The sequence below is a fragment of the Roseburia yibonii genome, assembly GCF_014297335.1.
GTDB classification, from domain to species: Bacteria; Bacillota; Clostridia; order Lachnospirales; family Lachnospiraceae; genus Roseburia_D; species Roseburia_D yibonii.
In genome coordinates this window covers 1-230,686 of sequence record NZ_JACOQH010000003.1, presented here as the reverse complement: position 1 = coordinate 230,686, position 230,686 = coordinate 1, and the positions used below count along the sequence as shown (strand labels likewise).

General features: G+C 47.3%; 224 protein-coding genes, 5 tRNA genes, 3 pseudogenes, 1 CRISPR repeat array and 4 riboswitches (1 of these 237 cut by a window edge). Of the genes and pseudogenes, 200 read left to right on the top strand and 32 right to left on the bottom strand.

Features of this window, described 5'->3' with window-relative positions:
* Together H8Z76_RS06005 and H8Z76_RS06000 are read left to right on the top strand one after the other, a co-directional pair.
* A protein-coding gene (locus tag H8Z76_RS06005; protein WP_186981944.1) for a 2-hydroxyacid dehydrogenase crosses the window boundary here: on the top strand, window positions 1-604 show its 3' portion. It extends 338 nt beyond the left edge of the window; only the last 604 of its 942 coding nucleotides appear in the window; its start codon lies off the left edge, out of view; its stop codon occupies window positions 602-604.
* A 112-nt stretch (window positions 605-716) separates the two neighbouring features.
* Window positions 717-1,211 carry an HD domain-containing protein gene (locus tag H8Z76_RS06000; RefSeq protein WP_147618435.1) on the top strand — a complete coding sequence of 165 codons (495 nt, stop codon included), beginning with the start codon at window positions 717-719 and terminating at the stop codon, window positions 1,209-1,211.
* Window positions 1,212-1,298: 87 nt separating this feature from the next.
* On the opposite strand, the gene H8Z76_RS05995 is transcribed toward H8Z76_RS06000, so the two are convergent.
* Window positions 1,299-1,655: a DUF4190 domain-containing protein gene (locus H8Z76_RS05995; RefSeq protein ID WP_186981943.1), complete on the bottom strand. Its 357-nt coding sequence runs from the start codon at window positions 1,653-1,655 to the stop codon at window positions 1,299-1,301.
* 15 nt (window positions 1,656-1,670) lie between these two features.
* Window positions 1,671-2,141 carry a hypothetical protein gene (locus H8Z76_RS05990; RefSeq protein WP_147618433.1) on the bottom strand — a complete coding sequence of 157 codons (471 nt, stop codon included), beginning with the start codon at window positions 2,139-2,141 and terminating at the stop codon, window positions 1,671-1,673.
* Between the two features lie 325 nt (window positions 2,142-2,466).
* Between H8Z76_RS05990 and nrdD the strand changes: the two genes are divergently transcribed.
* Window positions 2,467-4,626 carry an anaerobic ribonucleoside-triphosphate reductase gene (gene nrdD, locus H8Z76_RS05985; protein ID WP_022514928.1) on the top strand — a complete coding sequence of 720 codons (2,160 nt, stop codon included), beginning with the start codon at window positions 2,467-2,469 and terminating at the stop codon, window positions 4,624-4,626.
* Between the two features lie 80 nt (window positions 4,627-4,706).
* Here nrdD and H8Z76_RS05980 read toward each other — a convergent pair whose 3' ends face one another.
* Together H8Z76_RS05980 and H8Z76_RS05975 are read right to left on the bottom strand one after the other, a co-directional pair.
* Window positions 4,707-4,901: a helix-turn-helix transcriptional regulator gene (locus tag H8Z76_RS05980; RefSeq protein ID WP_330594979.1), complete on the bottom strand. Its 195-nt coding sequence runs from the start codon at window positions 4,899-4,901 to the stop codon at window positions 4,707-4,709.
* 187 nt (window positions 4,902-5,088) lie between these two features.
* Window positions 5,089-5,508 (bottom strand): hypothetical protein, encoded by a 420-nt coding sequence (locus H8Z76_RS05975; protein ID WP_186982015.1) that lies wholly within the window; start codon window positions 5,506-5,508, stop codon window positions 5,089-5,091.
* On the opposite strand from H8Z76_RS05975, the gene H8Z76_RS13760 reads away from it, so the two are divergent.
* Genes H8Z76_RS13760 through H8Z76_RS13575 form a run of 3 tightly spaced genes read left to right on the top strand, consistent with a single transcriptional unit; the run spans window position 5,392 to window position 7,224 of the window.
* Window positions 5,392-5,748: a FeoA family protein gene (locus H8Z76_RS13760; protein ID WP_186981942.1), complete on the top strand. Its 357-nt coding sequence runs from the start codon at window positions 5,392-5,394 to the stop codon at window positions 5,746-5,748. The two genes, H8Z76_RS05975 and H8Z76_RS13760, sit on opposite strands and share 117 nt — an antisense overlap.
* Window positions 5,741-5,965: a FeoB small GTPase domain-containing protein gene (locus H8Z76_RS13580; protein WP_330594961.1), complete on the top strand. Its 225-nt coding sequence runs from the start codon at window positions 5,741-5,743 to the stop codon at window positions 5,963-5,965. The genes H8Z76_RS13760 and H8Z76_RS13580 overlap by 8 nt, the downstream gene beginning before the upstream one ends.
* Window positions 5,944-7,224: a nucleoside recognition domain-containing protein gene (locus H8Z76_RS13575; protein WP_330594960.1), complete on the top strand. Its 1,281-nt coding sequence runs from the start codon at window positions 5,944-5,946 to the stop codon at window positions 7,222-7,224. Before H8Z76_RS13580 ends, H8Z76_RS13575 begins: the two co-directional genes overlap by 22 nt.
* A 212-nt stretch (window positions 7,225-7,436) precedes the next feature.
* Here the strand turns inward: H8Z76_RS13575 and H8Z76_RS05960 are convergent, their stop codons facing one another.
* A complete protein-coding gene (locus H8Z76_RS05960; RefSeq protein WP_207723105.1) occupies window positions 7,437-7,715 on the bottom strand; it encodes a nucleotidyltransferase family protein in 279 nt (92 codons plus the stop codon).
* Window positions 7,716-7,846: 131 nt separating this feature from the next.
* Between H8Z76_RS05960 and H8Z76_RS05955 the strand changes: the two genes are divergently transcribed.
* The 6 genes from H8Z76_RS05955 to H8Z76_RS05930 all read left to right on the top strand — a co-directional run bounded on the left by H8Z76_RS05955 (window position 7,847) and on the right by H8Z76_RS05930 (window position 14,455).
* Window positions 7,847-8,449, top strand: a complete 603-nt coding sequence (locus H8Z76_RS05955; protein ID WP_186981941.1) for a TetR/AcrR family transcriptional regulator — start codon at window positions 7,847-7,849, stop codon at window positions 8,447-8,449.
* Window positions 8,446-9,366, top strand: coding sequence for an acyl-CoA thioester hydrolase/BAAT C-terminal domain-containing protein (locus tag H8Z76_RS05950; protein WP_186981940.1), 921 nt, complete (start codon window positions 8,446-8,448; stop codon window positions 9,364-9,366). Before H8Z76_RS05955 ends, H8Z76_RS05950 begins: the two co-directional genes overlap by 4 nt.
* 42 nt (window positions 9,367-9,408) lie before the next feature.
* On the top strand, window positions 9,409-10,104 hold the full coding sequence (locus H8Z76_RS05945) for an ABC transporter ATP-binding protein (RefSeq protein ID WP_186981939.1): 696 nt from the start codon (window positions 9,409-9,411) through the stop codon (window positions 10,102-10,104).
* A complete protein-coding gene (locus H8Z76_RS05940; RefSeq protein WP_186981938.1) occupies window positions 10,104-12,323 on the top strand; it encodes an FtsX-like permease family protein in 2,220 nt (739 codons plus the stop codon). The genes H8Z76_RS05945 and H8Z76_RS05940 overlap by 1 nt, the downstream gene beginning before the upstream one ends.
* 135 nt (window positions 12,324-12,458) lie before the next feature.
* Window positions 12,459-13,442 (top strand): phosphate acetyltransferase, encoded by a 984-nt coding sequence (gene pta / locus H8Z76_RS05935; RefSeq protein ID WP_022514916.1) that lies wholly within the window; start codon window positions 12,459-12,461, stop codon window positions 13,440-13,442.
* A gap of 200 nt (window positions 13,443-13,642) precedes the next feature.
* On the top strand, window positions 13,643-14,455 hold the full coding sequence (locus H8Z76_RS05930; protein ID WP_186981937.1) for an adaptor protein MecA: 813 nt from the start codon (window positions 13,643-13,645) through the stop codon (window positions 14,453-14,455).
* Window positions 14,456-14,676: 221 nt separating this feature from the next.
* On the opposite strand, the gene H8Z76_RS05925 is transcribed toward H8Z76_RS05930, so the two are convergent.
* The gene (locus tag H8Z76_RS05925; protein WP_022514914.1) at window positions 14,677-14,859 is read right to left on the bottom strand and encodes a DUF4250 domain-containing protein; all 183 of its coding nucleotides are present in this window, start codon (window positions 14,857-14,859) and stop codon (window positions 14,677-14,679) included.
* Between the two features lie 130 nt (window positions 14,860-14,989).
* On the bottom strand, window positions 14,990-16,768 hold the full coding sequence (locus tag H8Z76_RS05920; protein WP_186981936.1) for a diguanylate cyclase domain-containing protein: 1,779 nt from the start codon (window positions 16,766-16,768) through the stop codon (window positions 14,990-14,992).
* Window positions 16,769-16,850: 82 nt separating this feature from the next.
* Here H8Z76_RS05920 and H8Z76_RS05915 point away from each other — a divergent pair.
* A pseudogene (locus tag H8Z76_RS05915) lies at window positions 16,851-17,702 on the top strand (methyl-accepting chemotaxis protein); the annotation flags it as partial.
* A gap of 123 nt (window positions 17,703-17,825) precedes the next feature.
* On the opposite strand, the gene H8Z76_RS05910 reads toward H8Z76_RS05915, so the two are convergent.
* Both H8Z76_RS05910 and H8Z76_RS05905 read right to left on the bottom strand, forming a co-directional pair.
* Window positions 17,826-19,043 carry an IS256 family transposase gene (locus H8Z76_RS05910; RefSeq protein ID WP_172594840.1) on the bottom strand — a complete coding sequence of 406 codons (1,218 nt, stop codon included), beginning with the start codon at window positions 19,041-19,043 and terminating at the stop codon, window positions 17,826-17,828.
* 351 nt (window positions 19,044-19,394) lie between these two features.
* On the bottom strand, window positions 19,395-20,147 hold the full coding sequence (locus H8Z76_RS05905) for a transposase family protein (RefSeq protein ID WP_186981935.1): 753 nt from the start codon (window positions 20,145-20,147) through the stop codon (window positions 19,395-19,397).
* Between the two features lie 176 nt (window positions 20,148-20,323).
* Here H8Z76_RS05905 and H8Z76_RS05900 point away from each other — a divergent pair, with 176 nt between their 5' ends.
* The 8 genes from H8Z76_RS05900 (at window position 20,324) to H8Z76_RS05865 (ending at window position 28,759) form a co-directional block, all read left to right on the top strand.
* Window positions 20,324-20,953, top strand: coding sequence for a GDSL-type esterase/lipase family protein (locus H8Z76_RS05900; protein ID WP_186981934.1), 630 nt, complete (start codon window positions 20,324-20,326; stop codon window positions 20,951-20,953).
* A 21-nt stretch (window positions 20,954-20,974) separates the two neighbouring features.
* On the top strand, window positions 20,975-21,370 hold the full coding sequence (locus tag H8Z76_RS05895) for a hypothetical protein (protein WP_186981933.1): 396 nt from the start codon (window positions 20,975-20,977) through the stop codon (window positions 21,368-21,370).
* A 201-nt stretch (window positions 21,371-21,571) separates the two neighbouring features.
* Entirely contained in the window at window positions 21,572-22,177 is a 606-nt protein-coding gene (locus tag H8Z76_RS05890) for an MptD family putative ECF transporter S component (protein ID WP_186981932.1), read from the top strand.
* A gap of 3 nt (window positions 22,178-22,180) precedes the next feature.
* Entirely contained in the window at window positions 22,181-22,858 is a 678-nt protein-coding gene (locus H8Z76_RS05885; protein WP_186981931.1) for an energy-coupling factor transporter transmembrane component T, read from the top strand.
* Window positions 22,859-22,871: 13 nt separating this feature from the next.
* Window positions 22,872-24,272: an ABC transporter ATP-binding protein gene (locus H8Z76_RS05880; protein ID WP_186981930.1), complete on the top strand. Its 1,401-nt coding sequence runs from the start codon at window positions 22,872-22,874 to the stop codon at window positions 24,270-24,272.
* Window positions 24,269-25,219, top strand: coding sequence for a helix-turn-helix domain-containing protein (locus H8Z76_RS05875; RefSeq protein ID WP_186981929.1), 951 nt, complete (start codon window positions 24,269-24,271; stop codon window positions 25,217-25,219). Before H8Z76_RS05880 ends, H8Z76_RS05875 begins: the two co-directional genes overlap by 4 nt.
* 14 nt (window positions 25,220-25,233) lie before the next feature.
* On the top strand, window positions 25,234-27,018 hold the full coding sequence (locus tag H8Z76_RS05870) for an ABC transporter ATP-binding protein (protein ID WP_186981928.1): 1,785 nt from the start codon (window positions 25,234-25,236) through the stop codon (window positions 27,016-27,018).
* Window positions 27,011-28,759, top strand: coding sequence for an ABC transporter ATP-binding protein (locus H8Z76_RS05865; protein WP_186981927.1), 1,749 nt, complete (start codon window positions 27,011-27,013; stop codon window positions 28,757-28,759). The genes H8Z76_RS05870 and H8Z76_RS05865 overlap by 8 nt, the downstream gene beginning before the upstream one ends.
* Before the next feature lie 95 nt (window positions 28,760-28,854).
* On the opposite strand, the gene H8Z76_RS05860 is transcribed toward H8Z76_RS05865, so the two are convergent.
* A complete protein-coding gene (locus H8Z76_RS05860; RefSeq protein ID WP_022516127.1) occupies window positions 28,855-30,087 on the bottom strand; it encodes a galactokinase in 1,233 nt (410 codons plus the stop codon).
* A 179-nt stretch (window positions 30,088-30,266) separates the two neighbouring features.
* On the opposite strand from H8Z76_RS05860, the gene H8Z76_RS05855 reads away from it, so the two are divergent.
* Both H8Z76_RS05855 and H8Z76_RS05850 read left to right on the top strand, forming a co-directional pair.
* Window positions 30,267-31,145: an AraC family transcriptional regulator gene (locus H8Z76_RS05855; RefSeq protein WP_147618421.1), complete on the top strand. Its 879-nt coding sequence runs from the start codon at window positions 30,267-30,269 to the stop codon at window positions 31,143-31,145.
* A 153-nt stretch (window positions 31,146-31,298) separates the two neighbouring features.
* Window positions 31,299-33,110: a beta-L-arabinofuranosidase domain-containing protein gene (locus H8Z76_RS05850; protein ID WP_243240445.1), complete on the top strand. Its 1,812-nt coding sequence runs from the start codon at window positions 31,299-31,301 to the stop codon at window positions 33,108-33,110.
* A 4-nt stretch (window positions 33,111-33,114) separates the two neighbouring features.
* Here the strand turns inward: H8Z76_RS05850 and H8Z76_RS05845 are convergent, their stop codons facing one another.
* Complete coding sequence (locus tag H8Z76_RS05845; protein ID WP_022516130.1) at window positions 33,115-33,963, bottom strand: helix-turn-helix transcriptional regulator; 849 nt, start codon at window positions 33,961-33,963, stop codon at window positions 33,115-33,117.
* Between the two features lie 219 nt (window positions 33,964-34,182).
* Between H8Z76_RS05845 and H8Z76_RS05840 the strand changes: the two genes are divergently transcribed.
* The 8 genes and pseudogenes from H8Z76_RS05840 to H8Z76_RS05805 all read left to right on the top strand — a co-directional run bounded on the left by H8Z76_RS05840 (window position 34,183) and on the right by H8Z76_RS05805 (window position 41,099).
* Window positions 34,183-34,503 (top strand): rhodanese-like domain-containing protein, encoded by a 321-nt coding sequence (locus H8Z76_RS05840; protein WP_022516131.1) that lies wholly within the window; start codon window positions 34,183-34,185, stop codon window positions 34,501-34,503.
* Between the two features lie 40 nt (window positions 34,504-34,543).
* Window positions 34,544-34,750, top strand: a pseudogene (locus H8Z76_RS05835) (flavodoxin); the annotation flags it as partial.
* A gap of 328 nt (window positions 34,751-35,078) precedes the next feature.
* Complete coding sequence (gene ucpA / locus H8Z76_RS05830; RefSeq protein WP_186981926.1) at window positions 35,079-35,873, top strand: SDR family oxidoreductase UcpA; 795 nt, start codon at window positions 35,079-35,081, stop codon at window positions 35,871-35,873.
* 33 nt (window positions 35,874-35,906) lie between these two features.
* Window positions 35,907-36,968 carry a response regulator transcription factor gene (locus H8Z76_RS05825; RefSeq protein ID WP_022516134.1) on the top strand — a complete coding sequence of 354 codons (1,062 nt, stop codon included), beginning with the start codon at window positions 35,907-35,909 and terminating at the stop codon, window positions 36,966-36,968.
* Between the two features lie 25 nt (window positions 36,969-36,993).
* Complete coding sequence (locus H8Z76_RS05820) at window positions 36,994-38,277, top strand: class-III pyridoxal-phosphate-dependent aminotransferase (protein ID WP_022516135.1); 1,284 nt, start codon at window positions 36,994-36,996, stop codon at window positions 38,275-38,277.
* Window positions 38,278-38,288: 11 nt separating this feature from the next.
* Window positions 38,289-39,284, top strand: a complete 996-nt coding sequence (locus H8Z76_RS05815; RefSeq protein ID WP_147618413.1) for a phosphotransferase enzyme family protein — start codon at window positions 38,289-38,291, stop codon at window positions 39,282-39,284.
* A gap of 32 nt (window positions 39,285-39,316) precedes the next feature.
* Window positions 39,317-40,738 carry an APC family permease gene (locus H8Z76_RS05810; RefSeq protein WP_022516137.1) on the top strand — a complete coding sequence of 474 codons (1,422 nt, stop codon included), beginning with the start codon at window positions 39,317-39,319 and terminating at the stop codon, window positions 40,736-40,738.
* Window positions 40,739-40,757: 19 nt separating this feature from the next.
* Complete coding sequence (locus H8Z76_RS05805; RefSeq protein WP_186982010.1) at window positions 40,758-41,099, top strand: P-II family nitrogen regulator; 342 nt, start codon at window positions 40,758-40,760, stop codon at window positions 41,097-41,099.
* Window positions 41,100-41,189: 90 nt separating this feature from the next.
* On the opposite strand, the gene H8Z76_RS05800 is transcribed toward H8Z76_RS05805, so the two are convergent.
* Window positions 41,190-41,870 carry an energy-coupled thiamine transporter ThiT gene (locus tag H8Z76_RS05800; protein ID WP_022516139.1) on the bottom strand — a complete coding sequence of 227 codons (681 nt, stop codon included), beginning with the start codon at window positions 41,868-41,870 and terminating at the stop codon, window positions 41,190-41,192.
* A gap of 40 nt (window positions 41,871-41,910) precedes the next feature.
* Window positions 41,911-42,009: riboswitch (TPP riboswitch) on the bottom strand.
* 244 nt (window positions 42,010-42,253) lie between these two features.
* Between H8Z76_RS05800 and acpP the strand changes: the two genes are divergently transcribed.
* The 16 genes from acpP to H8Z76_RS05720 all read left to right on the top strand — a co-directional run bounded on the left by acpP (window position 42,254) and on the right by H8Z76_RS05720 (window position 55,814).
* Window positions 42,254-42,487: an acyl carrier protein gene (gene acpP, locus H8Z76_RS05795; RefSeq protein WP_022516140.1), complete on the top strand. Its 234-nt coding sequence runs from the start codon at window positions 42,254-42,256 to the stop codon at window positions 42,485-42,487.
* Between the two features lie 3 nt (window positions 42,488-42,490).
* Window positions 42,491-43,420 carry an enoyl-[acyl-carrier-protein] reductase FabK gene (gene fabK, locus H8Z76_RS05790; RefSeq protein ID WP_022516141.1) on the top strand — a complete coding sequence of 310 codons (930 nt, stop codon included), beginning with the start codon at window positions 42,491-42,493 and terminating at the stop codon, window positions 43,418-43,420.
* A gap of 18 nt (window positions 43,421-43,438) precedes the next feature.
* Window positions 43,439-44,353, top strand: coding sequence for an ACP S-malonyltransferase (gene fabD, locus H8Z76_RS05785; RefSeq protein WP_186981925.1), 915 nt, complete (start codon window positions 43,439-43,441; stop codon window positions 44,351-44,353).
* The gene (gene fabG / locus H8Z76_RS05780) at window positions 44,340-45,080 is read left to right on the top strand and encodes a 3-oxoacyl-[acyl-carrier-protein] reductase (RefSeq protein WP_147618410.1); all 741 of its coding nucleotides are present in this window, start codon (window positions 44,340-44,342) and stop codon (window positions 45,078-45,080) included. The genes fabD and fabG overlap by 14 nt, the downstream gene beginning before the upstream one ends.
* Window positions 45,081-45,114: 34 nt before the next feature.
* Window positions 45,115-46,347, top strand: coding sequence for a beta-ketoacyl-ACP synthase II (gene fabF / locus H8Z76_RS05775; protein ID WP_186981924.1), 1,233 nt, complete (start codon window positions 45,115-45,117; stop codon window positions 46,345-46,347).
* A gap of 43 nt (window positions 46,348-46,390) precedes the next feature.
* Entirely contained in the window at window positions 46,391-46,825 is a 435-nt protein-coding gene (fabZ, locus tag H8Z76_RS05770; protein ID WP_186981923.1) for a 3-hydroxyacyl-ACP dehydratase FabZ, read from the top strand.
* Window position 46,826: 1 nt separating this feature from the next.
* The gene (locus tag H8Z76_RS05765; RefSeq protein ID WP_147618409.1) at window positions 46,827-48,530 is read left to right on the top strand and encodes an acetyl-CoA carboxylase carboxyltransferase subunit alpha; all 1,704 of its coding nucleotides are present in this window, start codon (window positions 46,827-46,829) and stop codon (window positions 48,528-48,530) included.
* Between the two features lie 21 nt (window positions 48,531-48,551).
* Window positions 48,552-49,523, top strand: coding sequence for a beta-ketoacyl-ACP synthase III (locus H8Z76_RS05760; RefSeq protein WP_147618408.1), 972 nt, complete (start codon window positions 48,552-48,554; stop codon window positions 49,521-49,523).
* Between the two features lie 13 nt (window positions 49,524-49,536).
* Window positions 49,537-50,010, top strand: coding sequence for a MarR family winged helix-turn-helix transcriptional regulator (locus H8Z76_RS05755; protein WP_022516148.1), 474 nt, complete (start codon window positions 49,537-49,539; stop codon window positions 50,008-50,010).
* Between the two features lie 176 nt (window positions 50,011-50,186).
* Window positions 50,187-50,579: a hypothetical protein gene (locus tag H8Z76_RS05750; protein WP_186981922.1), complete on the top strand. Its 393-nt coding sequence runs from the start codon at window positions 50,187-50,189 to the stop codon at window positions 50,577-50,579.
* Window positions 50,580-50,603: 24 nt separating this feature from the next.
* Window positions 50,604-51,200 carry an HD domain-containing protein gene (locus H8Z76_RS05745; RefSeq protein ID WP_186981921.1) on the top strand — a complete coding sequence of 199 codons (597 nt, stop codon included), beginning with the start codon at window positions 50,604-50,606 and terminating at the stop codon, window positions 51,198-51,200.
* A gap of 197 nt (window positions 51,201-51,397) precedes the next feature.
* Window positions 51,398-52,732 carry an NADP-specific glutamate dehydrogenase gene (gene gdhA / locus H8Z76_RS05740; RefSeq protein WP_022516151.1) on the top strand — a complete coding sequence of 445 codons (1,335 nt, stop codon included), beginning with the start codon at window positions 51,398-51,400 and terminating at the stop codon, window positions 52,730-52,732.
* 253 nt (window positions 52,733-52,985) lie between these two features.
* On the top strand, window positions 52,986-53,234 hold the full coding sequence (locus H8Z76_RS05735) for a type II toxin-antitoxin system prevent-host-death family antitoxin (RefSeq protein ID WP_186981920.1): 249 nt from the start codon (window positions 52,986-52,988) through the stop codon (window positions 53,232-53,234).
* A gap of 3 nt (window positions 53,235-53,237) precedes the next feature.
* On the top strand, window positions 53,238-53,534 hold the full coding sequence (locus H8Z76_RS05730; RefSeq protein ID WP_186981919.1) for a type II toxin-antitoxin system RelE/ParE family toxin: 297 nt from the start codon (window positions 53,238-53,240) through the stop codon (window positions 53,532-53,534).
* A 303-nt stretch (window positions 53,535-53,837) separates the two neighbouring features.
* On the top strand, window positions 53,838-54,836 hold the full coding sequence (locus H8Z76_RS05725) for a hypothetical protein (protein WP_186981918.1): 999 nt from the start codon (window positions 53,838-53,840) through the stop codon (window positions 54,834-54,836).
* A gap of 15 nt (window positions 54,837-54,851) precedes the next feature.
* Window positions 54,852-55,814, top strand: a complete 963-nt coding sequence (locus tag H8Z76_RS05720; RefSeq protein ID WP_022516152.1) for a DUF1848 domain-containing protein — start codon at window positions 54,852-54,854, stop codon at window positions 55,812-55,814.
* A 50-nt stretch (window positions 55,815-55,864) separates the two neighbouring features.
* Here H8Z76_RS05720 and H8Z76_RS05715 read toward each other — a convergent pair whose 3' ends face one another.
* Window positions 55,865-56,797, bottom strand: a complete 933-nt coding sequence (locus H8Z76_RS05715; RefSeq protein WP_186982008.1) for a helix-turn-helix transcriptional regulator — start codon at window positions 56,795-56,797, stop codon at window positions 55,865-55,867.
* Window positions 56,798-57,017: 220 nt separating this feature from the next.
* Between H8Z76_RS05715 and H8Z76_RS05710 the strand changes: the two genes are divergently transcribed.
* The 5 genes from H8Z76_RS05710 to H8Z76_RS05690 are packed head-to-tail and all read left to right on the top strand — an operon-like array spanning window position 57,018 to window position 63,288.
* The gene (locus H8Z76_RS05710; RefSeq protein WP_022516154.1) at window positions 57,018-57,623 is read left to right on the top strand and encodes an MptD family putative ECF transporter S component; all 606 of its coding nucleotides are present in this window, start codon (window positions 57,018-57,020) and stop codon (window positions 57,621-57,623) included.
* Window positions 57,620-58,339, top strand: a complete 720-nt coding sequence (locus H8Z76_RS05705; RefSeq protein ID WP_147618201.1) for an energy-coupling factor transporter transmembrane component T — start codon at window positions 57,620-57,622, stop codon at window positions 58,337-58,339. Before H8Z76_RS05710 ends, H8Z76_RS05705 begins: the two co-directional genes overlap by 4 nt.
* Window positions 58,339-59,811, top strand: coding sequence for an ABC transporter ATP-binding protein (locus H8Z76_RS05700; RefSeq protein WP_186982007.1), 1,473 nt, complete (start codon window positions 58,339-58,341; stop codon window positions 59,809-59,811). Before H8Z76_RS05705 ends, H8Z76_RS05700 begins: the two co-directional genes overlap by 1 nt.
* A 2-nt stretch (window positions 59,812-59,813) precedes the next feature.
* Window positions 59,814-61,589 (top strand): ABC transporter ATP-binding protein, encoded by a 1,776-nt coding sequence (locus H8Z76_RS05695; RefSeq protein ID WP_186981917.1) that lies wholly within the window; start codon window positions 59,814-59,816, stop codon window positions 61,587-61,589.
* On the top strand, window positions 61,579-63,288 hold the full coding sequence (locus tag H8Z76_RS05690; RefSeq protein ID WP_186981916.1) for an ABC transporter ATP-binding protein: 1,710 nt from the start codon (window positions 61,579-61,581) through the stop codon (window positions 63,286-63,288). The genes H8Z76_RS05695 and H8Z76_RS05690 overlap by 11 nt, the downstream gene beginning before the upstream one ends.
* Before the next feature lie 123 nt (window positions 63,289-63,411).
* On the opposite strand, the gene H8Z76_RS05685 is transcribed toward H8Z76_RS05690, so the two are convergent.
* Complete coding sequence (locus H8Z76_RS05685; protein WP_186981915.1) at window positions 63,412-65,706, bottom strand: LTA synthase family protein; 2,295 nt, start codon at window positions 65,704-65,706, stop codon at window positions 63,412-63,414.
* 409 nt (window positions 65,707-66,115) lie between these two features.
* Here H8Z76_RS05685 and H8Z76_RS05680 point away from each other — a divergent pair, with 409 nt between their 5' ends.
* A complete protein-coding gene (locus H8Z76_RS05680) occupies window positions 66,116-66,844 on the top strand; it encodes an ABC transporter ATP-binding protein (protein WP_022515468.1) in 729 nt (242 codons plus the stop codon).
* 33 nt (window positions 66,845-66,877) lie between these two features.
* Window positions 66,878-67,795 carry a SufB/SufD family protein gene (locus H8Z76_RS05675; protein ID WP_022515467.1) on the top strand — a complete coding sequence of 306 codons (918 nt, stop codon included), beginning with the start codon at window positions 66,878-66,880 and terminating at the stop codon, window positions 67,793-67,795.
* 63 nt (window positions 67,796-67,858) lie between these two features.
* On the opposite strand, the gene H8Z76_RS05670 is transcribed toward H8Z76_RS05675, so the two are convergent.
* Together H8Z76_RS05670 and H8Z76_RS05665 are read right to left on the bottom strand one after the other, a co-directional pair.
* On the bottom strand, window positions 67,859-69,196 hold the full coding sequence (locus H8Z76_RS05670; protein ID WP_186981914.1) for an MATE family efflux transporter: 1,338 nt from the start codon (window positions 69,194-69,196) through the stop codon (window positions 67,859-67,861).
* Between the two features lie 15 nt (window positions 69,197-69,211).
* The gene (locus H8Z76_RS05665) at window positions 69,212-69,529 is read right to left on the bottom strand and encodes a metal-sensing transcriptional repressor (RefSeq protein ID WP_186981913.1); all 318 of its coding nucleotides are present in this window, start codon (window positions 69,527-69,529) and stop codon (window positions 69,212-69,214) included.
* 153 nt (window positions 69,530-69,682) lie between these two features.
* On the opposite strand from H8Z76_RS05665, the gene H8Z76_RS05660 reads away from it, so the two are divergent.
* The 7 genes from H8Z76_RS05660 (at window position 69,683) to H8Z76_RS05630 (ending at window position 78,381) form a co-directional block, all read left to right on the top strand.
* The gene (locus tag H8Z76_RS05660; RefSeq protein WP_186981912.1) at window positions 69,683-70,540 is read left to right on the top strand and encodes an EamA family transporter; all 858 of its coding nucleotides are present in this window, start codon (window positions 69,683-69,685) and stop codon (window positions 70,538-70,540) included.
* Between the two features lie 33 nt (window positions 70,541-70,573).
* Window positions 70,574-72,871: a glycoside hydrolase family 31 protein gene (locus H8Z76_RS05655; protein ID WP_186981911.1), complete on the top strand. Its 2,298-nt coding sequence runs from the start codon at window positions 70,574-70,576 to the stop codon at window positions 72,869-72,871.
* Window positions 72,872-72,895: 24 nt separating this feature from the next.
* Window positions 72,896-74,197, top strand: coding sequence for a patatin-like phospholipase family protein (locus tag H8Z76_RS05650; protein ID WP_186981910.1), 1,302 nt, complete (start codon window positions 72,896-72,898; stop codon window positions 74,195-74,197).
* 63 nt (window positions 74,198-74,260) lie between these two features.
* Window positions 74,261-74,731 (top strand): hypothetical protein, encoded by a 471-nt coding sequence (locus H8Z76_RS05645; RefSeq protein WP_022515461.1) that lies wholly within the window; start codon window positions 74,261-74,263, stop codon window positions 74,729-74,731.
* A gap of 98 nt (window positions 74,732-74,829) precedes the next feature.
* On the top strand, window positions 74,830-77,355 hold the full coding sequence (locus H8Z76_RS05640) for a cysteine peptidase family C39 domain-containing protein (RefSeq protein ID WP_186981909.1): 2,526 nt from the start codon (window positions 74,830-74,832) through the stop codon (window positions 77,353-77,355).
* Between the two features lie 227 nt (window positions 77,356-77,582).
* Complete coding sequence (locus tag H8Z76_RS05635; RefSeq protein ID WP_022515459.1) at window positions 77,583-77,840, top strand: HPr family phosphocarrier protein; 258 nt, start codon at window positions 77,583-77,585, stop codon at window positions 77,838-77,840.
* A 19-nt stretch (window positions 77,841-77,859) separates the two neighbouring features.
* Window positions 77,860-78,381 carry a DUF6465 family protein gene (locus H8Z76_RS05630; RefSeq protein ID WP_022515458.1) on the top strand — a complete coding sequence of 174 codons (522 nt, stop codon included), beginning with the start codon at window positions 77,860-77,862 and terminating at the stop codon, window positions 78,379-78,381.
* 89 nt (window positions 78,382-78,470) lie between these two features.
* On the opposite strand, the gene H8Z76_RS05625 is transcribed toward H8Z76_RS05630, so the two are convergent.
* From H8Z76_RS05625 to H8Z76_RS05615, 3 genes are all read right to left on the bottom strand, one after another.
* Window positions 78,471-79,655: a ribose-phosphate pyrophosphokinase gene (locus H8Z76_RS05625; protein ID WP_186981908.1), complete on the bottom strand. Its 1,185-nt coding sequence runs from the start codon at window positions 79,653-79,655 to the stop codon at window positions 78,471-78,473.
* 72 nt (window positions 79,656-79,727) lie between these two features.
* Window positions 79,728-80,717 (bottom strand): ATP-binding protein, encoded by a 990-nt coding sequence (locus H8Z76_RS05620; protein WP_147618211.1) that lies wholly within the window; start codon window positions 80,715-80,717, stop codon window positions 79,728-79,730.
* A 17-nt stretch (window positions 80,718-80,734) separates the two neighbouring features.
* Window positions 80,735-81,823 (bottom strand): DnaD domain protein, encoded by a 1,089-nt coding sequence (locus H8Z76_RS05615; RefSeq protein WP_186981907.1) that lies wholly within the window; start codon window positions 81,821-81,823, stop codon window positions 80,735-80,737.
* Between the two features lie 62 nt (window positions 81,824-81,885).
* Between H8Z76_RS05615 and H8Z76_RS05610 the strand changes: the two genes are divergently transcribed.
* The gene (locus H8Z76_RS05610) at window positions 81,886-82,029 is read left to right on the top strand and encodes a hypothetical protein (RefSeq protein WP_186981906.1); all 144 of its coding nucleotides are present in this window, start codon (window positions 81,886-81,888) and stop codon (window positions 82,027-82,029) included.
* A gap of 63 nt (window positions 82,030-82,092) precedes the next feature.
* Here H8Z76_RS05610 and murC read toward each other — a convergent pair whose 3' ends face one another.
* Window positions 82,093-83,472, bottom strand: a complete 1,380-nt coding sequence (murC, locus tag H8Z76_RS05605) for a UDP-N-acetylmuramate--L-alanine ligase (RefSeq protein WP_147618213.1) — start codon at window positions 83,470-83,472, stop codon at window positions 82,093-82,095.
* Window positions 83,473-83,719: 247 nt separating this feature from the next.
* Here murC and H8Z76_RS05600 point away from each other — a divergent pair, with 247 nt between their 5' ends.
* The 10 genes from H8Z76_RS05600 (at window position 83,720) to H8Z76_RS05555 (ending at window position 96,257) form a co-directional block, all read left to right on the top strand.
* A complete protein-coding gene (locus H8Z76_RS05600; protein WP_186981905.1) occupies window positions 83,720-84,994 on the top strand; it encodes a glucose-1-phosphate adenylyltransferase in 1,275 nt (424 codons plus the stop codon).
* Window positions 84,991-86,106 (top strand): glucose-1-phosphate adenylyltransferase subunit GlgD, encoded by a 1,116-nt coding sequence (gene glgD / locus H8Z76_RS05595; RefSeq protein ID WP_022515451.1) that lies wholly within the window; start codon window positions 84,991-84,993, stop codon window positions 86,104-86,106. Before H8Z76_RS05600 ends, glgD begins: the two co-directional genes overlap by 4 nt.
* A gap of 43 nt (window positions 86,107-86,149) precedes the next feature.
* On the top strand, window positions 86,150-86,425 hold the full coding sequence (spoVG, locus tag H8Z76_RS05590; RefSeq protein ID WP_022515450.1) for a septation regulator SpoVG: 276 nt from the start codon (window positions 86,150-86,152) through the stop codon (window positions 86,423-86,425).
* A gap of 188 nt (window positions 86,426-86,613) precedes the next feature.
* Window positions 86,614-87,360, top strand: coding sequence for a sugar phosphate nucleotidyltransferase (locus H8Z76_RS05585; protein ID WP_022515449.1), 747 nt, complete (start codon window positions 86,614-86,616; stop codon window positions 87,358-87,360).
* Window positions 87,351-87,926: an aminoacyl-tRNA hydrolase gene (gene pth / locus H8Z76_RS05580; RefSeq protein ID WP_022515448.1), complete on the top strand. Its 576-nt coding sequence runs from the start codon at window positions 87,351-87,353 to the stop codon at window positions 87,924-87,926. Before H8Z76_RS05585 ends, pth begins: the two co-directional genes overlap by 10 nt.
* Before the next feature lie 7 nt (window positions 87,927-87,933).
* Complete coding sequence (gene mfd / locus H8Z76_RS05575; protein ID WP_186982005.1) at window positions 87,934-91,509, top strand: transcription-repair coupling factor; 3,576 nt, start codon at window positions 87,934-87,936, stop codon at window positions 91,507-91,509.
* 44 nt (window positions 91,510-91,553) lie between these two features.
* Complete coding sequence (locus tag H8Z76_RS05570) at window positions 91,554-92,615, top strand: SurA N-terminal domain-containing protein (protein ID WP_186981904.1); 1,062 nt, start codon at window positions 91,554-91,556, stop codon at window positions 92,613-92,615.
* Between the two features lie 125 nt (window positions 92,616-92,740).
* On the top strand, window positions 92,741-93,247 hold the full coding sequence (locus H8Z76_RS05565; protein WP_022515445.1) for a shikimate kinase: 507 nt from the start codon (window positions 92,741-92,743) through the stop codon (window positions 93,245-93,247).
* Between the two features lies 1 nt (window position 93,248).
* The gene (locus tag H8Z76_RS05560) at window positions 93,249-94,796 is read left to right on the top strand and encodes a M23 family metallopeptidase (protein WP_186981903.1); all 1,548 of its coding nucleotides are present in this window, start codon (window positions 93,249-93,251) and stop codon (window positions 94,794-94,796) included.
* A 168-nt stretch (window positions 94,797-94,964) separates the two neighbouring features.
* Window positions 94,965-96,257, top strand: coding sequence for a UDP-N-acetylglucosamine 1-carboxyvinyltransferase (locus tag H8Z76_RS05555; protein WP_147618217.1), 1,293 nt, complete (start codon window positions 94,965-94,967; stop codon window positions 96,255-96,257).
* A 178-nt stretch (window positions 96,258-96,435) separates the two neighbouring features.
* On the opposite strand, the gene H8Z76_RS05550 is transcribed toward H8Z76_RS05555, so the two are convergent.
* Entirely contained in the window at window positions 96,436-97,623 is a 1,188-nt protein-coding gene (locus H8Z76_RS05550) for an HD-GYP domain-containing protein (RefSeq protein WP_186981902.1), read from the bottom strand.
* Window positions 97,624-97,807: 184 nt separating this feature from the next.
* A riboswitch (SAM riboswitch) is annotated at window positions 97,808-97,914 on the top strand.
* Between the two features lie 93 nt (window positions 97,915-98,007).
* On the opposite strand from H8Z76_RS05550, the gene metK reads away from it, so the two are divergent.
* The 3 genes from metK (at window position 98,008) to H8Z76_RS05535 (ending at window position 101,503) form a co-directional block, all read left to right on the top strand.
* Entirely contained in the window at window positions 98,008-99,195 is a 1,188-nt protein-coding gene (metK, locus tag H8Z76_RS05545) for a methionine adenosyltransferase (protein ID WP_022515441.1), read from the top strand.
* A gap of 132 nt (window positions 99,196-99,327) precedes the next feature.
* Window positions 99,328-100,821, top strand: coding sequence for a sensor histidine kinase (locus tag H8Z76_RS05540; protein ID WP_022515440.1), 1,494 nt, complete (start codon window positions 99,328-99,330; stop codon window positions 100,819-100,821).
* Window positions 100,814-101,503 carry a response regulator transcription factor gene (locus tag H8Z76_RS05535; RefSeq protein WP_022515439.1) on the top strand — a complete coding sequence of 230 codons (690 nt, stop codon included), beginning with the start codon at window positions 100,814-100,816 and terminating at the stop codon, window positions 101,501-101,503. The genes H8Z76_RS05540 and H8Z76_RS05535 overlap by 8 nt, the downstream gene beginning before the upstream one ends.
* An 89-nt stretch (window positions 101,504-101,592) precedes the next feature.
* On the opposite strand, the gene hydG is transcribed toward H8Z76_RS05535, so the two are convergent.
* Entirely contained in the window at window positions 101,593-103,011 is a 1,419-nt protein-coding gene (gene hydG / locus H8Z76_RS05530; protein ID WP_186981901.1) for a [FeFe] hydrogenase H-cluster radical SAM maturase HydG, read from the bottom strand.
* Window positions 103,012-103,241: 230 nt separating this feature from the next.
* Here hydG and H8Z76_RS05525 point away from each other — a divergent pair, with 230 nt between their 5' ends.
* Window positions 103,242-103,703 carry a formate/nitrite transporter family protein gene (locus tag H8Z76_RS05525; RefSeq protein ID WP_186981900.1) on the top strand — a complete coding sequence of 154 codons (462 nt, stop codon included), beginning with the start codon at window positions 103,242-103,244 and terminating at the stop codon, window positions 103,701-103,703.
* On the opposite strand, the gene ymfI is transcribed toward H8Z76_RS05525, so the two are convergent.
* Window positions 103,700-104,434, bottom strand: a complete 735-nt coding sequence (gene ymfI, locus H8Z76_RS05520) for an elongation factor P 5-aminopentanone reductase (RefSeq protein WP_022515434.1) — start codon at window positions 104,432-104,434, stop codon at window positions 103,700-103,702. The genes H8Z76_RS05525 and ymfI overlap by 4 nt on opposite strands.
* Window positions 104,435-104,720: 286 nt before the next feature.
* On the opposite strand from ymfI, the gene hpf reads away from it, so the two are divergent.
* From hpf to H8Z76_RS05500, 4 genes are all read left to right on the top strand, one after another.
* Window positions 104,721-105,248, top strand: a complete 528-nt coding sequence (gene hpf / locus H8Z76_RS05515) for a ribosome hibernation-promoting factor, HPF/YfiA family (RefSeq protein WP_022515433.1) — start codon at window positions 104,721-104,723, stop codon at window positions 105,246-105,248.
* Between the two features lie 150 nt (window positions 105,249-105,398).
* A complete protein-coding gene (locus H8Z76_RS05510) occupies window positions 105,399-106,310 on the top strand; it encodes a helix-turn-helix domain-containing protein (protein WP_022515432.1) in 912 nt (303 codons plus the stop codon).
* A gap of 124 nt (window positions 106,311-106,434) precedes the next feature.
* Window positions 106,435-107,487 carry a D-alanine--D-alanine ligase family protein gene (locus tag H8Z76_RS05505; RefSeq protein WP_186981899.1) on the top strand — a complete coding sequence of 351 codons (1,053 nt, stop codon included), beginning with the start codon at window positions 106,435-106,437 and terminating at the stop codon, window positions 107,485-107,487.
* A gap of 15 nt (window positions 107,488-107,502) precedes the next feature.
* The gene (locus tag H8Z76_RS05500) at window positions 107,503-108,906 is read left to right on the top strand and encodes a UDP-N-acetylmuramoyl-tripeptide--D-alanyl-D-alanine ligase (RefSeq protein WP_186981898.1); all 1,404 of its coding nucleotides are present in this window, start codon (window positions 107,503-107,505) and stop codon (window positions 108,904-108,906) included.
* Here H8Z76_RS05500 and H8Z76_RS05495 read toward each other — a convergent pair.
* Window positions 108,866-109,609: a lysophospholipid acyltransferase family protein gene (locus H8Z76_RS05495; RefSeq protein ID WP_186981897.1), complete on the bottom strand. Its 744-nt coding sequence runs from the start codon at window positions 109,607-109,609 to the stop codon at window positions 108,866-108,868. The genes H8Z76_RS05500 and H8Z76_RS05495 overlap by 41 nt on opposite strands.
* Before the next feature lie 143 nt (window positions 109,610-109,752).
* On the opposite strand from H8Z76_RS05495, the gene H8Z76_RS05490 reads away from it, so the two are divergent.
* The 5 genes from H8Z76_RS05490 (at window position 109,753) to H8Z76_RS05470 (ending at window position 114,884) form a co-directional block, all read left to right on the top strand.
* The gene (locus tag H8Z76_RS05490) at window positions 109,753-110,175 is read left to right on the top strand and encodes a protease complex subunit PrcB family protein (protein WP_022515428.1); all 423 of its coding nucleotides are present in this window, start codon (window positions 109,753-109,755) and stop codon (window positions 110,173-110,175) included.
* 91 nt (window positions 110,176-110,266) lie between these two features.
* Window positions 110,267-110,509: a Veg family protein gene (locus tag H8Z76_RS05485; RefSeq protein WP_022515427.1), complete on the top strand. Its 243-nt coding sequence runs from the start codon at window positions 110,267-110,269 to the stop codon at window positions 110,507-110,509.
* Between the two features lie 64 nt (window positions 110,510-110,573).
* Window positions 110,574-112,133 (top strand): DUF3794 and LysM peptidoglycan-binding domain-containing protein, encoded by a 1,560-nt coding sequence (locus H8Z76_RS05480; RefSeq protein ID WP_186981896.1) that lies wholly within the window; start codon window positions 110,574-110,576, stop codon window positions 112,131-112,133.
* A gap of 95 nt (window positions 112,134-112,228) precedes the next feature.
* A complete protein-coding gene (locus tag H8Z76_RS05475; RefSeq protein WP_186981895.1) occupies window positions 112,229-113,494 on the top strand; it encodes a hypothetical protein in 1,266 nt (421 codons plus the stop codon).
* Window positions 113,495-113,534: 40 nt separating this feature from the next.
* The gene (locus tag H8Z76_RS05470) at window positions 113,535-114,884 is read left to right on the top strand and encodes a C40 family peptidase (protein WP_243240444.1); all 1,350 of its coding nucleotides are present in this window, start codon (window positions 113,535-113,537) and stop codon (window positions 114,882-114,884) included.
* Between the two features lie 21 nt (window positions 114,885-114,905).
* On the opposite strand, the gene H8Z76_RS05465 is transcribed toward H8Z76_RS05470, so the two are convergent.
* Complete coding sequence (locus tag H8Z76_RS05465; protein WP_186981894.1) at window positions 114,906-115,403, bottom strand: DNA-deoxyinosine glycosylase; 498 nt, start codon at window positions 115,401-115,403, stop codon at window positions 114,906-114,908.
* A 129-nt stretch (window positions 115,404-115,532) separates the two neighbouring features.
* On the opposite strand from H8Z76_RS05465, the gene H8Z76_RS05460 reads away from it, so the two are divergent.
* The 40 genes from H8Z76_RS05460 (at window position 115,533) to H8Z76_RS05270 (ending at window position 149,721) form a co-directional block, all read left to right on the top strand.
* Complete coding sequence (locus H8Z76_RS05460; RefSeq protein ID WP_186981893.1) at window positions 115,533-115,973, top strand: GatB/YqeY domain-containing protein; 441 nt, start codon at window positions 115,533-115,535, stop codon at window positions 115,971-115,973.
* A 12-nt stretch (window positions 115,974-115,985) separates the two neighbouring features.
* Window positions 115,986-116,651, top strand: a complete 666-nt coding sequence (locus tag H8Z76_RS05455) for a SurA N-terminal domain-containing protein (RefSeq protein ID WP_022515421.1) — start codon at window positions 115,986-115,988, stop codon at window positions 116,649-116,651.
* Window positions 116,652-116,687: 36 nt separating this feature from the next.
* Window positions 116,688-117,563, top strand: a complete 876-nt coding sequence (locus tag H8Z76_RS05450) for a methionyl aminopeptidase (RefSeq protein ID WP_022515420.1) — start codon at window positions 116,688-116,690, stop codon at window positions 117,561-117,563.
* Between the two features lie 80 nt (window positions 117,564-117,643).
* Window positions 117,644-118,510 (top strand): delta-lactam-biosynthetic de-N-acetylase, encoded by an 867-nt coding sequence (locus H8Z76_RS05445; RefSeq protein ID WP_186981892.1) that lies wholly within the window; start codon window positions 117,644-117,646, stop codon window positions 118,508-118,510.
* A gap of 92 nt (window positions 118,511-118,602) precedes the next feature.
* Complete coding sequence (sdaAB, locus tag H8Z76_RS05440; RefSeq protein WP_147618231.1) at window positions 118,603-119,268, top strand: L-serine ammonia-lyase, iron-sulfur-dependent subunit beta; 666 nt, start codon at window positions 118,603-118,605, stop codon at window positions 119,266-119,268.
* On the top strand, window positions 119,268-120,134 hold the full coding sequence (gene sdaAA / locus H8Z76_RS05435; protein WP_147618232.1) for an L-serine ammonia-lyase, iron-sulfur-dependent, subunit alpha: 867 nt from the start codon (window positions 119,268-119,270) through the stop codon (window positions 120,132-120,134). Before sdaAB ends, sdaAA begins: the two co-directional genes overlap by 1 nt.
* A 17-nt stretch (window positions 120,135-120,151) precedes the next feature.
* Entirely contained in the window at window positions 120,152-120,628 is a 477-nt protein-coding gene (ybaK, locus tag H8Z76_RS05430; protein WP_186981891.1) for a Cys-tRNA(Pro) deacylase, read from the top strand.
* A gap of 62 nt (window positions 120,629-120,690) precedes the next feature.
* Complete coding sequence (locus H8Z76_RS05425; RefSeq protein ID WP_186981890.1) at window positions 120,691-121,269, top strand: HdeD family acid-resistance protein; 579 nt, start codon at window positions 120,691-120,693, stop codon at window positions 121,267-121,269.
* A 21-nt stretch (window positions 121,270-121,290) separates the two neighbouring features.
* The gene (locus H8Z76_RS05420) at window positions 121,291-121,521 is read left to right on the top strand and encodes a hypothetical protein (protein ID WP_022515415.1); all 231 of its coding nucleotides are present in this window, start codon (window positions 121,291-121,293) and stop codon (window positions 121,519-121,521) included.
* A 22-nt stretch (window positions 121,522-121,543) separates the two neighbouring features.
* Window positions 121,544-122,509: an SseB family protein gene (locus tag H8Z76_RS05415; protein ID WP_147618235.1), complete on the top strand. Its 966-nt coding sequence runs from the start codon at window positions 121,544-121,546 to the stop codon at window positions 122,507-122,509.
* A gap of 1 nt (window position 122,510) precedes the next feature.
* Entirely contained in the window at window positions 122,511-123,719 is a 1,209-nt protein-coding gene (locus tag H8Z76_RS05410; RefSeq protein WP_186981889.1) for a CgeB family protein, read from the top strand.
* Window positions 123,716-124,048, top strand: coding sequence for a hypothetical protein (locus H8Z76_RS05405; protein WP_022515412.1), 333 nt, complete (start codon window positions 123,716-123,718; stop codon window positions 124,046-124,048). The genes H8Z76_RS05410 and H8Z76_RS05405 overlap by 4 nt, the downstream gene beginning before the upstream one ends.
* Window positions 124,049-124,078: 30 nt before the next feature.
* Window positions 124,079-124,312 carry a hypothetical protein gene (locus H8Z76_RS05400; RefSeq protein ID WP_186981888.1) on the top strand — a complete coding sequence of 78 codons (234 nt, stop codon included), beginning with the start codon at window positions 124,079-124,081 and terminating at the stop codon, window positions 124,310-124,312.
* Between the two features lie 367 nt (window positions 124,313-124,679).
* Window positions 124,680-126,818, top strand: coding sequence for a CRISPR-associated helicase Cas3' (cas3, locus tag H8Z76_RS05395; protein ID WP_186981887.1), 2,139 nt, complete (start codon window positions 124,680-124,682; stop codon window positions 126,816-126,818).
* Window positions 126,819-126,953: 135 nt separating this feature from the next.
* Window positions 126,954-127,616, top strand: coding sequence for a type I-C CRISPR-associated protein Cas5c (gene cas5c, locus H8Z76_RS05390; RefSeq protein ID WP_186981886.1), 663 nt, complete (start codon window positions 126,954-126,956; stop codon window positions 127,614-127,616).
* Window positions 127,613-129,364: a type I-C CRISPR-associated protein Cas8c/Csd1 gene (gene cas8c / locus H8Z76_RS05385; RefSeq protein ID WP_186981885.1), complete on the top strand. Its 1,752-nt coding sequence runs from the start codon at window positions 127,613-127,615 to the stop codon at window positions 129,362-129,364. Before cas5c ends, cas8c begins: the two co-directional genes overlap by 4 nt.
* Complete coding sequence (gene cas7c / locus H8Z76_RS05380) at window positions 129,365-130,276, top strand: type I-C CRISPR-associated protein Cas7/Csd2 (RefSeq protein ID WP_186981884.1); 912 nt, start codon at window positions 129,365-129,367, stop codon at window positions 130,274-130,276.
* Complete coding sequence (gene cas4 / locus H8Z76_RS05375) at window positions 130,276-130,941, top strand: CRISPR-associated protein Cas4 (protein WP_186981883.1); 666 nt, start codon at window positions 130,276-130,278, stop codon at window positions 130,939-130,941. The genes cas7c and cas4 overlap by 1 nt, the downstream gene beginning before the upstream one ends.
* The gene (cas1c, locus tag H8Z76_RS05370; RefSeq protein WP_186981882.1) at window positions 130,938-131,969 is read left to right on the top strand and encodes a type I-C CRISPR-associated endonuclease Cas1c; all 1,032 of its coding nucleotides are present in this window, start codon (window positions 130,938-130,940) and stop codon (window positions 131,967-131,969) included. The genes cas4 and cas1c overlap by 4 nt, the downstream gene beginning before the upstream one ends.
* Window positions 131,970-131,979: 10 nt before the next feature.
* The gene (gene cas2, locus H8Z76_RS05365) at window positions 131,980-132,270 is read left to right on the top strand and encodes a CRISPR-associated endonuclease Cas2 (protein ID WP_186982002.1); all 291 of its coding nucleotides are present in this window, start codon (window positions 131,980-131,982) and stop codon (window positions 132,268-132,270) included.
* Window positions 132,271-132,449: 179 nt separating this feature from the next.
* Window positions 132,450-133,676: direct repeats of the CRISPR family, unit length 32 nt; unit sequence GTCGCTCCCCTTGTGGGAGCGTGGATTGAAAT.
* Window positions 133,677-134,053: 377 nt separating this feature from the next.
* Window positions 134,054-135,028, top strand: coding sequence for a substrate-binding domain-containing protein (locus H8Z76_RS05360; protein WP_186981881.1), 975 nt, complete (start codon window positions 134,054-134,056; stop codon window positions 135,026-135,028).
* A 14-nt stretch (window positions 135,029-135,042) separates the two neighbouring features.
* Window positions 135,043-136,365 carry a sensor histidine kinase gene (locus tag H8Z76_RS05355; RefSeq protein WP_186981880.1) on the top strand — a complete coding sequence of 441 codons (1,323 nt, stop codon included), beginning with the start codon at window positions 135,043-135,045 and terminating at the stop codon, window positions 136,363-136,365.
* On the top strand, window positions 136,358-137,035 hold the full coding sequence (locus H8Z76_RS05350) for a response regulator transcription factor (RefSeq protein ID WP_186981879.1): 678 nt from the start codon (window positions 136,358-136,360) through the stop codon (window positions 137,033-137,035). Before H8Z76_RS05355 ends, H8Z76_RS05350 begins: the two co-directional genes overlap by 8 nt.
* Window positions 137,032-138,375: an ABC transporter substrate-binding protein gene (locus tag H8Z76_RS05345; protein ID WP_186981878.1), complete on the top strand. Its 1,344-nt coding sequence runs from the start codon at window positions 137,032-137,034 to the stop codon at window positions 138,373-138,375. Before H8Z76_RS05350 ends, H8Z76_RS05345 begins: the two co-directional genes overlap by 4 nt.
* Window positions 138,376-138,511: 136 nt before the next feature.
* Window positions 138,512-138,940, top strand: a complete 429-nt coding sequence (locus tag H8Z76_RS05340) for a PTS sugar transporter subunit IIA (protein WP_147618245.1) — start codon at window positions 138,512-138,514, stop codon at window positions 138,938-138,940.
* A gap of 17 nt (window positions 138,941-138,957) precedes the next feature.
* Window positions 138,958-139,452: a PTS system mannose/fructose/N-acetylgalactosamine-transporter subunit IIB gene (locus H8Z76_RS05335; protein ID WP_022516119.1), complete on the top strand. Its 495-nt coding sequence runs from the start codon at window positions 138,958-138,960 to the stop codon at window positions 139,450-139,452.
* Between the two features lie 12 nt (window positions 139,453-139,464).
* Window positions 139,465-140,301 carry a PTS mannose/fructose/sorbose/N-acetylgalactosamine transporter subunit IIC gene (locus H8Z76_RS05330; protein WP_022516120.1) on the top strand — a complete coding sequence of 279 codons (837 nt, stop codon included), beginning with the start codon at window positions 139,465-139,467 and terminating at the stop codon, window positions 140,299-140,301.
* A gap of 1 nt (window position 140,302) precedes the next feature.
* A complete protein-coding gene (locus H8Z76_RS05325) occupies window positions 140,303-141,136 on the top strand; it encodes a PTS system mannose/fructose/sorbose family transporter subunit IID (RefSeq protein ID WP_022516121.1) in 834 nt (277 codons plus the stop codon).
* Between the two features lie 33 nt (window positions 141,137-141,169).
* Window positions 141,170-141,460: a hypothetical protein gene (locus tag H8Z76_RS05320; protein WP_186981877.1), complete on the top strand. Its 291-nt coding sequence runs from the start codon at window positions 141,170-141,172 to the stop codon at window positions 141,458-141,460.
* Complete coding sequence (locus H8Z76_RS05315; RefSeq protein ID WP_186981876.1) at window positions 141,457-142,263, top strand: Cof-type HAD-IIB family hydrolase; 807 nt, start codon at window positions 141,457-141,459, stop codon at window positions 142,261-142,263. The genes H8Z76_RS05320 and H8Z76_RS05315 overlap by 4 nt, the downstream gene beginning before the upstream one ends.
* Window positions 142,264-142,279: 16 nt before the next feature.
* Window positions 142,280-142,537 (top strand): HPr family phosphocarrier protein, encoded by a 258-nt coding sequence (locus H8Z76_RS05310; protein ID WP_186981875.1) that lies wholly within the window; start codon window positions 142,280-142,282, stop codon window positions 142,535-142,537.
* Window positions 142,538-142,671: 134 nt separating this feature from the next.
* Complete coding sequence (locus H8Z76_RS05305) at window positions 142,672-143,229, top strand: TetR/AcrR family transcriptional regulator (RefSeq protein ID WP_186981874.1); 558 nt, start codon at window positions 142,672-142,674, stop codon at window positions 143,227-143,229.
* Between the two features lie 15 nt (window positions 143,230-143,244).
* The gene (locus H8Z76_RS05300; RefSeq protein WP_186981873.1) at window positions 143,245-143,751 is read left to right on the top strand and encodes a hypothetical protein; all 507 of its coding nucleotides are present in this window, start codon (window positions 143,245-143,247) and stop codon (window positions 143,749-143,751) included.
* A gap of 18 nt (window positions 143,752-143,769) precedes the next feature.
* The gene (locus H8Z76_RS05295) at window positions 143,770-144,414 is read left to right on the top strand and encodes a GNAT family N-acetyltransferase (protein WP_186981872.1); all 645 of its coding nucleotides are present in this window, start codon (window positions 143,770-143,772) and stop codon (window positions 144,412-144,414) included.
* A 44-nt stretch (window positions 144,415-144,458) separates the two neighbouring features.
* Window positions 144,459-146,576, top strand: coding sequence for a SulP family inorganic anion transporter (locus H8Z76_RS05290; protein ID WP_186981871.1), 2,118 nt, complete (start codon window positions 144,459-144,461; stop codon window positions 146,574-146,576).
* 114 nt (window positions 146,577-146,690) lie between these two features.
* On the top strand, window positions 146,691-146,813 hold the full coding sequence (locus H8Z76_RS13755; RefSeq protein ID WP_279287683.1) for a hypothetical protein: 123 nt from the start codon (window positions 146,691-146,693) through the stop codon (window positions 146,811-146,813).
* 87 nt (window positions 146,814-146,900) lie between these two features.
* Window positions 146,901-147,950 carry a methionine ABC transporter ATP-binding protein gene (locus H8Z76_RS05285; RefSeq protein WP_022516514.1) on the top strand — a complete coding sequence of 350 codons (1,050 nt, stop codon included), beginning with the start codon at window positions 146,901-146,903 and terminating at the stop codon, window positions 147,948-147,950.
* The gene (locus H8Z76_RS05280; RefSeq protein ID WP_186981870.1) at window positions 147,940-148,599 is read left to right on the top strand and encodes a methionine ABC transporter permease; all 660 of its coding nucleotides are present in this window, start codon (window positions 147,940-147,942) and stop codon (window positions 148,597-148,599) included. Before H8Z76_RS05285 ends, H8Z76_RS05280 begins: the two co-directional genes overlap by 11 nt.
* Before the next feature lie 71 nt (window positions 148,600-148,670).
* Window positions 148,671-149,585 (top strand): MetQ/NlpA family ABC transporter substrate-binding protein, encoded by a 915-nt coding sequence (locus H8Z76_RS05275; RefSeq protein WP_186981869.1) that lies wholly within the window; start codon window positions 148,671-148,673, stop codon window positions 149,583-149,585.
* A 66-nt stretch (window positions 149,586-149,651) separates the two neighbouring features.
* Window positions 149,652-149,721: transfer RNA gene (locus H8Z76_RS05270), tRNA-Cys, on the top strand.
* A gap of 5 nt (window positions 149,722-149,726) precedes the next feature.
* Here H8Z76_RS05270 and H8Z76_RS05265 read toward each other — a convergent pair.
* Window positions 149,727-150,620, bottom strand: coding sequence for a LysR family transcriptional regulator (locus H8Z76_RS05265; protein ID WP_186981868.1), 894 nt, complete (start codon window positions 150,618-150,620; stop codon window positions 149,727-149,729).
* 125 nt (window positions 150,621-150,745) lie between these two features.
* On the opposite strand from H8Z76_RS05265, the gene H8Z76_RS05260 reads away from it, so the two are divergent.
* From H8Z76_RS05260 to H8Z76_RS05245, 4 genes are all read left to right on the top strand, one after another.
* Window positions 150,746-151,246, top strand: coding sequence for a flavodoxin (locus H8Z76_RS05260; protein WP_186981867.1), 501 nt, complete (start codon window positions 150,746-150,748; stop codon window positions 151,244-151,246).
* Window positions 151,247-151,258: 12 nt separating this feature from the next.
* Entirely contained in the window at window positions 151,259-152,023 is a 765-nt protein-coding gene (locus tag H8Z76_RS05255) for a carboxymuconolactone decarboxylase family protein (protein ID WP_186981866.1), read from the top strand.
* A gap of 1 nt (window position 152,024) precedes the next feature.
* Entirely contained in the window at window positions 152,025-152,186 is a 162-nt protein-coding gene (locus H8Z76_RS05250; protein ID WP_147618257.1) for a flavodoxin, read from the top strand.
* Between the two features lie 158 nt (window positions 152,187-152,344).
* Window positions 152,345-153,208: an InlB B-repeat-containing protein gene (locus H8Z76_RS05245; protein WP_243240443.1), complete on the top strand. Its 864-nt coding sequence runs from the start codon at window positions 152,345-152,347 to the stop codon at window positions 153,206-153,208.
* Here the strand turns inward: H8Z76_RS05245 and H8Z76_RS05240 are convergent.
* A complete protein-coding gene (locus H8Z76_RS05240; RefSeq protein WP_186981865.1) occupies window positions 153,205-154,005 on the bottom strand; it encodes a LacI family DNA-binding transcriptional regulator in 801 nt (266 codons plus the stop codon). The two genes, H8Z76_RS05245 and H8Z76_RS05240, sit on opposite strands and share 4 nt — an antisense overlap.
* 111 nt (window positions 154,006-154,116) lie before the next feature.
* Between H8Z76_RS05240 and H8Z76_RS05235 the strand changes: the two genes are divergently transcribed.
* The 24 genes from H8Z76_RS05235 to H8Z76_RS05120 all read left to right on the top strand — a co-directional run bounded on the left by H8Z76_RS05235 (window position 154,117) and on the right by H8Z76_RS05120 (window position 181,062).
* The gene (locus tag H8Z76_RS05235) at window positions 154,117-155,781 is read left to right on the top strand and encodes a glycoside hydrolase family 13 protein (protein ID WP_186981864.1); all 1,665 of its coding nucleotides are present in this window, start codon (window positions 154,117-154,119) and stop codon (window positions 155,779-155,781) included.
* On the top strand, window positions 155,778-157,250 hold the full coding sequence (locus tag H8Z76_RS05230) for a sugar ABC transporter substrate-binding protein (RefSeq protein WP_186981863.1): 1,473 nt from the start codon (window positions 155,778-155,780) through the stop codon (window positions 157,248-157,250). Before H8Z76_RS05235 ends, H8Z76_RS05230 begins: the two co-directional genes overlap by 4 nt.
* Before the next feature lie 13 nt (window positions 157,251-157,263).
* Window positions 157,264-158,583, top strand: a complete 1,320-nt coding sequence (locus H8Z76_RS05225; RefSeq protein ID WP_022516525.1) for a carbohydrate ABC transporter permease — start codon at window positions 157,264-157,266, stop codon at window positions 158,581-158,583.
* Window positions 158,580-159,431 carry a sugar ABC transporter permease gene (locus tag H8Z76_RS05220; protein WP_186981862.1) on the top strand — a complete coding sequence of 284 codons (852 nt, stop codon included), beginning with the start codon at window positions 158,580-158,582 and terminating at the stop codon, window positions 159,429-159,431. The genes H8Z76_RS05225 and H8Z76_RS05220 overlap by 4 nt, the downstream gene beginning before the upstream one ends.
* A gap of 117 nt (window positions 159,432-159,548) precedes the next feature.
* Window positions 159,549-160,988 (top strand): proline--tRNA ligase, encoded by a 1,440-nt coding sequence (proS, locus tag H8Z76_RS05215; protein WP_147618261.1) that lies wholly within the window; start codon window positions 159,549-159,551, stop codon window positions 160,986-160,988.
* A 56-nt stretch (window positions 160,989-161,044) separates the two neighbouring features.
* The gene (locus tag H8Z76_RS05210) at window positions 161,045-164,344 is read left to right on the top strand and encodes a tetratricopeptide repeat-containing diguanylate cyclase (protein WP_186981861.1); all 3,300 of its coding nucleotides are present in this window, start codon (window positions 161,045-161,047) and stop codon (window positions 164,342-164,344) included.
* Window positions 164,345-164,353: 9 nt separating this feature from the next.
* Window positions 164,354-165,688: a CCA tRNA nucleotidyltransferase gene (locus tag H8Z76_RS05205; protein ID WP_186981860.1), complete on the top strand. Its 1,335-nt coding sequence runs from the start codon at window positions 164,354-164,356 to the stop codon at window positions 165,686-165,688.
* Between the two features lie 76 nt (window positions 165,689-165,764).
* Window positions 165,765-166,760, top strand: coding sequence for a CotS family spore coat protein (locus H8Z76_RS05200; protein ID WP_243240441.1), 996 nt, complete (start codon window positions 165,765-165,767; stop codon window positions 166,758-166,760).
* Window positions 166,761-166,819: 59 nt separating this feature from the next.
* Window positions 166,820-168,142, top strand: coding sequence for a hypothetical protein (locus H8Z76_RS05195; protein ID WP_147618265.1), 1,323 nt, complete (start codon window positions 166,820-166,822; stop codon window positions 168,140-168,142).
* A gap of 119 nt (window positions 168,143-168,261) precedes the next feature.
* Window positions 168,262-168,537: an HU family DNA-binding protein gene (locus H8Z76_RS05190; RefSeq protein ID WP_022516532.1), complete on the top strand. Its 276-nt coding sequence runs from the start codon at window positions 168,262-168,264 to the stop codon at window positions 168,535-168,537.
* A 188-nt stretch (window positions 168,538-168,725) separates the two neighbouring features.
* On the top strand, window positions 168,726-168,965 hold the full coding sequence (locus tag H8Z76_RS05185; protein ID WP_022516533.1) for an RNA-binding S4 domain-containing protein: 240 nt from the start codon (window positions 168,726-168,728) through the stop codon (window positions 168,963-168,965).
* 87 nt (window positions 168,966-169,052) lie between these two features.
* Window positions 169,053-169,337 carry a sporulation protein YabP gene (gene yabP, locus H8Z76_RS05180; RefSeq protein ID WP_022516534.1) on the top strand — a complete coding sequence of 95 codons (285 nt, stop codon included), beginning with the start codon at window positions 169,053-169,055 and terminating at the stop codon, window positions 169,335-169,337.
* Window positions 169,334-169,762, top strand: coding sequence for a spore cortex biosynthesis protein YabQ (gene yabQ / locus H8Z76_RS05175; RefSeq protein ID WP_186981858.1), 429 nt, complete (start codon window positions 169,334-169,336; stop codon window positions 169,760-169,762). The genes yabP and yabQ overlap by 4 nt, the downstream gene beginning before the upstream one ends.
* 13 nt (window positions 169,763-169,775) lie before the next feature.
* Window positions 169,776-170,093, top strand: a complete 318-nt coding sequence (locus H8Z76_RS05170) for a septum formation initiator family protein (RefSeq protein ID WP_022516536.1) — start codon at window positions 169,776-169,778, stop codon at window positions 170,091-170,093.
* Between the two features lie 113 nt (window positions 170,094-170,206).
* Complete coding sequence (locus H8Z76_RS05165) at window positions 170,207-170,353, top strand: hypothetical protein (protein WP_186981857.1); 147 nt, start codon at window positions 170,207-170,209, stop codon at window positions 170,351-170,353.
* 49 nt (window positions 170,354-170,402) lie between these two features.
* Window positions 170,403-172,244 carry a SpoIIE family protein phosphatase gene (locus H8Z76_RS05160; RefSeq protein ID WP_186981856.1) on the top strand — a complete coding sequence of 614 codons (1,842 nt, stop codon included), beginning with the start codon at window positions 170,403-170,405 and terminating at the stop codon, window positions 172,242-172,244.
* A 3-nt stretch (window positions 172,245-172,247) separates the two neighbouring features.
* On the top strand, window positions 172,248-173,600 hold the full coding sequence (gene tilS, locus H8Z76_RS05155; RefSeq protein WP_147618268.1) for a tRNA lysidine(34) synthetase TilS: 1,353 nt from the start codon (window positions 172,248-172,250) through the stop codon (window positions 173,598-173,600).
* Window positions 173,597-174,121 carry a hypoxanthine phosphoribosyltransferase gene (hpt, locus tag H8Z76_RS05150; RefSeq protein WP_022516540.1) on the top strand — a complete coding sequence of 175 codons (525 nt, stop codon included), beginning with the start codon at window positions 173,597-173,599 and terminating at the stop codon, window positions 174,119-174,121. Before tilS ends, hpt begins: the two co-directional genes overlap by 4 nt.
* 19 nt (window positions 174,122-174,140) lie before the next feature.
* Window positions 174,141-175,973, top strand: a complete 1,833-nt coding sequence (gene ftsH / locus H8Z76_RS05145; protein ID WP_330594954.1) for an ATP-dependent zinc metalloprotease FtsH — start codon at window positions 174,141-174,143, stop codon at window positions 175,971-175,973.
* Between the two features lie 407 nt (window positions 175,974-176,380).
* Window positions 176,381-178,477 (top strand): glycoside hydrolase family 13 protein, encoded by a 2,097-nt coding sequence (locus tag H8Z76_RS05140; protein ID WP_186981855.1) that lies wholly within the window; start codon window positions 176,381-176,383, stop codon window positions 178,475-178,477.
* A 69-nt stretch (window positions 178,478-178,546) separates the two neighbouring features.
* Window positions 178,547-178,628: transfer RNA gene (locus H8Z76_RS05135), tRNA-Tyr, on the top strand.
* Window positions 178,629-178,955: 327 nt separating this feature from the next.
* The gene (locus H8Z76_RS05130) at window positions 178,956-179,309 is read left to right on the top strand and encodes a PadR family transcriptional regulator (protein WP_022516544.1); all 354 of its coding nucleotides are present in this window, start codon (window positions 178,956-178,958) and stop codon (window positions 179,307-179,309) included.
* Window positions 179,296-180,285 (top strand): permease prefix domain 1-containing protein, encoded by a 990-nt coding sequence (locus tag H8Z76_RS05125; protein ID WP_186981854.1) that lies wholly within the window; start codon window positions 179,296-179,298, stop codon window positions 180,283-180,285. The genes H8Z76_RS05130 and H8Z76_RS05125 overlap by 14 nt, the downstream gene beginning before the upstream one ends.
* 12 nt (window positions 180,286-180,297) lie before the next feature.
* Window positions 180,298-181,062: a DUF4097 family beta strand repeat-containing protein gene (locus tag H8Z76_RS05120; RefSeq protein WP_186981853.1), complete on the top strand. Its 765-nt coding sequence runs from the start codon at window positions 180,298-180,300 to the stop codon at window positions 181,060-181,062.
* Between the two features lie 89 nt (window positions 181,063-181,151).
* Here the strand turns inward: H8Z76_RS05120 and H8Z76_RS05115 are convergent, their stop codons facing one another.
* Window positions 181,152-182,153 carry a LacI family DNA-binding transcriptional regulator gene (locus H8Z76_RS05115; RefSeq protein ID WP_147618272.1) on the bottom strand — a complete coding sequence of 334 codons (1,002 nt, stop codon included), beginning with the start codon at window positions 182,151-182,153 and terminating at the stop codon, window positions 181,152-181,154.
* Between the two features lie 352 nt (window positions 182,154-182,505).
* Between H8Z76_RS05115 and H8Z76_RS05110 the strand changes: the two genes are divergently transcribed.
* The 7 genes from H8Z76_RS05110 to H8Z76_RS05080 all read left to right on the top strand — a co-directional run bounded on the left by H8Z76_RS05110 (window position 182,506) and on the right by H8Z76_RS05080 (window position 188,377).
* Window positions 182,506-183,804, top strand: coding sequence for an extracellular solute-binding protein (locus H8Z76_RS05110; protein WP_186981852.1), 1,299 nt, complete (start codon window positions 182,506-182,508; stop codon window positions 183,802-183,804).
* Window positions 183,805-183,930: 126 nt separating this feature from the next.
* A complete protein-coding gene (locus H8Z76_RS05105) occupies window positions 183,931-185,310 on the top strand; it encodes a carbohydrate ABC transporter permease (protein WP_022515843.1) in 1,380 nt (459 codons plus the stop codon).
* Window positions 185,310-186,185: a sugar ABC transporter permease gene (locus tag H8Z76_RS05100; RefSeq protein WP_147618275.1), complete on the top strand. Its 876-nt coding sequence runs from the start codon at window positions 185,310-185,312 to the stop codon at window positions 186,183-186,185. The genes H8Z76_RS05105 and H8Z76_RS05100 overlap by 1 nt, the downstream gene beginning before the upstream one ends.
* 185 nt (window positions 186,186-186,370) lie before the next feature.
* Window positions 186,371-188,011: an alpha-amylase family glycosyl hydrolase gene (locus H8Z76_RS05095; protein ID WP_186981851.1), complete on the top strand. Its 1,641-nt coding sequence runs from the start codon at window positions 186,371-186,373 to the stop codon at window positions 188,009-188,011.
* 130 nt (window positions 188,012-188,141) lie between these two features.
* Window positions 188,142-188,214: transfer RNA gene (locus H8Z76_RS05090), tRNA-Phe, on the top strand.
* A 4-nt stretch (window positions 188,215-188,218) separates the two neighbouring features.
* A tRNA-Gly gene (locus tag H8Z76_RS05085) sits at window positions 188,219-188,289 on the top strand.
* A gap of 15 nt (window positions 188,290-188,304) precedes the next feature.
* Window positions 188,305-188,377 (top strand) — tRNA-Gly (locus H8Z76_RS05080).
* A 142-nt stretch (window positions 188,378-188,519) separates the two neighbouring features.
* On the opposite strand, the gene H8Z76_RS05075 is transcribed toward H8Z76_RS05080, so the two are convergent.
* Both H8Z76_RS05075 and H8Z76_RS05070 read right to left on the bottom strand, forming a co-directional pair.
* A complete protein-coding gene (locus H8Z76_RS05075; protein ID WP_022514695.1) occupies window positions 188,520-188,813 on the bottom strand; it encodes a hypothetical protein in 294 nt (97 codons plus the stop codon).
* Between the two features lie 64 nt (window positions 188,814-188,877).
* Entirely contained in the window at window positions 188,878-189,954 is a 1,077-nt protein-coding gene (locus tag H8Z76_RS05070; RefSeq protein WP_186981850.1) for a glycosyltransferase family 2 protein, read from the bottom strand.
* A 156-nt stretch (window positions 189,955-190,110) separates the two neighbouring features.
* Between H8Z76_RS05070 and H8Z76_RS05065 the strand changes: the two genes are divergently transcribed.
* From H8Z76_RS05065 to H8Z76_RS04940, 27 genes are all read left to right on the top strand, one after another.
* Window positions 190,111-191,067: a DMT family transporter gene (locus H8Z76_RS05065; protein ID WP_186981849.1), complete on the top strand. Its 957-nt coding sequence runs from the start codon at window positions 190,111-190,113 to the stop codon at window positions 191,065-191,067.
* Entirely contained in the window at window positions 191,064-192,263 is a 1,200-nt protein-coding gene (locus H8Z76_RS05060; protein ID WP_022514698.1) for a class I SAM-dependent rRNA methyltransferase, read from the top strand. The genes H8Z76_RS05065 and H8Z76_RS05060 overlap by 4 nt, the downstream gene beginning before the upstream one ends.
* 178 nt (window positions 192,264-192,441) lie before the next feature.
* Window positions 192,442-193,041, top strand: a complete 600-nt coding sequence (locus H8Z76_RS13570; protein WP_243240439.1) for a Fic family protein — start codon at window positions 192,442-192,444, stop codon at window positions 193,039-193,041.
* The gene (locus H8Z76_RS13565; RefSeq protein WP_243240437.1) at window positions 193,034-193,240 is read left to right on the top strand and encodes a hypothetical protein; all 207 of its coding nucleotides are present in this window, start codon (window positions 193,034-193,036) and stop codon (window positions 193,238-193,240) included. Before H8Z76_RS13570 ends, H8Z76_RS13565 begins: the two co-directional genes overlap by 8 nt.
* Before the next feature lie 30 nt (window positions 193,241-193,270).
* Window positions 193,271-194,644: a sodium-dependent transporter gene (locus tag H8Z76_RS05050; protein ID WP_186981848.1), complete on the top strand. Its 1,374-nt coding sequence runs from the start codon at window positions 193,271-193,273 to the stop codon at window positions 194,642-194,644.
* Between the two features lie 55 nt (window positions 194,645-194,699).
* Window positions 194,700-195,146 carry a GNAT family N-acetyltransferase gene (locus H8Z76_RS05045; protein ID WP_147618281.1) on the top strand — a complete coding sequence of 149 codons (447 nt, stop codon included), beginning with the start codon at window positions 194,700-194,702 and terminating at the stop codon, window positions 195,144-195,146.
* Between the two features lie 126 nt (window positions 195,147-195,272).
* Complete coding sequence (locus H8Z76_RS05040) at window positions 195,273-196,214, top strand: magnesium transporter CorA family protein (RefSeq protein WP_022514701.1); 942 nt, start codon at window positions 195,273-195,275, stop codon at window positions 196,212-196,214.
* Complete coding sequence (rlmD, locus tag H8Z76_RS05035; RefSeq protein WP_186981847.1) at window positions 196,215-197,510, top strand: 23S rRNA (uracil(1939)-C(5))-methyltransferase RlmD; 1,296 nt, start codon at window positions 196,215-196,217, stop codon at window positions 197,508-197,510.
* Between the two features lie 201 nt (window positions 197,511-197,711).
* A complete protein-coding gene (locus H8Z76_RS05030; protein ID WP_330594953.1) occupies window positions 197,712-198,686 on the top strand; it encodes a LysR family transcriptional regulator in 975 nt (324 codons plus the stop codon).
* A 158-nt stretch (window positions 198,687-198,844) separates the two neighbouring features.
* The gene (locus H8Z76_RS05025; RefSeq protein ID WP_186981846.1) at window positions 198,845-199,537 is read left to right on the top strand and encodes a DUF4405 domain-containing protein; all 693 of its coding nucleotides are present in this window, start codon (window positions 198,845-198,847) and stop codon (window positions 199,535-199,537) included.
* Window positions 199,538-199,554: 17 nt separating this feature from the next.
* Complete coding sequence (locus H8Z76_RS05020) at window positions 199,555-200,481, top strand: prolyl oligopeptidase family serine peptidase (RefSeq protein WP_186981845.1); 927 nt, start codon at window positions 199,555-199,557, stop codon at window positions 200,479-200,481.
* A 117-nt stretch (window positions 200,482-200,598) separates the two neighbouring features.
* A complete protein-coding gene (locus H8Z76_RS05015) occupies window positions 200,599-201,486 on the top strand; it encodes an aldo/keto reductase (RefSeq protein WP_015528535.1) in 888 nt (295 codons plus the stop codon).
* Window positions 201,487-201,504: 18 nt separating this feature from the next.
* Window positions 201,505-202,137, top strand: a complete 633-nt coding sequence (locus H8Z76_RS05010) for a flavodoxin family protein (RefSeq protein WP_006427000.1) — start codon at window positions 201,505-201,507, stop codon at window positions 202,135-202,137.
* A gap of 45 nt (window positions 202,138-202,182) precedes the next feature.
* Window positions 202,183-202,884, top strand: a complete 702-nt coding sequence (locus H8Z76_RS05005) for a flavodoxin (protein ID WP_186981844.1) — start codon at window positions 202,183-202,185, stop codon at window positions 202,882-202,884.
* 82 nt (window positions 202,885-202,966) lie between these two features.
* Window positions 202,967-203,749: an aldo/keto reductase gene (locus H8Z76_RS05000; protein ID WP_207723103.1), complete on the top strand. Its 783-nt coding sequence runs from the start codon at window positions 202,967-202,969 to the stop codon at window positions 203,747-203,749.
* Window positions 203,750-203,877: 128 nt separating this feature from the next.
* Window positions 203,878-204,381 (top strand): flavodoxin, encoded by a 504-nt coding sequence (locus H8Z76_RS04995; protein WP_186981843.1) that lies wholly within the window; start codon window positions 203,878-203,880, stop codon window positions 204,379-204,381.
* Window positions 204,382-204,438: 57 nt separating this feature from the next.
* Complete coding sequence (locus H8Z76_RS04990; protein ID WP_408639483.1) at window positions 204,439-204,954, top strand: response regulator transcription factor; 516 nt, start codon at window positions 204,439-204,441, stop codon at window positions 204,952-204,954.
* A gap of 23 nt (window positions 204,955-204,977) precedes the next feature.
* A complete protein-coding gene (locus H8Z76_RS04985; RefSeq protein ID WP_186981842.1) occupies window positions 204,978-205,856 on the top strand; it encodes a sensor histidine kinase in 879 nt (292 codons plus the stop codon).
* A 39-nt stretch (window positions 205,857-205,895) separates the two neighbouring features.
* Window positions 205,896-207,542 carry a SulP family inorganic anion transporter gene (locus tag H8Z76_RS04980; RefSeq protein WP_186981841.1) on the top strand — a complete coding sequence of 549 codons (1,647 nt, stop codon included), beginning with the start codon at window positions 205,896-205,898 and terminating at the stop codon, window positions 207,540-207,542.
* Between the two features lie 232 nt (window positions 207,543-207,774).
* Window positions 207,775-209,022: an MFS transporter gene (locus H8Z76_RS04975; RefSeq protein ID WP_186981840.1), complete on the top strand. Its 1,248-nt coding sequence runs from the start codon at window positions 207,775-207,777 to the stop codon at window positions 209,020-209,022.
* 74 nt (window positions 209,023-209,096) lie between these two features.
* On the top strand, window positions 209,097-209,414 hold the full coding sequence (locus H8Z76_RS04970; protein ID WP_186981839.1) for a hypothetical protein: 318 nt from the start codon (window positions 209,097-209,099) through the stop codon (window positions 209,412-209,414).
* A gap of 16 nt (window positions 209,415-209,430) precedes the next feature.
* Window positions 209,431-210,282: a hypothetical protein gene (locus tag H8Z76_RS04965; protein ID WP_186981838.1), complete on the top strand. Its 852-nt coding sequence runs from the start codon at window positions 209,431-209,433 to the stop codon at window positions 210,280-210,282.
* Window positions 210,283-210,445: 163 nt separating this feature from the next.
* The gene (locus H8Z76_RS04960; protein WP_147618363.1) at window positions 210,446-212,158 is read left to right on the top strand and encodes a carbon starvation CstA family protein; all 1,713 of its coding nucleotides are present in this window, start codon (window positions 210,446-210,448) and stop codon (window positions 212,156-212,158) included.
* Window positions 212,159-212,339: 181 nt separating this feature from the next.
* Window positions 212,340-213,878 carry an ABC transporter substrate-binding protein gene (locus H8Z76_RS04955; RefSeq protein WP_186981837.1) on the top strand — a complete coding sequence of 513 codons (1,539 nt, stop codon included), beginning with the start codon at window positions 212,340-212,342 and terminating at the stop codon, window positions 213,876-213,878.
* A gap of 37 nt (window positions 213,879-213,915) precedes the next feature.
* Window positions 213,916-214,857: an ABC transporter permease gene (locus H8Z76_RS04950; protein ID WP_186981836.1), complete on the top strand. Its 942-nt coding sequence runs from the start codon at window positions 213,916-213,918 to the stop codon at window positions 214,855-214,857.
* A gap of 3 nt (window positions 214,858-214,860) precedes the next feature.
* Window positions 214,861-215,706 carry an ABC transporter permease gene (locus H8Z76_RS04945; protein WP_186981835.1) on the top strand — a complete coding sequence of 282 codons (846 nt, stop codon included), beginning with the start codon at window positions 214,861-214,863 and terminating at the stop codon, window positions 215,704-215,706.
* Window positions 215,682-217,250: a dipeptide ABC transporter ATP-binding protein gene (locus tag H8Z76_RS04940; protein ID WP_186981834.1), complete on the top strand. Its 1,569-nt coding sequence runs from the start codon at window positions 215,682-215,684 to the stop codon at window positions 217,248-217,250. Before H8Z76_RS04945 ends, H8Z76_RS04940 begins: the two co-directional genes overlap by 25 nt.
* Before the next feature lie 80 nt (window positions 217,251-217,330).
* Here H8Z76_RS04940 and H8Z76_RS04935 read toward each other — a convergent pair whose 3' ends face one another.
* Window positions 217,331-217,918: a folate family ECF transporter S component gene (locus H8Z76_RS04935; protein WP_022514804.1), complete on the bottom strand. Its 588-nt coding sequence runs from the start codon at window positions 217,916-217,918 to the stop codon at window positions 217,331-217,333.
* 63 nt (window positions 217,919-217,981) lie between these two features.
* Window positions 217,982-218,080: riboswitch (THF riboswitch) on the bottom strand.
* 190 nt (window positions 218,081-218,270) lie between these two features.
* Here H8Z76_RS04935 and H8Z76_RS04930 point away from each other — a divergent pair.
* The 3 genes from H8Z76_RS04930 to H8Z76_RS04920 all read left to right on the top strand — a co-directional run bounded on the left by H8Z76_RS04930 (window position 218,271) and on the right by H8Z76_RS04920 (window position 221,155).
* A complete protein-coding gene (locus tag H8Z76_RS04930) occupies window positions 218,271-218,576 on the top strand; it encodes a hypothetical protein (RefSeq protein WP_022514803.1) in 306 nt (101 codons plus the stop codon).
* 90 nt (window positions 218,577-218,666) lie between these two features.
* Window positions 218,667-219,563: a magnesium transporter CorA family protein gene (locus H8Z76_RS04925; protein WP_186981833.1), complete on the top strand. Its 897-nt coding sequence runs from the start codon at window positions 218,667-218,669 to the stop codon at window positions 219,561-219,563.
* A 92-nt stretch (window positions 219,564-219,655) separates the two neighbouring features.
* Window positions 219,656-221,155 (top strand): methyl-accepting chemotaxis protein, encoded by a 1,500-nt coding sequence (locus tag H8Z76_RS04920; protein WP_186981832.1) that lies wholly within the window; start codon window positions 219,656-219,658, stop codon window positions 221,153-221,155.
* Between the two features lie 99 nt (window positions 221,156-221,254).
* Here H8Z76_RS04920 and thiC read toward each other — a convergent pair whose 3' ends face one another.
* Window positions 221,255-222,559, bottom strand: coding sequence for a phosphomethylpyrimidine synthase ThiC (gene thiC, locus H8Z76_RS04915; protein ID WP_186981831.1), 1,305 nt, complete (start codon window positions 222,557-222,559; stop codon window positions 221,255-221,257).
* A gap of 147 nt (window positions 222,560-222,706) precedes the next feature.
* Window positions 222,707-222,815: riboswitch (TPP riboswitch) on the bottom strand.
* Between the two features lie 120 nt (window positions 222,816-222,935).
* Here thiC and H8Z76_RS04910 point away from each other — a divergent pair.
* The 10 genes and pseudogenes from H8Z76_RS04910 to H8Z76_RS04865 all read left to right on the top strand — a co-directional run bounded on the left by H8Z76_RS04910 (window position 222,936) and on the right by H8Z76_RS04865 (window position 230,527).
* Window positions 222,936-224,543, top strand: a complete 1,608-nt coding sequence (locus H8Z76_RS04910; protein ID WP_186981830.1) for a GGDEF domain-containing protein — start codon at window positions 222,936-222,938, stop codon at window positions 224,541-224,543.
* Window positions 224,540-225,334: an HAD-IIB family hydrolase gene (locus H8Z76_RS04905; RefSeq protein WP_186981829.1), complete on the top strand. Its 795-nt coding sequence runs from the start codon at window positions 224,540-224,542 to the stop codon at window positions 225,332-225,334. Before H8Z76_RS04910 ends, H8Z76_RS04905 begins: the two co-directional genes overlap by 4 nt.
* On the top strand, window positions 225,331-225,735 hold the full coding sequence (locus H8Z76_RS04900) for a hypothetical protein (RefSeq protein WP_186981828.1): 405 nt from the start codon (window positions 225,331-225,333) through the stop codon (window positions 225,733-225,735). Before H8Z76_RS04905 ends, H8Z76_RS04900 begins: the two co-directional genes overlap by 4 nt.
* Window positions 225,736-225,753: 18 nt before the next feature.
* On the top strand, window positions 225,754-226,095 hold the full coding sequence (locus tag H8Z76_RS04895) for a phenylpyruvate tautomerase MIF-related protein (RefSeq protein WP_186981827.1): 342 nt from the start codon (window positions 225,754-225,756) through the stop codon (window positions 226,093-226,095).
* 119 nt (window positions 226,096-226,214) lie between these two features.
* On the top strand, window positions 226,215-226,463 hold the full coding sequence (locus H8Z76_RS04890) for a hypothetical protein (protein ID WP_186981826.1): 249 nt from the start codon (window positions 226,215-226,217) through the stop codon (window positions 226,461-226,463).
* Window positions 226,464-226,627: 164 nt separating this feature from the next.
* Complete coding sequence (gene spoIIID, locus H8Z76_RS04885) at window positions 226,628-226,882, top strand: sporulation transcriptional regulator SpoIIID (protein ID WP_022515324.1); 255 nt, start codon at window positions 226,628-226,630, stop codon at window positions 226,880-226,882.
* An 81-nt stretch (window positions 226,883-226,963) separates the two neighbouring features.
* Complete coding sequence (guaA, locus tag H8Z76_RS04880; RefSeq protein WP_186981825.1) at window positions 226,964-228,538, top strand: glutamine-hydrolyzing GMP synthase; 1,575 nt, start codon at window positions 226,964-226,966, stop codon at window positions 228,536-228,538.
* A 128-nt stretch (window positions 228,539-228,666) separates the two neighbouring features.
* A pseudogene (gene aac(6') / locus H8Z76_RS13950) lies at window positions 228,667-229,062 on the top strand (aminoglycoside 6'-N-acetyltransferase); the annotation flags it as partial.
* A 75-nt stretch (window positions 229,063-229,137) separates the two neighbouring features.
* Window positions 229,138-229,647, top strand: a complete 510-nt coding sequence (locus H8Z76_RS13945) for a GNAT family N-acetyltransferase (protein ID WP_186981999.1) — start codon at window positions 229,138-229,140, stop codon at window positions 229,645-229,647.
* 70 nt (window positions 229,648-229,717) lie between these two features.
* Window positions 229,718-230,527 (top strand): carbon-nitrogen hydrolase family protein, encoded by an 810-nt coding sequence (locus H8Z76_RS04865; RefSeq protein WP_186981824.1) that lies wholly within the window; start codon window positions 229,718-229,720, stop codon window positions 230,525-230,527.
* The last annotated feature ends 159 nt before the right edge of the window (window positions 230,528-230,686 follow it).

Sequence of the window (230,686 nt, the reverse complement as noted above, 5' to 3'; positions counted from 1 at the left end):
GCTTCTCATCAATCTTTACCGCAATATCATTCCATGCAATGAGGTGGTGCGCAAATCCGGGACAAAGGACGGACTGGTCGGCTTTGAACTGGAAGGAAAAAAATTCGGTGTCATCGGAACCGGAGCGATCGGAAGCCGTGTCGCTGCGATCGCGCAGGCATTTGGCTGCGAGGTGTATGCGTACTCGAGAACCAGAAAAGATCTGCCGGGCGTTACCTGGATGGAGTTAGGAGAACTGTTGGAGACCTGCGATATCATTTCGCTGCATGTGCCGTTAAATGAGAAGACCAGGGGAATGATCGGGGAAGCGGAGCTCGCAAAGATGAAACCGGGCGCAGTGCTGATCAATACGGCGCGTGGACCGGTCGTGGACAGCGCGGCACTTGCGAAAGCCTTAAATGACGGTCAGATCGCGGGAGCGGCAGTGGATGTGTTTGAAACAGAGCCGCCGGTACCGGAGGATCATCCGCTTCTTCACGCAAAAAATCTGATCGCGACACCGCATGTTGCGTTCGCCACCAAAGAGGCACTCATAAAGCGTGCGATCATTGATTTTGATAATGTAAGGAAATATCTGGACGGTACACCGCAGAACGTGATGTAAAGGCGATGGAAAGTAAGAAAGAATTAAGAAAAAATTCACAGGAAATCCCTTGTATTTGAAGGCGGTTCTGCCGATAATGAAGATAGAACATAAAGAAAGTGAGTGATTGCCGATGGAGATTGAAGTGTCGAAAGAGGTTGCCCCTGCATATGTGGCGCACGTTCTTCCGATCTTGCAGAATGCGAAGTTTCAGCAGCTTGGCCGCTATACACATCATTTCTGGACGAACCGGCTGATGCATAGCCTGAATGTGTCCTATCTGTCCTGGCGGATGGCGGATCTGTTTGGCGCAGACGCCAGTGTTGCCGCGCGTGCCGGGCTTTTGCATGATTTCTGCCTGTATGACTTTCATGAGAAGACGCCGACCGGAGAACATCAGGCGTTTTATCATCCGAAGGTTGCGGCGAAAAACAGCAAGGAAGTTTTTCAGATCAGCGAACGTGAGTGGGACGCGATCCTGTCGCATATGTTTCCGCTTGGACCTCTTCCGAGAAACAAAGAGGCATGGATCATCACAGTGGCGGATAAGATCTGCGCGCTGATGGAAGTCTGCCATATCGCGATCGCGCTGGCAAGGCGCAATCGGGTGATGTTTGTGTCGGCTTAAAATAACAGGGAAAAGAAAAAGAGTTTTCGGGTTCAGATCGATCCGAAAACTCTTTTTTGTAGTAATGTCTGTCATATTCCGTCCTGCTTAGATGTTTGCAATAACGAGAATCCACACCAGAAACGATATGACGGATAACACTGTTCCGATCGTACTGGTGATAACACCTGCGATTGCATGGCTTCTGCCATCTCTGTGCTGCCCAAGGCTGATCAATGCCTGGATCAGCCCTGCGATCCCAAGGATGATACTGACATAGAAAAAGATGCAGAACACGATCGAGAGAATGCCGCATACCAGAGAGATGATGGCGAGATTTTTGGTACGCCGTTTATCTTCCGCCGGATTTCCGGCAATAATAACCGGCTGGTGGTAAGGCTGTTGTGTGGAGCAGCCATCCGGTGTCTGTGTATACTGATTTTCATTCTGATTCATGGATTCCATGGCAAATACTCCTTTTTAGTACTGCAGAAGTAAAACAGCGATCATGATGGCAATCTGGATCGCGCAGCAGCCGATAAAAGATCCGATCACGACACCGGTTTTCCCGGACAGTCCCTGTTTGATGTAAAGTGTTCCAAACAAAATGCCGATCGCAAGACCGACCCATCCGCAGAGCAGAAAGCCGGCAATACAGCTGATGCCGAGAAGTACATGACAGTAGGTCGGGATACGGTTTAATGGCTGGTAAGACTGGCCATTGTCCTGATAAATGCCATTTACCGCGAGACGTACCTTGCTTCCGAGCGCCACAACGCGGACCTCGGTTCCGTCAATCTGGATCGGGTAGTCAAGCATCATAATAAACCAGTTCTGGGATTTTACCTTGTTTGCGGTTCCGTTTATACTGATCTTGATACCGCCGAATCCCGTTTTATATTCAATGACGTGATTCGTTCCGTTTACGTTTACATTCCATGTTTTTTTCATTTTCTTATTAAAACTCCTTTTTCTCCCGTAGAATTGTCGCGTGGCAACTCTAATATTGTAACACAGGAAAGTATGAAAGAAAAGTCTGAAAATACAAGATCCGCTTTTGGGCGGATCACCCGCATATTATGGGGGAAAAACCGGGAATCCGGAACAGGTCAGTTGTCAGACACTAAGATTCTTTTGCAGAAAAATAGAGGCGCCTGCCACATGTTGCTTGAGAACATAATCTTATATATTGTATAAAACAACAAATAAAAATACAATATCTAGTTGCTAAACGGAGCAGATACCGTTATAATCTATCATTAGGAGGAGATTCAAAATGCGAATTACAAAACGAAATGGATCAGAAGAAGATTTTGATCTGGCTAAGATCATAATTGCGATAACAAAAGCGAACGACGCAACGGAAGGGAACCGCCTGAGTAAAGAACAGATTCAGGACGTTGCGGATTTTATCCAGTATAAATGCCAGAAGCTAGGACGCGCGGTGTCCGTTGAGGAAGTCCAGGATATGGTAGAGAAGCAGATTTTGTCCACCGGAGCTTTTAATGTGGCGAAAAACTACATCATTTACCGCTATGAGCGTTCGCTCGTGCGTAAGGCAAACACGACCGATAACCGGATCCTTACCTTGATCGAGTGCAACAGCGAGGAGATCAAACAGGAAAATTCCAACAAAAATCCGACGGTAAACAGTGTACAGCGTGATTATATGGCGGGCGAAGTCAGCAAGGATATCACAAAAAGACTGTTGCTGCCGCCGGATATTGTGGAGGCAGACCGCCAGGGTATCATCCATTTCCATGATTCGGACTACTACGCGCAGCATATGCATAACTGCGATCTGGTCAATCTCGAGGATATGCTCCAGAACGGTACGGTCATCAGTGAGACACTGATCGAGAAGCCGCACAGCTTTTCCACGGCATGCAACATTGCGACCCAGATCATTGCGCAGGTCGCAAGTAACCAGTACGGCGGACAGAGTATTTCTCTGGCACATTTGGCGCCGTTTGTCAATGTTTCCAGAGAAAAGATCCGCAGGGAAGTGGCAGAGGAATCCAAACTGCTTCCGCAGGTTCCGTCAGAGGAAGTCATGAACGAGATCGTGGAGCGGCGTCTCAGAAAAGAGGTAAACCGTGGCGTTCAGACGATCCAGTATCAGGTCATTACGCTGATGACCACCAATGGACAGGCTCCGTTCCTTTCTATTTTCATGTATCTGAACGAGGCGAAAAATGAACAGGAAAAGAAGGATCTCGCGCTGATCATTGAGGAAATGTTAAAACAGCGTTATGAGGGCGTGAAGAATGAAAAAGGTGTCTGGATCACACCGGCATTTCCGAAGCTCTTATATGTGCTTGAGGATGACAATGTGACCGAAGGCACACCGTATTTTTATCTGACCGAGCTTGCCGCGAAGTGTACGGCAAAGCGTATGGTGCCGGATTACATCTCCGAGAAAAAGATGAAAGAGTTAAAGGAAGGCAACTGCTTCCCGGTTATGGGCTGCCGCAGTGCGTTAAGTGTCTGGAAAGACGAGAATGGAAAATACAAATTCTACGGACGTTTCAACCAGGGGGTTGTCACGATCAACCTTGTGGACGTGGCGTTATCCTCCGGCGGAGACGAGAAAAAGTTCTGGGAGATCTTTGACGAGCGTCTCGAACTCTGTTACCGCGCACTGATGTGCCGCCACAACCGCCTCAAGGGAACACTTTCCGATGCGGCTCCGATCCTCTGGCAGTACGGCGCGCTGGCGCGTCTGAAAAAGGGCGAGACGATCGATAAGTTGCTCTATGGCGGATACTCTACGATCTCCCTCGGATATGCGGGACTTTATGAATGCGTGCGCTATATGACTGGAAAATCACACACAGATCCGGAGGCGACTCCGTTTGCGCTTGCGGTCATGAAACACATGAACGACGCGTGTGACAAGTGGTGTGAGAAAACTAACATCGGATTTAGCATTTACGGTTCTCCGATCGAGAGTACGACCTATAAATTCGCGAAATGCTTACAGAAGCGTTTTGGCATCATCAAGGACGTGACGGACAAAAACTACATCACCAACAGCTACCATGTAAACGTAAAGGAAGAGATCGACGCGTTTTCCAAGCTGAAATTCGAGTCGCAGTTCCAGGCGCTTTCCACGGGTGGCGCGGTAAGCTATGTGGAAGTTCCGAATATGCAGGATAATATTCCGGCGGTACTCGATGTCATGAAGTTCATCTATGACAACATCATGTACGCGGAGCTGAATACCAAGAGCGATTACTGCCAGAAATGCGGTTATGACGGACAGATCCAGATCGTGACCGACGAGGATGGCAAGCTCGTATGGGAATGCCCGAACTGCGGAAACCGCGATGAGGATACGATGAATGTCGCGAGAAGAACCTGCGGCTATATCGGAACCCAGTTCTGGAATCAGGGCAGAACGCAGGAGATCAAAGAGCGCGTGATGCACTTATAAAATAGAAGTTATTCGCAAAAAAAAAGTGATAAATATAAAGAAAGTGCATGTATATGGCCGGATGCGATACATGCACTTTTTTATTTGGAAAGCCTTCTAAATTCCAGGGGAGGAACGCCGTACAGATTGGAAAATACTTTGGCGAACTTTCCCTGATTCTCATAGCCGACGCGGATGGCGATGTCGATCACTTTCATATTCGTGGATTCCAGTAATTCCGCGGCTTTTTCCATTCGTTTTTTTCGGAAATAGGAGAGGTAGCTGTTTCCGAGGATCCCCTTTTAAAACTGCTCTCGCTGATGCCGAACCGGTCCGCCATCTCTTTTGCGGTGAACCGTTTGGACAGGTCTTCTAAAATGAGATGTTCGGCTTCTTTTACAATAGCGATCTGCGATCTGGTAAAATAAGTTTCACACTCGCTTTTCATCGGAAATGCCATGACCTCATGGAGAAGCCGGACGGTCAGATAGCGCAGCGGGGAATGTCCATATCTTCCTTAGATGCCCAGGCTTTTAAGATGATACCGGAGATATTGTTGTCCATCTGCCGGAAGTAAATGCCCTTTTTCGAGCAGAATACACTGGCGATATCGTTTGGATCGATCCCTAAAAAAGGCAGGAAGTGATTGCCCTTTAATTCTTCTACCATCTGCAGATCGATAAACAGCTGGATGCCCTCGTAAAGTTTTCCGGGATAGTAGAAATCCTTATCCGGGGAAATGGTACTGATGCAGACCTGATTTTTTTTGACGATTGCGTAGCGGTTGTGCTCCAGGCTGACTTCGCATCTGCCGTTTACGCAAAAGTTCAGGTTCAGGATCCGGTCCGAGACAAGGATGTCTCCTTTTTCCCAGCTGCTCAGATAGATCTGGTTGAACAGCATACTGACGCCGGGCGCAAGCTTATAGCAATCCCGGGAAACAGCTATTTTATCCGGGAGATCAGGGATGAGATACGGCTTACCAACAGACTGTCATCAATGGGAATACTGACCGGAACACGGATTGAAGTGTGTCAGAATCATAAAAAGCAGCCGGTACTTTTGTTTGCCAGCGATACGCTCGTTGCGATCGGGCGTACGGAGTGCAGAAAAATTGTGATAGGCGGTGAGTGCAATGAGTAAATGTGATGCGTGCGGTTCCGGTAAAACCTGTAAATATCATGGAGAAAGTAAATTTTATCATCATAAGGATGACGGCACACCGGTCATTGCGCTGCTCGGACAGTCAAACTCCGGAAAATCTACCATTTTTAATCTCATAACGGATTCCCATCAGCATGTGGGAAACTGGCCGGAAAAGCGGATCTCATTCCTGTTATGGCGGATGCGTCGCAGTTAAAGAAAAGTCTTTACATGTTAGCGGATTTTGCGGGAACCAAAGTGCCTGCGATCCTTGTTTTAAACATGATGGATGTCATGATCGCATCCAAAACCGGAAAGCGGGCATACACAAAATTTGACCGGATCGCCTTATCACCGGTCAGAGGAAAGATCATCGCGATCGGGATCATACTTGGCGTGTTCTTTGCGGCGATGCTGTTTGCCGGGATCTTTGGCGGATTAGCCAGCGTCATAATAAAACTGTCAGCCGGGGGCGTACAAAGTCTGCTCGAGGGATGGCACGCGCCGGAGCTTCTCGTTTCACTGATCTGTGACGTTTTATTTAGCGTTGTTTATTTTGCGGTCATGATGGCTTCGTTTGTACTGGGCATCTCGCTTGGGTTTAATTTAATGGAAGAAACGGGCTATCTCGCGAGGATCTCCTTCCTGTTTGATCCTACCATGTCCAAAGTAGGTTTACAGGGAAAAACGATCATGCCTTTCTTTATGGGGCTTGGATGTACGATCGCCGGAACGACCGGAACCAGAGTCGTTGACAACTGGGGACAGCGTGTGCTTGCAATAACCGTGAGCTGGGCAGTTCCCTGCGGTGCCACGTTATCGGTCGTTTCGATGCTTGCGATGGCATTGTTTGGAAATACCGGAGGCTTTCTCGTTATCGTTTCCATTTTTGTTGTAATGATCATGGAACTGCCGCCGTATCATAAACCGAATGTCAGAAATACGCTTTATGTTACATTTGAGCGAACCGTTGACATTTTCATGCGGGCACTCAGAGTCATTACGATCGTGTCGGTGGTGTTCTTTGTTCTGACCTACGGATTTGGCGGCAGCGCGGAAACGAGTATTTTGTATCAACTCGGTGTCATCATAGAGCCGGTGACTCTTTTCTTCGGGATGAAGTGGGAGGCGTTTTTGGCATTCCTGGCATCTGCGATTTCTAAGAAATCGCTGCTCGGTGTGCTGAATACGTTATATGGCACCGGGGGAAGCATTGTAAGTTCGACGTTTGGCGCCAAGGCGGGCGGAGGCAGCAGCAGTGCCGTCGCGTCCCTTCTGAGCGATCATTTTACCAAAGTGCAGGGGCTGGCATTTATCTATGCAATCAGCTTTAACATGCCTTGTGTGAGCGCGCTTGCGGCGACTTCAAGAGAAACCCACTCGGTGAAGTGGACAGCAAAGATCGGCGTGTTCTATACCGTGCCGGCGTTACTCATTTCCTGTGTGGTATACCATATTGGATTGTTGATCTTTTAGGGAAAATTACACTCATGCCGGATCATGGGAGAGATCTCTTGTCCGGCATGAGTTGAAAAAAAGAAAAGTCAGATTTTGGAAGCATATAAAGGATTGGCTTCTCTGACCGAATACACTTCACACAATGCATCAAATGCATTTTTAATCGTTTTTGCATACTCCCAGCTGTTTTACAGCATTTTCAAACGCAAAAAACAGATCAATGTATTCTGTTAAATTTTTCGTCCATATTCTCTAATATCCTCCAATAGCAGTTCATTTTTACAGGTATCCATATTTACGATATCCACGCTGTAAAGTGTCGGCAGTTCTTCAATACTTTCAACCAGCCGGTCGAAATCGTCCACACCTGTTACAGCAATATCAATGTCACTGCGTTCTCTTGCGGTTCCCTTGGCTCTCGATCCGTATAAAATGATTTCTTTTGCATGAAAAGATTTACAGAGTTTTGCCACCTCTTCTATGACTTCTTCTGCCTTCACGAATATCATCTGCCTTTGTTTCATATTACCATTGCCGGGATGGAATAGCAATTTGTTATTTTTAATATTGACAAATGGGTTAGCCTATACTAACATAATGATATGAATAAAATATAAAAACATTCACAAGAGGAAACAACATGCCAACAAGGGTCTTTTCGGAAGAAGAAAAAGAAAATTTAAAAACACAGATGTTAGAAGCGGGTTTCCCACTGCTCGTGCAGTATGGGATGACACACACATCGATCTCCAGGATCACAAAAGCGGCGGGGATCGCGGTCGGAACGTTTTATAATTTCTGGAAGAGCAAAGAGGAGTATATGGCGGAGCTGATCCAGTATCATTCGAGGAAGTTCATGCCTGTACTGATCGGGGACGAGGCGCTAAGCGGGCAGCGTAAGCTCGGGCGGGAAGACGCGAGAAAATATCTGCACGCGGTCGTGGATGAAAAGGTCAGTATCTATCCGCATATGACACTGGAAGATGAGGCGAAGGTCTTCTACGGGACAAAGGCGTTTGCCCCGGATCTTGAGAAAGAAGGTGCCATAACCGCCGGACTTTTGAGTTATCTGGACAATGTGCGGAAGGATGTCAATCTCGGACTTATTGCCAATCTGTGCAAGGTATTGGTTATTACCGCGGAGTCGCGGGATGAGCTGCATGCGTCGGTGTATCAGGAGACGCTGGATGTGCAGATCGAAACGATCTTAAACCTGATTTTTGAAACGGAGGAAAAGAAATGAAGAAAATAAAAGAGACAGAAAAGGGATTTTACGGCTGTTACTGGCCGGTTGAGGGGAGCAGATGCGCGATCCTTGCAATGCTCGGGGATGACTGTGAGGATTATATGGCAAAATCAGCGGTGAAATGGCTGCAGAAGAAATTTCAGGTCAGTGTGCTGACATTAAGCCCGGCGCACAAAGATTACAGTCACCACAATCTGCCGGTGGAGAGGATCGGCGCGGCGATCACTTATTTAAAAGCACAGGGCATTGAGAAATTCGGTATCGCGGGAGCATCCACGACTGGGATGTATGCGCTGCTTGCGGCATCCTATTACCCGGAGATCACGCTGACGATCGCGATGACACCGGCGGACTTTGTGATGGAAGGCTTTTATCAGGGAAAACGCGACGGACAGACCGAGTGGCCGGGAGACGGCGAGTCAAGCGCTTCCTGGGAGGGAAAGCCGCTTCCGTATCTTCCTTATGCATACCGTCATCCGGAATATGGAAAGAAGATGAAAGAAGAAGCAAAAAAAGGCGGGGATCTCATAGCCTCCCGTGAAATTTTTGTGGCGTCTGAAAAAGCGCATCCGATCCGTGAGGAGGAATTTATAAAGATCGAGCGGATCAAAGGAAAGCTTCTTTTGATCGGTGCGGAGGATGATGTGTTATGGGAGACAGAAAAATACATAAAGAGAATGGAGAAACGTCTCGCCGAGCGGGAACACACCTGTGAAGTGGAAAGCTATATTTATGAGCATGCCACACATTTTGTTTTCCCGGAGGGAATGGTAAAGACGATACTTCCGGTCGGAGGAGATCTGCTCACGAGAGTATTTGCCGCAGGACGGAAATTCCCAAAGGAATGCAAAGCGGCGCGGATTGATATCGACTGCAGCGTCACACAGGCTGTGAATGCGTGGAAAACCGTATAATACAGGATAAGAAAAAGAGATAAGCAGGGGGAAGATATCATTATGTCAATCGTGATAGAGGATGCCGTAAAAAAATACGGCAGAGGAGAGAGTGAAATTTATGCCTTAAACCATGTCAGCCTTCAGATCGAAAGCGGTGAGGTATGTGTGATCTTAGGACCGTCCGGCTCCGGGAAAAGCACACTGCTTCATATGATCGGCGGGCTGGATCAGCTGGATTCCGGATCGGTCACTGTGGATGGTACAAAGATCACGGAGTTAGGCAAAAAGGCGCTGACCGAGTACCGCAGGGAAAAAGCGGGCGTGGTCTTTCAGTCCTACAACCTGATCGCGGAGTTAAATGTAAAGGAAAATATCCGTGTGGTCGCGGATATTTCAAAAGATCCGCTGGATCTGGACACGCTGATCGCAGAACTCGGACTCTCCCGCCACGCCACGCATTTCCCGGCAGAGTTGTCCGGCGGACAGCAGCAGAGATGCGCCATAGGCAGGGCGCTCGTCAAAAACCCGGATATTTTACTGTGTGATGAGCCGACCGGCGCGCTGGACTCCGTGTCAGCAGGAGAAGTCCTTGAGATTTTGGAAAAGATCAATGAAAAATATCATACAACGATCCTTATCATTACGCACAACGAAAATATGGCGGGGATGGCAGACCGCATCATACGGGTGCATGACGGAAAGATCGTAAGCAATGAAAAGAATAAAAAAGTTCGTGTAAAGGAGTTAAAGATCTGATGACTTTACAAAAGAAGATACAGAGAAGCGTGAAAAAAAATCTGTCTTTTTACCTGACAGGAAGCATACTGACGGCGATCACTGTGATGCTCTTAGTAGGCGCGGTCACGGTGAGCGGCTCGCTCTATCACTGTTTTGATGCCTATTTCGCAGAGACAAAGATCGAGGATGCGGAATTTGCCACACTGTCTGAAATCCCGGAAGACGAGATGGAACAGTTAAAAGAGCAGTATGATGTCACCATAGAAAAGCAGCAGTATCAGGATCTTTCCTATCAGGGCACCAGGCTGAGGCTCTTTGCCGAGACCGGAGAAATGGATCTGCCTACGGTGACCGAAGGGAGAAAGATAGAGGCGGAGGATGAGATCCTGCTCACTTACCGCTACGCAAAGGCAAACGGGATCGCAGTGGGCGACACGATGGAACTGGCGGGAAAGACATTTCGCGTGTGCGGACTCGGCATGAAACCGGACTACGCCATCATGCTGCGTGAATTTTCGGACAGTATACCGGACAAGGACGGCTTTGGGATCGGTATTTTAAGTAAGGAAGCGATAAAGAGCCTGGGCGCGGGCATGGAATACTATTCCGTCCGCTATGGAGACAAAGAAAAAGAAACTGCGTTTCGGACCGAAATCTATGAAAAATACGGTACCGTGGAGTATGTGGAGCGAAAAGCGAATACGAGGATCAGCCTGATCTATCAGGAGGCGGATGATCTGGTCGCCGAGTTTTCCCTGTACTGCCCGATCATTCTGGTCGTGGTGATCGCTGTGATCGCGATGGTTTTGGCAAGAATGGTGAAACGGGAGGGCAAAACGATCGGAACCCTGCTGGCGCTCGGTTATCGAAAAAAGGAACTGGTCCGGCATTATATGGTTTACGGCATGATACCGGCGTTTGCCGGGGACATCGTTGGAATCCTTCTTTGCATTCCGTTTTCCAGAGCGTTTTGCAGCTTTTATTTCGGAGACGCGGAGTACATTGATTATGTCGTGAAAATGCCGTGGAAATTTATCGGTATCGTGCTTTTGATCCCGATCGTGGTATACGGGCTGGTGTCCGATCTCGTGCTGCGCAGCGTGTTAAAACAGGAGATCGTTCCGCTGCTCAAAGGAATGCAGAAAGAAAAGACACCGAAGCTTTTAAACGGCAGCAGTGCGAAGCTCTCTTTGATCTATAACATCCGTTCGGTGGTCTTAAACGGTTTTCGCAGTATCACGCTTGTGGTCGGGATCGCGATCGCGACGCTCTGCATCGTACTTGGCGGCTCCTTTCAGGACGCGTATGACAACCTGCTCGAAGAAAAAGTGCCGTACGCCATGCTGGGCGGACAGTATGAGTATGGATTTACCTCCTACCAGACCGAAAATCCATATGGCGGCAACGCAGTGTTTGACGTGAGCTTCGGCGCGGCACAGGATGATTCCCGTTTTAACCTTATCGGATATGAAGAGGAAAATGACCTTGCGGATTTAAAGACCGAGGATGGCAAAGCATTAAATTATGGCGGCTACTATATGACGAGTTCCGCTGCAAAGCAGTACGGGATACGGGCGGGGGACACCTTTTCGTTCTATAATACCGTGACGATGAAAGAAAGCACGGTCGTGATAAGCGGTATCGTAAAAAATGATATTCTGTCGCTCATTTTAACAAGCAAGGAGAATGCCGCAGAGATCCTGGAACGACCGGTGGACGAATATAATGTCATTATAAGCAAAGAAAAGCTTACGATTCCGGCGGAACTGCTAAAGAAAGCATCCTCTCTGGATGACTACCGGGATATGGTAGAGAATTTATCGACGACCGCCGGCATTGTCTTAAAATTACTAAAGGTACTCGGCATGCTGATCGGCGTACTGATCGTGACCATGATATCCGGCATGATCGCGGAGGAAAGCAAAAGAAACATTTCGATGCTTATGGTGCTTGGTTACCGGGACAGGGAAGTGCAGAAATTTGTGCTTTCTTCCAATCATCTGCTGGTGCCGGTCGGCTTTGTGCTCGGTGTGCCGCTCGGTTATCTGACGGCGTACTCCATGATCCTCGCCTCGGCGAAATCTTCGGGTATGGTCATGAGCCTTCCGGTAAAGGGAACGACGCTTCTTGCAAGCCTTTTGTTCATTTTCGTCGCGTATGCGTTCGCGATGGCGGTCTCTGGGCAAAAATGCCGGAAAGTGGAGATGACGGAGAGCTTAAAGAGCATGTCGGAATAGTCGTTTTAAATGAGAAAAAAAGCCGTTTCTTGTTCCGCAAAAAGTACATGGAATATATTGTTTTGTCGGTTAAATGGGTATAGAATAAAAACATCGAATAAACAGTATATTTGATAGAATAGGAGAGAAAACAATATGTTTGGTTTTGGTCAGTTAATCGAGATCTTAAAGAAAGATCCGAAAAAAATCGTATTTACAGAGGGAACTGATCCCCGTATTTTAGAGGCAGCCTCCAGACTTCTTGCAAGCAACTTCCTGCAGCCGATCCTTGTCGGAGATCCGGATGAGGTATATACAACAGCGGCAGACAGCGGATTTAACATCCGTGGGGCAGAGATCATAAATCCGAAAAACTTCGACCGTTTTGATGAAATGGTAGAATTATTCTGTGAGCTCCGTAAATCCAAAGGAGTAACACCGGAGCAGGCGAGAGGAATCCTCTCACAGGCAAATTACTTCGGTACCATGTTGGTAAAGATGGGCATTGCGGACGCACTGCTCGGTGGAGCTACCTATTCCACAGCGGATACCGTAAGACCGGCGCTTCAGCTGATCAAGACAAAGCCGGGCAACACGATCGTGTCTTCCTGCTTTATCCTGGTTCGTCCGTCTGCGACAGGTGAGAACGAAGTCCTTGCAATGAGCGACTGCGCGATCAACATCCATCCGACCGAGGATGAACTCGTAGAGATCGCCGGAGAATCCGCAGCATGCGCGAAGATCTTCGGTATCGATCCTAAGGTTGCATTCTTAAGCTACTCTACCTTTGGTTCCGGAAAAGGTGAAGATGTAGACAAGATGCGCAATGCAGCAGCAAAGGCAAGAGCAAAATATCCGGATCTCCCGATCGAAGGCGAGATGCAGTTTGATGCAGCGGTTTCTCCGAGAGTTGCCCGCACCAAGTGCCCGGATTCTGTTGTTGCGGGACATGCAAATACATTTATCTTCCCGGATATCAACGCAGGAAATATTGGATACAAAATAGCGCAGCGTCTTGGTAACTTCGATGCATACGGCCCGATCCTTCTCGGACTTAACGCACCGATTAATGATCTGTCCCGCGGATGCAATGCTTCTGAAGTATATTCGATGGCGATCATTACCGCAGCTTTGGCATAATTTTTAAAAACAAAAGGCCACTTCGCATCGCTTGTGTGAAGCGGTCTTTTTTTCTATAATTTTTCATGTTTTGTAAATAATTTCGTAGATGAATTTATTTGGTTTGTGATATAATATGATATAAGTATTCCTTTAGGTTTTTAACGGAGACTGGTTATTATCCCCTGAACAATCAGGATTTATCATGAAAGTGGGTAATTATGAGATTTAAACGAGTAGATAAGAGTACGGTGAGATGTATTGTTTCACAGGATGAGATAGAAGAACGCGGTTTAAAGATCGAAGATCTGATAAAAAATGGCGATAAAGCGCAGGAATTTTTGAATGAAGTTGTGGATATGGCGGAGGAAGAGATCGGCTTTAAGATGACTTCAGGCATCCAGGCGGTGCAGGCGGCGTTTCTGCCGAATCATGATGTGGTGTTCACATTTTCAGACAAGGCGGAGAACATCGGCATGGATCGCGCACTGGATCATTTGAAAGACATGATGACAGAGGAAGGCTGGACGGATGCGGAGCGTGTGGACGAGATACGCGGCATGACCGGACAGAACCAGGCGGATGCTTTCGCAAAGCTGCTGCGCGAGATACAGGACAGACAGGAAGAGGAGCTGCAGGAGAGTGAGGCAGCAGACCGGAAAGATCCGTCTGCCGAAGCACAGAGCACCGCAGAGACAGCGGGGGCGCCGGAAGAAAAGAAACCGACGGATTACTGGATGGGCAATCACATGTTTATCGTGTTCTTTGGTTCGATGGATCATGCGGTTCGCTTTTGCAGACATTTTCCGGGATTTGCGTTCCGGCAGGAGAGCTTGTACAAAACAGATGACAGGGAATATGCGCTGATCCTTGATATCGAGGAGATTGGCAAAGAGGAGATGGCAGCGCTTTCCATCCAGGCATGTGAGTATGGCACGTCATTTTTGATCGGAGACGCCAGAGCGCGTGAGATCGAGGAGCATGCTGTTTGTATCCTTCCGAAACAGGCACTTTACCGGCTTTCGAATTTATAAAACAGACTTTATAGATTTGTTACAGATTTTATTTAGAAAGTTCACATTTTTTTCAAGGGAGAGACATAAGAAGTTCACAAATTGCAGATATTATATAAGCATCACTTGAGAAGAAATCAGTGATGAAGAAAACTTTTTCATAAACTCTCCCCCTTTATAAAAACCACCGACGCACACGGTGGTTTTTTTGTATTAGTGAAGATGGCGGAACCGCCATCTGACTAAATAAACTGATTGGTTGCGGCGTCATAGCAGTAGTCGATGTCGCCGAGTTTTTGTTCCAGTGCCGCGCGGTCAGCGCCGTGCGCATGGCAGAATTTGTCTAATGATGTATAGTGATCCCGGAGTTCTGTGTTCACAAAGCTCAGTAAGATGACCGGGTCTTTTGGTAATGTCTGTGGCATAGCAATCCTCCTTTTTTATAACTGAATGCCCCATGATTATAGAAAACAAGCTGTGAAATGTCAAGGCGTGGCGGAATCTGAACAGCATTGAAAGGTAAATTTATTTTACAGCCTGCCAATTTGCTTATTTCTACTTCTCCACCAGCTTCAGGCAGTCTCCAAAATGTCTCTGCAGTGACTTTAAGTCCATGATCATCACATAAAATACTCTGCCATTGTGCACTGAATCCACTATCCTGCCATGGTCGAGCACTGAAATATATGTGCCGTCTGCTTTTCGCATATGAAAGAAAATATAATCATTTGAGTGTCCTCCGTTAATCTGCGACCATATGCTTTTTTGACAGCTTTCCTGTTCATCCGGGCGTATCAGATTGCAGAAGCTCTTACCTGTATATGCAAGCAGCTCGTCCATATTTTTACAGCCTGTAAGCCGAAGCAACTCACTGTTTGCAAGCAGAATCTCATCATTTTCTTTATCTGCCTTGTAAACAATGAAAGCTCCCGGCATATTGTCAATAATATCCTTAACGGCAAATCCAAGCTTCGCACGGCTCTTTATACGCTCACCCTCACGGTATGCCATGCAGCCGTTCTTCCCATGCATTTTCACCCCATAAAGTGCCATATCCGCACACCGCATGAGCTGTGAACGGTCATCAGCCAAAACAGGATACTCCGCAAAGCCCAGTGAAATGGTAAATGTATGCGCTTCACCTTTACAATAAAATTTCCTAGTTTCTTCTGTAAACTTCTTAAGAAAAGGCTTAACCTCCACAACCGTGCAATCCGGCATGAAAATGCTAAACTCATCGCCCCCGTTTCTGCCGAGTATGGCATCCTTTGAAAAATATTGCTTCATGCTCTCTGCAAGCTTCTGCAGTGCACCATCACCTGCCGCATGTCCATACATATCGTTGACCAGCTTGAAATCGTCAATATCAAGCATTGCCATAACACAATGCTTTTGCGGATTCTGTCTCATATATTGCTCAACCTGCTCATCAAAGCCGTGCCTGTTGTAGATACCGGTCAGTGCATCAGTCACAGCAAGTCTCTTGAAATTCTTCCTGTTCTCATTGATTGAAATCAACGCTGCTGTAAGCCCTGCCAAAAGCAGGACTATAATTACACCTCCAATAAACATGTATATCAGGTAGTTATTATTGTAAAACCCACTCTTGGGTAAAAGCTCAAGCCTCCACTTGTCTTCATACACGTCAAAGTCATATATCACCGGATCGTTTAACTCTTCCTTTGAACCGTAAACCCACTCATACGTATCATCCCACGGCGAAGCACACTTCTGCAGACTGTACTTATATCCAAAATTGGAAAGAGCCTCTACAGAATCAGAAAAAATTTCCGGAACCTTCAGTATAACAATTGTGAAGCCCCAAAAGCTCTTTTTACCATTTTCATCCTCCAAATAAACCGGATTGCGCACTGCTATACCATATCCGCCCTGCTTCAGCTTCAATGGTCCCTGCATAATTACAGTGTCATTATCCCTCGCATAGCGCGAAATCTCTCCCCTGTCACTATCATTTATCAGATCAATCTTGCCGGATTCATTCACATCCTCTGGATATATTTCAGTCACAATTCCATTCGGTGCTATCTGTATACTCTGAATCGAATCGTCCATCATATTTGCTGCAATATCATAAAACCTATTTATATTTCCATCACCACTTATGACAACCTGCTTTAAGGTATCGGTAACTCCTATTCCCTCCATAAGCTCGCCATATATACGCTCCGTATATGTCATCGCATTGAGCTTTGCATTTGTCCTGTTCTGCTGTTCCTGACTCTCGCCGACTACATATATAGCGCCGATTAACGCACACATACCCAATATAAATACCACTGCCGGAACAATGAATCTCTTTTTTAGCTTTTTCATTTGTATCACTTCCTAAAATCAATGTCTATCTGTTCTATATGATTTTAATATTATAGCTCTACGATAAGAAAATGTCTATAAATTTGCGGACGGACATTTTGATGCACAGCCGGAAGTAGAGTGGAAAGGCGATTTTGTAGGTATTTTACATTCATTTATGGAATTTGAAAAAAGTATGGCAGTCACCATAAAGGGAATCCAGAATGTATCAAGGGAGGTTTCAAGTGCGGCAGAGCAGGTAGCTGCAAGCTCAAATGACCTTGCAGACGGTGCAACCAATCAGGCTGCGGTTGTAGAGGAACTGACAGCGACAGTTGCGGGAGTTTCAGAACAGGTGGAGCAGAATTCAGAGAGTGCCAAGAAAATCAGCGGAAGAGTGGATGAGCTTGGAGGTGCAATTTGGGAAAGCAATGGAAGGATGCAGGAGATGGTTGCATCTATGCATGAAATAAACGAAGCCTCTAAACAGATAGATCAGATTATATCAACTATTAATGAGATTGCATCACAGACCAACCTGCTTGTATTAAATGCTTCTATTGAGGCGGCAAGGGCAGGAGAGGCAGGAAAAGGCTTTGCGATTGTGGCAAATCAGGTAAATATGCTTGCCGATCAAAGTGCACAGGCTGCAAAGGAATCAGCTGCGCTTATAGAGACATCTGTGCAAGCTGTTGAAAAAGGCATGAATATTGCAGAGCAGACAGCCTCACAGCTTGAAGAAGTAGCAGAGAACTCTAAGGGGATTACAAAAGAGGTGGTTAATATAGCTGATACACTGGAGACCCAGACCAGTGAGATCAAGCAGATTAACGAAGGAATGGAGCAGATTAATGATGTTGTACAGACCAATTCAGCAACATCACAGGAGTGTGCGGCTGCGAGCCAGCAGATGAGCAGTGAATCAAAAAATTTCAAGTTTTGTGTAAACGTTTAAAACTGATATAAGATTTGTGAATAGTTACAAATGGGCAGAGCCGATTTTCCGGATTCTGCCCATATCTGCATTATACAGGAGTTTTTGGGCATGTCAATAAAACCTGCCTAAAACAAGCTGTTTTTACAGGTTGCGTCCGATTAGACGTTCTTCAAAATAGATTTCCAGCTGGGAATGGATCTGCCCCCAGTCCTGCCTGTGTCCGGTCCATTTTTTCGTGATATCCATAGTTGCCAGATACAGCATTTTTAAAAGGCTGTCATCTGACGGAAAAACGGTCTTGCTTTTGGTCACTTTCCGAAGCTGACGGTTGAATCCTTCAATGGCATTTGTGGTATAAATCAAACGTCTTACAGCTTCTGGATACTTGAAATAAGTGGACAGTGTTGCCCAGTTATCATGCCAGGATTTATAGATTTTTGGGTACTTGGAATCCCATTTATCCTTGAACAGTTCCAGTTCATTTAAAGCGGTTTCTTCCGTTGGAGCCGCATATACAAGCTTCAGATCAGCCATCAGTTTTTTGATGTCTTTGTATGAAACAAACTTCGTTGAATTACGGATCTGATGGATGATACACTGCTGAATCTCTGTTTTGGGATAAACAGCCTCGATTGCCTGTGGAAATCCATTTAAACCATCAACGCATGCAATCAGGATATCCTCAACGCCTCTGTTTTTTAATCCATTCATGATAGAAAGCCAGAACTTCGCACTTTCGTTTTCTCCAACATACATTCCAAGAACATCTTTTTTCCCATTCATATCGATACCAAGGGCAATGTAAACCGCACGTTTTACAATACGTCCTTCACTGCGGACATGATAATGGATTGCATCCATAAATACTACAGCATACACTTCTTCCAGAGGGCGTTCCTGCCATTCTTTTACAATCGGCAGGATTTTATCTGTGATCCTGCTGATTGTACTGTCAGAAATATCAATATCGTATAATTCACGCATGTGGGATTCAATGTCTCCGGTGGTCATTCCCTTGGCATACATGGAAAGTATTTTTTCTTCCATGTCCTGAGTTACGGTATTTTGATATTTTTTAATCAGCTGTGGTTCATAATCACCGTTACGATCCCTTGGAATCGCCACATCCATATCTCCATAACTGGTGTGCATGGTTTTGCTGGAATGTCCATTTCTACTATTGTCTGTTTCTTTGTTTCGATAGTCATACTTGGAATATCCTAATTCCTCATCCAGTTCTTCATCCAAAGCACCTTCCAAAAGGACAGACATCATGTCACGCATGATGCTGTTTACATCGGTGCCATCTTTGATGCTGATATCATTATTTTTCAGATAGTCACGCATCATTTCTCTCATTGCTGCTTTTTGTGGGCTGTCTTTTCTTCTTGCCATAAAAATAACCTCCAAACTGAGTAATTTTATCTTACATCAGTTTGGAGGTTTACACAAACTTTGGGATACTCCCGTGTTTTCCTCTTGGCAAGCCTCACCTTCTTTGCTAAAATTAAATCAGTTTAGAACTGCTTTATGCAGTTCCACTTTTATATCTTCTGTTTTCGTTAGTTGCCGTCCAAAGCTGGCTAACAATTCAGGAGATATATTTTTTGTAGTTTTTTTATTTCATTTTTCTTCAGGTAATAATATTCATAAAGCTGCTTTATGAAATCTGCTATCTGTTCCATCAGGTAATGATTCTTTTGTGCCTGTTCATTCCAACTGCATGCATGCTCTATATTCCCCTGCCAATGCTTCTGTCGGTTGAATCCCTGATTTTCTATTTTCCATCTGTTCCTTCCTGCTTTCACAATCCTGTTTTATTTTTTCTTCGCTCTGATTGATATACTCCTCCGAATTTTCAATTGGCTCTGATGCTATGCTGCATACAAAGCTGCTTCCAAAATATATTTTTGCCTCGAGCACACTTCTATGATACTTCATAAATTCATCTGCTTCCCCTCGGTTATAGCATCGGCTCAGATAATAATCATTCTTTTTCTGATATCCTTCATCTAGTTCTGTAGCATCCATGATGACTTGCCACTTTTTCAACACTCTGGCATCATTAAATGATTTTCTGCGGATCATGGAATAGGCAATATCTTTCTGTATTTTTTCCAACTCCAACGAATCCAGCCTCTCCAAAAATTCATTTTCCGTAACGCCATGGGGAAGATACTCTTTTCTGGATTCTCTCATGAAAGAATATAGATTCCCCACAACTTTTTCATCGTTAAACTGCCGTGTCATTTCCTGCATGCTTGAAATTCCGCCTATGCATTTATAATACAAAGTTCCAAGCATAGTCTTTACAGAATAGTCGATATAATTTTGGTTTCGAGGGTTCTTTACTTCACTAAATTTTTTAAATAATTCAGGGTAATATTTATTTTGAATCTTATTGCATTCAACAATCGGATTCTTTTCCTGTTTTCTCTTGGCTCTTTCCTGTTCTCTGCTCATTTTTCTTCCTTTGCGATAAAGTTTTTCTTTTATTTTACCTTATCGCAAAGAAATCAGCTTAAATTTTAGTATTATTAGTGAGAATTATTTTTACCTTTCAATGCTGGAATCTGAAAAAGGAAGTTGACTTTTCGGTGAGGATAAATTTATGATAGTAACAGAAAGGGGTTTTTTATATGACCAAGGAAGAAAAAGTAGAAAGATTTCAGGAGAAAAACAAACAGGCACAGCCGGGGCAGATCGTATGCGCGGGATCTTCGCTGATGGAGATGTTTCCGGTCGAGAAATTTGTAAAAGAGGAGTACCCGGATCTTTTGATCTATAACCGGGGGATTGGCGGTTTTATTACGGATGAACTCTTGGAACATCTGGACGTATGTATTCTGGATTTGAAACCGGTGAGACTTTTTATCAATATCGGGACGAATGATCTGAGTGATCCGGGGGTTACGATCGGACACCTGATGGATCATTATGATAAAGTACTAAGCATCGTGGAGGAAAAGCTGCCGGGGATAGAGATCTATCTGATGGCATATTATCCGGTGAATTATGAGGCTGCCACGGAGGAGATGAAGCCCTGCCTTAAAATCCGAACGAATGACAGGATCCGCAAAGCCAATGCGGCAGTAAAGGAACTGGCAAAGAAGCATCATGCGCGGTATATCGACATCAACGATCCGTTAAAGGACGCCGGGGGCAATTTGCGGGCGGAATATACAATAGAGGGAATGCATATCAAGGAAGAAGGGTATCGCGCCATTTTTCCTGCCTTTATGAAATATGTTTTAGAACCACGCTGGTAACAGAGGAAAAGGAGAAAACCGATGAAGACAGAAAAAGAAGACTTAACGGGACAAATGAATCTTTTTGAGATGCTTTCCGGGGACACCGATCAGACGGAACAGCCGGGACAGGATGAGACCCCGGAGGAAGAAAAAGAGCCGGAGACCGGAGATTTTTACCCGATCCACCGGAAAGCGGATGAGATGCATGTCGTGATGCACAAGATCTTTGAGGATATGCTGGAGAAAGAAAAGATCGTGGTGGCCTATATTGACTACAACGTGATCTATTATAAGGAAAAGGAAAAAGAGCCGCAGCTGATGCAGTATAAGGGCGCAAAGCTTGCGGTAGACCGCTATATGGAGATCGTGGAACGGCTGCGTGAGGATGAGATGTTGATCGAGGACGAGGGAGAACTGGTTCTTTGTGATGTGTAGATGAAAGACTCTGTGTGGGGAAAAGACTTTGACTGTCAGTGAGAATGATAGCCAAAGTCTTTTTTTTGTAATGGCAACGAGGAAAATGAAATGTCCAAACGGAACAAAAAGGGCGAAATGGGACAGACAAAAGCGTTTTGGTATGCTATGCTGTTAAAAGTTAGTACTGACTAATTTCTTTTACATAAGGAGGACATGAAAATGTCAACGCAAAAAAATGGAAAATTATTGCAGGGCAAGGATCTGATCTCAATCGGAATTTTTTCTGCGATCTATTTTGTACTTAATTTTATCTGCATGCTGCTCAGCGGACTGCATCCGGTCATCTGGATCTTAATGCCGGCGCTGATCGCACTGGTCACGGGAAACCCGTTTCTTTTAATGTGCGCAAAGGTACAGAAATTTGGCGCAGTGCTTTTGATGGGCATGGTGACCGGACTTTTGTATTTTGTGACCGGTCAGTTTACGGTTATTTTACTTGGCACCTTTTTAGCGGCGTGCCTGCTTGGAGAACTGATCCGTTTTCTTGGCGGATATAAGAGCTTTCTCTGGAACGCGGCGGCGTTTGCAGCATTTTCACTTGGAATGACAGGTTCCCCGCTTCCGATCTGGATCATGCGGGAGAGCTTTTTAACACAGATCAGCGAACAGGGAATGGCGGAGTCTTACGTTTCCACACTGCGGGCGCTCTCCTCACAGGGAATGCTGGTTGTGATGATCGTGGCGCCGGTGATCGCGGCGTTTGTGGGCGCGTGGATCGCAAACGGTATGTTCCACAAACATTTTAAGAAAGCGGGTATGGTTTGATCCATGGAGAAAAAAAGACGAGAGGGATTAAGGCTTGATCCGCGCGCCGGGCTGTTACTGCTGGCGCTTGCGAATGTCATCATGCTTGTGCAGGACGATCCTGCGATACAGATCGCATGGATCGGCTGCCTGACCGTGCTGTATCTGCTCTGTGGCAGGATAAAAAGCGGCTTTCAGTGGCTTTTTGTGTATCTGATGCTTTATGCGTTTCAGTGGATGGTGCTTCCGGCGGCGCCGAGAGTGGTCATTTCCTGCTTTTCGATTTTTATAAACTACGCAAGGCGGATGTACCCGTGTATGATGATCGGATGGCTGATCCTAAAGACGGTTTCCCTGCGCGAGTTTATCGTGGCGCTCCGCGCGCTTTACATTCCACAGACAGTCATTATACCGATTTCCGTGACACTGCGGTATTTCCCTGCGATCCGCGAGGAAAGCGGGTATATCCGGGATGCCATGAAATTAAAAAATCTGCATGGAGGCGAAAAAGTGGAAGCCTTTGTTGTGCCGCTTATGATGTCGGCGGTCAATACGGCGGAAGAGCTTGCGGCTGCGGCAGTGACGAGGGGCATCGAAAGTCCGGTAAAAAAGACGAGTACCGTCCAATTACATATCGGAGTGATGGACTGCATCTGCATTTTGGTGGCAGCGGGATTTTTGGTGGCAGCGCTTGCTGTCTGAGAGGAGGAAACGTATGATTACGATCGATCAGGTATCTTTTGCTTATGCGGAGGGAAAAAATTCACTGCGTGACGTAAGTTTGACGATCCATCCGGGAGAGTGCGTGCTTCTCTGCGGGGAAAGCGGCTGCGGCAAAACAACGGTCACCAAACTGATCAATGGGCTGATCCCGCATTTTACCGCGGACGGACAATTACAGGGCGACGTCACGGTTGCGGGTATGCCGGTGCGCGATACCGCGGTCTATGAACTGGCAAAAGAAGTCGGTTCGGTATTTCAGAATCCGAAAAGCCAGTTCTTCCATCTGGATACGGACAGTGAGCTGGAATTTGGACTGGAAAATGAAGGCGTCCCGCCGGAACAGATCAAATCCCGCGTCGAGACGACCGTCCGGCAGTTAAAAATAAAAAAGCTGATGCACCGGAATATTTTTTCGCTTTCGGGCGGAGAAAAGCAGCTTTTGGCGTTCGCAAGCGTGTATGCCATGAATCCGCAGATCTATACCTTAGATGAACCAACGGCAAATCTGGATGAAGAGGCGATTGAAAAACTGAGAAAGCAGCTGATCCGTCTGAAAGAAGAGGGAAAAACGGTTGTGATCGCAGAGCACCGGCTGTACTTTCTGGCGGATCTTGTGGATCGCGCGGTCTATATCCGGGATGGAAGGATTGAAAAAAGCTTTTCAAAGGCAGAATTTCTTGCCATGGAGGAAACGGAGCGGATCCGGCTGGGACTTAGAAAATTAAAAAGGACCACGTTAGATCTGGAAAAAGCCCGTGCCTATGAGGCGGGAAAAGGGCTCGGGATCTGCGGACTTGGTTGTGGCTACAAGGGTGAGCCGGATGTGATAAAGGATCTCTCGTTTACCGCGTATCCGGGTGAGGTGCTTGGGATCTCCGGGCACAACGGTGTCGGAAAGACAACACTGATCCGCTGTCTGTGCGGACTGATCCGGGAACAGAAAGGAAGTATCTCCCTGGAAGGGGATGTGTTAAAACGAAAGCAGAGACAGAAAAACTGCTTTTTAGTCATGCAGGATGTAAATCATCAGCTTTTTTCGGACAGTGTTTTTGGCGAGTGCGAACAGGCGGGAGCGTCGGATGAAGCAGGGATAAGAGAAGCGCTTGCGCAGTTTGATCTCGGTGATTACGAAGAAACGCATCCGATGGCATTGTCCGGCGGGCAGAAACAGCGACTTGCGGTGGCAACAGCGGTGCTTTCCGGAAAAAAGGTACTGATCTTTGACGAGCCGACGAGCGGACTGGACTACCGCCATATGAAGGAAGTCTGCGAGATGGTGCGAAATCTCGCGAAAGCGGGAAAGATCGTGCTTGTGGTGTCACATGACAGGGAATTCATGCAGGACGCGTGTGACAGGATATTGATGCTTGGAGAAAAGGAGGAAGAGGCATGAAAGAAGAAGGGTTCGGGCAGGCAAGAGGCATTCTGCTGGCGAAAAGCGACGGATGCAGTGTGTATCAGTTCCGCAACGAGACCGGTGACGGCACGATGACCTGCTATGAAGTGTTTCCGGGCGCGATGTTGAGCTTCAATGATTTTCATGTGAAATATTTTGATTCCGAATATGTGCCGGGCAGAAATATGTTTGTCATTGACCATTGCAGAGAGGGAAAAATGGAATATCTGGCAGTGGAAAATGCCTACGCCTATGTCGGAGCCGGGGACATTAAGATGGACCGCAGGCTCACGCATACCGGGCGTTTTGTATTCCCGTCGAGCCATTATCACGGGCTGACGATCGGCTTTGATATGGAGATCGCGGCGGCGGCGCTCGCGGAGGAAGTGAAGGATTTCCCGGTCGATCTCATAAAGCTGCAGGAGAAGTACTGTCCGGGGCGTTATCCGAATCTGATACACGAAAAAGGTGCCGCAGAGCATATTTTCGGGGAACTGTATCAGGTGCCGGAAAAGATCAGGATCCCTTATTTTAAGATCAAGATCATGGAGCTTCTGCTGTATCTGGACGCACTGGAACTGCCGAAGGAACAGGAAGAAAGACCCTATTACTATAAAACACAGGTAGAAAAGGTAAAAGCGATCCAGGCGTTTTTGGCGGAGCATATGGCGGAAAATTATACGCAGGAGGATCTCTCGGTGCGGTTTGAGATTCCGCTGACCGGAATGAAAAACTGCTTTAAATCCGTGTATGGGATGTCGATCGGCGCCTGGCTTACCGATTACCGCATGAACCGCGCGGCAGAATTTCTGCGGGCGGATCGTGAAAAGAGTGTTGCGGAGATCGCGGGACTGGTGGGCTATGACAGCGCCAGCAAATTCGCGATCGCGTTTCGGAAAATTATGGGAATGTCGCCGGTGGAATACCGCAGCGCCATTCGTTAGGAGGATAGGATATTATGAAAGAGAAGAAAGAGGGCTGGATGCGTACCCTGCTCGGGTATGCGGGCGGATATCGGAAGAAATTCGAACTCTCTATCGTTCTGTCGGTGATCAGCATCACGGCGGGACTGGTTCCGTTTTTCTGTATGTATCAGGTCATATGTAAATTTGTGGATGGAACCGTGACATCCGGGGCAATCCTTGGATGGTGCGGTGCGGCACTTTTTGCGTACTGCGTGAAAGTGTTATGTTTTGCCGGTTCCACGGCAGCGTCCCATCAGGTGGCATATCATGTACTTGAGGGACTCAGACTCAGAATGGCGGATCGCTTTTTACACGCGCCGCTCGGCGAAGTGCAGGCACATTCCATCGGTGAGATTAAAAACATCATGGTGGATAAGATCGAAGGGATCGAGCCACCGCTTGCGCATGTGGTTCCGGAAGGCGTGGGACATATCGTACTGCCGGTTGTGAGCATCCTTGCGCTTGCACTGATCGACTGGCGGATCGCGCTTGCGTCGCTTGTGACATTTCCGGCGGCGTTTGTGTGCATGGCACTGACCTTCAAGATCAGTGGAAAGAACTTTGATACCTATAACAATTCCAACACCTACATGAACAGCATGATCGTGGAGTATATTGAAGGAATTGAAGTAATAAAAGCGTTTGGACGCGCGGGTGTTTCCTATGAAAAATACGCGAAGGCGATCACGGATTACCGCACATTCGTCATCAAGTGGCTGTCCTCGACCTGGGTGACCATGAAACTTGCATTTGCGCTGTTCCCGGCGACGCTGATCGGAACGCTTCCGGTCAGCCTGGCACTGGCATCCGCAGGAACGATCACAGCATCACAGGCGGCACTCGCAGTCATGCTCTCCATTTCGATGGTGGGTTCTCTCGCAAAGCTGGAAGTGTTCGCGAATGAAACAAAGCAGATGCAGATGACGGTCGAAGAACTGGATTCCCTGCTTACGATGAAGAGCCTTCTGGAGCCGGAGAAACGCGCCAATATAACGAGCACGGATGTGGAATTAAAACAGGTGCGCTTCTCTTACAGCGGAAACACGGAGGAGGAAGTACTGCACGGCATCGACTTAAAGTTTCCGCAGGGCAGTTTCACGGCACTGGTCGGTCCGTCCGGCGGAGGAAAGTCAACGGTTGCAAAGCTGATCGCGCGGTTTTTCGATGTGACCGAAGGAAGCATTACGATCGGCGGAGTCAATATCAAGGATATGCCGCTCTCCCAGATCTCGGAAAATGTAAGCTTTGTTGCGCAGGACAACTTTTTGTTCCGCTGCTCCCTGCTTGAAAATATCCGCCTTGGCAATCCGAAAGCTACGGATGAGGAGGTAAAGGCGGCGGCAAGAGCGGCGCAGTGCGAGGAATTTATCTTAAAACTGCCGCAGGGCTATGATACCCCGGCGGGGGAGGCGGGAAAACGGCTGTCCGGCGGAGAAAAACAGAGGATCGCCATTGCCCGTATGATGTTAAAGAACGCGCCGATCGTTATCTTAGATGAAGCGACGGCATTTACCGATCCGGAGAATGAGGATAAGATCCAGCAGAGTATCGCGGCACTGACCAAGGGGAAGACGCTTCTTGTCATTGCGCACCGTCTCTCAACGATAAAGCAGGCGGACAATATCGTAGTCTTAAAGAATGGTGCGATTGTTGCGCACGGAACGCAGGAAGAGCTGCTTGAAAACTGCCCGCTCTATCAGGATATGTGGAAAGCGCATATCGGAGCAAAGGAATGGGCGGTATCGTCAGCCGGAAAGGAGGAAAAGGCATATGTTTAAGACAATAGGACGCATCATCAACTGGTGCGGGGAATTTAAAGGAAAGCTTTACATCGGGTTTATCTTTTCTTTCCTTTCCAATATTTTCGCGGCAATGCCTGTCATGGTCGCCGCGTATACGGTGGGAATGCTGATGGAGGCGGAAAAAGGAAGCGGCACGTTTGACCGCAAATGGATCGGATACAGTATCTTGATCATTTTAGGACTGGTTTTCTTCCGTTTCCTGTTTGATTACCTGCGGGCAAAATTTCAGGAAGCGATCGGTTATGAGCTGATAGCAAGAGACCGGCTTGCGGTCGGAGATGCCTTAAAGCGTGTATCCCTCGGATACTTTCAGCAGATGAACACCGGAAATATCTTAAGCTCGATCACAACAGGGCTCGGAACGCTGGAAACCATGGGAATCCGTATGATCAACAGCTTTATCGGCGGCTATCTGAATTTCCTTGTTGTATTTCTCTGCCTTTGCGTATTCAGTCCGGTTACCGCACTGATCGCGCTTGCGGCAGCAGCCGTATCCTTTGTTTTTTTGCTTGTGATCTCCTGGTACAGCACGAAAAACGCGCCGGTGGAGGCAAAGGCGAACCGCGATATGACAGGATCGATCCTGGAATACGCAAGAGGACTTTCGGTCGTAAAATCCTTCGGACAGAGCGGAGCGTCCATGCAGGCGCTTTCCGATGCGGTCGGTGACAGCAGACGGATCCACTTAAAGATCGAGTGGGGATTTATCCCGTCGAACAGCCTGCACCTTCTGGCATTGAAATGTGGTTCGGTCGGGCTTGCGCTGGCATCCTTTTTCATGACACTGAACGGACAGATGGATTTTTCTATGATGCTCATCTTTGTATTCTTTTCATTTGAGATCTTTGCGAGCGTGGAACCGATCAGCGACAGCGCCCATGTATTAAGTATCATCGAGGACGCGATGGATCAGCTGGATGCCCTGAAAAAAGAAAACTATATTGACAGCGACGGAAAGGACATTCCGTTAAACCATTATGACATTGCATTTGAACATGTAAACTTTGGCTATGACAGCAGAACGATCTTAAAGGATGTAAGCTTTCAGATACCGGAAAAGACTTCGACCGCGATCGTCGGACCGTCGGGTTCCGGAAAAACAACGATCTGCAGCCTGATCGCGCGTTTTTATGACGCAAACGGCGGAAACATCCGTATCGGCGGCCACAATATCAAAGAGCTGACCTGCGACAGTCTGCTCTCCAATATTTCCATGGTGTTCCAGAACGTGTATCTGTTTCATGACACGATACGCGCGAATATCTGTTTCGGAAAACCGGACGCAACGGAAGCGGAGATGATCGAAGCAGCGAAAAAAGCGTGCTGCCATGACTTTATCATGGAATTGCCGGATGGCTATGACACGGTGATCGGAGAGGGCGGCGATACGCTCTCCGGCGGACAGAAACAGCGTATTTCCATTGCGAGAGCCATGTTAAAGGACGCGCCGATCATCATCCTCGATGAGGCAACGGCAAGTATCGATCCGGAAAACGAGCATCTGATCCAGAATGCGGTGACGGAGCTGACAAGAGGAAAGACGATCATTACGATCGCGCACCGGCTTGCCACGATCGAGCAGGCAGATCAGATCCTGGTTGTGGATGACGGGCGGATCGCGGAGAGCGGTACGCATGAGGAACTGATCCGTCAGGACGGAAAATACAAGCAGTTTGTAGAGATCCGAAAGAAAGCGGAAGGCTGGAAGATCAGCTAAAAGAAGTGTAATACAAAAAAGAAGCCGGCACGGGAAAATTCCTGTGCCGGTTTCTTTAGTTATTGTGGCAATGGACATTCGCTGCAATAAGGGGATCAGCCGATATGCGCAGCTCCGATCGCGCGGATATCCATCGGATATACGTTCTCCTTGCCGACATACTGGGCAATGTAGTTTACATAATTTTCCATTTCCGCTTCCGGTACGATCGCTGCGATCACACCGGCAAATCCACCGCCGTGTACGCGGCACATACCGTCGTTGATCTTCTTTAAGAAAAGTTTGGTCAGTGCCAGTGTGCGCGTGATCTTCTGCTCATGGCAGTCCTGCATGGAGTAGCAGTTCTGGAGCAGTTCCCAGGAAGAATTGCCGGATTCGTCCATGAGGCGGAGCACATCGTCGTATTTTTTGTTTCGGATCGCTTCAGCTGCCTGTTCTACACGGGAAGTCTCTTCAAAGAAGTGGATCGCGCGCAGCAGGGCTCTGTCGTCTTCAATCTCGTTGCAGTGAGCGAGGAGATCGTCTAAAGTGGTCTCGTGCAGCAGTTCCTTGCCGAGTATCTTTGCGACTGCCTTCATCTCATCCGGGATCTCGGAATATTCACGGCTTAAGTCCGCATGATTTTTTCCGGTGTTTACGATGACGAGACGATAGCCGAACATTCCAAAGGAGAAATCCAGTTTCTGGTATTTTAAGTCGTTTCGATCCGCAAAATCAAAGAGTACCGGGCCGCCGACCGCGCATGCCATCTGATCCATCATGCCGGAGCTCTTATCCCAGTAAACATTTTCCGCGTACTGTCCGATCTTTGCGTAGTCGGTAAATGTCATTTTTTCATTGTTAAAGAAGTGGTTTACGATCGAGCAGACCAGCATCTCAAAGGAAGCGGAGGAGCTGACACCCGCAGCCGCAATTACGTTGGTGCTCACATAAGCGTCAAAGCCTGCGGTTTTAAAACCGTTTTTCTTTGCGCCTTCCATCATTCCGGCAACTAACGCAGGTGTTCCTGCCGGATAATTCTCACGGGTCAGTTTGGTGAGATCTACAACGATCTCATCGTAGCCTTCACTGGTGATGCGGATGATGTCAGAGTCGTTCGGGCATGCGGCACCGATCGTGTCGAGGTTGATGCTGCCGGCGATTACTTTTCCGCCGTTGTGGTCGGTGTGGTTTCCGATGATCTCGGTTCTTCCCGGGGAAGTAAAGTATTCTGCGTGATCGTGATGATAGATCTTTTCAAAATTGTCTGCGAGGCTCTCAAAACGTGCGCCGCATTTTTCGGTTTCTCCGTAAATCTCTTTTAATTTTGCCTGTTCCGGTAAATTCATATTATCGTCTCCTGTTCTTTTTATTTTTCTTTGATACCGTTTTTCGTTTCTGATCTTATTATAACGCGCAGATGAGAAAATACCTTGATAAATCTGTGATAAATAAGGAAAATATTGCGTTTCTTTGTGAGAATAGTGTATATTAAAGGTAATTTATTGCGTGAAAGGAGAGGAAAACGATGCAGATCGTCACCAACCAGTTTCAAAAGGAACTAAAAAAGCACGGCAGTGACCATTTTCCGTTTCTGGTCAGCTATGAGAAGCTCTCCGGGTACGAGCAGGGGTATTTTATGTGGCACTGGCATCCGGAGATTGAGATCACACTGGTCAGACAGGGAACGATGTGTTACAAGGTGAATGACCGGTGCTACCACTTAAAGACCGGGGATCTTTTGTTTGACAATTCCAATGTCCTTCATGCCGGGAGCATGGAGCAGAAGGAGGACTGCGATTATGTCTCGGTGACGTTTGATCCGAAGCTCATCTATGGATTTTTCCAGAGCACGATCTGTACGCGGTATGTGGAACCGGTGACGCAGGATTTTTCGCTGCCGGCGATCCACATTGATGGTTCGGCAGACTGGCACGGCAGATTCGCGGAGCTGATGCGCGAAGTCATTGCGCTTGATAAGGAGCGGCCGGAATATTATGAACTGGATATCACGATCCGTTTGCAGATGCTCTGGAAACTGCTGTTAGAGCACAGGAGGCCGGGCGAGGGGATCGCTTCCCATAACGCGACCGAGTATGAGCGGATCAAAAAGATCATTTCCTATATCGATCAGAATTATCAGGAACGGATCACGCTAAAGGATATCGCGGATCACATCCATCTGTGTGAGAGTGAGTGTACGAGACTGTTCCGGCGTTATATGAATGTCACGCTCTTTTCCTTTTTACAGGAGTACCGCATCGAGCGGAGTCTCGAATATCTAAACGGCGGGGAGACGATCAGTGACATTGCGGGAAAAGTGGGATTCGCGGATCCGAATTATTACTCCAAGGTGTTTGCGAAGATCAAGGGATGCAGCCCGAGGGAATACCGGAAGCGGCAGTGAAAAAAATGACTGGGGGAATCGGATAACTATACTTATATCAAAGAATTTTCCACCTCATGTCTTCTTTTGTCTACTGACAACGGAAGGCGGGAGGTTTTATAATAACTGCATAAGAAAAATTGTGAAGCATTGATAAGGAAAAGGATGGGATATATGATGTTACAGGCAATGGAAACTGGAAAAGTACACCTGCTGCCGGGGCTTTTCGCGGAGCGGGCAGAGGTAAACAGAGCGTATTTAATGGAACTGGAAAATCAGGGGCTTTTGCAGAATTTTTATCTGGAGGCAGGCATCATCATGCCGGGACTGCAGGTGGTGGAAGACCCGGAGACGGCGCTGCTGCACTGGGGCTGGGAAGCGCCGACCTGCCAGCTTCGCGGGCATTTTTTAGGACACTGGATGTCGGCGGCGGCAAAGCTTGTTGCGGCGACAGGGGATGTGGAATTAAAAGCAAAGCTCATAAAGATCGTGGATGAACTGGAAAAATGCCAGAAATTAAACGGCGGACAGTGGATCGGACCGATCCCGGAAAAATATTTCAAGAAGCTGGAGAGAGAAGAATACATCTGGTCGCCGCAGTATGTGATGCATAAGACATTGCTCGGACTGATGCATGCGTATCAGTACGCCGGGATCGAGCAGTCACTTGCGATCTTGGACGGGATCAGCGACTGGTATGTGGACTGGGTAAAGGATATGGAAGTAAAAAATCCGCACGCGGTGTACAGCGGCGAGGAAGGCGGCATGTTGGAGGTATGGGCGACGCTTTACGAACTGACCGGTGAGGAGAAATATCTTGCTCTGGCAAAAGCGTACGATCATCCGTCCATTTTCCGCAAGCTGGAAGAAGGAAAGGACGCGCTGACAAACTGCCATGCAAACGCCAGCATCCCGTGGGCGCATGGCGCGGCAAAAATGTATGAGATCACCGGGGATGACCGATGGAAAAAGTTGGCAGAGGATTTCTTCCGATTTGCGGTGACGGAGCGTGGAACCTACTGCACCGGCGGACAGAACGCGGGTGAATTCTGGGTGCCGCCAAAGATGCAGGGACATTTCCTGGGTGACCGCAATCAGGAATTCTGCACGGTCTACAATATGGTGCGTCTGGCGGACTATCTGTATCGTTTTACCGGAAAGGCAGAGTACGCCGATTATATCGAAAAAAATCTCTATAACGGATTTTTGGCGCAGCAGAACAAACATACCGGACTGCCGACGTATTTTCTGCCGCTTCGTGCCGGAGCGAAAAAGAAATGGGGAACAAAGACCAGGGATTTCTGGTGCTGCTACGGAACGATGGTGCAGGCACAGACGCTGTACCCGGAACTCTGCTGTTTTTCGGAGGAGGAGAAAGACCGGCTTGTGATCGGTCAGTATATTCCGTCCGAAGTGACCTGGGGAGAAGGGGAAAAACGCGTTACAGTCTCGCAGAGTGTGGATATGAAATCCTACAACGCGCAGGCATTTTTCGATGAAAAAGACGAGAGCCAGATGTCAAGATGGCTGCTCAAATTCACGGTGAAGGCGAACAGGCATTTTACACTGTCCTTACGCGTGCCGCGGTGGGTAAAGAGCGCACCGGAGGTGACGATAAACGGACAAAAACCGGAATCCGTGGAAATTACAGAGGGGTATCTGAATCTGGAGCGTGACTGGGCGGAGGATGAGATCACGGTCTATTTCCCGGCGGGACTTACGCTTGAAAATCTCCCGGATGCGCCGGAACTCGCGGCAGTGCTGGAAGGGCCGATCGTTCTGGCTTCACTGAGCGATGCCGACCGCGGACTTAAAATTACTGGAAAACCGGAGGATGCGATACAGCCGAGATATGAGCACACCTATGATGTATTCCCGTGGCAGCAGAGCACCTATCAGACGGTGGGACAGGCACAGAATGAAAAGCTGGTACCGCTCTATGATGTGACGGATGAATCGTATACGGTATACCACACGATATCGTAGCGCATTACCGGTAACGCCTGCGGTAATCCGTGGGCGTACACTGTTCAAACTTTTTAAAAACTTTCATAAAGTATTTTTCATCAGGGAAACCGCAGGAATATGCGGTTTCTTTTATGCTGAGGTCATAGTTGGAAAGCAGCTTTTTGGACGCCTCGATGCGCAGACGATTGGTATAGGAGACCAGAGAGAGCCCCATGTGCCGTTTAAATAGGGAGGAAAGATAATCAGCCTGATAACCGACGGCATCTGCCAGTTCTTCCACGAAAAAAGAGCGGCGGTAATTGGCGTGGATCCAGTCGCAGGCGGCAGGGATGACGGCGGGAATACCGGAAGAATTCTTTTTGTCTGAACTCTGCGGAGTGGAGGACAGTTCCATGAGCAGCAGGCTTGTGGTGTAGTCGAGCATGCGCGGCGCGTTTTTACATTCGTCCAGTGACAGATCGGTCAGGCGGCGAAAGAGCGAGAGGATCCTGCCCGGAGACACCAGCTTTCCGTATTCCGGGAAAAAGTAGGCGGAGTCCTGGCAGGAAAAAGTGTCAGCAACGGCACGAAACGGCGGAGCCGCGAAAAAATGCACCCAGAAATAGGAAAGGCTGCCGGTGGAAGCCCGGTGTCCGAAATGTTCTTCGCCCTCATGGAGAAAAATATAGTGATTTGGCGGTACGGTATACGGAATACCGTTTGCGGTAAGGTACAAGGTTCCCTCGGTGACAAGGATCAGCACGTTGATCGAAAGCGTGCGGCGCTGATGCAAAAAGCCGTCTCTGCTGATCAGCTGTCCGCATACATCACAGGAGAGCGGACGGTCTGTCGTTGAAGAAAAATACCGGATCGTGTGATCTGTCATTGCCATAAGAACCTCCCTAACCGCTTTGTTTTGAATCATCATATCACGGCAGGGATCGGATTTCAAGGAAGCGAAACAGCCCGGAGCCGACGAGGACGAGCAGGATGATCGCGGTGAAAAATAAAAAATGCAAAGCTGCGGGCGAAAATGTGAGAAACAGTTGAAGAAAATGCCCGAAACATAGTATAATATCTGTTTAGAAACAAACAGGAAAGAGGAAGATGGATGAGCATTTTTAAAAAGAAACTGACGGTAAATGAAGCCATAAACAAGGCGCATACATCACAAAACGCACTTTTGATCGACTGCAGGATCAAGGAGGAATACAGCCACGGACATGTTGCCGGAGCGATCAACATTCCGCTTGAGAAGATGACCGCAGACCGCGTGCTGCGAAGAATTCCGGATAAGGAAAAAGAGCTGTATATCATCGGAAGTTACAGCTATAAGCCGCAGAACGCAGTGAGAACCTTAAAAAAGATGGGTTACAAGCGTGCGGTATTTGGCGGATATATGGAAGAACATTACGGGGTACTGAAAAAGTAAAAAAGCGGGAGAGAGTCAGGATAAGAAAGAGATTATAAAAATGGGAAAAACATTAGTAGCATATTTCAGTGCAAGCGGAGTGACCGCAAAGGTTGCGGAAAAAGTGGCAAAGGCGGCAGAAGCGGATCTTTTTGAGATCAGGCCGGAAGTGCCTTACACCAAGGCAGACTTAAACTGGATGGACAAGCAGGCAAGAAGTACGGTAGAGATGAATGATCCGGCTTCCAGACCAAAGACGACCGGAACCGTCGAGAAGCTTGCGCCTTCGGTAGACGCGTCCGCGAAGTTCGTCTCCGAAAAGTTACTGAACCGCGCGACAGAGGCAGACATTGCCGGCTGGTTAAAGACGTGGATGTAGGGGAACGAACCAAAAAATAATCATTGCCAATCTAAAGAAAATATAGGTAAAGCTAAAAATAATATGGCATAACCTAAAAATTTTACCTTTCTTTTTGGCGGAGTATCGTATATGATAATAGCAGAGATGCAAAGAGGCATGAACATTGAAAAATGTGCATGTCTCTTTTTTCTTTTCAGAAAAGAGCGATTGGTTCAGACGAAAAGGAGGGAATGACATGGAAAAATTGGAAGGAAAGGTAGCGGTGATCACCGGCGCGTCCAAAGGCATCGGTGAGGGGATCGCGAAAGTATACGCAAAATATGGCGCCAAATGTGTTCTGGCTGCGCGTGGCCCAAAAGTTTTGGAGCTGGCAGAAGAGTTACGGAAACAGGGGTATGAAGCCATTGGCGTTCAGACAGATGTTTCCGATTTCCAAAGTGTGGAAAAGCTGGTTTGTACCGCGGAAGAAACTTACGGACCGGTGGATATCCTGGTCAATAATGCAGGGATCTGTGTATTGGAAGACTTTTTAAGCGCAGATTCGTTCGAGAACAGGGACAAACATTTTGATATTAATATAAAGGGCGTCTGGAATACGACAAAGGCAGTGCTCCCAAGCATGTTTAAAACGGGTGCTGGGGCGATCGTTATTATGAGTTCTGTGACGGGAGATATGGTTGCGGATCCCGGAGAGGTTGCCTACGCAACATCAAAGGCAGCACTGGTCGGATTTACCAAAGCGATGGCGCGGGAAGTAGCGGACAAAAAAATCCGCGTGAATGCAATCTGTCCCGGATATGTTTTAACACCGTTGGTGGAAGGCATGGCAAAACAGTCAGATCCGGAAGATCCAAAGCGTGCGATCCAGGAGATCGCGGATGCAGTTCCGCTCGGACGTCTGGCGGATCCGACCGAGATCGGAGAACTTGCGGCGTTTCTTGGAAGCAGTGAATCCAGTTATATTACGGGAGCGCAGATCGTAATCGATGGCGGAAGCACGTTACCGGAAACCACATCCATGGGACAGTAAGCCGGAGAAGATCCGGGAAAAGGTGGTGGGACAATGCAGTATGTTGGAATTTACGATAAAAACGGATATGTGGCAGAACAGATCAAAAGCATGAAGTTCTGGTCGGTCAGAAATGATTTTGAACTGACAGAGATCATCCATGATAAAAATGAAATATTTACATATCTGAACAGTCACCGCCCCAATATTTTTCTTCTGGTGGAAGAAAAAAACGAAGGATTCGCGTCAGAGCATTTAAAAGAGATCACCAGCCTGTTTCTTGGGGTGAAGGTCATATGGATCGGACATGAGAAGTCCTACGAGATTGTAAGAAAAATATTTCTTGCGGGAGCGTTTGATTACCTGATACAGCCGGTGGATGAAAAGATGTTAGAGGATTCGCTGATCCGTGTATATGATGTGATCGGGCTTGGATATGTGGTCAATGACCTTCAGATGAAAGTGGATGCCCTCATTGATAATATCTTTTTGGGCGGCGGACAGGAAGAGCTCATCATACAAAATATCATAGACCAGATTTACGAAGACTGGAAACAGGATGCGATCAACTGTCAGCTGATCGCGGATAAAGCGAAAAATCATATCTATGAGATCCTGATCGACCGAAAGCCGTGGCTGGAGAAATTTTTATATCGAAATGACTTTACCTATAAGTTTGGTTTCTCCCTTTTGCGGAAAGAAGAGATCATGAAAGACTGGGTGCGCTGCTTTAAAGAGGCAAGCAAAATGGTCGTGAAATATCAGATGATCGATGACAGGCTGGTTTATCGCATTGGAAAATATGTGGTGGTCCATGTGGATGAAAAACTTTCGCTGGAAAGTGTGGCAAAGGGAGTTTATCTGAATCCGAGCTATGTCAGTCATATTTTCAAAAAAGTGACAGGAATGAGCTTTACCGATTATATGACGGAAGTTAAGGTGGACCGCGCAAAGGTACTTTTAAGAGACAGCAAACTAAAGATTTACGATGTGGCGGCAACGGTTGGATATTCCAATTCAGAGTATTTTGCCAAGACATTCCGGAAAAAAACAGGGTATGCACCGGTCGTTTACCAGAAGATGCTGGCAGAACTATACGACCAGAATGAAAAATAAAAATAGCAGAAAAGGAGATAAGATCATGGGAAAATCAGTTTGTGAAGAAGCATTTAAATTATCAAAAGAAGAAGTATTTGACAAGTCGATGACTTACTGGAACAGCGGAAAGACAAAAGAGTGGCTGGATTTAAAGATCGATCTTCTGATCGGAAAAAGAGAAGGCTATTATTTCTGGGATATGGATGGCAAAAAGCTGATGGATGTCCATATCAATGGAGGAACCTACAGTCTCGGACATAGAAATCCTGAGGTTATCGAGGCACTGAAGGAAGCGACAGATTATGTGGATATCGGAAATCATCACTTCCCGTCACCGCTGAAAGCGATGCTTGCGGAAACGGTGATCAAAGCGTCACCGGAAGGTATGAAACATGTGATCTATGGCTCAAGTGGCGGAGAGATCGTGGATTTCGCTTTGAAATGCGCAAGGGCGGCGACCAAACGGAAAAAGATCGTGTGCATCCAGAATGCGTATCATGGGCATACCGGACTTGCGGTAGCGGCAGGAAATGACCGTTACTCCAAGATCTTTCTGGCGGACAAAGGACCGGATGAGTATATCAAGGTGCCGTTTAATGATGTCGCGGCGATGGAAGAAGCATTAAAAGGCGGGGATGTTGCGGCTGCCATTTTGGAGACGATCCCGGCAACCTACGGTTTCCTGATGCCGGAGGAGGGATATCTCCCGGCGGTCAAGGCATTGTGCGAAAAATACGGAACACTCTACATTGCGGATGAAGTACAGACCGGACTTATGAGAAGCGGTGAGATGTGGGCGATTACCAAATATGGAGTGACACCGGATATTATCGTGACCTCCAAAGGATTTTCCGGCGGCATTTATCCGATCTCCGCAGCAATCCTGAATGAGAAGGCATCTTACTGGATGACACAGGATGGCAGCGCCCACATGGCGACGTTCGGCGGGGCAGAGTTAGGCTGTGCATGCGCGCTCAAGGTATTTGAGATACTGAATCGTCCGGAAACCAAGAAAAATATTGATTTCATTTCGGATTATCTGAGAAAAGGACTGGATAAGATCCGTGAGGAAAACCCGGACATTTTTACCGGTATCCGCCAGTGCGGTACGATCATGGGACTGGAATTTGCGGGAAAAGAAGGCGCAATACCGGTTATGCAGCACTTGTATCAGAACGGAGTATGGGCGATCTATTCGCAGCTTGATCCGCATGTACTGCAGTTTAAGCCTGGAATTCTTGCAAGTAAGGAGTATTGCGATGAACTGCTTGAGAAAATGGAAAAGGGAATCAGGGAAGCAAGGGAAGATATTCTGGCACAGGCATAGGAGGATACGCGATGGCATTTGAAAATACAGAATTATTTGATCAGATCGCAACAGACGCATTGAAAAATTACGGATGGGAAGATACCGATGAATCAAAGTTGATCGTTCTTTCTGAAAATGCGACCTATATGGTGAAAAATAAAGAAACCGGAGAAAAGGACGGCGTGCTCCGCATCAGCCGTCCGGGTTATCACACATTGGAGGAACTGAATTCCGAGATGAAGTGGTTAAACCAGATCAATGAATATACACCGCTTATTGTCGCAAATCCGATCAAAGGATTAAACGGGGAAGACATTCAGGTGGTAAAAGGAAATGACGGAAGAAATTACTACTGCGTGATCTGTGAGTATCTTCCGGGAGATCCGCCGGATGAGAACAATGAAGCGCAGATGGTAAAGCAGTTTTCTTACCTAGGAGAGACGACGGCATATCTTCACCGCCAGACAGAGATCTGGAACGGAACGGCGAAGCTGGATCGGATGGAATGGAACTATGACACGATCATCGGTGATCATGCGGCATGGGGAAGATGGCAGGATTTTCCGGATATGACACCGAAAGCGCAGAGAATGCTGGAAGAAGTTGCGGTCATCATAAAAAAACGTTTGCAGCGATATGGCAAGACAGAAAATAATTACGGACTGATCCATGCGGATCTGCGGCTTGCCAATCTGCTGTTAGAAGGAGATCAGATAAAGGTCATTGATTTTGATGACTGTGGGTTTGGCTGGCATCTGCATGATCTGGCGTCTGCGCTCAGTTTTATGGAAGAAAAGCCGATCGTGCCAAAATTAGTAAATGCATGGCTGGATGGTTATCGTAAAGTACTGCCGTTTACAGATACCGATTTTGAAGAAATAGATACCTTTATCATGCTGCGGCGGCTTCAGCTGACCGCATGGCTGGCAAGTCATAAGGAATCCGGTCCGGTGGCAGAACTCAGTGTTGGCTGGATGGACGGGACGATCGAGCTGGCAGAACGTTATTTGCGGTTGTTTGGGTAGCAGGGGGATAAAACATAAAAGGAGGAATGTTTATGAGTGATGTTGTTATGACAGAAAAGAAAGCGGGCGTATTGTCCAAATCGATGAAACTCGTTTATGTTTACGCAATGGCGACAGGCGCAATTTTCACCTTTATGTGTTACTGGGATGGAATTTTTATGTCTTACACAGGACCGGCGACCTTCCTTGCGTTTGCGCTTATGACGCTTGCAGTTCTGCCTACGGCATTTGTCTATGCAGAGTATTCAACAATGCTGCCAAGTACGGGTTCCTGTCTGGTCTTTAATACGGTAGGCTTAAACAAGCATGCCGGTTTCTGGTCGGCGTGGCTTATCATGTGTGCCTGGATTGCGGTGCCGGCAGCCGGAGTGCTCGGAATCATAGACTGGCTGAATTATCAGTTTCATCTGAATCTGGTAGGAACAAAAGCAGTCATTGTAGGAGCTTTGGTCTTATGCGCATGGTGCGTGCTCAGTATGTATAAAAATGTGGTAGCAGGAAAAGTACAGTCCTTTATGCTGTTTGCCGGAATCGCGGGTATTTTGATCTGCTCCGTCATGTTTTTATGCAGCGGACACTGGAGCATTTCCAATTTCACAGACTTTTTTACCAGCAGTAATATGAAACAGTACGGCGGAAGCTTTGCTTCTACCGGAGTAGCCTGGATCGTCGGCTGTTCCTTTATGATCACACCGTATTTTGGTTTTGAGACAGTGCCGGCGATGGTCGAGGAAGGAGATTTCCCGATCAAAGACCAGAAAAAGGCAATTCTTGGTTCGGTACTTACCTGTGGCGCTATTTATACGATCTTTTATTTCTGTATGGCAGGTGTTATGCCATGGGGCGAAATGACCAACAACGGAGACTGTTCCCCGTTCATCACATTTAATGCGTTAAAGACATGTTTCGGTGATAAAATCGCATGGTTCGTTTTGGTTATGGGTATTGTCGGTGTTGTATTTCCGATCGGAACCTCTGTGCTGGGCTTCTGGTATTCAGGTGTCCGTATGATCTTTGCGATGGGACGTCAGAATTTCCTTCCAAAACAGTTTTCTTATACGAATAAGTACAATCAGCCGATATTGCCAAATATCCTGATACTTCTTGTCAGCATCGGTTTTATCGCAATGCAGTCCATTACCGCATTTTTTGATCTGATGGCATTTGCATGCGCGCTGTGTTATGTGATCACATCCATTTCTTCTCTGGTGGCAGATAAGAAGCATCCGGAGTGGGAAAGACCATATAAATGCGCGAAAGCGTTAAAAATCGCGTCCCTGATCATTATGGCGGTCATCGCGTTCTTCTGTACGATCGGTATCAAACGTACGACATGGATCGGATTTATCGGTTATATCGGTGTAGGCGCACTGCTGTGGTTATACATGATCTTCATCAAATGGCCGAAAGAAAAGGTATGGATGAAGACACCGGATGGTGAAAAAGAATTTTAGAGAGGGGAGTGGATGTATGATGAAAGAGTTAGAGATTATCATAAAGCCGGAAAAGCTGGAAAATTTAAAACGGATTCTGGACAGTGAAGGCGCCGGAGGCGTTATGATCTCCACAATTTTTGGCTACGGCAGACAAAAAGGTGTAAAACAGGTTTATACCAGAGATGACAATATCGGAGTAAATCTGCTTCCGAAATTGAGTGTCCGAACGGTTGTGACGGATGACATGGTAGATGGGATCATAAAGAAGGTGCTTTTGGAGTTAAATACCGGAAGCTTCGGCGACGGAAAGATCTTTGTGAAAGATATTGAAAATGCAGTGAAAATCCGTACCGGTGAGATGGGAGAAGAAGCATTGTAGGAGAGAAGTAAAAAGAAGAAATACCCTTGTTACTGACAAAACAGTAACGAGGGTATTTTTATGTTTAAAAGCGAAGCATTTATTCATTTATTATTCCAGTACCATCCGTTTTACACGGGCAAGCGCGTTCTGAACCGGTGGGATCGCAATGATGATCAGTGTGATACCGCCTTCGGTCAAAAGATAAGCGCCGTTGTAAACCAGTGAGTAGACCGGAGCGCTCATGTTATAGTCTGCGGCGTAAGCGCCGAAGAAAATAAGACCGGACAGGAAAGCAAAGAAATATCTGCCGAGTACACCTGCGATATAGCCGAGGATCAGACCGTGTTTCTTTTTATAGAAGAAACCGGAGATACCGAGCGCGCCAAAGGCTAGCGGATAATCCACAAGCATCTGCGGGATCGTGTAAAAGATCGGTTCTAAGACGAACTGGAGCAGACCATAGGCAACTGCGGCGGTAATGCCGACCTTCGGGCCGTACCAATAGCCGATCAGTACGATAAAAAGCATGGAAAGCAGTGTAACAGAACCGCCCATCGGCAGATCAAACAGTTTGATCATCGAGGTGACGATCGCAAGCGCCATAGCGGCGGCAGAGCATACAAGCTGCTTGGTCGTGATCCGTGCCGTCCGTTTTTCGGTTTTACGCATTAATAAAGATGCGATCAGTAAAACAGCGATAACCGCGATGACCAGAATCAGACCAACGGTCGTCAGTTTTACCGCGTCGTCGCCCCAGACATCGGTCGGGGCAGCAAAAAAGTTATTCATAAAAAAGCCTCCTTGGTATGTATTCATGTAATTTGCCAGGGAGGAGATCTGTTTGCTTCCTTACGCCGGTATTATCCGGTTCAAGTATTAAGGGTCGATATCTTGATATCTCTCAGCATAAGCACCCCCAGCAGATTATACGATTTTTAGCAGTAACTACAATAGCATCTTTTTGGTGGAACGTCAAGTAAAGAGCGGTTTTTCGCCCGCTTTTTTCGTAAGGTTTTAAAGGTGTGTTGGAAAATATTTCAAAAATTAAGTTGACAGATCGGCATAAATGACATATAGTTTGATAAGCAAATAGTTTGACAATCAAAATACTTGAAAAGCAAACAAATGCAAAAAAAGAAAGAGAAAGATAACAAAAAAGGAGAATACATATTATGTTAGAAAAATTAGCAGCAGTGATCAGAGAGCAGTTAAACTTAGAGGACGTTGAAATCACAGAAAAATCCAACTTCAAGGATGATCTTGGAGCAGATTCCCTGGACTTATTTGAACTGGTAATGTCTCTGGAAGAAGAATTCGGTGTTGAGATCCCGTCTGAAGATTTAGAGAAGATCGCAACCGTTGGTGATGTTGTAAATTACTTAAAAGAGCACGGTGTTGAGGAATAAAAAATGAAAACAAGAGTGACAGAACTTCTTGGAATCGAATATCCGGTCATTCAGGGAGGTATGGCGTGGGTGGCAGAACATAAACTCGCGGCAGCCGTTGCGGATGCCGGCGGACTTGGACTGATCGGCGCGGCAAGTGCTCCGCCGGAAGTCGTAAGAGAAGAGATCCGCAAGGCGAAGGAACTGACGGATAAGCCGTTTGGCGTCAATGTCATGCTGTTAAACCCGAATGCGGAGGAAGTGGCAAAGATCGTTGTGGAGGAAGGCGTGAAGGTCGTTACGACCGGCGCCGGAAACCCGGCAAAATTCATGAAGCTGTGGAAAGACAACGGTGTGAAAGTCATTCCGGTCGTTGCGAGCGTTGCCATGGCAAAGATGATGGAGCGCGCCGGCGCGGATGCGATCGTCGCGGAAGGCATGGAATCCGGCGGACATATCGGGGCACAGACCACAATGACATTAGTGCCGCAGGTTGTTGACGCAGTAAATATTCCGGTCGTTGCGGCAGGTGGTATCGCGGATGGCAGAGGATTTGCGGCAGCCCGCATGCTCGGCGCGGAAGCAGTCCAGATGGGAACCGCGTTTGTTGTCGCGAAAGAATCTATTGTACATGAAAACTACAAGCAGCGCGTGATCAAGGCGAGAGATATTGATTCGGAAGTCACCGGAGCTTCCACCGGACATCCGATCCGTGTACTGCGCAACAAGATGACCAGAGAATATCTGAAAAAAGAAGAAGAGGGAGCTTCTTTTGAGGAACTTGAGCTTCTGACCCTCGGTTCCCTGCGCAAGGCAGTGATGGAAGGAGATGTCGTGAACGGAAGTGTCATGGCAGGTCAGATCGCGGGTCTGATCCATGAGGAAAAGACCTGTAAGGAGATTATCGAAGGTATGATGAAGGAGGCCGAAGCGTTACTTGGCGCCAAGGCATAATGGCAAGGAGTAGATAAAATGGGAAAAACAGTATTTATGTTTCCGGGACAGGGTGCGCAGTATGTGGGCATGGGAAAAGAGTTTTACGATACGATCCCGGCGTGCAAAGAAGTTTATGAACTGGCATCCAAAGCATCCGGGCTGGATGTGGCGGCATTGTGTTTCGAGGAAAATGACAGATTAAATATTACAGAGTATACACAGATCGCCATGCTTGCTACGGAAGCGGCATTGTATACCGCGTTGAAAGAGGCAGGTAAGACCTGTGATGTGACAGCGGGATTAAGCCTTGGTGAGTACGGAGCGCTGATCGCGTCCGGAGCGTTTTCCATGGAAGATGCGTTTCGTGTGGTAAGAAAACGTGGAATCTACATGCAGGAGGCATATCCGACCGGCGGGGCAATGTCCGCGGTACTTGCGCTGGACGCAGAGACGATCGAAAAGATTTGTGAGGAGACCGAAGGGATCGTTTCCATCGCAAACTATAACTGCCCGGGACAGATCGTGATCACCGGAGAGAAAGAAGCAGTGGACGCGGCTGGCGAGCAGTTAAAAGAAGCCGGCGCAAAGCGTGTCGTGCCGCTTAAAGTAAGCGGACCGTTCCATTCCGCGCTTCTTTCCGGAGCAGGGGAAAAGCTTGGAGCAGAGTTAAAGGATGTCACGGTAAATGACATTGTGGTTCCGTACCTTGCAAATGTGACAGCAGATTATGTGAAGGATAAAAATGAGGTAAAACCTCTGCTGGAAAAACAGGTATCCTCCTCCGTACGCTGGCAGCAGACGATCGAGCGCCTGATCGCGGACGGCTGTGATGAATTTGTAGAGATCGGGCCGGGACATACACTCTCCGGTTTCATGAAAAAGATCGACCGTAACGTGAAGACCTGTAACATCGATAAAATGGAGGACTTTAAAGCCTATGTTGAGCAGTAAAAATGCGCTGGTCACCGGAGCATCCCGGGGGATCGGAAGAGCGATCGCCTTAGAGTTGGCAAAGCGGGGGGCATTTGTTATCGTGAATTATAACGGCTCGAAGGAGAAAGCGGAGGAGACAGTCGCAGAGATCAGAAAAAACGGCGGCGAAGCGGTTTCCTATGGATGCAATGTCTCCGATGATGCGGCGTGTGGGGAAATGATAAAGGCGCTCATCAAAGAGTACGGACATATCGACATCCTTGTCAACAATGCGGGCATCACAAGAGACAATCTGCTCATGAAGATGTCGGAACAGGAATTTTCAGATGTCATTGACACGAACTTAAAGGGAACGTTTCATACGATCAAACATCTTTCCCGTCAGTTCTTAAAGCAGAGAAGCGGCAGGATCATCAATATTTCTTCCGTTTCCGGGATCCTTGGCAATGCGGGGCAGGCGAATTACAGCGCGTCAAAAGCGGGCGTGATAGGACTGACCAAGAGCGTTGCGCGAGAACTGGCATCCCGTGGCATCACGGCAAACGCGATCGCACCGGGTGTGATCGCCACAGATATGACCGAAGTTTTAAGCGACGGCGTGAAGGAGTCCTTAAAGGAGCGCGTGCCGCTCGGACATATCGGGGCGCCGGAAGATATCGCGAAGGCAGTGGCATTTTTAGCATCCGATGATGCGGCGTATATCACGGGACAGGTGCTTGCGGTAGACGGCGGAATGTCGATGTAATGGAGCAGAATAGCAGGAAGGAAAGGAAGTTTTTATGAGCAGAAGAGTAGTAGTGACCGGCATGGGTGCGATCACCCCGATCGGTTTGAACATAGAGGAGTTTTGGGCTGGCGTCAAAGAAGGAAAGATCGGTTTTGACGAGATCACACATTTTGACACGACAGATTACAAATGCAAGCTTGCGGCAGAAGTAAAAGGATTTGATCCGAAGGAGTTTATGGATTTCCGTTCCGCAAAGCGTATGGAGCCGTTTTCCCAGTATGCAGTGGCTGCGACAAAGGAAGCGATCGAAGACGCAGGGCTTGATATGGAAAAGGAAGATCCGTACCGCGTGGGCTGCGCGATCGGCTCCGGTGTCGGAAGTTTGCAGGCGATCGAGCGGGAATACAAAAAACTGCTTGAAAAAGGACCATCCAGAGTAAATCCGCTTTTAGTTCCGATGATGATCTCCAACATGGCAGCAGGAAATGTTTCCATTCAGTTCGGACTCAAAGGAAAGAGCTTAAATGTGGTAACGGCGTGCGCGACCGGAACAAACTCCATCGGAGAAGCATTCCGTACGATCCAGTACGGGGATGCGGATGTGATGATGAGCGGTGGTACGGAAGGATCTGTAACACCGATCGGAATTGCGGGATTTACAGCGCTGACCGCATTATCCACAGAGACCGATAAGACAAAATGCTCACTTCCGTTTGATAAGAACCGCAGCGGTTTTGTCATGGGTGAAGGTGCGGCAGTAGTTGTTTTAGAGGAACTCGAGCATGCAAAGAAAAGAGGAGCAAAGATCTACGCGGAAGTGGTAGGTTACGGATGCAGCAGTGACGCATATCACATCACTTCCCCGGAAGAAGACGGATCCGGCGCTGCAAAGGCAATGGAAAACGCGGTTGCTGACGCAGGGATCGCGAAAGAAGAAATTACTTATATAAATGCGCACGGAACCGGAACACATCACAACGATCTGTTCGAGACACGCGCGATCAAAAAGGCGTTTGGGGAACACGCAAAGGACATCCATATCAATTCCACAAAATCCATGGTTGGACATCTGCTTGGGGCAGCAGGTGCGCTGGAATTTGTTACCTGCGTAAAAGAGTTAGAGGAAGGTTACATCCACAAAACGGTTGGTTATACGACACCGGATGAGGAGATCGATCTGGATTACTGCAAAGAGCCATACGAGGAAGATTTTACTTACGCACTCAGCAATTCCCTCGGATTTGGCGGTCATAACTCCAGTATTTTGTTAAAGAAATATCAGTAGGAAGTTTGGGAGAAGGTTTTAGATAGAGAAAGGAAGCATCCATATGTCCGTATTGACGACAAAGCAGATTATGGAAATCATTCCGCACAGACAGCCATTTCTTCTGATCGATACGATCGAAGAACTTGAGATCGGAACGCGTGCGGTCGGAAAAAAATGTGTCAGCTACAATGAGCCGTTTTTCGCAGGGCATTTTCCGGGGGAACCGGTGATGCCGGGCGTGCTCATTATCGAAGCACTTGCACAGACCGGAGCGGTCGCGATTTTAAGTGAAGAGGAAAACAGGGGAAAGACCGCGTATTTTGCGGGCATCAGCCAGGCAAAGTTCAAAAAGAAAGTGGTTCCTGGAGATGTGCTTACACTGGAAACTGAGATCATAAAACGAAAAGGACCAATCGGTGTCGGAAAGGCAGCGGCTTACGTCGATGGAAAACTTGCCGCTTCGGCAGAATTGGTATTTGCAATTAGTGGAGAATAAAATGGAGAGTTTGTTAGGAAAAATCAGACAGAAAAAGGAAATCAAAGCAGAATTAAAACAGGAAGCAAAGCCGGAAACCGTAGACTGTAAGGCGTGCGGGAAAAAGGTAGACCGCGCGGAAGCGATCAGACGGCTCTATGTATGCCCGGAGTGCGGCGGATATTTCCGTGTCAATGCCAAAAACCGTATCAAAATGGTGGCGGATACCGGAAGCTTTACCTCCTGGTTTGACGACATTGAAGGTGGAAATCCGCTCGGATTCCCGGGATATGAGGAAAAACTGCACGCAGTGCAGGAAAAAACGGGCTTAAAAGAAGGCGTTGTCATCGGAAAAGCCCAGATCTACGGGGAGGATACGGTGCTTGGTGTGGTAGATGCCAGATTTTTAATGGGAAGCATGGGTCATGTAGTTGGAGAAAAAATTGCGGCGGCAGTAGAGCGCGCGACGGAAGAAAAACTTCCGGTCATCTTATTCTGCTGTTCCGGTGGTGCCAGAATGCAGGAAGGTATCGTATCTTTGATGCAGATGGCGAAGACATCCGCAGCGTTAAAGAAACATTCAAAAGCCGGCCTTTTGTATATGCCGGTCTTAACGGATCCGACCACCGGCGGTATGACTGCCAGCTTTGCGATGCTTGGGGATATCATTTTAGCAGAGCCGAAAGCACTGATCGGTTTTGCCGGACCGCGTGTGATCGAGCAGACCATCGGACAGAAACTTCCGGCCGGATTCCAGCGTTCGGAGTTCCAGGTGGAGCATGGTTTTGTGGACCGCATCGTAGAAAGAAAAGACTTGAAGAAAACCTTATACGATATTTTAAAGCTGCATCATAAAAGAGAGGGCTTTGTCAATCTCGAAAAGAACGAACAGCTTTCCGCGGCTCCGAGCGAACTGATGCGTGAGCGTGCGGCGAAGACACCGCTTAAGGACGCCTGGGAAAAAGTAGAGATGGCGCGTAAAGTGAGCCGTATTTCTTCCGGGGAATACATCGAGGCAATCTTTGACGGATTTATGGAAATGCACGGAGACCGCTATTTCGGGGATGATCCGGCAATTCTCGGCGGTGTTGCCTATCTTGACGGACAGCCGGTTACCGTGATCGGTGTCCAGAAAGGAAAGGACTTAAAGGACTGCTTAAAGCACAATTATGGTATGCCGTCTCCGGAGGGCTACCGGAAAGCGCTGCGTCTGATGAAACAGGCAGAAAAATTCAACCGTCCGGTCATCACGTTTGTCAATACTTCCGGCGCGTTCTGTGGAATGGAAGCGGAGGAGCGTGGTCAGGCGGAAGCGATCGCCAGAAATCTGTATGAGATGTCTGCGTTAAAGGTACCGATCCTCTGTATGATGATCGGAGAAGGCGGAAGCGGTGGCGCGCTGGCATTGTCTGTCGGCAATGAAGTCTGGATGATGGAAAATGCGACTTATTCCGTGCTTTCGCCGGAAGGTTTTGCGTCGATCCTCTGGAAAGATTCCAAGCGCGCGAAAGAAGCTGCCGGTGTCATGAAGATCACAGCGCATGACTTGCATGAGCTTCACATCGTTGATAAAATTATTCCGGAATATGGAGGAGCAGACAGCAAGGCATTGGACTCCATTGCCCGCTATATGAAGGTAAACATCCGGGAATTTTTAGAAAGAGAATCCGGAAAGACCGGAGAAGAACTGGCAGAGGAAAGATACAGACGTTTCCGCGCCTTTTAACAACAGAGGAGACAAATCAATATGGCAATTAAAATATGTGGAACGGGAAGCTGTCTTCCCAGGCACTGTGTTTCCAATGATGATCTCAGCCGGATCATGGATACATCCGATGAATGGATCAGGAGCAGAACCGGGATAGAGACCCGCCATCTGGTTACGGAGGAGACGACAACGTTTCTTTCGACCGAGGCGGCAAAAAGCGCGCTTTCCGAGGCGAAGCTTGCACCGGAAGAGATCGATCTGATCCTGGCGGCAACGATCACGCCGGATCATGTGATCCCGTCGCTTGCCTGCGAGGTACAGCGGGAGCTTGGAGCGGTAAACGCGGTGGCATTCGATATCTGCGCCGCGTGTTCCGGATTTCTGTTTGCGTTAAATACGGCATATGCGTATTTAAAGAGCGGGCAGTACAAAAACGCGCTCGTGATCGGGGCGGAGACGCTTTCAAAGATCATGGACTGGGAAGACCGGTCAACCTGCGTTCTGTTCGGAGATGGAGCCGGAGCGGCGGTGATAAAAGAAGAACCTGGCGATGCGGGGATCAAAAGCCTTGTGCAGGGTTCTGACGGTGCGCGCGGCGAGGCACTCCTCTGCGATGGCAGACCGATCGTGAATCCTTATGTGGAACAGACAAAACCTGTACCGGCGTATGTACATATGGACGGGCAGGCAGTATATAAATTTGCGGTACGCACCGTACCGGATGTCATTTCCCGGGCAATCCGGGAGGCGGGAATCGAGCCGGATCAGGTAGATCATTTCGTCCTGCATCAGGCAAATATCCGTATTATTGAGTCGGTGGCAAAAAGACTGCACCAGCCGATTGAAAAATTTCCCGCAAATCTCCAAAAATGTGGTAATATATCAGCAGCAAGTGTGCCGATCCTTCTGGATGATCTGAACAAGAGCGGAAGGATAAAGAGGGGAGATACCATAGTCCTTGCGGGCTTTGGCGGAGGACTTACCTGGGGCGCTGCGGTACTTACCTGGTAGAGGAGAAAGATAAATGGGCAATAGAGAAGAAACACTGAGCAGATTGCTGGTATGGATCATGAAGGATATTATGGAGATTGAGTCAAAATCCTTAATAACCGGAGAATTCAAGGATATCACGACAAATGATATGCATGTGATCGAAGCCATCGGGATCGGGGAGCCCAAAAAGATGACGGAGATCGCCAGACAGTTGTCCATTACGACCGGGACGCTTACAAAGTCCATGAACGGTTTAGAAAAGAAGAGTTATGTAAACCGAAAACGAAGCGAAGAGGATAAACGTGTCGTGCAGATTTCCCTCACAGACAAAGGGGTGCGCGCTTATCATCACCATGAAAATTTTCATAAGATATTGATCGAGCGGGTGACACAGGGACTTTCCGAGGAGGAGATCCGTTTCCTCATCGACGTACTCGGTAAATTAAAGGATTCTTTCCAGATCAATTATAAGATCGGAGAGTTGATGAACGATATGTTTTCCTAAAGGAAACGTGTCGTGTGAGTTGTGGCAATAATTTTACAATATACAATACAATAATGAAGCAAGATGAGCGGCCTGAGTTGATGCAGACCGCTCATTTTGTCGGTCTTTGAGGAATTATTTATAATAATTTAATTTGTCCCAATAATCGGCGTGTGCTAAGATAAATATATAAAAGCATGGGACGGGAAGAAGCGGTAAAACATACGGTGGATACCTGCATCAGGGAAGGAATCCTGCGGGATTTCCTGTTAAAATACAGGGAGGAGGCCATAGCGATGTGTATCTTTGAATATGATGAGGAAGAGACCCTGCGCCAGCTGGGACAGCAGAGCTATGAGGAAGGCGTAGCAGCCGGGATCGAGCAGGGCAAGCTTGTTGGAGAGGAACAGGTGCGTATTCAGCTGATCTGCACAAAACTGAAAAAAGGGAAAAAACCGGAGGTGATCGCGGAGGAACTGGAAGAAGACTTTTCAAAAGTACAATCTATCTGTGAAGCAGCAGAGGCATTTGCGCCGGAGTATGACTGGAAAGCAGTATATGAAGCTTGCGTCCGGCAGAAAATAGGATAAGTGATAACTGGGAGAAGGAAAAAGATGGACAATGAGAGATTAGAGAAACAGTTTGATTTTTTCCGGGAGATCGACAAAGAAAAATTTATCGGAAGACAGACCTATCTCACCGATGGCGAGCGGAAGGAAAACGATGCGGAACATGCATGGCATATGGCGATCATGACCGTGTTGCTCGCGGAGTATGCCAATGAAAAAATAGATGTTTTAAAGACCGTTATGATGCTTTTGATCCATGATCTGGTCGAAATCGATGCGGGTGACACCTATGCTTATGATGAAGAGGGAAAAAAGACGCAGCGTGAGAGGGAGGAAAAAGCGGCAAAGCGCATTTTCGGCTTGCTTCCAGAAGAACAGGGCGAAAAACTGATGGCGCTGTGGGAAGAGTTTGAGGCATATGAGACGCCGGAAGCGAACTTTGCCCATACGATGGACAACATCCAGCCGGTCATGTTAAACGATGCCACAGACGGAAAGGCATGGCTGGAACATGGAGTGCATCTTTCCCAGATCCTTGGAAGAAACAAAAAGACGGCGGAAGGATCCGAAGAACTGTGGCAGTATGCCTATAAAAAAATGATCGCGCCAAATGCAGTGAAGGGACGGATCATCGAAGACTGAGAATGATTATTATAAACTGAAGTTTTTACCAACATAATCATATGGAATAATGCTGACAAAGAAGAAAGAAATAATAAAAAAAATCAGAAAAAACAAACAAAAACTGGTAGAAAAGCAGTTGCTATTTCGAAAAAAAACTAATAAAATAAAAATGTTGATGTATATAAATCAAAATTACATAAAGGAGATTAGAAAATATGAGCTACGTTGATGAAGTGCTCGAGAGAGTAAAAACAAAAAATGCGTCTGAACCGGAATTCCTTCAGGCTGTTGATGAAGTACTGGAATCTTTAAGACCGGTAATTGAAGCAAATGAGGAGAAATACCGCAAGGAAGCATTGTTAGAGAGACTGACAGAGCCGGACAGACAGTTCAAGTTCCGTGTGCCGTGGGTAGATGACAAGGGACAGGTTCAGGTGAACACCGGATACCGTGTACAGTTCAACAACTCCATTGGACCGTACAAGGGAGGTTTAAGACTTCATCCATCTGTAAATATTGGCATCATTAAATTCCTTGGATTTGAGCAGATCTTTAAAAACTCCCTGACCGGACTTCCGATCGGTGGTGGTAAAGGTGGTTCTGACTTCGATCCGAAGGGAAAATCTGACCGTGAAGTAATGGCATTCTGCCAGAGCTTTATGACAGAATTATGCAAATATATCGGAGCAGACGTTGACGTTCCTGCCGGAGATATCGGAACAGGTGCAAGAGAGATCGGCTACATGTTCGGACAGTACAAGAGAATCCGTGGAATGTATGAAGGCGTTCTGACCGGAAAGGGATTAAGCTACGGTGGATCCCTCGCTCGTACCGAAGCAACCGGATACGGACTTTTATACATGACAGAAGAATTATTAAAATGCCATGGCACAGACATCGCTGGAAAGACCATCGCTGTTTCCGGTGCCGGTAATGTTGCGATCTATGCGATCCAGAAAGCACAGCAGTTAGGCGGAAAGCCGGTTACCTGCTCTGATTCTACAGGCTGGATCTATGATCCGGAAGGAATCGACGTTGCATTATTAAAAGAAGTAAAAGAAGTAAAGAGAGCAAGACTTACTGAATACGCAGCTGCAAGACCAAGCGCACAGTATCATGAAGGCCGTGGCGTATGGAGCGTAAAATGCGATGTTGCTCTTCCGTGTGCAACACAGAACGAACTTGACATCGAAGACGCAAAACAGCTCGTTGCAAACGGATGCATGGCTGTATGCGAAGGTGCAAACATGCCGACAACCGAAGAAGCTACCAAATATCTTCAGGACAACAAGGTATTATTTGTTCCGGGTAAAGCTGCAAACGCAGGTGGTGTTGCTACATCCGCACTGGAAATGTCTCAGAACTCTGAGCGTTTAAGCTGGACCTTCGAAGAAGTAGATGCAAAATTAAAGGGCATCATGGTAAATATCTACCACAATATCGATGACGCTGCAAAACGTTATGGACAGGAAGGAAACTATGTTGCAGGTGCAAACATTGCCGGCTTCGAAAAAGTTGCTGATGCTATGCTGGCTCAGGGTGTTTGCTAATCTGTGAATACATAGCGAATTCGATTATAAGCGGAGAATGAGATTGACGTGCAAGACATTTTGAATTTCATATGATTTGTAAATAAGGGAAAGCACCTTGTAAACCATTTGTTTACAGGGTGCTTTCTGCATAGAGGACAAGAGTATAAAATTTAAAATTAGAAGCTGTAAAATTTCACGTTGAATTTTACAGCTTTCTTTCGTATAATGTATATAAATAAAGAAATTATATTAAGGAAAGGAAGTCGATTTTATGCCGAATATATTACCTGTATCAGATTTAAGAAATTATAATGAAGTACTGAAAAATTGTCAGATTGGAGAGCCTGTGTTTTTAACAAAAAATGGTAGAGGCAAGTTTGTGGTTATGGATATTGAGGATTATGAGCACGAGAGGGCTGAGAAAAAGCTGTTGATGAAGTTGCAGGAAGCAGAAGAAGCAGTTAAGGATGAAAGTGCCTGGATGAGTTTGGACGAACTGAAGAAATCTGTCGGGGTATAGCATATGATGAAATTACGGATTAACCCTATTGTGGTAGAGGACTTGAAGAATATTAAAGCGTATATTGCCGAAGACAGTGAAGAAATGGCAGTAAAAACCATTCAGGAGATATATGCTCGAATTGAGAACATACAGCAGTTTCCATATATGGGAGCGGATCTTGCTAAGAGGGTCAGCTTTCGGACGGATTATAAATATGTGATTTGTGGGAATTACGTTGTGCTGTATAAGATTGGAAAAGAGTATGTGGAGATTTACCGGGTGGTTAATCGGAATCAGGATATTACGAAGATATTCTAAAGAAAAAGCAAAATTTGAAAACTTTAGAGAGATTTTTTCGATAGTATCAGAAATTTTAGAAAGTGCAGAATAGTATATATTGGCAGTTTCATCTACATTTGATTAGATAATTTAATTGAAAAAATTGACAAATTATGAAAGATAGATAATAATAAAAAACTGACAGTTCCCTGAATTATGAGACTTTGATATTTACAAGCAAGTGCTATAGAATACATGGCAGCCATATAAAATAAAAATGAAAGGAATGTGTGGGAGAAACTCATGTTTTACCACACAGGGAATGATATGATACGGGAGTTTATGAAAAAATATTACAAGAAATTCAGAAATATTGCGTGTGCGCTGATGGTGGGAGTATCAGTCGTTGGAGTGGGAAATGTAGTATATGCGGATACAAGACCAGGAAGTTTAGACAATGCGATTGACGCTTTAAGAGAAGAAGGACTGTTGGATGAAGCTATTGCAAGTGGTGCTGTTTCGCAGGAGGCTGTAGCGAGGGAAGGATTGGCAGGAGGTGACACATCTACAACAACTAACACACCAGCAGAGGCACCTTCGGATTCAGGAGAAAGCGCATCATCTAGTACAACGGATACTTCTTCTGGAACGGTAACGACAGCACCGCCAAAACAGGAAAAGAAAAAGACCGAAGTAGTCATTACAGAATCGGAAGCATCGGGCAAATTTGTAACGACTACCGCAGTGGATCTGTATGATACAAACAAAAAGAGCAATAAGGTGTCTGCACTGGATGCAGGAACGATCGTGAGTATAACTGCAGAAACATCAAATGGTCTTTTCAAGACGGAAGATGGATATTACGTTGATAAGACAAAATGCGTAACGGTGGATGAATGGGAAGCTGGCTGGCAGGAGACAGAACGCACCGATGCGACCTGTACCGATGCTGGATCTGTTACATATAATAACGTTAACAATACAGAAATTACAAAAACAGATGAGATTCCGGCTCTTGGACATTCTTATGATGTGACGGATACAAAAGAGCCTACCTGCACAGAAAAAGGATCTACGACATATACCTGTGGCAGATGTGGCGATACTTATATTGAAGAAACAGACGCACTGGGACATCAGGAGGGAGACTGGACGATAGTGAAAGAACCTCGATTATTCAGTAAAGGCGAAAAAGTGATCAAGTGTACCGTGTGTGGTGAAGTACTTAAAACGGAAACCGTAGAGCAGACATGCCTGTTGCCTTTGCCGGTGGTCATTGCGATCGGTGTTGGGATTGTTGCAATTATCGCAGTTGTTGTATTAAAGAAAAAGAAAATTTGACAGGAAATAATCATCATGATCCTCAGCGTAAGCCGCAGAACAGACATCCCGAATTACTATTCCGAGTGGTTTTACAACCGGATAAAGGCTGGCTTTGTTTATGTCAGAAATCCGATGAATCCGCATCAGATCAGTAAAATAGACCTGTCGCCGGAGGTCGTGGACTGCATAGTGTTCTGGACGAAGAATCCGGAGCCGATGTTGGACAGGCTGGATGAACTGGCGGCATATCCGTACTATTTTCAGTTCACACTGACCGGATATGGAAAAGACATGGAGTGCGGCGTCCCGCACAAAAAAGAAAAAATGATCCCGGTGTTTCAGAGGCTGTCGGACAGGATCGGGAGCAGACGGGTGATCTGGCGGTATGACCCGATCCTGTTTACGGAAACTTATACGCCGGAGTATCATTTAAAAGCGTTTTCGCAGATCGCGGATGCGTTAAAGGGTTATACGCATAAGTGCGTGATCAGCTTTGTTGATATTTACGCGAAGAACAAAAAACAGATGGAAGAGCTCCATGCGTATGAATTAAAAGAGACGGATCTCATGGACTTTGCAGGAAAACTGAGTGAGATGGCAAAAAAGAACGGAATGACCGTGGCAAGCTGTGCGGAACATACAGATCTGACAGAATGCGGGATCGCGCCCGGCTGCTGTATCGAGAAAGCACTGGTCGAGGAACTTGCCGGTTATCCGATAAAAGCGGCAAAAGATAAAAATCAAAGACCCGCATGCGGCTGTGTGGAAAGCGTGGAAATCGGAACGTATGACACCTGTAAGAACGGCTGCAGATACTGTTACGCAAACGTGAGTAAAGAGCGTGTCCGCCAAAACTGTGAGAAGTATGATCCCAATGCGCCGCTACTCTGCGGGGTACTTAACGAAGAAGACAGGATTACGGAGCGGAAGGTAAAATCGTTAAAGGTAAGTCCGTCAAAAGAAGAACAGCTTAGTATCTTTGATCTGGAAAGATAACATAAAAAAATGCCCCGGGCAGATGAAAAATCAGCCTCCCGGGGCACATTTTATTTCTCCCTTGCCAGTTTCCGGTATTCCACCGGAAGGATCCCGGTGCTTTTGCGAAACAGTTCCGCAAAGCGGCTCGAGGTGGAATAACCGATCATCTCCGCGATCTGTCCCATGGAAAAATCCGTGTTGATCAACAGATGCTCCGCCTGACTCATCCGGCGCTGCTGGATATATTCCGTGATCGTACAGCCGGTCAGCTGCTTAAAGGATGATTTCAGCTTGGTCGTGCCCATGCAGGCGATCCTGGCGAGCCGGTCCAATGGAATCTCAAACGCATAATGGTCATTCAGATATGCGATGACATTTTCAAGCTGTGCCGTATCCTGTGCGGTCAGCTTTTTTTCTTTTCGGTGGGCGAGCTTCTTTTGTTCTTCGACTACAAGAGAAACCGCTTCCGCAACTTTGGCTTCATAGTAGAGACCGGCGGCGATCCCGCTGCCCCTGTAATTTTTCACTTCATAAAGTAACTTTGCCATGGCAGGAAAATCCATGGTCTGGTCAATTTCCTTAAAAGCGGTAAATGGGTTTACATAATCTCCCGGATACTGCTTTTTCATATAATCCTCATAGTAGGCGGGCATGATCTCGATCCCGATGGAACGGATGGGGATCCGCTTGTGGATCAGTGCTTTGTATGGTTCATAGCCGCCGATAAAAGTCTTGATGCAGCCGGCGGAAAGCCGCCGGTACGGAGAGAGCTCTTCTCCGGAGATCGATTCGTACTGCGTGATGCTAAGGCATTCCGGCATCGGAAATTCCAAAAAACAGTCTTCATAAAAAAGAAAATCATGGATCTTAATATCATAAAGATCTTTTTTGGCATAGATCCAGTAGGACCCCTCACCGACTTCCGGGGAAAGCGTCCAGCACTGCCCGACGGAGCGGACATTGGCAGATTCGTCTGCCGGAAGAAAATGATGGTCTGCCATAAGCGGCTCATAGCAGTCACTTAATATTTTGCTTTTCAAAAAGTAACCTCCTTGCAACGATGAGACGAACCTTTGCAACGAAAAGACGAAACTGCCAGTTTCGTATTGCGGTCCGCCTTTGAAATCAGTATCGTATAAGTGCGGTTAGCAGGAACTAATCACATATTAACAGAATGTGGGCAGATGGTCAATCGCCTGCGACAAGAGGAGGATATCTGATATGAGTAATCAAACAGCAAAGAGGGGACTTTCGGTCAAAGACCTGGTCACAATCGGTATTTTCACAGCGCTTATGCTGGTTTTTAGCATGGTGGGCGGGATCTTTTTCGCACCAAATCCGGTGCTCACCTTTTATATGCCGGTGGGGAGCGCAATACTGTGCGGACCTATCTATCTGTTACTGATCGCAAAAGTGAAAAAGCGTTTTGCGATAACGATTGTTGGCGCGCTGATCGGCATCATCTGGTTTGTGACCGGTATGCACTGGGCATTTGCGCTTGGAACGATCCTTATGGGGATCGTGGCGGATCTGGCTGCGGGGATCGGAGGATATGCCAGCCGGAAGATCAATGCGATCTCCTATATGCTCTACAGTCTCGGTGGAACCGGCTCCTATCTCGTCTTTTTTGCGGACCCGGACGGATGGGCAAAGACGATGCTTGGAAACGGAACGGAGCAGGGCTATATCGATACGATGCAGGCGACCGGAAACAGTGCCATTCTCGCAGTCATGCTGATCGGAACGCTGGCGGCGGCACTGATCAGCGCGGCAGTTGGCAGCAAAATGTTAAAAAAACAGTTTGAAAAAGCGGGTATCACGGCATGATCTGCAAAAACGGGAAAAAGAAGTTCCGGCTGGATCCGAGAACCAAGCTTTTTCTGATCCTGCTTTGTGTGCTGTCTTCCATGTCGGCACCGTCGCTTGCGTATCAGTTTGGGCTTGTGGTGCTTATCGCGCTGCTTGCGGCAGGCTTCGGCAAATGGGGCTATGCGGTGAAAGGTGTCATCGCCTATGCGCTGATCTGTTTTTTTACTGCGTGGATCATGCAGGAAATGACCGGGACGCTTCGGACAATGTTTGTGGCATTCCTTGGACTTTTACATAAGGTCTATGCCTGCGGTATGCTGGCAGGCGTGGTGCTTACCACGACAAAGGTCAGTGAATTTCTGTCGGCAATGAACCGGCTGCATGCACCGAAAAAACTGGTGATCCCGCTGGCGGTCATGCTGCGCTATCTGCCGACGGTCGGAGAGGACTGGCGGTATATTAAGGACGCCATGCGGATGCGGGACGTATTTCCGTCGGTCAGAGGATTTCTTACGGCTCCGGGCATGACGGTGGAATGCATTTATGTGCCGTTTATGATGGCGGCGTCGAAGGCGGCGGATGAACTCTCGATCGCAGCAGTCACACGGGGCATTGAAAATCCAAAGCCGCGCACCTGTCTGGTGCAGATCAGACTGGGGATCACGGATGCCGCCGCAGTGCTCTTGTTTTTGGGCTATTTTGCAGCGGGACTGTATCTGGGGAGGAGTATATGATGATAGAGATAAAATCCGTGTCACTGGATTATGGAGTGAAAGATCTGGATCTGACAATAAAAAAGGGAGAGTTTCTGCTGTTGTGCGGACGCAGCGGCTGTGGAAAAACAACAGTCACTCGTCTGATCAACGGCCTGATCCCGGAATTTTATCCGGCAGAGATGACAGGGAATGTACTCGTGGACGGAGAGCGTGTGCGGGATATGCCGATGTATCGGATCGCAGAGCGGGTCGGCTCGGTTTTTCAGAACCCGCGCACACAGTTTTTTAACGTGGACACAGACAGCGAGATTGCGTTTGGCATTGAAAACGAGGCGAGACCGCCGGAAGAATTGCGCGCGCGTGTGGAGCAGACGGGGAGAGAATTACAGATAGAAAAACTGCGCGGAAGAAATATTTTTGAACTTTCGGGCGGAGAAAAGCAAAAGATCGCGTTCGCGTCGGTGTATGCGATGAATCCGGAAATTTATCTGCTCGATGAGCCGTCCTCCAATCTGGATGTGGATACGATCGCGGAATTAAAACAGCATTTGCGCCTGATCAAGGCGCAGGGGAAGACTGTGATCGTGGCGGAACACAGGCTTTATTACCTGATGGATCTGGCAGACCGCATCGTATATCTGGAAAAAGGGCGGATCACCGGGATCTATACACCGGATGAGTTCCGGCAGATCCCGGACGAAACGAGAAAACAGATGGGGCTGCGCGCACTCGATCTCACAAAGGAAGTTCCTGTGTGTCCGCAAGATACGGACAGTGCAAAAAAAGAAAAGCCGGTGCTTGAGCTTCGGGAGGTATCCGTCTTTCGGAAAAAACAGCCGGTGCTTTCCGAAATCAGTTTTGCCGCAGCACGGGGAGAGGTCATAGCGGTCGTTGGTCACAATGGAGCCGGCAAGACGACATTCTCCCGGGCACTGTGTGGACTGCACAGGGAATGCGGCGGGACATTTTTCTGGGAGGGCGAGCCGCAGAATGCGAAAAAGAGACTTTCACTTTCCTATATGGTCATGCAGGATGTCAGTTACGAACTGTTTGCGGAGAGCGTGGAGGCGGAGTGCTCGTTTGGCATCAAAAATCCAGATCCGGCGTTGGTGGAACAGACGATGCAGGAGCTTGGTATCGCTCCGTTAAAAAAGCGGCATCCCAATACACTTTCCGGTGGTCAGAAACAGCGTGTGGCGGTCGCGGTCAGCATGATATGCAAAAAAGAACTTCTGGTGTTCGATGAACCGACCAGCGGACTGGATTATGACAGCATGGTACAGGTCGCGGGGCTTTTCGGCGCGCTTCGGGCGGCGGGAAAGCTCGTGTTTGTCGTGACGCATGATTATGAATTTGCCTGCCGCATCTGTACGCGGGTGCTGCATCTGGATCAGGGAAAACTTTTGGATGATCTTGCGGTAGAACCGGGAAATCTGGAAAAAATAAAGGAAATATTTTCCGTTACCGAAAAGGAAAAGAGGGGGGAGTAAAAATGAAACCGGAAAAGAAAAAAAGAGTGGCATTGCTCTTACACTGGGCGGGAAAAAACAGGATCTGGCTGTTTTTAGCCGTGTTTTTATCGTTTATCAGCGGACTTTGTACGATGGTGCCATACCTTGGGATCTATCGGCTGATGAATGCGGTATTTTCGCACAGCTGTACCAAAGAGCTCATCATGCGCGAGGCGGTCATGATCGCGGTGGCAGTGATCCTCCGCTTTGCGCTCTTCGGGCTTTCGGGCGTTGCCTCACACAAGGGCGCTTACGGCGCACTGTATAAGGTGCGGTGCATGGTTGCCGAGCATATGGCAAAGGTTCCGCTCGGGGCATTAAACGAGCGGAGTACCGGAGACATCAAGACCGTATTAAACGAGGACATAGAGAAGCTGGAGCTGTTTTTGGCGCACAGTCTGCCGGATCTGGTCTGCTATCTCGTAGGACCGGTCGTGATCTTTCTATATCTGATGAGTGTCAATGTGCCGCTCGCATTTATCTCGCTGATCCCGCTTGTGGCGGCGGTGGCTGTCATGGGGATCATGTTTCGCAACACCGATGAACTGATGGAGCGCGCAAACCATTCGATCACCTCGTTAAATTCGGTGATGATCGAATATATGAACGGCATGAAACTGATCAAAGCCTACGATATGGGCAGTGCGTCCTTCTGCAAATTTTCGGGTGCGGTGAATGAAGAAAATGCGGTCTGGAATGAGACTTCAAAGCGTATGGGGCCGCCGTTTGCGGCGTTTCTCGTGATCATCGAATGCGGTATGCTTTTTATGGTGCCGTTTGGCGGTATGTTTTTTTCAAAAGGTTCGATTACGGCGGGCGCGTTTTTGCTGTTTGTCTATGTCGGATCGATGTATCTGACCGAGATCCGGCCGCTGCAGGAGCTTGGCACAAATTTTGCGAATGTCTTAAATGCGGTGACAAAAACAGCGGAGATCTTAAATATTCCGGTCTATGAGGGCGGACTGGATTTTCCGAAAGAGCATGACATTGAGTTAAAGGATGTGTGCTTTTCCTATGAACCGGAGAGTGGAAAGCCGGAGGTACTAAGCCACTGCAACCTGAAGATCAAAGACGGGGAATGTGTTGTGCTTGTCGGGCGCTCCGGAGCCGGAAAAAGTACGGTTGTGGAGCTGATCTCCCGCTTTTATGATGTGCAGGGCGGAGCAGTTTTGATCGGCGGAAAAAATGTGAAAGAATTAAACTATGAACAGATCTTGCAAAATGTGGCGGTCGTCTTTCAGAAGACGTTTTTAACCAGGGAGAGCGTACTGGAAAATATCCGTATGGGCAGTGACGCGAGCCTGGCCGAGGTGCGCGCGGCGGCAAAGGAAGCCCAGATCGATGACTTTATCATGTCGCTTCCGGATGGCTATGATACGAAGGTGGGAAGCTTCGGTTCCCGGTTTTCGGGCGGAGAAAAGCAACGCATCGCGATCGCACGCGCCATCTTAAAAAACGCGCCGATTCTGATCTTGGATGAGGCGACCAGTGCGTCAGACCCGGAAAATCAGATGGAGATCGACCGGGCGATCCGAAATCTCTGCCGTGGAAAGACGGTCATTGTGGTCGCGCACCGGTTGAGCGCACTGAAAATGTGTGACCGCGTGGCGGTCGTCGAAGACCACACGATAAGCTGTGTCGGCACACATGACGAGGTAAGGGCGAACAATGCCTATTACCGCAAAGCGTGGGAAGATTATGAGACGGCGCGTAATATCACTTATCAGCGAAAAGGAGGAGACCGGGATGACAGATAAGAACGTGTTTAAAAAAAACAGAAATTTTTATATCGGGATCGCGGGAACTATGGTCGAAGGACTGCTTTCCGGCAGCCTGTTCCTGCTGCTTTATACAGTCATGCGGCTTTTGTGGAGCGGAACATTTGATCTTTCCCGGGCACTTAAAGTCACGGGACTTATCGCAGTGATCTTTTTCTTCCGCATCGTGATCTACAGCTTTGGCTATACCAGGGCGCAGATCGGAGGGGCGGCGGTCAGCAGGCAGATCCGTCTGTTTCTCGGTGATAAGATAAAGCGAATCCCGCTCTCCCGTTTTTCCAAAGGGCAGACCGGGGAGTATATCTCGGTGCTCACCAGTGATGTCAACAATTATGAAAAGATACTGACGCACAAGATTGGTGATCTGGCAAAGAATATTTCGCTCTCGCTCATGCTGATCGGTTTCGTGATGACGCTCTATGTTCCTGCGGGGCTTATCCTGCTTGCGGCGGATCTGCTGCTGATCCCGGCACTTTATCTGTCTTTTTACATGGTGCGCAAATATGGAAATGAGAAAAATGACATCTGTGCGGAAAATGTCAGCAGTATTGTGGAATATATTTCCGGGATCCAGACTTTCCGTGCATATGGGATCGGTGGAACCAAAAATAAAACGGTGACAAAGGCGATGAAGGATTTCTGCGACATCAGTTTCCTCTACGAGGCAAAGGTGCTGCCGATCGGGGCTGTCTGCGGGATCCTGATCTGGCTTGCCTGCCCGCTTATCATTTGGCTCGCATACACACCGTGGGCGGCGGGAACGTTAGATACGATATCCTATCTTCTGATCTGTATGCTTCCGATCTTCTGCGCAAAGATGGCAAACGCGATCTTTGTGGATCTGACCGGATATAAGAATCTGATGATCTCAAAGGGAAAGATAAAGAACGTGGCGGAAGAACCGGAGGAGACCGGTAGCAGGAAGCCGTTCCAGCCGGGGACGCATGAGATCACGTTCGATCATGTGGCATTTTCCTATGTGCCGGGAGAGCCGGTGCTTACGGATGTTTCCTTTACCGCGCCGGATCAGAAGCTTACGGCGATCGTCGGGGATTCCGGTTCCGGCAAATCCACGATCTTAAATCTGATCGCAAAATTCTACGAGGCAGGAGGCGGCACGATCCGGATCGGAGGCGAGTCCATTCTGTCTGCTGCGGCGGAACAGGTGCTCACCGGGATCTCAATGGTCGATCAGGAAGTCTTTCTGTTTGATGATACGGTGCGGGAAAATATCCGGCATGCCAGACCGGAGGCGACGGACGCGGAGATCGAAGCTGCGTGCAGGGCGGCAAATTGTGACGGTTTTATCCGTAAGATGGAAAAGGGCTATGACACGCCGGTCGGGGAAAACGGAAATCTGCTCTCCGGCGGGGAAAGACAGCGGCTTTCCATTGCGCGGGCGATCTTAAAGGACAGTCCGATCCTGCTTTTGGATGAAGCGACGGCTTCCCTTGATATTGAAAATGAGCTTGCGGTAAAACAGGCGATTGCAAATCTCTTAGCGCAGAAAAAGACGGTGGTCATGATCGCGCATACGCTGTCGATCGTAAAAAACGCGGATCAGATCCTGGTCGTATCGGAAGGCAGGATCGCGGAAGCCGGTACGCATGCGGAGCTGTTAGAAAAGAACGGCAAGTACGCGGCGATGTGGAACGCCGAGCAGAAAGCGCTCGGTTAAACAGTTTTTCATGCAGAAAGAGGCTGATATACGTCTTTGGGGAGACGTGTTCGTGTATTTGCTGCAGGACAATAAAAACGGGAATGTGAAATCTTTCACATTCCCGTTTGCTTTCGTATTCGCTTACTGTATTGCCGGTGCTGCCGCATCCGGGGTAACATCCGGTGTAGTGCTGTCTGAAGTCGCAGCGTCCGATGCTGTACCGTCCGGTGTCGCAACATCCGGTGTGGTACCGTCTGTGGTTTCGGCATCCGGTGTCATGCCATCGGTGTTATCTGCAGAGGAAGTATCCTCCGTTTCCGTCTCGGTCGTCTCCTCGGTATCTTCCGCGTTTGGATCAACATAAGTGATCTCATTGGAGCTGCGGAACACGGTATTGCTCGAGCCCATCTGATTTACCTGGATCGTGTCACCGTCAGAAATACTGTCGGCGGAGATGCGCAGCAGAGAACTTGAGATAAATGCCGTACTTACCTTTTCTCCGTTAATAAATACCTTACTCCACGGTGTGAAGTTGGAACCGCTGATGCAGATATCACCGGAGCTGTTGATCCAGGTGCGGTTTACTGAAACATCATCAATTCCCATCACAAGGTCTGTGGCAGGATATTTATCCTCGCCGCCGTAGCAGTAGCGGTCTCCGTAAAGAATGTCGTACTGCAGGTTCTCAAGACCGTCGCGGTAAGTGTCTGTTCCGGTAAGTCCCTGATCTAACTGGCTCTGTGTATAGGTAAACATGGTTCCTTCATGAATGCCCGCCTGGTTGGTGATGTTTGCGAGAAGCTGATAAGCAGTGATATCAGCGTCCTGCTTTGGCATACCGAAGTTATTCCAGATCGCGTATTTGGTCTTGAAGATGTCGCCGGACTTCATATCGGAATCCTCCAAGCCCATGGTCGGCAGATGATCGCCGAACAGTACGAGGATCGTTTTCTCATCGCGTTTGGAGAGCATGTCGGTCAGGTTTCCGATGAATTTATCTACTTCATGAATCTCGTTTACATAATATTCCCACTGATTGTTTGCTTCCTGTGTGTCAGCACCGGAAACGGTGATCTCAGGATCTGCAATGATCTTTTCGGTCGGGTAGTCGCCATGTCCCTGTACGGTGATCGTATAGACGAGATCCGCCTGATCCGGGGTGGCATCCATGGCCTTTTTGGTTTCATTGATCAGGATATTGTCGGTCGGCCAGTCACCGAGCGGTGTGTATTCCTGAATGTTCATCATTTCCTTGCTGGTAAAAGTATCAAAGCCCATCATGGAAAAGGCGTTGGCACGGCTGTAAAAGTTACCGCCGTTGTTGTGGACAACGTGTGTGCCGTAGCCGATCGAAGAAAGATCGGACGCGATGCTCTCGCAGTCAGTCTCTTTTAAAATCGTTTTATAAGGATATTCTCCGGTTCCAAAATACTGCATGCTCATACCGGTCAGAACTTCAAACTCGGTGTTTGCGGTTCCGGCGCCGACGACAGGAACGGTCAGATAACCGGAAGAATAGTTCTCATACAGATTCCGGAAATTCGGGATCGGATCTTCGGACAGCTGTAAGAAATTGACTTCCGTCGGATCGCAGAAAGACTCAAGCAGTACCACAACGATATTCGGCTGGTCATCGGAAGCAACGGTCGTCTCTCCCGCGTTTGCGGAAGAAGCAGTCAGCGTGTCAATGGTCTCTTCCTTGTAATCGTCCGGTTTGGTCATACCACGGCCGACAACGCTTGAAGAAAATCCGTATACAAAACCGTAGTTTTCATAGCCCTGCGCGATATTGGAAAAATAAGAAGCAAGGATGTTGGAATCCTGTGCAGCCTTGGTTGTGATCGGAAGCATAAATAAAAGTCCGACTACAAAAAGCGGGGCGAAAATACGGTGGTTATTGCCCTGGAACTTCGGACCGTGTACGCCAAGCCAGATGCAAATGGCAAAGAAAATCGCAACGATCGTCACAACGGTGATCGCCTCTGTCGCGGTAAAGTAGTTAGTGTTCTGCATGGCGAACAGATCGGAAAGGCATTTCAAGTCCGTGTAACCAAACGGTGTAACACGTTTGGAAAGAATGCATCCGTTGATCGTGCCGAGAAACAGCCAGAAACCGCTGATCAGTACACGGAACAGTGCTCTGTGCTTGAACAGGTAGACAAGTGACAGCGAAACAAAGATGATGAATGCATTGTAGAAATAAGCCAGTGTGTGTCCGCCTACAAAGCTGCATGCAGAGAAAAACGAACGTCTGGAAATGCATTCGATCACGAAGCACAGCAGACAGGATAAAATCCCATGAAAAAGAATCGAATAGCGGTTCATGAAAGCAACTGCCTTCACGACACGAGCGTTAGGTTCTCTCTTTGCACGCTTTTCCTGCAGAGTTTGTCTGAAATTCTGTAATTTAGAAAAAAAAGCCTTCAGTGTGCGCATATGAAACAATCCTCCCTTAGTGTTTGTATATGCAAAAATTAAAATTTCGTATTGAAAAAGTGCGAGCCATCAAACTCGCATATGAAAGAATAAAACTTCTTGTGGTAAAAATCAATCGTAAAGTTGGATAAAAATATTTTACTTTTCCTTTAAATTTATTTCAAAATGTATAAAAAATGTAAAATAAAAATAAAAAAGGCGTAAAAAACAGCGGCATGTGTATGAGTATAACATGGTTTTCTTAAGAAAAATGGAAGAATGTGTGAAAAATAGGTGAAAAAACAGAAGGAAAGTGATCCCTATAATATAAGGAAGAAACAGCAAAAGAATTGGCAAACGAAAGAAATTGTGATATTCTCTATATACAAGTGACCGGAACAGATTCCGGATAAACAGATGAGGGATGAACATGTTAGAATTAAAAGACGTTTGTTTTCAGGTAAATGAAGACGCAAAAGATAAAGAGATATTAAAAAATATCAATCTGAAACTGGATGACCGTTTTGTGGCGATCACCGGACCGAACGGAGGAGGTAAGTCCACACTGGCGCGTGTGATCGCCGGGATCGTGCGGCCGACCAGCGGAAAGATCTATCTGGACGGCGTGGATATCACCGATTATTCCATTACAGAGCGCGCAAAAGCAGGGATCAGCTTCGCGTTTCAGCAGCCGGTACGCTTTAAGGGGCTGACCGTCAAGGATCTGATCACGCTCGCCTCAGGTAAGGACATTTCCGTGGCAGAGGCCTGTTCTTATCTGTCCGAGGTGGGATTGTGTGCCAAGGACTACATTGACCGTGAAGTGAATGCGAGCCTTTCTGGCGGAGAGTTAAAGCGTATTGAGATCGCGATGGTGATCGCGCGCGGAACAAAGCTGTCTATTTTTGACGAGCCGGAGGCGGGGATCGATCTGTGGAGCTTCCAGAATCTGATCCAGGTATTCGAGCATATGCATGAAAAGATCAACGGCTCGATCCTTATCATTTCCCATCAGGAGCGCATCTTAAACATTGCGGACAGAATCGTGCTGATCGCGGACGGGGAAGTGCGAAAGGTCGGAACGAAAGAGGAAGTGCTTCCGGAGCTGCTTAAAACATCGGAGGCGTGCAGCACGCTGATGGATAAGATCGCGCGTTAGTGTGAGAGAAAAAAGAACGGACAGGTGAAAAAGATGGATAAGATAGAGAAAAATTTATTAGAGGAGATCGCGGATATCCATGAAGTGCCGGAAGGCGCGTATAATATCCGGGCAAACGGAAAACTGGAGAGCCGCAATACGACAGCGAATATCGATATCGTGACCAAGAAGGACAAGCCGGGCATTGACATCATCATCAAGCCGGGAACGGTGAATGAGAGTGTCCACATTCCGGTCATTTTAAGTGAAAGCGGATTAAAGGATCTTGTATACAACGATTTTTATATCGGGGAAGGCGCAGATGTTACGATCGTGGCGGGCTGCGGGATCCACAACTGCGGAGATCAGGCGTCCGAGCATGACGGCATCCACACCTTCTATATTGAAAAGGACGCAAAGGTACGCTATATCGAAAAGCATTACGGTGAGGGGGATGGAAAGGGCGACCGCATCTTAAATCCGACCACTGTTGTGCATATCGCGGAAGGCGGTTATATGGAGATGGAGACCGTGCAGATCAAGGGCGTAAGTTCCACCGTGCGTACGACCGAGGCGGATCTTTCAGACGGAGCATCCTTAGTGATCCATGAAAAGATCATGACACACGGAGAGCAGACGGCGGAGACGAATTTCACCGTGGATCTAAACGGCGTGGATTCGAGCGCGAACGTAATCTCACGTTCGGTTGCAAAAGAGCATTCCAAGCAGGTATTCAATTCACATATCAATGGAAATAACAAATGTTACGGACATACGGAATGTGACGCGATCATCATGGATGCCGGCAGAGTGGAAGCGATCCCGTCTCTGGCAGCAAACCATATTGACGCGAGCCTGATCCATGAGGCTGCGATCGGAAAGATCGCGGGAGATCAGCTGATCAAGCTGATGACGCTCGGACTGACGGAGAAGGAAGCCGAGGAGCAGATCGTAAACGGATTCTTAAAATAAAAACCGGCTTCACCAAACCGGTGAAGCCGCAGGAATGCGCAGATGGACGAAAGAGCTTTTCGCCTAGTCTGCGCGTTTTTCTTTTAAGATCGGAGTACGGCAGATTTGGATGAGCAGCGGAACGACCATGATAAACCAGGATACAGGTTCCGCAAGGATCACGCCGCGGTAGCCGAGTAGCGGGACAAAGATCAGGGCAAAGACGACTTTTCCGACCAGCTCGAGGCTGCTTGAGACGAGCGGAGTGATGTGGTCGCCGATTCCCTGCATGGCATTTCTGATCACGCAGATCAAAGCTGTCACAAAGTAAAAGAGCGTATCGAATCTGAGGTAGGCGACAGCATTTTTTATCACGACGGGGTTGCTGCTTCCGGTCACGAGGTAAATGAGATCCGGGGCGAAAAGCCAGGTCACGACGATAACGCCAAGGCACCAGATCCAGCTGTAGAGGACGGACTTTTTGATGCCTTCCTTGATGCGGCGGATCTCTCCGGCACCCAGATTCTGTCCGCAGAAAGTAGCCATTGTGGTACCGAATACGCTAAAGATCAGCATGAAAAGCTCGGAGATCTTTCTTGCCGCAGTGTGGGCAACGATGATATCGGTGCCGAGGGTGTTGATCGAGGTCTGCAAAGCAACGGTTCCGAGGTTTACGAGGGAACTCATAAATCCCATGGAAAGGCCGCAGCTGAGCAGATCTTTCGTCAGCTCACCGGAGATCCCATGAAAATCCTCCCGGTGCAGGCGCAGGATCTCGTAGCGTTTTATCATATAGAAAAAGCACGCGAGCATGGCGATGAGCTGGGAGATCACGGTTGCGACCGCGGCGCCCCGGACGCCCATGGCGAGCGGAAAAATGCACAGCAGATCTAAAAAAATGTTGAGGACAACAGATACCGCAAGGAAGATAAGCGGTGTGATGGAATCCCCGATCGCACGCAGCAGGGCGGAACAGACATTGTAGAGCATGGAAATGATAAGCCCTGCAAAAATGATCGAGATATAATTGCCGGAGAGGTCGATGACATCCGCAGGCGTGTTTAACAGCATAAGCAGCGGGTGCAGGAAGATCAGGGCAGCTGCGGTGATAAAAATGGCAATGGCGCATCCAAGTGATAGGGAGGCTGCGACACAGCGTTTTAAGCCCTTAAAATCCTGCGCGCCGAAGAACTGCGCGGCGATGACGGCAAAACCGTTGGTGAGTCCCTGTAAAAAGCCGATCAAAAGACTGCTCAGTGAACTGGTGGCACCCACAGCGGCGAGCGCGCTTTCACCGAGCGCGGAACCGACGATACGGGTATCAACGAGACTGTAGGTGAGCTGTAAAATACATCCGATCAGAACCGGAATCGCAAACGCGAAAAGAAGTTTGGTGATATTTCCCTTTGTCAGATCTTTCATCTTTCTATCCCTGCCTTATTTTACAAATTTGTTGATCGCTTCATCCAGGTCGTCCAAAACCTTCTGGTCACCGGTCTCAAGCGCGTCCACGACGCAGTGCCTGATATGGTCTTCCAGAATGATCTTTCCGATGTTGTTGATCGCGGAACGGACAGCGGCGATCTGGATCAGGACCTCGCTGCAGTCCCTGCCGTCCTCGATCATGGCCTTGATGGATTCCATATGCCCGATCGCGCGGGACATACGGTTTAAAACGGCCCTGGTATTTTCATGGTGGTGCGGATGCCCGTCCGCATGGGAATGCGGGTGTTCGTGTGTATGTTCCTCTGACATGGCAGGTTCCTCCTTTTTCTTTCGTATGACACGGTTATTCTGTGCAAATGGTAGCACATTTTTGCGAAAAAACCAATAAGAAATTGATTTCTTCGCGCGGTCATGTATATAATAAGTTTGTAAAAAAACAAGAGAAAAAGAAGGTATGTATCTATGTGGCTTACATATGCGTTTGGTTCTGCTTTTCTTGCGGGAATTACGGCAATTTTGGCGAAGGTTGGAATGGGAAAGACCGACTCGTCTCTGGCGACGGCAATCCGCACGATCGTGGTGGTGATCTTTTCCTGGCTCATGGTATTTTTAGTGGGTTCCCAGAATACGATCACGCAGATCGGGGCAAAATCATTGCTCTTTTTGGTGTTATCGGGACTTGCGACCGGGGCGTCGTGGCTCTGCTATTTCAGGGCGCTGCAGCTCGGTGATGTAAATAAGGTAACGCCGATCGATAAATCGAGCACGGTGCTTACGATGATCCTTGCGGTGATCATCCTGCATGAGGCACTGACAAGAAAGATGATCCTTGCGATGGTGCTCATTTTAGCCGGAACATTTCTTATGATCACAAAAAAAGAATCCACGGGAAAGAGTAAGAGCAAAAGCTGGTTTTTGTATGCGGTATTATCAGCGGTGTTCGCGAGCCTCACATCGATCCTTGCAAAGATCGGCATCACGGGCGTGGAGTCAAATCTCGGTACGGCGATTCGAACCTGCGTGGTACTTGTCATGGCATGGGTGGTCGTCTTTGTGACACACAAGCAGAATCAGTTTTCACAGATCACCTTTAAAAACGGTATTTTCATCTGCCTGTCCGGTATCGCAACCGGAGCATCGTGGATCTGCTACTACCGGGCACTGCAGCAGGGACCGGCAAGCATCATTGTGCCGATCGACAAATTGAGCATTGTTGTGACAGTCATTTTTTCCTCGGTATTTCTGCGGGAACATCTGTCGCCGAAAGCGTTTTTCGGACTGCTTGCGATCGTGGGTGGAACAATGCTTCTCATCTTATAATAATATAGAAGAAAACGAACAGGAGGATTTCGTATGTTTGGAAAAATAACAGATTATACACTGGAAGGTCAGAAACTGGTGATCCGCTTTGAGGAGCGCGAAGGCGTCATCGAGGCGGTGACCGATGAGATCATCAACGTGTTTAGTGGGTTTGAGACAAAAGAGCACCGCTCGAAAGCGATCGAGGGTGAAAAGCGAAAGAAAGTGAAGGCTCTGGTTTCGCGTGATGACGCCGGTATCGTCTTCACGACCGCAAAACTGGAGGTTCACATTGCGGATGGATTTAAAGTAGACATTTATGACGCGGATGGAAATCTGCTCTGCGCGGACTACCGTGGAAAGCGTGAATACACAAAGCAGGTCAGTGAGGAATTTTTGAAGCTGATCCGTGCGGAGGGACATGATGTCGTGGACGGGGACGGACTCGACTATAAGATCCAGATCGTAAAGAAAATGCAGGGAGACGAGAAATTCTACGGCCTTGGTGACAAACCGGGATTCTTGGATAAAAGACATTATGATTACGAGATGTGGAACTCGGATCTGCCGCAGGCGCATACCGACGCGTTTAAGGCGCTTTACAAATCGGTGCCGTTTTTTATCACACTGCGTGATACCTGCGTTTACGGACTGTTTTTTGACAATACCTTCAAGTCCTTCTTTAATATGGCAAAGGAAAGTGAGAACTATTGCTTTTTCGGTGCAAATGCCGGAAATCTCGATTACTACTTTATCGGCGGCGATACCATGCGCGGGGTAATAGAAAATTATACCTATCTGACCGGACGCACGCCTCTGCCGCAGCTCTGGACGCTCGGCTATCATCAGTCGCGCTGGGGATATGAGACGAAGGAGGAGATTCTGGATATCGCGAAAAAGTACCGTGAATACGGGATTCCGTGCGATACGATCCATTTTGATATTGACTATATGGATGGCTACCGTGTCTTTACCTGGGATGAGAAAAACTTCGGAAAACCGGGTGAGGTGATAGGGCAGATCGCGGAGATGGGATTTAAGACGGTGACGATCATCGATCCGGGTGTGAAGTTAGACCCTGGTTACGCAAAATATGACGAGGGGATCGCAGGCGACTATTTCGCAAAGACACCGGAAGGGGAAGTCTATGTGAATGCGGTCTGGCCGGGAGACGCGGTCTATCCGGATTTCGGCAAACCGGCGGTGCGCGCCTGGTGGGCGGACAACCAGAAATATCTGGTCGACCTTGGAGTGCGTGGTGTCTGGAATGATATGAATGAACCGGCAAGCTTTAACGGTGAACTGCCGCAGGATGTGGTATTTACCGATGAGGACCGCGAGATCACGCATGCGGAAATGCACAATATCTATGGACATCTGATGTCAAAGGCAACGTACGAAGGATTAAAGAAATGGGATCAGAAAAGACCGTTTGTGATCACACGCGCGTGCTATGCCGGATCCCAGAAATATACGACATTCTGGACCGGGGACAACCAGAGTCTCTGGGCGCATTTGCAGATGGCGATCCCGCAGCTGTGCAACATGGGATTGAGCGGATTGGCTTTCGTCGGAACCGATGTCGGAGGATTCGGCGCGGATACGACCGGTGAACTTTTAGCGCGCTGGGTGCAGGTCGGATGTTTCTCACCGCTGTTCCGTAACCACTGCGCGAAAGGCAATATTAATCAGGAGCCGTGGCTGTTTGGTGATGAAGTGCGTGAAATCTATAAAAAATATGTGGAACTGCGCTACCGCCTGCTTCCGTATCTCTATGATCTGTTCCGCGAGGAGGAGCAGACCGGAATGCCGGTGATGAGACCTCTGGTACTCCACTATGAAAAAGATCCGGAAACCTTTACAAAAAACGATGAATTTCTGTTTGGTGAAAGGATACTTGTAGCGCCGGTGACGGAACAGGGGGCGCACAAAAAGATGGTTTACCTGCCTGAGGGAGAATGGTATGATTATGATACCAGAGAAAAAATTTCCGGTGGAAAGTACTTCTTAAAAGAGGCACCGCTTTCCGTCTGCCCGATCTATGTGAAGGCGGGAACGGTTCTGCCGAATTATGAGCCGATGCATTATATCGGGGAGAAGGAACTGGATACCCTGGTGCTTGATGTTTATCCGGGCGATGGAAGTTATGTAAACTATCAGGACAATGGAGAGGATTTTGCTTACCGTGATGGCGCGTATAATCTGTACCGCTTTACGCAAAGCGGCGGGAAGCTTACGATCGAACTGATCCATGACGGCTATGAGAAAAAGTACCGTCAGTTTGTGATCCGTTCCGGCGGACGGGAGCAGACCGTTTCTTTTACCGGAGAAGCGTTAAAGGTAAAACTTTAAACCGGAACAAAAGGGAGGAGTTCTATGAAAAGAGCGATTGTACTTGCGGGTGGCGGAACCAAGGGTTCCTATGAGGTCGGTGTCTGGCGCGCGCTCAACGAGCTCGGGATCGATTATCAGATCGTGACCGGGACTTCGATCGGATCGATCAACGGCGTGTTCATGGCTTCCGGCGAATACGAACGGGCGTATACCCTCTGGGATACGATCCGCATGGAAAATATGATGGAGGATGGCATCAACCTGACGGAGACGTTAGAGGGGATGCTGGAGCAAAAGGATGCCATCCGCCCGTTTTTAAAGAAATACATGAAAAACAAAGGCGCGGATATCTCTCCGTTCAACGCTTTTATCGAGACGATGGTGGATGAGGAAAAACTGCGGCAGTCTGAGATTGATTTCGGACTGGTCACGACACAGTTTCCGTCGTTAAAGGGCGTGGAACTGGAAAAGCGGGAGATCCCGCAGGGGATGCTAAAGGATTATCTGCTGGCGTCATCCGCGATCTTTCCGCTTTTCCCGATGCATAAGATCGGAGAGGAGACCTATCTGGACGGCTGCTATTACGACAATCTCCCGATCGATTTTGCGATACGGCTGGGGGCGGAGGAAGTGATCGCTGTCGATTTGAGGACGGAGCCGGTGCATCCAAACTATGCAAAGCGCCCGTACGTCACTTATATCCGGCCGACGCGTTCCCTCGGAACCATGATGAATTTTGACCACGGTCTGCTCATGGACAATATGGAGATGGGCTATCAGGATGCCATGAAAAAGTTCGGCAGGTACGGGGGCTTCCTCTATACATTTTCCGATACGGATCTTTCCGGCTGGGAAAAAGAGATCAACTCGTTTACAAGATGGATCGCGAAGGCGGAAGCGGTATTTTCCGGGAACCGTTTTCCGAAAATTGCCGGGATGACGGATGTCGGCACGGTGTTTGCGCAGTTGGAGGCGTATACCGATGGAAAATTCCCGGAGAAAAAGGATTATTACCTCCGGGCGGCGGAGATCGCAGCAGAGATTTTTTCCGTGGATGTAAAAAAGACCTGGCAGTTTGGTGAATTTCTGCAGGCAGTCGGACAGTGTGTTCTGCCGGAGGATGCGTGTGCGGACGCGAAGATCTTTGAGACAAAGAGCAGACGCACACTGATCACCAGGCTTGTGGAGTGGAAGCGCAGGGAGGAGAGCGCGTATGTGACTTCCTGCATTTATCACGCAATGCGGCTTGGGATGGCGGCAGACACCGAAAAGATCGGTCTTCTGACCATATTTCCGAGGGAGCTGATCGCGGCGCTGTTTTTGTATGTGCGAAACGAAGCGTAAGAGAGAAACCGGACAGCCGCGTCCTGCATATAGTATAAAGAAGTTAAAAGCAGGAGCGAAGTTATGGATCCTAATATGGAAAATTATTTCCGTATGCAGCAGTCCGGTGGATATAAAATCCCATTTTATATGGCATATCCCATGCAGGATGTCTATTTGAGCGAGATCGAGTATGAGAGAGACAGAGAACGCTTAAAAGAGATGTATCCGAAAGAAGCGAAGCGCATTCAGAGGGTAGTGGAAGAAGAATGCGACAAGATGGAATATGACGGGAGCCTGATGTTTGATGAATATCCGGACCGGGTCATGGTGCAGAAACTGTGTGATGATATTTACAATAAGGTCTACGACAACACCACAGCGGAAGTAGAGACGGAACAATACAGAGATCGCAGGCCGGGAGGAGGCTTTCCGCCACCACCGCCACCGCCGCCGCGCAGGGACCGGGGTGGACGCGATCTGATCGAAATCCTCTTATTTGATGAGATGTTCCGCCGCCGCTGCCGTCACAACCGGTGCCGCAGATTTTGGTAATTGCCCCAAGAAAGACTTGTGGTTTTAACCGAAACGAATTACAATATAGCTATCGTGCTTTCGATAGCTATATTTTTTTGGAAAGAGAGGACACGCCTTTGAAAAAGGGATTGATAAAAGCCGGGGTACTGGTAGTCGTGTTTTTTGCGGCGCTGATCGGATTCAGCCTGATGACCAACCAGACCAACAAGGATCTTACGACAGATATGGCGAATGCCACTTTACCGATGATAGATTTGTATACAGGAACGCAGAAGATCAACGAACTGCATGGGTATACCGTGCAGATGGATGCTTCCTACATGAGAGATACGATCACGCCGGTTGGTACGGATATGAAAGTACCGGCGACGATCCAGACGTTTGGCACGGATGTGGACGCGATCTCCTACAAGATCCGCAGCATGGACGGAAAGGATCTGATCGCGGAGGCGGCGATCACGGATTATACGGAAAACGGCGGTCTGATCTCGATGCAGATCCCGATCCAGAACCTGATCAAGGAGGGACAGGAGTATAATCTGATCTTAGAACTCAAACATAAGGATAAAACCTACTATTATTATACAAGGATCTTAAAGAGCGAGGACGCGAATGTGGAACCCTGCGTGGAGTTTGCGCAGAACTTCCATGAAATGACGTTTGACGAGGAAAAGTCCGGCGGGCTTTCCACTTATATGGAACCGGATGCCTCGGCGGATAATTCCACTTTAAACCGCGTGACGATCAACTCCACATTAAGTCAGGTGACCTGGAACCAGTTTAAGGGAGTTCCGCTTTCAGAGCCTGCGGTTGCGGTCCGGGAGATCCAGGGTTCCTACAATGTCGTGACGCTTTCTTATGTCATGACTTCCACAGGAGATAATGGAGAACTTGAATATTATAACGTGGAAGAATACTACAGGATCCGTTACACGGCTTCCCGTATCTATCTGTTAAATTTTGAGCGAACCATGAACCAGATCTTCCGTGGGGAGAACGACAGCTTCTATGATAATTGCATCCAGCTTGGCATCCGTTCCGGGGATATCGCTTACCAGTCCAACGAAAACGGATCGGTGGTCTGCTTTGTCCAGGAGGGAGAACTCTGGAGCTATGATGAGAACAACGACCGCCTGTATCAGGTGTTCAGTTTCCGTGGATTTGAAGGGATCGATGACCGTGAAAACTATGACGAACACGACATCAAGATCATCGACATTGACGAGGCGGGCAGCATCAATTTCGCCGTATACGGCTATATGAACCGCGGCGAACACGAAGGCGAAGTCGGTATCGGGATCTATCATTTCGACAGTGTGGCAAACACCGTCGAGGAAGAGGCATTCCTGCCGTCCACACAGTCTTATCAGGTCATGAAATCCAACATCGGACAGCTGATCTATGAAAATGAGGACAATGAACTTTTCATTATGATGGAGGGGACGGTTTATAAGATCGATCTTTCCACCCGGGAGACGAAGCAGGTCGTATCCGGTCTCTCGGAGGATTCCTATGCGGTTTCGGATACCAATGAATTTTTCGCCTACATCGACGGAACGGATACCAATGCCGCAACCAGGGTGCATGTACTGGATTTCTCAGATGGCAGTGATTACACGATCGATGCCGGGGACGGACAGTACATCCGGCCGCTCGGATTTATGCAGGGCGATTTCATTTATGGGCTGGCAAGAGCGGATCAGGTGATGCCTGACGCGGCGGGAACCATTACATTCCCGATGTACCGCATCTGTATCGTGGATATCGGGGAAGGCTCGCATGAGGTGTTAAAGGAGTACCAGAAGGACGGTTATTTTGTATCCGGCGTGCAGCTTTCGGATTACACGATCTACTTAGACCGGCTGACCTACAATGGCATGGCGTATGTGCAGGCGGATCCGGACACGATCATGAACCGCGAGGGCGACGTGAAAAAGCCGGTGGAGATCCATGAGACCAACACGGAGCAGAAGGAGACCCAGTATCAGCTGAAACTGGAAGAAGAGATGAGCGATACCTCACCGAAGCTTCTGACACCGAAGCAGATCGTACTCGAGGAGAACCGCAACATCTCCATCGAACTGCCGAAACAGGGCGAAAAGTATTATGTATACAGCGGCGGCGAGGTGTGCCTTGCGACTTACAGTCTGCCGGAAGCCATTGGCAAGGCGAACGAAACGATGGGTGTTGTCATCGGAGATGGCCAGAAATACATCTGGAAGAGAGCAAGAAAAACAAACTGCCCGTCCTTACATGTGACGATCGGTGATTCGGACGCGGCGGGAAGCTCGATCGCGCAGTGTATCAGCGCGCTGTTACAGAGCAAGGAGATCAATCTGAGTGTGCAGGAGCTGTTAAATAGCGGGGATACCCCGAAACAGGTGCTCGAAGATTCGATGCAGGACTGCAGGATACTGGATCTTGGCGGATGCAGCGTTGAAGAACTGTTGTATTATGTGAGCAACGGAACGCCGGTGTTCGCAATGGTAAATCAGAGTGACGCCGTTCTGATCGTGGGTTATGACGCGAACAATATCGTGTATTATGACCCGGCAGCCGGCAAAAATGTGTCTAAGCCATTGGAGGAGGCACAGGCAATGTTCTCCGAAGCGGGGGATACATTCCTTACCTATATCGAGTAAAGGAGAAAAATTTTCGGTATCTTTTTCATCCGTGGTAATATAATAGGATAGAACAAATCTGATTTTCCATGACTGTGTCAGATGCACCATAAAGTTGTATAGAAAATTCGACTGTTATAGACCACTTTTGTTGATAATGGCGGATTTCCTATAAATCTATTGCAAATTTATACGGAATAAGGTATATTACAGTTTGTACCAAACATAAGGAAGTGTAAGAGGACAAGATGAGTAGAAAAAAAGAAGTAATCGTATCAGATGTTTCAAAAAAGCACGATAATCCTATTGCAGAATTAGTGCAGGTTGCATGCTGCTTTGACAGCGAAATTATTTTAGAGAGCAATAACCGTAAGATCAATGCAAAGAGTATCATGGGGATTATGGCGTTCAATCCGACGGTAGGCATGTCGGTAGACATCGTAGTAGACGGAAAGGACGAAGAAGAAGCATTACAGGCAATGGAAAAATTTTTGGTTTGTGAATAATGAATTGGGAGGATTTGCAATGAAAAAGAGACCAGCGAAAACTGTAACAGCGAAAGTACAGACACAGCCGATGGCAGCAGCAAATACTGCAAAAGCGGCAGAGACAAAAGTGACAGAAAAGGCACCGGAAGTAAAAGCAGAAGTAAAGACCGAAGTCAAAGCGGAAGCAGAGACAAAGATTGCCGAGAAGGTAAATGAAGTAGCGGAAAAAGCAGCTGAGATCGCAGTAGAGAAGGCAGCAGAGACAAAGACAGCAGTGAAAGCAGCAGCAAAGAAAACAGCAGAAAAAGTCGGAACAGCGAAGAAGACTGCAGCTGCAAAGAAAGCAGAGAAGGCACCGCTCATTCCGGAGATCAAGATCCAGTTTGCCGGAAACGAAGCAGATGAGGACGAGATCGTAAACGCGATCAAGAACAAATATGTTTCAGAGGGACACAGAGCCAGCGCGATCAAATCCCTTCAGATCTATCTGAAACCGGAAGAAAACGCGGCATACTATGTGATCAACCAGAAGAGCATGGGAATGGTTCCTTTATTCTAAGAATGAAAATTTATACATACGAATGTAGTGATCATAAATGAATCAAAAAAAGGACGGCGATTTTTCGCCGTCCTTTTTATTACGGTCTGTTATTTCTTTTTCTGCTCTTCTTTGTATTTGCTGACAAGACGCTGGATACGATCGTAAGGATTTAACAGATCACTGATAGAAGTATCGTGATTTAAAGTATCTACGATGTATGCGATATATTTGCTCATGTCGCAGTTGATGTAGTAATCTCTGGAAAGAAGTTCCGGTGTCTGGTAAGTCAGGTTGGTTGTAACGACTTTGTAGATCGTGCCGTCTGCAACTGCCTGGTCGAACTTCTCAAGACCATTGGTGAAAAGACCGAATGTAGCGATTACGAAGATACGGTTTGCTTTTCTCTTCTTTAATTCGGTTGCAACATCGATCATACTCTCACCGGAGGAGATCATATCATCTACGATGAAGACATCTTTGCCTTCTACGGAAGAACCTAAGAACTCATGTGCAACGATCGGGTTACGTCCGTCTACGATCTTGCTGTAATCACGACGTTTGTAGAACATACCCATATCCAGTCCGAGTACGTTTGCGAGATAAACGGCACGGCCGGTACCACCTTCGTCCGGGCTGATGATCATCATATGTTCGCTGTCGATCGAGAGATCCTTTACTTCGCCGAGGATTCCCTTTACGAACTGATATGCCGGCTGTACGGTCTCGAATCCGTTGAGCGGGATCGCGTTCTGGACACGAGGATCATGTGCGTCGAACGTGATGATGTTGTCAACGCCCATGGAGATCAGTTCCTGAAGCGCGATCGCGCAGTCAAGAGATTCTCTGGAAGTACGTTTGTGCTGACGGCTTTCATATAAGAACGGCATAATAACGGTGATTCTTCTTGCTTTACCACCGACAGCAGCGATCACACGCTTGAGATCCTGATAGTGATCATCCGGTGACATGTGATTTTCATAACCGCATACGCTATAAGTCAGGTTGTAGTTTGTAACGTCTACAAGAAGGAAAAGATCGTAACCGCGGACAGATTCCTTGATCACACATTTTGCTTCACCGGTACCGAAACGCGGTACACTGACATCCATGATATAGGAATTGCTCTGATAACCCTTGAATGCGATGGTGTCCTTGTGTTCATGCTGTCTTTTCTCTCTCCACTTTACCAGATAGTGGTCCACTTTTTCGCCGAGCTCTTTGCAGCTTGCAAGCGGGATGAGTCCAAGGCTTCCCTTAGGAATGGTTTCTAAATTTCTCTTGTCGTCTGACATGAATAGGTTCCTCCGTAATATGAATTTGTTTATAGTTTATTTCAATAGATGCAGCATCTAATGAGAGCAAAATTAATGCAGCTTTTTCTTGATGCGGATGTCGTCGCCATAGAACTTTAACATCGTGTAGTTGGAAAATACCCGGGAAAAGGTACGTTCCGAATAGATATCCGCAAGCTGGTTCATGTTTAAATTGGTAGAAATGATGGTTGACTTCCTGCGAAGCAGCCGCTCATTCAAACACAAAAAGAACTGTGAAGTCGTAAACGAGTTGGACATTTCGGTGCCCAGATCATCGATGATTAATAGATCACAGTCGAATATATTCTGATGCGCCACAGAGGCGTCGGTATCTTTGTCAAAAACATTTTTTGCGAAAATATCAAAGAGCTGAAAAGCAGTGAAATAGATCACGGAGAATCCGCGGTCCAAAAGCTCTTTTGCGATGCAGTTGGAGAGAAAGGTCTTTCCAACTCCGGTATTGCCATAGAAAAACAGATTCTGGGCGGTGTCGCCCACACCAAACTGGTCAATGAAATGTTCACTTTCCTCCCTTGCGCGGCGGATCAGCGCGAGCGGTGAGAGACCGCTTACCGGCTCTGTCTGTGTGTCAGAATAATAATCATAGGAAAAATGAGCAAAGTTTTCTTCTGCCAGGATGGAACGGATGTTGGACTGGGTATAGACGAGATCGATCGCTGCCTGCTTGAAACAGTGACAGCGTTCGTTGCCGATATAGCCGGTGTCCCTGCAGTCCGGACAGTCATAGGGAGGAATAAAGTAATCCTCCGGGTAGCCGAGGGAAGCCAAGATCACGGATTTTTCCTCGCGGAGAGAAGCAATCTGTTTTTTTAACTCATCCAGTGCGGCTGCGTCATCACCGAGCAGAAGCTTTTTCGCCTGCGCGACAGAACACGAGGAGATCGTATCATCGATTTCCTTTAAACGTGCATTTTTGGCATAGACCTCATTTTTGCGGTCTTCCACGATATGCTGATTTCGGATCTGTTTTGCATTGTACTGACGGATGATCTCGTCGTACTGGGCGTTGTTCAATGCCATGCGTTAAAAGCCTCCTGCTAATGGGTGGAATGATTAAAAACCTGTTCTTCGAGCTGTCTGTAATCATAAGGGCGCTGGTCAAAATTATTGAAACGGTTATTTGCCGGAGCGGGCTCTTTTGCCGTCCGAACCGGCTGTTTGGGCTTCCGGTTTAAAAAAGCTTCGTCCAGCGCCGCGATCTCTTCCAAGGAAGAGACATGCTTTTTATGCCAGTTGCCTAAAATAGAATCGGTATATTCAAAACTTGGCTGGTGGATCGCCTGCATGGTACGTTTGCATGCCTCGGTCACCAGTTCGATCGAAAATCCGTAAGTACCTGTCCACTTCTCGATAAAAGCCACTTCGGATTCCACGAGATTGCGCCCGGAAATACCGAAAGCCTTCATGACAGCGGTATTCGTTTTGCTGTAGCGCTCATTTTTCTCCTTGGCCTGTGAGACGGATACGATCCCGTCCTTGTGCCAGGCGAGCGCAACGGTTTCCATGTAGCGCATGCTTTTGTGACCGCCGCCGACACAGTATTCGATCAGATACTCGATCAGATCGATGGAAAAACCAAGACTGTCATGCCAGTACAGGATCGTGTTGATGTCTGTCGCGTTTAACGTCTGGTTTAAGTAAGTCTCTGTCATAAATAACAGTTCCTGTACACCCTTGTCCTCACGGAAAGCGCGCATTTCATCCGCCGTGTAATCAGGCTTTGGCTTCTGCGCCTTCTTTTCCGGCGAGGGAGCTGCCTGCGTGACAGCAGAAGCGGCTGTCTCTGTCCGGGTGTCCGGAGCGGAAAGCGGCGTCTGTTGCTTTGTGCGGCCGGGATTCGATAAGCAGATCCCGGTCAGTCTGCGGTCATTGTCATATTCGAGATGGAGTACCTTTGCCTTTTCCCAGTAGGCAAGCGCGCGCTTGATATCTTTTTCCGTATGCTCGAACTTGTCCGCCATGCCGGAGATGGAAAAGGACTCCTCCGGGGCGTTCATGCAGCGTAAAAGATATAAGTAGATTTTCACATATTCGCCATCCGCGTCTGCCATGAGTTCATCGATAAAAACATTCGGCACGCAGGTGACGGTCTCATTATTTTCGCTATGTAATGTAATGCCTGCCATAATACTCCCTCTTTCAACTCACACATTATAGCATAGGTATTTTGAAAAGAGAAGTCCTATTTTTGCCAGAAAAACCAGAAAAATCAAGGCTTGCGGAGAAAGTGGACAATGTGGATAATGTGGAAAAAGAACCGACAGAAAAATTGGGAAAACTGCCGAAAGGTGCAAATATCAACAAAAAAAGTTATCCACAATTTCTTATGTAAACATAAAAAATCCACATTGAATTGGCAGGTAATACACAATTACAATGTGGATAAAGTGGATAACTATTGCCCAAGCAGGTGTTCGCCCACGGTATAGATGTCTCCGGCGCCCATAGTTATCAACAGGTCGTTGTTCACACAATTTTCGAGAAGAAAATCTTCGATCTCACCGAAAGAAGGAAAATAGTAGCTTTCCGTGCCGAGCGCCTTTAATTCGTCAAGGATCGCGGTGGAAGAGATACCGATGGTATTTTTCTCTCTTGCCGCGTAAATATCCGCGAGGACAACGATGTCCGCGAGGGATAAGGCTTTCGCGAAATCCTTTAAAAATGCTTTGGTTCTCGAATAAGTATGCGGCTGGAATACACAGATCAGCCGTCCGTGTGGATAATTCTTTGCCGCGTGCAGTGTCGCCTCGATCTCGGTCGGATGATGCGCGTAGTCATCGATGACCGTGATACCGTTTACTTTGCCTTTTAATTCAAACCGGCGTTTCGCTCCGCCGAAAATGGAAAGTCCGTGAATGATATCTTCTAAGGAAATGCCCATTTTTTCCGTGACAGCGATCGCTGCGAGGGAATTGTAGACATTGTGCTCTCCGGGTACGGAAAGGGCAACTTTGCCGAGCTTCTCGCCGTTTTTATAGACGGAAAAACGACCGCATGCCTTTTCATTATAGGTGATATCCTTGGCGTAATAGGTAAAGGACGGGTCAAGACCGTAGGTGATGACTTCCTGGGAGAGCCCCTCGGTGATTTCCTCCGGGCGCTCAATTTGTCCATTCATGATGATAGCGCCATCCGAAATCGTATTTTTCGCAAATAAATGGAAAGAATGCCGGATATCGTTAATATCTTTAAAGAAGTCAAGGTGTTCAGCTTCGATATCTAAGATGATACTGTAGCGCGGATGAAAATGCAGGAAACTGTTGGTGTACTCACAGGCCTCTGTGACGAAAATGTCAGAGTGGCCGACGCGGATATTTCCCCCGATCGCATCGAGGATACCGCCGACCGATAAAGTCGGGTCAGCAGCTGCGCACAGTAAGATCTGGGAGATCATGGAAGTGGTCGTTGTCTTTCCGTGAGTGCCGGCAACGGCAACGGACTGTCTGTAGTTATCCATGATCTGGCCGAGCAGTTCCGCTCTCGAAAGCATCGGGATACCGGCTTCCTTTGCGGCCGCAAATTCCGGATTATCCTCTTTGATGGCTGCGGTATAGACAACGAGATCTGTGCCCGGCAGGATGTTTTCGGCACGCTGTCCGTAGAAGATCCGGGCACCCATAGAGGTAAGATTATCGGTGAGTGCGGACTCTTTTGAGTCGGAACCGGATATTTTAAAATGTTCCTTCAGTAAGATCTCGGCAAGGCCGCTCATACTGATGCCGCCGATGCCGATAAAATGAACATGAATTGGCTGTTTGAAATCAATCTTATACATTACTATATACCTGCTTTTCTAAAATAAAATTTTCATATTTTATATTATAACCATATATCCCGATTTTGCAAATTTATTTTCGGGAGAAAAAATTTATTGAAATCGTGAAACATTTTAGAAGTTTGTGAAATGTAACGAAAAAAGAACAAAAAATAGAAAAAAAATGTGCAAAATAATGTACACAAACAAAAAAGTGTGTTATAATTTTAAATATCGAATAACCCAACAATTACGAGAGGTGATAGACATGATAAAGAAGGAAATGATAGCCATGCTGTTAGCAGGGGGGCAGGGGAGCCGCCTTGGCGTTCTTACTTCCGGGGTTGCGAAGCCGGCAGTGGCATTTGGGGGGAAATACCGTATCATCGATTTCCCGCTCAGTAACTGTATCAATTCCGGGATTGATACGGTAGGTGTACTGACACAGTACCAGCCGCTTCGGTTGAATAAACATATCGGCATAGGTATGCCGTGGGACCTGGACAAAAATAACGGTGGAGTTACCGTACTTCCTCCTTATGAGAGAAGTGACAACAGTGAGTGGTATTCCGGAACAGCCAATGCCATCTACCAGAACATGCGGTATATGGAAAGTTACAATCCGGAATATGTACTGATCCTTTCCGGGGATCATATTTACAAGATGGATTATGAGGTGATGCTCGATTTCCACAAGGCGAACCATGCGGATGTCACGATCGCTACCATGCCGGTTCCGATGGAGGAGGCAAGCCGTTTCGGTATCGTGATCACGGACGAGAACAAAAAGATCCTTGAATTCGAGGAGAAACCGGAGAATCCGAGAAGCAATCTTGCGTCGATGGGTATCTACATATTCAGTTGGAACGCGTTAAAAGAAGCGCTGGTTGCGATGAAAGACCAGAGCAACTGCGATTTCGGAAAACACATCATCCCGTATTGCCATGAAAAGGGCGAGAGACTGTTTGCTTACGAGTATAACAGCTACTGGAAAGATGTCGGAACACTTGGTTCCTACTGGGAAGCAAATATGGAGCTGATCGACCTGATTCCGGAATTTAATCTTTACGAGGAGTACTGGAAGATCTACACCAAGAGTGACAATATCGAGCCGCAGTATCTGGCTGCGGAATCCGTAGTAGAAAAGAGCATCATCGGGGAAGGCTCTGAGATCTACGGTGAGGTTCACTGCTCCGTGATCGGACCGGGGGTTACGATCGGAAAGGGAACCGTGGTAAGAAATTCGATCATCATGCAGGACTGTGTGATCGGTGATAACTGCACGATCGACAAATCCATTATCGCTGAGAACTGTACCGTGGGGGACGGAACGGAACTTGGCGTAGGAGAGGAAGCACCGAGCAAATTAAGTGAAAAGATCTATGCGTTTGGTCTGGCAACAATAGGAGAAGACAGTAAGATACCGGCGAATGTTAAAATAGGAAAGAATACAGCAATTTCAGGTATTACTGAACCGGCCGATTATCCGAATGGGGAATTAAAGAGCGGGGAATATATCATTAAGGCAGGTGACAGCGAATGAAGGCATTAGGAATTATTTTAGCAGGCGGAAACAGCAATCGGATGCGTGAACTCACAACACGGCGCGCGATAGCGGCTATGCCGATCCACGGAAGTTTCCGATGCATCGACTTTACATTGAGCAACATGGCAAATTCGCATATTCAGAAGGTAGCGGTACTCACACAGTACAACGCGAGATCCCTGCATGAACATCTGAATTCTTCCAAATGGTGGGATTTCGGAAGAAAGCAGGGTGGACTTTATACCTTCACACCGACGGTGACACCGGACAACAGCTGGTGGTATCAGGGTACGGCAGATGCCATGTACCAGAATATCGAATTCTTACGCAGATGCCACGAACCGTATGTGATCATCGCAAGCGGTGACTGCGTCTACAAACTCGATTACAACAAGGTACTCGATTATCACATTGAAAAGAAAGCGGATGTCACGGTAGTGTGCAAAGACATGCCGGCAGATATGGATATCAGCCGCTTCGGTGTGGTAAAGATGAACGAGGATTCAAGGATCATCGAGTTTGAGGAGAAACCGATGGTATCCCGTTCCAACACCATTTCCACTGGAATCTATGTGCTGCGCAGAAGACAGCTGATCGAAATGTTGGAGCGCTGCCATGAAGAAGGACGGAGCGATTTCGTAAACGATATTCTGATCCGCTATAAGAATATGAAGCAGATCTACGGATACAAGATCGATACCTACTGGAGCAATATCGCTTCCGTACAGGCATATTACGAGACGAACATGGCGTTTTTAAAACCGGAGGTACGCAGGTATTTCAAAGAAGATCCAAAGATCCATTCCAAGATCGACGATCTGCCGCCGGCAAAATATAACGAGGGTTCGGAGGTCAGAAACAGTCTGATCGCCAGCGGATGCATCATCAACAGCAAGGTTGAAAATTCCGTTTTATTTAAGAAGGTATTTGTAGGAAAGAATTGTGTGATCAAGAATTCCATTATCCTGAATGATGTCTATATCGGGGATAATACGCATATAGAGAACTGTATTGTCGAGAGTAGGGGTACTCTGAAGGCAAATACATATTACAGCGGTGGTGATGGAATTAAGGTTGTATTAGAGAATAACGAAAGATACAGCATTTAAAAAACAGCATGGGTGGCTGAGACTTGAAAGGGGCAGGAAGATTATGCAGATTACAGATGTACGAGTAAGAAAAGTAGAAAAAGAAGGCAAAATGAAGGCAGTGGTGTCCATTACGATCGATGAGGAATTTGTTGTACATGACATCAAGGTCATTGAAGGTGAGAAGGGACTTTTTATTGCGATGCCAAGCCGGAAAGCGGCAGATGGCGAGTACCGCGATATCGCGCATCCGATCAATTCCGATACACGTTCCCGTATCCAGCAGATCATTTTAGACAAGTATGAAGCTGAGATCGCGGCGGAAGAAGCAGCGGAATAACAGGCGTTATGCGTGAGAAGGTATAAAAATGGGGAAAGCTAAAAGATAAATGTGACAGAAGGTGCGTCTTCTGCCGTCAAGGAACCTCCGGGACCCGGAATACGGGAAACCGGAGGTTTTTTCGTGACAAATTACGGAAATTATACTAAAATACAAAATGATATTGCAAATTCGGGAGGAAAAGGAAGATGAGCAGTTTAAAAGCAGTGATCTTGGCAGCGGGGAAAGGTACGAGAATGAAGTCGGATCTGCCGAAGGTTGTGCATACGATAGATGGAAAATGCCTGGTCGATTATGTGATCGAGGCGGCAGAAGGAGCCGGAGCGGAGGAGATCTGCCTGGTGGTCGGTTACAAGCATGAGATCGTAAAGGAACGGATCGCGCATAAAGAGGAAGTGTCCTTTGTATTGCAGGAGGAGCAGCTTGGCACCGGGCACGCAGTGAAATGTGCGAGGGAATTTTTAGGCGACAAAGGGGAAACACTAATCCTGTTCGGGGATACGCCGCTTATCACAGCGGAGACGTTAAGACGGCTGGCGGATTACCACCGGACGCAGAAAAATACGGTCACAGTGCTTTCCGCAAAGATTGATGACCCGACCGGCTACGGACGCATCATAAGAGACGAAAAGGGCAGCTTTGTAAAGAGTGTGGAACACAAAGACGCAAGTGAAAAAGAGTTAAGTTCCCATGAGATCAATTCGGGCATGTATCTGTTTGATACCAAAGAACTCTGCGAGGCGCTTGGAAAAATAAAGCCAAATAATGCGCAGGGCGAATATTATCTGCCGGATACACTTGCGATCATACGGGAAAAGGGTTTAAAGGTGGACGCGTTCGCGCTGGAGAGCCCGGAGGATATAGAGGGAGTAAACGACAAAGAACAGCTTGCGGCAGCAGAAAAAATCATTCAGAGGAGAAAATCATGTTTATAATCGCGGGACTTGGAAATCCGACCAGCCAGTACGAGGGAACCAGACATAACATCGGCTTTGATGTCATGGATGCGCTGGCGGAAAAATATAATATCAGTATCAGTGAAAAAAAGCACAAGGCACTCTGCGGCAAGGGAGTGATCGAAGGCGAGAAAGTGCTTTTGGTAAAACCGCAGACCTACATGAATCTGAGCGGGGAGAGCATAGCGGAGATCTTAAATTATTATAAGCTAGATGCCGAGGAAGATTTTTTGGTGGTTTTTGACGATATCAGTCTTGCGCCGGGAAACATCCGCATCCGCAAAAAAGGAAGCGCCGGCGGACATAACGGAATCAAAAATATCATTGCGATGACCGGAACACAGAACTTCAAGCGGATCAAAGTCGGTGTTGGAGAAAAGCCGAAGGGATGGGATCTTGCCGACTATGTGCTCGGACGCTTTTCGGACGAAGACCGAAAGAAAGTAAATGACGCGATCGAGGACGCGATCGGCGCGGTATCCATGATATTGCGCGGAGAAACAGATCAGGCAATGAATTGCTATAATGCCAAAAAGGAAGCGTAAGGAAATGATGGATACCTTTAAAAAGCCATTAGAGGAATTAAAAGATTATTCAGATCTCATAGAATCGTTAAAAAAGGATTCCGGATTTTTTGCGGTTTCCGGCTGTATCGATGCGGAAAAACCGCATCTGATCTATGGCGCCGGAAGCGGAATGAAAAACCGGATCGTGGTCGCGGCGAGTGAACAGAAAGCAAAAGAGCTGTGTGAGGAATACCGTTTCTTTGAAAAAGAAGCGGTATATTTTCCTGCAAAAGACATCCTGTTTTATCAGGCGGACATCCACGGGAATCTGCTGACGCAGGAGCGCATCCGCACATTAAAAGCGGTTTCCGAGCAGACCGGGGTCACGGTGTTTACCACATTTGACGCGCTGATGAATGAGATGGCAGAGCCAAAAAGCTTTACCGCGGCAGTCAAAAAATTTAAGATCGGAGACACGGTAAATCTGCAGGAACTGGAAAAAGAGCTTGTAGAGATGGGATATGTGCGCGGTTATCAGGTTGAGGCGGCGGGAGAATTTGCGGTCCGGGGCGGGATCCTTGATATCTATCCGTTCACGGAGGAAAATCCGCTGCGTATGGAGCTCTGGGGCGATGAGGTGGACTCTTTGCGCAACTTTGATGTGGAGAGCCAGCGCATGATCGAAAATCTGGATGAGATCACGGTCTATCCTGCCTGCGAATTTATCCTTTCCGGCGAAATGAGAGAAAAGGGAATCCAAAAACTGCGCGCGGAGAGCAAAAAAGTTCAGGAACAGTTCAGACAGGAAATGAAAACCGAGGAAGCGTACCGTGTGAAAACCGCGACCGAGGGATTTATAGAGGAACTGACCGAGGGCGGCGGCAGCGTGGATGCGGATGTGTATCTTTCGTATTTTACGGACCGGACGGTTTCACTGCTTTCCTATTTTGAGAAAGAGGATACGGTGGTCTTTTTGGATGAGCTGCAGCGCTGCGTGGAAAAAGGAAACGTTACCGAGAAGGAATTTTCCGAGAGCATGAAGCAGCGTCTGGAAAAGGGCTACATCCTGCCGGGACAGATGAAGGCACTCTTTACCTGCAGACAGATCTTGGCAGAACTCTCATCACGAAAATGCGTGGGACTTGCGTCATTGGAGACAAAAGAAAAAGATTTCGAGATAAAGGCGCGCTTCGCGGTCTCTACGAGAAGTGTCAATCCGTATAACAGCAGCTTTGAACTTCTGGTCAAAGACTTAAAGCGCTACAAAGAAAAAGGCTATCGTGTGATCCTGCTTTCCGGATCGAGGACCAGGGCGGAGCATCTGGCGGGTGATCTGATGGAAGAAGGGTTAAACAGCTACTACAGCGACGATTTTTCCAGAGAAGTAAAGCCGGGTGAGATCATGACGGCTTACGGCAAGGTGAAGAGGGGATACGAATACCCGCTGATCAAGTTTGTGGTCATCTCCGAGAGCGATATTTTTGGCGCGGAAAAAAAGAAAAAGAAAAGACGCCGGATCTACGAGGGAGAAAAGATACAGAGCTTCAGTGATCTGAGCATCGGGGATTATGTGGTGCATGAAAACCACGGGCTCGGCATTTACCGCGGAATTGAAAAAGTGGAAGTGGACAAAACGGTCAAAGATTATATCAAGATCGAGTACGCGAAAGGCGGAAATCTCTATATCCTTGCAACCCAGCTGGATCTGATCCAGAAATATGCGGGCTCGGACGCGAAGAAGCCGAAATTAAACCAGCTTGGCACGCAGGAGTGGAACCGTACCAAGACCAAAGTCCGTGGAGCCGTAAAAGAGATCGCGGGAGATCTGGTAAAACTTTATGCCGCGAGACAGGAAAAGGAAGGATTTGTCTACAGCCCGGATACCGTGTGGCAGCGGGAATTTGAGGAAATGTTCCCGTTTGAGGAGACGGAGGATCAGGAGTTCGCGATCGAGGCGACCAAAAAGGACATGGAGAGCAAAAAGATCATGGACCGCCTGATCTGCGGGGATGTCGGCTACGGAAAGACGGAAGTTGCGATCCGCGCAGCGTTCAAGGCGGTGCAGGATGGAAAACAGGTGGTTTATCTGGTGCCGACCACGATCCTTGCGCAGCAGCATTACAATACCTTTGCACAGCGGATGAAAGATTTTCCGGTGCGTGTGGATCTGCTCTGCCGTTTCCGTACCGCAGGCGAACAGAAAAAGACGATCGAAGATCTGAAAAAAGGCATGGTGGATATCGTGATCGGAACGCACCGCGTGCTCTCAAAAGATGTGGTGTTCAAAGATCTCGGACTGCTGATCGTGGATGAGGAACAGCGTTTCGGTGTCGGACACAAGGAAAAGATCAAGCAGTTAAAAAATAATGTGGATGTGCTGACGCTTACGGCAACGCCGATCCCGCGTACGCTCCATATGAGCCTGATCGGGATCCGGGACATGAGCGTCTTAGAGGAACCGCCGATGGATCGAATGCCGATCCAGACTTATGTCATGGAGTACAATGAAGAACTGGTGCGTGAGGCGATCATGCGTGAGATGGCAAGAGGCGGTCAGGTTTATTACGTCTTTAACCGGGTCAATCAGATTGCGGATGTGGCAGTGAAGATCGCGTCGCTTGTGCCGGACGCAAATGTCGCATTCGCGCACGGACAGATGAAAGAAAAAGAACTCGAAGACATCATGTATGGGTTTATCAACGGGGAGATCGATGTGTTAGTGTCCACCACGATCATTGAGACGGGACTTGACATTTCAAACGTAAATACCATGATCATACAGGACGCGGATAACCTCGGACTTTCCCAGCTCTATCAGCTCAGAGGACGTGTGGGGCGCTCAAACCGGACAGCGTATGCGTTCCTTATGTATAAGCGGGATAAGATGTTAAAGGAGATCGCGGAAAAGCGTCTTGCGGCGATCAAGGAATTTACGGAACTCGGAAGCGGGTTTAAGATCGCGATGCGGGATCTGGAGATCCGTGGCGCGGGAAATCTGCTCGGAGCCGAGCAGCACGGGCATATGGAAGCGGTCGGTTACGATCTGTACTGCAAGATGTTGAATGAAGCGGTCAAGGAAGCGAAGGGGATCGCCGGGGAAGAACATTTTGACACGTCGATCGATATCGATATGGATGCCTACATCCCGGCTTCCTATATCCCAAACGAGTATCAGAAGCTGGATATCTACAAGCGGATCGCGGGTATTGAAACAGAGGAAGAAAAGGACGAGATGATCGAGGAGCTGATCGACCGTTTCGGAGAGCCGCCGAGATCTGTGAACAATCTGCTTCTTATCGCGCAGTTAAAAGCAAAAGCGCATGCGGGTTATTTCACGGAAGTTACGCAGCGTGGCGATGAGATTAAGTTTGTGCTGTATGAAAAGGCGGCAGTAGATCCTGCAAAGATCCCGGAGCTGGTTCAAAGCTACGAAAACCGCGTGACCTTTACGGCGGACAGCAAGGCGCCGTATTTCGTATACCGGTTAAACTATAACTCCAGACAGAAGGGTGAGGACGCGGGAGAAGTGATCGCGCAATTTTTGGATCGGGCACATGAAACACTTGCGGGTGGAAATAAAAAGCACTATAATGAAGCGAGTGACACTGGAAAAGAACCGTGACAGCGGTAACAGGAAACAAGAAGGAAAGAAAGGTCAAAAGAAACATGAAGATAAAGAGACTGACAGCGCTTCTGCTCACCGGCGTACTGGCGGCGTCCTTTACGCTTGGCGGATGCGGAAGCAAAGAGGTAGACCCGGAAACGGTCGTTGCGACATTAAACGGAAAAGAGATCAAACTCGGACTTGCCAACTTTATGGCACAGTATCAGGCGGTTACTTATGACGCGTATTATTCTTCCTATATGGGAGCGAATATGTGGAGCCAGGATTACTCCGAGGACGGAAAAACGATGGAGGACATGGTAAAGGATCAGGTGATGGAATCCATCGAGACCGATTATCTGTTAGAAGATCATATGGCAGATTATAATGTGGAGATCACAGACGAGGAATTAAGCGCCATGAAAGACGCGGCGGCGCAGTTTATGGAAGCAAACAAGCAGCCGGCGATCGAGCGCATGACGGCGACCGAGGATATCGTGACAGAGATGCTGCGGTTGAATACGATCCAGCAGAAAATGCACGAAGCGATCATTGCGGAGGTAGATACCGAGGTCAGCGATGAGGAAGCGGCACAGCGTACCTTTTCCTATTATAAAGTGACCTTGCCGGATGAAAGTGCGGAAAGCACTGAGGATGCGGGAACCGAGGCAGCAGTGGAACCGTCCTCCGAGGAACAGGCGGCGGAATTAAAGACGTATGCCGGTCAGGTTGCGGAAGCGGCAGCGGCGGATTTTGACAACGCGGGCGTTTCCTTTGGACTGACAGCAAGCACATATTCCTATGGAACCGATGAGGATTCCTTTGATAAAAATGTGATCGCGGAGGCAGATGCTCTGAGCGAAGGACAGGTATCCGGCGCGATCGAGGGCGAGGACGGACAGTATTATGTGATCCGTCTGGACAAGGAATTTGATGAGGATGCGACAGCAAACAAGAAGCAGGAGATCGTATCAAAACGTCAGTCCGACCATTATACGGAAGTTTGTGACGGATATAAAAAAGATGCCGAGTGGAAAGTAAACGACAAGGTCTGGAAGAATGTAACGTTCATCGGTAACCAGTACACGATCGCGACAGAGAATGCAACAGAGAGCGTGCAGTAAATGCCACTTTGGAGGATCACAGCCGAAAACAGGCTGTGATCCATTTTTTTTCTTTAAAAAAATTTAAGGTTATGTTAAAATAAATAAAGTATGTCGTTTTTTAACAGATTATGAGGATAAGAGATATGAAGAATATAGTATTGATCGGAATGCCCGGAGTGGGAAAAAGCACGGCAGGAGTTGTGCTTGCAAAGGTACTGGGCTATGAATTTATAGATGCGGATCTCATCATCCAGCAGCAGGAAGGAAAGCTGCTCCGGGAGATCATCGCGGAAGTTGGAACAGATGGATTTATTGAGGTGGAAAACCGCGTCAACAGCCAGATCGAAGTGGAAAAGTCCGTGATCGCCACCGGCGGCAGTGTGGTCTATGGCAAAGAGGCGATGCAGCATTTAAGAGAGATCGGAACCGTGGTCTACCTGAAAGTTTCCTATGACATTTTGGAGAAACGTCTGCATGATATCAAAGGACGCGGGGTTGTCTTAAAAGACGGACAGGATCTTCGCGGACTTTATGAGGAACGTGTGCCGCTCTATGAAAAATACGCGGACATCACGGTATGTGAAGACAATCTGAATGTGGAACAGACGATTGAAAAGATCACAGAACAGTTAAACAAACTGGAAGCATAAGATGAAAAAGAAAAAGGAATTATACATACAGGCGGGCGCAGCCGCAGGAACAGCCGCAGTGCTTGTGCTTGTGGGGCTGGCGCAGCAAAGATGTATCGGACAGAATTATTTTGAGATAATTGTAGATAATAAAGTAGTAGGTGCGACCGGGCAGAAGACAGACGAAAAAGAGATGCTGAATACCTGTCGGAGAGAGTTAAATGAACTGACCGATGGCTATGTCTGTCTGGACGCGGATATCGAGATCAGAAAAGCGCGCACGTTTGGAACCAGGCTTTTAACGAAAACCGAGGCAGAACAGTGTGTGCTTGAGGAATTGAAACATAAAGTGGTTACGGAAGGAACTTCCGCCTATACGGTAAATATCGGGGAGTTTACCGCTTCTTTTCCGACGCTTGAAGATGTGGGTGAATTTCTTTCCACCGTCAAGCAGCCGTATGACGCGGAGGGAAAATTTAGCGTAGTGTACGAGGCGGACAGTGACCACAGCGCGGAGACCTTTGAGGCAAAGCTGGCAGAGGCATCCGGAAATGCCGGGGCAGCAGGAAACGGTGAGACGGAAAGCAGTGCTTCCCCGCTTCTGGCGGGAGCGGTCCGGGGAGACGCAGACAGGATGGCGTACGCGTGCGCGCATCCGGGAGAAAAAAATTACGAGACCGGACTTGTGGATCTCGGGTTTGCCGAGACTGTTACGGTTTATGCAGATTATGTAAACCAGTCAGAACTTACAACACCGGCAGCGGCTGCGGAGGCAGTCACAAAAGAAGAAGAAACGAATAAGATATATGAGGTGCAGGCGGGAGACTGTCTGTCCACGATCGCGGAAGACAATCATACAACGGTAGCCCAGATCATGGCACTCAACGGATTTGCGGACACGAATGCCTATATCTGTATCGGAGATGAGATCGTGATATCGGTTCCGGAACCGGATCTGTCCGTATGGGAGACGCAGGGTGTTGTATATGAAGAAGATTATACCGCAGATCCGACGATCGTCGGAAACGACAGCTGGTATACGACAAAACAGGTCACACTGCAGGAAGGAACGACCGGACACAGGGAAGTAAATATGTTTGTGACCTATAAAGACGGCGTGGAGACCGGGCGCAGCATGGCACACCAGACGATCCTTGCGCAGTCCGAACCGGCGGTGATCGAACAGGGGACACAGATCCCTCCGACCTATGTAAAGCCGCTCTCCGGTGGAAGATTTACCTCTGGTTTCGGAAAACGCTGGGGCAGAATGCACAAAGGTGTGGACTGGGCATGCCCGACCGGAACGACGGTCTACGCTTCCAGTGACGGAGTGGTAGAGTATGCGGACTGGAGCAACGGGTATGGTTACAATGTCATCATTGACCATCCGGACGGAAGAAAGACCAGGTACTGCCATCTCAGCAAGACACTGGTTACCGCAGGAACCAGCGTCTCACAGGGAGATCCGATCGCGCAAAGCGGAAGTACCGGACACTCCACAGGACCGCATGTCCACTTCGAGATCTTTATCGGAGGAACGCAGGTGGATCCGCTCCAGTATATAAACTAGATGGAAATTGCAGGTAAATCTTTTCCTGATGTCTGAGATATGGTATAATAAATTTACAATTATGTTACGTTTTGTTAACAATGAGGGGAAACATCTTGACAAACGGAAAAATAGGCTACTATAATAATTTGTTTATTGAATGATTGATGTTATGCATAGAGGTGCGAAATGGAACAGTATGTGATTAAAGGTGGAAATCCGTTAGTTGGGGAAGTAGAGATCGGTGGAGCAAAAAATGCTGCGCTTGCGATTCTTGCAGCTGCGATTATGACAGATGAGACCGTTACAATAGAAAATCTCCCGAATGTCCGGGATATCAATGTGCTCCTGAACGCGATCGAGGGGATCGGTGCGCGTGTGGAGCGTATCAACAAACATAAAGTAAAGATTAATGGTGCGTTTATCAATGATCTGAGTGTAGATTATGAATTTATCAAAAAGATCCGTGCGTCTTATTATCTTTTAGGCGCGCTGCTCGGAAAATACAAAAAAGCAGAAGTAGCGCTGCCGGGCGGATGTGATATCGGAAGCCGTCCGATCGATCTGCATATCAAAGGATTTCGTGCGCTTGGCGCGGAAGTGGATATCCAGCACGGACTGATCTCCGCGCATGCGGATGCCTTAAACGGAACCCATATCTATCTGGATAAGGTTTCTGTTGGCGCGACCATCAATATCATGATGGCGGCATCCATGGCAGAGGGAAAGACGATCATTGAAAATGCGGCGAAAGAACCGCATGTAGTTGACGTTGCCAACTTCTTAAACAGCATGGGCGCAAATATCCGTGGCGCCGGAACGGACGTGATCCGTATCGTCGGTGTGGAGAAGCTGCATAAGACAGAGTATTCGATCATTCCGGATCAGATCGAGGCAGGTACTTTCATGTTTGCGGCGGCAGCGACCAAAGGCGATGTGACCGTAAAAAATGTAATCCCGAAGCATCTGGAAGCGACGACTGCGAAGCTGATCGAGGCAGGCTGTGAGGTAGAAGAATTTGACGACGCGGTCCGCGTAGTCTCAAGCAAGCCGCTTCGCCATACACAGGTGACAACGCTTGCGTATCCGGGATTTCCGACAGACATGCAGCCACAGATGGCAGTTGTGCTTGGCATTGCGCAGGGAACCAGTACGGTGACCGAGAGTATCTTTGAGAACCGTTTCAAATATGTTGATGAACTGACCCGCATGGGAGCAGACATCAAAGTAGAGAGCAATATCGCGATCATCAATGGCGTGAAGAATTATACCGGAGCCAGAGTGAGCGCACCGGATCTGCGCGCGGGAGCGGCTCTCGTGATTGCCGGACTTTCGGCGGAAGGGATCACGACCGTGGATGATATCTATTTTATCGAGCGTGGCTATGAGGATTTCGATAAGAAGTTACAGTCACTTGGGGCACAGATCGAAAAAGTAAGCTCCGAAAAGGAAATTCAGAAATTTAAATTAAAAGTATCATAAACATAAAAAATCCGATGTGATGGGAGATCACATCGGATTTTTTTAAATCATAGGAAATTCCTTCCTATGATTCAAAAACGCTCCGCGGGGATGCGCAGCTCGCGGAGATGAAGTTTATGTTGAACATACCGCTCGCGCGCGAAAGTGTGCGGTAAGCGCACACTTTATTTTATGCGGATTAAATGATCGCTTTGATGTATAACGGACTGCGGTTTAAGTCGATGCAGGAACCGTCGGTCAGCTGAACAAGCGGTTTGGAAAAGACCTGCTGGTTCAAGAGGACGATCTTGGCGCTTTCGCCGTTGCTTAACATGACACGGTTGTTCTGATAAGTAGTCGCGATATGCTCTAAGAACGTCAGGATGTATTTCGGTTTGTATTTCTGAAGTCCTTCCTTCTCGAATTCGGCAATGACCTCGAATGGACAGAGCGGAGCACGGTAGATGCGAGCTGCGGTCATGGCATCGTAGACATCCGCGATCGCTACGATCAGCGCGAAATCATCGATATCGCCTTCTTTTAAAGCGAGTGGATAGCCGGAGCCGTCACAGCGCTCGTGGTGCATCAGCGTAGCCTTTAAGATGCGGACATCGAGCTCATGTTTCTTTAAAATGTCATAACCAAAGACCGGATGCTTGCGGATCAGGGCAAATTCCTCGTCCGTCAGACGTTCCTTCTTGTTTAAGATATCATCCGGTATCTGGGTCTTTCCAATATCATGTAAAAGACCTGCGATCGTCAGGGTATCGATGTCAGCCTGCGGCAGCTTTAACCAGATGCCGATCATGCGTGAGATCAGAGATACATTGATGCAGTGCGCGTAAATGCTGTCATTCACCGAACGGAGATTGTGCAGCATATCGAAAAAGTCGATCGTGGTCTGTTCAGGCTTTAACAGAGAAGTGACCTTTTTTAACATATCCTTGGTATCGATCGCTCCCCCTGCTACGATCGAATCAAAGATATTCTTTAAGTCATTGGCACTGAAAGAAAAATCAACCTGGAATTTCTGGAAAGCGGCACTTTTTTTGACCTTCTGTGAATAAGAAGGCTCGGCCGCCTGGCTGGTGCCGTTGGTAGAAGTCTTCTGCTCATAGTGGAGCAGGGAATTCTGTGTAAAGAAATCAGCCTTTTTCTCAGCGGTTTCTTTTGCCTCCGGCTCCTTTTTCTCCGGTTCTTTTTCTTCCGTCCCGGTTACAACTTCTATGGTCACAGACGGAATCTGGTAAAATGCAATTTTTTCAATGAGCGGTCTGGTCAGCGTGACACCGACATCAAGCAGGATCTGACCGGCGTTGGTGATGACCGGCGCAGCTATGATCATGCCGGGAACCAGCTCATTTACGGAATACTCTTTGACGTTCATATAAACTCCCCCAAAATAAAAATATGTTGTTTATAAAAATTTAATTACTTTAAGATAAATATACTATTTTAAAGGGAAACGGTCAATAAAAAATGTAAAACGAAGTAGAAAAAACTTGACAATGCGCGGGGAAAGGTGTAATGTAGTCGGCAGAGATTTGAAAATTCAATATTGTTACATATTTCTCTTATTCAGAGTGATGGAGATACATAGGATCGATGAAGTCACGGCAACCCCTCTTTACGGAAGGTGCCAACCTGAGCGAGTATTTATGGCAGCGCAGATTAGGATGTGCTGTTGTTCGAACAATAAGAGGATTTGATTATCTTAGTATCGAGTCCGCTTTTGGCGGATTTTTTTATTTTCAGGAAAAGGAGAATAATAATGGAAAAATTACTTTTTACTTCTGAGTCTGTTACAGAAGGACATCCGGACAAAGTGTGCGATGCTGTTTCCGATGCCATTCTGGATGCGTGTATGGCGGAAGATCCGATGAGCCGTGTTGCCTGCGAGACAGCAAGCTGTACCGGATTTGTCCTTGTAACCGGTGAGATCACCACAAAGGCACATCTTGATATCCCGGCGATCGTCAGAAAGACAGTAAATGAGATCGGATACAACGATGCCAGGACAGGATTTGACGGAAATACCTGTGCAGTCATGGTAGCGTTAGACCAGCAGTCCCCGGATATCGCAATGGGCGTGGATAAGGCTCTTGAAGCGAGAGAAAATAAAATGTCAGATGAGCAGATCGAAGCGATCGGTGCGGGAGATCAGGGTATGATGTTTGGTTACGCAACAAACGAGACCGAAGATTTCATGCCATATCCGATCTCACTTGCGCACAAGCTTGCGCGTCAGCTGACCAAGGTGAGAAAAGACGGCACATTGAGCTATCTCAGACCGGATGGAAAGACACAGGTTTCCGTGGAATATGATGAAGCAGGAAAGCCGGTTCGTCTTGAGGCTGTCGTTCTCTCTACCCAGCATGATGATGATGTGACACAGGAACAGATCCATGAGGATATCAAAAAGTATGTATTTGATCCGATCCTTCCGAAGGAAATGGTAGATAAGGACACCAAGTTCTTCATCAATCCGACCGGACGTTTCGTGATCGGCGGACCGCACGGTGACGCAGGTCTGACCGGACGTAAGATCATCGTAGATACCTACGGTGGAATGGCACGTCACGGCGGCGGCGCTTTCTCCGGAAAGGACTGCACCAAGGTTGACCGTTCCGCAGCATATGCGGCACGTTATGTTGCAAAGAACCTGGTTGCGGCAGGACTGGCAGAAAAATGCGAGATCCAGTTATCCTATGCGATCGGTGTTGCACAGCCGACTTCCATCAATGTAGATACATTTGGAACCGGAAAATTATCCAGCGAAAAACTGGTTGAGATCGTTCGTGAGAACTTTGACCTGCGTCCGGCAGGAATCATCAAGATGCTTGACTTAAGAAGACCGATCTATCGTCCGACCGCAGCATACGGCCATTTCGGACGTAATGATTTAAGCCTTCCTTGGGAAGCACTCAATAAGGTGGAAGATTTAAAGAAATATCTGTAAGAAAAAGAGTTTATGAAATGTTTATAAATATTTGTGCGTAAATTTATAGGCTTTTGGCTTTTTCGTGCTATAATTAAGAAGCGGTGTTTAGCCGCTTCTTAATTTTTTTGCAATGACAACGAGGAAATGCCTATGAAACTGAAAACAAGACTGGTTGTGGCGTTTTGTATCATGATATTTGTGCCGGTGGTTCTGGCGGGAGTCGTGCTCTTCGGATTTAAAAATTTTCAGATGAAGAATTTAGAGCAGACTTACGGACTGGAAGATGGGGCGGATTATAATTATCTGACGAACTCCCTTCAGCTGTTGAATCGTTTTACCAGGGACGATTTTGAGAAAATAAAAAAGATCGCGGCGAGAAAGCCGGAGAAACTCGAAGATGTCTCATATCTTGAAGAGTTAAACAGCAGCCTGCAGGAAAAATATTCCTACATTATCGTGCGCAAAGACGAGGATATTATTTTTGAGGGTGCGGAGGATGCCAGGGATCTCCCGAAGGATCTTCCCGCATATGGAGAGTCGGATGCGGATGAGAACAGCGGTGTTTATATCGACGGAGATGTGCAGGCATTGTTAAAGCAGGTGGATTTCCACTATGCGGACGGATCGAAGGGCAGTCTGTTTCTGGTCATGACCGTACAGCAGATCCTGCCGGAGATCAAACAGCTTGCCATAGATCTGGTGGTTTCGGTCATCCTCATCCTGTGCTTTACAGCGGCGATGATGTCGGTGTGGATCTATCGCGGGATCATCAATCCGATCAAGAAATTAGAGGTTGCCACGCAGAATATCAAGGAGGGAAACCTTGATTTTACGATCGATGTGGACAGCAATGATGAGGTAGGAGAGCTGTGCCGCAACTTTGAGGAAATGCGGCAGCGTCTCAAAGACAACGCGGAAGAAAAGATCGCGAATGAAAAGGAAAATAAAGTCTTAATCAGCAATATCTCGCATGACCTGAAGACACCGATCACGGCGATCAAGGGCTATGTGGAAGGGATTATGGACGGAGTCGCGGATACGCCGGAGAAGCATGACCGTTATATCCGCACGATCTATAACAAGGCGAACGAGATGACGACGCTCATCAATGAGTTGACCGTTTATTCCCAGATCGATACGAACCGCATTCCGTATAACTTCAAAAAGATCAATGTGGCGGACTATTTCAATGACTGTGTGGAGGAGATCGGGCTCGAACTGGAATCTCGTAATATCGGATTGTCCTATTACAATTACGCGGACGACGCAGTTGTGATCATTGCGGATCCGGAGCAGCTTTCCCGTGTGATACATAATATCATCGGAAATTCCCTCAAATATCTGGACAAGCCACAGGGCTTTATCAATATCCGTATCAAGGACGTGGGAGATTTTATCCAGGTGGAGATCGAGGACAACGGAAAGGGAATCGCGGCGAAAGATCTGCCGTACATTTTTGACCGCTTTTACCGCACGGATGCGTCGAGAAATTCCGCGACGGGAGGAAGCGGCATCGGGCTTTCCATTGTGCGCAAGATCATAGAGGATCATGGCGGCAAGATCTGGGCGACCAGTAAGGAAGAGACCGGAACGATCATGTATTTTGTAATCAGAAAATATCAGGAGGTACCAACAGGTGAGTAAGATTTTGATCATAGAAGATGAAGTAGCGATCGCGGAACTGGAACGGGATTATCTGGAACTGAGTGATTTTCAGGTGGAGATTGAAAATAATGGAGATGTCGGATTAAAGCGGGCACTCGAAGAAGATTTTGATATGTATATCCTCGACCTGATGCTTCCGGGGATAGACGGATTTGAGATCTGCCGCAGGATACGCGAGATAAAGAATACGCCGATCCTCATGGTATCCGCGAAAAAAGATGACATTGACAAGATCCGTGGACTGGGACTTGGTGCAGATGATTACATCACAAAACCGTTTTCACCGAGTGAGCTGGTTGCGCGCGTGAAGGCACATCTCGCGCGGTATGAGCGCCTGATCGGAAGCAGTGTCAAGGAGAATGATGTGATAGAGATCCGCGGGATCCGCATTGACAAGACGGCAAGACGGGTATGGGTAAACGACGAGGAAAAACAGTTTACGACCAAGGAGTACGACCTTCTTACATTTCTTGCGGAGCATCCGAACCATGTGTTTACCAAGGAGGAACTGTTTCGGGAAATCTGGGATATGGAGTCCATCGGTGACATTGCAACGGTTACGGTACACATCAAAAAGATCCGGGAAAAGGTCGAGATCGACACGGCAAAGCCGCAGTATATCGAGACGATATGGGGCGTTGGTTACCGGTTTAAAGTATAATGCTGTTATATGACGGGATAAAGATATGATGAAAAAGATCCCTGCGGATCCAGGCAATGAAAACCGGATCCGCGGGGATTTTTTTGGAACTAGAAACGGAAGTCTCTTTGTCCCTCGTGGATATTTTCAATATATTCGGCTGCCTTTTTGCGGACGGTTTCGTTTGGAATGGTTTTAAGTTCGTCCGCGATCAGCTTTTCGCCAACAGCTTTGGTTTCCGGGGAAGCGTAGTCTTCCAGATACTCTTTCAGTGTCATGAGCGCGTTCGGATGGCAGCAGTTGATGATCTGTTTGCTCTTTAACAGGCTCATGAAGCGGTCGCCGGTTCTTCCGGCGCGATAACAGGCGGTGCAGAAACTCGGCACATAGCCAAGATCCATCAGCCAGTGTACGACTTCATCGAGGCTTCGGCGGTCAGATACATCGAACTGGGCAGAATTTTCTTCTTCCGGTTCCGGCTCGGCATAGCCACCGACACTGGTGCGGGAACCGCCGGAGATCTGTGAGATACCGAGATGGAGCACACGCTTACGGCTCTCTGCGGATTCTCTGGTGGATACGATCATGCCGGTGTACGGAACGGCGATCCGGATACAGGCTACGATCTTTGCGAACATGTCATCGGAAATACCGTTATCAAACATGTCCGGATCGATATCATCGGCGCGTCTGACTCTCGGCACACTGATCGTATGCGGGCCGACGCCGGTATAGGCTTCGAGATGTTCCGCATGCATGATGATACCGGTGAAATCATAGCGGTAATTGTTAAGTCCAAATAAGACACCAAGGCCGATATCGTCAATGCCGCCTTCCCTTGCGCGGTCCATTGCTTCGGTGTGGTATGCGTAGTCGGATTTTGGACCGGTCGGATGCAGTGCTTCGTAGGATTTCTTATTATAAGTTTCCTGGAACAGGATGTAGGTACCGATGCCGGCTTCCTTTAAACGGGTGTAGTTCTCGACCGTTGTGGCAGCGATATTTACGTTGACACGGCGGATCGCGCCGTTTTTGTGTTTGATGCTGTAAATAGTCTTGATACTGTCAAGAATATATTCGAGCGGGTTGTTGACCGGATCTTCGCCGGCTTCAATGGCAAGACGCTTGTGTCCCATATCCTGCAGGGCGATGACTTCACGCCGGATTTCTTCCTGTGTCATCTTCTTTCTGGTGATGTGTTTGTTCCTTGCGTGATACGGACAGTATTCGCATCCATTGATACAGTAATTGGACAGATAGAGCGGGGCAAACATAACGATACGGTTGCCGTAAAATTCCTTTTTGATCTTCTCTGCCAGTGCATAAATTTTCTCATTTAAATCGTCCAGTTCACAGTCTAAAAGGACGATCGCTTCTTTGTGGGAGACCCCTTTCATTTTTGCCGCTTTTTCCAGAATCTGCTCGATCAGAGCTCTGTTGTTTTTGTTCTTTTCGGCATAATCGAGACATTCCAGGATCTCTTCATCGCTGATAAATTCCTCAGCTTTTGGTGACATAACGTTGTACATAGTTTCCTCCTTATCCTTCAGAAAATTCTTTCGGTCAGTATGTGTACCAGTATAAAATTTTTCATGTTTGTACAGGGAAAGCCCCGGTACTTACAATCCATTTCATTATAACGCCGTAAAAATAAGCAGTCCAGAATAAGTTTTCCTGCACCGGAATTTGTACAAAAAGATCCGCTTGACAGTTGGAAGGCGGATATCTTGTCATGCCAGAAAAAGGGAGGAGAGAGAAAATGTATCGGGAAGATTTTAAGAAAGTAAGTGAGATCGGAAAGGCGAAAACGGGATGGTTAAAAGAAAATCCGATCGGATATTTTGTGGCGGCAATGGTGGCGGCATACTTTACGGCAACGGCCGCCGCAAAGTCCGCGCTGGATGCGGGTGCGATGTTTGTGCGCGGAATACTCTGCAATATCTGCGTCTGCCTTGCCATCTGGTGCAGTGTGCGCATGAAAAGTGAATCCGGCAAACTGATCATGGTAATATGGTGTATTTTGATCTTTATGCTCTGCGGGTTTGAACACAGCGTTGCAAATATGAGCATCATCGGCCAGGTGCTGATCCACGGAGGAGCACCTGGCGTTAGCCTTCCGCTGTATTTAAAAAGCCTGCTCTTCGTTTCTGCAGGAAACATAGTCGGCGGAGTGGGATTTGTGGCACTGCCCTATGCGGTGATGGCACAGAAGAAAAATTAGATCCAGCCGCCGTCTAAGGTGATGACCTGACCGGTCAGATATGAATGGCCGGCCGCAAGAGAGAAAGCGAGCTCGGCGACTTCTTCCGGGGTGCCGTAGCGTCCCGCCGGGATCTCATCTTCCAGTTCCCTGCGCTCCTCCGGGGAGAAGCAGGCGTTCATGTCGGTATCGATCACGCCGCAGGCAATGGCATTGACCTGGATGTTGCTCGGAGCCAGCTCTTTTGCAAGCGCGCGTGTGAAGGCATTGACGCCGCCCTTGCAGGCGGAATAGGCGACTTCGCAGGAGGCACCGACAATGCCCCAGACCGATGAAATATTGATGATCTTTCCCTGCTTGTTATGCACCATACAGGGAACTGCGCACCGGCAGGTGGAAAAGACCGAAGTCAGGTTGGTGGAAAGAATGCGGTTCCAGTCTTCGATATCCATATCCGTCAGCAGACCGATGCTTGCGATACCGGCGTTGTTGATAAGGATGTCAATACCGCCGAAAGTATCGGAGGCGGTCTGTATCATTTCCTTTACAAATGAAAAGTCCCCAATATCCCCAAGACAGCAGATGCAGTTGACAGCGCAGGTGTTTTTCAGATCTGCGGCGAGCGCTTCCAAGGTGTCTTTCGAATGCGCGCAGTTTAAAACAAGATTATATCCGGCGGCGGCGAAACGGCGGGCAAGCGCGGCGCCGATCCCGCGTGAGGCACCGGTGATCAGTACAGTTTTGGTATGCATAAAAAGCCTCCCATGTTAAAGTGATGATTTTCCATAATTATGTATTATACGCTATTGCGGGTGCAAAGGGCAAATGATAATAGAAAGATGGCAGGCAAAAAGAGAAGAGGGAATCCAACCATAGGATCCCGGACAAATACCGCTAGAGACACCGGCAAGAGAATTGTGAAAAAATTCTAAAAATTTGCGAAAAAATGCAGAAGAATGTTGCGAAATAGATAAAATATGTTATAATAATAATATGATATAGATAGGTATCAAATATAGCAAAAAGGGGTTGGGCATCATGCGTATTACAATTAGCGGAAGAAATATTGATTTGACCGATGGACTGAAAGGAGCCGTTGAGGAGAAGTTATCAAAGTTAGAGAAGTATTTTACACCCGACACCGATGTATATGTGACATTGAGTGTAGAGAAAGAAAGACAGAAGATTGAAGTTACCATTCCGATGAAAGGAAATATCATCCGGTCGGAGCAGGTCAGCAACGATATGTATGTGTCGATCGATCTTGTGGAGGAAGTCATCGAGCGGCAGCTTAAAAAATATAAGACAAAGATCATTTCCAAGCAGCAGGCAGAAAGCAATCTGCGTCAGGAATTTATCGAGAAGGAAACAAGCTCGGATGAGGATATCAAGATCATCCGTTCCAAGAAGTTTGGAATGAAACCGATGTATCCGGAAGATGCGTGCGTACAGATGGAATTACTCGGACACAACTTCTTTGTATTCCGCAATGCGGAGACGGAAGAAGTCAATGTAGTCTATAAGAGAAAAGGCAATACATACGGACTGATCGAGCCGGAATGCTAAAAGATCATACAGACAGGCGATAGAAGAAAACCCGAAGATGGGCGGTATCTTGTACCGCCTGTCTTTTTTCGTTATAATAAGTCTGCGATACCGGACATCCGGTATCGGCGTTGTTTTCTCCGGGGTATCACAAATGAGGAGGAAATACGAATGGCTACATATGAAATTGGCAAGAGAATAAAGAAAGCCAGAGAAGAATGCAAAATGACACAGGAGGAGCTGGCGTTTGGGATCTGCTCCCCTGGCACATTGTCAAAAATCGAGAACGGTGTGCAGGCACCAAATAAAAAAACATTTGAGGCACTGATGCAAAGACTCGGAGAGCCGGAATACCTGTATTCCATTCATCTGAGCCGTGAGGAGATACGCGAAATGCAGCTGTATCGCAAGATCGAGCGGTGCTTTTTGAAAGAGGATCTGGTCAAAGCCGAGGAACTTTTAGACCAGTACCAGAAAACCTTTGTCGGGGCGAGAGGGCTGGACTGGCAGAGGTATCAGGCACTCTGGGCATTGTGGCATGCGAAAAAGGGGGCGTCCGCCCGGATCGTGATCCAGGAACTTGAGGCGGCGTTACGCATTACCATGAAGGGGTATCAGAGCGGGCTGCCGGATGGGAACAAGCGCCTGACGTTTGAAGAGATAGCGATTTTTAATAATATAGCGGTACAATATTACCGGATGGGAGACCGTAAGCGGTCTTTTTCTTATATTACATGGTTAAAAGCGTATTTTGATCAGTATAAACTGGACGAAGAAGAACAGGCACAGATCTATCCGTTAATCCTTGGGAATTATGCGGATATGCTCTGTATGCAGGGAAAATTAAAAGAGGCAAAAAGGGAAGCGGAGCGTGCCATCTGGCTTTGCAAGGAGTATGCGAAAGCGGCATATCTCGCGTATCTGCTCGGATGCCTTGCCCGGATACTGACAGAACTTGGAGAACGCGAAGAGGCGGAAAATTATTTTGCGCAGGCGGCATGCATTTTCCGCATCATGGGGAGCTATGGCGCGTTGGAACACATGCGGGAAAGTGACAGAAAAGAACTGTCCATGTTGATCTGAATAAACAGGGAGATGTATAAATAAGATACCCTTTGGAGAAAGCAAAGTGGGATACTTTATTCTTGTCATAAAAGAAAAAAAGGTATAGTATAGATAGCATAATCGTAAAAAGGAGATATCAGGCATGAAGATAGTTGTTTTAGCAGGCGGACTCAGCACAGAAAGAGACGTTTCGTTTGTGACAGGAAACATGGTCAGCAAGGCATTACGCGCAAAAGGACATCAGGTTATTTTGCTGGATGTATTTATGGGATATAGCAATAAGAAAGAAGATCTGGACGGGATTTTTGACCGTTCCGAGGAAGTGAGCGTCAAGGTGGAGGGCATTCCTGAGACAGCCCCGGACATTGCAAAGGTAAAGGCAATGCGTGAGGACAAATCAGACGCGTTTTTCGGTCCGAATGTCATAGAGATGTGTCAGATGGCGGACATCGTATTTATGGCGCTTCACGGAGAAAACGGAGAGAACGGAAAAGTGCAGGCAGCGCTGGATCTGTTTGGCGTAAAATATACGGGAACCGGATACTTCAGCAGTGCGGTGGCAATGAACAAAGCCGTGACAAAGCTGTACTTTGAGGTGAACGATATCCCGACTCCGCACGGCATCACATTAAAGAAAGCGGACCGCGCGACGGCATTTGAAGAGACCGGACTTACCCTTCCTTGTGTGGTAAAACCATGCAGCGGCGGATCCAGCATCGGTGTTTCCATTGCGGATACCAAAGAAGCATATGAGAAAGCGTTGGAAGAAGCATTCCGTTACGAAGAAGAAGTTGTGATCGAAGACTACATCAAGGGCAGAGAGTTTTCGGTTGGCGTCATCGACGGCAAGGCACTGCCGGTCATTGAGATCGCGCCGAAGCAGGGATTTTATGATTTCGTAAATAAATACAAGGCGGGAAGTACGGTAGAGACCTGCCCGGCAGAACTTTCCGAAGAAGTGACCAAAAAAATGCAGTATTACGCAGAACGTGCGGCAGAAGTGATCGGGCTTGACACCTACTCCCGCATGGATTTTCTGATGGACGCGGACGAGAATCTGTTCTGTCTTGAGGCGAATACACTTCCGGGAATGACACCTACCAGCCTGGTTCCGCAGGAAGCGGCGGCGATCGGCGTGAATTTTGAGGATCTGTGCGAACAGCTGATCCGGGTTTCCATGAAAAAATACCAGTAGAGGATAATACGATCGATGAAAAATATGACATTGGAAAATATCGAAAAGGCGTGCGGCGGCAGATACATTGGAACGGAAGCTGAAAAAAAGACGGAAGTCCTTGGTGTTGTCATTGACAGCAGACAGGTGGAGTCCGGCTATCTGTTTGTCGCAATCCCGGGAGAAAAAGTCGATGGGCACAAGTTTATCCCGGATGTCTTTGCAAAAGGCGCGGCAGCAGTTTTGTCGGAGCAGCAGTTAGAGGATCCGGCGGGACCTTATATTCTTGTGGAGAGCACAACAAAGGCACTGCGCGATCTGGCGGAGTATTACCGGAAATCGCTGGATATCAAGGTCGTCGGGATCACCGGAAGTGTCGGTAAGACCAGCACGAAAGAGATGATCGCATCCGTGCTTTCCGAGAAATACAGGGTCTTAAAGACCGAAGGAAATTACAACAACGAGATCGGACTTCCGCTCACAATCTTTAAGATCCGCGCGGAACATGAGGTGGCAGTCCTTGAGATGGGCATTTCCGAGTTTGGGGAGATGCACCGCCTTGCGACCATGGCGAACCCGGATATCTGTGTGATCACAAATATCGGACTTTGCCATCTGGAAAACTTAAAGACCAGAGATGGGATCTTAAAAGCGAAGACCGAGTCCTTTGCGCATCTGAAAAAAGACGGGATCGCGATCTTAAACGGAGATGACGACAAGCTCTCAACGATCCGTCAGGTCGGCGACAAAGAGCCGGTCTTTTATGGCATGGAAGAAAAGATGGAATACCGGGAAGACGCGAAAAAGTCGGTATACGCGACCGGGGTGGAAAACCTCGGACTGTATGGCATGCAGGCGCGGATACATACACCGGAGGGCGAGCGGGATGTGCGCATTCCGATCCCGGGCGAACACAATGTATACAATGCGCTCGCGGCAACTGCAGTCGGACTTTCCCTCGGGCTTTCCCTCGATCAGATCAGTTCCGGCATCTTAAAGGCAAAGACCATCGGCGGAAGGACGAATCTGTTAAACACCGGAAGCATGACAGTCATCGACGACTGCTACAATGCCAACCCGGTTTCCATGAAAGCGTCGATCGATGTCCTTGCGACTGCGGAAGGAAGAAAGATCGCGGTTCTCGGAGATATGGGAGAACTGGGTGAAAACGAAAAAAAACTCCACTACGAGGTAGGGGAGTATCTTGCAAAGAAAGAAATCGATGTCTTATTCTGCGCAGGAGAACTTTCCGAAGAGATCGCAAAAGCGGCTCAAAAAGAAAGTAAGACCTGCGAAGTATATTATTTTAAGACGAGGGATGCTCTCTTGGAGCAGCTTCTGCCGTTCTTAAAAAAGGGAGACACGGTTTTGGTCAAGGCCTCCCATTTTATGGAATATCCTAAGATTGTGAAAGCACTGACTGATTGTCAGCAAGCATAGTTTCAACCTTTTTCTGGACGATGGAGGCAAGATGCTTGCGGTCGTCCTTTGAGAGGTCTTCCATCAGAATCGGTTCCCCGTACTGTAAAACGACATGTGTTGATTTTACGCGGGGAAAATGATTTTCTAAAATATCAGCAGAACCGGTGATCGCCATTGGAACAATGGGGCAGCCGGTTTTTTCTGCGATCTTTAAGCTGCCCGCTTTAAACGGTAACAGCAGATCTTCGCCGGTGTTTCTGGTCCCTTCCGGGAAAATGCACATGGAAACGCCGTCTTTTACATAGTCAATTCCCTGCAAAATCGTCTTTAATCCCTGTTTGATATCCTTGCGGTCCAAAAACAGGCAGTAGAGACGTTTCATCCAGATGTTTAAAAGAGGTACCTTTCCGAGGGTGTCCTTGGAAATATAGCCGGTAAGCCCCGGGCATCTGGCATAGGTGATGATAATATCAAAATAGCTTCGGTGATTGCATACATAAAGAACTGCCTTATCCTTTGGTACATTCTCCTCGCCCTTTACGGTGAGTTTTACGCCGCAGATGAAACAGATGACGCGAAATGCCCACTGCACCATGCGCAGGGAACTGATGTCAGCTGCGTGCCGGTTGAATTTTCGGATGATCCATTCAACGATCAGTACGGGAATACCAAGGATCAGATAGCAGACTGCAAAAAGCAGCGCGAGAATTGTTCGAATCATAATAAGCCTTCCTTTAAAAAAATAGTTTTTTTCATTATACAATAGGAAACCGAGGAAGTACATCTCTTTTTCCGGGAGAAAACGGAATAAGAAACGCGAAAACGGCATAAAATGTAATAAGGAAATTATGGGAAGTTTTAGAATTGCGCAATTTGATAACAGGAAAATGCCGGTTACTGATACTTCTTGCCGGTCTTTTATGCCTGCTCTGCGGCTGTGCCGTGCGGGAGGAGAAGACGCAGAAGGTAAAAGATCTTTCGTATACGATCGTGGATGAGGAGGACATTCCGCAGGCGCTGCTTGATACGATCGAAGAAAAGAAAGCGGCGGAGTGCAAGCTCACTTATGAGACAGACGACGCGCTTTATGTGGTTCATGGCTATGGAGAGCAGGAGACCGGCGGTTACAGTATAGCGGTAAAGGAGTTTTATCTGACCGGAAATGCGGTCTGTATCGATACGGAACTGATCGGACCCGCAGGAAATGAACATCCGGCAAAGAGCCCGAGTTTCCCATATATTGTATTGAAGACGGAGCGTCAGAACAAGAACGTGATATTTGAGTGAAAAATATTTTGATATTCAAAATATTTAACTTGACAAAGTTTTAACGCAATGCTATACTAAAGCAAGGGTAAACTAGGGAGGGATGTTAATTATGCAGCAATCAGATATTAGCAAAGTACGGTCATCCATACATCAGCGTTGTGGCAACAAGGTTATGATTCAGTTAGACAGGGGAAGAAATAAAGTTGATGTACAGGAAGGCGTGATCCAGAAGGCATATGCGAGCGTTTTTACCATTCTGGTAAATGACGAGAACGAGGCGAATCCGCCGCAGCTGTTGTCCTTCAGTTACACCGATGTGATTACAAGAGATATCAGAATGAAATTATGCTAAACGAGCATAAAGCTCTTCTGTTCCGAATAAGATGTGATAGATATTCGGAACAGGAGGGCTTTTTTTGGTATTAAAGAAAAAATACATACACAGAAATCAGGAAAAGGGGCAGGCGGTGAGCCAGCTGACACTTGATGATGATTTTAATATTTCCGACCATAAACCGGATGTGGTCAAAGTGATCCAGGATAAGGGAGAGATCCGGCTTGAGGAAGTGCGGGTGAGTGACGGTCATGTGTGGGTGAAGGGGACGCTTGAGTTTGCCATCCTTTATAAAAGTGACCAGTCCCAGATGCGGATCGCGTCGCTTACCGGAAGCATACCGTTTCAGGAGAATCTTGGCATGGATCAGGTGACCGAAACGGATACGGTAAAGATCCATACACAGATCGAGGATCTTTCCATCGGGATCATCAATTCCAGAAAATTAAATATCCGTGCACTGGTATTTCTGCGGGCATCTGCGGAGACGATCGGAGATGAGGCGGTTGCCTATGATATTGAGGAGGAAGAGGCGGTTGAGAAAAATGTGAGCAGCAGGGAAGTGCTTTCGCTTATCATGGCAAAACGGGATAACTGCAGGTTCAAACAGGAGATCACGCTGCCGTCCAACAAGCCGAATGTGTCGGAACTCTTATGGAAAAATGTGCAGATCCGCTGTCTGGATACCCGCCTGAAAGAGGGAAAAATAGAAGTCACCGGGGAAGTGTTGGTCTTTGTCATCTATAACGGCGTGGAAGAGGAAGAAAAACTGCAGTGGATGGAGACGGCGCTTCCGCTGCGCGCGGACGTGGAATGCGCGCTCCCGGAAGAGGAGCTGATCGCGCAGATACAGGTGAACCCGGGACTGATGGAACTGATCGTGAAGCCGGACTACGACGGGGAAGAGCGTATGCTTGCGCTGGATCTTACGCTTGATCTTGACATTCATGTCTGGAGAGAGGAGCCGGTGGAGGTGCTGGAGGATCTGTATTCGTTAAAGAAGAATCTGATCCCGGAATACGAAGAGGGAACACTCGAAAAGCTGCTGATGAAAAACAATACCAAATGCAGAGTGGAAGAACGGATGGAGATCCCCAGAGAAGAGGGAAATATCCTTCAGATCTGTTCGTGCAGCGGAAAGGCGGCGGTTGAGAACAGCCGCGTCACGGAAAACGGTGTGGAAGTGGAGGGCACGTTACAGGTGCAGATCCTTTTTGTCACAGCGGAGGATGCTTCTCCGATCGGCGCGTGGGAAACGCTCCTTCCGTTCCGGCAGCTGATCGAGGCGGATGGGATCACAAGTGACACCAGAACAGAACTCGAATGCTGCGTGGAACAGCTTTCCGCGATCCTTTTAGATGGCGGCAATGTGGAGATCAAAGCGACGGTAGATCTCAATCTGATCGCATTCTTTAAGCAGCATATCAAGATATTAAAAGAGGTGAAAGAAGAAGAACTGAACCTGGATGTCTTGCAGAAACGGCCGGGGATTACCGGATATATCGTAAAAGAGGGCGATTCCATGTGGAATATCGCAAAAGAGAACCATACGACTGTGCAAAATATCATAGATACGAACGAACTGAGTGGAACACAGATGAAAACAGGCGAAAAATTGCTGATCGTAAAGGCAGTATCATAGGTAAAATTGACGAAAAATCTTGCTGACGCCGGGAAAGTTTGATATGATTAGGAAAGAAGTTATGAAATGTAAACAAAAAAGGAGTTTTTAAGAACATGTCAAACGAATTTGAAAACAATAACGATGGAGGAGAAGACAACCAGAATCCATATTATCAGGATTATGGGGCTCCGTCACAGGGGAGCGGGCAGCAGGAAAACAATACCGATCCGTACCAGAACGCAGGAAACCAGGACTATAGCAACCCGTATCAGAGCGGACAGCAGGATTACAGCAATCCATATCAGAGCGGACAGCAGACGTACGGCGGTTACAACCCATATGGAAATGTTCCGTTAGATAAAAAGGGACAGCCGTTAAAGAACCGGTTTGGAATGAAACTGACATTCAGTATTCTTGAGATGATCAGCGGAAACCTGATTTCACTGATCTGCGGTATCATTGCCTGCGTGTTTACCTGCAAGGCAAATACCGCTTATAAAGAAGGAAAATGGGAAGAATTTAAATCTAACGCAAAAATATCAAATATCTTTTTGTGGATCGGTCTTGGCGTTTGCCTTGCGTTTTATGTGATTGTAATTATACTGATCGCGGCAGTCGGTCTGTCAGTCCTTCCGTTTATAGGATCCGGCAGCTCCGGTTCGTCGGCGACAAGCGGTTCCTATGATTATTATGATGAACAGGATTATAACTATTACGATGACACAGACGATTACGACGACGAAGATGATGATGCGGATGAGGAAGAAACCGAAGATTACGCGGATGACTGGGAGGAAGAGGATACCGAAGACGCAGATACAGGTTATGCATCAGCAGGCGTTACAGCCGGAAGCGGTTATACCGATCCGACGGTTACCATAAACGGCGCAACCGTTACTTTCCCGTTAAGCTATGCGGATTTCGTGGCAGAGACCGGTCTTACCATGGATGCGGATGAAACAGGAGACATCGTCAGCGCGGACGGATATGACAATTACGATATCACAAATGCTTATGACAGCGAAGGAAATGATGTGTGCAGCATCTGGCTTTATAATATGAGCGGTTCCGATCTTGCGATGGAAGACTGCTATGTTGCGGGGATCATCGCGTACAATGACGGATATTCTACGGCACCGGATCTTGTGATGCAAAACGGCATTACCTTTGCGTCAACACAGGATGAAGTCAGAACAGCGCTTGGAGAACCGAGCAATACCTATTCGGATACTTACAGTGACGGGTCTCTTTATGAAAGCTGGAACTGGGACTACGCGGATCCGGATTCCGATTATTTTGATGAGGTACAGATTGAGTTCGTAGACGGTGTGATCACCAAGATCGAAGTTGACAACGCGACTTTGCCGGCAGGACAGTAAAAACAGTTCCGTTAAGAATGAAAAAGAAAGAAGCAGATATATGAGCAGAAATACAAAAGATTTAAAGTCCGGGGAGAAAATATGTATGCACAGGAAAGTCGTAGCAGCATGTATGGCAGGAATACTTATGAGTCTTAGTGTTGTGCCGGTATCTGCTTCTACGCTTTCCAAGGCGAAAAACGCGAAAACGGAAGCGGAGAGCGATTTAAACAGCCAGAATGAAAAAATAAGCAGCCTGCAGAACGAACAGGCGCAGTTACAGAGTGAGATGAACTCTCTGGACGCGCAGCTTTCCGAGGTACTTGTCAATATCCAGATCCTTTCGGATGAGATCACGCAGAAGCAGGCTGAGCTGGAGGATGTCGCAAACCAGCTGGTGCAGGCACAGCAGAATGAGCAGACCGAATACGAAGATATGAAGCTGCGCATTCAGTACATGTATGAAAACGGAGACAGCACGATGTTACAGAGCCTGTTAGAATCCAAAGACATCTCAGACTTTGTGAACCGGGCGGAATATGTCAATTCCGTGTATTCCTATGACAGAAATCTGCTGATACAGTATCAGCAGACGGTACAGCAGGTGGCAGATCTCCAGATCCAGGTGCAGGGAGAAGAGGCGGAACTTGAGGAGATCCAGGAAAGCTATGAGGAGCAGGAGACACAGCTTCAGACCGTGATCGCCGAAAAGCAGTCACAGATGTCTGATTTCGATACGCAGCTTGCCAACGCGAAGAATCTTGCGGCACAGTATGCGGCAACGATCGAGCAGCAAAATGAGATTATCCGTCAGGAACAGGAGCGTCAGGCGGCAGAAGCAGCAGCGGCAGCCGCGGCGGCAAAGAAAAAGACCGACAGCGCGAAAACAGACAGTACGACGACGGTTGCGTCCACAGGTACGGATACGGCGAACACGACATCCCAGACGGACAGTAGCAGTGATTCCCAAACCGGAAAGACGCAGGACAGTTCCTCCGGTACGGACAGTGGAAGTACATCTTCCGGCAGCGGGAAAAATCCGGGTTATAAAACCGGAGTCAGTGGAAGCGATGTGGCGTCCTACGCGCTTCAGTTCGTGGGAAATCCGTATGTCAGCGGAGGGACAAGCCTTACGGATGGCGCAGACTGTTCCGGATATGTCATGAGCGTTTACGCGCATTTCGGAGTCAGTCTTCCGCACAGTTCCGCGGCGCTCGCCGGATGCGGACAGGAAGTAAGTTATGGGAATATCCAGCCGGGAGATATTGTGTGCTATACCGGACATGTGGCGATCTACATCGGCGGAGGCCAGATCGTAAATGCCAGCAGCTCCAAGCCGTACCCGGTCGGAGGGATCAAGACCAACAGCGCGACCTACCGGACGATCACAACGGTACGTCGTGTGCTTTAAAAGAAGAAAAAGATCACAGATCTAAAGATACTGCAGGATGACATTCCAGTTGTCCTGCAGTTTTTCTATGGAAAAAGCGGCATTGGCAGGACTGGTTGACGGGAGTTTTGCGGCAGGAAAACCGGTTGCCGGAAAGATGTATTTCTGATAGAGGCGGTGCGCGGTCGCGCCGTTCGCGAATACGGCAGAGATCGGCGCGGAAGACAGGATGCGTCCGATATCAGCGGGGATCACATTGCGGATACTGCTGTCGGAAGAACCGATGATGTCACAGCTTGCGATCACATCCCATACGGCAATGTGGTGACGGAGCAGAAATGCCTGTTTCTCCGGGATGGAGACCGGGCAGTCATCCGAAAGCAGCAAAGCGAGCAGCTTCCAGAAGCGGTTCTGCGGGTGTCCGTAATAAAATTGCTGTTCCCTGGATTTGACGGACGGAAAGCTTCCGAGGATCAGGATGCGCGAAGTCTCATCAAAGACAGGGGAAAAGGTGTGTGTGACGTGTTCATAAGTTTCCATGGCAAAAATCCTTTCCTGAAAAATAGCAAACAGATACTTTCTCTCATTTTAATCTTTTCTCCTGCCCTTGTCAAAAACGGAAACTGGCGTATAATAGTAATAGATTGTTTTTCAGGAGGAAGAGCTATTATGCAGATGGAAACATTACAAAAAGATATGATCGCCGCAATGAAGGCGAAAGATAAAGTGAGAAAAGAAGCGATTTCATCACTGGTGTCAGCGGTAAAGAAAAATGCCATTGACGCAGGATGCCGGGATGACATAAAAGAAGATCTGGTGGACCGCACGGTATTAAAAGAGTTAAATACCGTAAAGGAGCAGCTTGATACCTGCCCGGCGGACAGAACCGATTTGAAGGAACAGTATCAGGCAAGATATGACATTATCAGCGAGTATGCGCCGAAGCTGATGTCAGCGGAAGAAGTGGAAAAAGTGCTGACCGAGGAATTCGCTGATGTGATCGCCAGCGGAAACAAGGGGCAGATCATGAAAGAAGTTATGCCGAAGCTGCGCGGCAAGGCAGACGGTAAGGTGATCAATCAGATCGTTGCAAAACTCTGCGCGAAGTAAAAGAGGATTTACATGCAAAAAGCGAAGAAAATGCTGACAGGTTCTGTTTTAGCCCTGATCATTGTGTTTTTTATGGTGTTTTACACCGACAGCCACAAGATGCTCGTCTATGGGGAAAACTTAGATGAGACGGCGGTGACGGTGGATGGAGAAGCACTCTCTTTGGAGGATATCGCGTTTTATGTTGCCTATGAGGAGACGATGATCGAGAAACAGGCGGAAATTTACTCGCTTTCCGACGCGGATGCCTACTGGAAACAGTATGTCGGCGGGGAAAATGTGAAAGAGGCGGGAAAGCAGGCAGTCCTTGATATGGCAGTGCATGATGAGATCTTTTACTGCATGGCAAAAGAAGAAGGGCTGGAGCTTTCGCCGGAGGAAAACGCGGCGCTGGTAAGCAAAGAGGGAGATTTCTGGGCGGATCTGACCGAAGAGCAGAAAGAACGTCTCGGCGTGACCGAACAGAAGATATCGGATACGATGTTTCGTCTGGCGCTGGCGGAAAAATATCAGACGGTACTTACAGAGCGCAACAGCTTTGATGAGGAAGACCATACCTATGAAAGCTACGGTGTGTCCGGCAGTAATTATAAAAAGATCTTGGAGGATCATACCTATTCGGTCAATGAAAAGGTGTGGGACAAGATTGATTTTGGAAATGTTATTGTAGAACGTTAGAAACCAGTAAACTACGCAAACAGAAAGAGTGAAAATATGTCATTTAAAATTGGAAGAAATGATCCATGCTGGTGTGGCAGCGGAAAAAAATATAAGGTGTGCCATGAGCAGTTTGATGAAAAAATTGAAAAGTTCCGCAGCGAAGGCCATATCGTGCCGCCGCACGAGATCATCAAAAAGCCGGATGAGATCGCCGGAATCAAAGAGAGCGCGAAGATCAACATTGCGGTACTCGATTATATCGGCGAGCACATCAAAGAGGGTATGAGCACCGAGGAAATCGACAAGATGGTATACGAGCGTACCACTGCCATGGGAGGAATCCCGGCACCGTTACATTATCAGGGATTTCCAAAGAGCGTGTGTACCTCCATCAATGATCAGGTGTGCCACGGCATCCCGTCAGAGAACGAGATCTTAAAAGACGGTGATATCATCAACGTGGATGTATCCACGATCTTAAACGGATATTTTTCAGATTCATCCAGAATGTTCTGTATCGGAAATGTCAGTGAGGAAAAAAGAAAGCTGGTCCAGGTCACAAAAGAGTGTGTGGAGATCGGCTTAAAAGAAGTAAAACCGTGGCATTTTCTCGGAGATATGGGGCAGGCAGTGCATGACCACGCGTTTGCCAATGGCTATACCGTAGTCCGGGAGATCGGCGGTCACGGCATCGGACTGGAATTCCACGAGGATCCATGGGTAAGCTATAACTCCAAAAAGGGACAGGAGATGCTCATGGTTCCGGGCATGATCTTTACGATCGAGCCGATGGTAAACATGGGAAGACCGGATATCTATATCGATTCCGAGAATGACTGGACAGTTTACACCGAGGACGGAAAACCGTCCGCACAGTGGGAGATCCAGGTGCTTGTCACCGAAGACGGCGCAGAGGTCATTTCCTACTAGGCGTTTTTTAAGAAACAAAGTGAGGAATAAAAGCTGTTTTCTTCTATATAAATAGAGTAAGAAGATTTTTCTGGAGCAGTATGGAACAAAAAAGAGAGGAAAGCAGATGGAAAAAGGGCGGTCGTATCCTTCTTGCCGCAGCCATGATATTTCTGGCGGGCAGGGGAGCGGCCGCTCTTTTTACGCAGTGGACAACGACAGCGAATATCGCGTCTGCCGTGGATAACTGGGGACTTGGCTTTGGAGCGGAAGGAGAAAAGCCGACCGGAAATGTGAGCGCGGAGGAGTTAAAGCAGTATGACACCTATTATGTGGGTGACGGGGACGATAAAGTCATCTACCTCACGTTTGACTGCGGATATGAGAACGGCAATACGCCAAAGATCCTTGAGGCATTAAAAAAGCATCAGGTAAAAGCAACATTTTTTGTGGTAGGGCATTTTCTGGAGAGCAGTCCGGATCTGGTAAAGCAGATGGTGGCGGACGGACACACGGTCGGAAATCACACCTATCATCACCCGGATATGTCGGCGATCTCCGATCAGGCATCGTTTGGAAAAGAGATCGGGGATGTGGAAGCAAAGTACAAAGAGATCACCGGGCAGGAGATGACGAAATATTACCGTCCACCGCAGGGAAAATACAGCACGGAAAACTTAAAGATGGCGCAGGATTTCGGCTATCACACGTTTTTCTGGAGCCTTGCCTATGTGGACTGGTATGCGGACAATCAGCCGACGCCGGAGCAGGCGTATGAGAAGCTGCTCGGACGGATCCATCCGGGGGCGATCGTTTTGCTCCACAATACATCCGATACCAACGGAAATATCCTAGACGAACTGCTGACGAAATGGGAGAATATGGGCTATCATTTTGGAACGCTCTCCGAGCTGTGGGAAAGTGGAAATAACGAGGCAGTCACGGCAGATACCGAGTCCGCGCAGTAAAGCAAAAAAGCAGATTTACATTCTTTTTGTAACATAGTATGATGTAGATTAGAAGTTTTGGGGCATGCTACAAAGGAAAAGGAGGAAGGGCTATGAACATCATGGACATCATTGGACCGGTCATGGTCGGACCGTCGAGTTCCCATACGGCGGGCGCGGTAAAGATCGGGCAGATATCGAGAAAGCTTTTGGCGGAACCGGTACAGCAGGCAGAAATCTGTTTTCACGGTTCCTTCCTTGCAACCGGAAAAGGACACGGCACAGACCGGGCGCTCGTTGCCGGGCTGCTTGGTCTTGCGGTGGATGATGAAAATATCCCGAACAGCTTTGCGATCGCGGCGGAGAGAAACCTAACGTTTTCCATTCACGGGATCGATCTTGGTGACGCGCATCCGAATACGGTAAAAATGAAGCTGACCGGAGAGAGTGGGAGAACGCTTGAGATCGTGGCGGCATCCATCGGCGGAGGGCAGATCCGCATCTGTGAGATCGACGGTCTGACCGCGAATTTCTGCGGAGAGTATCCGACGCTTATCGTCCATAACCTGGATCAGCCGGGACATGTTACCGAGGTGACGTCCATGCTCGCGCATAAATCTGTGAATATCGCGACGATGCAGCTTTATCGTGACAGCCGTGGCGGAAACGCGGTTATGGTCATCGAGTGTGACCAGGAGGTGCCGCAGGAAGCCATCCGGTGGCTGGAACATTTAGAGGGGATCGAAAAAGTAACTTATCTTAGCCTGGAGGAATCATAATGTATAGATCACTGGAAGAAATTTGCGAAGCGGCAGAGGGCAGCAGTTTTTACGAGGCGGTTCTGGCGGATGACTGCAAAGAGCGCGGGATCAAAGAGGTGGAATCCAAAGCGCAGATGCGCGCCATGTATGAGGCAATGAAACAGGCGGACGCCGGTTACGAGGCAAAAAGGGTATCCGCAAGCGGACTTGCCGGAACAGACGGAGAAAAACTGGCGCAGGCGAGGGCACAAAAGAAGCTGATCTGTGGAGATCTGATCGGACTTGTCATGGAAAAAGCGGTAAAAATGGGCGAGTCCAATGCCTGTATGAAGCGGATCGTGGCAGCACCGACCGCAGGCTCCTGTGGCGTGCTTCCGGCGGTTCTGCTCTCACTCGAGGAGATGGAGCATTATCCGACGGAACAGCTGGTTGAGGCACTTTATGTGGCGGCAGGTATCGGCGGTGTGATCGCGGACCGCGCGTTCATTGCCGGAGCGGCAGGAGGCTGTCAGGCGGAGATCGGTTCCGCGTCTGCCATGGCGGCGGGGGCCGTGACCTGGCTTCGCGGCGGAGACGCAGTGCAGATCATCCACGCGGCGGCGCTGGCATTAAAAAGTCTGCTTGGACTTGCCTGTGATCCGGTGGCAGGTCTGGTAGAAGTGCCGTGCATCAAAAGAAACGTGATCGGTGCGGTCAACGCGCTTACGGCATCCGATCTGGCGATGGCTGGGATCTTAAGCCGGATCCCGCCGGACGAAGTGATCGACGCGATGCGGAATATCGGAAGAAGTATGCCTTCCTGTCTGAAAGAGACCGGGGAGGGCGGACTGGCGGTGACGCCGACTGGCATGCAGATCAAAGAGAAAATGCCGAATTTTATGTAGGAAAAAGAGGACAAAAGATGGGAAAAGAAGCGAAAACAAATGCGATGCGCCTTTTGGAGCGCAATAAAATACCATATGAAGTATTAAATTATGAGTGTGATGAATTTATCGACGGACTTCACACGGCGGAGGCGACCGGAGCGCCGGTGGAGCAGAGTTTTAAAACGCTGGTGATGCAGGGAAAGAGCGGACAGTTTTATGTCTATGTGGTTCCGATCGCGGATGAGGTGAACTTAAAAGCGGCGGCAAAAGCAGTCGGTGAGAAGTCCGTGGAAATGATCCATGTTAAAGATATCACAAAGATCACGGGATATGTCCGCGGGGGATGCAGCCCGCTTGGAATGAAAAAAGCGTTCCATACCATCGTGCATCAGTCGGCGGCACAGTACGATAAGATCTACATCAGCGGGGGAAGGATCGGGACAAGCATCGCGCTCTCGCCGGAAGATCTGATGAAAGTCATCGATGGCGCGTACGCGGACATAATTCAATAGCTTTTACAGGAAGAAAGTGCTATAATTTTATTTAGGACTCTAGCAGAGAAAGGAGTATTTCTATGAAGGAAATCTTAAAGAAAATTAAGGCGGATACCATACTGTCAGCAGTGCTCTGCATCATACTCGGAGTGGTTCTGCTGCTTTATACGGAACAGATGACCGATCTGCTCTGCAAGCTGCTCGCGGCTGTACTCATTGTCATGGGCGTTGCGCACATGATCATCTATTTTACGGATCGTATGGGAAATAAATTCAGACTGATCGGAGGAGTCGTTGTCCTTTTGCTCGGCGTGTGGATCTTTATCAATCCACGGATCATCATCAACCTGATCCCGGCGATCATCGGAGCGATCCTGTTTTTACACGGAGTGGAGGATCTGTGCCTTGCGATCCAGGCAAAGCAGGCGGAAGGTTCGGCATGGATCTCCTGTCTGATCCTTGCGATCGTAAATCTCGCGATCGGCATTCTTTTGATCGTAAAGGCGTTTGAGGCGGCACAGATCGCGTTCAAACTGATTGGGATCGCACTTATTTATGACGGAATATCCGATATCTGGATCGTATCGAGAGCGGTGAAAGCAGCAAAACAGATGGAGCAGGATTTAAACGCGATCGATACCGAGGGAAAAGAACTCTAAAACTAAGGAAAGTGATTTTGTATGCGCAGAATGGAATTTAAGATGGAACGTACCGGGTTATTAAAGATCGGAGATGTACTTCCGGTGACGGAGGGCAAACTTCCGAATTCCTATTATTACAACCTGGGAAATTCCTTTGCAATGTCTGCAAATTATAAATTTTCGGAACGGCTGAAGTCCAAAGAAGGAAAAGTGGTCAATGTCGAAGAGACCCCGAAGGGATTCTTTGTGACAGTCGAATTCGATGAATAAACACGATAAAGGAGAACATAACATGGATCATACCAATGCGGCGAAGATGCCGGACAATACAAAACTCGAGGAAGTACTGGAAGCATATGCGAAAGAGCAGAACAAGGACAATCTGTCTGCGGTTTTAAACGGTCTGCGCTATGCGCATCTGTTTGTCCCGGCAGTTTTTCCGGAAGGAACGGATCTTACCTTCTTAAAAGAAGCAAAACAGGGAGAGAGGATCGCGATCCCGCAGGGGATCACACCGCTTCCGAGCATTTTAAAGAACAATAAGGAAGAACAGTATCTTCCGCTGTATACAAGAAAAGAAGAAATTCCAAAAGACCAGAAATTCCATACGATTCTGGAAGTCACCTTCCGTGGAAGTTATATGACCGTATTAAAGGAGGGATCCAAGCTCGAAGGGCTGGCGTTGAATCCGTTCCATGAAAATGTACTGGTGAAGAAGGCACTGCTCGAAAAATTAAAGGCGCAGGACGACAAGATGCTTGAAAACAAGAAGGTTGTAAAGCTGAATGCTGCCCAGTATCATGCACTGGTACGCAGAAATATGGAGCTTAAGACGATCCCGCATATGCTTTTTACCGATGGAGACAAATTCACCAGAGATCTGTGCGAAGGAAAAGAAGCGTTCGTCTGCGAGCTTTACCGCAGCGCGTTCCCGAAAGAACCGGGTGCGCCGTACGAAACGTCTGACTTTGATTTTATGGCGCTCAATGTGCGCGAGGATCTGCTTCTGATCCGCGTGGATCTTCCGGAAAAAGGACTGGTTCCGGGTCTGTGCCACAGAGTGTACCTTGCATGGAATGAACAGGCGAAAAAAGCATATTATTTTACGATCGAGCAGACACCAAAGAAAGAAGAACGCGCGATGGGACGTGTGGACGAGAGCGGAAAGCGCATCGACTGCGGAGCAGCACCGGTGGAAGGGGCTGAGATCCAGCGCATCCTAGATCTGATCGATGAGGAGAAGACAGAGACAAACTGATATGAAAAAGATTCTGATCTATCGCTGGAATTCCTATAATGATCTGGATATCGAGCAGACGTTCCGCCGCCTGGGTTATGAGGTGGACAGTGTGGAGCGCAGGGAAAAGACGTATGACAGGGATCTGGAATTTGAGCGGATCCTGACAGAGAAGATCACGCAGAACGTATATGAGTTTTTCTTTACGATGAATTATTTTCCGGCGATCTCGAATCTCTGTGAGCGGATGAAGCTTCGCTATGTCTGCTGGACCTGCGACAATCCGCTGATCGGAATGTACGACCGGTCGGTATTTCATGACTGCAACCGGATCTTTACCTTTGACCGGAGCAATTATCTGGAATTTAAGGCAAGAGGTGTGCGCCATATTTATCGTCTGCCGCTTGCGGTGAACACGGACCGGCTGGATGAACTGCTTGTAGACAAAAAAGCGGGCTATCAGGATGATATTTCATTTGTGGGGAGCCTGTATACGGACCGTAATGCCTATGATGACATGAAGGACACGTTCCCGGAGCAGTTAAGGGGATATCTGGACGGTGTCATACAGGCGCGTCTTGTGGTGCCGGATCATCAGATCATCGATGATATGCTGACACCGGATATTTTGGAACAGATCGAGGAGAATTATCATCTGGAAAAATCAGAGGATTCGTTTTCGGATCTTGCGCTGATATTTTCCACAACCGTACTCGGATTTAAGATCGCTTCCGTGGCACGGACACAGGCACTGATCGCGCTTTCCAAAAAGTATGCGGTATCGGTGTATAACAAAGAGAAGAACAGCGGACTGCTCCGCGTCAGTACGAAAGGACCGGTGGATTACTGGCAGGAAATGCCGGCGGTCTTTGCGGGAAGCAGGATCAATCTGAACTTTACGATCCCCAATATCAAGATGGGGCTTCCGTTACGCGTGTTTGACGTGCTCGGGGCAGGAGGTTTTCTGCTTACAAACTTTCAGCCGGAACTGCCGCAGTATTTTGAAAACGGCAAAGATCTGGTCTGGTTTACCAGCGAACGGGAACTAATCGAGAAAGCGGGCTACTACCTTGCGCATGAAAAAGAGCGGGAGCGGATCGCGAGAAACGGATGGGAGAAGGTACGGCGTTTCCATACATATATGCAGCGGATCACGCAGATGTTAGACATCCTCGAGCGGGACGGAAAATGTCATATCGATGAAAAAGAAAAGGAAGGGGAGCTTTTATGAAAGCACAGGAATTTACTGAGACCTATAAGACGCAGTTTTCGGAATATTGTCCCTGCATCATCACTGCGGCGGGGGATGTGATCGAATGCGCGGACGGGCATACAAAAGCATTGGAAGAACTGTTTCATACGGAATGCCCGGGGGAAGAACTGCCGCAGGACGTCATGCCGATGCAGTACCTGATCGTCCGCACGAAAACGGTCGTTGTTGACTATGAAAACCAGGTTTACAGTGAGGCACTGACCGGGGAACAGAAGGAAGCGCTTCGTGTCCTCGCGGATGCGGGCATGATCACGATCCATCTGGGCGATATTCACGGAAAATATTAGACAAACGGAAGAAATGGAGTACGAGAACATATGATAAACCCTACAAAATTATTCCAGGTCAAAAATGCCTGGGATATTTTTTCGGCAAACCATCCGAAGTTTTCAAAGTTTTTGCAGGCTGCGGGTAAGCACGGGATCGGAGAGGGATCGGTTCTGGAAGTGAGCATCACGAATGCGTCCGGAGAGACGATTACATCCAATCTGAAACTGACCGCATCGGATATGCAGCTGTTTGAGTCCTTAAAGGGGCTTGCGGGGAAGTAGAAGCAACAATAAGAATAGCAGGAAAAATAAGACACCATATGCGAAACAAAACAGGTTTCGTATGTGGTGTTTTTTGTACTAGCAACGAGGAAAATGAATGCTATGCTTGCATGGGCATTCATTTGACGACTGCTGATCAGAGCGGAATGCGCAGAGCGTATTTCGTCTCTGTCTTCCCACAGGGCTGCAAGAAGATTGAATGGAGCTGTGTATGCAGGCACGGTCATACATAAATTTTCGTAAAAAATCGACAAAATATTGCATTGAAAAACAGGTACGTTATACTGAAAGAAAGGAAAGAGAAGGGAAGAAGAATGTTACATTGATTATGTATTAAGAGAGATTAAAGGGGGGTAAAAAACAGCATATGGAATATATTGCGCATAAGGATGGAGACAGGGAGCAGACGGTTAAGGAACATTTAACGGGGACAGCAAAGCTGGCATCTGAATTTGCGGGGAAATTCGGGAAAGCGGATTGGGGATATTGTTGTGGAATGCTCCACGATATTGGAAAATATTCAAAAGAATTTCAGAAAAAAATTAAAGAAGATACGAATGCAAGGGTAGATCATTCTACTGCCGGTGCAAAGCTTTGCATGGAAAAAGGAGGGTACTATCAATTTTTAAGTTATTGTATTGCCGGGCATCATGCCGGACTCCCGGATGGTGGAAATACAGCAATTCCATCCAGCTTGCGTGAGAGATGTGCCAGAAAAGTCTGCAATTACGAAGCATATAAAGAAGAAATACAGACTCCGGAATTGCATACGGATCCAATTAAATTTGAAAAAGACAAAAATATAAGTTTTTCCATGAGTGTGTTTTTGCGGATGCTGTATTCCTGTCTGGTGGATGCTGATTTCCTGGATACAGAGTTTTTTATGAAAAAAGGCGAGACGGAACGGACATCAGGAGAATCGATGGAAATACTTTTGGAGAAGCTGGAAACACATATTTCAAGCTGGTTGGATAATGCGGACACGGACACGCTAAATGGCAGAAGAACGGAGATATTAAGGCATTGTCTGGATGAGGGGAAACGGGAGAAAGGGCTTTTTCGACTGACCGTGCCAACAGGAGGCGGAAAAACGGTAGCATCGCTTGCATTCGCATTGAAGCACGCGGTAGAAAATCAGATGGATCGTATTATTTATGTGATACCGTATACAAGCATTATTGAACAGAATGCACAGGTTTTCCGGGAAATCCTTGGAGCACAAAATGTACTGGAGAATCATTGTAACGTTGACTATGAGAGCTCGGAAGAATTTAAGCCGATGCAGCTTGCCAGTGAAAATTGGGATAAACCGGTTGTGGTAACGACGAATGTTCAGTTTTTTGAATCGCTATTTGCGAATAAATCTTCAAAATGCAGAAAAATCCATAATATTGCAAACAGTGTTATTATTTTTGATGAGGCGCAGATGCTGCCGCTGGATTACTTAAAACCGTGTATTGCCATGATGCAGGAATTGCTGGAAAGTTATGCGGCGAGTATGGTATTGTGTACCGCTACACAGCCGACGCTTGATCCGTTTTTTTCACGAATAGAAAATATGATAGAATTATGCCCGAGGATGGAAGAACAGTTTCGTTTTTTTGAACGGGTGACTTATCAGAATATTGGAGCGGTTTCAAAAGAAGATCTGTTGCAGCAGTTGGAAAAAGAAAACAGTGCGTTATGCATTGTAAATACAAAAAAACGTGCGCAGGAACTCTATCAATTACTGGAGGGGGAAGGCGTAGGCGTGTATCATTTGTCGACAAGTATGTATCCGAAGCATCGGAAACGCGTACTGAAGCAGATTAGAGAATACTTACATGAACATCAAAAAAGATGCATTTTAATATCCACCAGCCTGGTGGAAGCCGGAGTGGATTTGGATTTTAATTGTGTATACCGCCAGATAGCTGGAATAGATTCTATGATCCAGGCAGCGGGCAGATGTAATCGCGAAGGTTTGCGTGATGCTGCGGACAGCAAAGTTTATCTTTTTGATTTTGAGGATATGAAAACAGTACAGGGACAGGCGCAGCAGATTAATACGGCAAAGGCCATTTCGCAGGATTATGAGAATATAGCAGGGCTTACGAGTATAACAGAATATTTTGCCCGTCTGTATCATTATCGTGGGGCGAGCCTGGACAAGAAAAATATTATAGGAGAGTTTAGGCATCCAGACTATAATTTCGCAAAGGTTGGAAAAGAGTTTAAGCTGATCGAGGAAGATACAAAAACAATCTTTATTAACAAAGAACCAGAAGCGGCTGAAATTTTAAGAGAATTAAAACTGAAGGGCGTGTCAAAAGAGCGGATGCGGAAGGCGGGGCAATACTGCATTCAGGTGTATAGTAATTTCTTTGATAAGCTATATGGGGCTGGAATGGTGCAGCCGGTTCTGGCAGATATGACTGATTTTTATGAATTAACATCTTTGGAACAATATACGGAGGAATGCGGATTGGATTATTCCGTTGATGATGGAGAGGCACTGTTTTATTAAAAAGATAGCAGCGGTGTGAAGAAAGTGAGGGTGTATATGAAAAAACAAATGGTAAGGAGATTTTTTATGAGGCATTCAATTTATCAACCAAGAGATTATATTGCAGCGTGTTATGAGAAAGGAGAGGTGCTATAAATGGGAATGGGAGTGAAAGTTAAGGTGTGGGGAGACTATGCCTTGTTTTCGCGGCCGGAAATGAAAGTTGAACGATGTTCATATGATGTGATGACGCCTTCCGCAGCAAGGGGAATTCTGGAAGCAATTTACTGGCATCCGGGGTTGCGCTGGGTGATTGACAGGATTTATGTACAAAATCCGATCCGCTTTACGAGTGTCCGGCGCAATGAGGTAAAAAGTAAAGTATCTGCCAGTAATGTATTACAGGCATATAACGGAGCCGATAAGCCACTTTATATTAGTACAAAAGAGGAGATTGTGCAAAGGGCATCGCTGCTTTTGTGTGATGTCGCGTATGTGATAGAGGCACATTTCGAAATGACAGATCAGGCAAATGCATCGGACAATCCGGGAAAATTTAAAGATATTATGATGCGACGCTTAAAAAGAGGGGAATGTTACCACATGCCATATTTTGGATGCAGGGAATTTCCGGCACATTTTTGTCTGTGTGAGGAGGAAGAAATCCATACAATATATGACGAAGTGCCGGAAAGAGATCTGGGTTTCATGTTATACGATATGGATTACAGTGACAAAAATAATATACAGCCGATGTTTTTCCGGGCTGTGATGAAAAGAGGGATATTGGATCTGCGGGATTGTGAGGTGATTCGATGATTCTACAAGCGTTGGTGCAGCACTATGAAAACCTTGCCGGACAGGATAAGGTATCAAAACCGGGTTGGTGTCATGCAAAAGTTTCTTATCTGATTGATCTGAAAGAAGATGGAACAATAAAGGAAATCATTCCATTAAAGCGGGAAGAAGAACGCGGAAAGAAAAAAGTATGGGTTTCAGAAACGATTTGTGTACCGGAGATGGTTACAAGGTCATCCGGTGTGTCAGCCAATTTTTTGTGCGATAATGCAAAATACTTTTTGGGAATTGATGCAGACGGAACGGGTCAAAGGGTAATAGAATGTTTTCAGGCAGCAAAAGCGAGGCATTTGTCGATTCTAAAAGATTCAGAAAGTATGATGGCAAAAGCGATATGCAGGTATTTTGAACACTGGAATCCGGAAACGGCGCAGGAAAATCCCGTTGTTAAAGAGCATTGGGAGGAATTAAATGACGGTGGAAATCTGATCTTCGGTATGGGAGGTCATTATGCGCAGGATGATGAACAGATAAAGAGGATATGGGAAAAACAACAGGAGCAGAAAGAAGAAGGTCAGGTCGGAACCTGTCTGGTGACTGGACAGAAAACAAAAATTGCCCGTATCCATAGAGGAATCAAAGGAGTTCCGGGAGCACAGTCAAGCGGGGCAGCGTTGGTTTCATTTAACGCACCGGCGTTTGAATCATATGGAAAAGAACAAAGTTATAATGCGCCGGTTGGGCAATATGCGGAATTTGCATATACAACAGCTTTAAATTATCTTTTAAATCAAAGAGAGTATCGTTTCCCGATGTGGGATTCCATGGTTGTATTCTGGGCAGAATCCGGGGAACAGGAGTATCAGAGAATATTTTTTTCATCGTTAGATCCGCAGCCGGATAATCAGGAACAGATAAGGAAAGTATTTGAAAATCTGAAAAGAGGAATATGGGTGGATCTGGAAGATATCAATCTGGATATGAATCAGAAATTTTATATTCTTTGTCTGGCACCCAATGCGGCTAGACTGTCAGTTCGCTTTTTTTATCAAAATTCGTTTGGCAATATTTTGAAAAATATAGAAAACCATTATTCTCGGATGGAAATAGTAAGACCTTCCTGGGAGAACAGAGCGTATCTTGGCATCCGGCCAATGTTGATGGAGACGGTAAATCAGAAGTCAAAAGACAAATCGCCGGTTCCCAATATGGCGGCAATGGTGTTAAAAGCGGTGCTGTCAGATGACCGGTATCCGGCAAGTTTATATACGGACACATTGATTCGTATCCGTGCGGAACAGGGAAAGGTTACCTGTGGAAGAGCGGCAATTATTAAAGCATTTTTAATACAAAATTATAAATGGAAAGAAGGAGAATATTATATGGGATTAAATGAGGAGTGTAAAGATCCAGCTTATGTGTTGGGGAGACTGTTTGCAGTACTAGAATTTGTTCAGAAAGATGCGGCAGATCAGAATATTAATACAACCATTCGGGATCGTTATTTTAATTCTGCGTGTACAGCACCGGCTTTGATCTTTCCGACACTATTAAAATTGAAAAATAGTCATATAAAGAAATTAGAACGTAATTCATTGAGAAAGAAGTTTGAGTATGAATGCTTAGTTACAACATTAATGGAAAAGCTGGATATGACAGAGGAAACAGAAGGTTTCCCGCGGCGCTTATCGCTGGAAGAACAGGGGAAATTTATGCTAGGTTATTATCATCAGATACAGAAAAAGTATGAAAAAAAGGAGGACAAGTAGATGGAAGAGGTAATTAAAAATCGGTATGAATTTGTTGTATTATTTGATGTGGAGAATGGAAATCCGAATGGTGATCCGGATGCAGGCAATATGCCAAGAATCGACCCGGAAAGCGGACTTGGACTGGTTACCGATGTGTGCCTGAAACGCAAGATCCGCAATTATATTGAAACGGTTAAGGAAGATGAAAAAGGATATAAAATTTATATCAAAGAGGATGTACCGCTGAATCGAAGTGACCGCACGGCGTGTGAAAGTCTTGGAATTGAAGAGACAGATGATAAAAAGGTAACAGAAGCACTGAAAAAGCTGAAAAAAACAGATCCGAATGTGGATATCAAATTAAGAGATTATATGTGTGAGAATTTTTATGACATTCGTACGTTTGGTGCTGTTATGACAACTTTTGTGAAGGCGTCTTTAAATTGTGGACAGGTCAGGGGACCAGTCCAGATTGGGTTTGCGAGAAGTATTGATCCGATTATCAGTCAGGAAGTAACAATTACCAGAGTTGCTATCACAACAGAGAAAGATGCAGAAAATAAAAGTACGGAAATGGGAAGAAAAAATATTGTTCCATACGGTTTATATCGTGTAGAAGGTTATATTTCTGCAAATCTGGCAAGAAAAGTTACCGGTTTTTCTGAGAAAGATCTGGAACTTTTGTGGGATGCAATTATTAATATGTTTGAAAATGATCATTCAGCGGCAAGAGGAAAAATGGCGGTTCGTGAATTGATTGTATTTAAACACAGCAAAGAATTGGGAGATTGCCCGGCATACAAATTATTTGATGCTGTAGAAGTAAAGAAAAAGGACGATATTGAGTATCCAAGAAAATATCAGGATTATACCGTTCAGATACATGAAAATGAGATTCCAGATTCGATTGAAGTGAAAAGGATGATTTAATGGAATACGCGGAAGAAGAGTATTTAATGATATCGGGGATACAACATTTTAAATTTTGCAGGAGACAATGGGCATTGATTCATGTTGAGCAGCAATGGGCAGAGAATGTACATACAGTAGTGGGGGAACTGATGCATAAAAAAGCCCATGACCCTTATCTTACGGAAAAAAGAAAAGATATAATCATTGCCCGGGCACTTCCTGTTTCATCAAGGGAACTTGGAGTCAGCGGAGAATGTGATATTGTGGAATTCCATAAATGTGAGGATGGAATTTCATTGTTCGGACATCGTGGGTTGTACTCGGTATATCCGGTCGAGTATAAGAAGGGAAAACCAAAAGAAGCAGAGGAGGATAAATTACAACTGGCGGCGCAGGCAATGTGCCTCGAGGAAATGTTTTCTACCAAAATACAGGAAGGGGCTATTTTTTACGGGGAGACCAAAAGAAGGGAACAAGTGATGATTTCGCTGGAATTACGTGAGGAAGTAAAGCAGATGTTTCAGGAAATGCATCAGTATTACAAGCGAAATTATACACCAAAAGTAAAACGAAGTAAGGCGTGTAATGCATGTTCTTTGAAAGATATTTGCATTCCGGGTCTGGAAAAGACGATTTCGGTTAAAAATTATATGGCGCAGAAGCTGAAGGAGGATGCGGAATGAAAAAGTTATTAAACACACTATATGTTACATCCGAGAATAGTTATCTGGGGCTGGATGGAGAAAATATCGTTGTTTATGACGAGCAAAAAGAAGTCGGACGTCTGCCATTGCATAACCTGGAAGGAATCGTTTCGTTTGGGTATCGAGGAACAAGCCCCGCACTTATGGGAGCATGCGCGGAAAGAAATATTTCGCTTTGTTATCTGACACCACAGGGAAAATTCTTGGCTCGTGTTACAGGAAAGGTCAAGGGAAATGTTGTTTTGCGTGAGCAGCAGTATAGGAGTTGCAAAGACGAAGTAATCGGTCTGGAGATCGCAAAAAACTGCATTTCTGGAAAAGTTTATAATGCAAGATGGGTTTTAGAGCGGGCGATACGGGATCATGGAATGCAGATCGATGTGGATTGTGTAAAAAATGCTTCATTACAGTTGAAGTCTTCTTTGGAGCTTATACAGAATGCTGAATCAAAAGATCAGCTCAGAGGATATGAAGGAGAAGCTGCAAGCATTTACTTTGGCGTTTTTAATGAGTTGATCTTGCAGCAAAAAAAGGATTTTGCCTTTCAGGGAAGAAATAAAAGACCACCACTTGATAATGTGAATGCGATGCTTTCCTTTGTGTATACAATGTTGACAAACCAGATTGCTGCGGCATTGGAAGTTGTAGGATTGGATCCGTATGTTGGATATTTACATACAGATCGTCCGGGAAGAGTGTCGCTTGCGTTGGATTTAATAGAAGAATTTCGAGCAGTTTATGCGGATCGATTTGTGTTGTCACTAATTAATAAAAAAATTGTAAATAAGAAAAATTTTACGAGAAAAGAAAATGGAGCTGTTCTGATGGATGATGATCTGAGAAGGAAATTATTGACAGAGTGGCAGAATAAGAAAAAAGAAATAATCACACACCCGTTTTTGAAAGAGAAAATAGAATGGGGAATGGTGCCATATGTTCAGGCGATGCTCCTAGCCCGATATCTGCGTGGAGATCTGGATGGCTACCCGGTATTTCTTTGGAAATGAGGTGATTATTGTGTTGGTGCTGATTACCTATGATGTAAATACGGAAAGTTCTGCAGGGAGAACACGATTAAGAAAAGTAGCAAAACAATGTGAAAATTATGGAAGGCGTGTGCAGAATTCCGTGTTTGAATGTATTTTGGATCAGGCGCAATGCGTGATGTTGAAATCGCTGTTAAGTGATATTATAGATGAAGATGTAGACAGCTTGCGGTTATACTATCTGGGAAATAAATATCAGACGAAAGTGGAACATATTGGAGTAGACAGAGGAATTGCAGCTGATCAAACTCTAATTTTATGAAAGCGGTTGGTGCGAGTGTATAGTGCACATAAAACGGCCGGAAGATTCGCACCAAAAATAATGAACAAAAAAGTTCGAATTTGTTTTGAAAAGATGAAAGAGCGAAAGATTTTTAGAACGAATTTGGATATTTTTATAATATTTCACTGGATAAAAAGATTTTTTTGTGAGATATTGCTGTCGCTCCCCTTGTGGGAGCGTGGATTGAAATATCAGCTTTGGAATGGTCAACATAGCCCGCCGCGCGCGTCGCTCCCCTTGTGGGAGCGTGGATTGAAATCATGCGCCGTACTTTGTCCGGTAGCCCTTTGCATGTCGCTCCCCTTGTGGGAGCGTGGATTGAAATATATATTTATGATATTTTTAAATTGAATTGATAAAGGTCGCTCCCCTTGTGGGAGCGTGGATTGAAATAAGTTAAAATACCCGCGTGTTATGTCGGATTATGCGTCGCTCCCCTTGTGGGAGCGTGGATTGAAATCTCCTGTTGCAGATGCATGTATCGGATGCCTCGGGTCGCTCCCCTTGTGGGAGCGTGGATTGAAATAAAAATATGAACAGGGAGTCGCTGCAATGTCTGGGTCGCTCCCCTTGTGGGAGCGTGGATTGAAATTAATTGTATTAAAGGTTTTTATGGCAATGGCGAGTCGCTCCCCTTGTGGGAGCGTGGATTGAAATAAGCCACATGGAAGCCATAGTATAGGTATCAACGTCGCTCCCCTTGTGGGAGCGTGGATTGAAATAAGTGATTTTGTGCGCCTCGCCAGCCCCGCATAGGTCGCTCCCCTTGTGGGAGCGTGGATTGAAATCGGAGGAAAGTGCAAAGAAACTTTTGAATTATCGTCGCTCCCCTTGTGGGAGCGTGGATTGAAATGTACCGGAAAAAAACGCGCGAAAAATAAAAGATGAGTCGCTCCCCTTGTGGGAGCGTGGATTGAAATTTAAAGACGGAACTATTGTTGATGATATGTCAACGTCGCTCCCCTTGTGGGAGCGTGGATTGAAATAACCGTGACGTTAAAACGTTGGAAGAATTGCCGGGTCGTCCCCTTGTGGGAGCGTGGATTGAAATTATTATGAATTACGGTATAAGGCGGTGATTGTTTGGTCGCTCCCCTTGTGGGAGCGTGGATTGAAATTTGCTGGAATACCATGAAAAAATAGAAAGCGGCGAAAGTCGCTCCCCTTGTGGGAGCGTGGATTGAAATTCCAAAACGCTTCCGCGCCGCAATGTACGACACAGTCGCTCCCCTTGTGGGAGCGTGGATTGAAATGACAGTAAACGGATCAAGAAGCTCCGTAAGATGGGTCGCTCCCCTTGTGGGAGCGTGGATTGAAATATGCAGTTTGAGCCGCCAAATCAATATGCGGTATGTCGCTCCCCTTGTGGGAGCGTGGATTGAAATAGCCATTTAAGCATATCTCCATAGCTGTTGTGTTGCCATATGAGATCCTCCTTCAGCATGTTTCTATTGTACCATGCTTATGTGTATTTGGAATTTCTCATTTTGGCTTGTACTATTTATATTCTAGCACCACAACTTCCTTTTGGTTCCAGTGGCAGTATGAGTTACTGGAGATGCAAGTAGTGATTTTGGAAGTTAAATGTAATGTTATAAAGATGAAACGTATTTCATATTGCCAGCAACTCTTATAGAATTCTAAGATAAAAAAGTCTTTTGTAATATAGCCCTCTCCGCTCACCCCGCAGTTGAATCCTTTGTAAAATCATGTTAAAATCTGTCTATAAGAACGGAAAAGAAAAGTATGGGGAAAGAGAAGCATGAACGGTAAGCATAAGCGGATGTTTTGGGGCATGATCCTTCTGGTGGATGCGATCGTCATCGGGGTCATGCTGTTTAGTTTTTGTGCAAAAAACGATTATTCGAGGAATCAGAAGAGAAATTCCCACCTGATCGGTATGAGTTACATGACCATGAACAATGAGTTCTATAAGATCGTGAGTGAGGAGATAAGCGCGCGCGTGGAGGCGGAAGGAGACCAGGTGGTGTTAAGAGATCCTGCGCTGGATGCCGACCGTCAGATCGAGCAGATCAAGGAAATGATGGATCTGGGGATCGATGTGCTTGTCGTGACACCGGTGGATCTGGAAAGCCTTTCAGATGTGCTCGGACAGGCGAAAGAGCAGGGAATACGGATCATTGTCGTGGACACCAATCTTTCGGATGATACACTCGCGGACTGCACGATCACTTCCGATAATTACGATGCGGGCGTGATCGTCGGGCGGTATTTTCTGACACAGTGTGAAGGGACGAAACTGCTTGTCATGGCGCATACGACAACCAAATCGGGACAGGACAGAGTGCAGGGCTTCCTCGATACGGTAAGCGGGAAGGAAGGCATTGAGGTTGTGGCGCAGATCGAATGTGAGGGACAGCTTGAGATCGCGATGCCGAGGCTGCAGGAGGCGATCGATGCGGGCGTTTCGTTTGACAACATCTTCTGTCTGAACGATCTGGCTGCCGTTGGTGTAGTCGCCGCACTCGCGGAAAATCAGATGCTTGACCATGTCGGGGTCTATGGAGTGGACGGTTCACCGGACGCAAAGGCGCTGATCGAGGAAGGAATGATGGACGCGACGGCCGCGCAGTTTCCGACAGAGATCGGAAGCAGGGCAGCGGATGCGATCTACCGCCTGCTTGACGGAAAAAGTGTCGAAAAGAACATTTTAGTTCCGGTAAAACTGGTCACCAGACAGAATGTGGAAGAATTTGGAATAGACAGATGGCAGTAGAGGGGGAAAAAGAGATGGACGAAAATAAGACCTCAGAGTATCTGCTGGTGGTCATGAAAAACTTAAATCTGATCATTATCCTGTTTATCTCCATGCTGATCACATACTGTCTGAACGGCACGGCGCAGGAGGGATCGGCGTTAAGCTTTCTGACGAGCATACATAAGATTCCGGTCACGCCCTGGAAGATCACGGTTATCGCGCTTGGACTGTATGGGAGCATGATGATCCTAATGCAGATCAAAAGCACGGGAAGCGGCAGCCTCGCCTGTAAAGTCGGCGTGGAGATCGCGGTCAGCTTCGGGATCAGTTACCTGCTGGGATTCAGTTATACGGGCATGATGCTTTTGATCCTGGCGGATACCATGCGGTACCTGCCGAAAGCAAAATGGAAATTTTCCGCGGCGGCAGTGATCTGCGTGTTCTATATGATGACGGACTATGACCTGATCTCGTCCGGCTTCCGGATCACATCACTGGAAACGTATCTCGGTTATTTTGAAGGGGATGTCTGCTCCGCGCTGCTTGGCGTAAAGAACGTGTTAAACTCGTTAAATACGTTGCTCTTTTTATTTTATATCGTCTGGCTGGTTCGGATACAGATGAGTGAAAAAGAGCGGATCTTAAACCTGAACGCACAGCTCAATACGGCAAATGAGGAATTGCAGAAAGCAAATCTGAGGCTTGAGCAGTATGCGGAAGAATCGGTCAAAATGACAGAGACCAGAGAGAGGAACCGTCTTGCGCGGGAGATCCACGATACGCTCGGACATGCGCTGACCGGTATCATTACCGGTATCGAAGCCTGTGAGATGTTGATGGATGTGGCACCGGAGGCAACGAAGGTGCAGCTTGGCGCGATCGCGGAGGTGGCGAGACAGGGCATGACGGATGTCCGCCGGTCAGTCAAGGCACTGCGGCCGGACGCACTCGAAAAGTTTAATCTGGAAGAGGCGCTCGCACAGACCATGGAGGAGATGCGTCTCGCGACGAATGCGAAGATCGAGTATCGGTGTACAACACCGTTAAAGGGGTTTAACGAGGATGAAGAAGAGATCATTTACCGGATTGTGCAGGAATGTATCACAAATTCCATCCGGCATGGCAAGGCGGACCGGATCACGATCGAGATAGACCGGGAGTATAATATGTTAAACATCCGCATCAAGGACAACGGGATCGGATGTAAAAAGATTGAAAAAGGATTCGGGCTGCACCATATGGACGAACGGCTGCGTATGTTACAGGGGACATTGCAGTATTCCGGGGAAGACGGATTTCTGGTAGAAGCGCAGATCCCGATCCGATGGGGGACGGAGGAGAAGAAAGATGATTAAAGTATTGATTGCCGATGATCAGGAACTGATCCGACAGAGCCTGCAGATCGTGCTGGGAACGGAAAAAGACATTGAAGTGCTGGATGCCGTGGAAAACGGCGTGGAGGTTGTGCGCTCGGTGCGCAGGGAAAAACCGGATGTGATCTTAATGGATATCCGTATGCCGGAGATGGACGGTGTGGTGTGTACACAGATCATCAAGGAAAATTATCCAAACATCAAGATCATCATTTTAACGACCTTTGATGATGATGAATATGTTTACAATGCGTTAAAGTATGGCGCAAGCGGTTATCTGTTAAAGGGAATTTCGACCAAGGAGCTTGCGGAGGCCATCCGCAAAGTATATCAGGGAACAGCCATGATCAACGGGGATATCACGTCAAAGGTTGTGAAACTGTTTTCCAAAATGGCGCAGACGAATATCACGATCCAGGTGGGTGATGCGCAGACAGCCGACTTAAAGGAAACAGAGTGGAAGATCATTGCGCTCGTGGGCAGTGGAATGTCCAATAAAGAGATTGCGGCGAAACTGAGCCTGTCTGAGGGAACCGTGCGCAATATGCTGAGCATCATATTAAGTAAACTCGAATTAAGGGACAGAACCCAGCTTGCCATATGGGCGGTACAGACCGGCGTGGTGAACCGGGGATTCGGAGAGGAACCATGATGAAAAAAATCCGGAACAAAAAAAATCAGATCCTGATCATCTGCTGCGCGCTTTTACTTGTGCTCACGGCGCTTCTTTACAGCGACAGCTATCAGTCACTTCCGGTATTTCAGAAAAAGGAACTGACGATCGGCGTGTTTTCGGACAGCTACTGGGAAGTGCAAAACGGATATTCCTATCAGATCCTGGAGGATGCGATCCAATGTTTTGAACAAGAACATCCGGGAGTAAACGTGGAGTATGTCAGCGGGATCTTAAAGAGCGATTATTCGGAGTGGCTGTCCAAACAGCTGATCTCCGGGGACGCGCCCGATGTCATTTTTGTGCTGGCGGAGGATTTTAACGATCTTGCGGAGATCGGTGCGTTAAAAGACCTGTCTTCCTTCATTGAAAAAGATAAAGATTTTGATGAGGAGGCGTTTTATGCGTCTGCCTATGAATACGGTCAGCATGAGGGAAAACAGTATTCCCTGCCCTATGAATGCGCGCCAAAGCTGATGTTTGTAAACAAAACGATCTTAGACGCGGAGGGGATCGCGATCCCGGATGACAGCTGGACCTGGGATGAGTTTTATGAGATCTGCAGGGAAGTGACAAAAGACACGGATGGAGACGGAACGGTAGACCAGTTCGGCGCGGTCGGCTATACCTGGATGGACGCGTTTGAGTCCAACGGGATCCGGCTGTTTAATGAAAAAGGGACAGAGTGCGATTTTGCGGACAAAAATGTCGAAGAGGCACTGGAATTTATGGAGCGCCTGTATGGGTTAAATGGAAACTACAGTCCTTCGACCAGGGACTTTGATATGGGAAAAGTGGTATTTCAGCCGATGTCTTTTTCCAACTACCGCGCCTATAAACCGTATCCGCTCAGCGTCAAGAAATATTCGGGATTTGAGTGGGAATGCATTCCGATGCCGGCAGGGCCGGAAGGCGACAACATATCAACGCTTGACACATTGCTTGTCGCGATGAATGAAAATACGAAATGCCCGGAGACCGCCTGGGATTTTATCAAGGTGCTGACCAGTAACACCGAGATCCAGTCGGAGATCTTTGATTATTCGGAGGGTGTTTCCGTGTTAAAAGAAGTGACGGAGTCCGATCAGACCCTGCAGCAGTTGATCGAAAGCTCCGGGGAGAGCGGCGGCATGAACCTCGCGGTTTTAAGTGACGCTGTGGAAAACGCGGTCATTGCGCCGGGATTCCGTGGATATGATGAGGCAGTTGCGGAGGTGGACAAGGCGGTGGACAGCATTTTGACGGACAGTTCCAACATCCGGATGGATCTGATCATCTGGAACCGCACGATCAATCAGTACTTAAAGAACCGGAAATGACAAATGTCATTACGATTTCTGACAAACGTAATGTAAAAAGGATGACATATGTGAGATGAACATATGTCGTCTTTTTTTTATACTGTATTTGAACTTAAGGAACAGAAAGAAAAAACTTAAGGAGGAGGACAATAAAATGAAATATGTTTTTCTGGTCAGTCATGGAACATTCGCTCCGGGACTGCACAACGCACTGAACATGCTTGCCGGAGAAAACAGAGAAGATGTGATCTCCACAAGCCTGGAAAATGGCATGAGTTCTGCCGTGTATGCGGAGAATGTGAGAAAATGCCTGGCGCCGGTCAAAGCAGAAGATGAGATCATTCTGCTGGCGGATCTGGTGGGTGGTTCACCGCTTACCACTGCGGCAAACGTAATTGCAGAAGAAAACCTCATGGGGCAGACCGTTATGGTCGGAGGCGTAAATCTTCCGTTTGCATTGAGCGCAGTGCTGATGAAAGACACAATGGAGACCCCGGAGCTGATCGAAGATCTGCTTTCGGAATCCAGAGAAGTATTAAAAGAATTTCGGATCACAAATGAAGAATCCGAAGACGAAATTTAAAAAAGGGGGAAAAGAAAATGGCAGTTTCATTTATTCGTGTGGATGATCGTATGATCCATGGACAGACCTGTACAAGATGGGCGTTGGAATATCCGTGTGACGGACTGATCGCGGTAAACAACGCGGCGGCAAAAAATCCGGTATTAAAAGCGGCATACAAGAGCGCAAGCGGAAAAAAGACTTTTGTATGGTCAGTGGATGAATTTAAAGAGAAAAGCGCGAAGGTGCTGGCAAGCAAGGATAATTATTTCCTGATCACAAAAAATCCGCTGGATATGGAAAAGATCCTGATCGACCAGGGATTCCAGTGCGGCGTGAAGACCGTGATCATCGGACCTTGCAACGACAGACCGGGCGCAACAAAACTCGGAAACAACCAGTCCATTACGCAGGAAGAAGCGCAGGCACTTGAAAATATCATGAACGCAGGATATGAAGTAGAATTTGCGCTGTTAAAAGAAGAAGCGATCGGCAACTGGAAAAAATTCAGAGGACAATTTGGTTTTAATTAAGGAGGGAATGTTATGACTATCAGTTGGTTACAGGCAGTATTGCTCGGACTCTTCGCGTGTCTGTCCAGTATGCCTGGTATGGGTGGTTCATCGATCGGTAACTATACACTTGGAAGACCGTTGATCGGTGGATTTGTATGTGGATTGATCTTAGGTGATATGCAGACAGGTATTCTTGTCGGATGTGCGATGCAGGTTATTTACATTGCGCTCGTTACACCGGGTGGAACCGTATCCGCGGATGTGCGTGCGGTCAGCTACATCGGTATCCCGCTTGCAATGGTTGCGTTAAAGAGCTACGGCCTTACAGCAACTTCTGCAGAAGGCGCAGCACTTGCAACATCTTTCGGTGCCATGGTTGGTACACTTGGAACCGTATTATTCTATGGAACAGCAACCATCAACCTGGTTTGGCAGCACATGGGCTGGAAAGCAGTAGAAAACAGACAGTATAAGAAATTATATCTGGTAGATATGGGACTTCCATGGATCTCTCATCTGATCTGCTCCTTCATCCCGACCATGATCATGTGTAAGATGGGTGCGGACGTAGTAGAACTGATCAAAACAGCACTGCCGATGGATGGTCTTGCAATGAAGACACTGTTTACCGTTGGTTCCCTGCTTCCTTGCGTAGGTATTGCGATCCTCTTAAAACAGATCGTAAAGAAAGCGGCAGATTTTGTTCCGTTCTTATTCGGATTTGTACTGGCTGCATCTCTTGGTATCAACCTGGTATCCGCAACGGTTGTTGCCGGAATGTTCGCAATTCTTACATACAAAATTAAAATGCTGACAGTCACAAAGGGTGCGGCTGCAGCTGAGATCGAGGAAGAGGAGGATATCTGATATGGAAAAGAAATTATCAAAAAAAGCGTTATCAAAGTCATTCCATAACTGGTATTACGGCCATTTAACATGCTTCTCCCAGGAGCACATGCAGACATTTGGTTATCTTTGTTCCATGCTGCCACTGGTAGAAGAATTATATGACAATGAAGAAGACAAAGCAAAAGCAATGGATACATACACCGCATTTTTCAATACAGAGCCGCAGCTTGGTTCCGTGATCGTCGGTATGACGGCAGGTCTCGAGGAAGCGAGAGCAAACGGCGCGGAAGATGTGGATGAGGAAACGATAAACGGTCTGCGTGCCGGTCTTATGGGACCGATCGCCGGAATCGGTGATTCCTTAGTCGTAGGAACCGTTATCCCGATCCTTCTTGGTATTGCAATGGGTATGTCAACCGGCGGTTCACCGCTTGGAGCGATTTTCTATATCATCGTATGGAACCTGTTCGCATACTTCGGAATGAAATTCTTATATTTCAAGGGCTATCAGCTTGGTGGAAAAGCGGTAGATTTCCTGATCGGAACACAGGGTGAAGCATTAAGAGAAGCGATCTCAGTGCTCGGTGGTATCGTAATCGGTGCGGTATCCGCAACATGGGTAAGCGTTACCACATCCTTACAGCTTTTAAACGATGCGGGCGAACCGTATCTGGTATTGCAGGATAAACTGGATTCCGTATTCCCTGGACTTTTAACCGCATTATTTATCATCGGATGCTGGTTCCTCATGGCGAAGAAACGGATGTCCCCGATCAAAGTAATGTTACTGTTAGTCGTAGTAGCCTTCGTCGGTGTACTGATCGGATTCTTTAACCCGGGACTGACTTACTAATTATTTATCAAAAAAGAAAAAGGAGAGAATGTCATGAACACTGCTGAGAAAAATCGATTATCAAAAGAAGCCGAAATGCAGCTTGCGGCATTAAAAAGAATCAGTCACTGGAAAACGATCGCGCTTGCGGTATCGACCATTGGCGTGGCAGGCGCTTACGCCGGCTTCGCGGGTCTGACCCGTCACACGTTTCTCGGTGTCCTTGGCATTCTTTTCATTATTGCAGGGTTGGCAGGCGCGGTTGTTTTTAACCTCGGACTGAAAAACGGAAGAAGAAATGTTGAGAAGATATTAAATATTCTGGATAAAGGAAGGGTGCTATGAATTATCAGTTAATATGTCTTGATCTGGATGGAACATTGCTCGACGATCAAAAAAAAATACTGCCAAGAGCGCGTGAAAGCGTAAAACAAGCGGCAGAACAGGGAATCAAGATCGCACTGGTCTCCGGAAGAATGCCGGCGGCAGTGGATCCGATCGAAGAAGAACTTGGAATTTCGTGTATCAAAGCGTGCAACGCGGGTACTTATATTTTAAAGGACGGTCAGTGCATCAGCAGCGAGTATCTTCTTGCGGATACCATGAAACGTATCTATGCAGAGATCGCGGAGCGCTATCAGATGCCGCTTTGGATCTTCCGGCACGACAGATGGATTGTAACGGGCAGTGACCGCTATGTCGAGAGAGAAAGCGAGATCATCCATCACAGACCGGAATTCGCGGATGTGGAAGAACTTGCCGCAGAGTGGGCAAAAGAGGGTACCGGTCCGAATAAGCTGGTACTTGCGGCGAGTCCCGATGAGATCACGGAAATTTACAACGTGATCGCGGCACAGAACAGAACCGATCTTGACATGGCACGGTCGGCGGATACATTTCTTGAGATTTTTCCGAAGGGAGTCACGAAAGGAACCGCATTAAAAGCAATCTGTCAGAGCCTGGATGTAAAACCGGAAAATGTGATCGCATTCGGAGATCATGAACTGGATGTTCCAATGATCGAGGCGGCAGGTGTCGGAATCGCGATGGGAAACGCGATCGATGAACTGAAAGCCAAGGCAGATTTTGTGACAAAATCAAACAATGAAGCAGGAGTTGCTTACGGACTGGAACATTATCTGGTCTGAGAATGGAGGATGCAATATGGTAAAATTTACATTTGTGGTAAACGATGAGATGGGCTTACATGCAAGACCTGCAGGAGCTCTGGTAAAAGAGGCAGCGAAATGTTCCAGCAAGGTTACGATCCGCAAAGGAGAAAAGACAGGAGATGCAAAACGGATCTTTAATGTCATGGCTCTTTCCGTAAAGGCAAACGAAGAGGTTGAGATGATCGTAGAAGGCGAAAAGGAACAGGAGGAAGCTGCAGCGTTAGAAACATTCATTAAGGATAATATATAATTTTGATGCAGATAGAAAAGTTGGCACATACGCGTTGATGTGTGCCAACTTTTTTTATTGTATTGACATTGCTGCACATGTGTGCCATTCTTTGTTGTGAAAGTTAGTCCGGACAAACTAAAAGGGAGAATGTTATGAAAGAATCGCTATCAACAAAGGAGCTGATCCGTGATACGCTGCAAAAGCTGTTAGAGGAAAAGGATTACGCAGAGATCTCGATGAAGGAGATCGCAAAAAGCGCAAACGTTGGCAGAAGGACGCTGTACCGGTATTTCGGGACGAAAGATGATATTGTCAGGTTCATGGCAGACTCAGTCATGGATGAATTCGCGGATGCACTGCTTATGCAGGGAGCGAAGGGCTTAAAGGAGACGACAAACATCTATTTTTCGTTCTGGGAGAAAAATGCGGAGGTATTTTGCTGTCTGGATCAGAGTCATCTTTTGCACTATATCGAGGATCATCTTTCCGAGTACATCATGCAGGTTGCGTTCAAAACAAAAATGAAAGATGTCGATATGGAACCGGAGCAGGTTCTTTCAGAGATGTCAAAGGAAAGGTTATATGATTTTTACTTTACGATAGCGGGTTACTGGGAACTGACAAAACGGTGGATGCGGGAAGAAAACAGAAGCACTCCGGCGGAGATCAGCAGCCTTGTGATAAAAATACTGACCGAGAGAGAAGATTAGGAGAGGAAATAAAACATGGATGTAAGGATAATTTTAATAGAGACAGTGGTACTCACCATTTTATTTACGATTGCGGTGGTGGCAGGCAGCCAAAACCCTGTAGATACGGTTTACGATATGCCGGAACCGATCATAAACCGATGCCTGGAGCTGGGGTTGATCGATGAGAGCAAAAAGGCGGACAGTCCGCAGACGAGAAGAAAGAGGCTTTTCGCTGCGGTTGTCATTGCGCTTATCATGGCGCTTGCGCTTTGCTTTGTAAATCATGCGGGCAATTTTTTACAGGGATTTCTGATCTCGTATCTCATCTGGCTGATCGTTGACTGGTATGACTGTTTTGTGATCGACTGGATCTGGGTATGCCACAGCAAGAAGCTGGTCATTCCGGGGACTGAGGATCTGACGGATTCCTATAAGGATTACCGGTTTCATTTTATCGGCAGCTTAAAAGGAATGGCGATCGGGCTTCCGGTGTGTCTGCTTGTAGGTGTTATGGTACAGCTTGTGAACTGGTTCATATAGGAACGGGAGAGAGATACAATGAACGGAATCAAAGTAACAAATTTATCGGAAAATGAGATCGAACAGATCTGCCGGGAGATCGGGGATTCCTTTTATGATCATGCGTATGGAAGAAAAAAAGACGGAACGACGGAATATGGCCTGCGCAAATTACTTGACAGCAGGGAAAAGATGTATCAGCATATGAAAGCCTGCTTTCTGGCGGGATATGAAAGCGGATGTCTGTATTCTACCAGCAGAAGGGGAGAAGGATATATCCTTGTTACCTGCAAAGGGCAGGATCTGTCATTTAAAAGCGGGGTTCGGATGATACGGGCGATCGTCAAAAATCTGGGAGGACTCCGGGGAGGAATTCAATTCGTAAGGAGGATTGCAACGGGCGGGAAAACCTATGAAGATGAGTTAAAAAAGAAAAAGATCCCGTATGCCAACCTTGCGATGTTAGTGGTCCGGAAAGAATATCAGGGGCAGGGATATATGAGACAGCTTATGGAAATGCTGTATCAAATTGCCGATGAGAAAAATCTTGCGGTGATCCTGGAGACCGACGCGGAAAATAAAGTCGAGCGATATGAGCATCTCGGCATGAAACTCGTAAAGACCAGAGATCTGGGTGAGGGCGTATTTTTGTATGATCTCTACCGCGCATCCTCTTTTTTGTGATATAATGCTGTTATTTAAACAGGCAAAATTGAGGAGATGATGCAATGAAACTGGAACTGGCACAGACAATCCGGCATTATAATAAGAAAGATCTGCCGGGAGACATCCTTGCGGGCATTATCATCATGGCGGTGTCGATCCCGATTTCCATGGGGTATGCGCAGATCGCGGGGCTTCCGGCGGTGTATGGGCTTTATGGGTCGGTATTTCCGATTCTGTTCTTTGCGCTTTTTTCCACTTCCCCGCAGTTTATCTTCGGGGTGGACGCGGCACCGGCGGCGCTCGTTGGTTCCGCCCTTATCAGTCTGCATGTGGAGAGTGGGTCGAATGAGGCACTGGCAGTCGTTCCGGTGCTCACGCTGTTTGTGGCGCTGTGGCTGCTTGCGTTTTATTTTATGCGCGCCGGGAAGCTGGTAAACTACATCTCAGCGCCGGTCATGGGCGGATTCATCACCGGGATCTGTACCACGATCATTTTAATGCAGCTGCCGAAGCTGATGGGAGGAACGGCGGGAACCGGAGAGTTTCTGGAGCTTGCGGAACATATCGCAAAGGAAGCGGCATCCATCAATCTGCCGTCCGTCGCGCTCGGCGTTTCGGCACTTGTGATCCTGTTACTGTCCAAAAAGTTCATGCCAAAATTTCCGATGGCAGTCGTACTTATGGCGGCAGGCGCGGTGATGACGCGCGTTCTTCCGGTGCGTGAATGGGGGATCCAGACGCTTGCGGCGGTAGAACCGGGGCTTCCTGCGTGGAGTTTCCCGGATCTTACCGTGATCCCCATAAAGGAAGCCGTCACGATCAGTCTGTCGGTTGCGGTGGTCATCATGGCTGAGACACTGCTTGCGGAAAACAACTTCGCGCAGAAAAACGGATACCGCATCAACGACAATCAGGAAATACTGGCGTTTTCGGCCGGAAATTTTGTGGCTGCTTTTACGGGCTGCTGTCCGATCAACGGCTCGGTATCCCGCACTGCGATGGGAGAACAGTATCAGGGCAGGACGCAGCTTACCGGCATCGTGGCGGGAGGCTCCATGATCGTACTGCTTTTATGCGGCACGGGATTCATCGGATATCTGCCGGTTCCGGTGCTGACCGCGATCGTGATCTCGGCGCTGCTTGGGGCAACGGAGTTTGAGCTGGCGGTGCGGCTTTTTAAAGTGAGCCGCACGGAATGTCTGATCTTTGCGGGTGCGTTTTTCGGTGTGCTGTTTCTTGGAACGATCAACGGCGTACTGATCGGGATCATCCTCTCCTTTACCGAAATGATCATCCGTACCGCAAAGCCGGCGAGGTGTTTTCTCGGCATTCAGCCGGGACACCGCCATTTCCGCGATCTGAAAGAAGGAAGCCAGATCCACGCCATCGAGGGCGTTTTGATCTATCGTTTCAGCAGCAATCTGTTTTTCGCGAATATCCAGGTACTTGAGCGCGACATTGAAGATGCGCTGCAAAAAGACACGAAGGCAGTGATCCTTGACGCGAGCGGCATCGGGAGCATGGACATCACGGCGGCGGACCGGCTGGGAAGCCTGTATCAGTCCCTGAAGAAAAAGGGAATCCGCTTTTATATGACCGAGCATATTGCGGAGTTAAACGAGCAGCTTCGGAAACTCGGACTCGGCTATATGATCGAGGAAGGCAGTGTGCGCAGAACGATACATATCGCGTTAAAGGACATGGAGATCAGACGGCCGTATCCGCTTGCCGGCGGCGTGGACAATGAAGAACGCAGCGCTTCGAGAAAGCGCGCGGATAACCGGGTACAGGAATTTGTCTGGGCGTTCGGCTCTGACACCGAGGCGCAGATCGAAAAGCAGATCTTAAAACAGATCGAGCAGCTGAAAAAAGATGGAAATGTGGAAGAACTTCTGCACGGGCGGTGGTCGCACATGGAGGCGCTGGACAAGGATGAGTGGCTCGAACATCTGGAAGAGCATTTAAAAGAGATCGTCAATATTTCCGGAAAAGACGAGAAAACACTGGCAATGCAGTTTGAGGCACACCGCAGAGAGGTTTATGAGCGCATCGCAAAGGAACATCCCGAACTTGCAAAGCGGTTTCAGGAGCGCAGGCATAAGCTGGATGAGCATTTGAAGCAGAGACGGCCGGAGGTTTATGAGCTGGTGGTACGTTTGCGGGAGGAAAATCAGCTATAGCCTTATCCTATAACCAACTCTAAGTATCATGTATTAACAACTTTCGCAAAGTTTTGTTATAATAGCACCTGTAAACAAAGTGCAGCAAAACAAATGCAGAAAGGAGAACCGAAGATGAGAGCAGTTCATTTTTCCATGGTATGTGACAGCAGAATGTGGAACGCATCAGGCGAGACCTGTATGTGTATGTCTGTATGCATGGAAAAAAGAAAAGACGCGCGGGATGCTTCGGTTTGATTGATAGAAAGAAAAGATCAGCAGGAATCATCTTTGCGGTGAACCTGCTGTTTTTTTGTGTGAATATAAGGAAAGGATAAGAACAGAATGGCTGAATATGAAATAGAAGTAAAGCATCTGTCAAAGACATTTGAACAAAAAGGCGTGCATGTAGAAGCGCTTTCCGATATCAATCTCACGATTGAGGCGGGAGATATCTACGGAATCATCGGAATGTCCGGGGCAGGAAAAAGTACACTTGTGCGATGCTTGAATTATCTGGAGAAACCGACCGATGGTCAGGTGTTCATCGAGGGAAAGGATCTTGGAACACTAAGCGAAAAGGAACTGCGGGCACAGCGCAGTGATATCGCGATGATCTTCCAGCATTTTAACCTGCTGATGCAAAAGAGTGTGATCGACAATATCTGTTTCCCGCTTCAGATCCATGGAGTAAAAAGAAAAGACGCAAAGGCAAGAGCCAGAGAGCTGTTAAAGACAGTCGGACTTGAGGATAAGGAAAAGGCTTATCCGGCGCAGCTGTCCGGCGGACAGAAACAGCGTGTCGCGATCGCGCGCGCGCTTGCGTCGGATCCGAAGATCCTGCTCTGCGATGAAGCGACAAGCGCATTGGATCCGCAGACAACGGCATCGATCCTTGAACTGTTAAAGAGCATCAATGAGCAGTTTAACATTACGATCGTGATCATTACGCATCAGATGTCGGTGATCCGTGAGATCTGTAACCGCGTGGCGATCATTGAACACGGGGAACTGGTAGAAAACGGTCTGGTCGAGGATATTTTCAGTCATCCGAAATCAAAAGCGGCGAGAGAACTGATACTGAGAGATCTGCCGGAAGACGGCGTGAAACTGGAAGGCGCGGTAGCCGAGCAGTTAGAGCGTATTCAGAGCGACCGGAAACTTCGGATTGTCTTTTCTGAAAATTCCGCGTTTGAGCCGGTCATCGCAAATATGATCTTAAAATTCGGCACACCGGTAAATATTTTAAGGGCAGATACCAAAAATGTCGGCGGAGTCGCAAAGGGCGAGATGATCTTAGGACTGCCGGACGACAGACATTTACAGATCGATATGGAAGAATATCTTAAAGAGCATGGATTAGAGATTGAGGAGGTGACAGGCGATGTGGAGTGATCAGGTGATCAGCATGATGATCCAGGGAATCTGGGAAACAATTTATATGACGGTGATCTCAACATTCGCCGGCTATGTGATCGGACTTCCGATGGGAATTGCGCTCACAGTTACAGATAAGGACGGGATCCGCCCGAATGCGGCAGTTTATAAGATCCTTGATGTGATCTCAAACCTTGTGCGAAGCATACCGTTTATTATCTTACTTGTTATATTGATCCCGTTTACGAGACTGGTAGCGGGACAGAGCTACGGCTCAAAGGCAACGATCGTTCCGCTTGTGATCGCGGCTGCACCGTATATCGCAAGAATGGTCGAATCTTCCTTAAAGGAAGTAGATCCGGGAGTGATCGAGGCGGCGCGCTCGATGGGAGCGTCCGATGTTACGATCATTGTAAAAGTTATGCTCGTTGAGGCGAGAACATCTCTGATCGTCGGCGCAACGATCGCGCTCGGAACGATCCTTGGATACTCCGCAATGTCAGGAACCGTCGGCGGCGGCGGACTTGGAGCGATCGCGATCCGTTACGGATACACCAGATGGCAGACGGATATTCTGGTTGCCAGTGTGATCTTACTGATGATTTTGTTCCAGATCTTCCAGACCATCGGAATGAAGCTTGCGGATAAATCCGACCGCAGAAAATAAAAAGTTTATGGTTTGATCTTTTGCTTTTGCAAAGATCATGAAAATAAAAAAAGAAGAGGAGAAAAAATATTATGAAGAAGAGACTTTTAACAGGTATTTTGGCAGGAGCACTGGCAGTAAGCGCATTTGCAGGCTGCGGAAGTGCAAAGGAAGAAAACAGCACCGCAACAGACAATGCGGCAGCAAAAGAAGAGACAGCAGGTACCGAAGCTGCAGCAGAAGGAACAGAGACAGCAACAGCAGTTGAATCCAAGGGAACGATCAAGATCGCAGCTTCTGCAACACCGCATGCGGAGATCTTAGAGGCAGCAAAGCCGATCCTTGCAGAAGAAGGATGGGATCTTGAGATCACAGTTTACGATGATTATGTACTGCCGAACGAAGCAGTGGAGAGCGGAGAGATGGATGCAAACTACTTCCAGCATGTACCGTATCTTGACAGCTTTAATGAAGAAAGAGGAACACACCTCGTAGAAGTTGGTAAGATCCACTATGAGCCGTTTGGAATTTATCCGGGAACCAAGAGCAGCCTGGATGATGTTGCGGAAGGTGATGTAATCGCAGTTCCGAATGATACAACAAACGAAGCAAGAGCACTCTTACTGTTACAGGATAACGGAATCATTACATTAAAAGCAGACGCAGGATTAGAGGCAACAGTCAATGACATTGAAGAAAATCCGTACAACGTTCAGATCGAAGAACTTGCAGCAGAGCAGGTAGCAAGAGTATCTGACGAAGTAGCTTACCTCGTATTAAACGGTAACTATGCATTAGAGGCTGGTTATTCCGTAGGACAGGATGCGCTCGCATATGAAAAATCCGATTCCGAAGCAGCAAAGACTTATGTAAACGTAGTAGTTGTAAAAGAAGGAAATGAAGACAACGAAGGTGTAAAAGCACTGGTTGACGTATTAAAATCTGATGAGATCAAAGATTTCATCAACAAAACTTATGACGGAGCAGTTATTCCGTTTGAAGAGTAAAATACATTTCGACAACAGTCGGATGAAAAATCGGGAAGGACGGCAGAAGCCGGACTTCCCGAATGTGATACTGTAGCCGCTGGAAGGGCATAGGTTTGCAAAACTGAAGTTGATGGTTCGAATCCATCCAGTATCGTTCTTTTATAAATTCACAAACGCTTCCACCGTCTTCACGAAGCGCATGACATCCTCCGGTGCATCGTTCGCGTAGAGCAGACCGTAGGGAATGCTGTATTCCCAGTCAACCGCGATCGAGACGAGCCCGGGATGGACATTCTGCCAGCATTCGATGGTCAGAAGCACATTTCCGGTCTCCGCGCAGCGGTTGAATACGGACATATCAAAGAAAGGCTGTGTATCCTCGATATGGATTTCGGGATGATGCAGCGTTAAGTCATTTCGGATGAAATCATTGGTTCCGGAGTCACCGGCAGGAACCATGAGGAGCGTTTCTCCGTGGAGATCTTCCACTTTAAGTTTCTTTTTGCCGGCAAGTCTGTGATCGCGTGGAACCGCGATCATTTTTTTATATCTGCCAAGCTGGAGAAAGCTGCAAAGGCTCATCCAGGCTCTGGAATCGCAGACGCCGATCAGAAAATCAAACTTTTCGCCCAAAAGGGCGATCTCTTTTAAAATCCCGTTATGATCATCATTGAAAGGAACCAGATGCAGTTTGTATCCCGAAAAATCATGGTTGACCTGATACCAGAGATCCAGAAACGGCTTTGCCGGATTTAACAGGGAGGTTCCGACGCAAAACGTGGTATCGTAGGCAAGTGTCCTGCTTTTGGCGGCGGCGAGTGCTTTTTTGGAATAATCGATGATAAATTTCGAGTCCTGATAAATGGAAGCGCCTGCGCTTGTCGGGGTCACACCGGCGTGGGTGCGCTCGATCAGCTTTAAATCCAGTTCCTTTTCGAGCTGGTTGATCTGCTTCATGACCGCAGTCGGTGAAATATAAAGCTGTTTTGCCGCTTTCGTAAAACTTTTGCAGTCGCAGACAGCAAGAAATGTATCAAGTAAATGATTATACATCATGCACCTCCAGACATAGGTATCAACCAATAGTTTATAGCATAATAACATGTTGGAGATTCCAGGTCAAGAAATGCTGTATTAAAATAAGAAAAAAAGATGAGACGAAAGGAGCGCAAAGAAAAATGGCAGAGCTTATCGCATATTTTTCCCGCAGAGATGAGAATTATGTAAGCGGGGCATTAAAACAGTTAGAGGTCGGAAATACAGAGGTAGTGGCCGGTATTATAAAAAAGTTGACAGTGGCGGACATGTTCCAGATTGAACCAAAGAAAGCCTATTCCAAAGACTACAATGCCTGTATTGCACAGGCGCAGGAAGATCAGAGAAGCAACGCGAGACCGGAATTAAAGGCATGGCCGCAGGATATGGAGCAGTACGATACGATCTATCTCGGCTATCCGAATTACTGGGGCACGATGCCGATGGCAGTCTTTACATTCTTGGAGCACTATGATTTTAACGGGAAAACGATCCGTCCGTTTTGCACACATGAGGGCAGCGGACTTGGAAGCAGCGTGAGCGATATCAAACGTCTGTGTCCGGGAGCAAACGTAGAAAAAGGACTTGCGATCCACGGAAGTCTGGTAAATCGTGCGGAAAAAGAAGTCGGAGCATGGATCTAAGAGGATGATGGAATGAAACTGACGGAAAAAGCAAAAGCATATTTAAGTAAAATCTTTTCAGAGGAAAAAGGCGGATTACAGGAGAACGATCCGGAGTTTGCGGAGCGTTTTTATAACTTCGCGTTTGATGAAGTCGTAAATCAGGGCGACATGGATGACAAGACCAGAATGCTTGCGATCCTTGCGACACTTACCGGCTGTCAGGGAACCGATGCGTACCGCGTGATGGCAAAGGCTGCTTTGCGTGTGGGTGTGACACCGGTAGAGATCAAGGAAGTGACCTATCAGGCGGTGGCGTATCTCGGCATTGGAAGAGTGCTTCCGTTCTTTGCGATCAACAATGAGATCTTAAAGGAAGATGGTGTTTCCCTGCCGTTAGAAGCGCAGGCGAAGACAACGATGGAGACGAGACTGGAAGCCGGAATTCAGGCACAGGTCGATATTTTCGGAGATGGCATGAAAGAATTTTACAAGTCGGGACCGGAAGAGAGCCGTCATATCAACCGCTGGCTGGCCGACAACTGCTTTGGCGATTATTACACGAGAAAAGGGCTGGACTATCTGCAAAGAGAAATGATCACATTCTGCTTTATCGCGGCACAGGGTGGCTGTGAGCCGCAGCTTGTAAGCCATGCGCAGGCAAATATGAAGATCGGGAACACCAGGGAATTTCTGATCCAGGTGATCTCCCAGTGCCTGCCATACATCGGTTATCCGAGAAGTTTAAATGCGCTGCGCTGTGTAAATGAGGCAGCAAAGAATCTGGAGGAGAAATAAAATGAAAAAAATGCTGGTTGTTTATTATACCTGGTCAAACGGAAATACAGAGCGGATCGCGAAAATGCTCGCGGAAGCGACGGGCGCGGATCTCATGCAGATCGATACCGAGAAGCCGTATGAGGGAAGCTACAATGAGGCGGTCGTGGGGAAGATATCGTAAAAATGCACAAAAACGGAAAGAAAATTTTGGAAACATTGTGTGTTGACGATGGCAGGTGCCAAGATTATACTTAAGATAGTTTAAACGTTTAAGCGGTGAATAAACACCGCTTTTGATTTGCTATCTAATTTAAACGCTTAAATTGGAAGGAGAAGACGATGAAAAGAAAAAAAGCAATGGCGGTACTGTTTTTTGCTGTGGCGCTTGCGGGCAGCAGCATGACAGCGGGGTGTGGGGCAAAAGAGACCGGAACCGCACAGACACAGGAAGAGGTCAGCACACAGGCAGAAGAGAAACAGACAGCAGAAGAACAGACGGAGGCATCGGCGCAGGAGGAAACAGCAGCGGAGCATACGGTGACTTACTATGACAGTGATGGAACAACCGTCCTTGAGACGAAGACGGCGGCGGACGGAGTATGCGCGGAGGAGTTCACACCGGAAAAAGCGGGCGAGACATTTGTTGGCTGGTATGCGACACCGCAGATGAGCCGGAAATATGATTTTGGGACACAGGTCAAAGAGGATACGGCTCTTTACGCGGGATTTACTTCTTATGTGGAAGATACGAGAACATTCGTGATCGTCGGCTCGGGAACGGGTGCTGTGCTTGCGGAATCAGACTGGGGCGCGGTGATCGGAGAAGCGCAGACGATGACAAAGGAGGAGAATGACGAAGCCAATGTATACACGATCACACTGGATCTGGAAGCGGGAGATCAGTTCCAGTTTGCGATCAACGGCTCATGGGAAGATCAGCGTGGATTTGGTTATATGACAACGATCGCGCAGGATGGAACAGAATATTTTAAAAATTCCGGCGGCATCGGAGAGACGGGCGCAAAGAAGTCGAATATAGAGGTGGCAGTTTCCGGAAATTACACATTTACGCTCACCACCTATCCGGGAGAAGATGTCTATGACACGGAGGATTCTTATTATACCGAAGAGACAAAAGAAAACTTCAATATGAATCCGTATGATACGATCACATGGACCTACAATGGCGCAGCCACGGATTAGATGAGCAGATCGTGCTGTTCGATCGGGGTGCGCTCCAAAGCTGCTTCGATACACTGATGGAGCAGATCGAGTTTTTCCCCGGAAACAGATGGGAGAAAGCAGACATCATTGGTGTCAGAGAGCAGTTTAAAAAGTGTAAGATCAGAAACCAGAAGATGCTGCCCGGTAAGATCTTTTATCTGTGTCAGGGAATCAATGCGGATCAGATCCGGGAAAACACTTAGTAAACGGGAAAGCTTTTCGGCGTTTGGCGTATCGAGCATAACGTAGCGATAGGGCTTATCGCCAAAATGCGTGTCCGCTTTTTCCCTTAAAATGTGAAGATCCGTATTGACCTGAAAGAATAAAGGATCGTTGACCAGGCAGTCCAGCGCGACCAACGGAATGAAATTGCTGTCGCCGAGCTGTCTGAACTGTTCGAGCTTCATGTCGTAACAGATGATGGCGTCAGCCTGGTCGCATTTTTCTGTGTAAGAAGGACTTAGCATGATCAGTTCATAATTTTTCCCGTGAAAATATTTTGAGAGCAGCTGCAGTGTATGCATCTGTTCGGCACATTTTAATACAGAATCGGAAGCGGAGAAGGAGACGGCAAGCAGGCTCTTACGGTTTGCGGCAAGTGCCTTGGCAGCCTGATTTGGAGAGTAATCCAAAAGATGGATGACCTGTAAGACTTTCTTTCTGGTCTCATCCGTCAGCTTGATATCGGTGCGGTTGTTGATCACATAAGAGACGGTCGCGGTGGAAACACCGGCTGCCTTTGCGACATCCTTGATCGTAACTTTGTTTTTTGCCATAATATCCTCCAGACTCCTGTCATAAAGCAGATTTAATCGTTTCACTGATTCTGACCTTTATTATTAAAAATTTAAAATTATTTGTCAATAACAAAATGGAGTACAATAAAAATGAATCAATATGCACTGTTACATACACCGGATTCCAGATATTGTTTCGCAACCGGCAAAAAGGAACTGGTGATCCGGCTTCGGACAGCGAAGGAAGACCGGGACATCCGGGTGTTTTTAGTCTATGGCGCGAAATATGAATTTCAGATGAAACAAAACGAGATCGAAATGCATGTGCATTATGAAGACGGTCTGTATCAGTATTATGAAAAAAAACTGGAACTTGAGGATGTAAGGCTTGCCTATATCTTCCGCATTGAGGAAAATGGGAAGGAGTATTATTACAGTGAGGACGGACTGACGGAGACCTACTGTTTCCCGGAGGCGTTTTACAATTTCTTCCAGATGCCGTATATCAACCCGAATGACCGGTTAAAGACGGTGGACTGGATGCGGAAAGCCGTCTTCTATCAGATCTTCATTGATCGTTTCCGGCAGGGGAATCTGACCAAGGATACCTCGTATATCAATATGCAATGGGGAGATCTGCCGACACCGAAGAGCTTTGCCGGCGGGGACATCCGGGGGATCATTGAAAAACTGGATTATTTAAAGGAGCTTGGGATCAACGCGGTCTATCTGACCCCGATCTTTCAGTCAATCTCGAATCACAAGTACGATATCCGGGATTACAGAAAAGTAGACCCGCAGTTTGGAAGTCTTTCTGATGTGAAGGAACTGGTACAAAAAGCGCATGGGATGGGCATCCGCATTGTGATGGACGCGGTGTTCAATCACTGCAGCATGGAGATGGAAGAATTTGAAGATGTCTTAAAAAACGGAAAGGCATCGCCCTATTACGAGTGGTTTCTGATCGACGGGGATTACCCGGATCCGGAGCGGATGAATTATGAATGTTTTGCTTCCTGTAATTATATGCCAAAGCTCAATACCGCAAACGCAGGAGTGCAGGAATTTCTGTTAAAAATCGCGGCGTACTGGATCAAAGAGGCGGATATCGACGGGTGGCGGTTAGATGTGTCCGATGAGGTGTCGCATGATTTCTGGAGGCGCTTCCGCAAGGAGGTCAAACAGTTAAAGAAGGACTGCGTGATCATCGGAGAGAACTGGCATGACGCCTATCCGTATCTGATGGGCGATCAGTATGACAGCATTATGAATTACGCGTTTACCAAAGCCTGCCTCGATTATTTCGCGCGTGGGAAATTTGATGCCAGACAGATGGCGGAAAAATTAAACGGAAACCTGATGCGGAATACAGAACCGGTCAACGACATGATGCTAAACCTTTTAGATTCACATGACACACACCGTTTTTATACGGAGATCGGAAAAAATAAAAAAAGACTGCTTGCAGCCATTGCCTTGCTGGTAGTATTTCCGGGGGCGGCATGCATCTATTACGGAACGGAGATCTGCATGGAGGGCGGTTACGACCCGGATTCGAGGAGATGCTTTGACTGGGAGGAATCCCACTGGGACCGCACAGTCATGCAGGAGATCAAAAAGCTGCTGGCATTAAAACAAAAACCGGTGTTACAGTATGGAACTGTAAAAATAAAAGAAGAAGAGAAAATGCTTTTCGTAGAACGAAAGTATAAAAAAGACAGACTGATACTGCGGATCAATCTGACAAAAGAAACGCGGCAGGGTATAGACCCGGACGGTTATCAGATCATGGAAGAACAGGGGGAGATGGCATGAAAAGAAGAATGATCGCGCTGGTGCTTACGACAGCGCTTATGGGAAGCATGGTCAGTGGATGCGGAGCGGCAGACACCGCGCAGGAAAAAACAGTGGATGGGGAAACGGAGACGGGACAGACCAACGGCGTGTTTACCGGGGAACTCGAAAAAAATGTGACGATCCAGGTACTTGAAAATGATACGGCAATCTCCAAGGGATATTTTAAGGAACTGATCGAAGCGTTCAATGAGGCGTACAAAGATGAGGGGATACAGGCGGTGGACGCGAATATGGATCAGTATCTGGATCTTGCCAATGACGGTCCTTACGGTTATGGCCCGGATGTGCTGTATCAGGCGAATGATGTCATCATGCAGTACGCCGAGGGCAAGCATATCTATCCGCTCCCGGCAGAAAAACTGGATTGTTACGACGCGATCCCGGATGCCGCGTGGGATGCCTATAAGGTCAGTGTGGACGGAAACACCTATACCTGTGGCGTTCCGGTGAATGTGCAGGCACCGATGCTATATTACCGCGTGGATCTGCTGCCGGAGGACTGGAAAAGCAGCTGGGACGCGGATCAAAACGGCGTCCCGGATATGGTCGAAAATTTCAACAGCCTGTATGCGTTTTCGGCTGCCCGTCATGCGGAGGATCCGGGGACTTACGGATATATGAAGTCGCTCAGCGATATGTATTTTTCCAGTGGATTTTTATTGTCCTATGGGGGATATATTTTCGGAAAGGACAACACGGATCCGTCGGACATCGGATTTGCCGCCGGGGAGTCGGAAAAGGGAGCCTGGGTATTGAGTCAGCTTGCGGGAGTGATGAATGAGGACTGTATCGATGATACGATCACGACCAATGCGTACAGCAAGCTTGCGGATGGAACGTATTTTGCAACGATCTCAACGCCGGATGTCTATTCCACGTTTCTCGATGAGCTGGTAAAGCAGTATGAGACAGAGGGGCTTTCCCACGAAGAAGCAGAGACAAAGGCAAAAGAAAATCTGGTGATGACCTCACTGCCCAAACTTCCGGAGAGCGGAGATCTCACGGAGAAAGATCCGGCATGGATCGATACGAAGACCATGGGCGGTGTAAACGGTTACGCCATCAGCGCTTACACCAAGGCGCCGAACGCCTGCCTCGCGTTTGTGGATTTTGCGACGAGTTATGAAATGATGATAAAGAGAAGTGAAATGCTTGGGATCGCGCCGGCGCGGGAGGATGTGGCAAAAGCAGCGGGTGGTACGGCAGAGGAACTGTTTTCGCGTCTGGAGGACGGAAATATCATTTTAATGCCGTCCGTAAAGGAAGTTTCCCAGATCTGGACACCGGGGCAGACCTTTTTCATCGATCTGGCAAAGGACGTGTTCCGGCCGGAGAATGAAAAGAAATACAAAGACACCGCCGCGATGAAGGCCGGGTTAGAGGATATGAGTGAACAGATCTACAACGCAATCTTTACCTTAGAATAGAAAGAGCAAAAAAATGAAAGAAAAAGCAGTTAATTTTAAAAATGCGTTTCGGGACAGTGACTGGAGAGTAAAGCTTTCCGCTGTCCTCATGGGCGCAGGGCAGTTTTTATACGGCTGCCGGATCAAAGGGATCCTGTTCTTACTTGTGGAAGTCGGGATGATCTATTATGTGGCGGCGCGAGGAATCGGGGATCTCATCGGATTTTTTACCCTGGGGACACAAAAAGCGGATCCGTGGCTTGGGGTTGCGGGAGACAATTCCGTTATCATGCTCTTAATGGGGATCTTCGCATGGATCGTGCTGTTTTCCTTTTTCTATCTGTACCGGCTGAATTTAAAGGATGCATACCGGATCCAAAAGCAGGTGGAACAGGGAAAGAAGCCGGACACCTTTAAAAAAGAGATCATCCGGCTGTTTGACCGGAAGTTTTATGTTTTCGTGCTGGCGCTTCCGGTGATCGGCGTATGTATCTTTAATGTGCTGCCGATCATCTTTATGATCCTGATCGCGTTTACAAACTATGGAGGAAGCGTGGTTCCGCCGGAACTGGTGGACTGGATCGGGCTTGGCAATTTTAAAAAGCTGATCGTGCTGTCGAAATTCGCACCGACCTTTTTTAAGATCCTTGGCTGGAACCTGCTCTGGGCAGTTACTTCCACGGCGCTTAATTATTTCGCGGGACTCGGGCTTGCGCTGCTCCTTAATAAAAAATGTGTGAAGGGCAAAGCATTCTGGCGGGCATTTCCGGTGCTTGCCTATGCGGTTCCGGGGTTTATCACCCTGCTCGCGTTTAAGTTTATGTTTTCCTATGGCGGGCCGATCAATCAGCTGATCGTGGGAGCGGGCGGCAGTGCGGTGGGATTTCTGGATATTGACGCAAAGTGGAGCGCGCGCCTCATTGGACTTCTTGTCAACTGCTGGATCAGCGTTCCGTCGATCATGCTGCTTGCGACCGGACATCTGTCCAATTTTGATGAGACGCTCTATGAGGCGGCGAGGATTGACGGCGCAGGCAGATTTGCCCGTTTCCGGAAACTGACGCTTCCGTTCATGCTCTTTGCGACGATGCCGGTGCTGCTCTCCCAGTTTATCGGAAATTTTAACAATTTTGGTATTTTCTATTTCCTGCGGGGCGGTCTTTATATGGACGGATATTTTCTGGCGAGTGATACGGATCTTTTGATCAACTGGCTGTACAATCTGTCGATCGACAACAATTATTACAGCATAGGAGCGGCGATCAGTCTGATCATCTTCCTTATCACATCCGCTATCTCACTTGTAGTTTACATAAAATCACCGTCTTACAGAGAGGAGGATACGTTTCAATGATCGAAAAAAAGAAAAGACAGATCCGTATCGGGGAAGCGGTGGATACCGGCGCAACGTACGCGGTACTGCTTCTTGTGGCAGCCATCTTCTTTTTCCCCTGCCTGTGGCTGATCCTGGCATCATTTTCAAAATCGGGAAGCATTTATTCGTTTGACGGATTCTTCCCGAAAACATACAGCATGGATACATTCCGCAAACTGTTTACCGATACTTCACTTTACAATTACCCGAGGTGGTTTAAGAACACGCTGTATGTCGCGGCGGGAAGCTGTGTCCTCGGAACATTTCTTACGATCTTAACGGCGTATACGATGTCACGTTTTACGTTCCGGGCAAGAAAACCGCTGATGAAAGCAACTATGGTGCTTGGGATGTTCCCTTCCTTTATGGGAATGACGGCGGTGTATCTTCTGATGACCCAGTTCGGACTGATCAACCGGCTCACCGGACTGATCCTTATTTACGCTGCGGGTGCGCCGATGGGATATCTCACGCAGAAAGGTTTCTTTGACACGATCCCGAAAGCGATCGATGAGGCGGCAAAGATCGATGGCGCGACGAACATGCAGGTGTTCTTAAAGATCAACCTGCCGCTTTCGAGGCCGATCATCGTTTATACGGCACTGACTTCGTTTACCTGGCCATGGAGCGATTTTATCCTGCCGAAACTTCTGTTAAAGGAGAAGGATCTCTACACCGTCGCGGTCGGGCTGATGAGTCTCGATGAGACGGAATTCGCGAGATTTGCGGCGGGAAGCGTATTTATCGCGGTGCCGATCGTTTTACTGTATTTCTGCCTGGTGAAAGATATGGTGGACGGCATGGCATCCGGCGCGGTCAAAGGTTGATGCACGGAGCAAAAATTAACAGTTGACGGAAGCGCGTTTTTGGTGGAAAATATAAGGGAGATTATTTATCCGCAAGGAATAAAATAAATTGCGACAGTATTAAGGAGATAAAAAGAAATGGCAAAAGAAAAGAAACTCGTAGAAGCGATCACTTCCATGGAGGAGGATTTCGCGCAATGGTATACCGACGTTGTGAAAAAGGCAGAACTGATGGATTACTCATCTGTCAGAGGCTGTATGATCTTCAAGCCGGCGGGATATGCCATCTGGGAAAACATCCAGAAAGAACTGGACCGAAGATTTAAAGAGACCGGTGTTGAAAATGTATACATGCCGCTCTTTATCCCGGAAAGCCTTCTCGAAAAAGAAAAAGATCATGTGGAGGGATTTGCGCCGGAAGTGGCATGGGTGACGCAGGGCGGACTGAACGAACTGCCGGAGCGTCTGTGTGTCAGACCGACATCCGAGACACTTTTCTGTGATTTCTATAAAAATATCGTACATTCCTATCGTGACCTGCCAAAGGTATACAACCAGTGGTGTTCGGTTGTGCGCTGGGAGAAAGAGACCCGTCCGTTCCTGCGTTCCAGAGAGTTCTTATGGCAGGAAGGACACACTGCGCACGCGACAGCAGAGGAAGCAAAGGAGAGAACCATCCAGATGCTCAATCTGTATGCGGATTTCTGCGAGCAGGTACTGGCGATCCCGGTGATCCGTGGACAGAAGACCGAGAAAGAAAAATTCGCGGGAGCAGAGGCGACCTATACGATCGAGGCACTGATGCATGACGGAAAGGCACTGCAGTCCGGAACCAGCCACAACTTCGGAGACGGATTTGCAAAGGCATTTGGCATTCAGTATACCGATAAGGACAATACATTAAAATATGTACATCAGACTTCCTGGGGTATGACGACCCGTCTGATCGGCGCGCTGATCATGGTACACGGCGATAATGACGGTCTGGTACTGCCGCCGCATATCGCGCCGGTACAGGCGATGGTCATTCCGATCCAGCAGCACAGGGAAGGTGTGCTTGACAAGGCAGAAGAAGTAAGAGAACGCCTTGGAAAGGTATGCCGCGCGAAACTGGATGACTCGGATAAGAGCCCGGGATGGAAATTCTCCGAACAGGAGATGCGCGGTATCCCGGTTCGTGTGGAACTTGGACCGAAGGATATCGAGGCAGGAAAGTGCGTGGTTGTCCGCAGAGATACCAGAGAAAAGATCGAGGTTGCGCTCGATGAACTGGAAGTAAAAGTACCGGAGATCTTGGAGACGATCCAGAAAGATATGTATGAGCGCGCGAAGAAGCATCGTGACGCGCATATCTGGGATGCACACAATTACGATGAATTTAAGGATATCGCGGAGAACAAGCCGGGATTTATCCGTGGAATGTGGTGTGAGGACCGCGCGTGCGAGGACAAGATCAAAGAAGAGCTCGCAGTAACATCCAGATGTATGCCGTTTGAAGATCAGGAACAGATCTCAGATGTGTGTGTATGCTGTGGAAAGCCGGCACATAAGCTGGTATATTGGGGAAAGGCTTACTAAAGAAAAAGCCGGTGCATGGCGCAAAAAACAGGAGACAGGGAATATGAGGTGGTCGCATGGTAGAGAAGTATTACGAAGGAATCATTGAACAGGTCTATGAAAGGATCGGCGGACATGCGGGAAATATGACACTGGCGCGGTATAGTAACGATTTTTCGATCGAGGATCTTACGATACCGCAGCGCGTCAGAGACCAGAAGGACGTGTTCGTCTGGTCTTATGAGTTTGATCCGAGTGAGATGTCAGGACCCTATGAGCCGTTTTTAGACCTGATCTCCGCCATGTTTGAAGAACAGGGCGGACAGAATTTTGATGAATTCTTAGAGGAAAACGATATCTATTATCTTCACAGGCAGATGCTCCGCTCTTATCGGAAGGGCGGATTCTGCCGGCGTGAAGAGGGGCTGATCCTGGGAGAGATCGAGTATGAGCAGGAATGTATGACAGAGGGTATCCTGCGCATGCTCCTTTCGCTTTCAGAGAAAAAGCCGTGTCTTATTATCTTAAACCGGATCCAGCTGGCGGCGGGGACGACGCTCACGCTGCTTGACCGGCTTCTGGAAGAAGAAAAAGCAAAAAACATCGGAGTGGTGCTTGGGGTAAACGATCTGATCCACATCCCGGAGCATGTGCTTCCCGTCTGGGACCGGCTGATGGAGCGCTTAAAAGACGAGAGTCAGGTCTTCCATATCGGGACGACAGACGCGGTGCGCAAAAAACAGTTTTCGGCGGATATTTTCAAAAAAGAAGAATCCTTAAAGAAGATCACCAACCTGGTGCAGCTGATGGATTTTTCCCAGGCACTTTATTATCTTGACAGCGTAGACCGCAAGATCAAATTTGAGAATCTGACCTTAAATGATGATCTGCATTTTGAACTTTGGGCACAGTATTGCTGGGCGGCAATGTACTCCATGGATCTTTCCAAGGCACTTGAAATATGTGAAGAGCTTACAGATCTAAGGACGACATTTTCCTCGGATATTCGGATGCTCTTTTATTATTACCTCACCGGTAACGTTTTCATGTACCAGGGACGGCTGTTTGACGCGGTTGAGTACGCAAAAAAAAGTCAGAAATGCGCAGAAAAAGCCGGCAGTGAAAAATGGGTGTTTTTAAGTGAACTTTTAGAGGTTCAGGCGAGGATGTCCGGCTGGTATAATATCTTTTTCTGTGCGCAGAATGTGGATATCAGTGACGAACTGATCGAAAAGCTGATCCGCTACAATTATAAGAATCATCTTGCCTATATTTATGTCTACGCGTATGACAACAAGCCGGAGATCGTGGCGCGGGCATATAAGTCCGAAGCGCAGCTGCTCTATTTCAGCAAGGGTGTAGCGCTCGCGAAGGAGATCGGAAACGAGGAGCTTGTATACAGCGCGTATCAGAAAAATATTATGCTCGCGTCCACGAACGGAATGTATGAGATCTCGATCCTTTACTCTGTCCGGACGTTTGAGTCCATGAAGAATAAACATTCCTTAAAGGCGGGACGTATCTACAGCGGGCTCGGGTACAACCTGGGTGCTCTTGGAAAGACGAAAGAGGCGGTCCGGTACTTTAAGAAAGCAGTTCAGATCTTTTATGATCTGAATCGGCCGCAGGATATTGCGGAAGTATTCTACAATATGTCCTTAAACTGCATTCAGATGCGCGATTACAGACAGGCGATCGAGTACCTGACGCTCTGCATGAAGACGATCGAAAAGTTGCAGTTAAACAGTCTGCGTGTCTGTAATATCTCAAAACTGTACGGAATCCTTGCGCTTTGCAGCGTGCTGACTGGAAACCGCTTCAACTGCGAGCGGTATCTGTTAAGCTGTAAACATTTTTTGAATTATGTTCTCGAAAAAGAGGATACCGATGAGATCGGAAGCATCCATGATTACGCGAAATGTGATGATGACATGTTTTTATACTATTTCGCGCAGGCATTACTGGATGTAATGGAAGAAAAAGAGACAGAAGCGGCGAAGGATTACGAGATCGCGGAGCGCCATCTGCGGCAGGCGGAGGGAAACCAGTTCTTCTGTTACCGGCTGTTCCGAGAGAGCCGGATCCAGTTCTACCAGTCGGTGGGAAGGCTGGAGCTGCGTGACAATGAGCGTGAGCTGTTAAAACAGTATGAAGAGACGGAAAAACGCCTTGATCTCGAAGAAAGCTTAAAAGTGCTGGAACATGTCGGCCTGAGTCAGGATGAAGGCACAGAGATTTCGATGCATAAGATCAATGACCTGATCAGCCAGGAGGGCATTTACCGCGCGTATCAGCAGAAAAAACGCCAGATGGATTTCATTTCGGTGTGGCAGAAGCTGATCGATGTGACGGATGTATCGGCGAAAACGATGATGGAGACCGTTATGAAGACGTTCCTTTACCATTTTTCCGTGGATAAGGCGCTCTATATCCGTTATCAGGAGGGAAAAGGGCAGATCCTCTTTAACAATACCGAGGTTAAGATCACGGCAGAATGCCAGCGCTTTCTGGCGGACTGTTTTGAGGAAGATCCGCGTGGATTTGCGGTCTCAAAGATCAGCAGCAACTACTCCGCGCATCTGAATATCATATCGTTATTCGGGGAAGATAAAGTATGTTCCATGGTTGCGGTTCCGTTTATGAATAACGGAAAACCGGAGAGCATTCTGATCGCCTACGTCCTCATGAAGGACAACTGGCATTCCTCGGTCAACCGCTATATGCTGGATGAAGATGATCTGCGCGTTTATGAACTGCTGTTTCGAGAGGTGCAGTATTCCCTGAACCGGCTGGACGCGTATGAGAAAGTCTATGAGATGAACACGAAGCTTTACCAGTCGGCGATCACGGATCAGCTGACCGGCATTTACAACCGCAAGGGCTTTTATATGCGCATCGAGGAGATCATGAAAGAGATCGCGGAGAAAGATCAGAAAAAAAGTTTTGCGCTTATGTTTATTGATTTGGATAACTTTAAGGGGTATAATGATACTTTCGGACATGATGCCGGCGATCTGATCTTAAAGGAGATGGCCGGGATCTTCCGTGAAGTCTGTGGAAGAGAGGGATTTGTCTCACGTTACGGAGGGGATGAATTTATCGTATTCATAAAGAATAACCGGAAGCAGACCTTAGAGAAAAAAGCAAAACAGATCTATGAGCGGATCGCGGAGCGTGACGGTTTTAAAAAGGAGATCGAGCGGGATCTCGGCAGAACGATCACACTGCCGCCGGATAAAAAGATTTCCTGTTCGATCGGTATCGCGGGCTCGGACGAGGTGCGGAATGAGGAAGACATCAACCGGCTGATCAAACAGGCGGACGATCTGCTCTATCAGATCAAGACAACGTCCAAAGGACGGTATATATTCATGTAGGAGGAAGGCATGCGGATCCAGTTGCCGGAAAAAGTAAGCAAGATCATAAATTGTCTGACCGAAGCCGGGTATGAAGCCTATGCGGTCGGCGGCTGTGTGCGTGATACCCTGCTCGGGCGGACACCCGGGGACTGGGATATCACGACATCGGCAAAGCCGGCAGAAGTGAAGGCTCTGTTTGGACGGACGATCGACACCGGGATCCTGCACGGAACGGTGACGGTCATGCTTGGCAAAGAGGGATTCGAGGTCACGACTTACCGGATCGATGGGGAGTATGAGGACGCAAGACATCCCAAGAATGTTGTTTATACGGCAAACCTGCTTGAAGATTTAAAAAGGCGTGATTTTACGATCAATGCGATGGCATACAATGACGCCGAGGGGCTGATCGACGTGTTTGACGGCATCGCGGATCTGAAAAAAGGAGTGATCCGCTGCGTGGGCGATCCGATGGATCGCTTCGGTGAGGATGCATTAAGGATGCTTCGCGCGGTGCGCTTTGCCGCACAGCTTGGATTTTCAATCGAAGAAAAGACAAGAGGGGCGATCATCTCGCTTGCGCCGAATCTTTCGCGGATCAGCGCGGAACGCATACAGACCGAGCTCGTCAAACTTCTGGTTTCCGCGCATCCCGAGGAGATGCGCACGGTATATGAGACCGGGATCTCCAAGGTGATCCTGCCGGAATTTGACGCGATGATGGAAGAAGAACAGAGAAATCCACATCACTGTTATACGGTAGGTGAGCACACGATCCATGCGATGTGCGCGATCAGACCGGATAAGGTGCTGCGCCTTACGATGCTGTTTCATGATGTTGCGAAACCGGTGTGCCGCACGGTAGACGAAAAAGGCATTTACCATTACCACGGACATCCGGCAAAGGGAGCGCAGATGGCGCATGCCATTTTCCGCAGATTAAAGTTCGACTGTGATACGATGGACAGGGTGTGCCGCCTGATCACCTGGCATGATGATAATCCGCCGTTAGATGAAGCGTCTGTGCGAAAGGCGGTCCACCGCGCGGGCATCGAGCAGTATCCGGCGCTGTTTTTGGTAAAACGTGCCGATATCCTTGCAAAGAGCAAAGCGGGACAGAAAGAGAAGCTGGCGTATGTGGATGCCTATGAGCGCATGTATGAGGAGATCAGAAGAAGAGGCGACTGCCTGACGTTAAAAGAACTTGCGGTCAGCGGAAAAGACCTGATCGGTGCCGGGATCAAACCGGGGAAACAGATTGGGGAGATCTTAAATGCCCTGCTCGCGCTGGTGTTAGAGGATCCGCAGAAAAATACAAAAGAATATTTAATGAGTTATACTTTAAAGAACCTGTTCATATGATAGAAAGAATAACAAATCCACCCTTTCCATGAAAGCATGAAAAAAGGGACAGGATGAACATATGGAGGGGTTCTTTTTGTATAATCAGGCAGAGCAGTTGATGGAACAGTATCCGCTTACCGTAACGGAGACGGCGAAAGGACGTGGGGCGATTATCTGCATCACAGAGTGCGGAGAAAAAATATTAAAGGAATATAAAGGTTCTGCTGTCAGGGCGGAGATTCTGCATGATGTTGCGGAATATTTAAATAAAGCAGGCATAAAAACGGACGGGATCATAACAACGACCGAGGGGGCGTTTCTTTCCGGAAGCGCGGAGGAAGGCTTTTACCTTTTAAAAGACTGGTACAGTGGCAGGGAGTGCGATACCAAAAGCAGGGATGACATTCTGGAGGCGGTTGCGCAGCTAGCAAGAATGCACCAGTGCCTTGCGCAGTATGACGGGCAGATACCGGAAGGCTTCTTTGTGTCGGAGCAGATCCTGATCGGAGAGTATGAGAGACATACGCGTGAGCTAAAGAAGGTGCGCAATTATATCCGTGCAAAAAAGAAGAAAAATCTGTTTGAGACAAAATTTATGGAACATTACAGCGGCTACCTCACGCAGGCGGAAGAGGTGGAGGAACGCTTAAAGGAGCAGGCGGCGCACCGGGAAGAGAGCGAATGGCAGCAGATGTACGGACTGTGCCATGGCGATTACAATCAGCACAACATCCTGTTCCGCAAAGAAGGGATCTGGATCATCAATCTCGAGCAGCTTCATGTCGATGTTCAGGTGAGCGACCTGGCGCATTTTATGCGAAAGATCTTAGAAAAACATAACTGGAATACCGGGCTTGGCATGGATATGATCCGCGCGTATGACAAAAAGAAAAAGCTGTCCGCCATGGAATGTGAGCAGATCTGTTTCAGGCTCGCCTACCCGGAAAAATTCTGGAAAGTGGCGAATCATTACTACAATTCCAGAAAGTCCTGGGTATCCGGCAGAGACATAGAAAAGTTAGACAAAGTGACAGGGCAGGAAAAAGAACGGCAGCAGTTCCTTGAAATGCTGTTTCATTTTGTGCGATAGTATTGTATAATGAGCAAAAATGGGAAAATGGAAACGGCAGATTAGGATGAGGTGAAGGCATGAAGATACGAGGGAGGATATGGATACCGTTACTGGCAGTTTTGCTTTTGGTGGCAGGATGTGCCGGAGCGGAACAACAGCCGAAATTTACGACAGGAAAGAATACATATAACAGTGCGGCGAAACAGGAGCAGAGCACGGAGGAGCCGTCGGAGCAGAGTACATCCGTGGCGGGGCTTCATGTGGTCGTCAATATTGATACACAGTCGGAGATGCTGACACTGCAGAAAGTGGAAAACGGAAAGCTGTTAGAGCGCAGTTACAACAGCGGGACCTGTTTTTACAATAAATATGGCAGTATCATGTCGTTGGCGCGGCTGGAACTCGGAAGCGTGGTCACATTCCGCGCAACGGACGACGGCATATTGACGGAGGTCACGGTGAGCGATCAGGCGTGGGAACGCGGCCAGGTGAAGAAATACCGCATCGATGAGGAGCGGAACGTATTTACGATCGGGACATCGAATTACGCGATCGATGAAGACACCAACTTTTTCTCGGATGACGGAACAATCCTGGTAAATGATATTGGAGACGGGGATGAACTCCGCGTCTGGGGGATCGGCCGGCGGATCCTGTCAGTCACGGTGACGACCGGACATGGCGAGATCGAACTGTATGGGACGGATGTCTTTGAGGGCGGATACATCATGCTCTCGGGCGCGCAGAAATATTATTATGAGATCACAGGCGGGATGACCATCGAAGTGCCGGAGGGCGATTACCGGCTGACAGCAGCCGGAAACGGATATGGCGGAAGCATGGACATCACAGTAACACGGGATGAGACGGTGACGGCGGATCTCGATATGATAAAGGGAGAGGGGCCGAAATCCTGTGAGCTTTCCTTTACCGTGACAGTGCCGGATACGACGGTGCTCTTAGACGGTCAGCCGGTGGATCTTTCAATGCCGGTTACGGTTACCTATGGAACACATTCGCTTCAGGCTGCGGCAACGGGATATTCCGCATGGTCGAGACAGCTTGTCGTAAATTCCGAGACGGCGAATATCATTATCGATCTGACAGAAAACGCGGTAAGTTCCGGGGAAGAGTCCACAGAATCGACGGATACCGTGCAGGGAACAACGGGCGACAGCACGCAGAGTGACAGCAGCGAGAGCACCACGACAGACAGTACCCAGACTGGTGTCACAGACAGCAGTCAGAGCAGCACACAGAGCGGGAACTCGGGCAGTACGCAGACGAATCTCGGAAATTCCCTGATCACGGATGAAGCGGAAAGTGATTCAACGAATACGGCAACGGAAAGTTATTTGAAAACATTATCCGGCATTATGGATACGCTGACCGGGGAATAGGGGCTAAAAACGCCGAAATCCCTTGACAAACCTAGGAAAAACAAGTATAAATATATTCGTAGGTAAAATAGATAAAACGCCTCATATATTATTGAAAAGTCCAGAGGAGGAATTTTAACATGAACAAGGCAGAATTGGTTTCAGCTATGGCTGACAAAGCGAACTTATCTAAAAAAGATGCAGAAACAGCATTAAAGGCTTTCACAGATGTAGTGGCTGAAGAATTAAAGAAGGGTGAAAAGATCCAGTTAGTAGGCTTCGGAACATTTGAAGTATCTGAGAGAGCTGAAAGAACAGGCAGAAATCCGCAGACAGGTAAGGAAATGACAATTCCAGCTTCCAAAGCACCGAAATTCAAAGCAGGTAAAGCTTTAAAAGATATGATCAACGCATAATTAGGTTTATGTTTGACAGAGGTGTAACGAAAATCGGATTTTTCGTTATAACCTCTGTTTTTTTGTAATGGCGACGAGGAAAATGGGCGCCGTGCTTGCACGAGCGGCCATTTGACGACCGCTGATCAGAGCGGGATGCGGAACGTATCCCGTCTCTGTAATGGCGACGAGGAAAATGGAGGATGACCATGAGACTGGACAAGTTTTTAAAAGTATCCCGGTTGATCAAACGGCGCACCGTGGCAAATGAGGCATGTGACGCAGGACGCGTCATGGTGAACGGAAAACCTGCCAAGGCATCGGTGAATGTGAAGGTGGGGGATATCATAGAGATCCTGTTCGGAACCAAGACCGTAAAGGTGGAAGTGCTGGATCTCCAGGATACGACCAAAAAAGAAGAAGCAAAAGATCTGTTCCGTTATCTGTAAAAACGGACATATTTAAGGAAGCCTCCTAATATACTTAAAAGAAAAGGTGAACAGGCCTTTTATCAAGTAAATTGGGAGGCTTTTTCTATGGAAGAAAAAACAGTTTCAAAGACACATAAAGTATTATTGCAGAACCGCAAATCCGGCAGCTTCAGCGGCATCGTGGATGTGCTGTCCTTCGATGTGGCGGAGATCCTTTTAGAGACGGAACTTGGGATGCTTTTAATCAAGGGAAATGATCTTCACGTCAACCGCCTGTCCTTGGAGAAGGGGGAAGTGGACGTGGAAGGCAGGATCGACAGTATCGCATATTCGGAGGTCAACAGTTACGCAAAGCAGGGAGAGTCATTTCTGGGGCGTATTTTTAAATGATGGTCAGTGAGAGCATCCTTACCGAACTCCGGTTTCTTCTGGTAGCGCTTCTTTCCGGAGCCGCGATGATCCTTTTTTATGATCTGTTCCGCGTCATCCGGCGCGTGATCGCGCATGGGACGGTCTGGACTGCGGTCGAGGACTTTATCTACTGGCTGTGCTGCGCGTTGTTCGTGTTTGCCATGCTTTACCGGGAAAATGACGGGCTGATCCGGGGATTCGCGATCGGTGGGATGGCAGTCGGAATGCTTTGCTATAACCGTTTTGTCAGTCCGTTTTTTGTAAAATATATGGCGATTATCTTTGGGACGGTGTTTCGCATCCTGCGCCGGATGGCAGGAATTTTGTGCCGTCCCTTAAAAAAATTGAAAAAGATATTGAAAAAAATAGTCAGACTGGTTAAAATAGGGTTATGTAAACTGTAATGGAGGCTTTGCCATGGGCAGGTATCGGAAACGGAAAAAGAAAGAAAATCGAATGGGAAAGTTATGCGTATCGGGAATCGTATTCATGTTCCTGATCGTAATGTCGATCCAGATCGTGAAACTATACAAAGAGGATCAGACCTATATCGCGAAGGAAAAGGAGTTAAACGAACAGCTGGAAGACGCGACGGAAGAACAGCAGCAGCTTGCGGATTATGAGCAGTATACGCAGTCGCAGCAGTACATAGAAGAAGTCGCAAAGAGTAAGCTCGGACTGGTCTATAACAATGAGATCGTGTTTAAGGAACAGGATACCGAGGATGGAAAATAAAAAATGTGGATTGTAAGACCGCTGCCGGTGCGCAGCGGTTTTTTTGTAATGACGACCGCTGATCTTAAGTGGGATGCGGAACGCATCCCGTCTCTGTAATGGCGATGAGGAAAATGGAAGAGGTACCTGCGCTTGAACTGCCTAAAATGCGTGAGGTGCGTCAATTCGATTCAAAACTCCATATGAACGGAGAAAATGCCGAAAACTTTTTTGAAATGGAACGATGGTTTGACAAACATTTCAGACATGCCTTTTTATAATAGCCCTTGCTTTGGATGAACGAAGCGAGATCAAGGAGGGCTGGATAAAATGAAACGACTGAAAACAAAACAGATCATTACTTATTTCGTTGGAATGCTGATATGCAGGGTGTCTTTTGCCGGATGCTATCCGATCATTCCGGCGTATTTTGCGGCGGTGTATCTGCAGGATCAGGGGAGGGCGGCGTTTACCTTTTTTCTGTATCTTGGCATGGTGCTCTTTCTGCCGATCACCCAGACCGCGAAATACGCGATGGCAGTGCTCGTCACCTTTGTAGTGATAAAGATGTCCGAGTGGGTGAACCGGCATTGCAAAGTGACGCTGGCGGCGGGGACTGCCGGAGTGGCAACTGCGGTTCTCTCCGTATTTGGCGGGGTGTTTAACTGGATGAATGACCGGAAACCGGTGAGCGGGATCCTGGAAGGAATCTTCATTTTCGGACTGACCATGGTGCTGCATCGTTTTTTTTACTTTTTTTTTCAGAAAAAAGAAGAAAAGAATGGCGCCGCGCCGCAGATGCTGCCCGGGGAAGAACGGCTGAAAACCTATGCGGACTCATTTCTCGGGCTGTCGCAGGTGTTCTCCGGGATGAGCGTGGACAAAAAGGATTTCGCCGCGGAGGAATACGGAAGGATGAAAGATGAGATCGCGGGAAAGATCTGCATCTCCTGCGACCAGTGCGCACTCTGCTGGGAACGGGAAAAAAGTCCGATACAGGAATATTTCACCGCGCTGATTTTATCCATCCGGAAAAACGGCGTGCCGGATGAAAAAGAAGAAAAGAGGCTCCGCACCTGCTGCCCATATACCTCGGAAGTTGTGGAGGAGGCGGTACGGGTATTTGAAAAAGCGAAACTCAATATGGCGTGGTACAACAGACTGCAGGAGAACCGCGAAGTCATTGCGCAGCAGCTAAGCGCAATGGCATATATTATGGAAGACTGCGCAAAGCCGCCCGAGGACATCAGCGCCAAAGAGGAGAAGGCTCTTTCGGAGATCCGTTATCAGGCAAAAGAGCGCGGGATCTTTGTACATGAGGGAGCGGTCTATGAAAAAAAGGATGGAAAAAGGCAGCTTGCGCTCTCCGTTTCGGTAAAAAAGGACGGCTGCATACCGGTAAAAGAACTGGTGCGCGCGGTTCATGCCGCGACCGGATGGTGCGTGCGTCCGCACCGTGACGAAAAAAATCTGATCGGGAAGGAGCGCATCCGTCTGGTCTTTGAGGAAGACACACGCTATCACACGGTACACGGAGTGGCGCGCCTCGTCAAAGAAGGGGCATCGGTATCCGGCGATAACTTTTCCTTTCAGGAGCTTGTGGACGGAGAGTTTGTCATGAGCCTTTCCGACGGCATGGGCTCGGGGAGCCGCGCTTGTAAGGAAAGCGAAATGGTGATAGAGTTAATAGAGAAATTTTTGGAGGCGGGATTTTCCAAGGAGACCGCGATCCGCATGATGAATTCCGCAATGGTCATCCGTGGCGAGGACGATCTGTTTTCCACGGTTGACATCAGCGCACTCAATCTTTATGATGGGAACTGCACCTTCTATAAGATCGGTGCGTCCGCGACTTTTATCAGACGCGCGGACTGTGTGGAGTGCCTGATATCGGAAAATCTGCCGGTGGGGGTATATCACAGTGTTGAGATCGAAAAGACCACACGCAGTCTTTCGGACGGTGATTTTATCATCATGATGTCGGATGGTGTGCTGGAATACTTAAATGTGCCGCATCCAGAGGAAGCGATGGAGAGCATCATCGCAGGGATCGATACCAATCATCCGGGGCGTTTCGCAAAGCAGCTTTTGGATCAGGTGCTTGTATACACGGACGGAAAGGTCAGCGATGACATGACGGTCCTGGTGGCGGCGGTATGGGAGAAAGCGTAAAAAATGATTTTACAGAAGATGTTATCTTTTATGGAAAAATATCATATGTTAGATGGATGTAAGACGCTTGTGATCGGAGTTTCCGGCGGGGCGGATTCCGTCTGCCTCCTGCTTTTGCTGGAAAAGGTCTGCAAAGAGCGGGGGATTCTGCCGGTCGTTGTGCATATCGAGCACGGGATCCGTGGAAAAGAGAGTCTTTCCGATGCCGCGTTTGTGGAAAACCTCTGCAAACAGAAGGATATCTTGTTTCACCGGTTTTCCTACGCGGTGGAAAAGATTGCGAAAGAGAGCGGAGAATCAACGGAGGAAGCGGGAAGACGGCTCCGCTATGATACGTTTTTTCAGGTGGCGGAGCAGTATGAGCAGGCAAAGATCGCGGTTGCGCACAACGAGAACGACCAGGCGGAGACCGTGCTCTTTCATCTCGCGCGTGGAAGCGGCATAAAGGGGATGGGCGGCATCCCGCCGGTGCGCGGCAATATCATCCGTCCGCTCCTTGGCGTGAGCCGTGCTGAGATCGAGCAGTATTTAAAAGAGGCGGGACAGCCGTACTGCACCGACAGTACCAATGCCCTGGATATATACGCGCGCAACCGTATCCGCCATGAGGCACTGCCGTCTTTAAACGGCGTGAACGCGCAGGCGGTTTCCCATATCGGGCAGGCGGCGGAGGAGTTCTCCGAGGTCTTTGCGTACCTTGAGGCGCAGGCCAAGGAAGCGGAAGCGCACTGTGTGAGAGACGAAAGGCAGGGCGCACGGATCGGACAGGAAGCGTTTTGTGCCTGCCCGGTGATCCTGCAAAAGCAGATCGTATACGATCTGCTCGGAAGGCTTGCGGGAGCCAAGAAAGATATCACCAGAGAACATGTTGCCCAGGTGCTTGCGCTGATGGAAAAACAGGTGGGCAGAAAAATCTCACTCCCGTTTGGACTTGTCGCGGCAAGAACCTATGAAGGAATCCGGATCGGGCAGGAGAAAGTGCAAAAAAAGGAAGGAAATCGAAAGGAAGAGGCGTTTGCCTTTCGTATTTTCTCAAATAATCCGAAAATTGGTGAAATTCCGAAAAATCAGTATACGAAATGGTTTGATTATGATAAAATAGAACATGGTACCCAAATTCGGACGAGGCAGGAAGGCGACTTTTTTGTCCTCGATGAAAAAGGTGGAAAAAAGAAGCTGAAAAGCTATTTTATCGACGAAAAGATCCAGAGTGAAGAGCGTGACCGGATCCCGCTTCTTGCGGATGGCAGCCACATCCTCTGGATCGTCGGTTATCGCATCAGCGCTTACTATAAAGTGACGAAGGATACCAGAAGAATTTTAGAAGTACGATATGATGGAGGAATGAAAAGATGAGTGAATCAGTTCGCGTAATGCTGCCGGAGGAAAAGGTGAACCAAAGGATCGCAGAATTGGGCGAAGAAATCAGTAAGGAATTTGCGGGAGAACCGGTGCATCTGATCTGTATCTTAAAGGGATCGGTATTTTTTACCTGTGAGCTCGCGAAGCGGATCACGGTTCCGGTGACCATGGATTTCATGACAGTATCCAGCTACGGTTCGGGAACAACATCCAGCGGAAATGTCAAGATCAAAAAGGATCTCGACGAGGACATTGCCGGAAAGAACGTGGTCGTGATAGAAGATATTATTGATACCGGAAGAACACTTGCGTGTCTTCTTGAAATCTTAAAAGAAAGAAATCCGAAAAAGTTAAAGCTCTGTACACTGCTTGACAAGCCGGATCGACGGATCGCTGACGTGAGTGTGGATTACACCGGATTCGTGATTCCGGATGAATTTGTTGTGGGATATGGTCTGGATTATGATCAAAGATACAGAAACCTTCCATATGTCGGTGTTTTAGATCTGGGCTAGGAAAAAAGGAGGTTTTTGGGTGAAGAAAAATTACAGAGGATTCGGCTTTTACATTGTGCTGATCTTGGTTGTGATCGGAGTCTGGTACCTTTTGGATTCCAATCAGGGCGTGAATAACAATTACACATACGCGCAGTTTGAGGAAAATTTAAAAGACGGAGATATCTCCTCCGTAAAGATCGATCAGAACAGAGAGATACCGACCGGTATTTTGGAGATCACGCTTGCGAACGGAACCAGCCAGAAATTGTATGTTTCCGATGTCAACGCGGTACAGGATCTGCTGCTTCAGTATGATCAGGATTACCGTATGACGGATGTGCCGGCGGAGAGCTGGCTGATGTCGCTTCTGCCGCTGCTTCTGGTGTTTGGAGCGATGTTCATTTTGTTCATGATCATGAACAACCAGGCGTCGTCCGGCGGAAGCAACAGCAAGATGATGAATTTCGGCAAGAGCCACGCGAAGATGACGGTGGATTCTGATAAGCGGGTAACCTTTGCCAATGTGGCGGGACTGCAGGAAGAAAAAGAGGAACTTGAGGAGATCGTTGATTTCTTAAAAGAGCCTGGAAAATACACGCAGCTCGGCGCGAGGATCCCGAAAGGAGTGCTGCTTGTAGGCCCTCCGGGAACCGGTAAGACCCTGCTTGCGAAGGCGATCGCCGGCGAAGCGGGAGTGCCGTTTTTCAGCATTTCCGGTTCGGATTTTGTAGAGATGTTTGTCGGTGTCGGCGCGTCCCGTGTGAGAGATCTTTTTGAGGAAGCAAAGAAAAACGCGCCGTGTATCGTGTTCATCGATGAGATCGACGCAGTGGCAAGACGCAGAGGAACCGGCATGGGCGGCGGTCATGACGAGCGTGAGCAGACGTTGAACCAGTTACTTGTCGAGATGGACGGATTCGGCGTAAACGAGGGAATCATCGTGATGGCGGCGACCAACCGTGTGGATATCTTAGATCCGGCGATCATGCGTCCGGGACGTTTTGACCGCAAGGTACATGTCGGCAGACCGGATGTGGGCGGAAGAGAAGAAATCTTAAATGTTCATATTAAGAACAAACCGATCGGGGATGACGTGGACTTAAAGCAGATCGCGCAGACAACCGCAGGATTTACCGGTGCGGATCTTGAAAATCTGCTCAATGAATCCGCGATCATCGCGGCAAAGGAGAGGCGCTCCTATATCACACAGGATGATATCAAGCGTTCTTTCGTCAAGGTAGGGATCGGCACGGAGAAACACAGCCGTATCATTACCGAAAAAGAGAAAAAGATCACGGCGTATCATGAATCGGGTCATGCGATCCTGTTTCATCTGCTGCCGGATGTTGGACCGGTTTATTCCGTATCCATCATTCCGACCGGAGCCGGTGCTGCGGGATATACCATGCCGTTGCCGGAACGGGATGAGATGTTTAACACCAGAGGACGTATGCTTCAGGAGATCACGGTAGATCTCGGTGGACGTGTCGCGGAAGAACTGATCTTTGACGATATCACGACCGGGGCTTCCCAGGATATCAAACAGGCAACGGAGCTTGCGAAGGCGATGGTTACCAAGTACGGAATGTCGGAGAACATCGGTCTGATCAATTATGACAATGACGATAATGAGGTATTTATCGGAAGAGATCTTGCGCATACCAGAGGATATGGCGAGAATGTGGCGTCAAGGATCGATGAGGAAGTAAAGCATATTATCGATGAGTGTTACGCGAGAGCGAAAAAGATCATAGATGAAAATATGGATGTGCTTCACAGATCGGCAGATCTGCTCCTTGAAAAAGAAAAGATCAGCCGTGAGGAATTTGAGGCGTTGTTTGACGAAGAAGGTACGAAAAAAGAAGACTGACAAGAAAATGACACAAATATTTTTCCTGCTTGTATAATTTACAAATGAGAAAACCACATATGAGACAAAAGTACCATACAAAATTTACAAAAACAAGTACAGCATTTTGTGATGTTTGTGCACACTTATGGCGGGAATAATGGTACTATAATATTCGTAAAAACCCCCCAATACATTATAGAGTTTTTGCTACACCCCATAGTAAAAATACCTTCTCCTAAAAGAGACAGCTGATCGACAGGCTGTCTCTTTTACTGTCTGAAAATAAAAAATCCCCGGAAAGTAATTTTTGTATAGAATAATGGTGGAAAAAAAAACATAATTATATTATGATAGGAAACATGGCGCGAAATAGAGCCGTAATATTGAAAAAATAACACGAGAAGATGGAAATGGCAGGTAGAGGAATGAAAGATCAATCGGTATATGAATTGAATAAGACTCAGCAGTATATCATGCAGATGCGTCCGGTACTGCATAAGCGGGCACTGTTCTGTGACGGAACCGCGGATTACAGAAAGCCAATGGAGCCAAAGGCAAATGAAATGGTGGAGATCCGGTTCCGGACGGCGAAAGACAATGTGGACGCAGTGCTTCTGTGGGCGGATGGCAAAGAGCATCCGATGCAGAAAGTAGAGACGGAAAATGAGTATGATTACTACGCGGTAAAAATACAGCTCGGAAGAGAAAAATTCCAGTATTATTTTGAAGTGATCACCGGAATGTTACACTGTTACTACGATCGTTATGGCGCGACGAAGGAAAAATCCGAGCATCCGTTTACGATCGTGCCGGGATTTTCAACGCCGGACTGGGCAAAAGGCGCGGTCATGTATCAGATCCTCGTCGATCGCTTCTACAATGCGGATCCGACCAATGACGTGGTGGACAATGAGTATTTTTATATCCGTATGCCGAGCAAAAAAGTGGAGACCTGGGAAAAATGCCCGGAAAACTTCAGCGTGGATGAGTTCTACGGCGGAGATCTCGCGGGTGTACTCGAAAAGATGGATTATCTCGAAGAACTTGGCGTGGAAGTCATCTACTTTAATCCGCTGTTTGTCTCCCCGTCCAATCACAAGTATGATATCCAGGATTATGACAACATAGATCCGCATTACGGAAAGATCGTTGTCGATGAGGGAGAGATACTACCGGATGGCTGCCATGATAACAGCAAGGCGACCAAATACATTTCGCGCGTGACGGATCCGAGAAACTTAGAGGCGAGCAACGAGCTGTTCCGCCGGGTGGTCGAGGAAGCGCACAGGCGTGGAATGAAAGTCATTCTGGACGGTGTGTTCAACCACTGCGGATCTTTCAACAAATGGATGGACCGCGAGGGACTTTATACAGACCGCAATATTTACGAGCCGGGCGCTTATCTTTCGGAAGACAGCCCGTATCGTGACTATTTCGCGTTCACGGATGAACGCAGCTGGCCGAAAAATACCACTTACGAAGGCTGGTGGGGCTATGATACACTGCCGAAATTGAATTACGAGGGATCGGAAACACTTTATCAGTATATTTTAAAAATAGCGAAAAAATGGGTGTCCGCGCCGTACAACGCGGATGGATGGCGTCTGGACGTGGCGGCAGACCTCGGACACAGTCCGGAGGTAAACCACAAATTCTGGCAGGATTTCCGGGACGCAGTCAAGGAAGCGAACCCGAATGCCATTGTCCTGGCGGAACACTACGGCGACGCGAGCGCATGGCTTCAGGGAAATGAGTGGGATACCATCATGAACTATGACGCGTTTATGGAGCCGCTCACCTGGTTCTTAACCGGTATGGAAAAGCACAGTGACGAGCGCAGGGAAGAAAAAGAAGGGGATATCCGGCTGTTTGAGGAGAGTATGAAGCGCGGAATGAGCACGATGATGACCCCGTCGATCTTATGCTCCATGAATGAGCTGTCCAACCACGATCATTCAAGATTTCTGACAAGAACCAATCACAAGGCAGGACGCGCGGAAGGACTTGGCACGCAGGCTGCGGAAGATGACATAAACAAAGGCGTATTCCGGGAAGCGGTCGTTGTCCAGATGACCTGGCCGGGCGCACCGACGATTTATTACGGAGACGAGGCGGGACTGTGCGGATTCACCGATCCGGATAACCGCAGAACCTATCCTTGGGGCAACGAGGATAAAAACCTGATTGAATTCCACAAGGCGATGATCCGGATCCACAAGAGCAGTGAGGCATTCCGCACCGGATCGGTCAAGCTTTTGAGCGGCGGCGGAAATCTTTTGTGCTTCGCGAGATTTAACCGGGAAGACCAGTTTATCATCGCGGTAAATAACGATGACCTTGCGAGACATCTCGGAATCTCTGTATGGGGAGCCGGTATGCCGAAAAACTGTGAACTTGAGCAGATCATGTTTACAAACGAGGGCGGATATTCCGTGGTTCCGGTCACCTATCAGGTAAAGAACGGACATTTAAACCTTACGATGCAGAAGCGTTCCGCGATCGTTTTAAGACGTAAAAAATAGCTTGCGTAACCATGTGAGCTATGCTATAATATATTATTGTCAGGGCGTGTGAGACATTGCACTGACCATGGATGGATTCCCGAGTGGCCAAAGGGGACAGACTGTAAATCTGCTGCAAATTGCTTCGGTGGTTCGAATCCACCTCCATCCATTCACAGAATAAGAACGAAAAAGGATATTGTCCAATGTGGGCAGTATCCTTTTTTTGAATCATAGGAAATTCCTTCCTATGATTCAAAAACGCTCCGCGGGGATGCGCAGCTCGCGGAGATGAAGTTTATGTTGAACATACCGCTCGCGCGCGAAAGTGTGCGGTAAGCGCACACTTTATTTTAATGGCGACGAGAAAAAATAAAAAACTACTTGACCTGTCGTAGTAGTCGTGCTATGATTACTCCATCAGAAGTAATACGACAGACGTAGTACGACAGACATAATACGACAGGCGTAATACAAAATGGGGAAAGAAGGAGGAATTATGACAGAGATCAGCAGTGATGTCATTCGCGGTTACAATGACACGATCATTTTGTATCTGCTCTTGAAGGAACCGTCCTATGGTTATGAGATCTCAAAGAAGATCCGTAACCTGTCCGAGGATAAATATGTGATCAAAGAGACGACACTTTATTCCGCGTTTACGCGTATGCAGAAAAACGGTTACATCGTATCCTTTTACGGAGACGAGACCGGCGGAAAGAGAAGAACCTATTACCGGATCACGGAAAAGGGCAGAGCGTATTATTATGAAAAGTGCAAGGAATGGGTACTGACCAAAGATGTGATTGAGAAATTTATAAGCAGGGAGGAATGCGGGAATGGAGACAATTAGAAACTATCTTGAGACGATGTTTTTGAATCTGCCGGGAACGCCGGAAGTAATGCGGGCAAAGATGGAACTCGGACAGATGATGGAGGATAAATACAACGAACTGATCGCGGAAGGAAAAATGGACAATGAAGCGACAGGGATCGTGATCTCCGAATTTGGAAATTTGGAGGAACTGGCGGAAGAGCTTGGGATCCTCGACTATATGAAAAAAGGAAATTTTGAGAAGAGAGAGACGGTAAAGATGGAGACGGTCAGGAGCTTTATCGCGGAAAAGACCCGTTCATCGGTGCGCATGGCGATCGGTGTGCTGTTTTGTATTTTGAGTCCGGCCGGATTCATTTTCTTTCAGGCGCTCACAGTGAGCAAGGGAATGTCCGGTGGCGCGGCGGAAGCGGCAGGATTGCTTTTATTCTTCCTTTTAGTAGCGGCAGGAGTTGGATGCATCGTTTATGACTGTGTCCGCATGAGCAAATGGCAGTATTTAAAAAAGGATGAACTGGTCATGGACTTCGCAACAGAAGCCTATGTGAGAGAACAGCGGGAAAATTTCCAGCCGACTTACGCACTTTACATTACATTCGGCGTGGTTTTCTGCATTATAAGCGTGATCCCGTCGGCAGTCATTGGAACGTTTTTGTATGATTCTGTTTTTCTTAACGTTCTTTCCGGCGCGTTTGTCCTTATTTTTGTGGCGATCGGCGTGATGTTTTTCATTATGGGAGCAAAGCGGAAAAGCGGATACGAAGTGCTGCTTGCGATCAATCCGGGAGCGGGTGAGAATGGCGTCCGGGAGGATGAGGAGCCGCAGAGTGAACTGGAGCGGAATGTAATGTCTGTGTACTGGCCGACTATCGTATGTCTGTATCTGATCTGGAGCTTTTTGACCATGAGCTGGCACATCACCTGGATCATCTGGCCGATCGCCGGTGTCATGGAACATGTGGTGCGCATCATATGCAGGGAGATCAGGCGATAAAGGAGGAGAAGCATGAAAAGAGCGATTTATTTAAGCGTACTTGTGGTCATCACCGTGGGATGCATTCTGTGGCGTGTCGGCAGTGACGTGTTTGGATGGTTTTACAGTGGGGATGAGACGGAACAGGGAACGGAAGTGTCATTGGAAGGAACACAGGTACTGGACGCATTTTCAGAGATCCGTGTGGAGTCCGATGTGATGGATGTCACGATACAGAAAGGAACAGATTACAGCTTAAGCTATCGTACAGCAGGGAAGAACAAACCGGCCTATTCCGTAAAGGACGGCGTGTTAAGCGTCACACAAAAACAGCAGAAAAAACACTGGAATCTTGGCATGGTATCGAACAAGTCGGCGGCTATGACCATTACCGTGCCGGAAGATGTGGCACTCAAAGACGTGGATATCACCTCAAATGTCGGAGATGTGGATATAAACGGGATCGTCACGGAAAGGTTTGAATGTGAACTGGATGTCGGGGATATGACGGCGAAGAACGCAGAACTGGGTGAGAGCACGATAGATGCCGATGTCGGAGATGTTAAGATTGACAAAGTAAAGGCGAAAAACCTTGATGTGACGGCGGATGTCGGAGATATTGAGGCAGCGCTCGTCGGGGAAAGTGATGCGTATGATATTTCCTTTGACTGCGGTGTCGGGGAAGCGACATTAAACGGAGAAAACGTAAAGAAAAATACGCAGATCCATGCTGCGGACGCGGAGGGAAAGATCGAACTGTCTGCGGATGTCGGAGACATTGACGTGTCGATAGAGTGAGCGTGACCTGCGCATAAAAAATCAGGATTTCCAAAAGACCGGCGCGGTCGGACGGAAGTCCTGACTTTTTATTTCATCTCTGTTCTCTGTTAAGAAATGTTTTCGCGTTTCTTCGTGGAGGCGCGGGCAATCAGCTGCGGACGCATCAGTGTACGGCTGATCGAGACATCACGCATCAGGGAATGCAGGGTGTAATAGCCGCATTTTCCGAGCTCCGCGCGATCCTGACGTACCGTGGTGAGCGGCGGGTTTAACTGTGCCGAGATCGGCAGATCATCAAAGCCGGTCACGCTGATATCTTCGGGAACCGAAAAGCCATGTGCCTGGCATTCCGCGATCACGCCGGAGGCGATCAGGTCACTTCCGCAGAGAATGGCGGTAGCGCCGTTTTCCAGGAAATGCGATACATGGTATTTGGCGCTTTCCGGTACATAATAGCCCTGACCCATCAGGTTGCGGTCCGGTGTGAGATGGTGGCTTTCCATGCTGCGCAAAAAAGCCTGCTCACGCTGGTCGGATACCAGGGAATACGGAGAACCGTTCAAAAAAGCGATGCGCGTATGACCAAGTTCGGCGAGATGCGCGACCGCGAGATCGATGCCCTCGTAGTTGTCCGTGCCGATGTAGCTTACATGGGGATTCTTTGGAATATAGTTGTCTAAAAGAACCGTAGGGATCGTGGTGGATGAAAACTGCTCCATCCAGTCATCCTGCAGCGCGAAACCAAGTAGAAACGCGCCGGAGTAACCGTTCTTTAGCATATAGACGTCATAGCGTTCCTTCTGCTGCAATTCCGGAGTGACCGGGATCACCGTGACGTCCCAGTTGTCGCGGAGTGCCGCCTGCCGGAAACCGAGAACCAGCTCGTAACCGAACTGTGCATCCGATTCGTATGACATGTTTTCAATGAAAATGCAGAGCCTTTTGTTCTGCTCCCTGCGCATCCGCTTGGATCGATACCCCATTTCGATCGCAGTATCCAAAACCTGCTGCCGGAGTTCGTCGCTGATGTCGCTCGCACCGTTGATCCCTTTGGAGACGGTGCTGACAGAAATACCAAGCCGATTGGCGATGTCTTTGATCGTAACCATATCTTTTGTTCCCCCATTGTTGAATATAAGAATTATAAAGAAAAAATGTATGGTTTGCAAGCAATAAACAATTATTTTCGAAAAAAATCGGGAAAACACCTGTCAAAATGCACAAATACGGACAAAGAAAAACAGTAAAAATGCCGGAAATAAATAAAAACAGACCAAAAAGAACGCATTTTCATTGACAAATCGAAAATGCAGATATAGAATTACTTAAAGAACCGAAAATTTACGAAAAAGAGTACTGCAAGCGCAGGCTTTTTTTTAAGGGTATATGGAAACGTTACCACGAACCGGAATCCGCGTAAATTTCGGTATCTATTTTAGAAAAGGAGAGGAACAAAAAACTATGAAAAAGAAAGCATTATCATTATTTCTTGTAGCAGCAATGGCAGCATCTATGGCTGGTTGCGGAAGCAAAGACACAAACACAGCTGCAACAGACAACGGAACAGCAGATTCCGCAGCATCTACCGAAGCAGGAAGCGCTTCTTCCGATGAGGAAGCATGGTCCGGTACCCTTACCGTATGGAGCCCGCAGGAAGATCAGGACAGCGGCTGGCTGAAAGAGCAGTGTGACGCGTTTAACGAAGCACATCCGAACTGGGATATCACATTTGAATATGGGGTATGTGCGGAAGGTGACGCAAAGACGACCATATCCACAGACGTTGAATCCGCGGCAGATGTATACATGCTTGCAAATGATAACATTCCGGATCTTGTTTCCGCGAATGCACTTTCCGAACTTGGCGGAACTTACCTTGATCAGGTAAAATCCACAAACTCGGACACGATTGTAACATCTGTTACATATAAAGACAGCGTATACGCATTCCCGTTCACAAGTAATACTTGGTTTATGTATTATGACAAGAGCGTATTTACCGATGACGACATCAAGAGCTTTGATACAATGCTCTCCAAAGGAAAGGTTTCCTTCCCGTTATCCAACTCCTGGTATATCCAGGCATTCTACGCTGGAAACGGATGTACATTATTCGGTGATGGTACTGACGAAGCAGCAGGCATCGATTTCGGTGGAGACAAAGCAGCAGCAGTTACCAATTACCTTGTAGATTTAGTAGCAAACCCGAACTTTATCAACGATCAGGATGGAGCTGGTATCGCAGGTCTGCGTGATGGTTCTGTAAACGCGATCTTCTCCGGTTCCTGGGATGCAGCATCCGTAAAAGAAGCACTTGGTGACAACTATGGTGTAGCAGCGCTTCCTACTTTTACCGTTGATGGAAATGAATGCCAGATGAAATCCTTCGCAGGTTCTAAAGCAATCGGTGTAAACCCGAACTGTGAGAATCCGCAGGTTGCCATGTCTCTTGCAGCTTACCTTTCCGGTGAAGAAGCACAGCAGGCACACTATGATGAGAGAAATATCCTCCCGTCTAACACCAATATTACACTGGCCGACGATCCGATCGCAACAGCTACCGCAGATGTACTGGATCACTGCTCTATCATGCAGCCGATCGTATCCGCAATGGGCAACTACTGGTCACCGGCTGAAAACATGGGCAAGAACCTGATCGCAGGCGATGTTACACATGACAATGCGGCTGAGAAGACAGAAGATATGAATACCGCAATGAACACAGATGTTGCAGCTGACGCTGAGGAAGCTACAGAATAATCTGATTTCCGATAAGTTAATAAGTAACAACAGATATTCCAGGATGCCTTCTGGTATCCTGGAATATCTATGAAATTATTTATTCGCAGCGCGAGCTGGTTTTTTAAAATCAAGGAGGCCCGAAAAGTGAAAAAGGCTGGGAAAAAGAAAAGAGTAAGTGAGTTTGCAACCGAATATACGCTTGCAAACGCAGCAAAAAAGGGGGATATCGTAACAAAGTTATCTTTCCTTATTATGGGATTGGGGAATATCGTACATAAACAGGTGGTAAAAGGACTTATGTTCCTTGGTGTGGAAGTACTTTACATCTGGTTTATGGTAACATCTGGTTTCTACAATTTATCAATGCTTCCATCACTGGGATGGAGAGAACAGGAAAAGGTCTGGAACGAACAGAAGAGCGTTTATGAATATACAGCAGGAGACCAGTCATTACTGCTTCTGTTATATGGGTTAGCAACAATTTTTATTACAGTATGTTTTATCGCAGCGTGGAAAGAAGCGGTTACAAGTTCTTACAAATCCGAAGTCCTCGCGAAAAACGGAAAACACTTAAATACATTTAAAGAAGACTGCAAGAGTTTGTTAGATCAAAATTTATATAAATTATTGATGGCAGCACCGCTCGCGGGAATCCTTATTTTTACGGTATTACCGCTTATCTTCATGATCACGATGGCATTTACCAATTACAGTAAGGTAAAGGATCATCTGACTCTGTTTGACTGGGTGGGTTTTGCCAACTTCAGAAAGATTTTGAACTTCAATGACAGTATCGGAAAGACATTCTATTCCGTACTGGTATGGACGATCGTATGGGCACTCTTCGCAACAGCGTTAAACTATATTCTTGGTATGATCCTCGCAATCGTCATCAACCGTAAGGAAACACACGCGAAGAGCTTCTGGAGATTCTGCTTTGTACTGTCCATCGCAGTACCGCAGTTTGTATCTTTGCTTATCATGCGTACCATGTTACAGCCGACCGGTATCGTAAACACATTGCTGTTAAAATACGGTCTGATCGACAAGGCACTGCCGTTTTTCACCAGTCCGATGTGGGCACGAGTAACGGTTATCGTTATCAACCTCTGGGTAGGTATTCCTTATACCATGCTTCAGGTAACCGGTATCTTACAGAATATCCCGGGTGAACTTTACGAAGCGGCAAAGATCGATGGTGCAAATGCGGTGCAGACGTTCTTTAAGATCACACTGCCGTATATGCTGTTTGTCATGACACCGTATCTGATCACACAGTTTACCGGAAATGTCAACAACTTCAACGTCATCTTCCTTCTGTCCGGCGGAAATCCTACTCCGGTGGAATCCACAGCAGGAAAGACCGATCTTCTTGTTACCTGGCTGTATAAGCTGACGATCGAGAAGAACTACTACAACCTCGGCGCGGTAATCGGTATTATGACCTTTATCGTACTCGCAATCGTTGCGCTTGTTACTTACCGCAACACGACATCCTATAAAGATGAGGAGGGATTCATGTAATGGCAGCACAGAATAAAGTTTCCGGTTCGAAAGTAAAAAAGAAAGTGGTCAATGTCATTGTTCATGTCATCCTTGCAATTTTGGCATTTATCTGGCTGTTACCGATTATCTGGGTAATCTTAACCAGTTTCCGTGGAGAGAAAGGTTCTTATGTAACATCTTTCTTCCCAAAGACATACACATTGAACAACTACAAAAAGTTATTTACGGATACCAGTATCCTGAATTTCCCGCAGATGTTCTTTAATACCTTTATCATCGCGATCTTTACCTGCATCATCGCAACGATCTTTGTCCTTTCCGTTGCGTACTGTATGTCAAGAATGCGTTTTAAGATGAGAAAACCGTTTATGAACTTCGCAATGATCCTCGGACTGTTTCCGTCCTTCATGTCCATGATCGCTGTTTATTATATCTTAAAGGCAATCGGGCTTTCCGAAGGCGCTATGATCCGTATTGCATTAATCATCGTGTACTCAGCGGGAACCGGTGTCGGATTTTATGTGGCAAAAGGTTTCTTTGATACCATTCCAAAGGCACTCGATGAAGCCGCGATCATCGACGGAGCGACCAGATGGCAGGTATTTACCAAGATCATCGTTCCGCTCAGCAAACCGATCATTGTTTATACGATCATCACATCTTTCATGGGTCCGTGGCTGGACTTCATTTTCGCGAAAGTTATCTGCCGTGCGGACGCAAAATACTATACCGTATCGATCGGTCTTTGGAAGATGCTCGAAAAGGAATACATCGATGGATGGTACACCTGCTTTGCGGCGGGAGCTGTTATCGTTTCGATTCCGATCGCGATTTTGTTCCTTGCAACACAGAAATTCTATGTAGATGGAATGAGTGGCGCGGTAAAAGGCTAATAAATATCAGGGCTGTCTCCGGTTGCGGGACAGCCTTATTTTTGAATCATAGGAAATTCCTTCCTATGATTTAAAAACGCTCCGCGGGGATGCGCAGCTCGCGGAGATGAAGTTTATGTTGAACATACCGCTCGCGCGCGAAAGTGTGCGGTAAGCGCACACTTTATTTTAATGGGAGAAGGAAAATGAAGGCAAAAAGAAGAATACAGGCGCTTGTCCTTGCGCTTGCGCTGCTTGTAACCGGTGTATTTGCGGGAACCGGAAAGGAAAAAGAAAAAGAGCCGGAGATCATCGATGATAAATACCGGACCTACTATGAGGTGTTTTTATACAGCTTTTCAGACAGCAATGGGGATGGGATCGGAGATATCAGAGGGCTGATCGATAAACTCGATTATATCAATGACGGAGACGATACGACCGATACGGATCTCGGATGTAACGGGATCTGGCTTATGCCGGTCATGCCGTCTACGACCTATCACAAGTATGACGTGACGGACTATGAGGATATTGACGCGGAATACGGCGATCTGGATGACTTTAAGGAGCTGGTCACGGAGTGCCATAAGAGGGGCATCCGGCTGATCATCGACCTTGTGATGAACCATACGTCGTCAAAGCATCCGTGGTTTGAAGCGGCATGTGACTATATCGAGGGACTCGGAGGGGCAGAGCCGTCAGAGGCGGAATGTCCGTATTTTGGCTATTACAATTTTACGAGAGAGCCAAAGGGCGATGTTTACTATGAGGTGGGTGATACAGGCTGGTATTATGAAGCGCAGTTCTGGAGTGAAATGCCGGATCTGAATCTGGAAAATCAGGCAGTGCGGGATGAATTTGACGGGATCACATCCTTCTGGATGGATCTTGGCGTAGATGGTTTCCGCCTGGACGCTGCGGGGGAATATGAGACCGGACAGACGACAAAGAATATCGAGATCCTCTCCTGGTTTCATTCCATGGTAGAGGAAAAGAATGCGGATGCCTACATCGTGGCGGAGGTGTGGCAGGATCTGGATACCTATGCGAAATATTATGAGAGCGGGATCGACAGCTGCTTTGATTTCGCGTTCGCAAATGCGGATGGGATCATTGCAGACAGTTTAAAGAAGACCGCCGGTTATAATGCTTCTTCCTATGGAAATGCGGCTGCCAACGTGCAGAAGAAACTGGCGGCTTACAATGCGGATTATATTGATGCGCCGTTTTACACAAATCATGACATGGCGCGCAGTGCCGGATATTATTCCGGTGATTACAGCGAAAACATGACAAAGATCTCCGGCGCGATGAATCTGTTCATGAGCGGAAATGCGTTTCTGTATTATGGAGAAGAGCTTGGCATGAAAGGCTCCGGCAAAGATGAAAACAAGCGCGCGCCGATGTACTGGAGTGATGCCGGGGATGGAAAAACGGCGGAGGGCATGTGCCACGGGCCGGAAGGCATGGATGCCATTAAGATGAAATATGGAAGTCTCGAGGAACAAAAGGACGACCCGGATTCTGTATATAATTTTTACCGTGCGGTCATAAAACTGCGCAATGCGTATCCGGAGATCGCAAGAGGACAGGTGGCATTTTTAAAAGACCTTTCGGATGAGAATGTCTGCGTGCTCAAAAAGACCTGGAATGACAGAGAGCTTGTGATCGCGTTTAATCTGTCCGAGCAGGCGGAGACGGTCGATCTTTCGGATGTAACATTGAATGGCAGGGAAGGTACCAAAATGAGCCTTGGCGGAGCACTTACCACTACGGATGAAGAGATCGGATTTTCCGGCGGAACGTTGTCACTGCCGGCATATTCGGTGGCGATCCTGGAATAGCAGCGGCCTTTACCGGGGATTTTTCCGGCAGATCCCCGGTAAAGAAAAAATATAAAAAAGTTGGAGAAAAATCCTTGACAAAATGAAGCTCTTCCTGTAAAATTATTTTTGCTGTTGGAAAAACAGGAATGCCTGGTTAGCTCAGTTGGTAGAGCAGAGGACTGAAAATCCTCGTGTCTCTGGTTCGATTCCGGAACCAGGCATTGCGCGGGTGTAGTTCAATGGTAGAACACCAGCCTTCCAAGCTGGATACGTGGGTTCGATTCCCATCACCCGCTTTGCTATAAGCAAATGCGATAGTGGCGTAGTTGGTAACGCGCGACCTTGCCAAGGTCGAGACCGCGGGTTCGAGCCCCGTCTATCGCTCTCATTTATTAAAAGAAGCTTCGTGGAAGCTTCTTTTTTTATGTCAGGGTGACGGGGCTCGAACAAGTTCTCGCGTCTCCGCTCCGCTGCGGTCGGCGTAAGGCCGAGGTCCCCCGGACCTCGTGCGCCGACTGCTCGCATTTTAAAGAAAGCAGATAAAGATCATCATAATACCAAGGAAGGCTTCAGTGACAGAAATACCGATCACCTCCCGCTTTTTTACGTTATCCCAGTCAATATAACAGGGAGTCATCTGCTGATGGCTCATGCTCTGATACGCGCAGTAAATATGTCTCCATTTTTTCTTATATCCATAAGCATTCCAGATGGAGAAGAACAAAATGAGCATTCCAGCCACGGCATAATGCTGTAACATGAGCGGGATCAGTACCACAAGAGGACCGTAGCGGTACAGACAGGCAAGTGCTTTGATCATATGGAAATCCTCCGGTTAATGATATGAATCCATGATAGACCAGAAAAAATAAAAAAGCAACGGATCATTCTTCCGGCAGTTCCCACGCCTCGCTCTGCGCAAGATAGTCGGATGCGGCGTTCAGGTAGGCGGAAATTTCGGCATCCGTTTTCTGCCCACGGGAAATTTCCGCAAGCGCGCGGTAGGAATCCGAAAGACGGGCGAGTGGAAGATTTCCGGAGCTTCGCGCGTTTAAGATACTTTCGGCTTCAAAAGCGGCATGGTAAAACCAGAGAATCGCAGTGTCAAACTGTTTCTTTTCAAAGAACCATTCCCCAATCTCCATGCAGGCTTCGGCGCTCGGCGTGGTCAGCATATCATCCAGACTGAATTTTAAGATCGACGGAAAGTCATCCGTGATGCGTGCCGTGTGGAGGAGTACCAGCGCTGCCTTTTTTGCAAGCGTCGCATTTGCCGGTTCGTTGGCGGCAGGAGAGGCGAGATACGCGCGAAATATCGGAGCTGCATCTGCAAAATCCGTGTCGGAACCGGAAATAAAAAGTTCTTTTGCATACATGTCAAAGATCTTATTTGAGAGGATCCCGTCTTTCTGATACGCCTGTCTGAAGATGGAAAAATCCCGATTCTGGTGCGGAGCGGGCGGCATATGCAGAATTTCCACGTCACTGTCAAAGACCACCGGGTCTAAACGCACGGTCTCATGGATCGGATCGACCCAGGTGAAGGGGCGCAGTCTTTTGTAAAGCTTTGGCCGGTATTCTTTTTTGAAATTTAAGACGGTGTTAAAATCCGTTTTCGTCACATATTTCATCTGGACGATCTCAATTTCCGGGAGCAGACACTGCTTTAACCGGAGAAAACGTGTGCGGTTTGTCTCGTCTAACATTTCGTCCGAATCGGCGGCGTAGATATAGTCCATATGAGCCTTGGAAAAAGAAAAATTCCGTGCGGCGGAAAAATCACTCTCCCAGGGGAAATCATAGATCTGACTGGTATAACGCGCGGCGATCTCTTTGGTGCGGTCAGTTGAGCCGGTATCCACAATGATGATCTCGTCCACCAGATCCCGGACGGAGTCCAGACATCGCGCAAGCACGGTCTCCTCATTTTTTACGATCATGCAAAGACTGATGGTAGCCATAAAGAACCTCCTTTTAAGGAAAACATTTTAAATCTAGCACAATTATAGCAGAATCCAGATCTTTTTGAAGCATTTTGGTGGAAAAAGTAGTACAATGGAACACAGGACATTTTAAGAGATGAAGTTTGACCGAAAAAAGAAAGGTATTCTGGATTTATGGAAAAGAAGAAAAATACAAAAGAAGAATTTATGACAAAGACGATCGTAGTGTGGCTTGGCGCACTGCTCTGCTGTGGGCTTTGGGGAAGCGCGTTTCCCTGTATCAAGATCGGATATCAGATGTTTGCGATCGGCGCGGAGGATACGGCATCACAGATCCTGTTTGCCGGTTACCGTTTTACGCTTGCCGGAATTCTTACTATTATAATAGGAAGTGTTTTAAACCGCGGCGTGCTGATCCCGAAGCGTCAGGCATTTGGGAAGATCCTCTGGCTCTCCATGCTTCAGACCGTAGGACAGTATCTGTTTTTCTACATCGGGCTGGCGCATACGACGGGAGTAAAGGCATCGATCATTGAGGCGGTCAATGTATTTGTCGCGATCCTCGTGGCAAGCCTTGTGTTTCATCAGGAAAAACTGACGGCGGATAAGATCGCCGGCTGTGTGATCGGTTTTGTGGGCGTGGTGTTAGTCAATCTGACCGGGAGCGGACTGGACGCGACATTTTCCTTTCTCGGAGAAGGATTTATCTTTTTATCGACCGTTGCCTATGCATTTTCCTCGGTGTTCTTAAAGTGGTATTCCAAAACGGAAAATCCGGTGCTTTTAAGCGGGTATCAGTTTGTGCTCGGCGGGATCATCATGAGTGTATGTGGTTTTCTGATGGGCGGAAAAGTGATGGGATTTCATGCGGCATCAACGGCAATGTTAATCTACCTTGCGCTTATCTCAGCGGTTGCGTACAGTCTGTGGGGAATTTTGTTAAAATATAATCCGATCTCGCGCGTGGCGGTATTCGGTTTTATGAATCCGGTATTTGGCGTGATCCTATCGGCACTTTTATTAAACGGAGAAAAACAGACACTTGGGATAAAAAGCGTGATCGCGCTTGTATTTGTATGCGCGGGCATTTATATTGTAAACAGAGAAAAAAAGACAGGAGAAAAAAGATGAGAGCAGTTGTTACATTAAAAAAGGGTGAAGGAAGAACCATTAAAAGCGGCGGGCTTTGGGTGTTTGATAATGAGATCGATTCTGTGATGGGCGGTTTTGAAAACGGCGATCTGGTGGATGTCCATGATTTTGACGGATATCCGATGGGCATCGGTTTTATCAACCGAAATTCGAAGATCCGTGTCCGGATGCTGACCAGGGACGCGAAGCGTGAGATCAATGAGGAATTTTTCCGGATGCGGATCGAGCGTGCGTGGGATTACCGCAAAAAGACCGTGGACACGTCAAGCTGCCGTCTGGTATTTGGTGACGCGGATTTCCTGCCGGGGCTGGTCATTGATAAATTTTCAGATGTTCTCGTTGTGCAGTCGCTTGCGCTCGGCATTGACCGCTATAAGGAACTGATCGTGGAGCTCGCGAAAGAGACACTTTTAAAAGACGGGATAAAGATCCGCGGCGTCTATGAGCGCAGTGACGCGAAAGAGCGTGAAAAAGAGGGAATGGAGCGCATCAAGGGATTTATCGGTGAGCCGTTTGATACCAATGTTGAGATCGTGGAAAATGGCGTAAAATATATCGTGGATGTGAAAGACGGACAGAAGACCGGATTTTTCCTGGATCAGAAATATAACCGTCTGGCGATCCAGAAACTCTGCGGCGGCGCAAAGGTACTCGACTGTTTCACACACACGGGTTCGTTTGCCTTAAATGCCGGGATCGCCGGGGCAAAGAGCGTGCTCGGCGTGGACGCGTCCGAGCTTGCGGTGCGCCAGGCAACGGAAAACGCGGCGTTAAACGGTCTTGGTGATACCGTACATTTTCAGTGTGAGGATGTCTTTGAACTGCTTCCGGAGTTAGAAAAAGGCGGGGAGAAATTTGACGTGGTCATCCTTGATCCGCCGGCGTTTACAAAGTCCAGAAGCTCTGTAAAAAACGCGGTCAAAGGCTATCGCGAGATCAATCTGCGCGGCATGAAACTGGTAAAAGACGGCGGCTATCTTGCAACCTGCTCCTGCTCCCACTTTATGACGTATGAGCTTTTCACCAAGACCATCAATCAGGCGGCGCACAATGTGCATAAGCGTCTGCGCCAGGTGGAATTCCGCACACAGGCACCGGATCATCCGATCCTCTGGGCGGCGGACGAGTCGTATTATTTGAAGTTTTACATTTTCCAGGTCGTGGAGGAGATGTAGAAGAGAAATAGTGAAAAATAGTGTAAAAATAATGAAATTTTAAGATATATCACAGAGATTGAGCATAACAGATATAAAGTATCATCGGTAAAGCTGTCCAAAACAGTCATGAACAGACTTCGCAAAAATTCGAAGAAAAAAAAGTTCTTATGCTTCAAATAAAATTGAAGGCAATCCATTGTCGGAAAAACAGGTGGATGAAGTAATAGAACGCGATGAAAGAAAGCATTATCTGAAACCGGAGCAGGAGGTACGGAATTATTTTCTGGCTTTGAATTTCCTGGAGGAAAAGGTAAGCAAAAAAGAGAAGTTTTCCCAAAAGCTTATTTTAGATGTGCAAAAATTGGTGGAAAAGGGTGCTTCCAAGGAGAAAATCGGACTCAGAGGCCCCATGCCGCCCGGCGTGCTGTTTGCGGTATATGATTCTAAAACAGGAAATCCTGATTATATTCCACCGGAATATTGCGATATTCCCGGACTACTGGATGAGTTGGTGGAGTATGTAAATACAACGGATGACCACCCTCTGATCGTGGCAGCAGTTGTACATTATCAATTAGTGACAATACACCCGTTTGAAGATGGTAACGGAAGAACTGCAAGACTGTTATCCGGTTATATTATGGATTTGAACGGCTACGGATTTAATGGTATCGGATCGTTGGAGGAGTATTTTGCATATGATATTGACGAGTATTATGAATCCATTCAGATGGGACTCCCTGCATTGTATTATTCCGGAAGGGAGAGAAAAGGAACTGTTACAATTTTTGATTAAAAACTATCGAGGAGAGTTTACTCCGATTGAAGTCAGCAGAGAATTGTCGGTAACAAATAAGACGATTATTAACAGACTGGCGGTCCTGGTAAAAAATGGATTTGCGGTTTCTATATTAGTCAATGAGAGAATCCGCTCCTATGAATTAAGTGAATTTACCAGGGATCATGAAAAAGAGATTATGAAAATTATCAGTTGAAAATTTATACGAAATGAGGAATAAAAAGGAATGAAACAGCATGAGACAAAAAGGAGTTCATTTTCCGGGAAAATAGGATTTGTACTCTCAGCAGCGGGAGCTTCGGTAGGATTGGGAAATATTTGGAGATTTCCATACCTGGCGGCAAAATATGGTGGAGGAATTTTTCTGGTTATTTATATTATTCTGGCCCTGACATTTGGATATACCATGATAATAGCGGAAACATCCTTGGGACGAATGACCCGGAAAAGTCCTGTAGGAGCCTACGCTTCGTTTGGAAAGTCAAAATGGATTTTGGCAGGAGGCTGGATCAATGCGGTTATTCCCATCCTCATAGTGCCCTATTATTCCGTAATTGGTGGATGGGTCATAAAATATCTTGTCAGTTACGCCACAGGACAGACGCAGCTTGTAGCAGCAGATGGATATTTTTCTGAATTTATTTCTGACGGCGTTTCAACGGAGATTTACTTTGTGGTATTTGCGCTGATCGTGTTGGCTATTATTTATGCCGGCGTGCGCAATGGAATTGAACGTGTTTCAAAGTTTATGATGCCGGTTCTTGTAATTTTATCATTGATCATTACGGTATATTCCGTGACAAGACCGGGGGCTCTTGCCGGTGTTAAGTATTTTCTGGTGCCGAATGTCAGCAATTTTTCCTGGATGACAGTTGTGACTGCCATGGGACAGATGTTTTATTCCCTTTCCATTGCCATGGGAATTTTGATTACATTTGGTTCCTATATGAAAAGAGAGACGTCCATCGAGGAATCCACAAAGCAGGTTGAGATTTTTGATACAGCGATTGCCATGATGGCCGGACTTATGATCATTCCGGCAGTTTTTGCTTTTTCCGGTGGGGATGCCAAAACGCTTCAGGCCGGACCGGCACTTATGTTTATTACGATCCCAAAAGTTTTTGCAAGTATGGGTTTTGGAACTTTTGCAGGCGTTATGTTTTTCCTGCTGGTTCTTTTTGCTGCACTTACCAGTTCGATCGCACTGACAGAAAGCGCGGTTTCCACTTTTGAGGATGAATTCGGGTGGAACAGAAAGAAATCTACGGTTATTATCGGTGTGATCATGATCGTGATCGGAAGTCTGTCCGCACTTGGATACGGACCGCTTGTCAATGTGAAAATAATTGGCATGCAGTTTCTGGACTTTTTTGATTTCCTGACCAATACCGTTATGATGCCGATCGCGGCGATCGCAACATGTCTGCTTGTATCAAAAGTTGTTGGAGTTCAGCGTATTGAGGAAGAAGTGATGCATGGAGAAGGCACATTTCGCAGAAAGAAGATCTTCTGTTTTATGATCCGGTATTTGTGCCCGATCTTTGCCGGATTGATTTTATTGAGTTCTATCGCAAATGCGTTCGGTTGGATTTCAATGTAATTTTTTAATACCATTGGAAATGGGTGAGACAGATCTTGGACAGACAGGAGATACTATGAAGATAAGAAAAGCGGAAACAAAAGATTTATCAAGAATTGCTGAAATTTATGTATTTAATAACAGAATAAACTACTTTCCCATATTCAAAGATGCGGGTTTTTCCTTTGGCGAGATGCAGGTAGTTTCTGTCATAGACAATTACTTTAAAAAGGAAGATGTACTGAAAAATATTTTTGTTTTTGATGACGGGGTGATAAAAGGGTTTGTGCAGATAGATGGAACAGAGATCCGCAAACTGTACGTCGATACCTGCTTTCAGAGTGAGGGGATCGGTTGTGAACTGATCGAATTCGCGATCCGGGAATTTTGTGTGGATCATTTATGGGCATTGGAAAAAAATACGAGGGCGATTTCCTTTTACAACAGACATGGTTTTCGGCAGACCGGTCAGAAACAATTTGAGGAAGGTACGACAGAATATATCGTTGAATTAAAAAGATAACTTTGGGTTTCCGGCATCATGAGAAAAACGCAAGTTTCCGTCATTGAAAATTGGAAAAAGGAATGCTATACTGTTACAGGTGTATGTGCCCGTACTGCGTAAAAAATCGGACGAGGAGGTAGTGTCATGCTGAAAATATACAAAACAGAGGAACAGATCATAGAAGAACGTGAACAGCTTGAAGAAGGCGTCTGGGTTCAGATGACAAGCCCCTCGATGGAAGAATCCCAAAAAATTGCCGATTATTTTGATATAGATATTACCGACATAAGAGCAGCTCTCGATGATGAGGAGAGTTCCCGTATCGAACTTGAGGACGGTTACACGTTGATCCTTGTGGATATCCCGTCCATAGAAGTCAATCATGATGTGGAGACTTATATTACAGTCCCGCTCGGTATCCTGCTCACGCAGGGCGCGATCATTACCGTTTGCACCGAGGAAACGCCGGTGCTGCAGCATTTTGTGAAGCGCAGGGTGCGGGATTTCAGCACGAAGAAGAAGATGCGATTTGTCTATCAGATCCTGTTTCAGACGGCGGCGCTTTATCAGAGCGATCTGCGTATTATTGATAAAAAACGTACGGCGATCGAGGAGAGAGTCGGAGAAAATACAGAGGATGAGGATCTGATCGATCTGCACAGCCTGGAATCCACGCTGGTCTACTTCGCGACATCACTGCGTGCCAATGGCGTGGTGCTTGACCGTCTGTCCCGTTATACGAGATTAAAGCAGTACCCGGAGGATCAGGAACTGCTCGGAGATGTCATAGTCGAGAACAAACAGGCGATCGAGATGACCTCCATCTACCGTGATATCATCAATGGAACCAGAGAACTTCTGTCTTCCATTTTGGATAACCGGCTGAACAACGTCATGAAATATCTGACCTCGATCACTATTGTTATGGCAATCCCGACCGTCATATCCGGTCTTTATGGAATGAATGTAAATGAAAAATGGATGCCGTTTGCAAATACCGCAAATGGTTTTGGAATCATCTGTCTGCTGACACTGGTCATCTGTCTGCTGACGCTGTTAATATTAAGAAAGAAGAAGATGTTATAAATGAAAGAAAAAAAATATACAGACCGAAAGCAGACGACGGGCAAAAAACAGAGCCCGGAAAGAAAGCCTGCCACATGGAAAAAAGCGGATGGCTGTGCGCTTGCGAAAAAGTGCGGTGGCTGTGAATATCAGGGTGTACCGTATCAAAAACAGCTTGCAAAAAAAGAACAGGAAGTAAAAAAATGGATGGGGAGCTACTGTAAGGTGCTTCCCATTGTCGGTATGGAAGACCCGTATCATTACCGGAATAAGGTGCATGCGGTGTTTGACCGTTTAAAAAACGGAACCATCATTTCCGGAATTTACAAAGAAGGAACGCATACGGTCATCAATGTAGATTCCTGTGACATCGAGGATGAACTTTCGGATGCGATCATCCGGGACATCCGTGGCATGTTAAAGTCCTTTAAGATCAAGACCTATGATGAGGACACGGGCTATGGACTGCTCCGTCATGTCCTGGTACGGCGGGGATTTACCACGGGACAGGTCATGGTCGTTTTGGTGCTGGCATCGCCGATCCTTCCGTCAAAAAATAATTTTGTCAAGGCGCTGCGCAAACTGCACCCGGAAATTTCCACGGTCGTATTGAACGTAAACGACAAACGGACAAGCATGGTGCTCGGTGAGCGCAACATCACGTTGTACGGAAAAGGATATATCGAGGATGAACTCTGCGGACTGATGTTTCGGATCTCGCCATCTTCGTTTTATCAGATCAATCCGGTGCAGACCGAAAAGCTTTATGAGGCAGCAGTAAAATATGCCGGACTGACCGGAAAAGAGCGCGTCTTTGATGCGTACTGCGGGATCGGAACGATCGGTATGGTTGCGTCGAAGACCGCAGGAGAAGTCATTGGCGTGGAATTAAATCGGGATGCAGTCCGTGATGCGATCACGAATGCCAAGCGCAATAACCGGAAAAACATCCGTTTTTATAACGATGATGCCGGTAAATTCATGGTAGAAATGGCAGCAAACAAAGAAAAGGTGGACGTGCTTTTTATGGATCCGCCGCGCGCAGGCAGTGATGAGGCGTTTCTTTCTTCCGCAGTTAAGCTGGCTCCGAAGCGCATTGTATACGTCTCCTGCAATCCGGAGACGCTGGCGCGGGATGTGAAATATTTAACGAAGCACGGATATGAGGCGAAAGAGTGCCGGCCGTTTGATATGTTTCCGTTTACGGGGCATGTGGAGACAGTATGTTTATTGTCCAAACTCCACGAAGCGAAGCATCATGTGAATGTGAGACTTGACATGGACGAGATGGATTTAACGGCGGCTGAGAGGCGCTAAAGGTCCAGGGGACCTTTGCCCAGCGCGGACCGAAGCGGAGCGTAGACAGGCTACTTATGAGGAGATAAAGAAGTATGTTGCAGAGTATAATGATGGGATGAAGGTATCTAATCTGTATATTGCACAGGTGAAGAGGAAGTGTGGAATTGAATTAGCGGAGAATTTTAATATTCCTAGGTCAGAGGGAGCAAAGCAACCACAATGTCCGAAGGAGAAAGAAGAGGCAATTATTGGGGCACTGAAAGCATTTCAGATGATTTAAAATCACAAAGAGGAATGAATTACATGATGTATAATCCACAACTTGATACATTTATCTGCGTTGTAGAAGCTGGAAGTTTTAGTAAAGCGGCAGAAGAATTATATATAAGTGCACCTGCGGTTATTAAACAGATAAATTCTTTGGAAAACAGCTTAAATTTGCAATTATTTGAAAGAACACACAGAGGTCTTATTATTACGGAAGCTGGTAAATCGCTCTATCAGGATGCAAAATATCTGATTCAATATTCAAAAGAATCGTTGATACGGGCGCAGGAAGCAATGAATCATAATGAAGAAATCATTCGTGTTGGAATATCTCCGATGACGCCACCGGAAGTTTTTGTGGAACTTTGGCCTAAGATACAGAAAATATATCCGGAGATGAAGTTTAAATTGATTACATTTGAAAATACACCAGAGAATGCAAGAGAGATACTGGCTAATATGGGAAAGAATATTGATGTGATAGCTGGAATCTTTGATGAAACAATGCTTGAACTCAGAGGTTGTGATGGTACTGAGATTTCAAGAGAACCATTTTGTGTGGCGGTATCAATTCATCACAGGCTGGCAAAAAAAGAAAAAATTACACTTGATGATCTGGCTGGAGAAAATCTTATGCTCATGCAAAGAGGATGGAGTTATTATGGCGATATGCTAAGGGATGATATGATGAAAAATCATCCTGAAATCAATATTGTAGACTTTAATCTGTACAATGTAGAAGCATTTAACCGATGCGAAAACAATAATGAGGTATTACTGGCATTCAAGAGCTGGGAAAGTGTTCATCCACTGATCAGAATCATTCCAGTAGAGTGGGATTATACTATGCCGTTTGGAATTCTTCATTCGAAAAAACCGTCCATTAAGGTTAAGCGGCTGATAAATGCTATTAACAAGGTAAAATAAAAATTGAATACATGCGAGTAGAAACCTAAAGGTTAATACTGAATAACAAAACGAGACTTCTAATGGAGTCTCGTTTTGTTATACTTTAGCTGAAGTGAAAATGGAGGATATTATATGCAGATAAAGACAATATGAATGCTTTAGATAAGAGGTAGGATATGAAAAATAAACGATTTACAGCAAAAATATTGATAGATATAGGAATGACGATATGTTTGCTTCTTCTTATGCCATATAGTCTGCTCAGCGAGACTGCACATGAGTGGATTGGTATGGCGATGCTTGTGCTTTTTATTTCACATCACATACTGAATCATAAATGGGTGACCTCTGTAAGGAAAGGAAAATATAATGCGTTCAGAGTGATACAGACAGTACTGGTTATCATCATGCTTATTCTTATAATGGGTTCCATGATAAGTGGAATATTATTGTCAAATCACATATTTAAATGGATAAAGATTTCCGGAACATATATGACAGCCAAACAGATACATATGTTTTGCGCATACTGGGGACTGGTGGTGATGTCATTACATCTCGGATTCCATTGGAATATAGCGGTAGCAATGGCAGGACGATTATGGGAACATCCATCCGTCATCAGAACATGGGCAGCAAGATCTGTCGCAACCACAATTGCAGGTTATGGTTTATATGCATTTTACAGGAGACAGATAGGAGATTATCTGATTATGAGGATGCATTTTGTATTTTATGATTATGAAAAGGGGATATTTCCTTTTCTGCTGGATTATCTGGCAGTAATGATATTGATAGCATTTATTGGATATTATAGTGGAGTGTTTTTAAAGAAAACAGGTAAGAGAAAACGAAAAGGTTCATACTGAAAGAAGGTGGTGTATTTATGGAAAAGCGGAAATTAGTACTGACAATTATTGGAGTTGTTATTTTAGCAATGGTAATCATGGTATATATCTATTTTTCAAAACCCGGCAGGGATGAAAAGAAGAATCAACAAACAATAAACCAGGTACAGACCGTACAGCAGAAGCCAGATGAGAAAAAAGAAAATACAGAAAAAAATACATCCGGAGATGAATTGGAAAATGTTACGCCGGGAAGCGAAGAATACCGGGGCTTCCTCCTGGATAATGTTCTTCATTCTCCAAATGAAGGGGACATTCATTACAATGTATATATTCCGGATGCATATGACGGGACAAAGGAATATGCACTATATGTAACATTACCCGGATATCAGGGATTATATTTTCAGGGCGTGGGAGAAAATATCCGGACAGAAGATTTTGGATTTGAAGCACAGAAGTATATTACCGATATGATTATTGTAGCTCCACAGTTAAATGACTGGGGACAGACATCAGCAGATCAGACAATTGAACTGACACAGTATTTTCTGACGCATTATATTATTAATCCATCGAAAGTATATATTAATGGTTATTCCGGAGGAGGAGAAACCCTGTCACTGGTATTGGCAAAGCAGCCGGAATTATATACAGCGGCACTTATGTGCAGCTCTCAGTGGGATGGTGCATATGAGCCGGTTGTGGAGATGAAAACGCCGGTATATTTTGTGATTGGCGAAAGCGACGAATACTATGGATCAGAACCTTTTAAAGAGGCATACCAGCAGATACATGAGCTTTACAAAGAACAGGGATTATCGGAATCAGAGATTGATAAACTGGTGGTACTGGATGTAAAAGATAAAGATTACTTTGAAGGAACACCGGTCACTTATCAGCATGGCGGTGGCTATCTGTTTTGTCGTGACAAAGAAATTATGGGATGGCTGTTCAATCAGTAAGAACCAGAATAAACCGAAAGGTTAAGACTGAAAAACTTATCGAAACTTCTCAAAGGAATCTATCAGTATTATAGTATGAATGTAAGATGAATGAAAGAAAACAAGGAGGATACGACAATGGAATATATTTCATTAAATAATGGTGTAAAAATGCCAATACTGGGATATGGCGTATATCAGGTAACAAAAGAGGAATGTGAAAGATGTGTGCTTGATGCTTTAAAAGTTGGATACCGGGCGATTGATACAGCACAGAGTTATTTTAATGAGGAAGAGGTTGGGAATGCAATCCAAAAGTCAGGCATTCCAAGAGAAGAAATCTTCCTTACAACAAAGGTGTGGGTTGAACATTATGGATATGAAGAAGCAAAGAAATCAGTTCTTGAATCCATGAAAAAGTTAAAGACAGATTATCTGGATCTGGTATTGCTTCACCAGCCATTTTCAGATGCTTACGGTGCTTACCATGCATTGGAAGATCTGTACGATGAGGGAAAAATCAGAGCAATCGGAATTTCCAACTTTTATGTAGACAGAATGGTTGATTTTGCATCCTTCAACCGCATTAAACCTATGGTAAATCAGGTGGAAACCCACATCTTCAATCAGCAGAAAGAGATGAAGGAATGGGCAGACAAATATGATATCCGGTTAGAAGCATGGGCACCATTCGGTGAGGGCAGAGGAGGCACCTTTGAGAATCCTGTCATCGCAGAGATTGCAGAAAAATATCAGAAGACTCCGGCACAGGTTATGCTTCGCTGGCATATTCAGAGAGGGGTAGTGGTTATTCCGAAATCAACACACATTGAGAGAATGGAAGAAAACTTTAATGTTTTTGATTTCACACTTTCTGATGAAGATATGAAGACTATTGCAGAACTGGACAAGAAGACAAGCTCCTTCTTCTCGCATCAGGATCCGAATATGGTGGAATGGTTCGTGAAGATGGTTGAGGAAAGAAAAAAGAATAATGACAGTTCAAAAGAAAAAAAGAACTGGTAAGCATAAGAGGAAAAATCAATGAAAGTATTACTTGTCAATGGCAGTCCACACAAAAATGGCTGTACTTATACAGCTCTTTGTGAAGTATCCAGTGCATTAAATGAAAATGGTATAAGTACAGATATTTTCTGGATTGGAAATAAGCCGATTTCAGGATGTATTGCCTGCAGAAAATGTCAGGAAAAAAATAAATGCATCCTGGATGATATCGTGAATGAATTTCTGGAAATAGCAGGGGATTATGACGGATTCGTATTTGGAACTCCGGTACACTGGGGTGGTGCAGGCGGTGCAATCACATCTTTTATGGACAGAGTCTTTTATGCCGATTTAAACGGTGGCGGCGACAGATTCCGCCTGAAACCTGCCGCTGTGGTAATTTCAGCAAGAAGGGCCGGAACAACGGCCACATGGGATCAGGTAAATAAATATTTTGGTCTGATGCAGATGCCGATTATCACATCGAGATATTGGAATATGGTACATGGGACGAATCCGGATGAAGTAAAACAGGATCTCGAAGGAATGCAGGTTATGCAGATCCTTGGAAACAATATGGCATATTTCATTAACTGTAAAAATGTTGCGACAAAAATGGGAATTGAAATGCCAAAGGCACCGGATTTTGTATTTACCAATTTTATCCGATAGAAATTAGCGTGACAAACATTTTATACGACAGGAGGTGACCTTAGAATGAAAACAAAGAAAATAGCAGCAGTACTCTTAACATGCATCGTGACAATCGGTTTGATGGCAGGATGTGGAGCAAGCAATACAAACCAGTCTGCTTCTAATAATGACAGCCAGTCTACAAGTACAAACCAGGCTGGAAATGAAGAATCGGATACAAATTCCGAAAACACTACAGATACAACAGAAAATACATCAACAGGAAATACATCAACAGGAAATGGAAAAACATTGGTTGTATATTATTCAGCTTCAGGAAATACAAAAGATGTTGCTGAAAAGATAGCAAAAATTACAGAGGCAGATCTGTTTGAAATAGAGCCTGTGGAGCCATATACAGATGATGACCTTGACTGGACAGATGATGACAGCCGGGTGTCAAGAGAACATGATGATGAGAGCTTAAGAGATGTGGAACTGGTGTCTACAACAGTTGATAACTGGGATTCATATGATACGGTATACATTGGCTATCCTATCTGGTGGGGAATTGCGGCATGGCCAGTAGATAACTTTGTAAAAGAGAATGACTTTACAGGAAAAACAGTCATCCCATTCTGTACAGCAGCGACCTCGGGAATCGGTGACAGCGGTAATCTTCTGGAAGAGATGACAGGAACAGGTGACTGGAAAGAAGGGGAACGATTCCATGGTGGAGCGTCTGAATCAGATATCAGTTCATGGATAGACAGTCTTGGATTATAAAAGAATATAAAAATATTTGGAGGAATCGTAACAAAGAGAGACTTCTGTCCGGAGTCTCTTTTTCTTATACTTACAGTAAAGTTTGAAATATAGAAACAAAATTGTCCTTGCATCAAAGTGTGGGATACGTTTTGATGAAACTGCAACAACTGTAAATAAACCTTTGATTCCTGATGGACGACCGGAGACGATTAAAGCATCGATTGATGGATCTTTAATGAGACTTAACACAGACCATCTTGATTTATATTATATTCATCGTATTGACATGACTGTACCGATTGAAGAGACGGCAGGAGCTATGAAGGAGTTAATGGAGCAGGGAAAAATGACACACTGGGGGTTATCAGAAGCCAGTGAAGAGATTATTCGACGTGCACATAAAGTATGCCCGGTTACAGCGATTCAGAACAGATATTCCATGATGTACAGGGATTATGAGAAATTATTCCCGGTGCTTGAAGAATTGAAAATAGGATTTGTTGCATTTTCGCCGCTTGCAAATGGATTACTGACAGCAGCATATCATTCCCATGGGGAATTTGAAAAGCCGGGAGATTATCGAAGCGCAATGCCACAGTTTACAGAAGAAGGATTAAAGGAAAATAATGAATTTATGTCCTGGATGAAAGTGATTGCAGAAGAAAAAAATGCCACGCCTGCACAGATTTCTCTTGCCTGGATGCTTGCAAAGAAACCATATATCGTACCAATTCCGGGAACAAGAAAAGTAAATAGACTGGAAGAAAATATGGAATCAGCAGATATAAAGCTGACTCAGGATGAAGTAAAATCTATTGATGAGATGCTTGCCCATATGCCGATGTCGCAGGTGTTTGGAGGTTCAAAAATACAGAAGAAATAAAAGAGGTGAGCAATGAAAACAAGGAAAAAGATAACCATCGGGGTAATAGTGGCTTTCTTAGCGGTAGTCATGGTGGGGTATATCTATCTGTTTACAGGGGCTAAAATAAGTAAAGGAGAATAGAGATAATGAAGAAAATGTTAGTTGTATATTATTCCTGGTCAAATGGAAACACGAAAAGAATCGCAGAGCAGCTGACTAATGGGACAGGTGCAGATATTGCGAGAATCGAAACAGCAGAGCCATACAGCGGCAGTCATGAAGATGTGGTTGAACAGGGAAAAAGAGAGGTAGAGGCAGGCTTTATGCCTCAGATCAATCCGATATCTGTAAATCTTGCTGATTATGATGTGATTGCTATCGGAACACCAACGTGGTGGTATACGATGGCACCTGCAGTGCTTACATTTTTGACAACAAATGATTTTACAGGAAAGATAGTGATTCCATTTATGACAAATGGTGGATGGCCGGGGCATGTTATAAAAGATATGAAGGAAAATTGCAAAGGAGCTGCCTTTGCACATGAAATGCAGATTCAGTTTGATTCCAAAGGAAAAGATCATCTGGAAACTTCAGAAGAGGTGATTACAGAATGGATTGGGCAGATAAATACTGATATAAACAAATAACCAGAACGTTCGCTGTCGCGGGCGGTAAAAAAAATACTGGAACATGAACATTATACGGTGGATGCGGCGTATGACGGAGAGGAGGCGCTTGAATATCTAAGTACCGGGGATTACGACGGAGTCGTTTTGGATGTCATGATGCCGAAAATGGACGGCATCACGGTTTTGACGAGGCTCCGGGAGAGTGGAAATCAGATCCAGGTCTTAATGCTGACAGCAAAGGCGGAGATCGACGACCGTGTGCTTGGTCTTGACAGCGGGGCAAACGACTATCTGACCAAACCGTTTGCGACAAAAGAACTTCTGGCGCGCATCCGCGCGATGACAAGAGTGGCGGCATTGCAGGACGGCGCGAAACTCTCAGCCGGAAATATCCTGCTGGATCGGGCAACCTTTACTCTGTCCTCGCCGACCGGGAGCTTCCGGCTGGCAAATCGGGAATTTCAGATGTTGGAGCTTTTGATGTGCAGTCCCGGACAGAGCATCAAAAGCGGGCGCCTTTACGAAAAGATCTGGAAACAGGAAGAGCAGGAGGAAGACGATCCGGCCGGGGTAAACTTCGTATCAAATTGATCCTCGTATCGATGTGCTCGCTGATGGCGGTGCTCGGTCTGATCCTTGGCGGGATTAATTTCTTATATTACCGGGAAGTGGTCTCGGACTCGGACGATACGTTGGAATTCCTGATGGAGAACGGTGGCACATTCCCAAAGCAGGAATGGGAGAATGAAAAGGTGGCTTTTTCGCCGGAACTGCCCTATGAGTCCAGATATTTTTCGGTCGATCTGTCGGAAGACGGGACGGTGCAGTCCTCGGATACCGGGCAGATCGCGGCGGTCGATTTTTCAATGGCGGTGCGCTATGCAAAGAGTATTTTAAAATCCGGAAAGACACAGGGATTTGTAGGAAATTACCGCTATCTGGTCTCGGATGACGCGGATAAAGTGCAGATCGTGTTTCTGGATTGCGGGCGTACACTTTCCGGTTTCTGGAGATTTCTGGTCATCAGCGTCTGGGTGGCTACGTTTGGACTTGTGGCGGTCTTTATCCTGATCTTCCTTTTTTCCAAGCGGATCATACGGCCGATGTCGGAAAACTATGAGAAGCAGAAACGGTTTATCACCGATGCCGGGCATGAGATCAAGACACCGCTTACGATCATAGACGCGGACGCGGATGTGCTTGAAATGGAGCTCGGGGAGAATGAATGGCTTGCCGATATCAGAAACCAGACCAGGCGGATGACGGCGCTTACCAATGACCTCATCTATCTTTCGAGGATGGAGGAGGCAAAAAACGGGATGCCGATGATCGATTTCCCGCTTTCCGATGTGACAGAGGAAGTGGCGGATGAGGCACTGGTAAAAGAGGAATTAAAGCGTTGCGCGGATGAGATCGCATCGGTGGATCTTTCCATGCAGACGATACGGGACTGTCTGAAAAATAATTTTCAGGAATCGGAATCTGTGGTATAATGCGACGGTGAGTTTACAATAGATAAAGAGGAGAAAATTATGAATACTTTAACACCAAAGCTGTTTGACGTGCTAAAAGGCTACACGAAAGAACAGCTGATCAAAGACATTATTTCAGGCATTATCGTGGCAATCATTGCGCTGCCGCTCTCGATTGCACTTGCCATCGCGTCCGGCGTCGGCCCGGAGCAGGGACTTTATACGGCGATCATCGCGGGATTTTTTATTTCCTTTCTCGGTGGAAGCCGTGTGCAGATCGGTGGCCCGACGGCGGCATTTGTCGTCATCATCTACGGGATCGTCACAGAGTACGGAACGGACGGACTGATCGTTGCGACCATTCTTGCGGGTGTGATGCTGGTGATCATGGGGCTCTGCCATTTCGGTTCCCTGATCAAATACATCCCTTATACGATCACAACCGGTTTTACCTGTGGAATCGCGGTGACACTGTTTGTCGGTCAGCTCAAAGATTTCTTTGGGTTAAAGATCGCGTCGGTGCCGTCCGAATTTCTGGATAAAGTGGTCTGTTACGCGAAAAACGCGGCAACGATCAATCTGACGGCAACACTGATCGGCGTGGCAGCAGTGCTTATCATGGTTGTCTGGCCGAAAGTGACCGATAAGATACCGGGTTCGCTGATCGCGATCATTGTGACGACACTGATCGTATATTTCGCGAAACTTCCGGTCAATACGATCGGCAGTGTATATGGGGAGCTGTCTTCTTCATTCCCGACACCGCATATGCCGGCAATTTCCTTTGGACTGATCCAGAAGATGTTCTCGCCGGCGTTTACGATCGCGATCCTCGCAGGAATCGAATCCCTGCTCTCCGCAGTCGTTTCGGACGGAATGATCGGAGATACCCATAAATCAAACGCAGAGCTGATCGGACAGGGTGTCGGAAATATTTTTTCCGGTATTTTTGGCGGAATCCCGGCAACCGGAGCGATCGCCCGTACCGCAGCGAATGTCAGAAACGGCGGACGTACCCCGATCGCTGGTATTGTACACTGCGTGACACTGACGGTGATCCTGCTTGCGTTGATGCCGCTTGCTGCACTGATCCCGATGACGACACTGGCGGCGGTTCTCTTAGTGGTGGCTGCGAATATGGCAGACTGGACATCCTTTTTCCATCTGTGCAAAACAGCACCGAAGAGTGACATTATCGTCATGGTCGCAACATTTTTCCTGACCGTATTTTTTGATCTGGTCGTTGCAATCGAAGTAGGCGTGGTACTGGCATCGATGCTTTTTATGAAACGTATGGCGGAAACAGCCGATGTGACAGCATGGAAATACACGGATGAGCCGGATATGACACCGGGAGAGGCGGAAAAGCTGCGTGAAATCCCGCACACGATCCGTGTATTTGAGATCAGCGGGCCGTTATTTTTCGCAGCTGCGGATGAGATTTTGCGCATCAACAGCGACCGCTCCACAAAAGTAGTCGTGATCCGTATGCGGAGCGTGCCGGCGATCGACGCGAGCGCGATGCGTTCCCTGCGTGATCTGGAAAAGCGCGCGAAAAAGAAGCGCATCACGTTAATTTTTTCGCATGTCAATGAACAGCCGATGTCCGTCATGAAAAAAGACGGTTTCGTGGATGACATCGGAGAAAAATATTTCCTGCCGAATATCGTGGCGGCACTGGACTATGCGGAAAGTCTGGTAAAATAAAAGAACCTGTCTAAGCGCAGTCTTTAGAGGCGGCGGAACAGCCCGGAATCTGACCGGAACCTGTTTCCGCTGCTTTTTTATTCGGATAGGAAAAGTCATCCGGGCGGATAGCATCTGTTTTTACAGAAAAGTGACATGGTTTTTACAAAATTTTACATAACTATGGTGGTAATATCGCTCACATTTCTTTAAAATAAAGATATTGCCACTGTGGCGGGAAGTGAGGAGAAAAATGAAACTGACAAAGGAAGAAAAAAACTGGATCTTATATGATGTCGGAAATTCGGCATTTACACTGCTGATCGCAACGATCATGCCGCTCTATTTCAATTATCTGGCGGAACAGGCGGGGCTGTCCTCGGTTGACTATCTGGCGTACTGGGGCTATGCGGCATCCGTGGCAACGCTTTTGGTCGTGTTTATCGGGCCGGTATTCGGGACGCTTGCGGATACGAAGGGCTTTAAGAAGCCGGTCTTTTCGGTTGCGCTTGCGGTAGGCGTGGCGGCATGCGTGCTGATGGGATTCGCGAAGCAGTGGCTCGTGTTTCTGGTCATATATGTGATCGCAAAGACCGGGTATTCGGCAAGCCTGATCTTTTATGATTCCATGCTTGCAGACGTCACGACCGCGGACCGGATGGATCAGGTGTCATCGCAGGGATACGCGTGGGGCTATATCGGAAGCTGTGTACCGTTTGTGGTCTGTCTTATGATCGTGCTTGGAGCCGGAAAACTCGGCATTTCGATGGAGCTTGCGATGGGGATCTCGTTTTTTGTCACGGCGGCATGGTGGGTGCTTATGACCGTACCCATGTTAAAGACCTACCGGCAGAAGAATTATGTGGAGCGGAAACCACATGCGTTCCGGGAGAGTTTTGCGAGGATCGGGAAAACATTTTTAAATGTGCGTAAGGAAAAGAAGATCTTTCTGTTTTTGCTCGCGTTTTTCTTCTATATAGATGGCGTGTATACGATCATCGATATGGCGACCGCCTATGGTTCCGCGCTCGGCCTTGACAGTACGGGACTGCTTTTAGCGCTTTTGGTGACCCAGATCGTGGCGTTTCCATGTGCGATCCTGTTTGGAAGACTGGCAAGGCGGTTTCGCACGGAACATCTGATCACGGTCTGCGTCGTGGCTTACATAGGGATTGCGCTGTTTGCCTGTGTGCTCCGTACGCAGACACAGTTCTGGATCCTCGCGATCTTTGTCGGAATGTTCCAGGGAGGGATACAGGCATTGTCCCGCTCCTATTACGCGAAGATCATTCCGGCGGAGCAGTCGGGAGAATATTTTGGACTGCTTGATATCTGCGGAAAAGGAGCCTCCTTTATCGGCACGGCGATCGTCAGTGTGGTTTCCCAGCTGACAGGGGATATCAACAAGGGTGTGGCAATGATCGTGGTACTGTTCGTGGTCGGCGTAGCGCTTTTTCGGATTGCGGTGACATGTGTTCAAAAAAATAAAATAGAAAGCTAAGGTTCAGCTAAGGCTCTTTGATCACAATATAAACTGAAATAAGAAATCAGAAAAAAACAGAAAGGATGATGGCTATGAAACGAAAATATATTGCAATCTTAACAGGAGTCTTTGTAGGTATGTCAGTGCTTGGAGGCTGTGGAACAACGAGTACAAAGACAACGGCGGTATCGTCCACAGAGGCGGCAGCTTCCGGATCAGAAGCACAGAGTGAAACGCTGGTCGGGGAAGTGACGGCAGTCGGAGATGATACCATAACGGTTCAGACCAGCGGGCAGCAGGCACCGGGTGACGGAGAAGAAACAACGGAGAGCACGGAGGATGCAGCAGAAACAGAGGTTCAGGTGACTGCGGACACAGTGGTCGTAAAACAGAGCGGCGATCCGTTCTGACCGTGGCGGCGGAACGATGGTTGTGGACGGTGGAAGCTATACCTCAAACGGAACCGGTTCACCGGCCGTTTACAGTACCGCGGATATCGCGGTAAACAATGCCGATCTTACCGCAAACGGTTCAGAGGCGGTCTGCATTGAGGGCTTGAATTCGCTGCACCTGTTTGACACGGATCTGACCGGAAACATGAGCGATGACGAACAGAATGACTGCACCTGGAATGTGATCTTGTACCAGAGCATGTCCGGGGATTCCGAGGTCGGAAACAGCACCTTTGAGATGGACGGCGGAACACTGACTGCAAAAAACGGCGGAATGTTCTATACGACCAATACTGAATCCACCTTTGTACTTTCCAATGTGGATATTAACTACGCGGATGACAATGCATTCTTCCTGCGCTGCACCGGAAATAACAACAAAAGAGGATGGGGACAGACCGGAGCAAACGGTGCGGACTGCCTCTTTGGCGCGAACGATCAGGAAATGCAGGGCGATATCATCTGGGACAGCATCAGCCAGCTGGATCTCTATATGACAGGCAGCACCCTCACCGGAGCGGTTGTGGATGATGAAACTTATGCCGGAAATGGCGGGGACGGATACTGCAACCTGTATATTGACAAAGACAGCACATGGATCGTGACCGGCGACAGCACAGTAAGCAGCCTTTCCTGTGAGGGAACGATTCAGGACGCGGATGGAAATACGGTGACGGTAAAAGGCACGGACAGTACTATATATATAGAAGGAACGAGTGCATATACGATCACGGCTGATTCCTATTCCGATACGGCAGATATGTCCGGAGCTCCGGCGGAAAGCAGCTGGAGCGACTATGAGGTAACACGCCCGGATAATTTATAAGATCGGACAGTTGACATTTTTCCGACAGAGTGATAAAGTATATAGACAAAACAGAGATGTTATGGCAGGCATGACTAATATGAATTTTAGTTATACCTGCCAAAAGCTGAGTTTAAGGCAGACGTCCTGTTTTGGAAATTTATTCACGAGGAAAGGTGAGAAAATGAACGGTTTAGTAATTATCTTAATTGGAATTGTTGCATTGGGTGCCGGCTATCTGCTTTACGGACGCTGGCTCGCCAAAAAGTGGGGAATCGATGCAAACGCAAAGACACCTGCTTACCAGTATGAGGATGGAGAAGATTTTGTGCCATCTTCCAAATTTACAGTATTCTCCCATCAGTTTTCATCCATCGCGGGAGCTGGCCCTGTCACAGGACCGATCCTGGCATCGGTATTCGGCTGGGTTCCGGTTCTGTTATGGCTGATCATCGGAGGTCTCTTCTTCGGTGCGGTTCAGGATTTCGGAGCATTATACGCATCCGTTAAGAACGAAGGAAAATCCATGGGTATGCTGATCGAAAAGTATATCGGAAAAACAGGAAGAAAACTCTTTATGCTTTTCTGCTGGTTATTTACCCTGCTTGTTATCGCAGCATTTACAGATATGGTCGCAGGTACCTTTAACGCGTTCCCGGTAGACGCAGCGACCGGAGCAGCAGTGACATCACCGGTATTTGCAAACGGAGCAGCAGCTTCTGTATCCATGTTATTTATCGTATTCGCGATCATCCTTGGTCTGGTACTGAAAAAAACAGGTAAGATCAACGAGGGATTAAAGGGTGTGATCGCGGTAGCGCTCATCGTTATCATGTTTGCCATTGGTATGCATCTTCCGATCTACGCAACAAAATCTGCCTGGATCGGCATCATCATGGTATATCTGTTCCTTGCATCTGTACTGCCGATGTGGTTACTGATGCAGCCGAGAGATTACATGACAACTTATATGTTACTTGGTATGATCATTGGCGCGGTTGTTGGTATCGTTGTTGCGCATCCGGCGATGCAGCTGAACGCATTCAACGGATTCGCACTGACTGGAGCAGACGGAAGCACTTCTTATATGTTCCCGACCCTGTTCGTAACGATCGCATGTGGTGCGGTATCCGGATTCCACAGTCTGGTATCTTCCGGAACTTCATCCAAGACCGTCAGCAATGAAAAAGATATGCCGATGGTAGGTTACGGCGCAATGGTTGTAGAATCATTACTTGGTATCGTTGCACTTGTTGTTGTAGGCGCAGTTGCAGTAAACGGAACAAAGCCGGACGGAACTCCGTTCTCGATCTTTTCTTCCGGTGTCGCAGGATTCCTGGAACGTTTCGGTGTCCCGAATGAAGTGGCGACCGTATTCATGACCATGTGTGTATCCGCGCTTGCTCTTACATCACTGGATTCCGTAGCGCGTATCGGACGTATGTCTTTCCAGGAACTGTTCTATGTAGATACCACAGATCCGGAAAAGATGGATGGTTTACATAAAGTGCTTACCAACAAATATTTCGCAACCATCATCACATTATTCTTTGGATGGCTTTTAACACTTGGCGGATACAACAACATCTGGCCGTTATTCGGTTCCGCGAACCAGCTGCTCGCAGCAATGGTACTGATCGCGCTTGCCGTATTCTTAAAGACGACCGGACGTACCGGATGGACACTTTACATCCCGATGTTCGTCATGCTTGCGGTTACCTTTACCGCACTGGTTCAGAAGACCATCGCATTAGTAAGAAACGTTTCTGCCGGAACAGCAACATTCCTGGTAGACGGACTGCAGCTTATCGTTGCGATCTTACTGATGATCCTTGGCGCACTGGTTGCTTACCACTGCCTGTCCAAGCTGTTTACAGCAAAGAAGGAAGAAGCATAAAAAATAAAAAAGTATCATCACAGAGAGGGACCGCAGTCTGAAATACAGGCTGCGGTTCTTTTTTTTCTATTGCATTTTAAAGCGCAATGCACTACAATAAACCCTGGCACTGGCATGGCGAGCGACTGCCGTCAAGGCCGACAGCCAACGAAAACTTCATAAAGAGAAAGGAATCAAAAACATGAAACAAAGAAGTAAAAGAGTAAAGGCTTTGTTACTCGTGTTCACAACACTGACTATTGCACTGAGCGGATGCGGAAACGCAGGTGACGAAACAGGTGGAAAAAATTCCTCACAGATCACTGTAGGCATTGCACAGGATTTGGAAGACAGTCTTGACCCTCACAAAGCGGAAGCGGCAGGAACAAGAGAAATTCTGTTTAATGTGTTTGAAGGTTTGTATAAACCGGACAGTGATGGAAATTTAGTTCCTGCTGTGGCAAGCGGATACGAGGTATCCGATGACGGGCTTGTGTACACATTCACTTTAAGAGACGGAGTGAAATTCCATAACGGAAATCCTGTTACGGCAGCGGACGTAAAATCTTCCCTTGAAACCTGCGCCGATAGCAGCAGCGGCTCCGCTCTGATACCGGCGTTTTCTAATATCACATCCATTGAGACACCGGATGATAAAACAGTGGTGATCACACTGGCTGAGGCGGATGCCGATTTCCTGTCCTATGTGGCTGGCGTAAAAGCGGCGATCGTCCCTGCGGATAACGCAGATCCGGATGCGGATCCGATCGGAACCGGACCATACAAATATGTTTCCCGTTCCGTACAGGAAAACATCAAACTGGAGAGCTTTGCGGATTACTGGGGCGGCAAGCCGGATATCGATGAGGTCACATTTAAAGTATGTGCCGATACGGATTCTGTTGTCACCAGCTTAAACAGCGGTTCCATCGACATGATGGCACATCTGACCACGACACAGGCAAAGCAGCTGGGAGACGACTACAATGTAGTGGAAGGAACCATGAACCTGGTACAGGGACTTTACTTAAACAACAGTTTTGAAGCGTTCCAGAATGAACAGGTGAGACAGGCGCTGTGCTACGGCATCGACCGCGATGAGATCATCGATATGGTTTCCGATGGCAAGGGCGTAAAAGTCGGCAGCAGCATGTTCCCGAACTTCCGGAAATACTTTGAGCCGGAACTGGCAGACAAATACAGCTATGATGTGGACAAAGCGAAAGAATTGCTGGCAGAAGCAGGCTATGGCGACGGATTCAGCTTTACGATCACGGTTCCTGCCAATTATCCGCAGCATGTGGATACGGCACAGATCATTGCGGAACAGTTAAAGAAGATCGGAGTTACGGCAGAGATCAATCAGGTGGAATGGAATACCTGGCTGGATGATACCTATGGCAACCGGAATTTTGAGGCGACCTTAGTCGGCGTGGATGCGTCCTACTTTGCGGCATCCGCGATGTTATCCCGGTTTAACGCCGATGCGAAGAACAACTTTATCAATTATTCCAACCCGGATTATGACGCGGCATATGCGGCGGCGCGAAGTACCGCGGATGAGGATGCACAGACAGCCGCTTACAAGCAATGTGAGGAGATCCTCGCAGATACGGCGGCGAGTGTATACATTCAGGATCTGCCGGATATGGTGGCACTGAACAAAAAATTTACCGGATATAAATGCTATCCGCTTTATATCCAGGATATTGCACAGATCAAGCTGGCAGATGACCAGTAAGTAAAAACAAAAAAGAGAAAGAGGAGGAGAGCAGAACATGAAACAGATCGTAAAAAAAATCATTACCACGCTGCTTACGCTGGTGATCGTGTCATTTCTGCTCTTTCTTGCGTTTGAACTGATACCGGGAGATCCGGCAAGGGCAAAATTAGGGACGGACGCGACCCCGGAACAGCTTGCTGCGCTGCGGGCACAGATGGGACTGGATCGCCCGTTGATGGAGCGGTATGTGACGTGGCTGTTTGCGTTTTTCACCGGAGATTTCGGTACTTCGTACAGTTACAGCATGCCGGTGCGGGAAATGATCTTAGATAAACTGCCGATCACGATCACACTGACGGTTATGGCGTTCTTCCTGATGATCGTGATATCCGTTCCGCTTGCTGTTTTTATGGCAAAGCACGAGGGCGGGATCGCGGACAGTGTCTTTTCGGGGCTCAATCAGGTCATCATGGCGGTTCCGTCGTTCTTTTCGGGAATCCTGCTCACACTGGTTTTCGGAGTGGTGTTAAAACTGTTTGTCCCGGGAGATTTTGTCTCTTATGACGTGAACGCGGGGAAATTCTTTGCGTATCTGTTTTTCCCGGCGGTCGCGATCGCGCTTCCGAAGACAGCCATGGCGGTGAAAATGCTGAGAAGCTCACTGCTCGCGGAGATGAAACACGATTATGTGAGAACGGCGTACAGCCGCGGAAACGATATTTCGGGCGTGCTATACGGGCATGTGTTAAAAAACGCGTTCCTTCCGGTTCTGACCTTCTTTGGAATGGCGCTTGCCGACATCTTTACGGGAAGTATTGTTGTGGAGAAAGTGTTTAACATTCCGGGACTTGGAAGAATACTGATGACTTCCATCTCCAACCGGGATTATCCGGTGGTGGAAGCGATCATCATGATGATGGCGCTTGTGGTGATAGTGACAAATCTGTGTGTGGATCTGATTTACCGGAAGATCGATCCGAGGATTACGGTGGAATAAACGATGGATAATACATCAAAAAAAAGGAAAAATTACAATTTTAAGATCGGCTGTGTCATCACGGTAGCGATGCTTCTCTTTGTTCTGGTGGGGATCATCTGGACACCCTATCCGCCGGAGGCGGTAGATGCGTCGGCGAAGCTTGCGGGCAGCAGCCTGGCGCATCCGTTTGGCTGCGACCAGCTCGGACGGGATATTCTAAGCCGCGTGATGTCCGGCAGTAAGATCACACTGTTTGCGGCGGCAGGGACAGTGCTTCTCGGCGGCAGTATCGGTGTCCTGATCGGAGCCTTTACCGGCTATTTCGGATCGGTTTTGGATGAGGTGCTGATGCGGATCATGGATGTCATGTTCGCGTTCCCGAGTATCCTGCTTTCGCTGGTGGTGATCGCGGTGCTCGGCCCTGGAAATTATCAGACCGTGCTTGCGCTTGGGATCGCGTTTGTCCCGAGTTTCGCAAGAATTGTGCGCAGTGAGTTCATACGATGCAGGGAGATGGAATATGTGAAACTTGCAAGACTCTCCGGAGCCTGTGATCTTCGGATCATGTTTGTACATATCCTTCCGAATATCCGTCAGGTACTGCTGTCCTCGCTTATGATCGGGTTTAACAACGCGGTGCTTGCGGAGGCAAGCCTAAGCTATCTTGGGATCGGCGTACAGCCGCCCTATGCAAGTCTCGGACGGATGCTCTCAGAGGCACAGTCTTATATTTTTGTCTCGCCGGGGAGCTGTATCTGGCCCGGACTGGTGCTGATTTTGATGATACTCGGATTTTCGCTTATGAGCGATGGAATGTCAGTGGAAATGCATGAGAGGAAACGATGGAAAAGAAAGAATGTTTGCTGAGCGTAAAAAATCTGAATATTGGATTTGAGGATAAGAAGACACAGCAAAAAGTAGTGACGGACTTTAATCTTACCATAGGATTTGGAGAATGCGTGGGTCTGGTGGGAGAATCCGGCTCCGGCAAATCCCTAAGCGCGCTTGCCATTGCAGGACTTTTGAAAAAGCGGAAAAATGTGATCGCGGATGGAGAGATCGTGTTTGCGGGGCATGACGATTTCCTTTCGTTGGAGGAAAGCGAGTTATGTAAACTGAGAGGAACGGACATCGGAATGATCTTTCAGGAACCGATGACCTCCCTGGATCCGGTGCGCACCATCGGCTGGCAGGTGGAGGAGAGCCTTCGCATCCATACGGATCTGTCCAAAGAGGAACGCAGGGCGCGTGCCATGGAAGCACTGCGTGATGTGGGACTCGCGGATACGGAGCGGATTTATGCGGCATATCCCCATGAACTTTCCGGCGGGCAGAGACAGCGCGTGATGATCGCCGCGGCAATGATACACAAACCAAAACTGTTGATCGCGGATGAACCGACGACAGCGCTTGATGTGACGATACAGGCACAGATCCTGGAGCTGCTGCAGCGGATCAACGAAAAAGAGCATACGGCGATCCTGTTTATTTCGCATGATCTTCATCTGGTACACAGGCTCTGCGGGCAGGTGGTTGTCATGAAGGATGGAAAAATTGTGGAAGCGGGCAGTGCGGATGATGTCTTTTACGCGCCGAAGGAGGCGTATACGAAAAAGCTGGTCTCCGCGATCCCGGGATTTGAACGTGAGAAAGAGAAAGTGGAAAAAACGCCGGAGAAGACGGTGCTATCTGTTTTGGGATTAAATGTTTTCTTTGACAAACGAAAGCGCGGACTGTTCGGGAAAAAAGAGACGATGCAGGTTTTGCGCGATGTGAGTTTTTCGATCAGTGAAGGAGAGATCGTAGGACTGGTGGGAGAATCCGGCTCCGGAAAATCGACGATCGCCCGGACGCTCCTTGGAATAAACAAAAACTATGATGGAACCATCACGCATGCGGAGAAGCATCCGCAGATGGTGTTTCAGGATCCGTTCGGATCCCTAAATCCGTCCAAAACGATCGGATGGATTTTAGAGGAGCCGCTTAGAAACTTCACGCGGGACGACAGAAAAACAAGACAGAAAAAGGCGGGAGAGATCTTAAAACGGGTCGGACTTGGCGAGGAATACCTCTCGCGGTATCCGGGAGAACTCTCCGGTGGACAAAGACAGCGTGTCTGCATTGCGCTCGCGCTTATCCTGAATCCGAAGTTCTTTATCGCGGATGAGGCGGTTTCCGCATTGGATGTGACGATACAGGCGCAGATCCTTGCGCTCTTAAAAGAACTGCATGAAGAATTAAAGACGGCGATCCTGTTTATCTCGCACGATCTGCGTGTGGTTTACCAGCTCTGTGACCGCGTGCTGATCTTAAAAGAGGGAGAGATCATAGAACAGGGACCGGTCGAAGAAATCTATAAAAATCCAAAAGAAGAATATACGAAGCAGCTTTTAAAAAGTGCCAGGTATTAACAGACAAAAAAAGAACCGGAGCGGTTCTTTTTTTGTTTTCTTGTCTTTTAAATAAATAAATCGTTGTTACCGGTCAGGAATTAAGATTCCTTCGCGGAAAGTTTCTTCGCTGAGATCAGGGAAAAACCGAGTCTTCCAACGGTCTGCTTTGTGAGGGACAGTGCGAAAAATACGATGGCACTGTCGATCGGCAGCATGATCACATTCTTTAACAGGCGCATCGGAAGCAGTACGAAAAATGCTTTTCCGTAGAGCATGGAGATCCAGAGCGTATTTAAACCGCAGTTTACGATCAGTTTTACCAGAAATTCCGCAATTACGATACGCTTGATCGAAAGCGGCTTGTGATATAACAGGCAGCCGTAGATCAGTCCGGCGAGCATTACGTTAAAGGTGAAACCGAAAAAGAACGGGCCGTCCGGTTTGATCATGAATTTTAAGAGATCCAGCGCTCCGCCGAAAATGCAGCCGACAACCGGCCCGAAGAGAAATTCCACGATGCGGTTCGGAATTCCGGAGAAGCCGATCTTAACGTAAGGTCCGATGGAAATGCTTGCAACCATGCTGAGTACGATCGCGATCGCAGCCATAAGACCACAGAGTACAAGGTTTTTGGTTACGGTGAATTCGTGAAGAGAATCCGAGAAGAGTTGTTTGATCTTTTTCATAAAAATAGCCTCCTTTTAGCAGTTTTCCTAAACTACATAGAGGAGACAAGATAACCTGAATGTAGCAGCGGGATGCGAAGCCTGTACCGCAAGCGATTGCTTTTCGTCCGTGTGACAACTCCCTGTTCACATGGCACTTAACGCACAGATTTCTACTCTGCTAATATGTATGATATTAGTTTTACCGGCATATTTCCAGCCGACTTGCTAACTATAACACAAATGTCTGTTTATGTAAATAATAAATCTGAAAAATGAAAAAATTCTTACAAAATCGGGCAAAACGTGATAAAATAAAAGGGAAATAAGGCATTCCGGAAAGGAATTTGCAGAGAAGAAAGAAGGGATCGTCATGTTTGCTGTTGGACAGACAAATGCGCAGGTAGTCAGGAAAAAAGTCAGCATGCCGAGGGAGTTTAATCTGCGAAAAAAAGGAAGGAAAATTTATGGAGCCTGGGTTGGGGACCGGTGTCTGTATCTGTCGGATGAGGAGAAGGTCCTGCGGGCAAAAGCAGGGAGGGAAGATCAGGTGAAACTGATGAGTGTTGACACGGAAAACCGTATCCGTGTTCCGGCATCGTTAGAGCATGCGAACGTCAGCATTCGCGGGTGCATTTCCACGATCGAGCTTCAGTTCACGCCACAGAAACAGGCTTAGGGAGCGTTATTTTGGGAGAAATTTGGGAAAGATAGAGGATAAAAGAAGGAAGAGACATACAGGAGGTGGACAGTCATTTATTATAAGATCATGGATGACCAGCTGGAAGAGACAGAATTTGATGACTGGAAAGATCATAAGGACGGGATTGCGGTACTAAGCGGAGCGGAATGGGAGAAGGCAACGGACATCCGGGCGAATTATCTGCTTGGATGGCAGGAAGACAATATTCATTTCTGCAAGCTGGAAAGCTATTCGGACTATCTGTTTGGTACATTCCATATCCCGGAGAAAGGGCATTACCGGAACAATTACGGTTTTGCCTTTTATATTTTACAGAGAAAGATGATATTTATTGATGACACGGGGATCGTCGGAACACAGATCGCGCAGATCCGTCAGGCAAGAATGCGCAAGGGCTACACGCTGGAGCGTTTTTTGTATGATTTTCTGATCTCGCTGATCGATGATGACCTCTTGTATCTGTCGGCACTTGAAAAAAAGATCGCCGGGATGGAGGAACGGATCTTGGAGCGTGAGGATAAGGAATTTAACCATGAGATGTTACGCATGAAAAAGGAAATCTCAAGAATGCACCGCTATTACAGCCAGATGGCGGATATGGGGGAAATGCTCCATGAAAACGAGATGGATTTTTTCGGGGAGAAAGAGGCAACGTGCTTTGGCGTGTTTACGGACCGCGCGGGCAGACTCCGGGAAGAAACACAGGTGTTAAGAGAGTACGCGATGCAGGTGCAGGACGTATATCAGTCCGAGATCGGCATCCGCCAGAATGATGTAATGAAAGTGCTTACGATCGTGACGACGGTGTTTCTGCCGCTGACCCTGATCGCGGGCTGGTATGGCATGAATTTTGTCCATATGCCGGAGCTCGCGTGGAAATATGGTTATCCGGTGGTCATATTCGTTTCGGTGCTGATCGTCGTGGTCAGTCTCTACATCTTTAAAAAGAAAAAATATTTATGAGATATCGTCGGAATTTGTAGAAAATTCTATATCAATTTGCACGCTGTATTGCTATAATAGAGTAGAGAACGAAAGAGAAGGAGAGGAAAAAGATGGAAAAGAACTATCTGTATGCAGATGAGAAAGAACAGATGACACGCGCCAATGGGTTGTATGTTCTTACGAGTATTTTGTTTTATATTTTTGCTGCAGTAATCGTGTTTGTGGCATATCTGCGGGGAATACGGTCGCTTGGATTTACCTGCATGATCGGAGTGGTCGTGCTTGTGATGATCGTTTTAAATTTGATGTTATACCGCACAAACAGCGCAGACCGCCGGATACGCTATGTCTTGAGTACCGGGCTTTTGGTGATAACGTTTTTTACGGGCATAGCATTTGACGCTTATTATCTGCGCTTTATGGGAGCGGTTCCGTTTATCATCTGTATCGTGTTTTTTGACAGACGGTATTCCAGATTTTACGGAGTGGTTACGAGTGCGCTTAACATTATCATTACCGTGATAAAGATTTCGGTGCTGCATCGCTGCACCGGAGACGAAACTGTGGATCAGATCTGCGCGACACTGGTGATCTGTTTTATGATGCTTCTGATCTACTGGACCGTTGCGGTTGCGCATACATTCAACAGTGATACGATCGGCCAGCTCGGCGAGGAAAAGAAAAAACAGCAGGATATGATGGATCATATCGTAAATGTGGCAGAGCAGGTCAGAGAGGGAACAGAGCAGGCAGTCGATATCATGAACCAGCTCAATGAATCCACGGATACCGTAAACGGAGCAGTCCGGGATATTTCAGACAGCACACAGACGACAGCGGAGAATATCCAGGCACAGACCGTGATGACACAGAACATCCAGGAAGCGATCGGCGAGACGATGGAGCGCTCTGCGGAGATGGTAGAGACAGCGAAAAAATCCGGCGAGCTCAATGAGAAGAACGCGAACCTGATGGAACACTTAAAGACGCAGTCGGAAAATATCGCGCAGATCAACGAAGGCGTGGCGGCGTCCATGCAGAAGCTTCAGGAGAAGACAGAAGCGGTAAAGGGCATCGCGGATACGATCTTTTCCATTTCAAGCCAGACAAATCTCCTTGCGTTAAACGCGTCGATCGAAAGCGCGAGAGCCGGAGAAGCCGGAAAAGGCTTTGCGGTCGTAGCGGATGAGATCCGTCAGCTTGCGGAAAAGACACGTCAGGAGACCGAAAATATCGCGTCGATCTTAGAGGAACTTTCCGGGGATGCACATTCGGCAGCGGATTCGGTAGGTGAGGCAGTGGCTGCGGCAGGAAAGCAGGATGACCTGATCACGGAAGTTTCAGCAAGCTTCACGGATATGAATGAGAATGTGACCAAACTTACGACGGATATCGGACAAATCGATGAGATGTTAGGCCAGCTCTCCGAGTCCAACAATCAGATCGTTGACAATATCACACAGCTTTCGGCAACGACGGAAGAAGTGACCGCATCCTCTCATCAGGCGGCGGAACTCAGTGTCAACAACCTGGAGCACGCGGAAGAAACCAAGAAACTGTTGGGCGGAGTGCTTGATGTGGCGGAAGAGCTGCAGAAATACACCAATTAGTGTGAGATAACAATTAAGCAAGAAACAGAAAAAAGAGAGAAATCGTTTTATCAAGCGTTTTCTCTCTTTTTTGAATGGATCTGTTATCGAAGTAAGTACTTATAAAATATCGATGTATTCGCCGGACAGCGCTTTGTTCATGCTGCGGACAGCGCAGAACTTACCGCACATGGAGCAGGTGTCTTCATGTTCCGGTTTGCGGTCTTCACGGATCGCCTTTGCAGTCTCCGGGTCGATCGCGCATTCCCACTGCGCATCCCAGTCGAGCACACGTCTCGCGTCAGCCATCTTGTCATCGATATCTCTCGCTCCGCGCACACCCTTGGCGATATCAGCAGCGTGGGCAGCAATCTTGGAAGCGATGATTCCCTGTTTTACATCATCGACATTCGGAAGCGCAAGATGCTCTGCCGGAGTGACATAGCAGAGGAAAGCAGCGCCTGCGGTCGCGGCAACGGCACCACCGATCGCAGCGGTGATATGGTCATATCCCGGAGCAATATCGGTAACGAGCGGCCCTAATACATAAAACGGAGCGCCGCTGCAGATTGTCTGCTGGATCTTCATGTTGGCCGCGATCTGGTCGAGCGGCATATGTCCCGGACCTTCCACCATGACCTGAACATCTTTTGCCCAGGCGCGTTTGGTCAGCTCTCCGAGACGGACAAGTTCCTCGATCTGACAGACATCGGAAGCATCCGCAAGACAGCCCGGACGGCAGGCGTCACCGAGGGAGATGGTCACATCATACTCGCGGCAGATATCTAAGATCTCGTCATAGTATTCATAGAACGGATTTTCATTTCCGGTCATGCACATCCATGCAAATACCAGAGAACCGCCACGGGAAACGATATTCATTTTGCGTTTGTGGTTTTTGATCTGGTCGATGGTCTTTCTGGTGATGCCGCAGTGGAGCGTGACGAAATCCACACCGTCTTCGGCATGCAGACGTACCACATCGATAAAATCCTTTGCAGTAAGTGTGGCAAGATCCCGCTGATAGTGGATCACGGAATCATAGACCGGAACCGTACCGATCATAGCCGGACATTCGCTGGTGAGCTTGCGGCGGAACGGGATCGTATCGCCGTGGGAGGACAGATCCATGATCGCTTCCGCGCCCATGTTGACTGCTTCCATGACTTTTTCCATCTCTACGTCATAGTCCTTGCAGTCTTTGGAAACGCCGAGGTTTACATTGATCTTGGTTTTTAACATGGAACCGACACCCTGCGGATCGATGCATTTGTGATTTTTGTTGGCACAGATCACGACTTTGCCGGAAGCTACGAGCGGCAGCAGTTCGTCTGTGGTCATCTGTTCTTTGGCGGCAACGGATTTTAATTCTTCGGTTATGATTCCCTTTCTTGCTGCTTCCATCTGAGTTGCGTAATTTCTCATTTCTTATCTCTCTTTCTATCAAAATAGTCTTTTGCGCGCCTGATCCATAAAGATAAGAGGTCATTTCCATAACAAAAAAACGGAATACCAAAACGCAAGTATTCCGTTTCTATAAGCTGGATCCTGTGGATCGATAATCCAAAGAATCCGTTACAGTCATTATTTCCCTACGTTAGCATTATCTAAATCAGGTTAAGGGTCTAAGCAGTACAGCTTACTCTCAGCCGGCTTGTCGCAGGCTCCCCTGTTTGTATGCCCCTATTGTACCATAACCTCGGAAAAAAGCAACTGTAAAGCGAGAGAAAAACCTTGAAAAAATGCGGTATATAAGATATTGTGATAATAGGGAAAGTTTGGATACAGAGGTAGCAGGAGTATGTTAATAAGAAGAATAAAAAGATGGATGCCGTACCTGGTCATTGCAGCAGGGCTGGCGTTGATCTTATTGGCGTATGCAGCCAATTTTAAGATCACGGAGTTTGGAAGCATGGATGAAACAAGCCCCGACACGACCACCAGACAGGCGGACGGAAGCGAGATCTTTTCGTTTGCGGCGGAGGATTATGGGGGGATGCAGAAAAATATCGTATTTTTCACGAATCACCAGCTTGTGTGGGCTTACGCGGATGGAAAGCCGATCTATGAAAATACAAGGACAGGCGGAATCTGGGGACGCACGACCGGCTCACACTGGAATTTTGTGGCAGTCCCATATGGAACAAAAGAGATAAAGATCAAACTGACGCCGGTATATCAAAACGTCCGGTATCAAGACTGCACGTTTTATACCGGAAAAGAGCAGGAGGCTTTTTATAAGATCTTCGCGCAGTCGGTCATCACGTTTTTTGTCAGCGCGCTGATCGTCATACTGGGATTTGGAATGATCGTTTACTGGTGCATTGTACACAGGAAGGCGGAGATCGGGAACAGCCTGCTGCATCTGGGCATGTTTTCGGCGATATTTGGTGTCTGGTCGGCAAATGAGACGGACGCGATGATGCTGATCGTGCGGGACCGGATCGCGGCATCGTTTATGGCGTATATCCTTTTGATGTTGATGGGGATTCCGTTTGTTTTATTTGTGCGGGAGTTTTTGAATATCGGGGACCGGAAGCTCTGGAAGGTGCTGTTTGCGATCAATACCTGTGAGATGGTGTTTGTGCTTGGACTTCAGTTTTTTGGTATCGCGGATATGAAAGAAACACTCTGGCTGACTCATATGATGTTGTGTATCGCGTTGTTTTATATGATCGGATGTCTGCTATATAAGGCGTTCCGCCATCAGATCGACCGGCACGCGAAGATCAGTACCGTAGGAATGATCCTGCTTTCGGCGGCAACAGTGACGGATATCGTGCTGTATTACCGCCATATCGGTGACGCGGATCTGTTCGGACGCTTTGTATTCCTGGCGTTTGTGCTGATGCTCGGTTACGAGGCGGCATTCTATGCAGTGGATACGATCGAAAAGGGACGGAAGGCAAAGGTGTATGAGGAACTGGCGATCCATGATGTCCTGACGGGGCTTTACAACCGGAATGCCTATATGGAGGACATGTCGCAGATGAAAAGCGCCAGAGGAAAGATGTTTGTCTCCTTTGATCTGAATAATCTGAAGGAATGCAACGACGAACACGGTCATGTGGAGGGAGACACTTACCTTAGAAATGCCGCGCGGATCATAGAAAAGATCTTTGATCCTTATGGAAAGGTCTACCGCATCGGCGGGGACGAATTCTGCTGTATCGTGGAGCATGCCGCAAGATGTCCGATCCTTTTCTGCATTGAGGTAATGCGCACGGAAGAGGAAAAATATAACAGCGATCCGGAGCATTATCCGATCCATATCGCGTGCGGTTACGCGCAGTTTGATCCGGAGCGGGACGAAAGTTTTGAAGGGACAAGAAACCGCTCCGATGTCAGCATGTATGAAAACAAATCAAATATAAAACAGAAAATGCATATAGAGGATAGCAGAAGATGAAAACAAAAATAAAACTGATAGCGTGTGATCTGGATGGCACACTGCTTCTGGACGGAGCGACCAAATGCCGCCCGGAACTCTTTCCACTGATCGAGGAACTGACAAAAAGGGGTGTTTCTTTTATGCCGGCAAGCGGAAGACAGTATCCGAGCCTGCAGCGGTTGTTTGCGCCGGTCAAGGACAAGATCATGTATCTGTGTGAAAATGGGGCGCTGGTCATGCATCTGGACCAGGTATTGATGAAGCGGCAGTTTGAGGATGGACTGGCAATGCGTATCAGCAACACCGTACTGGAACACCCGGACTGCGAAGTGCTGATATCGGGGGAGTGCACGAGTTATGTGATCCCGAAAGATCCGTCTTTCGTGACCTATCTGCGTGACGATATTGGAAATAATATCACGGTCATAGATAAACCGGAGCGGATCGAGGAACCGATCATGAAGGTTTCCTATTTTACACCGGAAGATAAGCGTGACGGGGCAACGGCGGATTTTAAGCGGGCGTTTGGTGACAGCTGTCTGATCGTGACATCCGGAAACCGCTGGGTGGATTTCGCGCCGCTTGGCACAAGCAAGGGTTCTGCCTTAAAAGAGATCGGAGAAAAACTTGATATCCTGCCGGAGGAGATGGCTGCGTTCGGAGATAATGAAAATGACCGGACGATGTTGGAATTTGTCGGACATCCCTATCTGATGGAGACGTGTAATCCGACCATGCGGGATGTGCGTGCGACGGCATGCAGACGTGTGGAGGATTCCCTGCGGCAGATACTGGAGGAAATGGAATGAAAAACAAGTCAAAATTAAAAAAGATTCGTGAAAAGAACCATGGGGCGGCGGATGCTCCAAAAGAATGGTTTTACATGCAGCAAAAAGAGATCACAGTGCGTGAGATCGCGGATGCGCTGCAGGAGGAAGCAGACCTGGAACTTGAGATCTGGGAAGCGGCGGGAGTCCTTGAAGTGGTGATCCCGGAAGAACGCTCGATGGATTTCGAGTGGACCAGGGCGGAATTTCGCGACGAATACAGTAAGAACTGGCTTACAGAACAGGGCGTAAAGACCATGTTTTTTGTGACGATCGACGCGGAACATTATACACACGCAAAACATATCATGCAGACGATCACAGGAAAGATCGGCGGATTTTTCTGCGGAGATACCGAGGATTTCCAGCCGGTCATCAAATAAAAACAGGAGGTGGCGGATATGCCGTTTATTGATTCAAAAATTTCTATCCCGGTGAGCAGGGAGAAACGCGAAAACTTGAAAGCAGATCTGGGACGCGCGATCTCGATCGTAAATAAACCGGAAGGTTTTTTGATGTTGGGATTTGAGGATAATTACGATCTTTACATGGGAGGCAAAAAGCTGGACAAGGGAGCATTTGTTTCGGTAAAGCTGTTCGGAAGCGCTTCCGCAAGAGAGTATAACGCAATGACAGCGGAGATTTGCCGTATCTTTAAAGAACGGCTCGGAATCCCGGGAAGTGCCGTGTACATTACTTACCAGGGCATCAATGACTGGGGCTGGGACGGAAAGAATTTCTAAAACAGCAGAAAACAGACAACAGATACGAAAAAAAAGGCGATCGGCATGAAAATGATTATGAGTTTAAAGAAAAAAATTCAGGGGAGAATCAGTAAAATGACGCCAGGAGCGTATAACGCATGTTTTCCTATTATGTATATGAGAAACCCGGAAAAGAAAGCTACGGAACTGTGGAGCGGTATCATACCGGAAAAGGAATTGGGATCCTGCTCACAGAGGTTTTGCTCATTATCTTCAATCTGCTTTTTTTCGGAACAGACACCGGAAGCAGAACAAAAGGAGCAGCAAAAAAAGTAAAAAAGAGAGCCAAAAAAGCAATGGTGTTTTTAAGGTCATTGCATGGCTGGCGCTGGTCAGTCTTTTCCTGATATATGCAGCGGCAGTAGGCGCAGGTCTGTATGGATATCTGTAATATAATTAGGTAAGGATCTTATGGTGACAGAAAGATCGCATGGCGGACCAAAAAATTAGACAGACATATAAAAGAATCCCCGGCATACAATGTAACAATTAGTATCGCAGGGGATTTTTTGTGAAAAGCTATATTGAGGAGAGAGTTATAAATATCGCAAATTATATCATTGAAAACAACGCGACCGTGCGTCAGACCGCAAAGAAATTCGGAATCAGCAAGAGTACGGTACATAAGGATGTAACGGAGCGCATTGTACAGATCAACCCGACACTTGCCGCAGAGGCGAGAAAAGTCTTAGATGTCAACAAATCCGAGCGCCATATCCGCGGCGGAATGGCAACCAAAGAAAAATATCTGCATCAGCACATATAAAAGATACAACTTCTACTTGTAAACTTGAAACTGCTCCCTTATAATAGGAAGATAGATTGAAAATACCAGGAGGAAAAAGTCGTGGACAAAGAATTAGTCATTGTACTTGATTTCGGCGGACAATACAACCAGCTGGTTGCCCGCAGAGTCAGAGAATGCAATGTTTATTGCGAGATTTATTCTTATAAAACAGACATTGAGAAGATCAAAGCTATGAATCCAAAGGGTATCATTCTGACAGGAGGGCCGAACAGCTGTTACGAAGAGGACTCTCCTTCTTATCAGAAAGAACTTTTTGAGCTTGGAATTCCGGTACTTGGACTTTGCTATGGTGCGCAGCTTATGATGCACAAACTCGGCGGAAAAGTCATCACACCAGAGGTTGGAGAATACGGAAAGACAGAAATCCATTATGCACCGAATGCAGTTCTGTTTCAGGGAATGCCGGAAACATCGATCTGCTGGATGAGCCATTTTGACCGTATTGAGATGGCGGCACCGGGATTTGAGGTGGTTGCCCATACTGCGGACTGCCCGATCGCGGCAGCACAGAATGTAGAAAAGAAACTCTATGCGATCCAGTTTCATCCGGAAGTCCTTCATACCGTAAACGGCACACAGATGATCTATAACTTTGTGCGTAACGTCTGCGGCTGTGCCGGAACCTGGAGAATGGATTCTTTCGTAGAAGAGACCATTCAGTCCATCCGTGAGAAAGTCGGCGATGGAAAGGTTCTTCTTGCGTTATCCGGCGGAGTGGATTCGTCCGTTGCGGCAGGAATCCTGTCACGCGCGATCGGAAAGCAGCTGACCTGTGTCTTTGTAGATCATGGTCTCTTAAGAAAGGACGAAGGCGATGAGGTAGAGAGCGTATTCGGACCAAACGGTCAGTTTGACTTAAACTTTATTCGTGTCAATGCGCAGGAGCGCTATTACGGAAAACTTGCCGGTGTCACAGAACCGGAGAAAAAACGTAAGATCATCGGGGAAGAATTTATCCGTGTTTTCGAAGAGGAAGCAAAAAAAATCGGAGCAGTGGATTTCCTTGCGCAGGGAACGATCTACCCGGACGTTGTGGAATCCGGACTCGGCGGTGAATCCGCAGTCATCAAATCCCACCACAATGTAGGGGGGCTTCCTGATTTCGTTGATTTCAAGGAAATCATTGAACCGCTTCGCAATCTTTTCAAAGATGAAGTAAGAAAAGCCGGTCTTGAACTGGGCATTCCGGAAAAACTTGTTTTCCGTCAGCCGTTCCCGGGACCGGGACTTGGAATCCGTATCATCGGTGAAGTGACAGCAGAAAAGGTTCGTATTGTACAAGATGCCGACGCGATTTACCGCGAGGAAGTAGACAAGGCGGTTGCCGATTACAAAAAAGCCAACGGCGAGGAACCGTCCTGGATGCCGAACCAGTACTTTGCGGCACTTACCAATATGCGTTCCGTCGGTGTCATGGGCGATGAAAGAACCTATGACTACGCAGTAGCGCTTCGTGCGGTCAACACCGTTGATTTCATGACCGCGGAATCCGCAGAGATTCCGTTCGCAGTATTGCAGACGGTGATGAGCAGAATTATAAATGAGGTGAAAGGAGTCAATCGTGTATTCTACGATCTGACGAGTAAGCCACCTGGAACGATTGAGTTTGAATAACGGACAGAAATGCCGAAAGCCTGTATTTATGCAGGTTTCCGGCATTTGTTTTATCGAATGGCTCTAGTTTGGCTCTATTTGTGGGCGGAGTAATAGGGATAAATCTTATATCGGCTGTAGGAGTGATAATGAAAATGGATATTAGAGTAGCAACTTTGGAGGATGTACAGATAGTAGCAAAATTGGCGATTCAGATGTGGAAATCACATACCATTGAAGAATTGGCAAGGGAATTTTACGATTATATTAGCAAAGAGAAGGGGAGAGTTTTTATTGCAGTGGCAGATGCAGGCGCAGTTGGTTTCGCACAATGTGGATTAAGACATGACTATGTAGAAGGCACAGCTTCAAGTCCAGTAGGGTACTTGGAAGGGATTTTTATAAAAGCGGAATATAGAAAAAGAGGACTGGCAAGAGGTCTGTTAGAGACCTGTCAGAAGTGGGCAAAGGAGCAGGGGTGTACAGAATTTGCCAGTGATTGTGAGCTAGATAATGAAAATAGTCGCAAATTTCACTTAAAAATGGGTTTTGTAGAAGCAAATAGAATTATCTGCTTTACGAAAAAATTAACAGATTCTGTTATTGACAAGAACGTAACAATGACATTTGACGAACCATTGGGTGGTTGCACATATGATCATATAGAAAGATTTGAATATAAGAAAGCAACAATGAAAGATGTTGATGAATTAGTAAGAACGAGAATAATTGTCCTGCGTGCAGCTAATAAATTGTCGGATGATGTGGATATGTCTCTGGTAGAGAAGGAATCATATGCATATTATAGACATGCATTGAAAACTGGAGAGCATGTTGCATATTTGGTATATGATAACGGAAAGTTTATCGGTGCAGGTGGAGTCAGCTTTTATCAGGTTATGCCGACATATCATAACCCGACAGGCAAAAAGGCTTATATCATGAATATGTATACCAATCCGGAATATCGTAGACAGGGAATTGCATATCACACATTGGATTTATTGATAAAAGATGCGAGGGAGCAGGGCATATCACATATTGCATTAGAGGCAACCGATATGGGACGACCTTTGTATGAAAGATATGGATTTGTAAAGATGGAAAATGAAATGGAACTGATTAAGTGACAAGATATATTGGGTTCACTACAGGTGAATGGATGGAGTGACTTAAATGATAACAGATAGGAGAAAGTGAATGTTTAAGATTGCAATATTACAAAAACGTGCCATTAATGCACAAATAGATAAAAATATTGAAAGTATCATTATAGCAATGAAAGAGGCTTCGGAAAAACATGCGGATATTCTTTTACTGCCAGAATGCTTTGTTACAGGATATGATTTGCCTATGGCATATGAAAAAAGTATTGCAGATGATGATATGAGGATTACGAAAATATGTGAGAATGCTAAAAAATATAAAATAGGTGTAGTAATCACTGCATTTACAAAAGGTAGTAAGCAACCGCAGAACTCAGCCTTTGTTATCAATAAGTCGGGTAATATATTGATGAAATACTCTAAGGTGCATACCTGTGATTTCGCAGATGAAAGAGATGTTGAATCAGGGAAAGAATTTAAGGTGTGTGATTTTGAAGGAATACAATTAGGTATTATGATTTGTTATGACAGAGAGTTCCCAGAAAGTGCAAGAATACTGATGTTAAAAGGAGCTGAGGTTATTCTTGTCCCAAATGATTGCGGTTCTATGCAACCAAGAATCAGGGCACTTTCTACAAGAGCTTATGAAAATATGGTTGCAGTTGCTATGGCAAATCCGAATGGAGATAATGCTGGATGTTCCTGCGCATATAGCCCAATTTGCTGGGATAGAAATGGAAAATGTGTTGATAACACAGTTTTGCTGGCTGATGATAAAACTGAGGGAATTTTTTATGCGGAGTTTGATATGGAAGCTATTAGAGAATACAGGAATCGAGAAATGTTAGGAAATACATTTCGTAAGGTAGAAGCATATAGTCAGTTATTAAGTAGTGTCTGCTGATCAAGCCGCAAACACTTGATTTTACTGACTTTTGCCCCACTTTCTGGTATAATGATAGCAAGGATTTTGACGAAAACAAATCGTTTTTCTTGCAGTTTTTTACAGATTTTGAGCATACGAGGGACTAAAACAATGTACAAACCGATCGACAAGCTACAG

Coding starts and splice junctions, on each gene's coding strand:
- H8Z76_RS06000 (WP_147618435.1), top strand. CDS start 717: ATGGAGATTGAAGTGTCGAAAGAGGTTGCCCCTGCATATGTGGCGCAC.
- H8Z76_RS05995 (WP_186981943.1), bottom strand. CDS start 1,655: ATGGAATCCATGAATCAGAATGAAAATCAGTATACACAGACACCGGAT.
- H8Z76_RS05990 (WP_147618433.1), bottom strand. CDS start 2,141: ATGAAAAAAACATGGAATGTAAACGTAAACGGAACGAATCACGTCATT.
- nrdD (WP_022514928.1), top strand. CDS start 2,467: ATGCGAATTACAAAACGAAATGGATCAGAAGAAGATTTTGATCTGGCT.
- H8Z76_RS05975 (WP_186982015.1), bottom strand. CDS start 5,508: ATGCTGTTCAACCAGATCTATCTGAGCAGCTGGGAAAAAGGAGACATC.
- H8Z76_RS13580 (WP_330594961.1), top strand. CDS start 5,741: ATGAGTAAATGTGATGCGTGCGGTTCCGGTAAAACCTGTAAATATCAT.
- H8Z76_RS13575 (WP_330594960.1), top strand. CDS start 5,944: ATGGCGGATGCGTCGCAGTTAAAGAAAAGTCTTTACATGTTAGCGGAT.
- H8Z76_RS05960 (WP_207723105.1), bottom strand. CDS start 7,715: ATGATATTCGTGAAGGCAGAAGAAGTCATAGAAGAGGTGGCAAAACTC.
- H8Z76_RS05955 (WP_186981941.1), top strand. CDS start 7,847: ATGCCAACAAGGGTCTTTTCGGAAGAAGAAAAAGAAAATTTAAAAACA.
- H8Z76_RS05950 (WP_186981940.1), top strand. CDS start 8,446: ATGAAGAAAATAAAAGAGACAGAAAAGGGATTTTACGGCTGTTACTGG.
- H8Z76_RS05945 (WP_186981939.1), top strand. CDS start 9,409: ATGTCAATCGTGATAGAGGATGCCGTAAAAAAATACGGCAGAGGAGAG.
- H8Z76_RS05940 (WP_186981938.1), top strand. CDS start 10,104: ATGACTTTACAAAAGAAGATACAGAGAAGCGTGAAAAAAAATCTGTCT.
- pta (WP_022514916.1), top strand. CDS start 12,459: ATGTTTGGTTTTGGTCAGTTAATCGAGATCTTAAAGAAAGATCCGAAA.
- H8Z76_RS05930 (WP_186981937.1), top strand. CDS start 13,643: ATGAGATTTAAACGAGTAGATAAGAGTACGGTGAGATGTATTGTTTCA.
- H8Z76_RS05925 (WP_022514914.1), bottom strand. CDS start 14,859: ATGCCACAGACATTACCAAAAGACCCGGTCATCTTACTGAGCTTTGTG.
- H8Z76_RS05920 (WP_186981936.1), bottom strand. CDS start 16,768: ATGAAAAAGCTAAAAAAGAGATTCATTGTTCCGGCAGTGGTATTTATA.
- H8Z76_RS05910 (WP_172594840.1), bottom strand. CDS start 19,043: ATGAGAGAAATGATGCGTGACTATCTGAAAAATAATGATATCAGCATC.
- H8Z76_RS05905 (WP_186981935.1), bottom strand. CDS start 20,147: ATGAGCAGAGAACAGGAAAGAGCCAAGAGAAAACAGGAAAAGAATCCG.
- H8Z76_RS05900 (WP_186981934.1), top strand. CDS start 20,324: ATGACCAAGGAAGAAAAAGTAGAAAGATTTCAGGAGAAAAACAAACAG.
- H8Z76_RS05895 (WP_186981933.1), top strand. CDS start 20,975: ATGAAGACAGAAAAAGAAGACTTAACGGGACAAATGAATCTTTTTGAG.
- H8Z76_RS05890 (WP_186981932.1), top strand. CDS start 21,572: ATGTCAACGCAAAAAAATGGAAAATTATTGCAGGGCAAGGATCTGATC.
- H8Z76_RS05885 (WP_186981931.1), top strand. CDS start 22,181: ATGGAGAAAAAAAGACGAGAGGGATTAAGGCTTGATCCGCGCGCCGGG.
- H8Z76_RS05880 (WP_186981930.1), top strand. CDS start 22,872: ATGATTACGATCGATCAGGTATCTTTTGCTTATGCGGAGGGAAAAAAT.
- H8Z76_RS05875 (WP_186981929.1), top strand. CDS start 24,269: ATGAAAGAAGAAGGGTTCGGGCAGGCAAGAGGCATTCTGCTGGCGAAA.
- H8Z76_RS05870 (WP_186981928.1), top strand. CDS start 25,234: ATGAAAGAGAAGAAAGAGGGCTGGATGCGTACCCTGCTCGGGTATGCG.
- H8Z76_RS05865 (WP_186981927.1), top strand. CDS start 27,011: ATGTTTAAGACAATAGGACGCATCATCAACTGGTGCGGGGAATTTAAA.
- H8Z76_RS05860 (WP_022516127.1), bottom strand. CDS start 30,087: ATGAATTTACCGGAACAGGCAAAATTAAAAGAGATTTACGGAGAAACC.
- H8Z76_RS05855 (WP_147618421.1), top strand. CDS start 30,267: ATGCAGATCGTCACCAACCAGTTTCAAAAGGAACTAAAAAAGCACGGC.
- H8Z76_RS05850 (WP_243240445.1), top strand. CDS start 31,299: ATGATGTTACAGGCAATGGAAACTGGAAAAGTACACCTGCTGCCGGGG.
- H8Z76_RS05845 (WP_022516130.1), bottom strand. CDS start 33,963: ATGGCAATGACAGATCACACGATCCGGTATTTTTCTTCAACGACAGAC.
- H8Z76_RS05840 (WP_022516131.1), top strand. CDS start 34,183: ATGAGCATTTTTAAAAAGAAACTGACGGTAAATGAAGCCATAAACAAG.
- ucpA (WP_186981926.1), top strand. CDS start 35,079: ATGGAAAAATTGGAAGGAAAGGTAGCGGTGATCACCGGCGCGTCCAAA.
- H8Z76_RS05825 (WP_022516134.1), top strand. CDS start 35,907: ATGCAGTATGTTGGAATTTACGATAAAAACGGATATGTGGCAGAACAG.
- H8Z76_RS05820 (WP_022516135.1), top strand. CDS start 36,994: ATGGGAAAATCAGTTTGTGAAGAAGCATTTAAATTATCAAAAGAAGAA.
- H8Z76_RS05815 (WP_147618413.1), top strand. CDS start 38,289: ATGGCATTTGAAAATACAGAATTATTTGATCAGATCGCAACAGACGCA.
- H8Z76_RS05810 (WP_022516137.1), top strand. CDS start 39,317: ATGAGTGATGTTGTTATGACAGAAAAGAAAGCGGGCGTATTGTCCAAA.
- H8Z76_RS05805 (WP_186982010.1), top strand. CDS start 40,758: ATGAAAGAGTTAGAGATTATCATAAAGCCGGAAAAGCTGGAAAATTTA.
- H8Z76_RS05800 (WP_022516139.1), bottom strand. CDS start 41,870: ATGAATAACTTTTTTGCTGCCCCGACCGATGTCTGGGGCGACGACGCG.
- acpP (WP_022516140.1), top strand. CDS start 42,254: ATGTTAGAAAAATTAGCAGCAGTGATCAGAGAGCAGTTAAACTTAGAG.
- fabK (WP_022516141.1), top strand. CDS start 42,491: ATGAAAACAAGAGTGACAGAACTTCTTGGAATCGAATATCCGGTCATT.
- fabD (WP_186981925.1), top strand. CDS start 43,439: ATGGGAAAAACAGTATTTATGTTTCCGGGACAGGGTGCGCAGTATGTG.
- fabG (WP_147618410.1), top strand. CDS start 44,340: ATGTTGAGCAGTAAAAATGCGCTGGTCACCGGAGCATCCCGGGGGATC.
- fabF (WP_186981924.1), top strand. CDS start 45,115: ATGAGCAGAAGAGTAGTAGTGACCGGCATGGGTGCGATCACCCCGATC.
- fabZ (WP_186981923.1), top strand. CDS start 46,391: ATGTCCGTATTGACGACAAAGCAGATTATGGAAATCATTCCGCACAGA.
- H8Z76_RS05765 (WP_147618409.1), top strand. CDS start 46,827: ATGGAGAGTTTGTTAGGAAAAATCAGACAGAAAAAGGAAATCAAAGCA.
- H8Z76_RS05760 (WP_147618408.1), top strand. CDS start 48,552: ATGGCAATTAAAATATGTGGAACGGGAAGCTGTCTTCCCAGGCACTGT.
- H8Z76_RS05755 (WP_022516148.1), top strand. CDS start 49,537: ATGGGCAATAGAGAAGAAACACTGAGCAGATTGCTGGTATGGATCATG.
- H8Z76_RS05750 (WP_186981922.1), top strand. CDS start 50,187: ATGGGACGGGAAGAAGCGGTAAAACATACGGTGGATACCTGCATCAGG.
- H8Z76_RS05745 (WP_186981921.1), top strand. CDS start 50,604: ATGGACAATGAGAGATTAGAGAAACAGTTTGATTTTTTCCGGGAGATC.
- gdhA (WP_022516151.1), top strand. CDS start 51,398: ATGAGCTACGTTGATGAAGTGCTCGAGAGAGTAAAAACAAAAAATGCG.
- H8Z76_RS05735 (WP_186981920.1), top strand. CDS start 52,986: ATGCCGAATATATTACCTGTATCAGATTTAAGAAATTATAATGAAGTA.
- H8Z76_RS05730 (WP_186981919.1), top strand. CDS start 53,238: ATGATGAAATTACGGATTAACCCTATTGTGGTAGAGGACTTGAAGAAT.
- H8Z76_RS05725 (WP_186981918.1), top strand. CDS start 53,838: ATGAAAAAATATTACAAGAAATTCAGAAATATTGCGTGTGCGCTGATG.
- H8Z76_RS05720 (WP_022516152.1), top strand. CDS start 54,852: ATGATCCTCAGCGTAAGCCGCAGAACAGACATCCCGAATTACTATTCC.
- H8Z76_RS05715 (WP_186982008.1), bottom strand. CDS start 56,797: ATGGCAGACCATCATTTTCTTCCGGCAGACGAATCTGCCAATGTCCGC.
- H8Z76_RS05710 (WP_022516154.1), top strand. CDS start 57,018: ATGAGTAATCAAACAGCAAAGAGGGGACTTTCGGTCAAAGACCTGGTC.
- H8Z76_RS05705 (WP_147618201.1), top strand. CDS start 57,620: ATGATCTGCAAAAACGGGAAAAAGAAGTTCCGGCTGGATCCGAGAACC.
- H8Z76_RS05700 (WP_186982007.1), top strand. CDS start 58,339: ATGATAGAGATAAAATCCGTGTCACTGGATTATGGAGTGAAAGATCTG.
- H8Z76_RS05695 (WP_186981917.1), top strand. CDS start 59,814: ATGAAACCGGAAAAGAAAAAAAGAGTGGCATTGCTCTTACACTGGGCG.
- H8Z76_RS05690 (WP_186981916.1), top strand. CDS start 61,579: ATGACAGATAAGAACGTGTTTAAAAAAAACAGAAATTTTTATATCGGG.
- H8Z76_RS05685 (WP_186981915.1), bottom strand. CDS start 65,706: ATGCGCACACTGAAGGCTTTTTTTTCTAAATTACAGAATTTCAGACAA.
- H8Z76_RS05680 (WP_022515468.1), top strand. CDS start 66,116: ATGTTAGAATTAAAAGACGTTTGTTTTCAGGTAAATGAAGACGCAAAA.
- H8Z76_RS05675 (WP_022515467.1), top strand. CDS start 66,878: ATGGATAAGATAGAGAAAAATTTATTAGAGGAGATCGCGGATATCCAT.
- H8Z76_RS05670 (WP_186981914.1), bottom strand. CDS start 69,196: ATGAAAGATCTGACAAAGGGAAATATCACCAAACTTCTTTTCGCGTTT.
- H8Z76_RS05665 (WP_186981913.1), bottom strand. CDS start 69,529: ATGTCAGAGGAACATACACACGAACACCCGCATTCCCATGCGGACGGG.
- H8Z76_RS05660 (WP_186981912.1), top strand. CDS start 69,683: ATGTGGCTTACATATGCGTTTGGTTCTGCTTTTCTTGCGGGAATTACG.
- H8Z76_RS05655 (WP_186981911.1), top strand. CDS start 70,574: ATGTTTGGAAAAATAACAGATTATACACTGGAAGGTCAGAAACTGGTG.
- H8Z76_RS05650 (WP_186981910.1), top strand. CDS start 72,896: ATGAAAAGAGCGATTGTACTTGCGGGTGGCGGAACCAAGGGTTCCTAT.
- H8Z76_RS05645 (WP_022515461.1), top strand. CDS start 74,261: ATGGATCCTAATATGGAAAATTATTTCCGTATGCAGCAGTCCGGTGGA.
- H8Z76_RS05635 (WP_022515459.1), top strand. CDS start 77,583: ATGAGTAGAAAAAAAGAAGTAATCGTATCAGATGTTTCAAAAAAGCAC.
- H8Z76_RS05630 (WP_022515458.1), top strand. CDS start 77,860: ATGAAAAAGAGACCAGCGAAAACTGTAACAGCGAAAGTACAGACACAG.
- H8Z76_RS05625 (WP_186981908.1), bottom strand. CDS start 79,655: ATGTCAGACGACAAGAGAAATTTAGAAACCATTCCTAAGGGAAGCCTT.
- H8Z76_RS05620 (WP_147618211.1), bottom strand. CDS start 80,717: ATGGCATTGAACAACGCCCAGTACGACGAGATCATCCGTCAGTACAAT.
- H8Z76_RS05615 (WP_186981907.1), bottom strand. CDS start 81,823: ATGGCAGGCATTACATTACATAGCGAAAATAATGAGACCGTCACCTGC.
- murC (WP_147618213.1), bottom strand. CDS start 83,472: ATGTATAAGATTGATTTCAAACAGCCAATTCATGTTCATTTTATCGGC.
- H8Z76_RS05600 (WP_186981905.1), top strand. CDS start 83,720: ATGATAAAGAAGGAAATGATAGCCATGCTGTTAGCAGGGGGGCAGGGG.
- glgD (WP_022515451.1), top strand. CDS start 84,991: ATGAAGGCATTAGGAATTATTTTAGCAGGCGGAAACAGCAATCGGATG.
- spoVG (WP_022515450.1), top strand. CDS start 86,150: ATGCAGATTACAGATGTACGAGTAAGAAAAGTAGAAAAAGAAGGCAAA.
- H8Z76_RS05585 (WP_022515449.1), top strand. CDS start 86,614: ATGAGCAGTTTAAAAGCAGTGATCTTGGCAGCGGGGAAAGGTACGAGA.
- pth (WP_022515448.1), top strand. CDS start 87,351: ATGTTTATAATCGCGGGACTTGGAAATCCGACCAGCCAGTACGAGGGA.
- mfd (WP_186982005.1), top strand. CDS start 87,934: ATGGATACCTTTAAAAAGCCATTAGAGGAATTAAAAGATTATTCAGAT.
- H8Z76_RS05570 (WP_186981904.1), top strand. CDS start 91,554: ATGAAGATAAAGAGACTGACAGCGCTTCTGCTCACCGGCGTACTGGCG.
- H8Z76_RS05565 (WP_022515445.1), top strand. CDS start 92,741: ATGAAGAATATAGTATTGATCGGAATGCCCGGAGTGGGAAAAAGCACG.
- H8Z76_RS05560 (WP_186981903.1), top strand. CDS start 93,249: ATGAAAAAGAAAAAGGAATTATACATACAGGCGGGCGCAGCCGCAGGA.
- H8Z76_RS05555 (WP_147618217.1), top strand. CDS start 94,965: ATGGAACAGTATGTGATTAAAGGTGGAAATCCGTTAGTTGGGGAAGTA.
- H8Z76_RS05550 (WP_186981902.1), bottom strand. CDS start 97,623: ATGAACGTCAAAGAGTATTCCGTAAATGAGCTGGTTCCCGGCATGATC.
- metK (WP_022515441.1), top strand. CDS start 98,008: ATGGAAAAATTACTTTTTACTTCTGAGTCTGTTACAGAAGGACATCCG.
- H8Z76_RS05540 (WP_022515440.1), top strand. CDS start 99,328: ATGAAACTGAAAACAAGACTGGTTGTGGCGTTTTGTATCATGATATTT.
- hydG (WP_186981901.1), bottom strand. CDS start 103,011: ATGTACAACGTTATGTCACCAAAAGCTGAGGAATTTATCAGCGATGAA.
- H8Z76_RS05525 (WP_186981900.1), top strand. CDS start 103,242: ATGTATCGGGAAGATTTTAAGAAAGTAAGTGAGATCGGAAAGGCGAAA.
- ymfI (WP_022515434.1), bottom strand. CDS start 104,434: ATGCATACCAAAACTGTACTGATCACCGGTGCCTCACGCGGGATCGGC.
- hpf (WP_022515433.1), top strand. CDS start 104,721: ATGCGTATTACAATTAGCGGAAGAAATATTGATTTGACCGATGGACTG.
- H8Z76_RS05510 (WP_022515432.1), top strand. CDS start 105,399: ATGGCTACATATGAAATTGGCAAGAGAATAAAGAAAGCCAGAGAAGAA.
- H8Z76_RS05505 (WP_186981899.1), top strand. CDS start 106,435: ATGAAGATAGTTGTTTTAGCAGGCGGACTCAGCACAGAAAGAGACGTT.
- H8Z76_RS05500 (WP_186981898.1), top strand. CDS start 107,503: ATGAAAAATATGACATTGGAAAATATCGAAAAGGCGTGCGGCGGCAGA.
- H8Z76_RS05495 (WP_186981897.1), bottom strand. CDS start 109,609: ATGATTCGAACAATTCTCGCGCTGCTTTTTGCAGTCTGCTATCTGATC.
- H8Z76_RS05485 (WP_022515427.1), top strand. CDS start 110,267: ATGCAGCAATCAGATATTAGCAAAGTACGGTCATCCATACATCAGCGT.
- H8Z76_RS05475 (WP_186981895.1), top strand. CDS start 112,229: ATGTCAAACGAATTTGAAAACAATAACGATGGAGGAGAAGACAACCAG.
- H8Z76_RS05470 (WP_243240444.1), top strand. CDS start 113,535: ATGAGCAGAAATACAAAAGATTTAAAGTCCGGGGAGAAAATATGTATG.
- H8Z76_RS05465 (WP_186981894.1), bottom strand. CDS start 115,403: ATGGAAACTTATGAACACGTCACACACACCTTTTCCCCTGTCTTTGAT.
- H8Z76_RS05460 (WP_186981893.1), top strand. CDS start 115,533: ATGCAGATGGAAACATTACAAAAAGATATGATCGCCGCAATGAAGGCG.
- H8Z76_RS05455 (WP_022515421.1), top strand. CDS start 115,986: ATGCAAAAAGCGAAGAAAATGCTGACAGGTTCTGTTTTAGCCCTGATC.
- H8Z76_RS05450 (WP_022515420.1), top strand. CDS start 116,688: ATGTCATTTAAAATTGGAAGAAATGATCCATGCTGGTGTGGCAGCGGA.
- H8Z76_RS05445 (WP_186981892.1), top strand. CDS start 117,644: ATGGAACAAAAAAGAGAGGAAAGCAGATGGAAAAAGGGCGGTCGTATC.
- sdaAB (WP_147618231.1), top strand. CDS start 118,603: ATGAACATCATGGACATCATTGGACCGGTCATGGTCGGACCGTCGAGT.
- sdaAA (WP_147618232.1), top strand. CDS start 119,268: ATGTATAGATCACTGGAAGAAATTTGCGAAGCGGCAGAGGGCAGCAGT.
- ybaK (WP_186981891.1), top strand. CDS start 120,152: ATGGGAAAAGAAGCGAAAACAAATGCGATGCGCCTTTTGGAGCGCAAT.
- H8Z76_RS05425 (WP_186981890.1), top strand. CDS start 120,691: ATGAAGGAAATCTTAAAGAAAATTAAGGCGGATACCATACTGTCAGCA.
- H8Z76_RS05420 (WP_022515415.1), top strand. CDS start 121,291: ATGCGCAGAATGGAATTTAAGATGGAACGTACCGGGTTATTAAAGATC.
- H8Z76_RS05415 (WP_147618235.1), top strand. CDS start 121,544: ATGGATCATACCAATGCGGCGAAGATGCCGGACAATACAAAACTCGAG.
- H8Z76_RS05410 (WP_186981889.1), top strand. CDS start 122,511: ATGAAAAAGATTCTGATCTATCGCTGGAATTCCTATAATGATCTGGAT.
- H8Z76_RS05405 (WP_022515412.1), top strand. CDS start 123,716: ATGAAAGCACAGGAATTTACTGAGACCTATAAGACGCAGTTTTCGGAA.
- H8Z76_RS05400 (WP_186981888.1), top strand. CDS start 124,079: ATGATAAACCCTACAAAATTATTCCAGGTCAAAAATGCCTGGGATATT.
- cas3 (WP_186981887.1), top strand. CDS start 124,680: ATGGAATATATTGCGCATAAGGATGGAGACAGGGAGCAGACGGTTAAG.
- cas5c (WP_186981886.1), top strand. CDS start 126,954: ATGGGAATGGGAGTGAAAGTTAAGGTGTGGGGAGACTATGCCTTGTTT.
- cas8c (WP_186981885.1), top strand. CDS start 127,613: ATGATTCTACAAGCGTTGGTGCAGCACTATGAAAACCTTGCCGGACAG.
- cas7c (WP_186981884.1), top strand. CDS start 129,365: ATGGAAGAGGTAATTAAAAATCGGTATGAATTTGTTGTATTATTTGAT.
- cas4 (WP_186981883.1), top strand. CDS start 130,276: ATGGAATACGCGGAAGAAGAGTATTTAATGATATCGGGGATACAACAT.
- cas1c (WP_186981882.1), top strand. CDS start 130,938: ATGAAAAAGTTATTAAACACACTATATGTTACATCCGAGAATAGTTAT.
- H8Z76_RS05360 (WP_186981881.1), top strand. CDS start 134,054: ATGAACGGTAAGCATAAGCGGATGTTTTGGGGCATGATCCTTCTGGTG.
- H8Z76_RS05355 (WP_186981880.1), top strand. CDS start 135,043: ATGGACGAAAATAAGACCTCAGAGTATCTGCTGGTGGTCATGAAAAAC.
- H8Z76_RS05350 (WP_186981879.1), top strand. CDS start 136,358: ATGATTAAAGTATTGATTGCCGATGATCAGGAACTGATCCGACAGAGC.
- H8Z76_RS05345 (WP_186981878.1), top strand. CDS start 137,032: ATGATGAAAAAAATCCGGAACAAAAAAAATCAGATCCTGATCATCTGC.
- H8Z76_RS05340 (WP_147618245.1), top strand. CDS start 138,512: ATGAAATATGTTTTTCTGGTCAGTCATGGAACATTCGCTCCGGGACTG.
- H8Z76_RS05335 (WP_022516119.1), top strand. CDS start 138,958: ATGGCAGTTTCATTTATTCGTGTGGATGATCGTATGATCCATGGACAG.
- H8Z76_RS05330 (WP_022516120.1), top strand. CDS start 139,465: ATGACTATCAGTTGGTTACAGGCAGTATTGCTCGGACTCTTCGCGTGT.
- H8Z76_RS05325 (WP_022516121.1), top strand. CDS start 140,303: ATGGAAAAGAAATTATCAAAAAAAGCGTTATCAAAGTCATTCCATAAC.
- H8Z76_RS05320 (WP_186981877.1), top strand. CDS start 141,170: ATGAACACTGCTGAGAAAAATCGATTATCAAAAGAAGCCGAAATGCAG.
- H8Z76_RS05315 (WP_186981876.1), top strand. CDS start 141,457: ATGAATTATCAGTTAATATGTCTTGATCTGGATGGAACATTGCTCGAC.
- H8Z76_RS05310 (WP_186981875.1), top strand. CDS start 142,280: ATGGTAAAATTTACATTTGTGGTAAACGATGAGATGGGCTTACATGCA.
- H8Z76_RS05305 (WP_186981874.1), top strand. CDS start 142,672: ATGAAAGAATCGCTATCAACAAAGGAGCTGATCCGTGATACGCTGCAA.
- H8Z76_RS05300 (WP_186981873.1), top strand. CDS start 143,245: ATGGATGTAAGGATAATTTTAATAGAGACAGTGGTACTCACCATTTTA.
- H8Z76_RS05295 (WP_186981872.1), top strand. CDS start 143,770: ATGAACGGAATCAAAGTAACAAATTTATCGGAAAATGAGATCGAACAG.
- H8Z76_RS05290 (WP_186981871.1), top strand. CDS start 144,459: ATGAAACTGGAACTGGCACAGACAATCCGGCATTATAATAAGAAAGAT.
- H8Z76_RS13755 (WP_279287683.1), top strand. CDS start 146,691: ATGAGAGCAGTTCATTTTTCCATGGTATGTGACAGCAGAATGTGGAAC.
- H8Z76_RS05285 (WP_022516514.1), top strand. CDS start 146,901: ATGGCTGAATATGAAATAGAAGTAAAGCATCTGTCAAAGACATTTGAA.
- H8Z76_RS05280 (WP_186981870.1), top strand. CDS start 147,940: ATGTGGAGTGATCAGGTGATCAGCATGATGATCCAGGGAATCTGGGAA.
- H8Z76_RS05275 (WP_186981869.1), top strand. CDS start 148,671: ATGAAGAAGAGACTTTTAACAGGTATTTTGGCAGGAGCACTGGCAGTA.
- H8Z76_RS05265 (WP_186981868.1), bottom strand. CDS start 150,620: ATGTATAATCATTTACTTGATACATTTCTTGCTGTCTGCGACTGCAAA.
- H8Z76_RS05260 (WP_186981867.1), top strand. CDS start 150,746: ATGGCAGAGCTTATCGCATATTTTTCCCGCAGAGATGAGAATTATGTA.
- H8Z76_RS05255 (WP_186981866.1), top strand. CDS start 151,259: ATGAAACTGACGGAAAAAGCAAAAGCATATTTAAGTAAAATCTTTTCA.
- H8Z76_RS05250 (WP_147618257.1), top strand. CDS start 152,025: ATGAAAAAAATGCTGGTTGTTTATTATACCTGGTCAAACGGAAATACA.
- H8Z76_RS05245 (WP_243240443.1), top strand. CDS start 152,345: ATGAAAAGAAAAAAAGCAATGGCGGTACTGTTTTTTGCTGTGGCGCTT.
- H8Z76_RS05240 (WP_186981865.1), bottom strand. CDS start 154,005: ATGGCAAAAAACAAAGTTACGATCAAGGATGTCGCAAAGGCAGCCGGT.
- H8Z76_RS05235 (WP_186981864.1), top strand. CDS start 154,117: ATGAATCAATATGCACTGTTACATACACCGGATTCCAGATATTGTTTC.
- H8Z76_RS05230 (WP_186981863.1), top strand. CDS start 155,778: ATGAAAAGAAGAATGATCGCGCTGGTGCTTACGACAGCGCTTATGGGA.
- H8Z76_RS05225 (WP_022516525.1), top strand. CDS start 157,264: ATGAAAGAAAAAGCAGTTAATTTTAAAAATGCGTTTCGGGACAGTGAC.
- H8Z76_RS05220 (WP_186981862.1), top strand. CDS start 158,580: ATGATCGAAAAAAAGAAAAGACAGATCCGTATCGGGGAAGCGGTGGAT.
- proS (WP_147618261.1), top strand. CDS start 159,549: ATGGCAAAAGAAAAGAAACTCGTAGAAGCGATCACTTCCATGGAGGAG.
- H8Z76_RS05210 (WP_186981861.1), top strand. CDS start 161,045: ATGGTAGAGAAGTATTACGAAGGAATCATTGAACAGGTCTATGAAAGG.
- H8Z76_RS05205 (WP_186981860.1), top strand. CDS start 164,354: ATGCGGATCCAGTTGCCGGAAAAAGTAAGCAAGATCATAAATTGTCTG.
- H8Z76_RS05195 (WP_147618265.1), top strand. CDS start 166,820: ATGAAGATACGAGGGAGGATATGGATACCGTTACTGGCAGTTTTGCTT.
- H8Z76_RS05190 (WP_022516532.1), top strand. CDS start 168,262: ATGAACAAGGCAGAATTGGTTTCAGCTATGGCTGACAAAGCGAACTTA.
- H8Z76_RS05185 (WP_022516533.1), top strand. CDS start 168,726: ATGAGACTGGACAAGTTTTTAAAAGTATCCCGGTTGATCAAACGGCGC.
- yabP (WP_022516534.1), top strand. CDS start 169,053: ATGGAAGAAAAAACAGTTTCAAAGACACATAAAGTATTATTGCAGAAC.
- yabQ (WP_186981858.1), top strand. CDS start 169,334: ATGATGGTCAGTGAGAGCATCCTTACCGAACTCCGGTTTCTTCTGGTA.
- H8Z76_RS05170 (WP_022516536.1), top strand. CDS start 169,776: ATGGGCAGGTATCGGAAACGGAAAAAGAAAGAAAATCGAATGGGAAAG.
- H8Z76_RS05165 (WP_186981857.1), top strand. CDS start 170,207: ATGGAAGAGGTACCTGCGCTTGAACTGCCTAAAATGCGTGAGGTGCGT.
- H8Z76_RS05160 (WP_186981856.1), top strand. CDS start 170,403: ATGAAACGACTGAAAACAAAACAGATCATTACTTATTTCGTTGGAATG.
- tilS (WP_147618268.1), top strand. CDS start 172,248: ATGATTTTACAGAAGATGTTATCTTTTATGGAAAAATATCATATGTTA.
- hpt (WP_022516540.1), top strand. CDS start 173,597: ATGAGTGAATCAGTTCGCGTAATGCTGCCGGAGGAAAAGGTGAACCAA.
- H8Z76_RS05140 (WP_186981855.1), top strand. CDS start 176,381: ATGAAAGATCAATCGGTATATGAATTGAATAAGACTCAGCAGTATATC.
- H8Z76_RS05130 (WP_022516544.1), top strand. CDS start 178,956: ATGACAGAGATCAGCAGTGATGTCATTCGCGGTTACAATGACACGATC.
- H8Z76_RS05125 (WP_186981854.1), top strand. CDS start 179,296: ATGGAGACAATTAGAAACTATCTTGAGACGATGTTTTTGAATCTGCCG.
- H8Z76_RS05120 (WP_186981853.1), top strand. CDS start 180,298: ATGAAAAGAGCGATTTATTTAAGCGTACTTGTGGTCATCACCGTGGGA.
- H8Z76_RS05115 (WP_147618272.1), bottom strand. CDS start 182,153: ATGGTTACGATCAAAGACATCGCCAATCGGCTTGGTATTTCTGTCAGC.
- H8Z76_RS05110 (WP_186981852.1), top strand. CDS start 182,506: ATGAAAAAGAAAGCATTATCATTATTTCTTGTAGCAGCAATGGCAGCA.
- H8Z76_RS05100 (WP_147618275.1), top strand. CDS start 185,310: ATGGCAGCACAGAATAAAGTTTCCGGTTCGAAAGTAAAAAAGAAAGTG.
- H8Z76_RS05095 (WP_186981851.1), top strand. CDS start 186,371: ATGAAGGCAAAAAGAAGAATACAGGCGCTTGTCCTTGCGCTTGCGCTG.
- H8Z76_RS05075 (WP_022514695.1), bottom strand. CDS start 188,813: ATGATCAAAGCACTTGCCTGTCTGTACCGCTACGGTCCTCTTGTGGTA.
- H8Z76_RS05070 (WP_186981850.1), bottom strand. CDS start 189,954: ATGGCTACCATCAGTCTTTGCATGATCGTAAAAAATGAGGAGACCGTG.
- H8Z76_RS05065 (WP_186981849.1), top strand. CDS start 190,111: ATGGAAAAGAAGAAAAATACAAAAGAAGAATTTATGACAAAGACGATC.
- H8Z76_RS05060 (WP_022514698.1), top strand. CDS start 191,064: ATGAGAGCAGTTGTTACATTAAAAAAGGGTGAAGGAAGAACCATTAAA.
- H8Z76_RS05050 (WP_186981848.1), top strand. CDS start 193,271: ATGAAACAGCATGAGACAAAAAGGAGTTCATTTTCCGGGAAAATAGGA.
- H8Z76_RS05045 (WP_147618281.1), top strand. CDS start 194,700: ATGAAGATAAGAAAAGCGGAAACAAAAGATTTATCAAGAATTGCTGAA.
- H8Z76_RS05040 (WP_022514701.1), top strand. CDS start 195,273: ATGCTGAAAATATACAAAACAGAGGAACAGATCATAGAAGAACGTGAA.
- rlmD (WP_186981847.1), top strand. CDS start 196,215: ATGAAAGAAAAAAAATATACAGACCGAAAGCAGACGACGGGCAAAAAA.
- H8Z76_RS05030 (WP_330594953.1), top strand. CDS start 197,712: ATGTCCGAAGGAGAAAGAAGAGGCAATTATTGGGGCACTGAAAGCATT.
- H8Z76_RS05025 (WP_186981846.1), top strand. CDS start 198,845: ATGAAAAATAAACGATTTACAGCAAAAATATTGATAGATATAGGAATG.
- H8Z76_RS05020 (WP_186981845.1), top strand. CDS start 199,555: ATGGAAAAGCGGAAATTAGTACTGACAATTATTGGAGTTGTTATTTTA.
- H8Z76_RS05015 (WP_015528535.1), top strand. CDS start 200,599: ATGGAATATATTTCATTAAATAATGGTGTAAAAATGCCAATACTGGGA.
- H8Z76_RS05010 (WP_006427000.1), top strand. CDS start 201,505: ATGAAAGTATTACTTGTCAATGGCAGTCCACACAAAAATGGCTGTACT.
- H8Z76_RS05005 (WP_186981844.1), top strand. CDS start 202,183: ATGAAAACAAAGAAAATAGCAGCAGTACTCTTAACATGCATCGTGACA.
- H8Z76_RS04995 (WP_186981843.1), top strand. CDS start 203,878: ATGAAGAAAATGTTAGTTGTATATTATTCCTGGTCAAATGGAAACACG.
- H8Z76_RS04985 (WP_186981842.1), top strand. CDS start 204,978: ATGGCGGTGCTCGGTCTGATCCTTGGCGGGATTAATTTCTTATATTAC.
- H8Z76_RS04980 (WP_186981841.1), top strand. CDS start 205,896: ATGAATACTTTAACACCAAAGCTGTTTGACGTGCTAAAAGGCTACACG.
- H8Z76_RS04975 (WP_186981840.1), top strand. CDS start 207,775: ATGAAACTGACAAAGGAAGAAAAAAACTGGATCTTATATGATGTCGGA.
- H8Z76_RS04970 (WP_186981839.1), top strand. CDS start 209,097: ATGAAACGAAAATATATTGCAATCTTAACAGGAGTCTTTGTAGGTATG.
- H8Z76_RS04965 (WP_186981838.1), top strand. CDS start 209,431: ATGGTTGTGGACGGTGGAAGCTATACCTCAAACGGAACCGGTTCACCG.
- H8Z76_RS04960 (WP_147618363.1), top strand. CDS start 210,446: ATGAACGGTTTAGTAATTATCTTAATTGGAATTGTTGCATTGGGTGCC.
- H8Z76_RS04955 (WP_186981837.1), top strand. CDS start 212,340: ATGAAACAAAGAAGTAAAAGAGTAAAGGCTTTGTTACTCGTGTTCACA.
- H8Z76_RS04950 (WP_186981836.1), top strand. CDS start 213,916: ATGAAACAGATCGTAAAAAAAATCATTACCACGCTGCTTACGCTGGTG.
- H8Z76_RS04945 (WP_186981835.1), top strand. CDS start 214,861: ATGGATAATACATCAAAAAAAAGGAAAAATTACAATTTTAAGATCGGC.
- H8Z76_RS04940 (WP_186981834.1), top strand. CDS start 215,682: ATGGAAAAGAAAGAATGTTTGCTGAGCGTAAAAAATCTGAATATTGGA.
- H8Z76_RS04935 (WP_022514804.1), bottom strand. CDS start 217,918: ATGAAAAAGATCAAACAACTCTTCTCGGATTCTCTTCACGAATTCACC.
- H8Z76_RS04930 (WP_022514803.1), top strand. CDS start 218,271: ATGTTTGCTGTTGGACAGACAAATGCGCAGGTAGTCAGGAAAAAAGTC.
- H8Z76_RS04925 (WP_186981833.1), top strand. CDS start 218,667: ATGGATGACCAGCTGGAAGAGACAGAATTTGATGACTGGAAAGATCAT.
- H8Z76_RS04920 (WP_186981832.1), top strand. CDS start 219,656: ATGGAAAAGAACTATCTGTATGCAGATGAGAAAGAACAGATGACACGC.
- thiC (WP_186981831.1), bottom strand. CDS start 222,559: ATGAGAAATTACGCAACTCAGATGGAAGCAGCAAGAAAGGGAATCATA.
- H8Z76_RS04910 (WP_186981830.1), top strand. CDS start 222,936: ATGTTAATAAGAAGAATAAAAAGATGGATGCCGTACCTGGTCATTGCA.
- H8Z76_RS04905 (WP_186981829.1), top strand. CDS start 224,540: ATGAAAACAAAAATAAAACTGATAGCGTGTGATCTGGATGGCACACTG.
- H8Z76_RS04900 (WP_186981828.1), top strand. CDS start 225,331: ATGAAAAACAAGTCAAAATTAAAAAAGATTCGTGAAAAGAACCATGGG.
- H8Z76_RS04895 (WP_186981827.1), top strand. CDS start 225,754: ATGCCGTTTATTGATTCAAAAATTTCTATCCCGGTGAGCAGGGAGAAA.
- H8Z76_RS04890 (WP_186981826.1), top strand. CDS start 226,215: ATGTTTTCCTATTATGTATATGAGAAACCCGGAAAAGAAAGCTACGGA.
- H8Z76_RS13945 (WP_186981999.1), top strand. CDS start 229,138: ATGACATTTGACGAACCATTGGGTGGTTGCACATATGATCATATAGAA.
- H8Z76_RS04865 (WP_186981824.1), top strand. CDS start 229,718: ATGTTTAAGATTGCAATATTACAAAAACGTGCCATTAATGCACAAATA.